146 protein-coding genes, 3 tRNA genes and 1 other RNA gene (2 of these 150 only partly in view) are annotated in these 230,686 nt (G+C 39.8%); 113 read left to right on the top strand and 37 right to left on the bottom strand.

Going from position 1 to position 230,686, the window contains the following annotated elements; translation table 11 throughout:
* A protein-coding gene (locus OOZ15_RS01225; RefSeq protein WP_265953886.1) for a 2,3,4,5-tetrahydropyridine-2,6-dicarboxylate N-succinyltransferase crosses the window boundary here: on the bottom strand, positions 1-674 show its 5' portion. The gene continues 142 nt to the left of window position 1, outside the view; the window shows 674 of its 816 coding nt (coding positions 1-674); its start codon is at positions 672-674; its stop codon lies beyond the left edge, outside the window.
* Positions 675-776: 102 nt separating this feature from the next.
* Here OOZ15_RS01225 and ruvX point away from each other — a divergent pair, with 102 nt between their 5' ends.
* The 5 genes from ruvX to mazG all read left to right on the top strand — a co-directional run bounded on the left by ruvX (position 777) and on the right by mazG (position 3,959).
* The gene (gene ruvX / locus OOZ15_RS01230) at positions 777-1,193 is read left to right on the top strand and encodes a Holliday junction resolvase RuvX (RefSeq protein WP_265953887.1); all 417 of its coding nucleotides are present in this window, start codon (positions 777-779) and stop codon (positions 1,191-1,193) included.
* Positions 1,194-1,437: 244 nt separating this feature from the next.
* Positions 1,438-1,854 carry a T9SS type A sorting domain-containing protein gene (locus tag OOZ15_RS01235; RefSeq protein WP_265953888.1) on the top strand — a complete coding sequence of 139 codons (417 nt, stop codon included), beginning with the start codon at positions 1,438-1,440 and terminating at the stop codon, positions 1,852-1,854.
* 92 nt (positions 1,855-1,946) lie between these two features.
* A complete protein-coding gene (gene def, locus OOZ15_RS01240; RefSeq protein WP_265953889.1) occupies positions 1,947-2,537 on the top strand; it encodes a peptide deformylase in 591 nt (196 codons plus the stop codon).
* 58 nt (positions 2,538-2,595) lie between these two features.
* Positions 2,596-3,033, top strand: coding sequence for a DUF5606 family protein (locus OOZ15_RS01245; RefSeq protein ID WP_265953890.1), 438 nt, complete (start codon positions 2,596-2,598; stop codon positions 3,031-3,033).
* Between the two features lie 152 nt (positions 3,034-3,185).
* A complete protein-coding gene (gene mazG / locus OOZ15_RS01250) occupies positions 3,186-3,959 on the top strand; it encodes a nucleoside triphosphate pyrophosphohydrolase (protein WP_265953891.1) in 774 nt (257 codons plus the stop codon).
* 317 nt (positions 3,960-4,276) lie between these two features.
* On the opposite strand, the gene OOZ15_RS01255 is transcribed toward mazG, so the two are convergent.
* Positions 4,277-5,347 carry a branched-chain amino acid aminotransferase gene (locus OOZ15_RS01255; protein ID WP_265953892.1) on the bottom strand — a complete coding sequence of 357 codons (1,071 nt, stop codon included), beginning with the start codon at positions 5,345-5,347 and terminating at the stop codon, positions 4,277-4,279.
* A 275-nt stretch (positions 5,348-5,622) separates the two neighbouring features.
* On the opposite strand from OOZ15_RS01255, the gene OOZ15_RS01260 reads away from it, so the two are divergent.
* From OOZ15_RS01260 to OOZ15_RS01270, 3 genes are all read left to right on the top strand, one after another.
* Positions 5,623-6,087, top strand: a complete 465-nt coding sequence (locus OOZ15_RS01260) for a DUF4920 domain-containing protein (RefSeq protein ID WP_265953893.1) — start codon at positions 5,623-5,625, stop codon at positions 6,085-6,087.
* A complete protein-coding gene (gene mnmC2, locus OOZ15_RS01265) occupies positions 6,087-6,776 on the top strand; it encodes a tRNA (5-methylaminomethyl-2-thiouridine)(34)-methyltransferase MnmC2 (protein ID WP_265953894.1) in 690 nt (229 codons plus the stop codon). Before OOZ15_RS01260 ends, mnmC2 begins: the two co-directional genes overlap by 1 nt.
* 96 nt (positions 6,777-6,872) lie before the next feature.
* The gene (locus OOZ15_RS01270) at positions 6,873-7,811 is read left to right on the top strand and encodes a TIGR01777 family oxidoreductase (protein ID WP_265953895.1); all 939 of its coding nucleotides are present in this window, start codon (positions 6,873-6,875) and stop codon (positions 7,809-7,811) included.
* 23 nt (positions 7,812-7,834) lie between these two features.
* Here the strand turns inward: OOZ15_RS01270 and OOZ15_RS01275 are convergent, their stop codons facing one another.
* Complete coding sequence (locus OOZ15_RS01275; RefSeq protein ID WP_265953896.1) at positions 7,835-8,506, bottom strand: YceI family protein; 672 nt, start codon at positions 8,504-8,506, stop codon at positions 7,835-7,837.
* A gap of 211 nt (positions 8,507-8,717) precedes the next feature.
* Between OOZ15_RS01275 and OOZ15_RS01280 the strand changes: the two genes are divergently transcribed.
* From OOZ15_RS01280 to OOZ15_RS01305, 6 genes are all read left to right on the top strand, one after another.
* A complete protein-coding gene (locus tag OOZ15_RS01280) occupies positions 8,718-9,281 on the top strand; it encodes a nucleotide exchange factor GrpE (protein ID WP_265953897.1) in 564 nt (187 codons plus the stop codon).
* A 190-nt stretch (positions 9,282-9,471) separates the two neighbouring features.
* The gene (gene dnaJ, locus OOZ15_RS01285) at positions 9,472-10,596 is read left to right on the top strand and encodes a molecular chaperone DnaJ (RefSeq protein WP_265953898.1); all 1,125 of its coding nucleotides are present in this window, start codon (positions 9,472-9,474) and stop codon (positions 10,594-10,596) included.
* 207 nt (positions 10,597-10,803) lie between these two features.
* The gene (locus OOZ15_RS01290; RefSeq protein WP_265953899.1) at positions 10,804-11,730 is read left to right on the top strand and encodes an ABC transporter ATP-binding protein; all 927 of its coding nucleotides are present in this window, start codon (positions 10,804-10,806) and stop codon (positions 11,728-11,730) included.
* A complete protein-coding gene (locus OOZ15_RS01295; RefSeq protein WP_265953900.1) occupies positions 11,731-13,068 on the top strand; it encodes an ABC transporter permease in 1,338 nt (445 codons plus the stop codon).
* A 40-nt stretch (positions 13,069-13,108) separates the two neighbouring features.
* Positions 13,109-13,957: a mechanosensitive ion channel family protein gene (locus tag OOZ15_RS01300; protein ID WP_265953901.1), complete on the top strand. Its 849-nt coding sequence runs from the start codon at positions 13,109-13,111 to the stop codon at positions 13,955-13,957.
* Positions 13,958-13,970: 13 nt separating this feature from the next.
* Positions 13,971-15,134, top strand: a complete 1,164-nt coding sequence (locus tag OOZ15_RS01305; RefSeq protein ID WP_265953902.1) for a sigma-54-dependent transcriptional regulator — start codon at positions 13,971-13,973, stop codon at positions 15,132-15,134.
* A 180-nt stretch (positions 15,135-15,314) separates the two neighbouring features.
* Here the strand turns inward: OOZ15_RS01305 and OOZ15_RS01310 are convergent, their stop codons facing one another.
* Positions 15,315-16,142, bottom strand: coding sequence for a hypothetical protein (locus tag OOZ15_RS01310; RefSeq protein ID WP_265953904.1), 828 nt, complete (start codon positions 16,140-16,142; stop codon positions 15,315-15,317).
* A 120-nt stretch (positions 16,143-16,262) separates the two neighbouring features.
* On the opposite strand from OOZ15_RS01310, the gene OOZ15_RS01315 reads away from it, so the two are divergent.
* The 4 genes from OOZ15_RS01315 to OOZ15_RS01330 all read left to right on the top strand — a co-directional run bounded on the left by OOZ15_RS01315 (position 16,263) and on the right by OOZ15_RS01330 (position 22,190).
* Positions 16,263-17,141, top strand: a complete 879-nt coding sequence (locus OOZ15_RS01315) for a PPK2 family polyphosphate kinase (RefSeq protein ID WP_265953905.1) — start codon at positions 16,263-16,265, stop codon at positions 17,139-17,141.
* Positions 17,142-17,152: 11 nt separating this feature from the next.
* Complete coding sequence (locus OOZ15_RS01320; RefSeq protein ID WP_265953906.1) at positions 17,153-18,556, top strand: M20/M25/M40 family metallo-hydrolase; 1,404 nt, start codon at positions 17,153-17,155, stop codon at positions 18,554-18,556.
* A gap of 661 nt (positions 18,557-19,217) precedes the next feature.
* On the top strand, positions 19,218-20,351 hold the full coding sequence (locus OOZ15_RS01325; protein ID WP_265953907.1) for a vWA domain-containing protein: 1,134 nt from the start codon (positions 19,218-19,220) through the stop codon (positions 20,349-20,351).
* Between the two features lie 375 nt (positions 20,352-20,726).
* Positions 20,727-22,190, top strand: a complete 1,464-nt coding sequence (locus OOZ15_RS01330) for a magnesium chelatase (protein ID WP_265953908.1) — start codon at positions 20,727-20,729, stop codon at positions 22,188-22,190.
* On the opposite strand, the gene OOZ15_RS01335 is transcribed toward OOZ15_RS01330, so the two are convergent.
* Positions 22,191-23,114 (bottom strand): alpha/beta hydrolase, encoded by a 924-nt coding sequence (locus OOZ15_RS01335; protein ID WP_265953909.1) that lies wholly within the window; start codon positions 23,112-23,114, stop codon positions 22,191-22,193.
* A gap of 6 nt (positions 23,115-23,120) precedes the next feature.
* Positions 23,121-24,614, bottom strand: a complete 1,494-nt coding sequence (locus tag OOZ15_RS01340) for a M20 family metallopeptidase (RefSeq protein WP_265953910.1) — start codon at positions 24,612-24,614, stop codon at positions 23,121-23,123.
* Positions 24,615-24,862: 248 nt separating this feature from the next.
* Between OOZ15_RS01340 and OOZ15_RS01345 the strand changes: the two genes are divergently transcribed.
* Entirely contained in the window at positions 24,863-25,405 is a 543-nt protein-coding gene (locus tag OOZ15_RS01345) for a hypothetical protein (protein ID WP_265953911.1), read from the top strand.
* 33 nt (positions 25,406-25,438) lie between these two features.
* Here OOZ15_RS01345 and OOZ15_RS01350 read toward each other — a convergent pair whose 3' ends face one another.
* The 4 genes from OOZ15_RS01350 to OOZ15_RS01365 all read right to left on the bottom strand — a co-directional run bounded on the left by OOZ15_RS01350 (position 25,439) and on the right by OOZ15_RS01365 (position 31,629).
* The gene (locus OOZ15_RS01350) at positions 25,439-26,719 is read right to left on the bottom strand and encodes a metal-dependent hydrolase family protein (protein WP_265953912.1); all 1,281 of its coding nucleotides are present in this window, start codon (positions 26,717-26,719) and stop codon (positions 25,439-25,441) included.
* Between the two features lie 151 nt (positions 26,720-26,870).
* Positions 26,871-27,503, bottom strand: coding sequence for a hypothetical protein (locus OOZ15_RS01355; RefSeq protein ID WP_265953913.1), 633 nt, complete (start codon positions 27,501-27,503; stop codon positions 26,871-26,873).
* Between the two features lie 4 nt (positions 27,504-27,507).
* Positions 27,508-29,862 carry a TonB-dependent receptor gene (locus OOZ15_RS01360; RefSeq protein ID WP_265954078.1) on the bottom strand — a complete coding sequence of 785 codons (2,355 nt, stop codon included), beginning with the start codon at positions 29,860-29,862 and terminating at the stop codon, positions 27,508-27,510.
* An 81-nt stretch (positions 29,863-29,943) separates the two neighbouring features.
* Entirely contained in the window at positions 29,944-31,629 is a 1,686-nt protein-coding gene (locus OOZ15_RS01365) for a M23 family metallopeptidase (protein WP_265953914.1), read from the bottom strand.
* A gap of 173 nt (positions 31,630-31,802) precedes the next feature.
* On the opposite strand from OOZ15_RS01365, the gene OOZ15_RS01370 reads away from it, so the two are divergent.
* The 7 genes from OOZ15_RS01370 to OOZ15_RS01400 all read left to right on the top strand — a co-directional run bounded on the left by OOZ15_RS01370 (position 31,803) and on the right by OOZ15_RS01400 (position 38,511).
* Positions 31,803-32,093, top strand: coding sequence for a hypothetical protein (locus OOZ15_RS01370; RefSeq protein ID WP_265953915.1), 291 nt, complete (start codon positions 31,803-31,805; stop codon positions 32,091-32,093).
* Between the two features lie 13 nt (positions 32,094-32,106).
* Positions 32,107-32,400: a cell division protein ZapA gene (locus OOZ15_RS01375; protein ID WP_265953916.1), complete on the top strand. Its 294-nt coding sequence runs from the start codon at positions 32,107-32,109 to the stop codon at positions 32,398-32,400.
* A gap of 56 nt (positions 32,401-32,456) precedes the next feature.
* Positions 32,457-32,586: non-coding RNA, 6S RNA (gene ssrS, locus OOZ15_RS01380), on the top strand.
* Between the two features lie 47 nt (positions 32,587-32,633).
* Entirely contained in the window at positions 32,634-34,199 is a 1,566-nt protein-coding gene (gene rny / locus OOZ15_RS01385; RefSeq protein WP_265953917.1) for a ribonuclease Y, read from the top strand.
* A 137-nt stretch (positions 34,200-34,336) separates the two neighbouring features.
* Positions 34,337-35,479 (top strand): lactonase family protein, encoded by a 1,143-nt coding sequence (locus tag OOZ15_RS01390; RefSeq protein ID WP_265953918.1) that lies wholly within the window; start codon positions 34,337-34,339, stop codon positions 35,477-35,479.
* 252 nt (positions 35,480-35,731) lie between these two features.
* A complete protein-coding gene (locus tag OOZ15_RS01395; protein ID WP_265953919.1) occupies positions 35,732-37,159 on the top strand; it encodes a glycoside hydrolase family 88/105 protein in 1,428 nt (475 codons plus the stop codon).
* 50 nt (positions 37,160-37,209) lie between these two features.
* Positions 37,210-38,511 (top strand): TolB-like translocation protein, encoded by a 1,302-nt coding sequence (locus OOZ15_RS01400; RefSeq protein ID WP_265953920.1) that lies wholly within the window; start codon positions 37,210-37,212, stop codon positions 38,509-38,511.
* Between the two features lie 2 nt (positions 38,512-38,513).
* On the opposite strand, the gene OOZ15_RS01405 is transcribed toward OOZ15_RS01400, so the two are convergent.
* The 7 genes from OOZ15_RS01405 to OOZ15_RS01435 form a co-directional block, all read right to left on the bottom strand.
* Complete coding sequence (locus OOZ15_RS01405; RefSeq protein ID WP_265953921.1) at positions 38,514-40,652, bottom strand: hypothetical protein; 2,139 nt, start codon at positions 40,650-40,652, stop codon at positions 38,514-38,516.
* A 10-nt stretch (positions 40,653-40,662) separates the two neighbouring features.
* Positions 40,663-42,126, bottom strand: a complete 1,464-nt coding sequence (locus OOZ15_RS01410) for a glycoside hydrolase family 28 protein (protein WP_265953922.1) — start codon at positions 42,124-42,126, stop codon at positions 40,663-40,665.
* Positions 42,127-42,353: 227 nt separating this feature from the next.
* On the bottom strand, positions 42,354-43,772 hold the full coding sequence (locus OOZ15_RS01415) for a purine-cytosine permease family protein (RefSeq protein WP_265953923.1): 1,419 nt from the start codon (positions 43,770-43,772) through the stop codon (positions 42,354-42,356).
* Positions 43,773-43,790: 18 nt separating this feature from the next.
* The gene (locus tag OOZ15_RS01420) at positions 43,791-44,936 is read right to left on the bottom strand and encodes an alpha-hydroxy acid oxidase (RefSeq protein WP_265953924.1); all 1,146 of its coding nucleotides are present in this window, start codon (positions 44,934-44,936) and stop codon (positions 43,791-43,793) included.
* A 6-nt stretch (positions 44,937-44,942) separates the two neighbouring features.
* Positions 44,943-46,316: an FGGY-family carbohydrate kinase gene (locus OOZ15_RS01425; protein WP_265953925.1), complete on the bottom strand. Its 1,374-nt coding sequence runs from the start codon at positions 46,314-46,316 to the stop codon at positions 44,943-44,945.
* Between the two features lie 14 nt (positions 46,317-46,330).
* Positions 46,331-47,611 carry a sugar isomerase gene (locus OOZ15_RS01430; RefSeq protein WP_265953926.1) on the bottom strand — a complete coding sequence of 427 codons (1,281 nt, stop codon included), beginning with the start codon at positions 47,609-47,611 and terminating at the stop codon, positions 46,331-46,333.
* Positions 47,612-47,716: 105 nt separating this feature from the next.
* Complete coding sequence (locus OOZ15_RS01435) at positions 47,717-49,810, bottom strand: bifunctional aldolase/short-chain dehydrogenase (RefSeq protein ID WP_265953927.1); 2,094 nt, start codon at positions 49,808-49,810, stop codon at positions 47,717-47,719.
* Positions 49,811-49,975: 165 nt separating this feature from the next.
* Here OOZ15_RS01435 and OOZ15_RS01440 point away from each other — a divergent pair, with 165 nt between their 5' ends.
* From OOZ15_RS01440 to OOZ15_RS01475, 8 genes are all read left to right on the top strand, one after another.
* Positions 49,976-51,034: a GntR family transcriptional regulator gene (locus tag OOZ15_RS01440; protein ID WP_265953928.1), complete on the top strand. Its 1,059-nt coding sequence runs from the start codon at positions 49,976-49,978 to the stop codon at positions 51,032-51,034.
* Positions 51,035-51,235: 201 nt separating this feature from the next.
* A complete protein-coding gene (locus OOZ15_RS01445) occupies positions 51,236-52,543 on the top strand; it encodes a rhamnogalacturonan acetylesterase (RefSeq protein ID WP_265953929.1) in 1,308 nt (435 codons plus the stop codon).
* 29 nt (positions 52,544-52,572) lie between these two features.
* Positions 52,573-55,410, top strand: coding sequence for a glycoside hydrolase family 2 TIM barrel-domain containing protein (locus tag OOZ15_RS01450; RefSeq protein ID WP_265953930.1), 2,838 nt, complete (start codon positions 52,573-52,575; stop codon positions 55,408-55,410).
* 204 nt (positions 55,411-55,614) lie between these two features.
* Entirely contained in the window at positions 55,615-57,150 is a 1,536-nt protein-coding gene (locus tag OOZ15_RS01455) for a rhamnogalacturonan acetylesterase (RefSeq protein WP_265953931.1), read from the top strand.
* A gap of 83 nt (positions 57,151-57,233) precedes the next feature.
* A complete protein-coding gene (locus tag OOZ15_RS01460; protein ID WP_265953932.1) occupies positions 57,234-58,307 on the top strand; it encodes an SGNH/GDSL hydrolase family protein in 1,074 nt (357 codons plus the stop codon).
* 27 nt (positions 58,308-58,334) lie between these two features.
* Entirely contained in the window at positions 58,335-59,336 is a 1,002-nt protein-coding gene (gene mgrA / locus OOZ15_RS01465) for an L-glyceraldehyde 3-phosphate reductase (protein ID WP_265953933.1), read from the top strand.
* A 101-nt stretch (positions 59,337-59,437) separates the two neighbouring features.
* A complete protein-coding gene (locus OOZ15_RS01470; protein ID WP_265953934.1) occupies positions 59,438-59,797 on the top strand; it encodes a four helix bundle protein in 360 nt (119 codons plus the stop codon).
* A gap of 50 nt (positions 59,798-59,847) precedes the next feature.
* The gene (locus tag OOZ15_RS01475; protein ID WP_265953935.1) at positions 59,848-61,230 is read left to right on the top strand and encodes a sialate O-acetylesterase; all 1,383 of its coding nucleotides are present in this window, start codon (positions 59,848-59,850) and stop codon (positions 61,228-61,230) included.
* Between the two features lie 5 nt (positions 61,231-61,235).
* On the opposite strand, the gene OOZ15_RS01480 is transcribed toward OOZ15_RS01475, so the two are convergent.
* From OOZ15_RS01480 to OOZ15_RS01495, 4 genes are read right to left on the bottom strand one after another with little or no spacing between them, the layout of a single operon-like run.
* Positions 61,236-62,432 (bottom strand): AGE family epimerase/isomerase, encoded by a 1,197-nt coding sequence (locus OOZ15_RS01480; protein WP_265953936.1) that lies wholly within the window; start codon positions 62,430-62,432, stop codon positions 61,236-61,238.
* Positions 62,432-63,622 (bottom strand): glycoside hydrolase family 130 protein, encoded by a 1,191-nt coding sequence (locus OOZ15_RS01485; protein WP_323053760.1) that lies wholly within the window; start codon positions 63,620-63,622, stop codon positions 62,432-62,434. The genes OOZ15_RS01480 and OOZ15_RS01485 overlap by 1 nt, the downstream gene beginning before the upstream one ends.
* A 28-nt stretch (positions 63,623-63,650) precedes the next feature.
* Positions 63,651-65,474, bottom strand: coding sequence for a sodium:solute symporter family protein (locus tag OOZ15_RS01490; RefSeq protein WP_265953937.1), 1,824 nt, complete (start codon positions 65,472-65,474; stop codon positions 63,651-63,653).
* Between the two features lie 6 nt (positions 65,475-65,480).
* The gene (locus OOZ15_RS01495; RefSeq protein WP_265953938.1) at positions 65,481-66,677 is read right to left on the bottom strand and encodes a glycoside hydrolase family 26 protein; all 1,197 of its coding nucleotides are present in this window, start codon (positions 66,675-66,677) and stop codon (positions 65,481-65,483) included.
* Positions 66,678-66,796: 119 nt separating this feature from the next.
* Between OOZ15_RS01495 and OOZ15_RS01500 the strand changes: the two genes are divergently transcribed.
* The 5 genes from OOZ15_RS01500 (at position 66,797) to OOZ15_RS01520 (ending at position 75,139) form a co-directional block, all read left to right on the top strand.
* Complete coding sequence (locus OOZ15_RS01500; protein WP_265953939.1) at positions 66,797-67,687, top strand: AraC family transcriptional regulator; 891 nt, start codon at positions 66,797-66,799, stop codon at positions 67,685-67,687.
* Between the two features lie 562 nt (positions 67,688-68,249).
* Entirely contained in the window at positions 68,250-71,387 is a 3,138-nt protein-coding gene (locus tag OOZ15_RS01505) for a SusC/RagA family TonB-linked outer membrane protein (protein WP_265953940.1), read from the top strand.
* Positions 71,388-71,404: 17 nt separating this feature from the next.
* Positions 71,405-72,967: a RagB/SusD family nutrient uptake outer membrane protein gene (locus tag OOZ15_RS01510; RefSeq protein WP_265953941.1), complete on the top strand. Its 1,563-nt coding sequence runs from the start codon at positions 71,405-71,407 to the stop codon at positions 72,965-72,967.
* 13 nt (positions 72,968-72,980) lie between these two features.
* Entirely contained in the window at positions 72,981-74,033 is a 1,053-nt protein-coding gene (locus OOZ15_RS01515) for an IPT/TIG domain-containing protein (protein WP_265953942.1), read from the top strand.
* Positions 74,034-74,146: 113 nt separating this feature from the next.
* On the top strand, positions 74,147-75,139 hold the full coding sequence (locus OOZ15_RS01520) for a glycoside hydrolase family 5 protein (protein WP_265953943.1): 993 nt from the start codon (positions 74,147-74,149) through the stop codon (positions 75,137-75,139).
* Positions 75,140-75,190: 51 nt separating this feature from the next.
* Here the strand turns inward: OOZ15_RS01520 and OOZ15_RS01525 are convergent, their stop codons facing one another.
* Positions 75,191-75,940, bottom strand: a complete 750-nt coding sequence (locus OOZ15_RS01525; protein ID WP_265953944.1) for a C40 family peptidase — start codon at positions 75,938-75,940, stop codon at positions 75,191-75,193.
* Positions 75,941-75,956: 16 nt separating this feature from the next.
* A complete protein-coding gene (locus OOZ15_RS01530) occupies positions 75,957-77,141 on the bottom strand; it encodes an acetyl-CoA C-acyltransferase (protein WP_265953945.1) in 1,185 nt (394 codons plus the stop codon).
* Positions 77,142-77,263: 122 nt separating this feature from the next.
* Between OOZ15_RS01530 and OOZ15_RS01535 the strand changes: the two genes are divergently transcribed.
* The 4 genes from OOZ15_RS01535 to OOZ15_RS01550 all read left to right on the top strand — a co-directional run bounded on the left by OOZ15_RS01535 (position 77,264) and on the right by OOZ15_RS01550 (position 80,000).
* A complete protein-coding gene (locus tag OOZ15_RS01535) occupies positions 77,264-79,312 on the top strand; it encodes an HD family phosphohydrolase (RefSeq protein WP_265953946.1) in 2,049 nt (682 codons plus the stop codon).
* A gap of 230 nt (positions 79,313-79,542) precedes the next feature.
* Positions 79,543-79,629: transfer RNA gene (locus tag OOZ15_RS01540), tRNA-Ser, on the top strand.
* A 170-nt stretch (positions 79,630-79,799) separates the two neighbouring features.
* Positions 79,800-79,874, top strand: a tRNA-Pro gene (locus OOZ15_RS01545).
* Between the two features lie 52 nt (positions 79,875-79,926).
* Positions 79,927-80,000, top strand: a tRNA-Arg gene (locus OOZ15_RS01550).
* Between the two features lie 287 nt (positions 80,001-80,287).
* Here OOZ15_RS01550 and OOZ15_RS01555 read toward each other — a convergent pair.
* The 6 genes from OOZ15_RS01555 to OOZ15_RS01575 all read right to left on the bottom strand — a co-directional run bounded on the left by OOZ15_RS01555 (position 80,288) and on the right by OOZ15_RS01575 (position 87,774).
* Positions 80,288-83,287, bottom strand: coding sequence for a response regulator (locus OOZ15_RS01555; protein WP_265953947.1), 3,000 nt, complete (start codon positions 83,285-83,287; stop codon positions 80,288-80,290).
* A 57-nt stretch (positions 83,288-83,344) separates the two neighbouring features.
* Entirely contained in the window at positions 83,345-83,440 is a 96-nt protein-coding gene (locus OOZ15_RS20515) for a hypothetical protein (RefSeq protein ID WP_489666412.1), read from the bottom strand.
* A gap of 21 nt (positions 83,441-83,461) precedes the next feature.
* Positions 83,462-84,703, bottom strand: coding sequence for an OmpA family protein (locus OOZ15_RS01560; RefSeq protein WP_265953948.1), 1,242 nt, complete (start codon positions 84,701-84,703; stop codon positions 83,462-83,464).
* A 26-nt stretch (positions 84,704-84,729) separates the two neighbouring features.
* Positions 84,730-85,761 carry a hypothetical protein gene (locus OOZ15_RS01565; protein WP_265953949.1) on the bottom strand — a complete coding sequence of 344 codons (1,032 nt, stop codon included), beginning with the start codon at positions 85,759-85,761 and terminating at the stop codon, positions 84,730-84,732.
* 245 nt (positions 85,762-86,006) lie between these two features.
* Positions 86,007-87,011: a hypothetical protein gene (locus OOZ15_RS01570; RefSeq protein ID WP_265953950.1), complete on the bottom strand. Its 1,005-nt coding sequence runs from the start codon at positions 87,009-87,011 to the stop codon at positions 86,007-86,009.
* 88 nt (positions 87,012-87,099) lie between these two features.
* Positions 87,100-87,774, bottom strand: coding sequence for a hypothetical protein (locus OOZ15_RS01575; protein WP_265953951.1), 675 nt, complete (start codon positions 87,772-87,774; stop codon positions 87,100-87,102).
* Positions 87,775-88,444: 670 nt separating this feature from the next.
* Between OOZ15_RS01575 and OOZ15_RS01580 the strand changes: the two genes are divergently transcribed.
* The 6 genes from OOZ15_RS01580 (at position 88,445) to OOZ15_RS01605 (ending at position 100,326) form a co-directional block, all read left to right on the top strand.
* Complete coding sequence (locus OOZ15_RS01580) at positions 88,445-88,945, top strand: DinB family protein (protein ID WP_265953952.1); 501 nt, start codon at positions 88,445-88,447, stop codon at positions 88,943-88,945.
* A 110-nt stretch (positions 88,946-89,055) separates the two neighbouring features.
* On the top strand, positions 89,056-90,468 hold the full coding sequence (locus OOZ15_RS01585) for an MATE family efflux transporter (RefSeq protein WP_265953953.1): 1,413 nt from the start codon (positions 89,056-89,058) through the stop codon (positions 90,466-90,468).
* Positions 90,469-90,678: 210 nt separating this feature from the next.
* Positions 90,679-93,453: an alpha-L-rhamnosidase gene (locus OOZ15_RS01590; protein ID WP_265953954.1), complete on the top strand. Its 2,775-nt coding sequence runs from the start codon at positions 90,679-90,681 to the stop codon at positions 93,451-93,453.
* Between the two features lie 312 nt (positions 93,454-93,765).
* A complete protein-coding gene (locus OOZ15_RS01595; RefSeq protein WP_265953955.1) occupies positions 93,766-96,777 on the top strand; it encodes a SusC/RagA family TonB-linked outer membrane protein in 3,012 nt (1,003 codons plus the stop codon).
* An 11-nt stretch (positions 96,778-96,788) separates the two neighbouring features.
* Complete coding sequence (locus OOZ15_RS01600; protein ID WP_265953956.1) at positions 96,789-98,387, top strand: RagB/SusD family nutrient uptake outer membrane protein; 1,599 nt, start codon at positions 96,789-96,791, stop codon at positions 98,385-98,387.
* A gap of 40 nt (positions 98,388-98,427) precedes the next feature.
* Positions 98,428-100,326 (top strand): DUF4859 domain-containing protein, encoded by a 1,899-nt coding sequence (locus OOZ15_RS01605; RefSeq protein ID WP_265953957.1) that lies wholly within the window; start codon positions 98,428-98,430, stop codon positions 100,324-100,326.
* Positions 100,327-100,847: 521 nt separating this feature from the next.
* Here OOZ15_RS01605 and OOZ15_RS01610 read toward each other — a convergent pair.
* Positions 100,848-101,693: an AraC family transcriptional regulator gene (locus OOZ15_RS01610; protein WP_265953958.1), complete on the bottom strand. Its 846-nt coding sequence runs from the start codon at positions 101,691-101,693 to the stop codon at positions 100,848-100,850.
* A gap of 136 nt (positions 101,694-101,829) precedes the next feature.
* Here OOZ15_RS01610 and OOZ15_RS01615 point away from each other — a divergent pair, with 136 nt between their 5' ends.
* The 43 genes from OOZ15_RS01615 (at position 101,830) to OOZ15_RS01825 (ending at position 184,638) form a co-directional block, all read left to right on the top strand.
* Positions 101,830-102,744, top strand: coding sequence for a dihydrodipicolinate synthase family protein (locus OOZ15_RS01615; RefSeq protein ID WP_265953959.1), 915 nt, complete (start codon positions 101,830-101,832; stop codon positions 102,742-102,744).
* Positions 102,745-102,778: 34 nt separating this feature from the next.
* Complete coding sequence (locus OOZ15_RS01620; RefSeq protein WP_265953960.1) at positions 102,779-104,347, top strand: aldehyde dehydrogenase (NADP(+)); 1,569 nt, start codon at positions 102,779-102,781, stop codon at positions 104,345-104,347.
* Between the two features lie 7 nt (positions 104,348-104,354).
* Positions 104,355-105,356: a 4-hydroxyproline epimerase gene (locus tag OOZ15_RS01625; protein ID WP_265953961.1), complete on the top strand. Its 1,002-nt coding sequence runs from the start codon at positions 104,355-104,357 to the stop codon at positions 105,354-105,356.
* Between the two features lie 15 nt (positions 105,357-105,371).
* Positions 105,372-106,616, top strand: a complete 1,245-nt coding sequence (locus OOZ15_RS01630; RefSeq protein WP_265953962.1) for an NAD(P)/FAD-dependent oxidoreductase — start codon at positions 105,372-105,374, stop codon at positions 106,614-106,616.
* A gap of 170 nt (positions 106,617-106,786) precedes the next feature.
* On the top strand, positions 106,787-109,033 hold the full coding sequence (locus OOZ15_RS01635) for a S9 family peptidase (RefSeq protein ID WP_265953963.1): 2,247 nt from the start codon (positions 106,787-106,789) through the stop codon (positions 109,031-109,033).
* The gene (locus tag OOZ15_RS01640) at positions 109,026-112,127 is read left to right on the top strand and encodes a beta-L-arabinofuranosidase domain-containing protein (protein ID WP_265953964.1); all 3,102 of its coding nucleotides are present in this window, start codon (positions 109,026-109,028) and stop codon (positions 112,125-112,127) included. Before OOZ15_RS01635 ends, OOZ15_RS01640 begins: the two co-directional genes overlap by 8 nt.
* Positions 112,128-112,176: 49 nt before the next feature.
* Positions 112,177-113,871: a DUF885 family protein gene (locus OOZ15_RS01645; RefSeq protein WP_265953965.1), complete on the top strand. Its 1,695-nt coding sequence runs from the start codon at positions 112,177-112,179 to the stop codon at positions 113,869-113,871.
* Positions 113,872-113,975: 104 nt separating this feature from the next.
* Positions 113,976-116,237: an alpha-L-arabinofuranosidase C-terminal domain-containing protein gene (locus OOZ15_RS01650; RefSeq protein ID WP_265953966.1), complete on the top strand. Its 2,262-nt coding sequence runs from the start codon at positions 113,976-113,978 to the stop codon at positions 116,235-116,237.
* Between the two features lie 38 nt (positions 116,238-116,275).
* On the top strand, positions 116,276-118,975 hold the full coding sequence (locus OOZ15_RS01655) for a DUF5695 domain-containing protein (protein ID WP_265953967.1): 2,700 nt from the start codon (positions 116,276-116,278) through the stop codon (positions 118,973-118,975).
* Between the two features lie 260 nt (positions 118,976-119,235).
* Positions 119,236-120,627 carry an aminopeptidase P family protein gene (locus OOZ15_RS01660; protein ID WP_265953968.1) on the top strand — a complete coding sequence of 464 codons (1,392 nt, stop codon included), beginning with the start codon at positions 119,236-119,238 and terminating at the stop codon, positions 120,625-120,627.
* Between the two features lie 12 nt (positions 120,628-120,639).
* Entirely contained in the window at positions 120,640-122,889 is a 2,250-nt protein-coding gene (locus OOZ15_RS01665) for a S9 family peptidase (protein ID WP_265953969.1), read from the top strand.
* A 390-nt stretch (positions 122,890-123,279) separates the two neighbouring features.
* Positions 123,280-126,342, top strand: coding sequence for a SusC/RagA family TonB-linked outer membrane protein (locus OOZ15_RS01670; protein WP_265953970.1), 3,063 nt, complete (start codon positions 123,280-123,282; stop codon positions 126,340-126,342).
* Between the two features lie 26 nt (positions 126,343-126,368).
* On the top strand, positions 126,369-128,000 hold the full coding sequence (locus OOZ15_RS01675) for a RagB/SusD family nutrient uptake outer membrane protein (RefSeq protein WP_265953971.1): 1,632 nt from the start codon (positions 126,369-126,371) through the stop codon (positions 127,998-128,000).
* Positions 128,001-128,132: 132 nt separating this feature from the next.
* The gene (locus tag OOZ15_RS01680) at positions 128,133-130,493 is read left to right on the top strand and encodes a GH92 family glycosyl hydrolase (protein WP_265953972.1); all 2,361 of its coding nucleotides are present in this window, start codon (positions 128,133-128,135) and stop codon (positions 130,491-130,493) included.
* A 67-nt stretch (positions 130,494-130,560) separates the two neighbouring features.
* A complete protein-coding gene (locus OOZ15_RS01685) occupies positions 130,561-132,789 on the top strand; it encodes an alpha-N-acetylglucosaminidase (protein WP_265953973.1) in 2,229 nt (742 codons plus the stop codon).
* Position 132,790: 1 nt separating this feature from the next.
* Positions 132,791-133,933, top strand: coding sequence for an acyltransferase family protein (locus OOZ15_RS01690; protein ID WP_265953974.1), 1,143 nt, complete (start codon positions 132,791-132,793; stop codon positions 133,931-133,933).
* 249 nt (positions 133,934-134,182) lie between these two features.
* Positions 134,183-137,173, top strand: coding sequence for a glycosyl hydrolase 115 family protein (locus OOZ15_RS01695; RefSeq protein ID WP_265953975.1), 2,991 nt, complete (start codon positions 134,183-134,185; stop codon positions 137,171-137,173).
* Entirely contained in the window at positions 137,163-138,983 is a 1,821-nt protein-coding gene (locus tag OOZ15_RS01700; RefSeq protein ID WP_265953976.1) for a metallophosphoesterase, read from the top strand. The genes OOZ15_RS01695 and OOZ15_RS01700 overlap by 11 nt, the downstream gene beginning before the upstream one ends.
* 37 nt (positions 138,984-139,020) lie before the next feature.
* Complete coding sequence (locus OOZ15_RS01705; protein WP_265953977.1) at positions 139,021-143,052, top strand: two-component regulator propeller domain-containing protein; 4,032 nt, start codon at positions 139,021-139,023, stop codon at positions 143,050-143,052.
* 192 nt (positions 143,053-143,244) lie between these two features.
* Entirely contained in the window at positions 143,245-144,120 is an 876-nt protein-coding gene (locus tag OOZ15_RS01710; protein ID WP_265953978.1) for an inositol oxygenase family protein, read from the top strand.
* A gap of 35 nt (positions 144,121-144,155) precedes the next feature.
* A complete protein-coding gene (locus OOZ15_RS01715; RefSeq protein WP_265953979.1) occupies positions 144,156-145,724 on the top strand; it encodes a solute:sodium symporter family transporter in 1,569 nt (522 codons plus the stop codon).
* Positions 145,725-145,754: 30 nt separating this feature from the next.
* Positions 145,755-146,795 (top strand): family 43 glycosylhydrolase, encoded by a 1,041-nt coding sequence (locus OOZ15_RS01720; protein WP_265953980.1) that lies wholly within the window; start codon positions 145,755-145,757, stop codon positions 146,793-146,795.
* Positions 146,796-146,925: 130 nt separating this feature from the next.
* Positions 146,926-147,777, top strand: a complete 852-nt coding sequence (locus OOZ15_RS01725) for a methylated-DNA--[protein]-cysteine S-methyltransferase (protein WP_265953981.1) — start codon at positions 146,926-146,928, stop codon at positions 147,775-147,777.
* 76 nt (positions 147,778-147,853) lie between these two features.
* The gene (locus OOZ15_RS01730; protein ID WP_265953982.1) at positions 147,854-148,606 is read left to right on the top strand and encodes an SDR family oxidoreductase; all 753 of its coding nucleotides are present in this window, start codon (positions 147,854-147,856) and stop codon (positions 148,604-148,606) included.
* On the top strand, positions 148,606-149,310 hold the full coding sequence (locus tag OOZ15_RS01735) for a 2OG-Fe(II) oxygenase (RefSeq protein WP_265953983.1): 705 nt from the start codon (positions 148,606-148,608) through the stop codon (positions 149,308-149,310). The genes OOZ15_RS01730 and OOZ15_RS01735 overlap by 1 nt, the downstream gene beginning before the upstream one ends.
* Before the next feature lie 3 nt (positions 149,311-149,313).
* On the top strand, positions 149,314-149,562 hold the full coding sequence (locus OOZ15_RS01740; protein ID WP_265953984.1) for an Ada metal-binding domain-containing protein: 249 nt from the start codon (positions 149,314-149,316) through the stop codon (positions 149,560-149,562).
* On the top strand, positions 149,546-150,160 hold the full coding sequence (locus tag OOZ15_RS01745; protein WP_265953985.1) for an alpha-ketoglutarate-dependent dioxygenase AlkB family protein: 615 nt from the start codon (positions 149,546-149,548) through the stop codon (positions 150,158-150,160). The genes OOZ15_RS01740 and OOZ15_RS01745 overlap by 17 nt, the downstream gene beginning before the upstream one ends.
* A 600-nt stretch (positions 150,161-150,760) precedes the next feature.
* Positions 150,761-151,564: an SDR family oxidoreductase gene (locus tag OOZ15_RS01750; RefSeq protein WP_265953986.1), complete on the top strand. Its 804-nt coding sequence runs from the start codon at positions 150,761-150,763 to the stop codon at positions 151,562-151,564.
* Between the two features lie 453 nt (positions 151,565-152,017).
* Positions 152,018-153,073 carry a LacI family DNA-binding transcriptional regulator gene (locus tag OOZ15_RS01755; protein WP_265953987.1) on the top strand — a complete coding sequence of 352 codons (1,056 nt, stop codon included), beginning with the start codon at positions 152,018-152,020 and terminating at the stop codon, positions 153,071-153,073.
* Positions 153,074-153,096: 23 nt separating this feature from the next.
* The gene (locus OOZ15_RS01760; RefSeq protein WP_265953988.1) at positions 153,097-155,466 is read left to right on the top strand and encodes a glycoside hydrolase family 2 TIM barrel-domain containing protein; all 2,370 of its coding nucleotides are present in this window, start codon (positions 153,097-153,099) and stop codon (positions 155,464-155,466) included.
* 385 nt (positions 155,467-155,851) lie between these two features.
* Positions 155,852-160,105 carry a hybrid sensor histidine kinase/response regulator transcription factor gene (locus tag OOZ15_RS01765; protein WP_265953989.1) on the top strand — a complete coding sequence of 1,418 codons (4,254 nt, stop codon included), beginning with the start codon at positions 155,852-155,854 and terminating at the stop codon, positions 160,103-160,105.
* A gap of 595 nt (positions 160,106-160,700) precedes the next feature.
* Positions 160,701-161,930, top strand: coding sequence for a mannonate dehydratase (uxuA, locus tag OOZ15_RS01770; protein WP_265953990.1), 1,230 nt, complete (start codon positions 160,701-160,703; stop codon positions 161,928-161,930).
* Positions 161,931-161,981: 51 nt separating this feature from the next.
* Positions 161,982-168,455 (top strand): LamG-like jellyroll fold domain-containing protein, encoded by a 6,474-nt coding sequence (locus tag OOZ15_RS01775; RefSeq protein WP_265953991.1) that lies wholly within the window; start codon positions 161,982-161,984, stop codon positions 168,453-168,455.
* Between the two features lie 279 nt (positions 168,456-168,734).
* Positions 168,735-170,279, top strand: a complete 1,545-nt coding sequence (locus OOZ15_RS01780; protein WP_265953992.1) for a glycoside hydrolase family 97 N-terminal domain-containing protein — start codon at positions 168,735-168,737, stop codon at positions 170,277-170,279.
* A gap of 36 nt (positions 170,280-170,315) precedes the next feature.
* Positions 170,316-170,642 (top strand): glycoside hydrolase family 97 C-terminal domain-containing protein, encoded by a 327-nt coding sequence (locus tag OOZ15_RS01785; RefSeq protein ID WP_265954080.1) that lies wholly within the window; start codon positions 170,316-170,318, stop codon positions 170,640-170,642.
* Positions 170,643-170,741: 99 nt separating this feature from the next.
* The gene (locus OOZ15_RS01790; RefSeq protein ID WP_265953993.1) at positions 170,742-172,154 is read left to right on the top strand and encodes a glycosyl hydrolase family 28 protein; all 1,413 of its coding nucleotides are present in this window, start codon (positions 170,742-170,744) and stop codon (positions 172,152-172,154) included.
* A gap of 42 nt (positions 172,155-172,196) precedes the next feature.
* On the top strand, positions 172,197-173,180 hold the full coding sequence (locus OOZ15_RS01795) for a family 43 glycosylhydrolase (protein WP_265953994.1): 984 nt from the start codon (positions 172,197-172,199) through the stop codon (positions 173,178-173,180).
* A 94-nt stretch (positions 173,181-173,274) separates the two neighbouring features.
* Positions 173,275-173,619 (top strand): glycoside hydrolase family 97 C-terminal domain-containing protein, encoded by a 345-nt coding sequence (locus OOZ15_RS01800; protein WP_265953995.1) that lies wholly within the window; start codon positions 173,275-173,277, stop codon positions 173,617-173,619.
* A 79-nt stretch (positions 173,620-173,698) separates the two neighbouring features.
* The gene (locus tag OOZ15_RS01805) at positions 173,699-175,225 is read left to right on the top strand and encodes a family 43 glycosylhydrolase (RefSeq protein WP_265953996.1); all 1,527 of its coding nucleotides are present in this window, start codon (positions 173,699-173,701) and stop codon (positions 175,223-175,225) included.
* A gap of 453 nt (positions 175,226-175,678) precedes the next feature.
* A complete protein-coding gene (locus OOZ15_RS01810) occupies positions 175,679-178,720 on the top strand; it encodes a SusC/RagA family TonB-linked outer membrane protein (protein WP_265953997.1) in 3,042 nt (1,013 codons plus the stop codon).
* Between the two features lie 28 nt (positions 178,721-178,748).
* Positions 178,749-180,497 carry a RagB/SusD family nutrient uptake outer membrane protein gene (locus tag OOZ15_RS01815; protein WP_265953998.1) on the top strand — a complete coding sequence of 583 codons (1,749 nt, stop codon included), beginning with the start codon at positions 178,749-178,751 and terminating at the stop codon, positions 180,495-180,497.
* Positions 180,498-180,629: 132 nt separating this feature from the next.
* Positions 180,630-183,002, top strand: a complete 2,373-nt coding sequence (locus OOZ15_RS01820) for a glycoside hydrolase family 2 TIM barrel-domain containing protein (protein ID WP_265953999.1) — start codon at positions 180,630-180,632, stop codon at positions 183,000-183,002.
* A gap of 193 nt (positions 183,003-183,195) precedes the next feature.
* Complete coding sequence (locus OOZ15_RS01825) at positions 183,196-184,638, top strand: TlpA family protein disulfide reductase (RefSeq protein WP_265954000.1); 1,443 nt, start codon at positions 183,196-183,198, stop codon at positions 184,636-184,638.
* A gap of 218 nt (positions 184,639-184,856) precedes the next feature.
* Here OOZ15_RS01825 and OOZ15_RS01830 read toward each other — a convergent pair whose 3' ends face one another.
* Positions 184,857-188,099 carry a VCBS repeat-containing protein gene (locus OOZ15_RS01830; RefSeq protein ID WP_265954001.1) on the bottom strand — a complete coding sequence of 1,081 codons (3,243 nt, stop codon included), beginning with the start codon at positions 188,097-188,099 and terminating at the stop codon, positions 184,857-184,859.
* A 529-nt stretch (positions 188,100-188,628) separates the two neighbouring features.
* Here OOZ15_RS01830 and OOZ15_RS01835 point away from each other — a divergent pair.
* From OOZ15_RS01835 to OOZ15_RS01875, 9 genes are all read left to right on the top strand, one after another.
* Positions 188,629-188,853, top strand: a complete 225-nt coding sequence (locus OOZ15_RS01835; RefSeq protein WP_265954002.1) for a peptidase associated/transthyretin-like domain-containing protein — start codon at positions 188,629-188,631, stop codon at positions 188,851-188,853.
* 5 nt (positions 188,854-188,858) lie between these two features.
* Positions 188,859-191,744, top strand: a complete 2,886-nt coding sequence (locus OOZ15_RS01840) for a glycosyl hydrolase 115 family protein (RefSeq protein ID WP_265954003.1) — start codon at positions 188,859-188,861, stop codon at positions 191,742-191,744.
* 290 nt (positions 191,745-192,034) lie between these two features.
* Entirely contained in the window at positions 192,035-194,824 is a 2,790-nt protein-coding gene (locus OOZ15_RS01845) for an endo-acting ulvan lysase-like protein (protein WP_265954004.1), read from the top strand.
* A 146-nt stretch (positions 194,825-194,970) separates the two neighbouring features.
* The gene (locus OOZ15_RS01850; RefSeq protein WP_265954005.1) at positions 194,971-195,819 is read left to right on the top strand and encodes an alpha/beta fold hydrolase; all 849 of its coding nucleotides are present in this window, start codon (positions 194,971-194,973) and stop codon (positions 195,817-195,819) included.
* Between the two features lie 4 nt (positions 195,820-195,823).
* The gene (locus OOZ15_RS01855) at positions 195,824-197,500 is read left to right on the top strand and encodes a glycoside hydrolase family 43 protein (protein ID WP_265954006.1); all 1,677 of its coding nucleotides are present in this window, start codon (positions 195,824-195,826) and stop codon (positions 197,498-197,500) included.
* Between the two features lie 401 nt (positions 197,501-197,901).
* Complete coding sequence (locus OOZ15_RS01860) at positions 197,902-199,179, top strand: glycoside hydrolase family 88 protein (protein ID WP_265954007.1); 1,278 nt, start codon at positions 197,902-197,904, stop codon at positions 199,177-199,179.
* A gap of 26 nt (positions 199,180-199,205) precedes the next feature.
* Entirely contained in the window at positions 199,206-200,246 is a 1,041-nt protein-coding gene (locus tag OOZ15_RS01865) for a sialidase family protein (protein ID WP_265954008.1), read from the top strand.
* Between the two features lie 496 nt (positions 200,247-200,742).
* Positions 200,743-202,737, top strand: coding sequence for a DUF2264 domain-containing protein (locus OOZ15_RS01870; protein ID WP_265954009.1), 1,995 nt, complete (start codon positions 200,743-200,745; stop codon positions 202,735-202,737).
* 26 nt (positions 202,738-202,763) lie between these two features.
* Positions 202,764-204,614 carry a glycoside hydrolase family 2 protein gene (locus OOZ15_RS01875; protein ID WP_265954010.1) on the top strand — a complete coding sequence of 617 codons (1,851 nt, stop codon included), beginning with the start codon at positions 202,764-202,766 and terminating at the stop codon, positions 204,612-204,614.
* A gap of 220 nt (positions 204,615-204,834) precedes the next feature.
* On the opposite strand, the gene OOZ15_RS01880 is transcribed toward OOZ15_RS01875, so the two are convergent.
* Genes OOZ15_RS01880 through OOZ15_RS01895 form a run of 4 tightly spaced genes read right to left on the bottom strand, consistent with a single transcriptional unit; the run spans position 204,835 to position 210,832 of the window.
* A complete protein-coding gene (locus OOZ15_RS01880) occupies positions 204,835-206,184 on the bottom strand; it encodes an ABC transporter permease (RefSeq protein ID WP_265954011.1) in 1,350 nt (449 codons plus the stop codon).
* Positions 206,184-207,632, bottom strand: coding sequence for an ABC transporter permease (locus OOZ15_RS01885; RefSeq protein WP_265954012.1), 1,449 nt, complete (start codon positions 207,630-207,632; stop codon positions 206,184-206,186). Before OOZ15_RS01885 ends, OOZ15_RS01880 begins: the two co-directional genes overlap by 1 nt.
* 23 nt (positions 207,633-207,655) lie before the next feature.
* Positions 207,656-210,121 carry a TonB-dependent siderophore receptor gene (locus OOZ15_RS01890; protein ID WP_265954013.1) on the bottom strand — a complete coding sequence of 822 codons (2,466 nt, stop codon included), beginning with the start codon at positions 210,119-210,121 and terminating at the stop codon, positions 207,656-207,658.
* A 15-nt stretch (positions 210,122-210,136) separates the two neighbouring features.
* Positions 210,137-210,832 (bottom strand): ABC transporter ATP-binding protein, encoded by a 696-nt coding sequence (locus OOZ15_RS01895; RefSeq protein WP_265954014.1) that lies wholly within the window; start codon positions 210,830-210,832, stop codon positions 210,137-210,139.
* A gap of 73 nt (positions 210,833-210,905) precedes the next feature.
* On the opposite strand from OOZ15_RS01895, the gene OOZ15_RS01900 reads away from it, so the two are divergent.
* Positions 210,906-211,100, top strand: coding sequence for a hypothetical protein (locus OOZ15_RS01900; protein ID WP_265954015.1), 195 nt, complete (start codon positions 210,906-210,908; stop codon positions 211,098-211,100).
* Between the two features lie 381 nt (positions 211,101-211,481).
* Here OOZ15_RS01900 and OOZ15_RS01905 read toward each other — a convergent pair whose 3' ends face one another.
* On the bottom strand, positions 211,482-212,600 hold the full coding sequence (locus OOZ15_RS01905) for a LytTR family transcriptional regulator DNA-binding domain-containing protein (protein WP_265954016.1): 1,119 nt from the start codon (positions 212,598-212,600) through the stop codon (positions 211,482-211,484).
* A gap of 218 nt (positions 212,601-212,818) precedes the next feature.
* Between OOZ15_RS01905 and OOZ15_RS01910 the strand changes: the two genes are divergently transcribed.
* The 8 genes from OOZ15_RS01910 (at position 212,819) to OOZ15_RS01945 (ending at position 218,890) form a co-directional block, all read left to right on the top strand.
* The gene (locus tag OOZ15_RS01910; RefSeq protein WP_265954017.1) at positions 212,819-213,685 is read left to right on the top strand and encodes a hypothetical protein; all 867 of its coding nucleotides are present in this window, start codon (positions 212,819-212,821) and stop codon (positions 213,683-213,685) included.
* A gap of 65 nt (positions 213,686-213,750) precedes the next feature.
* A complete protein-coding gene (locus tag OOZ15_RS01915; protein ID WP_265954018.1) occupies positions 213,751-214,104 on the top strand; it encodes a hypothetical protein in 354 nt (117 codons plus the stop codon).
* 16 nt (positions 214,105-214,120) lie between these two features.
* On the top strand, positions 214,121-214,543 hold the full coding sequence (locus tag OOZ15_RS01920; RefSeq protein ID WP_265954019.1) for an OB-fold protein: 423 nt from the start codon (positions 214,121-214,123) through the stop codon (positions 214,541-214,543).
* Positions 214,544-214,552: 9 nt separating this feature from the next.
* A complete protein-coding gene (locus OOZ15_RS01925) occupies positions 214,553-215,101 on the top strand; it encodes a YceI family protein (RefSeq protein ID WP_265954020.1) in 549 nt (182 codons plus the stop codon).
* A gap of 8 nt (positions 215,102-215,109) precedes the next feature.
* Entirely contained in the window at positions 215,110-216,021 is a 912-nt protein-coding gene (locus tag OOZ15_RS01930) for a DUF5777 family beta-barrel protein (RefSeq protein ID WP_265954021.1), read from the top strand.
* Positions 216,022-216,185: 164 nt separating this feature from the next.
* A complete protein-coding gene (locus tag OOZ15_RS01935) occupies positions 216,186-216,488 on the top strand; it encodes a DUF6787 family protein (RefSeq protein WP_265954022.1) in 303 nt (100 codons plus the stop codon).
* A 78-nt stretch (positions 216,489-216,566) separates the two neighbouring features.
* Positions 216,567-217,862, top strand: coding sequence for an alginate lyase family protein (locus OOZ15_RS01940; protein ID WP_265954023.1), 1,296 nt, complete (start codon positions 216,567-216,569; stop codon positions 217,860-217,862).
* Positions 217,863-218,248: 386 nt separating this feature from the next.
* Positions 218,249-218,890: a response regulator transcription factor gene (locus OOZ15_RS01945; protein WP_265954024.1), complete on the top strand. Its 642-nt coding sequence runs from the start codon at positions 218,249-218,251 to the stop codon at positions 218,888-218,890.
* Here the strand turns inward: OOZ15_RS01945 and OOZ15_RS01950 are convergent.
* Positions 218,883-221,897, bottom strand: a complete 3,015-nt coding sequence (locus tag OOZ15_RS01950; protein ID WP_265954025.1) for a ligand-binding sensor domain-containing protein — start codon at positions 221,895-221,897, stop codon at positions 218,883-218,885. The two genes, OOZ15_RS01945 and OOZ15_RS01950, sit on opposite strands and share 8 nt — an antisense overlap.
* Before the next feature lie 541 nt (positions 221,898-222,438).
* Here OOZ15_RS01950 and OOZ15_RS01955 point away from each other — a divergent pair.
* The 3 genes in view from OOZ15_RS01955 to OOZ15_RS01965 are tightly spaced (at most 16 nt apart) and all read left to right on the top strand, a layout consistent with a single transcriptional unit that may run on beyond the window.
* Positions 222,439-228,486, top strand: a complete 6,048-nt coding sequence (locus OOZ15_RS01955; protein ID WP_265954026.1) for a DUF7507 domain-containing protein — start codon at positions 222,439-222,441, stop codon at positions 228,484-228,486.
* 16 nt (positions 228,487-228,502) lie between these two features.
* A complete protein-coding gene (locus OOZ15_RS01960; protein WP_265954027.1) occupies positions 228,503-229,414 on the top strand; it encodes a PorP/SprF family type IX secretion system membrane protein in 912 nt (303 codons plus the stop codon).
* Positions 229,415-229,425: 11 nt separating this feature from the next.
* Positions 229,426-230,686, top strand: partial view of an OmpA family protein gene (locus tag OOZ15_RS01965; protein WP_265954028.1) — the 5' portion only. The gene runs 668 nt beyond the window's last position; 1,261 of the gene's 1,929 nt are visible here — the first part of the coding sequence; it begins with the start codon at positions 229,426-229,428; its stop codon lies beyond the right edge, outside the window.

Consider the following 230,686-nt stretch of genomic DNA (forward strand, 5'->3'; position numbering starts at 1 on the left):
ACTACCGACCTTGCCGGTACGCGTCCTTTCATTTCAACAGGTTCATCCCCAGTAACGTCAATAATTTTAGTAGAGGCAGTCAGTACCACATTGGCTCCAAGCACGGCTTCAGTTTCTACGCGAACACCTTCAACCACAATACAACGGGACCCGATAAAGGCATTGTCTTCAATAATCACCGGAGCAGCTTGTAAGGGTTCTAATACACCACCGATACCAACACCACCGCTCAGGTGAACATTTTTACCAATTTGAGCACAACTTCCTACGGTAGCCCAGGTATCGACCATCGTGCCTTCTTCAACATGAGCCCCGATATTTACATAACTCGGCATTAAGATTGTTCCTGCAGAAATATAGGCACCATGTCTGGCCACAGCATGAGGAACTACTCTGATGCCTTTTTCAGCATAATTTCTCTTTAAAGGGATTTTATCGTGGAATTCCAAGGGTCCGACTTCGATGGTCTCCATTTTCTGAATAGGGAAATATAACACTACGGCTTTCTTCACCCATTCATTTACCTGCCAACCACCATCGGTAGGCTCTGCCACGCGAAGTGTACCTTCATCGAGCAATTCCACCACTTTTCTAATGGTGTTTATCGTGTTTTCGTCTTTGAGTAACTCCCTGTTTTCCCAGGCGTTTTCTATGATTGTTTGAATTTCCTTCATGTAAACTAAAATTTTGTTGCAAATATAAATTGAAGTGAGGAATTACCCTTATATTTTTAGAACTATAACATATTAACCCCTATTTTTGCTAAAACTATACAAATGGCTCGCATTTTAGCATTGGATTATGGAGAAAAAAGGACAGGGATTGCCGTAACAGACGAGTTGCAGATTATCGCTTCGGGTCTAACTACGGTAGCAACACCCGAACTGTTGTCTTTTCTGAAAGAATATACATCTAAAGAGTCGGTCGAACTCATTGTTGTGGGACAGCCCAAACGCATGAACAACGAGTTTTCTGATGTGGAGTCGGTAATTCTTTCATTTTTAGAAAAATTGAAAGAAGAAATCCCGAATATTCCTGTTAAAAGAATTGATGAACGATTTACTTCAAAAATAGCTTTTCAGAGTATGATAGACAGTGGTGTAAAAAAGAAACAACGCCGTAGGAAAGAGCTCTTGGACGAGGTGAGCGCTACTGTGATCCTACAATCTTACCTTTATAATAAAGCTCGCTAAGAGGGTTTAATTCCCCTGATATTTTGCGTCGAAAAGAACCAAGATTTTTGTTTGAATACCTTGTGGACCTGCCTTTGTCGGTAGACAGGCTTACCCTAAGGCAGTTGTTTTTTTAACTAAAACTCAATTAAAATAGCATAAAAAGAGGGAATCGTATTGAATTTTTTTTAACTTTGTTGTTAATAATAAGTTTTATAAATGTCTGGCATGACATTTGTAAACCGTAAAAACTAAAGTGAATGAAATGAGAATTACCTTAATCTTATGCTTTGTCATACAGCTCGTTTTTCCGGCGACGGTGAACAGCGAAAAGATGATTGTGCCCCACACAAAATCATTCGCCCAAATTCAATCAAACACTTCTGATATTGATAAGTGGTCGTTGGAAAGTATGCTTTCGTTATATGCGAAGGCACAGGACGACGATTCCCTAAAAGTTTATCCAAATCCCGTAAATAAAAAAGATATGTTGAACATATCTATGGGGGATAAAGGAAAAAAAGTGTTGAGTTTTTATGATATTACCGGTAAAATGGTAAAAGTCGTAGAAACTGAACGTCAAACTTTTGCTTTTAGTGTAGCCGATATGGGAGTAGGCGTTTATATTTTAAATGTGAAATCAGCGAACTTTCAGACTACAAAGAAAGTCATCGTTAAATAATACAGCTACAGTCATAATTATTCGCTTTTCTGAAATTGCTTCATAGCAGTTAAGGAATAACTTTGTATTTTTGCGACCTTAAAATAGTTGAAATGATATTACCAATAATAGCATATGGCGATCCTGTTTTAAGGAAAGTCGCAAAAGAAATTCCGGAAGATTACCCTAAACTCGACGCGCTTATCGCCAACATGTTTGAAACTATGTATAATGCCTATGGTGTTGGTTTGGCAGCACCTCAGGTAGGACTTCCTATGCGCCTTTTTGTTATAGATGCTTCAGCTTTTGCAGACGATGAAGAATTGAGTGATGATGAACGCGAATTCTTGCAGGGTTTTAAAAAGGTCTTTATTAATCCTAAAATTATAGAAGAGACCGGAGAAGAATGGGTTTTTAATGAAGGATGCCTGAGTATACCCGAAATCCGTGAAGATGTTACCAGAAACGCCGAGATCAAAATTGAATATTACGATGCCAATTTCAATAAACAAGTAGAAGAATTTGATGGTTTGGCAGCTCGGGTTATTCAGCATGAATACGATCATATCGAGGGCGTGTTATTTACAGATAAGCTTTCAAGTCTGAAAAAGAGGCTACTAAAAGGGAAACTGACCAACATATCGAAAGGAAAGATCAAGGTGGATTATAAAATGCGTTTCCCGGATGCTAAAAAAGGACGTTAAACGTTTTGATAAAACAGTCAAAGCACAGATATTTGCGATCTCAAAAAAAGAATAGATTATGGGTTTAGATAAAATATTGGCCATTTCAGGAAAACCGGGACTTTATGAATTGAAGGCACAAACACGAACAGGCTTTGTTGCCGAATCACTGTTGGATGGTAAAAAACTGAGCGTTAGCTTGAGAAATAATGTGAGTTTGCTTTCAGAAATCGCTATATATACGCTTACTGAAGAAGTGCCGTTAAAAGAGGTTTTCAATAAGATTAAAGAAAAGGAAAACGGAGGAAAAACCAAGGTGAACCATAAAGATGAAAAGATAAAATTGGAAGAATATTTCTTTGAAATTTTACCTGATTATGATGAGGACAAGGTGTATGCCAGCGATATCAAGAAAGTGATTCAATGGTATAATCTATTGCACGACAAAGGAATTACCGATTTTGATGATGAAGTAGAAGAGGAAGAAACAAAAGAAGACGCTAAAGCTTCTGAATAGCTTCCAATTCCAATATAATATTTAAGAATCCCTGGCTTTGTCTCGGGGATTGTTTTTTTGATCCGGTTGGGTCATTTTAGAACGAAAAGAGAAGATGTTTTCTCTTTTTTCTGAATCAAAAAAACGTAATTTGTATCCATAAATTATTGTTTATGAATTCGAGAGAACAACAACTGCAAGCCATTGACCGACTTTTGACGATTATGGACGAACTCAGGGAGAAGTGTCCGTGGGACCGGAAACAGACTTTGGAATCGCTACGTCATTTGACTATCGAAGAAACCTATGAATTAGGTGATGCGATCCTGGATCAGGATCTGGAGGAAGTTCGGAAAGAGTTGGGCGATTTGTTGTTGCATATTGTTTTTTATGCCAAAATAGGGAGTGAAACCAAGGATTTTGATATAGCCGATGTCGCCAACGGTATTTGTGAAAAGCTTATCGACAGACATCCGCATATTTATGGGGATGTTGAAGTAGAGGATGAAGAAGACGTCAAAAGAAATTGGGAAAACCTCAAGTTGAAAGAAGGGAAAAAAAGCGTTTTGGAAGGTGTTCCTCGAAGTTTACCGGCCTTGGTCAAAGCGAACAGGATTCAGGATAAAGTTTCCGGAGTAGGATTTGACTGGGAACAACCCGAACAGGTTTTTGAAAAGCTACAGGAAGAATTGGCAGAACTTAGTCAAGAAGTCAAAGTCAACAACCGCGACAAGATCGAAGCCGAATTTGGCGACGTACTCTTTTCCATGATCAATTATGCCCGGTTTTTGAAAATAAACCCTGAAAATGCATTGGAGCGCACCAATAAAAAATTCATAAAACGATTCCAATACCTGGAAAGTAAATCCAAAGAATTAGGAAAACCCCTAAAAGAAATGACATTGGCAGAAATGGATGTTTTTTGGGAAGAAGCTAAAAAGTTATAACAGGGTAAATTCCAAATCCCAAGCACCAAATTTCAAAGATGAAAAGAAAATTTGGCTTCTCCCTTCAGACGAAGGGAGGTGGCCGAGTTCAATTCTGCAAGAATTGGACGAGGTCGGAGGGTTTGATATCCCAAACCATTGGCAAGAACGGAAAGTTTGGTGTTTTAGGAATAGATATGGGCTTTCAAAACACCCCTTTCTCCGCCATCGCTGGAGGCGGATTCATTCCCCTCTTTGTCTAAAGAGGGGAGCCATTTTATAGCTAATGAAAATCTATTTTATATGTTGAAATTTTCCCGACTCCCGACTTCTCTCTTCTATACCTTATACCGCCAACCGTGTTTGTCTTCAGCAAGATTGTACTGAATGTCTATAATGGTTTGTTTTATTTTTGAAGAATAAGAATCGTCGTCTACTTTTGGTAATTCCCATTTGTCTCCTTTGTAGCCAAAGCCTAAAATCGGATTTATAACTGCTGCGGTACCACTACCAAAAATTTCTTTCAGTTCGCCGTTTTTGTACGCATCAAGGATTTCCTGAACCTTAATTGGTCTTACTTCTACATTAATGCCCATGTCTTCGGCTACAGTGATAACACTTTTTCTGGTAACACCGTCCAATATCCTGTCGCTGATTGGGCAGGTAACCAAAGTATCCCCAATTCTGAAAAATATGTTCATCGTACCGGCTTCTTCCAAATATTCATGCGTACTGGCATCGGTCCAGATAATTTGTTGGAATCCTTCTTTTTGCGCCAAATTGGTCGGGTAAAACTGACCGGCGTAGTTTCCTGCGGCCTTTGCATAACCAAAGCCACCACTTGCAGCCCTGCTGTAATGGTCGGCTATTTTAACGCGAACTTCACCACCGTAATAAGATTGTGCCGGAGAACAGATGATCATAAATCTGTATTTATTAGAAGGAGATGCCGAAACACCGTATTCTGTAGCAATAGCAAACGGACGGATGTACAGGCTGTTACCAATTCCTTTTTGAATCCATTCTTTGTCCAGATTCAACAAAGTTGTTAAACCCTCAAAGAAATAATCTTTAGGAAACTCCGGCATAGCTAGTCTTTCAGACGATTTGTTTATGCGATTGAAGTTTTCCTCCGGACGGAATAACCATATATCATCATTCTCATCTTTATAAGCCTTCATACCTTCAAAAACCGCTTGTCCGTAGTGAAAAACACGTGCAGACGGATCTAAAGAGATCGGTTGGTAAGGTATGATTTTGGGTGTTTTCCACTCCCCATCCACATAGTCACAAACAAACATATGGTCGGTAAAAACACTCCCAAAAGCTAAATTGCTAAAATCTACATCATTTATTTTTGATGTCTGTCTCTTTTCAATTTCGATATAAGTGGCGGTCTCCTTGCCCATAACTCCATTTTATTTCTGCTAAATTATAAAATATTCCGTCAAAAAATTGAATATTGAAAGTAAAAATAAGTTATTTTATAGCATAATTTTGTTAGAGCATATTTAAGCTGGTTTGATTGAAGTGAAAAAATGATGATTTTTGTTCCATATGAAGGCTTTTTTGAGCCGCATAGCCGCAGCTACGGGGTGAGAAAAAGGTGAAATATGGGGCAAAAAGGGCATTTTTTAGCCAATTGGAATCAGTTTAAACATGCTCTTGAATAAAAATAAGGATTATGGAAAGAACATATATTTTGATGGTAATAGCTTGTGTATTACTGTCGTGCAATGAGCAAAAAAATTATGAGGTTTTTGGAGCTACTATAGAAGCAGATAACAGTGTTGAAGCTTCAAAAATGAATGACAAGTATGCTTCCTTGGAGGTGGGGGATACCTTGGAGACAAAATTCACGGCAACAGTCAACAGTGTATGCCCTAAAAAAGGATGCTGGATGAAACTTGACCTGGAAAATGGTAAAGAGGCGATGGTTCGGTTTAAGGACTACGGGTTTTTTGTGCCGAAAGATATTCAGGGGAAACAAGTGATTGTAAGTGGAAAAGCATTTATAGACCAAATGTCGGTCGAAGATCAAAAACACTTTGCCGAAGATGCAGGGAAATCAGAAGAGGAAATAGCAGCGATCAGTAAACCGTCGGTTACCTATTCTTTTATGGCTGATGGCGTTTTAATTGAAGAATAGTGGAAAGAAAGATCATCAAAACATCAGATGGGTCATCGACTATCTATCTAAAAGAGTGGGACGAACACTACCATTCCAAACACGGAGCGGTTCAGGAGGCCTATCATGTGTTTATCAACAGCGGATTTTACCCTTTTCTGAAAGACAATCCAGCAAAAGAACTTTCCATACTGGAAATAGGCTTTGGTACGGGATTGAATGCTTTTATCACTTTAATTGAAGCAGAAAAAGCATCGGTTAAGGTGGATTACGAAGGAGTAGAAGCTTATCCGGTTTCAGAAGAAGAGGTAAAACTTTTGAACTATATAGAGCAACTTCAAGCAGAAGACAAGTCCGATTTGTTTACCGAAATGCACCAAATGAGTTGGGGAGAATTTCATTCGGTAACGGATTACTTTCAGCTAAAAAAAAGAAAAGAATTCTTTGCCGATATTGATGATTCCGACCAATTTAACCTCATCTATTTTGATGCTTTTGGAGCTCGTGTGCAACCGGAGTTGTGGGAGGAGTCTATTTTTCGGAAAATGTACACAGCCTTAAAGGAAAACGGGATTTTAGTCACCTATGCCGCCAAAGGAAGTGTGCGTAGGGCAATGCAAAAAGTGGGTTTTGAAGTGGAAAAACTTCCCGGTCCACCTGGAAAACGGGAAATGTTAAGAGCTGTTAAAAAACAGCTCAAGAATCCTTGATTTACGTTAATATTTTTTGCTCAAACTGTTAAAGCTAAATTAAATCAGACTGTTGTGGTCCTCGAAATAAGTACTTTTGCATAAAAGCACAGGAAGGTGAGGATTTTAATAACAGGAGCAACAGGATTGATTGGGAAGGCCTTGGTAGATATGTGCCATGAGCGAGGTCATGAGGTTCACTTTCTTACTACGGATAGGGCTAAGCTGACCAATCGGGAGAATTATAAAGGTTTTTATTGGAATCCGGACAGGAACAAGATCGATACCGATTGTTTTAAAGGGGTAGATGCAGTGATCAATCTTGCAGGAGCAAGTATGTCGAAGCGGTGGACTTTACTGCGACGTAAAAAAATCCTCAACAGCCGTATAAAATCACTTCGTTTATTGAATAGTTCGATCGGAGAGGTAGATCATCAAGTTAAATCTTTTGTTTCTGCTTCTGCTATTGGGATATATCCGCATTCCTACACTAACTATTATGAAGAGAACAATCTTAGCGTTGATGATTCATTTTCGGGAAAAGTAACAGCAGCATGGGAAAAAGAAGCCAAAACGCTTGAAAAACACCATTTTCCCGTAGCGATGGTGCGCACGGGTTTGGTATTGTCATCATCAGGAGGGGCTTTACCTCAAATGGCGATGCCTGTAAAATATTACATGGGCGCTGCCTATGGCAATGGTGAACAATGGCAAAGTTGGATACATATCAACGACATAGCGGGCATCTATCTTTTTATCGTTGAAAATGAATTGACCGGAATCTTTAATGGGGTGGCTTCCAATCCCGTGACAAACAAAAAACTGATTTGTGAAATCGCCCATATTTATAAAAAACCGAAGCTCTTGCCTAATATTCCTGTATGGGTTTTACGGTTTTTCCTTGGAAAAATGGCATATTTGGCAACTGTAAGTCAGCGTGTAAGCGCCAAGAAACTGGAAATGGAAGGCTATCATTTCGAGTTTACAAACATTACCTTGGCTTTAGAAGATGTGTTGTTAAACGAAAAAAGCCAACTCCGGAAGGAATTGGCTTAGTATATTTAGTGTTTTCAGCTTGCTTATGCCTTTGTAGCTTTTACGGTAATAGCAAGTTCTATCTCATCGTTGATGAATTTATCACCAAGATCATCAAAAATAGATTTAGAACCATAGTTTACACCCCAGTCAGTTCTGTTGATTGGGAAAGCTTCGCTTTTTAGAATAACAGCATCTCCATTTTCAGTTACAGAAACCGGGAAAGCGATGTTTTTCTTTTGACCTTTAAGTGCCAAATTTCCTTTAAGCATGGTTTTACCTTCAACTTTTTCCACTCCTGTCACCTCAAAATAGGCAGTTGGGTGCTCTTTTACGTTAAAGAAGTGATCTTGTTTTCCTTCAACAGTCCCTTTTAAGTGGGCTTCAAGGTTTTCTTTACCATCTCCGGGTTCAAGATCGGTTACGGTAATGGTTTTCATATCGATCAAAAAGTTTCCGCTTTCAACAACACCATTTTTCAGTGAGATTACACCAGACTCGATAGTTACGGTTCCTATGTGGGTTCCTGTAGGTTTAGATCCTTTCCATTCGATAATGCTTTCGCCGGGAACAGCTTTATATTTAACAGCTGCTTCTGTGGTTGCTGTCGCTGTTTCAGCTTCTGCGGTTGAAGCTTCGTTTTTTGCTCCTTTTTTACAAGCTGTAAAAACAGTCATAAGGGCAATAATGGAAATTGCCAAGATATTTTTTTTCATTTCAAATTACTTTTTAAAATTTGCAGACCAAAAATAATAATATCGGTGATATACGGCCATTAAAAAATGATTAATTTTTTTAGGTCTGTTATAACGATTAAAAACTGCTCTGAGTGTCTAGTGTTATCAGGTCTTAATGACATTTTGACATTTTTATAGGATTGGCAGTACTTTTGCCAATCATTATTGAGCCTTTATAAATTAAAAATTTATGTCTAAGAAAGAAGATAAAAATAAAAAAGTAACAGTTGAAGAGAACAAAGCTGAAGCCCAAACCGTAGATCAAGCAGTTGAAGAAATGGTAGAACAAGAAGAGGTTGAACAAACCGAAGAGGAAAAACTAAAAGAAGAATTGGCTACGGAAAAGGATAAGTTCTTGAGATTGTTTGCTGAATTTGAAAATTATAAAAGAAGGACAGCAAAAGAGCGTATTGAGCTGTTCAAAACAGCCGGACAAGATATTGTGATGTCAATGTTGCCTGTTTTAGACGATTTTGACCGTGCTTTGGCAGAAATAGCTAAGAGCAAAGACAAGGAGGCGCTAAAAGGAGTAGAGCTGATAAGCAATAAATTCAGAAATACATTGAAGGCCAAAGGCTTGAGTGAAGTAGAAGTGAGCTCAGGAGATGCTTTTGATGCGGAGGTTCATGAAGCGATCACGCAGATTCCTGCTCCAAATGACGATCTGAAAGGAAAAATTGTTGATATTGTGGAAAAAGGATACAAGCTTGGAGATAAGATCATCCGTCATCCAAAAGTGGTTGTCGGACAATAATTATTGACGCTTTGTCATGGTCATTTAATATTGGCCTTGTTTATAAAAAAATAAAGGGGACAAACCTCAATTCATTTCGATGCCCGCCTACCGGACAGGCAGGTAGAGCATCGGGGAACTAAACCCACTTAGTGGGATTAAAAATTCTGATAAAAATAAGAAAGGGTAATCCTTTCCACACTATAAGTACATGAAGGAAGATTATTACGAAATACTGGGAATCGACAAGAATGCAACTGCTGCTGAGATCAAAAAAGCATACAGAAAGAAAGCCCTTAAATATCACCCTGACAAAAATCCGGGAGATAAAGAAGCTGAAGCTATGTTTAAAAAAGCTGCGGAAGCTTATGAGGTATTGAGCAATCCTGAGAAAAAGCAGCGTTATGACCAGTACGGTCATGCAGCTTTTGACGGTGCCGGTGGATTTGGCGGTGGGAGCATGAATATGGACGATATCTTCAGTCAGTTTGGAGATATCTTCGGAAGTGCTTTTGGCGGCGGCGGATTCAGTGGTTTTGGCGGATTCGGTGGTGGCGGTAGAGCCCGGGTGAAGGGTAGCAACCTACGTATTCGCGTTAGACTTACTTTGGAAGAGATCGCTAATGGTGTTGAAAAGAAAGTCAAAGTAAGGCGAAAAGTACAATCCGAAGGTGTAACCTATAAAACTTGTTCAACCTGTAACGGAATCGGACAAGTAACACGGGTTACCAATACCATCTTGGGAAGAATGCAAACAGCCACAACCTGTAATACTTGTGGTGGAGCTGGAGAAGTGATGGACAACCGACCTTCTGGTGCAGATGCTCAAGGCCTGAAAGTAGAAGAAGAAACAGTTTCCATAAAGATTCCGGCCGGAGTTGTAGAAGGTATGCAACTGAAAGTTGGAGGAAAAGGAAACGAAGCTCCCGGAAAACACGGTGTACCGGGAGATTTATTGGTAGCGATTGAAGAACAGGAGCATCCAACTTTGAAACGGGAAGGTGATAACCTTCATTACGACTTGTATGTTAGCATTGCTGAGGCGGTTCTTGGAACTTCCAAAGAAATTGATACGGTGACAGGGAAAGTGCGTATCAAACTTGAAGAAGGCATCCAATCGGGTAAAATATTACGATTAAAAGGAAAGGGAATTCCAAGTATCAATGGCTACGGTCAGGGAGACTTGTTGGTCCATATCAATGTGTGGACGCCAAAAGCCTTAAATAAAGAACAGCGCGAGTTTTTCGAAAAAATGATTGGGGACGAAAATTTTACACCCAATCCGGAAAAAAGCGACAAATCGTTTTTTGAAAAAGTGAAAGATATGTTTTCATGATTTAACTTTTTTATGTTATTAAAAAATATATCTTTGTAGGAACACTGGTTCTAACCTAGTGTTAATTTTTTCTTTTTCATAGCAATTTTTTCCCATCCTTGATACTTTTTTTAAGGGTGGGTTTTTCTTTTCCAGATTAAGGAAAAAGATCTGGTAAAAACACTCTTTTTGGAGTATTTCAATATCTTTGAACAAATCAAATTAAATATGGCGAATTTATTGGCCGCTGAAAATGTCACCAAAGCCTTTGGTGATTATACCGCATTAAACAAAATATCCCTGGAAATCCCCGAAGGAACCATCTTTGGTTTGCTGGGTCCCAATGGGGCCGGGAAAACCACCTTTATTAGAATCATCAACCAAATCACTTATCCCGATACCGGAAACGTTATTTTTAATGGAGAGCGGTTGCATCCCGAACACGTTAAGATGATTGGTTATTTGCCCGAAGAGCGTGGTTTGTATAAAAGCATGAAAGTAGGTGAGCAGGCACTTTATTTGGCACAGCTGAAAGGAATGAACAAGACCGATGCCAAAAAGAAGTTGAAATATTGGTTTGAAAGGTTGGAGATAGGTGACTGGTGGAATAAAAAAGTGCAGGAACTTTCAAAAGGGATGGCACAAAAAATTCAATTTGTGGTGACTGTTCTCCATGAACCCAAGCTGTTGATTTTTGACGAACCTTTTAGCGGATTCGATCCCATAAATGCAAATCTCATTAAAGATGAAATATTGAGGCTGAAAGAGAATGGTTCTACCGTTATTTTTTCTACCCATAGAATGGAATCTGTCGAGGAATTGTGTGAACACATTGCTCTGATCCACAAATCGAACAAAATATTGGATGGTAAACTGACCGACATCAAAAGGGATTTCAAGAACAATATCTATGAAGTTGGATTAGAAACGGATGATAAAAACGCATTAAAATCTGAATTAGAGGGTAAGTTTTCGGTTGAAGAAGCTCATTTTAAATCCTTGGAAGACGAACTTAAAGTGCGCATAAAACTCGACAGTAATGAAACGGCCAATGGTTTACTCCATTACCTAACCTCTAAAGCCAGGGTAAATCACTTTGTGGAAGTAGTGCCCACGGCAAACGAAATTTTTATTGAAACGGTAAAACGCAATTAAATGGACAAATTATTACTCATTATAAAGCGCGAATACCTGGCCAAGGTTAGAAACAAGTCGTTCATTGTGTTAACCATTTTGAGTCCGCTTATCATTGTAGCCATGATAGCCTTGGTGGTTTATTTGGCAAAAGTAAATAGTGAAGAGAAAAGAGTGATTGCCGTTTTGGACGAAAGCACTTTTTTCAGTCGTCAATTTGAGACAGGGGCCGAAGCTTCTTATGTAGATTATAGGAATTTATCATTGGAAGAAGCCAAAGATTCGGTGAGATCAAGTGGATATTACGGTCTGCTCTTTATTCCGAGGGGAAGTGAGATTGATGCTGTAGCTGAAGGCATTCAGTTTTATACAAAAGAATCGCCAAGCATGGACATCTTGGCAAGTCTTGAAGGAAAAATAAAGACCAGGATACGTGAAGAGAAATTGAACGATTTAAATATTTCCCCGGAAGTAATTAATAGTTTGGGAGCAAATTACGATATGAATATCGTTAATTTCAGCGGTGAAAAGAACGTAAAAGGAATAACAGAGATCAAAGCTGTCATTGGTGGTGGTTTTGGTTATCTCATCATGATGTTCATCATTATTTACGGCGCTTTTGTCATGCGAAGTGTGATCGAAGAAAAGACAAGTCGTATTATTGAGGTGATTATTTCTTCGGTAAAACCTTTCCAATTGATGTTGGGGAAAATCATCGGGACTTCTTTGGCAGGAATCACCCAATTTGTCATCTGGATACTTTCCGCAGGCATCCTAACATTCGTGGTCTTGTCTTTTATGGGCGTTGAGCTTGACGTTTTACACTCCAAGGCTAATATTTCTCCAGAGGCCATGGAAACCCTTAATGAAGCCTCGGCTTCTCAAGACACCATCCAATTGTATGTAAACGAATTGATGAAAATTCCATGGGGAACACTAATAGTTTCTTTTTTGCTTTATTTTTCATTGGGATATTTAATCTACAGTTCGATCTACGCAGCCATTGGAGCTGCTGTTGATAATGAAACCGACACCCAACAATTCATGTTTCCGGTTATTATGCCATTAATGCTGGCCATTTATGTTGGCTTTTTCTCTGTTTTTGAAAATCCGCATGGGCCTATAGCCGTTGGTTTTTCTTTATTTCCTTTAACATCGCCCATTGTGATGCTAATGCGTTTACCAAGTGGGGTAGGTGCTGCGGGTGTTCCGTGGTGGCAACTTATCGCATCTATTGTATTATTGATACTAACCTTTATCTTTATAGTCTGGTTAGCCGCCAAAATATACAGGGTGGGGATATTGATGTACGGTAAAAAACCGAGTTATAAGGAAATATACAGGTGGTTGAAATATTAAGTAGTTTATGTATCTTCTAAGTTAAAATGTTTATTTTAAAATGAAAGAAATTGCAGGCGGTATTGTAAATGGTATAAAAGAGCTTTTTAATTTCCCCTTGTACTCAGGAAAAGATGTTTCCATTACGGCAAGCACCATACTTCTTATTATTATAAGCTGTATTATAGCCTTTTATATATTAAAACTGATAAGAAGACTGATCACTTCAAAACTTCCACTTGAGGATAAAGGGAAATTTGTAAGTATCTTCAAATTTGTCAACTATATTGTTTACATCATAGTCGTTATTATTGTCTTGAGTTCATCCGGAGTTAACCTGACCGTACTTTTAACAGCTTCTGCGGCACTTTTTGTCGGTTTGGGTTTTGCTCTTCAGTATTTGTTTCAGGATATTATTTCCGGGGTACTTATCATTGTCGACCAATCTTTACACGTAGGTGATGTAGTGGAGATAGACGGGAAAGTAGCCCGGGTGATTGATATAAAACTGAGGACGACAAGAGCCATTACTAGGGACGACAAGATTGTGATTATACCCAATCACTTTTTTCTAACGGACATCATCTATAATTATACCCAAAACCACAAAACAACAAGGGAAACAATCACCGTTGGAGTGGCATATGGAAGTGATACAGCATTGGTAAAAAAAATATTGTTGAAGAGTCTCGAATCACAAGATGGTGTCTTGAAAAAACCAAAACCTAATGTTATATTTAATGATTTTGGTGATTCGGCACTTGTTTTTAATTTGAATTTTTATATCAGTGATAGTTTTACCGATCCGAGTATAAAAAGTGATGTACGATTTAAGATCGATCAATTGTTTAGGGAACATAATGTCACTATTCCTTTCCCACAAAGGGATGTACATATTTTTAATAAGTAATTAAAAAAGAATAATGGCAAAAATATTGGTTATTGAAGACGAAGCTGCCATCCGAAGGGTGTTGGTTAAAATCCTGACCGAAGAGAACAGCAAATATGAAGTGGAAGAAGCCGAAGACGGTTTGGAAGGGGTGGAAAAGATAAAGAAACAGGATTTTGACTTGGTTTTATGTGATATAAAAATGCCAAAAATGGATGGCGTTGAAGTACTAGAAGCTACTGGAAAGATAAAACCGGAATTGCCTTTTGTGATGATTTCCGGCCATGGTGACCTCGAAACGGCTGTGAATACCATGCGGATGGGTGCCTATGATTATATTTCAAAACCCCCCGATCTGAACCGGCTTTTGAATACCGTAAGAAATGCACTCGATAAAAAAGAACTTGTCGTAGAGAACAAACGCTTGAAAAAGAAGGTGAGCAAGAACTACGAAATGGTTGGGGAGAGCAAGAGCATTACGCTCATAAAGGAAATGATCGAAAAAGTGGCTGATACTAATGCCCGGGTCATGATCACCGGACCCAACGGAACGGGAAAAGAATTGGTGGCACATTGGTTGCATCAGAAAAGCGAGCGCTCCAAAGGACCGATGGTAGAAGTGAACTGTGCTGCTATTCCGTCGGAATTGATAGAAAGTGAACTCTTCGGACATGTAAAAGGAGCATTTACCTCGGCGGTAAAAGACCGAGCCGGGAAATTTGAAGCTGCCAATGGCGGAACCATCTTCCTTGATGAAATAGGAGACATGAGCCTTTCGGCACAGGCCAAAGTTTTAAGAGCACTTCAGGAAAATAAAATCTCCCGGGTAGGAAGCGATAAAGACATAAAAGTGGATGTACGCGTGGTGGCGGCAACTAATAAAGACCTGAAAAAAGAAATCGAAGACGGAAAATTCAGGGAAGATTTATATCACCGTTTAGCTGTAATCCTGATCGATGTTCCACCCTTGAACGATAGAAGAGATGACATTCCGTTGCTCATAGAACATTTTGCGAAGAAAATTGCCAGCGAACAAGGAAATGCACAAAAGAAATTCACGACAAAAGCCGTAAAACTACTTCAAGAATACGATTGGACGGGAAATGTCAGAGAATTGCGCAATGTAGTGGAACGTCTTATCATCCTCAGCGGAAAAGAAGTAAGCGAAAAAGATGTAAAGCTTTTTGCAAGTAAGTAACATAAGGTGTCTGAAAAGTAATTAAAGCTTGATATTGTCAGGTTGAGCGCAGTCGAAACCTATTAATTTTCAATAGTTATTTAGTTCTCGACTGCGCTCGAACTGACAAATTGAATATATGGAAATACTTTAAAAGGTTATTTTTAATAATTATATTCGTGAATCAGCGGCAAACAACCTTTATTTCTGCATACATTTATTCAAAGCGTTCAACACTTTCTGTTGTGTGCTTACAGTAAGTTTTAGGTAGTAGTCACGAGTGTTTTTCAGCGATTCGTCGTTTAAAACTTCATCCCCTCTGGAATAGCCTCCATTCAAAATTTCCGAAGCTTCATTACAATCAAGGGTACTGGCCAATTCTTTCAGGCTTTTTTCCATGTCAAAGAGTGATTGCTCCGCTGCATGCTTTACCCTCAATTGTTGATCCAGTTCATGTTGACGATTGATACGGGCTTGTTCTGCCAATTGTTGTTGTTTGGCTATTTTTTCTTCCAACAAGCGTTGTTGTTCCAACAGACGCTGTTTTTCAGCTTCCAGTTTTTGCTGTTCGCTCATCAAGTTTTGTTCTACTTCAGTTGAAGGGGCTTCATCAGTTACCGAAGAAGGACTTGAAGCAACAGAGCTGTAGTCTATACTCGCCGTACTACCAGAAGTACTACACATATCCAACTTGGTCATGACCTTTTGCAGGTCTTCGTGAGCCTTTTTCATGTAAAAACGCCCCGCTTCCCAATCTGCCGGATCTGTGGCCTGATTCAGGTTATCGAGACCGTCGATAATAGGGTTAACCGCTTCATTGCATCCGCAACTTTCTACCAATCCTTTTGTTTTTTCCAAAGCAGCAACAGCCCTGTCGGCATAATACTTTTGATGGTCAAAATTATCAGCGTCCAACGATTTTTTGGTATGTGCCAGTGCGTAGCTTAACTGCGAATACGCTGAGTCACAATTAGCTGTTAGGTTATAAGAAAACGACAGGAATAGAAAAAGTAGTGTAAGTTTTTTCATAACATACAGGTTTAAATTCATTAATTTGGGCAAAGCAATATTACAATTTATATTGGATTTTCAAAAACTTTGTGGTAAACTTATTCATGTTTGTGGCGTAATCGCCCAATGATTTTAACTATGGAAGCAATAAAAACCTCAGATTATAGAGTAGACAAGGAAGTTCGACTGAATGAAGTGCCAACGCTTAACAATTTGGAGGCAACGAACGACGAACTTAAAGAACGGCTTAAAGACATCCGCAAAAAGCTGGGGAAATTCCAGGATGTGATTTATGCACATGCCAAATACAGTGTACTTATATGCTTACAGGGGATCGATACTGCGGGAAAAGACAGTTTGATAAGGGAAGTGTTTAAGGATTTTAATTCCAGAGGAGTGGTGGTACACAGTTTTAAAACGCCTACAGATAAGGAAAAGAAACACGATTATTTATGGAGGCATTACATCGCTTTACCTGAGAAGGGGAAATTTGGGGTTTTCAACCGAACACATTATGAGAATGTATTGGTGACCAAGGTTCACCCAGAATATATCTTGGGGGAGCATATTCCAGGAATCGAAAGTGTAGATGACATTACCGAAGCCTTTTGGCATAAACGCTTTGAGCAGATCAAGGATTTTGAGAAACATTTAGCAGAAAACGGAACAATTATATTTAAATTTTTTCTTCATTTGTCGAAGGAAGAACAGAAAAACAGATTGTTGAGAAGGTTGGAACGAGAAGACAAAAACTGGAAGTTTTCCCCCGGAGACCTAAAAGAACGGGAACTTTGGGATCAATACAGGAATTGTTATCAAGAAGCCATCAATGTCACATCACAACCATATGCGCCTTGGTATATCATTCCGGCAGATAATAAAAAAGCAGCACGGGTTATTGTGGCCGATATTTTGTACGATGAATTGAAAGAATATAAAGACATCAAACTTCCGGAATTACCCGATGCCATAAAAGCAAATATTGAAGAATACAAAGCGATATTGAATAAAGGATAAACTTAATTACAATGATCAAAAAAACATGTTTATTGATAGCTGTAACCTTGATTTCTTTTGTAGGAATAGCCCAGACAAATGATGAAGCCCAACTTCAAAAAATTTACAAAACCTCACTGACCAATGGAAAAAGCTACGAATGGTTGGATTATTTGTCCAATCAGATAGGGGGACGACTTTCGGGATCTTTTAATGCTGAATTGGCGGTTGAATATACAAAAGAGCAATTGGAAACACTGGGCTTGGATCGTGTTTGGCTCCAACCGGTGATGGTTCCTAAATGGACGAGGGGAATCAAGGAATTTGCCTACATTGAATATGGACCGGGAGAGACTAACGGGGTAAACATTTGTGCCTTGGGTGGTTCGGTAGCCACACCTGCTGGAGGATTGAAAGCTCACGTAATTGAAGTACAAGGACTAGATGAATTGGAAGCTTTGGGAGAGGAAAAAATAAAAGGAAAGATTGTTTTTTATAACCGTCCCATGCAAGCGGATTTGATCCAGACCTTTGAAGCCTATGGTGGTTGTGTTGATCAACGGTATTCCGGTGCGGCCGAAGCGGCTAAATATGGTGCTGTAGGGGTAATCGTAAGGTCGATGAACCTTCGGTTGGACGATCTGCCCCATACCGGGAGCATGAGTTATGGTGATTTGCCCGTTTCAAAACGGATTCCGGCAGCAGCTATAAGTACTAATGGGGCAGAATCTTTAAGTACTATGTTGGCGCTCAATAAAGACATCAAGTTTTTCTTCCGACAAACTTGTAAAGTATTTCCTGATGTACAATCGTATAACGTGATAGGTGAAATAAAAGGAAGTACATATCCCGATGAGATCATTACCGTGGGTGGACATTTGGATTCGTGGGACTTAGGTGATGGTTCACACGACGACGGTGCCGGTTGTGTGCAAAGCATGGAGGTGTTACGTCTGTTGAAAGAGACAGGATATACCCCTAAACGAACCATCCGAGTGGTTTTGTTTATGAACGAAGAGAATGGTTTACGTGGGGCGACAAAATATGCTGAAGTAGCCAAAGAAAAAGGAGAAAACCATGTGTTTGCCTTGGAAAGTGATGCCGGCGGATTTACTCCCAGAGGTTTCTCTTTTGATTGTTCCGATGTGGATTTTGAACAAATTCTTTCATGGAAACCACTTTTTAAACCCTATCTGATTCACTATTTTGAACAAGGAGGCAGTGGCGCCGATGTAGGTCCACTAAAAGGAAATGGAACCGTATTGGCCGGACTTCGTCCCGATTCACAACGCTATTTTGATCATCACCATGCAGCAAACGATACCTTTGAACACGTTAACAAAAGAGAACTGGAACTCGGAGCAGCCACAATGACATCTTTAATCTATCTGATGGATAAATATGGAACGGTAGCTTTTAATAAGATTAAGGGGTAAATCCAGATTACTTATTGAAGGTAATGCTGCGCGAATGTCTCTCGGCTTTGCGCATTTATCTGCGTGAAAGTACTGGAAGGCACATAAACAAAAAAGTTCCTCAAAGTCGGGAGACTTTGCGGAGCGGGGTGAGGGCAAATGAATTCAGTTTTGTGATAGTAGAATTGAAGACGAAGGGTTTGATATTCCCAACTTCACACATTTACCTACCATAGGAATACAAAACCACTTGGTAGGAACCCAATTTGATCGGGTAGGAATTGAAAACCAACAAGTAGGAGCGCATTTCAATCGAGTAGGAACGGAGAACTAACAGGTAGGAACAGAAAAAGAGCTGGTAGGAATGGAACTTTAACGAGTAGCAACGCATTTTGATCCGGTAGCAGCCCAACTCGAACGGGTAGCAATGCATTTTGATCCAGTAGCAATACAACTTTAACCGGTAGCAACAGAATTTTAACTGGTAGCAATTGAAAACCAACACAGCCCTTCAAGGGTTCCGAACCCTTGAAGGGCTCAACTGCTAAAAATATGTCTGGACTATGTAATGAGTGTAGAATGATAAGCAGTAGTTGTTCCACCAGTTAAAAACTGGCAGTATCGGTATCTGAAGTGTTAATAATTCGCATTCTTCTATAAAAAATGCTACTTTTATAGTGCTATGAAGAGAACAAGAAGAAAAGGTTTTGTCTTTACCAAATACGAGGCACCCGACCAGACTCCCTTTGAAAAACTCTTTGAGATATTTAAGGAACTCATCACCCATACTTCAGGAGATTTTGACGAGGCGATCGATTGGTTGCGCGAACTGGACAAAGAATACAGCCTTACCGATGATTATACCATAGATGATTTTATAGAAGACCTGAAACGAAAAGGCTTTATCCAGGAAGAAATAGACCCCGATGGGGGTGGCGAGGGTGATGGCAAAGGGAAATATTCCATTACGGCAAAAACAGAACAGCTTATCAGAAAGCATGCCTTGGATCAAATCTTTGGGAAATTGCGCAAAAGTACGTCCGGAAATCACCGCAGCAAACACATCGGACGGGGCGACGAACATACGGGCGATTTCAGGGAATATCGTTTTGGCGATCCGCTAGAGCGTATTTCCATGACCGAGAGTATGCGCAACGCACAAATCAATCATGGTTTGGATTCTTTTGGGCTGAATGAAGACGACTTGGTCGTTGAAGAAACGCATCACAAAGCACAAATGAGTACGGTCTTGATGATCGATATCAGTCACAGTATGATCCTTTATGGGGAAGACCGTATTACTCCGGCAAAAAAAGTGGCTATGGCTTTAGCTGAACTCATTACCACCCGTTATCCGAAGGACACCTTGGATATCTTGGTCTTTGGTAACGATGCCTGGCCGATTTCCATAAAAGATTTACCTTATCTGAAAGTAGGGCCTTATCACACCAATACGGTAGCCGGTTTGCAATTGGCGATGGATATGCTTCGGCGTAAGCGGAACACCAACAAGCAGATATTTATGATTACCGACGGGAAACCAAGCTGTATCAGGCAAGCCAATGGTGATTATTATATGAATAGTGTGGGATTGGACACCTATATCGTCGATAAATGCTACAACATGGCTCGACAGGCAAGGAAATTACACATTCCCATTACCACATTCATGATTGCTCAAGATCCGTATTTGATACAGTTTGTAAGACATTTTACCGAGGCAAACAGAGGGAAGGCCTTCTTTACAGGCTTACAAGGTCTGGGAGAAATGATCTTTGAGGATTATGAAGCTAATAGGAAAAAGAGAATACGTTAATTAATAATATTATTTTAAATAAAAAGCCCCCGACCTATGATAAATGTCTTGAAAATCAAGGCAGCAGCATGGATTGGGATGAAAAATTGTTTGAGCTTGCGAGTTTTTTTTCATCCGTGGCTGTGGGTGCCGTAGTATTTTCTTAGGGATTTATCATCAGTCTAGATTTTTTTGGTTCGTTTTTTTATCAATGAATTGCACAGCAATCATGAACACCTATAAAAACAATAAAAAAAGAGGTGAATAAAAAAATAAACATATCATAATAGAATCTGTCAGCAAAAATAAAATTACTATTAATCAGAGGGCAGCAATATGTCAAATAATAAATTATTTAGATTTAACTTACGTTAAAAAATTGAACAATATTACACTATGCAAATAGAAAAAATAACCACTTTAGGCGGATTGAAGGCCGCAGGATATCAGTCAAAAAGTATCAAGGAAGAATTAAGGGATAATCTTATTATGAAAATAAAAAGAAAGGAACCTACTTTTGAAGGTATTCACGGTTATGAGAATAGCGTAATTCCGGAGTTGGAAAGAGCGATTTTATCACGTCATAATATCAATCTTTTGGGATTACGCGGACAAGCAAAAACACGATTGGCAAGATTGATGGTGAATCTTCTTGACGAATGGATGCCTGTGGTAAAAGGTTCAGAGATCAATGACGATCCCTTAAACCCCTTGTCGCGATATGCTGTAGAATTAATTGGAGAGCAGGGTGATGATACGCCGATTGCTTGGGTGCATAGAGACGAGCGATTTTATGAAAAACTCGCCACTCCCGATGTTACTGTGGCCGATCTTGTGGGGGATGTAGATCCGATAAAAGCAGCCAATTTAAAACTGTCATATGCAGACGATCGTGTGATTCATTACGGAATGATCCCGCGGGCGAACCGCAGCATTTTTGTCATCAACGAATTACCCGACCTGCAAGCCCGTATTCAGGTGGCACTGTTCAATATTCTACAGGAGGGTGACATTCAAATAAGAGGATTTAAGTTGCGCCTTCCTTTGGATATGCAATTTGTTTTTACGGCAAACCCGGAAGATTATACCAACCGGGGTAGTATTGTAACGCCATTAAAAGACAGGATCGGTTCGCAAATCCTGACCCATTATCCGGAAACCATAGCGATAGCGAAGAAGATTACGCAACAAGAAGCAAAGCTGGACGAAGAACAACAAGCAAAAGTCCATGTACCTGATATGGTGTTTGAATTGCTGGAGCAGATAAGTTTTGAAGCCCGAAAGAGCGAGTATATAGACAACAAAAGCGGGATTAGTGCGCGTATGAGTATCACCGCTTATGAAAACCTGATGAGTACCGCGGAACGTAGGATGCTTAAAAATGGAGAATCATCGACTTCCATTCGCTTAAGTGACTTTATGGGGGTGATTCCATCGATCACCGGAAAGGTGGAATTGGTATATGAAGGAGAACAAGAAGGTGCCGCTTTTGTAGCCGAAAAACTGATTGGAGATGCGATAAAAACCTTGTTTCCTGAATATTTCCCTAAGATTGAGAAGCTGGAAAGACCTAATGTTAAAAGTCCGTACGACGAACTCATACAATGGTTTTTTGAAGGAAGTGGTTTTCAACTCATGGACGATGTTTCCAATGAGGATTATGAAAAAGAATTAAATGCAATCTTGCCGCTGGAAAACTTGATAAACACCCATCAAGCTGATACAAAAAAAGAAGATCGCCATTTTCTGAAAGAATTCCTGCTTTGGGGATTGGTAGAACACAAAAAGCTGAGTAAACGCCGATTTACCGAAGGCTATCAATTTAAAGACCTGTATGGGAGTTATATCAGTGGGTTGTAATTATTCTTCGTTAAGATAATCGATCCAATTCAATAAACGGTCAGGCCAGGTTTGCAGGTGTCCCCGGCCAATTGCCAATCCAAATCCGTGACCACCGTAGGGATAAATGTGCATTTCTACGGGGACTCCTTTATCTTTTAAAGCCCGATAGAACATAAGGCTGTTCTCCACCGGTACTGCATTGTCGTCTGTGGAATGCACCAAAAAAGTAGGAGGAGTATTTGCTGTAACCTGTAGTTCGTTGGAGTAGTGCTCAACCATTTCTTCTGAAGGATTTTTTCCGATCAACCTTTCCCTCGATCCTTGATGTGTGTAATTTTCTTTAAATGTGATCACGGGATAGATAAGGATCATAAAATCGGGTCGGGCACTTATGGAAGTAAGCGAATCGTTCACTTCGGGTATTTTTTCATCATAGTGTGTTCCCAATGTCGATGCTAAATGTCCGCCAGCCGAAAAGCCCATAACACCTATTTGATCACTTTTGATATTCCATGATTCAGCATTTTTTCTTACGATCCTGATAGCTCTTTGTGCATCTTCTAACGGCACAATTTCTTTGTTAGTTACCGATTTTGATGTAGGGATCCTGTATTTCAATACGAAAGCGGCAATTCCTTTAGCGTTGAGTAGTTTAGCAACTTCTGTACCTTCCCAATCATAGGCCAAATGGCGATAACCACCACCGGGACAAATAACAACTGCTTTGCCTGTTGCATTTTTCTTTGGAGGTAAAAAAATATCCAGAGTAGGGGTATGTACCTTGGAATATCTTAAAATATCACTTTTAACGCTTTCCTCTTTTTCATCAGAAGGTGTCCAATGCGGGATCTTTCCATCGTACAGAGGAATTACGTTTGTTTGTGATAAAGCGATAAGGGGTAAAAAAATGATAAGGCAGCTTAAAAGGCGTAGTTTTGGCATGTTTTGTTATTTTTTATTGTTCAAGGCGGAAAGGGATTCATCCTCTTCACCTTCATTCAATAATGGAACAGGAGCTCCTTTGATACATTCTTCTATAAAATCGGCATAGGTGTCTTTTCCTTTGTCTAATACATGACGTGGAATACGTTCATTTTCACTGTGGATGTTGTCCAGGTAATCCATCGGGATGTTTAAAGGAACTGATGCGTATGAACTTATCCCTTTAGCACGGAACAGTCCAACATCACTGGAGTTGGGAAGGAAAATGGTGATAACCTCCGTTTCCGGATAATTTTTTTCAATGGCTTTTTTCAGGTGTTTATAAAAAGGACTTTTATCGTTTGAAGATTTCATTTTAGGTGAGGAGTGGAGGATAGAAATCTCGATATTGTTATTCTTCAGTCGTTTTTTAAAATCCTCCAAAAACGCTTCTTCCGAAGTATTGGGAAGCAGTCTACAATCAAGTAGGGCAATGACTTCGCTTGGGATGACATTTACCACATTGTTGTCACTTTCAAGACTGGTAAGGGTTATGGTATTGGAAAACAACGCGAAGAGTTCCGGGCGTTCCCTTAGTTTTGGTGTGATGAAGATTTTGAAAAGCTTGGGGTGTTTCAGGACAAAACCGGTAAGTCCTTTTTCTAACTTCCCTAAACTTTTTAAGAGGTTGACATTAAGATCGTTAAAAATGACTTTTTGTTTTTTGTCAAGCAAATGATCCAAAGCTTTTACCATTTCTTTATTGGCATACTTTTCAGGAGTAACAGAACCATGAGCCGAAGTGTTGATCTTCAATTTCAGTTCGATCCACAAAGCTCTTTTATGAGCTATGGAAATAGGGAAAATGGATTGTTCGGGATCTGTATTTATAATTCCGTTAAGTGCCGGAGGGCCTTCGCCTATAATAATTTCCGGATTCAATTCATCCAGATGATTCTCGATAACATATTCGGCACCACCATTACATTCAGTTTCTTCACAAGAAACAGCTAAAAATGTAACATTGTAGGGCAGCTGTTTGCCCTTGTATTTTTTCATTATTTCAACAATGCTGAAAAGTTGCATCATTGCCGTGCCTTTGTTGTCAAAAGTACCACGCCCCCAGATCTCCGTATTGGTTATTTTTCCTGAAAAAGGTGGATGTTCCCATTTAGAAATATCCCCGGCAGGAACCACATCGATATGATTTAAAAAAACAATATTGGGAAGTCCCTTGGAGAGCGGATAAATAGAGGCAGAGAAATTGTAATTGCTATCCGTGTCACCCATTTGTTTGATATGCAAGCCATTTTCCTTACAAACCCCTCGAAGCCATTCGCCAGCTTCTTTCTCGTTTCCACTTATAGAATTGAATTGCACATAGCGACTCAAAAATTTTTCCAAACGATTCTCTTTGACTTCGATAAGTGATAGTTCGGGGTCGGGCATTAGACCTTGTCCCTGTATGGTGAAGCAGAGTAGAAACAGAATGTATGGAACAGCAGTAAATTTAGCACGCATGGATTTTGATGGTTTGGAAAACAATATATCGATAAAAAACTGAATTTTACAAAGTATCTATAGAAAGGTGCTAAATATATAAAAAATGAGGTGTTTGCGTCAAAAATTTGGCTATAAAATCATTTTATGCCTAAAAATAATGTTTATAGCGTACGATAAATATTTTGGTATCTTTGATATTACTCCAGATCTTTCTTATCAAACCCGTTTAAACAAGTTCATTATCAGTTATAAAAATCTATTTGGTCTTGAGTTCAAAAATACTTCCGCCACAGCCCAATCCTGTTATCTCTTATTTGAGGGTAGGGAAGTTATTGTACCTATCACTGGCATTATTTGTGTTGGAGTCGTTATGGTATTGGGCTGAATTGCAAAAAGCGTGGACAGAAACTTCGGTTATTATCATTGTCTTTTGGTTATGGAGTTTTTTGTTTTCCTTTATTCATATTTATTTGGTTTTAATGGATGGGTTGTCCCGTTATCAGAATTATAAAAGGGCTAAAGATCAGTTCTATATGTATGGGTTTAAAAAACGAATTGCGGAGACTTATATTAGTTCCAAATGTCAGCGTATGGCAGCAAAAGTAGCAGCCCAAGAATTAGGGATGGAAGATGAAATCAAAAAATACTACACATCCCGAGGGGTGAAATGGTATCATTACATCCCTTATTTTATGGTGAAAGAACCATTTTTTCTGTTTAAAAAAAGCTTTTGGTGCCGTACATTTCTGGAGAAGAATTACAAACCGAAGATTGATTTTAAAAACCTTCAATTAGAATCTTCTTTATAATGTTGTTAATAGCATATAAAGAGCTTGTCAATATCAAATCTGTTTATAAACCACCCCGTTCTTCATGACAAACGTAACATTCTCGAGGGTTTTTACGCTTTCTACCGGGTTTTCGTCCACAGCGATGATATCTGCATAAAAACCGGGGGCCAGTTGTCCTATTTCGGTATTCATACTGAGTAACATGGCGTTGGTGACCGTAGCCGATCGTATGGCTTCCATAGCCGGCATGCCAACTTCGACCATATAACCGAATTCTTTAGCGTTTTCACCATGAGGAAATACGCCGGCATCAGTACCAAAGGCTATTTTAACTCCTTTTTTGTAGGCTTTTGCAAAAGTATTTTGGATCTGCGAACCAACTTCTAGTGCTTTTGGAACAACAATATCGGGATAATAACCTTCTTCCTTTGCTTTATCTGCTACAAATTTTCCTGCGGAAATAGTAGGTACGTAATAGGTGTCGTGTTCCTTCATCAGTTCCATGGTCTTTTCACTCATAAAAGTACCGTGTTCTATGGTTTTTACGCCTCCCAGAACAGCACGTTGCATACCCTCGTCGCCATGGGCGTGTGCTGCTACCATCATACCGTAATCTTTAGCAGTTTTGGTAATGGCTTTTATTTCTTCTAAAAAAAATTGCGGGTTTTGCCCGCTTTTAGCTACGCTAAGGACCCCTCCGGTAGCTGTGATCTTTATTACATCAGAACCTTCTTTATAACGTTGGCGAACTGCCTTTCGGGCTTCTTCAGGAGAATTGATAACACCTTCTTTAGGTCCCGGATCTCCTAAGTCTACACGGCGATTACCGTTTGTGGGATCCGCATGACCACCGGTTGTCGCAATGGATTTCCCTGCGGTAAGGATGCGAGGCCCTTCAACTTTTCCGGCATTGATAGCGTTGCGCAACGAAACATTGACACCGCTTCCACCCAAGTCGCGAACGGTGGTAAAACCGGCCATAAGGGTGTTTTTAGCATATACAGTAGAAGCAAAAGCTATATCAGCTTCATTATCTACATAACGGGATAAGTATTTTTTAGGTCCGGTTTCCCCTTCCAAATGTACGTGCATATCGATAAGCCCCGGAAGCACGGTTTTGTCTTTTAGGTCGATTACTTTATCAGAGGAATTGGTAGGTTGTACATAACCGTTTTCAATAGCGTTGATTTTGTTTCCGGAAATGACAATTGTTTTTTCTGAAAGGACTTTTCCTGATTGAGTGTCAATAATGTTTCCACAGTGGAGATAAGTATTTTGAGCTTGTATGGAAATAGTAAGCATACAAACAGTTAGTATAGACAGTAGTTTCATTTTGAATAGGTTATGTTAAAGGTTAATTGTCTTAGCAGGGTGACTGAAATAAACGTCAACCATCAACAAGATAATAAATTGTCCGGACTTTTCAGTGGAGTGTTATGGGGAAGTGTGATTTCCTGTCCTTTAAAAACTTTAAACTGTGTTTCTATTTATCATACGGGAACTTTCGTGTAGATTTGCGCATCATGGCTTCAATGATGTCATAGGTGTTTTTCCCCGACTTTCGGGTGATTACTTTTTCGTATTTCCAAAGTAGCTTTTCGGTATCGCCATCACTTAATTTAATAGCAATCCTTCCGTAATCGGAAGTGCCGGAGATAAACGATAAAAAATCAAAATTGGTTGAAACACCTTCAGAAATTAAAGCATTGAGCGTGAGGTTTCCCGAAATCAACGCATCGACCTTCAATATTTTACAAAGATCTTTTGTGGTATAAATATCAAGGTTAGAAAGATCAATACCTTCTTTGGCCAATAGGGCATTGGTGTTTTTTATATCTTGAAATTCGATGCGGTATTCTTTTCGTTTATGTCTTTTCAAAAAATAGGTTTCCAAAGCATTTTGAGCTTCATAGCCTTCTTTTTGTTGAAGTTGTTCCAGTTGCTTTTCGTCCAACTTTTTGTTTTCCAATTCCAATCTGGCCTCAAAAGGCAGTATGGCTACCGCTTTGTGATCTTTGCTCAATGTTTCAAAAGAGTCGCTTTGGTATATTGTTTTTTGACTGAAACCAAGAGTGGTTGCAAATAATACGATCAATAAGAAATGATATTTGTTCATTTTTCTAAAACCTCAATCCTGCTTTAATATTAAAAATCCTTCCGGTCATGTAGTTTGGTATTGCGTATTGGTTTTGGGTGTAATTATCTCTTACCCATGTATTGGTTATTGAGTTTTGGATGTCAAAAATATTGAAAATCTCGAAGCCTACATGGATTTCTTTGAATTTATTACTAAGCGCTTTCTTTTTTAGCTGATTTTCAGGTTTTATCAATACATAAGATATCCCCACATCCATGCGTTTGTAGTCGGGTAATCGGAATTGAAAATCATACGGATCAGCATAATTTGGTGATCCTCCCGGAACTCCGGTATTGTAAACTCCATTTAAGTAAAGTTTTAGGTTAGGGATATTGGGCACATAATCTTGAAATAAAATGGCAAATTTCAACCGTTGGTCAGTTGGACGGGCAATGTAGCCTTTGTCTTCGATGTTTTCTTCGGTTTTTAAGTATCCGAAGCTTACCCATGACTCGGTACCGGGGACAAACTCTCCGTTCAGTCGCAGGTCGATTCCGTAGACATAAGCTGTTGCATTGTTTTCTGCTTGATAGCGGATGCGAACGTTTTCAAGGGTATACGGATTTACATCATCGAGATATTTGTGATAGAGTTCTGTAGTCAATTTAAACGGACGTTCCCAAAGTTTAAAACTGTAATCATGCCCCAAAACCACGTGATACGACTTTTGGGCTTTTACTTCTGGATTAACAAGGCCTGTGCTGTCTCTTAGTTCCCGGTAGAAGGGAGGCTGACTGTAAATACCGCCCGCGATGCGGAAAAGCATGTCTTTTTCCCAGTTTGGTTTGATGGAAAATTGTGCCCTCGGACTTATGATGACTTGAGTGTTCGATTCGATATTTTCCCCGGAAACCTGCCAAAGCTGTGCCCGGAGTCCGGCGTTGATCCATATTTTGTTGTTTCCCCAATAGCCGAGTCGGCTCCATTGTGTATAAGCAGATAAACGGTTGATATTTACCTTGTTTTCAGCATTTATATTTCTGAACGGAGCAAGATTTCCTGTTCCATAATCGGCATTGACGCTATCTGAAGCAAAACCGGTGGAGTCGATCATTTCATATTCTTCCAGACGGTCGTTAAAATGCTCATGCGTATATTTTACACCCCATTCCAGGGAATTTCCATCCTTTTTATGGATGCCTTTGTGTTGTAAGTTGAAAATAAGGGCTTTTAGATCGTTTCGAGCGTGTTGGATTTGTGACCCAATATTTTCATAGTTGGTTACCACGCCGCCGTTTTCAGTATCCATGGTTCCCAAGCGGTATCTGCCATGCAGGTCATAATACTCTTTTTCTGTGGTGTGGTAAAGTGATCCGATGAATTTTAAGCTTGTATACTGATTTGCAGTATAACTACCTTTAAAAGCCCCAAATGCTGTTTTGTAACTGTCTTCCTCTTCGCCTTCATAATCAATGCGCAAGGTCATAGGGTTGTCGAAGGTTCCAAAGTTGGTTTGACGACTTATGGGCTCATAATTGTATTCATTCAAAGCAATATTTCCCAAAAAATCGAGTTGGAATTTACCAGAGAATTTATAGCGTAAATAGGTTTGAGCATCCGTAAAGACGGGCTGATAGTTACTTTCGGTTTGCTTGCTGTTAACGAAAAGGCTGTTGTTTCGGTAACGAACTCCGCTTAAGGACGTAAACCGATTGTCCTTTGAACTGGTTTCCAGATAAGCACTTCCACCCAAAAGACTGACATTCACACCACCGGCTAATTTTGTTGGGGTTTTATAGGTAACGTCCAGAACCGACGAAAGTTTGTCGCCGTATTTGGCTTGAAAGCCACCTGCCGAAAAGTCTATGTCCTGAATAAGGTCAGAATTAATAAAACTCATCCCTTCCTGTTGCCCAGACCTGATGAGGAAAGGCCTGTAGACCTCAATTTCGTTAACATAAACGAGGTTTTCGTCATAATTGCCACCCCGCACGGAATATTGGGTACTGAGTTCGTTATTGGAGTTGACCCCCGGAAGCGATTTCAAAATGTTTTCAACTCCGGCATTGGCTCCGGGAATGCTACGAATGATCTCAGGAGGGATATTTTGAATGCCTTCTATTGTTTTTCTATCACTGGAAACCACGACAACCTCTCCAATTTGTTCTATTTGTGTTTGCATTATCGGGTTGAACTCCAGATCCTCTCCATTGTTTAAAACCACGGAAAGGCTTATTTTTTGATAGGAGAGATGGGAAAACTCAACAATAATTTCTTCATTGGCTTTGATGAGCAATTGGTAGAACCCGTTCTCATTGGATGTGGTTGATGCCGCGGCTGAACGAATGATTACCCCTTCGATAGGGCTGTTGTTTTGGTCGAGAACAACACCGCGCATAGTGGCCGTTTGACTGTGAGTCAGGTTGATAGTCAAACATATAAGTAGTGCGGTACAATAAGATTTCAAACGAGCAAGGTTTTATTTTTTGTGAAAGACAGCATTAAATATAGTACTATTTCCAACATTATCAGTGACAAGCAGCTCTAAATTATAGGTGGTGTCGTTGAAATCGATATCACTCAGGTCGTAAGTCAGGGAATTGTCTTTGTATTCATATTCCATCAACACCCACACCCCGTTGATCTTTGCCCTGTAGGAATTGATACCGCTGAGATCGTCTTCGATCTTTAGTTTTATATATCTGAAATTCGAAAGCCATTGATCGCTCCTAAAGTTTGCAGGTTTGACCGTAGGAGGTACGGAATCTTTGACAACTGCGAAGGTACCCAAATTCCGGGTTCTGGTGCTTAGGGTGTTTTCTTTTCTGTATGTATGTTGATACGAAAGGTGGCCATTTTTGCTAACAGATGCGATAAACAATTGGTTTTTATCTGTTTCGGGGTGATGACTGATGTCCATACTGATCGTGTATCTTTTCCGAACCGGCGTTTTGTCGTTGTGCACAACAATAGTGTCTCCTTTCCCTTCAATATTTATAAAAAGATCGTGATAAAAGGTATCGCCGGGAAAATAAACCGAAGCATTCCCTGCTTTATAGATGTTGTCTCGGGCAGCAACCAAATATTGCCCTGTTTTCTCTTCTTTCTTAGGATATAGAAGCTCTTGTTTTTTACCTTCTACCGGGACTACAATTCTACTGATGTTTCCTTTATAATCGGATACTTCCATAACAATAGTGTACGACATCCCTTCAGCAATATGAATAAGTCCGTTGTCGTTTTTCTTGTTGTAGATACTGAGTTTGTTGTAAGGCTCTACATAACATTTTTGAATCCGTTTTCTCTTATCAGCATAGGTGGCATAATCGATCAATGTGTTGATATACCTGCTTTCTGAAAAAGAGAAGCTTTCAAAATCGTATTCAAGGTGAGGGGTGCCGTTTACAGAGGTAGAAAACTTGTAAGGCCCATTTTTATTGTAGGCCATGTCGAGTTGATCGTAGGTTTCAACCCCCAAACCAAGACTACCGGAAGCGTAAATTTTGTTGGCGATAAACGATCCGTTACCTTGGTCTTCAAGTCGTAATTCAATACGGTCGTTACTGTTGCTTACGATAGATCCCTCGTTTACGGGATAGGCATGAACCCCTAAAATTCTTGGAGCTTTACTATCTTGGATGTCATACCCAAAAAGTAATGGATTGATAGGTTTTGATCCTGCGCTGCGGATTTCAAAATGAAGGTGTGGGCCGCCGCTCCCTCCGGTATTTCCACTGTAAGCGATTACTTCCCCTTTTTTAAGTGACATTTCACCGGGCTCAGGGAAAAGCTCAATCTCATACGATTGTTTTTTATACTGTTCCCTTTTTATATAATCTTCAATAGCAAGGGAAAACCGCTGTAAGTGCCCGTAGACCGATGTGTATCCATTAGGGTGGGTTACGTAAATAACCTTTCCGTAGCCAAAATGCTGTATTTTGATCCGGGAAATATATCCATCAGCGACTGAATATACATTCAATCCCTCTCGTCGTTGTGTTTTGATATCGATCCCGGAGTGAAAATGGTTAGAACGCAGTTCCCCAAAAGTACCCGCTAAAACCAAAGGGATGTCCAATGGAGAACGAAAATAATCTGTGGGGTAATTGTTTTGTGCATTGATAATTTGTGAAAATACAAAGACAGTAAAAAAAAGATGACGCATGAAAAATTGATTATGCTGTAAAATTAATTAAAATGATAATTAAACCTTAAAAATTGGTAAGAAAACGTAAATTTGAGTATATTTAGTTTGAAAGTAAAGAATTTTTTGCAAACTATTGTGAAGTATGCAAAGGTATCTTAACTTTGTAAAGATATGTATTGAATATTGCATGTATGAGTGATATTGTAGAAATCGTTGATTCCCTGGAAGATAGGATTGGTAAGTTGCTTCATAAGTTGAAAGATCAACAAGAAATCAATTTAAAGTTGAAGGGAGAATTGACGGCTTCAAAAAGCGAGAATGAAAAATTAACACTTTCCTTATCAGAATGGGAAGAAAAATACGAGTCACTTAAACTAGCAAGTTCAATGCTTGGCAGTAATAAAAATAAAACAGAAGCTAAGCTTAAAATAAATACTTTAATTCGGGAAATTGACCATTGTATAACGCAATTGTCCGAATAATGTTCAAATACGAATGGGGGAAAAGCTGAAGATTAAAATATCTATTGCAGATAGGGTATATCCTTTAACGATAGACCCCGAACAAGAAGAAGGGCTGCGAAAAGCGGCAAAGAGCATAGATGGATTGATCAAGCAATTCGAACAAAGTTATGCAGTAAGGGATAAACAGGACGTGTTGGCGATGTGTGCGTTGCAATTTGCTTCAAAAGTAGAACAAAAAAGTATTGATAAAAGAGAGACAAATGTTGAAGTGGAAGAGCGGATCAAAGATTTAGATGCTCTTATTTCCAAACATTTAGCTGAATAGAATGTTCTTTTAAATAATATAATGTTACTGCCTACATTGGTACATTTTTTTGACAAACTCAACAAGTATTAATTAAAAAAGGTGAGTTCAGATTGTAAAAGCAAGCCGTTCCTCTGATTAAGTTCAGAACTAAGGACAGCGGATCCTTGATCAGTTTGGTAGCCTTAAACCTGTTTTTAGGAGTTTGTACAAAACTTCACCAATGTAGGCTTTTTTTTTAAATATATGTAAAGATGGATAATACTACACTAGTAATAATTGTTGGAGTAATTGGAATTGTTTTAGGGTTTGTAATAGCAAAGGCGCTGGAAAAGAGAAATGCTACAAGAATGGTCAACGGAGCCAAAGCAGAAGCCCACAAAATATTGAAAGAAGCGAAAAATGAAGGAGAGAGCCTTAAAAAAGACAAGATATTACAAGCCAAGGAGAAGTTTTTAGAGCTCAAGGCAGAACATGAAAAAGTAATCATCTCTAAAGACAAGAAGATTGCAGAGGCTGAGAAGAGAACCCGAGATAAAGAATCTCAGGTGTCCAACGAGCTGGCCAAAGGAAAAAAACTGAACAAAGAACTTGAAGAGAAAAAGAAAGATTATGACTACCGATTGGATTTCTTGGAGAAAAAACATAAAGAGGCAGAAAAACTTCATAAAAGTCAGGTTGAGCAATTAGAAGTCATTTCCGGACTTTCCGGAGAAGAAGCCAAGGCACAGTTGGTGGAATCACTAAAGACTGAAGCGAGAAGCGATGCGATGGCTTATATTCAAAATACACTTGAAGAGGCCAAACTGACGGCACAGCAGGAGGCGAAAAAGGTAATTGTCAACACTATCCAACGAATAGGAACAGAAGAGGCTATCGATAATTGTGTTTCTGTTTTCAATCTTGAATCCGATGATGTAAAAGGACGTATCATTGGTCGTGAAGGTAGAAATATCAGGGCGCTGGAATCGGCTACAGGAGTAGAAATTATAGTTGATGACACCCCCGAAGCGATTATCCTCTCGTGTTTTGATTCTGTGCGAAGGGAAGTGGCGCGATTGTCGTTACACCGCTTGGTGACCGATGGAAGAATTCACCCGGCACGTATTGAAGAAGTGGTGAAAAAGACCAAAAAACAGATTGAAGAAGAAATTATAGAGGTTGGAAAACGCACCGTGATCGACCTTGGAATTCATGGATTACACCCTGAATTGATCAAAGCAGTGGGTAGAATGAAATATCGTTCTTCCTACGGACAAAACTTGCTGCAACACTCCAGGGAAGTTGCTAAACTTTGTAGTGTAATGGCAGCAGAGCTGGGCGTGAATGCCAAACTTGCCAAAAGGGCAGGACTTTTACACGATATAGGAAAAGTGCCTGAAACGGAAATAGAAACCCCGCACGCTATCTTGGGAATGGAGTGGGCAGAGAAATATGGGGAAAAACCCGAAGTGAGCAACGCGATTGGAGCTCACCACGACGAAATTGAGATGAAATCACTTTTGGCACCGATCATTCAAGTGTGCGATGCTATTAGCGGGGCGAGACCGGGAGCAAGACGCCAAGTGTTGGATTCTTATATTCAGCGTCTAAAAGACCTGGAAGAAATCGCCTTTGGGTTTAATGGAGTTAAAAAAGCCTATGCTATTCAAGCCGGACGAGAATTGCGTGTGATTGTTGAAAGCGAAAAAGTGAGCGACGATAAAGCTGCCGAATTGTCCTTTGAAATCTCACAAAAAATTCAAACGGATATGACCTATCCCGGACAGGTAAAAATCACCGTGATTCGGGAAACCAGAGCCGTAAACGTAGCAAAATAACGTTTGATATTTTACTAAGAGGACTGTCAGGTAATTACTGACAGTCTTTTTTTGTTCTATCCTTAAATAAAATCCTTGACAATATCCAATAAATTGTATCTTTCGGGTCATTAACCCAATTGAAAACTTTTTTTTGAATGAAATTCATACCTGTAATTCTTGTGATACTTTTAGTAACAGGATGCAAACAAAATACAAAAGAAAACAAATCGGCTGAAAGCATGGAAACAGCCGAAACAAGCACTCCAAAAATCGATTTTTTCGTCGGGACTTATACCGGAGGAGAAAGTAAAGGAATCTATAAATATGCTTTACATGCAGATGGGAAATTAAGCAATGAAAAACTCATGGTAGAAACAGAAAATCCTTCTTTTTTGGCATTTTCAGCGGATAAAAAATATTTACTGGCGGTGAATGAAATTAAAAATGAAGAAGGCGTTGGTACGGTGGAATCCTATATGGTGGGGAAAGATACGCTTAAGCTGATCAACAGAAGTTCTTCAGGAGGGGCACATCCGTGTTTTGTGGCCGTTAATGAGGAAGGATTTGTTTTAACCGCTAATTATACCGGTGGAAATGTAGGTCTGTTGCAGTTGGAAGACAACGGATCTCTTTCTGATCTATTGGATGTACATCAGCATGAAGGAAAAGGAACACATAAAAGACAAGATGGTCCGCATGCTCATTCTGTATGGTTAAGTCCAACTGAAAACGATGTTGTGGAAGTTGATTTGGGAACCAATCAGCTTTGGTTTTCTACAATTGACAATAAAACCAAAAAATTGCAACCTAAGGAAGTAAAAACCTTATCAATGGCAGATGGGGCAGGACCAAGACATATGACTTTCCATCCAAACAGAAGCCGGGGATATGTGTTTAATGAATTGAACAGCACAATAACCATTGTGACGATAGACGATGATGAAAATTATACTTCGGAGACTACGGTTTCGACTTTGCCTGATAATTTTACAGAAGAAAACACAGGGGCCGATATCCATATTTCTTCTGATGGCAAATTTTTATATGCTTCCAATCGCGGACATAATTCGATTGCCATTTTCAAAGTAGATGAAAACGGGAGTTTAAGCATTGTCGGCTATGAATCGGGTAGGGGAGAGGGGCCACGGAATTTTTCTTTATCACCAAATGGCGATTTCTTATTAGTGGCCAATCAATACACCGAAAATATTATTTCTTTTAAGCGGGACGTAGAAAGTGGACTGCTGACATACGTAGACGAAATTAAAGTCCCAACTCCGGTTTGTATCTTATTTTAGCAAAAGGAATACAATGGTTTTTGAAATTTATTACCAAGAGGTCTAAATAGCTCCAAATTCAGATGTCATGTTGAGCCTGTCGAAGCATAATTTATTGAAGTTCAATATGTCTTCGACAGGCTCAGACTGATAAATAAAATTCACCAGAGGCTTTTTAGATAACCTCTTTTATAATCAAGCACAGGACAGAACAGGATGTAAATAACTTCATTAACATCTAAATTAGAGGTATATTAATTTCAAACCTTCAAAATGTACCATAATAAACTGAATTTTGTCAATAACAGGCTAAAAACAGCTGGATTATCTATGCTGTTTTGTGTGTTGTGTAGCTCTCAAGTTTTTTCACAATACACCCAAAAATCGGGAACTGATTCCGATACTCCTTTACATTTATTAAAACCTCAATATAAAATACCTTATGGGGTTCCGGAAAAGGAATCGATTGTAGCGGTGTTGGATAGGGTGTATACATACTTAAACAATACAACACCGCCTCAATTGCTAGATGTTGAAACCAATAAACCGGTGAAACCAAAAGATGTAAAAAAACACAGTTCCGTTGCTTTTAAACAAGGAGATTTCAGACTTGTAAGTTATGAGTGGGGAGTTACCTATGCAGGGATGTTGCTTGCAGGGCAAACCACAGGTGATGAAAAATACACCGAATACACCACAGATAGAATGGAATTTTTGTCGGAGTTATATCCGCAAATGGTGGCAATGGAGAAGAAAAATCAGGATTATAAACATCCTATGAAGTCGGTACTACATCCTGATGCCCTAGATGATGCCGGAGCCATGTGTGCTGCTATGATAAAAACTAAAAATGGCGGATTTAAAGCTGATCTGGATCCAATGATCAACAATTTCATCAAATATATAAGTGAGGGACAATACAGACTTCAGGATGGAACTTTAGCAAGAAACAGACCTATGAAAAATTCCCTGTGGCTGGATGATCTGTTTATGGGGGTACCGGCATTGGCACAAATGGGAAAATACAGTGGCGATAACAAATATTTTGACGATGCTATAAAACAGGTGCTTCAATTTTCCAAGCGTATGTTCAACGAAGAGAAGAACCTGTATATGCACGCATGGATAGAAGGCATGGAAGAACATCCACAATTTCATTGGGGACGTGCAAATGGTTGGGCGATTATGACCTTGGTAGAACTGCTTGAAGTGTTACCGGAAAATCATAAAGGCAGGACAGAAGTCCTTTCATATCTGCAAAAGCATATAAAAGGACTTGCACATTACCAATCTCCCGACGGACTTTGGCATCAGTTGTTGGATAGGAACGATTCTTTCCTTGAAACTTCGGCAACAGCCATTTTTACCTATGCCATTGCCCGCTCCATCAACAGGGGATATGTAGACGCTAAAGTCTACGGCCCGGTGGTTAGCTTGGCGTGGAATGCTATTAGCACAAAGGTTAATGATAAAGGACAAGTAGAAGGTACTTGCGTTGGAACCGGAATGGGCTTCGATCCTGCTTTTTATTACTACAGGCCGGTAAATGTGTATGCAGCACACGGCTATGGTCCAGTTCTGTTGGCAGGGGCAGAGATGATAGATCTTCTAAAAAAGAATCATCCTAAAATGAACGATAGTGCTGTAATGTATTATTCGCATCCTATAAATACTGATGCTCCCATTTTTAAAGAAAAATAAATATGAAACTTAAAATAATAAGATTATCCCTGATAGTTTTAACTATTGGTATGTCAACAGCTGTCGAGGCACAGATAGGAAAGCGTTTTCCTTCGGAAAAGAAAGTAATAAAAAATCCTGTTACGGGAAATGAGTTGATTTTTTTGACCAGCACCCCCGCAGGCGATTCAAAAATTTACCCAACCCATAACCAATGGACATCCGATGGGAAGTGGATTATTTTCAGGTCGCGAAGAGTAAAAGGTGAAGCTATGGCGGTGAACGAGGAAACAGGCGATATCGTTCAGGTAACCGAAGGAGGTTATTCGGGTATGTTGTGTGTAGCACGAAAACAGATGAAGCTCTATTTCATGAGAAGGAATAAAAAGCTTGAAGGGGCTGTTGATATTGTTGAAGTCGATCTGGAAAAACTGTTTGCCGATAGTGAAAAAGGAAAACTGAAGAAAGCAAAGGTTTATCAAAAAGTACTGGGAACAACTCCTCCGGAATTACAGGCAGGAGGTGACATGGCTTTGGATGCTGATGAAAAAAGAGTTTGGTTCAGGGTAGGGAAGAAAGCTGCAAGCAAACGATTAGCCCTCGGAACTGAAATTAAAGAAAATTTTGGTCCGCGAAATATGGGAGCAGGGCCATCGGGCATTGCCGGAATGGACCTTGAAACAGGAGAAACAATGTATGTAACCTCAGTTCCTTTTCAGGTGGGACATATACAAACCAATCCGTGGAAACCCGGGCAAATTGTGTTTTGCTGGGAAACTGGAGGGAAATCACCACAACGTACTTGGATCGTTAATGCTGATGGAAGCGGATTAAGACCTTTATATCCCGAATCGGAATATGAATGGGTAACTCACGAAGCTGTAATTTCTCCCAATGAAGTGGCTTTTGCCATTATGGGACATCGGCAAATTCCGGGATCAAATTTAGATGTAGGAGAAGGCACCAGTGTGAAAGGAGCTAATCCCGGACAAGAAGTAGCTTGGGGATCATCGGGAACGCGTGAAAAGCCTACGGGGCTCGGTATTGTAAATATAGAGACCCGTGAAATGACCATTGCAGGGCAAACGCCTTCGGGTAGCGGACTTTGGCATGTGCATGGTTCGCCGGACGGACGTTTTGCAGTGGGCGATGATTTTTCGAGGAGTATTTATCTCATCAACAGAAAAACAAGGGAAATGCTCATGCTTTCAACCGGACATAAACAAACGGCTGCCGATCATCCGCATCCAACTTTTAGTCCTGACGGAACAAAAATAGAGATTCAATCTGCCATGCTTTCTGAAGATGGAAGGAGTTTAAATATTTGCGTGATTCCCGTTCCGAAGGAGTGGTTGAACGAAGATTCGGAGTAAATTTAAAACATCTTATCTAAGTTCTCCCACTTTACCTTCCATTTTCCGTCTTTAGGGAATCCGGGGTTTTTATCAGTGGAGCCATCCCAGCCGGCACACATCATGGCTACTGCTGTTAGCAGTCCGCCATTGCCCGGTAAATAAACGGGAAGCCTTCCTTCCTGATAATTATGACCGTTTTTAAGGTAGGTATTGGTCTGTACATCCATAAACAAGGCGTCAATTGCTTTGTTTGGCATGCCTAAGCGAGCTGCTGTCATGGCAGTCATGGGAAAATCCCAACCCCAGGTGTCATCCCAGCTCCAGGTATCCCAAATTAAATTGAAAGTGTTTTCCATAATGGTTTTATCGAGCATGGAAGTTTCAGGTAACATTCCGAAAGTACCCAATACGGAAGGGTGATCTGTTTTAAACTCCGGATTGGTATAAGAATCCGTAGCACTTTCAGTAGCTAAATATACATTGTTTTGAACCGGTAGCTTTGAAAGTTTTTCAATCACCTTTTCCCAGTTTTGATTTGGAGTTTCGCCCAGACGTTTTTTCCATTTTATAGCGGTGGTCAATGCCCAATTCCAATAAGCGAGTTCATAAGTCGGATTTCTGGTTTGCATTGCTTTAAAACGCTCTTGAGCCGGAATAACACCATAACCGAGTTCGTATCGATTTTCAGCCTCGTTATAATGAGCAAAAGAAGCCATAAAATCAGCAGTTGCATAAACCAGCTCTTTATATTTTTCCAATGTTTCTGAAGTAGGAGTCTCGCGGTACATCAATTCAGCATAGGTAATAAAATGGGGTTGTTGCCAAATGAGGAAAGATCCTATTGACGACGGCCCTTCATCCCCGTAAGGGTCGGTCATTTTTTGCCATCGTACACCTTCAAACCCCTGACGTTTTGCAATTTTTTCAGCTTTGCTGAACACTTTTTGATACCATGGAAGGCTTTTTTTCAATAACTCCGGTCTTCCCCATAATGCAAAATGTACGCCGTGCCACCAGTGCATTTCCAGATGCGGTTTTCCATACCAACTGTTGTAGGTGAGTCCGGTTTCTTGTGGAGGCATATTACCGGTACATTGCAGTTTGGTCAGGTATTGTGATAAAATGACCCTGCGTTCCAGTTCATGGGCTCTGGGATCTGTGCTTCCGGAGAAATCAATGGCCCCACCGTTTTCCCAAAACGTTTTCCATCCGATCTTACTGCTTTTTTCAATAGCAGTGACCGAAGGATGTTGGATAATTTTTTGATTACTGAATGTACAGCTAAATGAAAATTCATTGCTACCTTCTGGAGTTAATAAAAAATAATGCATTTCTTTTTTGCTGAGTATTGCTTTTCCTTTCCAGTTGAACCCGATTTGATAGGTGAGGGAATCTAAATTTCGGGTAATTACGGCTTTTTGTTTTTGTATTGAGCTAAGTTCGCTTGTGTAATCTTTTTCTCCTTCCCATTCTGTTCCTAAATCAGTCCATCCACCGGTGGGATAGGGAATACGCAATCGTACTTTTAATTGTCCACTTTCTATTAAGTCTGATTTTATGCGAATACCGATAGCATCTTCTTGCTGATGGCAGGCGGTCCAAACGGTAACAGGAGTCCCTTCAACGGAAAATTGACTTTCAATTTCCCCAGTCCATAAATTTAAGGTCTGATGGATGTTCTCAAGATCCTTGGGAGTTACTTTTTCACCGTTTTTTTTAAAGATTTCCAAACCTAAATTCCCTAATTGTAAGCGGTGCGGATTTGATCGGAAATAGTTAACAGCCTTTTTACCTCGATCATCTTTTTTTTGAACTGAATAGGAAACTTTTCGTCCGTATTGATCGTAGTTTTTTAAGGTTTCTTCAAAGGTGTAATTTTCAGTATTGGGATAAGAATCCCATCCCCATTCAGATTGTGTACCTAAGGGAACCCCGTCTTGATAATGTTCAGGGAAACTTTGCATGCCGGTAACATCAACAGTGTAGGCAAAACTGCCATTTCCTACCGACAAAGAAGCAAGTGTGTCTACGGCAGAAATTTGTACGTTATGACGGCTTACCAATGCTTTTCGATCAATTTTATCCTGTCCTGATGCTTTGGCAAAACACAGTTGAAAGCATATAAGGAGGGGAAGACCGGATTGTAGGGTGATTTTCATTGTGATTGGATTATGGGTGAAGGGAAAAGTCAATCCCTTCCGAATGATTTAATTTCACTTTAGAGCTGTCTTTAGCTTTGATGCTGACATTGTTTAGTGTCCAATCTGCACTATATGAGATCTGTCCGGCAGTTTCAGCTTCAATGGAAACGTTTGTAAGTGTGATGTTTTCTACAATGGAATTTTCCAGTCCGTTTATGTTGATAGCTTTCTTGGCTCCTTTTACTTCTATGTTCCTCAAAGTGATGTTTTTAAAAGTCGGAATACCTTTTTCCGGATCTACTTTCATCAACAATTTTTTCCAATGTTCGGGAATACTATCTTCATCAAAGCCTTCCGGTAGTTTTGAATAGCTGTAACTCGGATTCCAATTCATAGATACTTCAATAAAAGTACGTACACTGTCCATTTTTATGTTTTCCAGATAAATATCTTCCACAGTACCCCCACGGGTAAGGGCTGATTTGATATTCAATCCGTTTTTAGTACCTAAGCCTTTGATATTTGAAACATACACATGCCTGATACTTCCGGCGGTTTCACTCCCGGCGGTGAACAATCCTGAACCTTGCCTTGTTATGCAATCTTTTATCACCACATATTCGGTAGGTCGGTTCACTCGTTGTCCGTCCCAATCCCTTCCGGCTTTCAAACAGAAATTATCATCGTTACAATCAATATCGCATTTTTGGATAAGTACCCATTTTGAGGAATCGATATCAATACCATCTGTACTTGGTCCGTGACCACCAATGTTATTTTTGATGGTGAGTCCGTCAACAGTAATTTTTTCAGAATACAAGACCTGAACTGTCCAGAATCCGGCTCTTTGAATGTTGAGATCTTTTAAGAGGATGTTTTCTGAATCGTTTATAAGCAGGGTACGCGGTCTTTTGGCATCATAATCGACAATCCATCGTAAACCTCTGGGTTCGTAATCGTTTTTCCGAAGATCCCAATAATAATCCCAAAACACTTTCCCTTGTCCGTCAACAGTCCCTTCCCCTTCAATAATCACATTTTTCTGATTGGAAACATTGATAAGGGCCGCTGGCCATTTCATCTCAATTCCGGCAACACGGGTGTCAATTTCTTTATAATCTTTAATATTTTCACTTCCTAAAATGGTTACCCCTTCATCAACCCTAAAACGGATGTTTTCCTTGATAAAAATAGAGCCTGTTAAGTAGGAACCCGGTCTAAACGCTACTGTCCCTCCTCCTTGTTCAGCACAGATGTCAATAGCTTTTTGAATGGCTTTGGTGTTTAAGGTTTCTCCATCGAGAACAGCTCCAAAATCGTTTACATAGAACACCTTGTCTTTGATTTCAATGTTCTCTGAACCTACTTTATCTACCCAATCCGGGACTTTAGCGATATCATTCTTGGTTTCAGTTGGTTGATCTACTTTGTTCTTACACGAAAAAGAAATACTGATTAACAATAAGAGAAGAAGGGATTTGTTGAATTTCATAGTTAAATGTATTTAGGCACTGTAATGTTTAAATTTTCCCGCTAAAGCGCATCCTGCACCTTCATGATAAAAGAGGAGGCTGATCTAAATTATTGTTTGTCACATTAAGCTTGTCTGTCCGATAGGCAGGCTTGTTGAAATGTGTTTTCTGGATGTTAAAAAGTCTTTGACAGGCTCAGACTGACAAAGGAGAATGAAATATCATAATATAGTTGCCTTTTAAAAAATTATAATTTAGAATGTCCTTTTTGATAGTATTTGCTCAGTATGAGATATAATGCGCCACATGATAACCATGTGGGTAGGGTAACAAAAGAGAGGAAAATATCAAATTGTACAGAGATGAAGTAAAACACTCCAAAACTGATCAACCAAGCCCAAAACACAGCATAGTTGAAGTTGATACGGGCCTTTTCAGCAAAGAAAGGAGTAATGCCTGCTTTTTTACCGAAGTAATATTCAAATACGATGATTGCACCCACTGGGGCAAGGATGAAACCGTAAAAGGCAACAAAATCCAATAATTTCATAGCGATAGCAGGAAATAATCCGGCTACGGTAGCAATTCCTCCGGCTAAGATGGTTACCCAAAAAGTAGAAGCCTTTGGAATGATAGCCTGAAATGCCAAACCGGCTCTGTATATGGTTGGATTGGCGGTAGTCCATCCGGCAAGGATAACAGCAAGTATCCCAAAAACCCCAATGGCGTTATGTGCCATAGGTCCAGGAGCTACACTTGGTGCTTGTCCATCAGCCAAAAAAGCCTGAGCCTCTGGAGATTTTATGTAAACTGCATACAACAAGGCAGCAGCGATCCATGCCATATAGTGACCTACATACATTCCTGCAGCAGAGGTCCAACCGATATTGGCCTTTTTTGCAAACCGGAATACAGAAAGATCAGACATACCAACGTGCATGGCGGCATTGGCAAACCAAGACCAGATAACGACATGCCAAAACGTATATTTTATTTGTCCGGGAAAGGGTTCAGAACCATCGCCCAGGATATCCCAAAAATCAGAAAAACTGCTGACCCCAAGGTTTTTTAGAGAGACAATACCACAAGCGAGAAATGCCAAAACAATGATGGGTGCCATCCAGTTGGCGGCTTTAGAAACGGTGCTGTAGCCTTTGGCAGCAATGAGTGAGATTATTGTACCAATGGCTATCACAACCACAACCCAAGTAACTCCGTTAGGTAGTGTGTCCGTTAACTTAGGCATTTCCATATTGAACGGAATTCCCACGGCAGTAGCCGATACCGTGATCATAGAACCGGCGAGGAAGCAAAATAAGATTCCGTTTGCCAGATTATAACCGGTCACCAGTTTTTTTCCGCATATCTTTTCCAAATGGTAGTAGAGTGTTAGCCTGTGTTTTACAGCAATTTCTGCAGTGAGGAAACGCCAGCTCAATACAGCAAGAAAGTTTCCGATCAACAAGCCTACAATAAGATCGAACGTACTAACTCCGGCTGTTAAAAACAACGGACCGATAACAAATTCGGTTCCGGCGGCATGTTCTCCGGCATACATTCCCAAAAAACTCTTCCAACTTTTTAATTTGGATTTTGGAACCGGTTCTCTTTCAAATTCGCCTCCGGCAGCTTGTTCGATCTCTTTTTCAATGGTGTATTCTGTCATAGTTTTGGTGGGTTTGTTTTATATGAGGTGTTTTGGCAGGTCTTCTATTTTTTCACAGCAAAGCTGATCCATCACTTGTTGTAATTGCACTTTGAGCATGGAAATGGTATGATCGCCCCCTTTGTTCCCAAGAGCGGCAGTCCCATACATGAAAGAGCGTCCCATAAAGGTGAACTTGGCACCGCTTGCCATGGCCCTGGCAATATCGGGACCGGACCGCAATCCGCTATCCATCATAATTTCTATTTGATCACTGTATTTTTCAGCGATACTGGTCAGCGGTTTGATGGTGGATTCCCCCGCATCGAGTTGTCTTCCCCCATGATTGGAAACGATAATGCCGTCAAAGCCCAAACGGATGGCCTCTTGGGTGTCTTCTTCAGAAGCGACCCCTTTTAAAACCAGTTTGCCCTTCCATTGGTCCCTTATGGGTTTGATCCGTTCTTCGTTCAGCCTTCCCGAAAAAGTATCGTCCATGAATTTCCCCAATTGCTTCAGGTTCATGCCATCGGGCATATAGGGTTTTAGGTTTTCAAAATTGGGTTGCCCATGTTTTAAAGTCTGATAAGCCCAAAGCGGTTTCCCCAAAACCTGGAGGATGTTCTTCAGCGTCATTTTGGGCGGAAGTGCCAATCCGTTTTTGAAATCCCGTGGGCGATACCCGAAAGTGGGAACATCACAGAGCAGTACCAATACGGGACATCCCGCATCACCGGCCCTGTCGATAATGTCTTTTCTGATGTTGTCTTCAACAGGGTTGTACAACTGAAACCAAGCGTTACCTTCTGTGAGTTCACAGGCACGTTCGATATTGGTGGTGGTCACCGTGCTTAAAATAAAAGGGATGTTGTGCTCAAAAGCAGCCCTGGCCAGGATTTCAGGGGAATTGGGCCACATCAGGCCCTGTAAGCCTACCGGAGCGATGCCAAAAGGGGCGTCGTATTCTTTTCCGAAGAGGGAGGTTTTGATGGATGCGTCCTTATAATTTTTAAGATAGCGAGGTTGTAGCTGTACTTCCCTGATATCCGCAGTATTTTTGTGTATATTGACATCTTCGTTACATCCGCCATCCAGGTATTCAAAAGCGAATCTCGGGATTCTCTTTTTGGCCTTATTTCTCAGGTCTTCTATGGATGGGTATTTATAATTGAATTTTAATGCCATAGGCTTTTATTTTACGATCAACGGTACGTGTTTCTTCAATGAATAATTCTTTTTCAGGAATTTAGAATTCAGTTTAGTGTCTGAAATACAGATAGCTGCCCCCAAAGCAGAGCCTAGGGAAGCATTGGTAGTTCTTAATTCCATGTTCCGAAGATAATGAGAAAGAAGTTTTATATAAACATCATTATCACTAAAACCGCCATCGACATACAATTTTTCTATAACTTGATCCCCTTTTGCTGTTTTGATACTTTCCACTTGTAGCATGACAAGCTCGATCATTAAATGATGATAAGCGTGCTCAAAAGAATTATAGGGCAGGGAAGTAGCTTCGATATCAACATCATTTTTGATACTTTCCCAACGGAAAAAATGCTCGAATTCTTTCGTGATTTCATAATAGGTATCTTCATCAAAACTTACGGTTTTGTGGTAATCCTCAGGGACATTATATTTTTCTGATAATTTTTTTACTTGGATTTTATATTCATTCCCTAAGAAAAGCCGAGATGCTTTAACCTGCTTCCCGTTGATTCTCATATAGTTGATACAATCATTGTTAATATCTTCTTGAGTAAGGACAGAAGAAATAAACGGATTAAGGGCAATGCTCCAAGTACCGGTAGAAACCAAAATAAACGGATCTTCAAGACTTCTGACGTAGGGAAGCAAAGCAGCAGAGCTGTCGTGGATTCCAACGCCTATCTTGATGCGTTTCCCGTTGTAGTTCATATTGATACTGGTTTCCGTAGAAACAATGGGTGGCATTATTTTATGGATATTTTCCCGATACACCCAGTCGTGATAGTCTTTTTTGTTATAATCCCAAAGCGAGGTGTGACATCCAATGCTGGTGTATTCACTCAAAGGGATTCCGGTAAAAATATAGCTGAGGTATTGTGGTAGGTGCAGGGAATACTTAATTTTTTTAAACACTTCTGGCTTGGTCTGTTTAAGCCAATAAAGCTGCATTCCTGAATTTAATAATCCTTCGTTAGACGAACCCGTTTGCCTTGAAAATTCCACCTCCGGACCATACTTTTCGTAAAAAGAGGCGACAATTTCGTCGGGTATGGGTTTGGTGTAATTATAAAGTGGGGTGATGGCTTCCCCGTTTTCATCCAAATGGACGAAACTGGCTCCGTAAGAAGAAAAATTAATAGCTTTTATATCATATTGTTGTGCTTCCAGAATTCTGTTGAACACACTTTTTAACCACTTTTGAAGTTCAGGAAGGTTTTCTGTGGGGTGTCCATCCTCATCTTCAATAGGTTCAAAACGTACATATTCACGATATACCTCTTGGAATTCACTATTGAAAAGGAAGAATTTTTTATTGGTCTTTCCGATGTCAAATACGGCTGTAACTTTCTCTTTCATCAATCTGTCAGTTTTTATAAACCGGTGGCAACGGAATCTTTTCCTCGTTCTTTTATCAACTGTTCCCTAACGGAAAGCGATCTGTAATTTTTTAAAGGATGAATGGCACCGCCTTCCCGAAGTCGAGCTTCCCTTACCAAAGGTCTTACATCGGTTTGATATGCATTTTGTAAAATTTCCTGACATGTGACCACATCGTGATTTATCTGCGCCTCTTTCAGTTGCTTTTGATTGATAAGTAGCGCTTTTGCATAGGCAGTTTGAATCGCTTCCAAGGACTGAATAAGATCTTCCAGCGGATCTTTTAGATTGTGACTGGCGTCGATCATCCATGACAATTCTGGATTCTGAGGGTTATTGTTCATCCCATAGATCAGTTCGTTGAAAATCAGGAAGAGTGCATAAGGTTTAATTGAACCTACGGTAAGGTCGTCATCGCCATATTTGCTGTCGTTAAAGTGGAAACCGCCCAGTTTTCCTTTCAGCATCAAGGTAGAAACAATCTGTTCGATATTGGTATTCGGCAAATGATGACCAAGATCGACCAAGGTAAATGCTTTTTCACCACATTCGTTGGCCAACATAAAGGAAGTACCCCAATCCTGAATAACGGTACTGTAAAAAGAGGGTTCGTAGGGTTTGTATTCGATGAACATCTTCCAGTCGTCGGGGAGTTGTTTGTATATTTTTTTCAAACTGTCTTGTGTATGGCTTAAAGCCGTTTGGAAATTGCTTTGTCCAGGAAACGAACTCCCGTCTGCAAGCCAAACCGTCATACTTTTTGATCCGAGTTTTTCACCAATATTGATCACATCGATGTTATGCTGAATAGCTTGTTCCCTTACTGCTTGAGCCGTGTTGCTCAGAGATCCGAATTTATATGATTCAGTCGTATCGGGTTGATCTTGAAAAGTATTTGAATTAACGGCATCAAATTTAATGGCTAAACTTTCAGCTTTCTCTTTAATTGCATTGTAATCACTGGGGATATCCCAAGGGATGTGCAGAGAAACAGCTCCGGCAGTTTTGGTAAGTGCGTGGATAATACCAATATCTTCAAGTTTTTGTTCCAGGGAAGAAGGCTCCCCTTGATAGGAAAACCGACCAAACCGTGTACCGCCGGCACCTAAGGCCCAACTTGGGATTGCAACCTGGAAATCGGCTAATTTTTGAAGAATTTGGTTGACATCCACTTTTTGTTGGTTAAGGAGAGTAGCCAAATTTTTAAATTGACTTTGGTGTAAAGTTTGGTCGGTTTTATTGTTATTTAAAATTTGGTCAGGGTTAATTATCATCTGTAATCTTTATTATTTTTAATACTTCACCATAAAAGATAAACCTCCATAGACAATTAAGCCTATGGAAGATTTATTCAAGCTAACTAACAACTATACATTTATTTATCGAACAAATGCATTTGCCATTCCACCATCGACATTGATGATGTTTCCGGTGGACTTATCCAGGATGGCTACCAGTGAATAGACACCATTGGCAATATCTTCCGGATAGATTATTTCGTTTAATAAATTTCTTTTTGCGTAATGTGAGGGGAGTTCATCAACAGAGATACCGTAGGCTTTTGCCCTTCCTTCGGCCCATTCCCCCTGCCATATTTTACTACCTACAATCACACCATCAGGATTTACGGTATTGACTTTTATTTTGTCTGTGCCCAATTCTGCTGCAAGCAAACGTGTCATGTGCTGTTGAGCAGCTTTAGCCGTTCCGTAGCCTACATTATTCGGACCAGAAACGAGTCCGTTTTTACTGGCAATATTGACGATGTCTCCACCGAGGTTTTGTTTTTTCAGTATAGCGACACCGTGTTGCGCCATTAAAAACTGTCCTTTTACCAAAACATCTTGCAGTAAATTCCAGTCTTTTAAGGTGGTGTCTTCCAAGGATTTTGAAATAGCCAAACCAGCCGAATGTACGATGATATCTACACCTCCAAAAGCAATAGCAGCATAACCATATGCTTTTTTGATGGAGTTTTCATCAGTAACGTCGCAAACAATAGTAGCTACTTGATCTTTTTTATAGGTTTCCTCTGCTTCAGTCAAGGCATTTTTACTGATATCAGTCAGAACGACATTCGCTCCTTGTGAAACCAATTTATCGGCAATGGCTTTCCCAATTCCGCCTCCGGCACCTGTAACGATAGCCACTTTTCTGGACAGCGGTTGTTCCGCAGGCATACGTTTTAACTTGGCCTCTTCAAGCAACCAGTATTCAATGTCAAAAGCTTCCTGTCTTGGCAATGAGGTGTATGCTGTGATTGCTTCAGCTCCGCGCATCACGTTGATGGCATTTACATAAAATTCGCTTGCCACCCTTGCCGTTTGCTTGTTTTTGGCAAAGGAGAACATACCCACGCCCGGATAAATAATGATAACCGGATTCGGGTCTCTCATCGCTGGACTGTTATCGTGTTTACAGCTGTTGTAATAATCTGCGTATTCTTTTCGGTATTGTTCAAAAGCCGGTTCCAATTTTTTCAAGACCGCTTGGCTATCGGCAAGGTCTTCACTTGAATCAAGTGTAAGCACCAAAGGTTGAATTTTAGTGCGCAGGAAGTGATCCGGACAAGAAGTTCCCATAGGAGCCAAACGCTTCAAATCCTTACTGTTGATATATTCCAACACCACATCGCTATCGGTAAAATGTCCGATCATATTTTTTTCTGAAGAACACAATCCCCGTAAAAGCGGCATAATCTGAGCCGCTTTTTCCTTACGGTCATCAGCCGGAAGGCTTTTGGTTTTTTCACCTCCAAAAACACTTCCTTTTTCCTGGATCTTGTTTTCAATATATTCTGAAGCCTTTTCAATTACTTCAAGGCTGTTCATATAACATTCATAAGAAGTATCACCCCAGGTAAACAATCCGTGACTACCTAAAACAATCCCTCTGATCCCCGGGTTTTCATTCAGGCATTTCTCCAATTGAAGTCCGAGGTCGAAACCAGGTCTTTGCCACGGTACCCAACCCATAGTGTCTCCCCAAATTTCCTTGGTGACCTTTTTGCTGTCTTTTGCTGCAGCTACGGCAATCAAAGCATCGGGGTGTAAATGGTCGATATGTTTAAAAGGTAATAACCCGTGTAATGGAGTGTCGATAGAAGGAGCCCTGCTGTCCAGATCATAAATACAATGATTGAACAAACCAACCATTCGGTCTTCATCGTGCAGGCCTTTATATACATTTTTAAGGTTTCTCAATCTTTTGGTATAGAGACCTGCAATTCCCGCCCTCGTTAATGTCCCGATATCACCTCCAGAACCTTTTATCCACATGACCTCTACTTCTTCATTGGTCAACGGATCGGTTTCAATGGTTTTACAACTTGTGTTTCCACCACCGTAATTAGTGATTCTAAGGTCGGCTCCCAATATATTGGAACGATATAAAAAAAGGTCAACTTCATTATCGATTGAAGCTGCTTTTTTTTCGTCCCAAAGGTAGTTTACATATTTAAAGGTTTTCTCCATTTTTAATTTCTAATTGAATTTGATGACTCAAAAGTAGTTTTAAAAAAAGACCATCGTATCCTGTGGTGTACTGCATCCTTTTCAGAAGAATATTAAATAAATTAATAATAATTATCTAATTTTACCACAATATAATTAAAATGAATCACAGATTTTTAATAAACTATGAACCCTGCAGTGTCCTCTTCTATCGAAATAAAAATTAATGAAAACTCCAGAGTCCCTAAATATAAACAGATTGTGGACTCTATCATTGATGATATAAGTAAGGGGAACTTAACGGTCGGACAAAAGATACCTTCTATAAATGAGCTTAGTGAAACTTGTTATCTGTCAAGGGATACGGTAGAAAAAGCTTATAAACATTTAAAGGAAAAAAAGATTATTGTTTCGGTAAAAGGCAAGGGCTATTATACAGCTAAGACCGATTTGATTTCCAAGGCGAATATCTTCTTTTTGATCAACAAGCCTAGTTCCTATAAAATGATGATATACAATTCGTTTTTGGATGGAATCGGGGTCAATGCGCATGTCAACCTGTTTATCTATCATTGTGAAGAATCCTTGTTTATTAAAACCTTGGAAAAAAATCTTGGTGCATACGATTATTATGTGATCATGCCGCATTTTAAAACTGAAAAGCTTGGTCATGTAAGCTTTACTGATGAAGTGTTGAAGGTAATTGAAAAAATCCCGAAAGACAAGCTTATTATCATGGATAATGCCAAGCCGATGATCAAAGGGGATTATGGATCGATTTATCAAGATTTTCAGGAAGATATCTACAATGCCCTGAAAGAAGGCTTGGATCGTTTAAAAAAATACGACAAGATCATATTGGTATATCCCAGTAAGGCAGTTCACCCTTATCCAAAGCGGATATTGCACGGTTTCAGACAATTTTGTGTTGAATACGATTTTGATTTTGAGATCTTGGATGAAATCTACGAAGACATGGAGCTGCAAAGCAAGGATATCTATATAACCATTGAAGAGATGGACTTGGTGAATTTGGTAAGGCAGGTTCGTAAGAAAAACCTTGTTTTAGGCTCTGACATTGGGATTATTTCATACAACGATACTCCTTTAAAAGACTTGCTTGGAATTACCGTAATAAGTACAGATTTTAAGGCTATGGGAGAAACCGCTGCCTATATGGTGCTGAAAAACAAAAAAGAAAAGGTGAAGAATGTGTTTAAATACATCGAAAGAAATTCGCTTTAAGAAATAAATGGTTAAAACCATTACATAACCATATTATTGTTTATTTAGCCTGCGGTTTAAACCGTGGGCGTTATGTTTTATCATTCTACGACGAAACCATTTTAATGGTTTATAGCTCTCACACATCCTTGATATCATCATAGTACAGGATGGTGGTTATTTGTAGACTCAATATATTAGTCTGATAATAACCAACCAAATATGTACAGATCACAATTTTGCAGCTTTATTTTGTGTGTAATATTCTCATTTTCAGCATGTGCACAGAGCGGTGTGACCGATGGAGAACCGATAGCTTTTAAATTCGGATATCAAAAAGGATCAGGAGCAGAACTTATAAATTCCCCGACAACCTATAAATCCGGCAGTTTTGGTTTCGATTTTAATACTGAGGGAGCTGTTGCATTTGAAGAAAATACCCTTTTGGCAAAAGAATCGGTTTACTTTTCTATAGAATTACCTGAAGGGAATTATAAAATAGACATAGAACTGGGAAGCGAAAAAACGTCTTCCGTAAATACCATTAAAGCCGAATCGCGTAGGATTATGGTTTCCGAAGAGTCTTGTCAGACTGGTGAAACAGTTGCCAAAAGCTTTGTGGTGAACCTGAGAAGCATCAGAATTAACAATGATGATGTCGTTCGTTTGAAAGACAGGGAAAAAGCACAACTGAATTGGGATGATAAGCTTACACTCGAATTTTCAAAAGGAACTGCGGTAAGAAGTATCAAGATAACTCCTGTAAATTCTGTTGTAACGCTTTTTTTGGCGGGCGATTCTACGGTGACCGACCAAGATCTGGAACCTTGGGCGTCCTGGGGTCAAATGATTCCACAATATTTTAATGATCAGATTGTAGTTGCCAATTATGCTTCATCCGGGGCATCGTTGAGCTCATTTAAATGGAGAAAACGACTCGATAAAATACTTTCTGTCATAAAAGAAGGTGATTTTTTGATGATTGAATTCGGCCACAACGACGAAAAACAAAAGGGCGAAGGTAAAGGTCCGTGGCTTCACTATACAGATTTGCTTACCGAATATGCTACCAAAGCCAGGGAAAAAGGAGCAACCCCCATTTTGTTAACACCTACACAACGGCGACATTTTAATGAAGAAGGAAAATTGAAAGACACCCACGGTGATTTTCCGCCGGCGATGCGAAAAGTAGCCGGAAAACTGAATATCCCGCTAATCGATCTCACAAAAATGACTACCGTGCTCTACGAAACCTGGAGAGATGATGTGTCGAGAAAAGCCTTTGTACAATACCCGGCAAATACATTTCCGGGGCAGAACAAGAAGCTGGAAGACAATACGCATTTCAATATGTTTGGTGCTCATGAGATTGCCTTATGCGTACTTTCAACATTACAACAAATGGAAACAGGCGTAGAAAAATACATTTCAATAAAAATCAACTATAACCCGGAAAAGTCAAATAGTTATAAAGATTGGACGCTACCGATGAGTCCAAGATTTGAAGCTACTAAACCCGATGGAAATTAATATCGATATCAGTAATGAACTTACATAAAATGAAAAAAATACCAATTCTATTTTTATTGGCCCTAAGCGTAGCTTTTGTTTATGGACAACAAACCGAGAAGGTTTATTTATCAGGAAAAGATTTTAAAAATCCCGTACAATGGGAGTTTATGTGTACTAATGGCAATAATGCCAACACATGGACGACCATCGATGTGCCTTCACATTGGGAGCTCAAGGGATTTGGGGAATACACATACGGACGTTGGTACAAAGAGCTTGATCAGGATGAACCGAGCAAAGAAGAAGGTTTTTACAAATACCAATTTACAGTTCCGCAAACATACAAAGACCAGCAGGTGAAAATCTTTTTTGGCGGAGCGATGACAGATACCGAGGTAAAGATTAACGGCAAACTTGCCGGGGAGGTTCACCAAGGGGGATTCTACGAATTTAGTTATGATATTACCGATTTAATAGTTGATGGCGAAAACCTGTTGGAAGTCCACGTTAAAAAACATTCTGATAACCATTCAGTGAACCGGGCCGAGCGCTGGGCAGACTGGTGGCTTTTTGGCGGAATTTACAGACCGGTGTGGCTCGAAATAAAGCCTAAAACGCATATTGAAAATATATTTATTGATGCGAAGATGGATGGTGAAATGGAAGTGGTAATGCAGGGTCAAAACATTCCGAATAATACTTATGTAAATGCGTCGATACAGAAACTGGGAGAATCAGATAGCAAACATGAAAATCAGAAGCAAAATGTGTCAGGTGAAGAGGCTACGCTTTCCTTTAAATGGAATAATGTTGACCCATGGAGTCCTGAAATGCCAAATTTATACACGCTTAGCCTTCAGCTAAAAAAAGGAAATGAGATTTTACATGAAGTTGAAGAACGTTTTGGTTTCCGTACTTTGGAATTCAAAAAGAAAGACGGAATTTACGTCAATGGAAAGAAGATCATCATGAAAGGGATCAACCGGCATACCATTTGGCCGGAATCAGGCAGAAGTACCGATAAGGAGATCAGCATTATGGATGCCAACCTGATAAAAGATATGAACATGAATGCTGTTAGGGTGCACTATCCCCCCGATGACCACTTTCTGGAAGTGTGTGACTCACTGGGGCTGTTCGTACTTGACGAACTGGCAGGATGGCAAAACCCCTATGATATTGAAACGGGTACCAAACTTATAAAAGAAGTAGTGACAAGAGATGTCAATCATCCTTCGGTCATCATTTGGGATCAGGGAAACGAAGGTGGTTGGAGAGATGAATTGGATTCGGTTTTTTACGAACTCGATCCACAGCAGCGAATCGTGATTCACCCCTGGGCCGATTACAATGGCTGGGATACCCATCATTATCCCATGTATTTGACCGGTGTTCACCGTTTTGTAGATGGTGAAAATGTGTTTTTTCCAACGGAATTTATGCACGGTACTTATGACAACGGACACGGTTCCGGACTCGAAGATTTTTGGAATCGCTTTAAGGAGAGTCCGCTCTTTGCCGGCGGATTTATGTGGGCATTTTCAGATGAAGCCGTACTGCGAACCGATTGGGATGGAGAACGAAAATACGATTCCAAAGGTTCTTTAGCCCCCGATGGTATTTTAGGTCCGCACAGGGAAAAAGAAGGTAGTTTTTATACGGTAAAGGATGTTTGGAGTCCGATACAGCTAAAGCCCATCCGCATCACACCTTCGTTTGATGGTTCTTTTTTGATCACCAATGAATATATCTACACCAATCTGGATGCTTGTACGATGAAGTATGAGGTGAAATCGATGGATAAAAATGCTTTTTATGGTGATAATGAGGTTGCTGTGATAGCTGAAGGGACTATCAATTTACCTGCCATTGAACCCAGAGAGACCAGAAAGGTAAAAATGGACTTGCCTTCATTATTTTTTGAAGGGGATTGGTTGGAAATTACAGCTCATGATCAGCATGGCCGACTTGTGAATGTTTGGACATGGCCAATACATCAGCCGGACTATTATGCTCAAAAATTATTATTGAAAGGGAAAACGAAAAAAGCATCCGTAAAAGAAAAAAACGATGTGGTGGAATTGGAAGCCAATTCAATTAAAATTCAGATAGGAAAAAAAGACGGTATTCTAAAAAGTGTGTACAGAGGCAGGGTTGAAGTTCCTTTTAACGAAGGGCCGTATCCGTTAGGGATGAAGGCTGAAGTAAAAGAAGTGATTACTTCCAAAGAAGACGGTAAAGCCGTTTGCGTGGTGCGTTACACCGGAGGGATCGACCATATAAAATGGACCATGCATCCCGACGGACGACTGAAAATGGAAATGGTCGCTTTAAAAAATAGAGGACGTAGCAGCGGATTTGACGGGGCGTTTTATGAAGGGGAGATAAAAGAGTTCGGTATCACTTTTAATTATCCCGAAGAGGGGGTAGAGGGTATGGAATGGTTTGGTCGCGGACCTTACCGGGTTTGGAAAAACCGGATAAAAGGAACTAACTACGGATTGTGGCAAAAAGACTATAACAACACCATCACCGGTGAAAGTTTTGAGAATCTTGTGTATCCAGAGTTTAAAGGTTACCACGCCAACCTTATCGGGGCAAAAATTGATGCAGGAAATAATACATTCAGAGTGTTTAGTGAGTCTGAAAATGTGTTTTTAAGACTATTGACCCCTGACAAACCCAAATACGCCTTAAAAGGAGCAAGGGCCTATCCTGAATTTCCTTTCGGGGATATTTCGTTTATGTATGAAATCCCGGCTATGCATTCGTTTAAACCTGTTCCACATCACGGTCCGCATAGTCAGCCGTCGAACATTCGTATTAAAAGTGGTGACGATGGTATACCTATGAATTTATGGTTTGATTTTAGGGATGGGGAATGATTGTGTCACCTCGAGCCCTTCGGCTAACGCTCAGGATAAACTAAAGTCGATAGGTTGTTGATTATTACCTAAACTAAAATAGGTCTCGATAAGCTTCGCTTGATATCTTCAATTCAAAATATATTTTGAACTTCGATAGTGCTCGATCTGACATGAATATTAATTTTAAAAACAGCAAGAACCACAAAACATAAAACTACACCAATGAAAAACATAACACCATTATTAATTTGCCTGAGTTTTTTATTTATTCAATGTAAGGAAGCAGATACTGATAAAATCCCAACAGTATACACCGTAGGGGATTCCACCGTAAAAAATGGTCAAGGCGATGGCGCCGGCGGACTCTGGGGTTGGGGCGATTTTATCGGTCAGTTTTTTGATACTGCTCAGGTGAATGTAGAAAACCATGCCCTGGGCGGAACCAGTAGCCGTACTTATATTGATAAAGGCTTATGGCAACCGGTATTAGATAGCCTGAAAAAGGGGGATTATGTATTTATTCAATTCGGTCATAACGACAACGGTCCCATCAATGATGATTTTAGAGCGAGGGGAACCATCAAAGGAATTGGTGAAGAATCCGAAGAAATAGACAATATGCTTACCGGAAAACACGAAGTGGTGCACACCTACGGTTGGTACATCCGAAAAATAGTAAGGGAAACCCAAGAAAAAGGAGCCATTCCGGTGGTGATGTCACCCATCCCAAGGGATCGATGGAAAGACGGGAAAGTTCCAAGGAACAATAATTCTTATGGACTTTGGGCAAAGCAAGTGGCAGAACAAGAAGGAGCAACTTTTATCGACCTGAATGATAAAATGGCTTTGCAAATGGAAGCCTTAGGTGAGGATAAGATTTATGGTAATCTTTTCTACAAACGCGATCATACGCATACCTCTGCCAAAGGAGCGGTGTTGGCGGCATCCATCATTTCAGAAGAATTAAAAAAGACGGATAATCCGATGAAGGAATATCTGTTGGAGAATCCTGAAATCGTACTTCCGAAAAAAGTGAATATCTATTTGATAGGGGATTCCACGGTAGCCAATAATGGTAATCCCGAAGCAGTAGGCTGGGGCGTAGAGCTTTATAAATATTTTGATACCACCCGGGTGAATATCATCAATCGAGCCCGTGGGGGAAGGAGTAGCCGTTCCTTTTATTTTGAAAAACTTTGGAAATCGGTTTATGATACCTTACAGGAAGGCGATTATGTATTGATGCAATTTGGACATAATGATGGTGGACACATAGACCAACCTAAATACAGGGGTTCGTTAAAAGGTTTAGGTGATTCTACTGTGGTAGTAAGCCGAAAAGGCGATATACAAGAAGAAGTGCACACCTACGGCTGGTATATGACGAGGTATATCGAACAAACCAAAGAAAAAGGGGCTGTTCCGGTGGTCTTTAGTCATATTCCGAGGAATGAATGGCCCAACGGAAAAGTGGAAAGAGCCGATAAAAGCTACGGACTTTGGGCAAAACAGGTTGCTCAAAACAACGACGCTGCATTCATAGATCTTAACGATAGCATTGCTGTGAAATATGAAGAAATGGGGGTAGAAAAGGTGAAGAAATTCTTCCCGAGAGATCATACGCATACCGACAAAGAAGGAGCTTCGTTGAATGCCTTGATTTTAGCCAAATCGTTAAAAGAAGAAAAAAGACTTCCGTTACGGGATTATGTGATTGGGGATAAAAAAATCAAGCAGCTTTTATCAGCTTACGAATAAAATATCATCATTTTTTGATAAAATCAGTTAGCCCTAATTTCTAATTTTCCATTAACTTTAAAATCTGAAAAATTTTAAGATTAATGAAGAGAATTATTATTCCTTGCCTATGTGTTTTATTCATCGGATGTAAGGAAATCCCACGTGAACTAACGGTTTATAACGATGTTGAAAGTGAACTTTTTCATTATCAGGGGCGGACAGAACCTGCTGATAACGGAAGGAAACTGATAAGCTCGGCCGCTTCGGTAACTTTTATGGCTGAAGGCGATTCGGTTCATATCTACACAAAAGCCCTTCAGAACGAGTATGGTTTTATCGAAATTACGGTAAACGACACCTATCTGAAGCGTTATAAAATCAATTCCGGGGAAGAAAATAAAATTTCCATTGCTTTGGATGCTCCACAAAGCAAAGTAGAAGTTTTTAAGGCGACTGAAGCCGTTAACGGAGGGATACTTTTTACCGGGATTGAAGCTGAAAAACTCGTTCCTTTTGAAGATGATAGATCGTTGGTGATGGAATTTATAGGGGATTCAATCACCTGCGGATATGGAGCTGATACCAATTCCATCCCCTGTGATACGGGAGAATGGTACGACCAACACACAGCTTATTGGGCATATGGTTCACGGATTGCAAGGGCTTCGAATGCGAAATATACCCTGAGTTCGGTTTCCGGTATGGGCATGTATAGAAATTGGAACGACGAAGACCAAATGGTTATGCCCGATGTATATCAAACAACAGAACTAGATGGTGATACCACCCATCTGTGGAATTTTCCCGTAACACCTCAAATCGTCAGTATTTGTTTGGGAACAAATGATTTGTCCGATGGTGATGGGGAAAAAGAACGTAAACCATTCGATAAGGAAAAATTTATTGAAAACTACACTACATTTGTAGAAGGAATTTACGAGAGATATCCGAAAGTCAAAGTGGTTTTACTGAACAGTCCAATGGTTTCCGGAGAAAAAGGAGAACTGCTGATGGAGTGTTTGGAATCGGTTCAAGCCCATTTTGAAGCTGAAAAACCTATCTTCATTTTTAAGTTTGAAGGAATCACTCCTCAAGGTTGTGATTATCACCCGGATATCAATGACCATAAAAAAATGGCCGAAATGGTCATTTCAGATTTTAAAACACTTTTATAAACGAGTTCAAACAAAAAGCATAATTAAATGAGTACATACAAACCAGCTGAAGAACGTTATGAAACAATGCAATACCGTCGTTGTGGACAGAGTGGAATTAACCTCCCGTTGATATCAATCGGACTGTGGCATAACTTCGGCGGATATGATGATTTTGAAAATGCTGCCAACATTTTACGTACGGGCTTTGATAATGGGATTACCCATTTTGATCTGGCTAACAACTACGGTCCACCTTACGGATCTGCTGAAAATAATTTTGGGAAGATTTTTAAGTGGGATTTTAAGAAATACCGTGACGAACTCATTATTTCAACAAAAGCAGGATGGGATATGTGGCCCGGTCCGTATGGAAATTTCGGTTCGAGAAAATACCTTATCGCCAGTCTAAACCAATCGCTTAAACGAATGAAACTGGATTATGTGGATATTTTTTACCATCACCGCCCGGATCCCGATACGCCTTTGGAAGAAACCATGGGAGCGTTAGATCAGATTGTGCGTCAAGGAAAGGCATTGTATGTCGGAATTTCCCAATACAACGCAGAAGACACCAAAAAAGCGGCAGCGATATTAAAAAGACAAGGAACTCCGTTTTTGATCCATCAACCGCGATATAATATGATGGATCGCTGGGTGGAAGATGATGGATTGCTGGATGCCTTGACCGAAACAGGTATCGGAAGTATTGTTTTTTCACCTTTGGAACAAGGGATACTAACGTCTAAATATTTAAAAGGAATACCAAAAGATTCCAGAGCAGCTACCGAAGGAAGTTATTTGGATGCTAATCAGATCAAGCCTGAACTTGTTGAAAAAATCCAAAAACTGAATGCCATAGCAGAAGAACGCGGACAAAGCCTGGCACAAATGGCCATTGCATGGCTGTTAAAAGATGACAGGGTAACCTCTGTTTTAGTAGGAGTGAGCAGGGTTTCACAACTAAAAGACAATTTGGATGCTTTGAAAAACCTAAAGTTTTCTGAATCAGAGCTTAAAACTATTGATGAGATCATTTTAGGGAAATGAAAATGAAACTAGAAATACGGAATATGTACGTTGATTTCTAATGATTGTTGAGACAATTGTTTTTTGCATTTAACAAGGCCGACAGCAAACAATTAAAGGTTATGGAAAATATAAAAAGAAGAACCCAGGATTTTGCTGTGGATTGTTGGAAGTTATGTGATAAGCTTCCGAATACAAGAGGTTATAATGCTTATTGTAATCAATTAATCAAATGTTCGAGTTCTGTAGGAGCAAATTTTAGGGCATCACAAAGGGCAAAATCAACTGCGGATTTTATCAATAAGCTTAAAATTGTTGAGGAAGAAGCTGATGAGAGTATGTACTTTTTAGAGTTGTTAGGTAAAGTTTCTCCAAAATACAGGGAAGAAATTAAAGTTTTACACAAAGAAGCAGATGAGATTTTATCTATAATCGTGGCATCTATTAACACAACAAGAAAGAAAAGGTCAAGAGAAAGATAATTCATATTCCGCAACAAAATTTCGTAACCCGTATTTCGCAATTCAATCATATGAAAATAAAAATTTTAAACGTCTTGTTGCTTCTATCAGCAACCACTATGTCTGCAAATGTAAATTTACCTTCCATTTTTTCAGACAATATGGTTTTGCAAAGAAACGCTGAAGTAAAATTATGGGGATGGGCAAATGCGATGGAGGAAATAAAAGTAGTGGCTTCTTGGAACCCTACGGATACCTTAAAAACTGAGGCCGACAGACATGCAAATTGGAATGTTTTACTGAAAACACCTGAAGGTCCCGGGCCTTATACCATTACCATTTCAGGTTATACTACGGTAACGTTGGATAATGTTTTGGTGGGCGAGGTTTGGTTGGCTTCGGGACAGTCGAATATGGAGTGGACGGCATCGACCGGGATTACCAATAAAAAAGAAGCGATTGCTAATGCCAACCATCCGAATATCCGTCTTTTTACGGTAGCGAAGCGTTCATCAGAAGCCCCACAGCAAGATGCGATAGGGAAATGGGAAGAATGCAGTCCGGAGACGATGCAGTATTTTAGTGCGGTAGCCTATTTCTTCGGAAAAAAACTGGAAGAAAACCTCGATGTGCCTATTGGACTCATCAGCTCTAATTGGGGAGGGACACCTGCCGAAACCTGGATCCCGGAAACGGAATTTGAAAGTGATAAAGAATTGGTGAAAGCTGCCGAATTGCTTAAAAAAGAACCCTGGTGCCCAAGTGAACCTGCATTGTCCTACAACGGAATGATAGCACCGCTTGTCCCGTTTAAAATTGCTGGGGTGATATGGTATCAAGGGGAGACCAATACCCTCAATCCGCAGGATTACACGCATGTTTTTACGAGTTTGATAAAAAGTTGGCGCCATCAATGGAACGCTGATTTCCCTTTTTATTTTGCACAGATAGCTCCGTATAATTACGGCGATAATTTCTCCGGTGTTGAAGTAAGGGATGCCCAACGCCGAAGCTTGAAGCTAGGAAATACAGCCATGATCATGACGGGCGATATCGGGAATGTCGATGATATCCATCCGCGCAACAAAATGGATGTTGGTTTGCGTTTTGCCAATATGGCTTTGGCAAATCATTATAAAGTATTGGAAAAAGAAGTAAACGGACCTTTGGTCAAGAATGCGGTTCAAAAAAAGAACAAGATCGAAATTTCATTTGAAGCCTCGGAGGGAATATATTTCAGTGATGGAAAAACATCCAAATTGTTTGAAGTAGCCGGAGAGGACAAAAAATTTAAAACTGCAAAAGCCACCATATCCGGAAATAAAGTGGAGTTGAAAACCAAGGTTAAAAACGTGAAGTTTGTGCGCTACGCATGGTCGAACATAGCTATTGTCGATTTGTTCAACAAAGTTGGTTTACCGGCATCGAGTTTTCAAATTGTAGTTGAAGAATAGCTGAATTAACAAAGTTTATCGATGAGCACTAGGCACGCCCTGGAAATGTGGTAAGGACTTTTCCACATGCTCGTCTTGTCTTCGTTGGTGTAGGGCTTAAAATTTTCATCAATCCTGAAGAACCATTCGCCGTTTTCCCTGTCGATGATATGCTTTTTGGTAAACTCCCAAATATCGATAAGCGCATCTTTGTATACGGTGTTTCCTGAGTGTTCATAGGAGTAATACAAACCAATCATAGCCTCGACCTGTGGCCACCAATGCCTATCAGTATCTATCTTTTTTGTGGCTCTGTCCATTTCATTGAGTACTCCTTTTGCTTTGATATATCCCTTTTTTAGAAATGTATCAGAAACAGGAACCAAGATGGCATTCACTTTTTGCAGCAGGTTATCATTTTTGGTACTTTTTGCAGCATCCACAAGTAACCAGATGGCTTCGATGTCGTGTCCGAAAGAGATGAGTTCACCCTGTAAATTCCAATCGTCGTCAAAAAACAATTCAAAATTATAATCCTTGTTAAGGAATTTCTCCAAGAAAAGTGTAATCAGATTTTCAAGAGCATCTTTAACGGCTTTTTCCGGATGGATTTTATAAAGCGTGGTATAGGCTTCCAGAATATGAAGGTGGGTGTTCATGGTTTTCGATCCGTTGAGGTCTTTGTCGCTCAACCGCATATCTTGAATGGGTTTCCAATCCCCTTCAAAGGCTTCGATGTACCCGTTTTTTTCAGTATCGAAAGCATGTTTTTCTATCAATTCAAAAATCGTTATTGCCCATGCTTTTGCCTTTTTATCTTCTGAAAACAGATAGTATTCAGATAAGGCGTAGACAGTAAAAGCCTGAGCGTATATTTGTTTTTTTCTGATGGTGGGTTTGCCTTTATGGTCGAGCTCCCAATAAACACCGCCGTATTTTTTATCCCTGAAATGATCATGGAGGTATTGAAATGCACGTTCGGCATAACTTTTAAGATCGGGGTCTTTTTCCTTGGAATTTAAAATAGCAGAAAACGACCAAAGCAAGCGACTGTTTAGGATAATGCCTTTGTTTGCTTGTTGAATTGGATGGTTGTAATGATCCCTACGGCCTATAAAACCATCATTTTCAGTATCAATGCTATAGGTTTTCCAATAACTGATAATGGATTTCAGTTCTTCACGGAGTTCATTTTTTATTATTTTCAGGGCATTACTGTTCATTAATACAAGCCTTTGTTTGCTTGGACAAGATTTAAGATATTCTGTACCGATGCTCCTGAAGTCAATTGATCTTCGGCAGTATTCTTTACATAATCAAGTAGTTGTTCTACTGTTGATGTGGCCACATGACAACGCGTATCCGAAGAGGCATAGTAGATATAGACTTTCCCGTTTTCTTCGATCCATCCGTTGGAAAAAAGAACATTGGGGACATCACCTACGGTTTCTTGATAATTGGGAGCCATAAAATAGCCGGCAGGTTGGTGAATGATTTTTGAAATATCGTGTAGATCAGTCATAAACAAATACAGCGTATAGCGCAGACCCCCGGCAGTATTTCGCACTCCGTGGGCAAGATGTAGCCAACCTTCATCAGTTTTGATTGGAGCAGGACCCAAGCCGTTTTTTAGTTCGTAAACCGTGTGATATTGTTTTTGGTTGATAATATTTTCATTTTCAACCACGGGATTGATCATGTCTTTAATGTAACCAAGACCGATACCGCCACCACTTCCAACATTGATAAAGCCATCTTGAGGTCTTGTGTAAACGGCATATTTTCCATCTACAAATTCAGGGTGTAATACCACATTCCGTTGTTGACCGGTGTTACTGATGAGATCCGGGAGTCGTTCCCATTTCTTAAGGTTTTTGGTACGTACGATCCCCGCATTGGCAATAGCCGAACTGGTATCGCCGGCAGGAGCTTCGGGGTCTTTTCTTTCGGTACAGAAAATTCCGTAGATCCACCCGTCTTCGTGTGCTACTAATCTCATATCGTAGACATTGACATCCGGATTTTCGGTTTGTGGCAGCTTGATGGGTTCATCCCAAAATTCAAAATTGTTGATACCGTCCGGACTTTCAGCAATAGCAAAAAACGATTTTCGGTCATAGCCTTCTACACGAACAGCCAAAAGGTATCTTCCTTTCCATTTGATGGCTCCCGGATTGAAGGTGGAGTTGATTCCGAAGCGTTCTAAACCAAGAGGGTTTCGTTCTGCCGAAAGGTCATATCGCCAGTGAACGGGAGTATGGTCTGCGGTAATGACGGGGTGTTTGTAACGTTGATAAACTCCGTTGAAGTCATCAGTAGGGACATTTTTTCTGTTGATGATATTTGTATAGTGCTGCATCAACATATCATAATTTTTAATTCTTGTCACGGTATTAATATTCCTTAGTTTCATCTATTTATTCTTCTTTATTTTGTGGTGTTTATATTTCTTTTTTCAGTTTATCCCACCAATTGTATTTTAAGATGATGAGACAAACAGCTAAGATGAGCAGGGAAACAATTAGGGTGGTGTTTTCATGTAGGATAAAATACAATGGGATAACAACTAAGAGTGTTTGTGCCGCTACACCTATAGCAATGTTGAACATATCTCTGGAAAACGTTTTGTTCCTCTCAAAACCGGGATCTTTTGCTGTTATTTTTTTATGAATTGGTTTCCAAAATCCCCACGGGTTTGTTTTTTTGTAGAACCCCATCAACACGTTCTCGTCTGTTGGCGGGGCTGAATACGTCCCAGCAATACACCCTACAAGAGAAATGATCAGGATAATGGGAAAATAGTACAGATCGAGGGTGTCTGTAAACATTGGAAATATTAGAGCTGGGATGATTCCGGATAGCATTCCCCAGAAATACCCTTCGCCGTTAAAACGCCACCAATGCCATTTCAGAACATTGGAAATAACATAGCTTCCGTATAAAGCAGAAACGATCCACTGTAAAATGGAATTTACGTCTTGTACAAAAAAGCCAAGTACGATACTGATAAGCACTACGATAATACCACTTCCGTAGTTGACTTGCTTGATCTTTTTCGCACTAGCATGCGGATTTTTATATTTCAGATAAATATCGTTCACTAAATATGCCTGGGCAGCGTTCAAGGTTCCGGCGAAAGTGGACATGAATGCGGCCAATAATCCGGCGAGTAATAACCCTAAAAGCCCAACCGGAACAAATTGCTGAATGGCAGCCGGTAATATTTTTTCAAAATCAAGGATACCCGCAGTAGTCAAATTCAATTCTTCATAAAAAAGAATGGCTAAAACCGAGAATCCGCCAACCATAAGGTAACGGGTAGGGATAAGGGCAGCAATGGAAAAAGTACTCATTTTGGTCGCTTCCATAGGCGATTTTGTCGATAAGATCTTCTGCATATCATAGTTGGGTGCTGGTCCGGCGATACTGGCTAAGATCCCTTTGAACAACATTAACATAAAGAACAAGGAAAAAAGTGAATAGCCGTCCGATAGTATCTTGTTGTTAACCTCGTCTATGATCCCTGTCCAATCCATGTTCAGTTTCCATCCGAAGAAGGGGTTCATCCAGTCCTCAGGGACATTCAGTGTTTGGTTTCCTATGGCAAGCCACGCAATAACAGCAATGGCGATAGATGAAATGGTCATGATCGAGTATTGTAGGACATCGGCCCAAACAATACCGGACATTCCTCCGATAACGGAATAGAATACAGCAAAAAGTGTGAATACTATTCCGTAAAAATGCGGAATGTAAGAAGGGGGGACGTTAATGGGCACGAAGTCTTTGATTATTTCCCACGGAATGAAGATCTCGACAAATTTTCCCAATCCGATGAATCCGTAGGCCAAAAAGCCAAGACAACTCAAAATGGCAAAAACAACGATGATGGTGTGCGAAAGTCTTCCACCTTTACCATTGTCGAATCGGAATAGAATCCATTCGGCTCCAGTGGTTACGTTAGACCTTCTCAGCCAAGCAGCTAAATAAACCATTAAAAAAACCTGGTTGAAAACCGGCCATAACCACGGAATCCATATACTTTTAAAACCGTAAACAAAGGTGAGCGTCACCAACCACATGGTGCCGGAAATATCAAACATACCTGATGCGTTGGAAAGCCCCAACATATACCAGGGTAATGATTTTCCGCCGAGGAGATAATCATCTTTACTTTTTTGTGCTCTTTTCCTGAGGATTAATCCAATAGCGATGGTGCCTACAAGGTATAACAGGATGATGCCAATGTCAAGGGGTTGTAACATAGTTTTTTAGTTGGTTTGTTTGAGCGGTTTGAATTTATATTTTTTGATGTCTTTGAGTAGAAGAATATCTTTTTGTTTTGAAAGTTTTTTAAAATCTTTAACGGAAATTTCGTTAGGATAGGGGGCAAAATAATGCTCCTGACTGTCATTTCTCCACAATAGGATCCAAGCAATGCCTGATTTTTCTATGCCCGGATACAAAACTTCTGTCCACCATTTTTCACTTTTGATTTTAATATTACCGGTTTCTGTCAGCGCATACAACTTACGGTGCGTTTGGGCAAAGCTTTTCATAACGGAAATATCGTTCTTTAAGGCTTCAGTATAACGTTTGTCACCACTGTGATTGTAAATATCAATCCCGACAATATCAACATATTCATCCCCCGGATAGAACAAACCGTATTCTTCATTGTTGTTGAGGGTGTTGGGGGAATAAGAATACAACAGATTATGTACGTTCCTGTTTTTTAGCTGATCTACAATATCCCTAAACAAGGTTTTGTATTTATCAATACTACAATTTCCCGTTCCCCACCAAAACCAAGCACCGTTCATTTCGTGAAAAGGCCTGAAAACAACAGGAGCTAATTCCCCGTTTTTAGTTTTTAAGCTTTTAAAAAAATCACCTAATCGGTCGATCCAGGTTAAATATTTATCTCTGTTAGCCCCTCCGTCCAAAATAGTGGAAACTGCAGGGGTGGTATCCCAGGAATCCCCATCTGTTGCAGGATTGTCAAGATGCCAACTGATGGTCGAGAAACCACCCTTTTCATGATTTCTTATGATCTGTTTTTTCATCAGGTCAAAAGAAACGGAATCAAGATTTTTGCTGTGTCCCAGTTCAATATTTCCTACATCCCAACCTTGAATGGCGGGATATTTTCCGATGACATCTTCAATATCACTTTTAAATTTATTTTTTTCTGAAGCCTTCCAATGTACTCCATAGGCAGTAGCGTCTTGATGCCCGATGGAGATTCCTGTATGGGATAAAAACTCTATTTTTTTATAAAGTAGTTTTGTTTCCGTAGTCGCATTTGTATCTGCAAGAAAAAGTTCATGGGTGTTCACATATTTTGTACTATTACATGCATTTAATACAATCAATAGTATGATATAATAGGTGAAATAAAAGCATTTTTTTGTACGTTTGATTGCTTTTATATATCTATTTGGTGTTTTATGTTTAATTTTTGACATAAAAAATTAATGTTTTCATATAATCAAACATGAAATTTAACATTTTTCAAATTTATGACAAGAGCAATAATTTCATTAGTATAAAATTGTCAATTTGTGATATCATTTAAACATTTTGTATGGAGAGTGTAGAGAGTATTAGGAATAAAGCGCACCGTGAAATCATTCAATTAGCACCGGAAGATAGTTTTTTAGTTTTCGATAGGGTTAAAGACGATTTTGATTACCCGGTTCATTTTCATCCTGAATATGAACTCAATTTTATTTATAACGGAGCGGGGGTACGTCGGGTAGTAGGCGATAGTCTCGAAGAAATAGGAGAGATAGAATTGGTGTTGGTTGGCCCTAACCTGATACATGGTTGGGAGCTTCATAATTGTAAGAGTAAAAATATTCATGAGATCACAATTCAGTTTCACAGTGATCTTTTTGATGAAAAAATGCTGTCGAGACGTATTTTTAAGCCTATTCGTGATATGTTTTACCGTTCCAACCACGGTATTTTGTTTTCAGACGGGACAGCACATCGGCTTAAAAAACAGATCATGTCATTGTCTAAGATTGATAGTATTGACTACTTTTTGGAATTGATTTCCATTCTGTACGATTTGGCAAATTCGAGAAATCAAAGGCTCTTATCAACCTATACTTCTCAGAACAAGAATTTTGAGAACAGTAAAAAAATAGGTAAGGTTTATGAGTATGTCCAAGAGAACTACCATAGGCGCATTACCTTGGACGAGATTTCAGCATTGGTCAATATGAGTTCCGTTTCTTTCAACCGTTTTATCAAAAAAAGGACAGGGAAAACCTTTATTGAATATATCAACGACACCCGAATCAGCTTTGCTACACGATGGTTGATCGAATCGGATTTAAGTATAGGCGAAATCGGTTTTAAATGCGGATTCAATAACATAGCAAATTTCAACAGGGTTTTTAAAAAAGTAAAAAATTGTACACCAAGCGAATTCAGGGAAGAATTTGAAGGTATAAAAAGAGTGTTATAACCCCCTTATTTTATTGTCATGTCTTCTTTTTGATCTCTTACGGTTATAATTAGAAATTCCATCACCATCAGATTAAATCCTACTAAGCGGGCCTTACCTGACTGCTCTGCCTTTGCCGGCAGGCATCGAAATGGGTTAGGATCTATTCATTTGAACCTGCCCAACTATGTCGTTCAGGCGGATACCTTGTGGACCAGCCTTTGTCGGCAGACAGACTTACCCCGAGACAATTGATTGGTATGGACGGATTCTACATGGAATTAAACTAAGGTTTATTTCCTTTTCTCTTACCCTATGGTGACGCTCAGGGTTAGTTAATTAATTAATGGTCTGTAATGAGGGATATGTATATTTTACGTTAAAATTTTATTAATCTTTGACAAAATAGTATTACACAACTTCTTTCAAAGCCCATATTTTTACATTCGTAATAAAACACCATGTTTTTAAATAATTTCATGAATTAACAACATATTAATTATTAAAATCATAATTATGAATGAAATATGGCATTACACAAACTAGTTAATAGCAAACAAAATCAAATTAATTCAATCAAACTATGCAAAGAAAGCTACTATTACTTCTGATGCTTGTAGTTTGTTCTTCTTTTCATTTGATTGCCCAGAAAACGATATCCGGAACTGTTTATGACAGTGATGGAATTCCGCTGGGAGGTGTCAATGTTCTGATAAAGGGGACAAATAGTGGAACAGCAACAGATTTTGAAGGAAATTATCAAATAAGTGCGTCGGATAATGATATCCTTGAATTCACTTATGTTGGTTTTAAGACCCGTGAAATACGGGTAGGAGATCAGTCGGTTATCAATGTTACAATGGAAGAAGATTTTCAAAGTCTTGATGAAGTAGTAGTCATTGGTTATGGTACACAAAGAAGGGAGAATATCAGTGGTTCTGTTTCCAGTATTCAGTCTGAAGAAATAGAAGACATTCCCCAGGTGAGCATTGACCAGCTTATGCAAGGTAGGGCAGCCGGGGTAAGTATTACCCAGAACTCCGGGCAACCCGGAAGTTCGGTTTCAGTAAGGATTAGGGGAATTACATCCATAACAGGTTCAAACGAACCATTATACGTGATAGACGGTGTTCCAATTTCGGGTGATGCCACCAACTCCAGCACCAGCGGCTCGAGTCCTGTAGGTTCTGACGGACAGCAAGAAGTGGCGGTGAGTCCGCTTGCGTCACTTAATCCTAGCGATGTTGAGTCGATAGATATCCTTAAAGATGCATCAGCTACTGCTATTTATGGATCTCGAGGAGCAAATGGAGTAGTAATTATCACCACTAAAAAAGGAAAACGGGGTGAAGGTAAATTCACTTATGAAACACAGCTTTCCATTCAGGAACCTGCGAAACTTATAGACGTGATGGAACTTCCTGAATATGCAGTATTACAAAACCTTTTCTCAGACCTGACCGGAATACAACCGAGGTTGGAGTTTGCCAATCCGGATCTTTTAGGTCCGGGAACTAATTGGCAAGAGGAGATTTTTCAAAGGGCTCTTATGAAAAAACATCAGCTTTCTTTTTCTGGTGCTTCAGAAGATGGAGATATTGACTACTATATCTCGGCCGGCTACCTCGATCAACAAGGGACTGTAATCGGTTCTTCTTTTGATAGGATTTCATTGAGGTCTAATGTTAATGCAAAGTTAAAAGACTGGGTAAAAGTTGGTGCCAGCATTTCTGCCAGCCGAACAAATCAGAATATTACCATTAACGGTAACAGGAATGGGGTAGTGAGCTTAGGTTTATTACAGACGCCCGATATAGCGGTGTATAACCCTGATGGATCGTATGCAGGACCGGTACGTGATGATGGACTGGGGTCTATTAATCCGGTGGCTTTGGCGCTTAGCATAGACAACAAGCTTAAAACCGATCGTTTGTTTGGAAATGTTTTTGCTGAATTCACCCTCGCAGATGGATTGTCATATAGAAGTGAGTTTGGAGGTGATTTTACCTTTAATAAAAACACAAGATTTACCCCAACCTATCAATGGGGAAGGTATGTAAACGAACTTGCTACATTAAATTTAAGGGACGAGAGATCATCGTTCTGGATCATGAAGAACTATTTTAATTATAATAAGAACTTTGGAGGAAAACATAATCTTAATTTATTGCTTGGGCATGAAGCGCAGGAATCTACTTGGAGCGGTACTTTGGCTAATGCAGCAGGTTTTTTGACCAATGATATTAAAACCCTAAACCTTGGGGATGCAGATTTTGCTTCAAACGATGCATACAAAGGGAGTCAGGCATTACAATCTTTTTATGCCAGGGCCATATATAATTTTGATAGTAGATATGGTATCACGGCAGTTATAAGGGCAGATGGTTCCTCTAAATTCGATCCGTTAGGCGAAAATCAATGGGGGTATTTTCCATCGATATCGGCTTCCTGGCAATTGTCTAACGAGAAGTTTATGGAAAATTTCACGGCTTTACAAAACATAAAATTTAAAGCAGGCTACGGTGTTGTTGGTAATCAGAACATACCAAATTATCGCTACGGAGCATCCTTGGTAACTTTTAATACCGGCTTGGGAACAGGTTTTGGAATTTCAAATATTGCAAACTCGGATCTAAAATGGGAATCTTCCAAACAAACTAATATAGGTTTGGAGTTCGATACCTTTGGGAATCGTTTGTCGACTACCATAGAGGTGTACGATAAAACTTCTAAAGATTTTCTTTATCAATTACCATTACCGGAATATCTGGTTGGAGTAGCTCCATGGAACGGTGGTGTTGGAGCGCCTTTCGTAAATTTAGGTGAAATGAGGAATAGGGGGTTAGATGTAACCCTTAACTATCAAACATTGAACGAAGGTAAGTTTAACTGGAACTCATCACTAACACTTTCACATAATAAAAATGAAGTGATGGAATTGTTGGAGAATTTCGAGATTTTAGGAGAAACCAGATTAAACAGTAATACGCCAGCAGCGGTAACAAAAACAGAAGTAGGGCAACCTATCGGACTTTACTTCGGATATAAGGTAAAAGGGATCTTTAATGATGAAGCTACCATAGCCGATCAGCCGGAACAATTCGGAACAGTTTTTTCTCCCGATGGTGGAGAAACATGGCTGGGTGATATACAATATGAAGATATAAACGGTGATGGTGTTATAGACGAACAGGATAGAACTGTTATCGGTAATCCACATCCTGATATCATTTTTGGGTTCAACAACTCGTTTAGTTACGGACCGTTAAGTCTCTCTTTTTTCCTTCAGGGATCAGTAGGGAACGATTTAATGAATCTTACCAGATTGAATGCATCAACATTAAACAGGAGGAATACAAACCAAGTGGAAGAGGCGGCAAATTATTGGACTCCCGAGAATAGGGATACCAATATTCCAAGACCGGTGCCGGGAGACACCTATAATAATGAAATATCAGATAGGTGGATAGAAGATGGATCGTACTTAAGAATACAAAACGTCTCACTTGGCTATACACTGCCTCATAAGTATGCAGAAAAGATAGGAATAGATGTGCTTAAGTTGTATGGAAGTATACAGAACTTATACACCTTTACAGATTACAAAGGTTTCGACCCCGAAGTGGGTTCGTTCAATCAGGATGTGTTGTTAACAGGTGTTGATAATGGTAGGTATCCGTCTCCAAGGACATTCACCTTAGGGTTAAACCTTCAGTTTTAATTTAAAAAGCATTAAAGATGAAAAGAAATATCAAAAAATTTTCGGTTCAGCTCGTCAATATATTTATTCTTATTGTATTAAGCTCGTGCAGTAAGGAATTTTTAGACCGCCCACCGGAAGACGCATACAGCATAGATGATTTTTATGCCACAAACGAACAAGTGGCTGCAAGTACCAATATATTATACAATGCCCCTTGGTTTCAGTTTAACGATACACCAATGTGGGCAATAGGAGAACTTTCTTCAGGTAACGGAAGAACTTGGGATGACAACTCAGCCGACTTTATGAAATTTACCGTTACTAATAGAAAGAATCATATTAGCAATGGCTGGGCTTCCTTATGGTCTGTAGTAGCACAAGCAAACGCACTTATTAATTTCCTTCCGGATCGTGTGGGAGAAGATGTAGACCAGAGTGTGATTGATAATGCCTTGGGCGAAGCCCACCTTATGAGGGCAATGGCCTATTTCTATATGGTGAGGATCTGGGGACCGGCACCAATAATTGAGAATAATCTCGACCATGTGTACGATCCTAAGATACCAACCAATAGGGTAGAAGACGTTTATACCTTCATTAAAAACGATTTAATGTTTGCCGCAGATAATTGCTTCAAGAAGGTAAGAACCAGTAATTATGCCGATAACGGTCATGTTTCAAGCGGTTCGGCAAAGGCTTTGCTTGCCAAGGTTTATTTATATAAAAAAGATTATGCCAATGCACGGAAATATGCCGAAGAGGTAATCAACTCGGGTGAGTTTAAACTGTTTGGTTTGGATGTAGCAGGTTCGTATAACGATCTTTTCCTTACTAAAAACAATAATAACGAAGAATCTATCATAGCCCTTCAATGGTCTAATAGTGGAGAGTACGGACAAGGGAATGCGCTTCAGGCAATGTATGCCTTTAGTACCACTATAACCGGTACAGGTGATGGATGGGGGGCTATAGGACCGACCATAGACCTAATTGAATCCTATGAAGAAGGTGATGCCAGAAGGTATGGAACCATTATGGAAGAAGGCAATGTATATCCTAACCTGAATGGAGGGTTTGAAGTTCCTGAAGATCCCGGTACCCAGGGTACACGTGTGGCCATTAAGAAGTATGTGGTAGGTAAGCCGGAATTTAATGGGGGCGGTTCGAGTCAGAATGCGCCCAACAACACATATTTGTTAAGATATGCAGATCTGTTGCTTATACATGCCGAGGCTGTAATGGGCGGAACAGCCAGTACCACTGATCCCGCTGCATTGGCTTCCGTAAACAAAGTACGAGAAAGGGCAGAACTCCCTCCGCTTACTGAATTGACCAAAGAAGCCTTGCTACACGAAAGAAGAGTAGAATTAGCCTTTGAAGGGGAGTATTTTTATGACCTTGGTAGAATAGATAAGGCAGAGGCCATTGCTATTTTAAGTGATCAGGAAAGGGGAACATATAGTAACGATGATCCACCGGTAGTATGGAGTGAAAAGTACATTCCTGACGAAGATGATTTTATGTTCTTATATCCGCAGGTAGAAGTGCAGAAAAACCCATTGTTACTTGAACCACCTGTGCCTTATGATTTTAATTAAAAAAAGCTTGAAAATGAGAAGTTTATATAAAAATAAAATAATAGGTTTTTCAGTACTGTGCTTAGCCTTTTTAGGTATAGGTGCATGTACAGACGTAGGAAGGGATGGTGTAGAAAGCCCAAATGGAGCACCTGAGATTAGATCGGTAAGTAAGGCAGAAAACGATTCGCTCACTACCGTAGGGATGTTACAGAATATGTACATCATTAGGGGGAAGAATTTAAAAACCACTACAAATGTTTATTTTAATGAATACAACACCTATTTTAATCCGGCTTTAGTGCGTGATGATAATCTTATAGTTACTATTGAAGAAGATACCCCTTGGGATAATGCTTCAAACAAACTCAGGGTGGAAACCTTAGGAGGGTCTGATGAATATGACTTTGCCATTGCACAGCCCGCACCGAAAATCGATGGCTTTGTTTCAGAATTTGTTGATGGGGAGTCAATTGTGGTGATTAGTGGAGAAGTGTTTAATAACCTAATGAGTGTTAAATTTGATGATGTTGAGGCAGAAATTGTTTCTTCTTCAGACACGGAGATTACAGTAAAGGTTCCTGACGGAATTTCACAAGCATCTATTTTTGTCGAAACTCCCGGTGGAATAACACAATCTGAAGCAGCTTACGGATTTTTATACACGTTCTATGATGATGAACTTAAAGCAGCCGAAGACGGATTCCAGATCTGGGGCTGGGGCGGTACCGATGATCCAGCCAATGCCGAACAGGTAAAAACTGGTGAATATTCCTTTAAGAGAACATTTGAAGGAAACTGGGGCGGTATACAGTTTGGAGCAGGAAGTATCGATATGTCTGAGTATGCAGTATTAAAAATATCGATATATGCAGGCACAAATGCCAGTCAGTTAAATATGATAATTAATGGTGATTGGGATAACCCATACCCTTTAACTTTGATAGAAGGACAATGGAACGATTTTAACATTCCGCTGTCCGACCTTGGGTCTCCGGAAACACTCACGGAATTCGTTATGCAAGAAGCGTGTAACTGTGGTGAAGATGGAATAGAAGTATGGATAGATGATTTTGGCTTTAATTAAAGGTATAAAAGCTTTGGCTTAACCAACCAATGCGTTTGATTCATAGTCCGTTCCCCGGAATTTAGGGGAACGGTTTTTATATTTGAATGATTAAAATTTACAAACCAACCAAAATGAACACAAAAAAATATTTTACACTTTTATTATGCTTTACAGCCTTATGTCTTTCAGCTCAAAATAAATTAAACCGTATTACTGTTGAAGGGAATAAATTTGTAGACGATAAGGGGAAAACAGTCGTTTTTAAAGGCTACAGCAGTAGTGATCCTGATAAATTATCAAGTCAGGAACACTGGAACAAGGCTTACTTTGAAGAATTAAAAAACTGGGGAGCCAATATTGTCCGTTTCCCTATACACCCAACAGCATGGAGAAAACACGGCAAAGAAGATTATTTAAAACTTCTCGATAAAGGGATAAACTGGGCAGAAGAACTGGGGATGTATGTCATTATAGATTGGCACAGTATAGGAAACCTGCGAACAGAAATGTATCAGCACAATATGTATGATACTACCAGAAAAGAAACTTTCGATTTTTGGCGTACCATAGGCAAACGCTATGGAAAAAACACCACGGTGGCTTTCTACGAATTGTTTAATGAACCCACAACCTACAATAATGAGCTGGGAACCATCACCTGGGAGTATTGGAAGGAGTTGAATGAAGAGATGATCACTATTGTACGAGCTAATGGAGGAGAGGGGATACCACTGGTAGCCGGATTCAATTGGGCATACGACCTTACTCAGGTAAAAGAAAATCCTATTGAAGCAGAAGGAATTGCTTATGTAAGTCATCCATACCCACAAAAAAGGGAAAAACCCTGGGAAGAAAAATGGACAAATGATTGGGGTTTTGTAAAAGAAAAATATCCATTGGTATTGACAGAGATCGGTTTCTGTGGACCGGAAGACCCGGGTGCACATATTCCGGTTATAAGCGATGAATCTTACGGCGATGCCATTACAAGATACAGCGACGATCGCGGAATTTCATTTATTGTATGGGTTTTCGATCCGCAGTGGGCTCCAAGGCTTTTTACCGATTGGGATTTCACCCCTTCCCGACAGGGAAAATATTTTAAAGCAAAATTAACTGAATAAAGGATTTTCTAATCTGTGTAATCAGCAGAAATCCGTAAAATCAGTGTTTACTTAAACAATCTTTTTGATAACACGCAACTTGTGCGTATGGGTTTTGGTATCGATATTGAAAATCCCGCTGTGATCTATACGGTCTATGCGTACTTTTCCGTGGGTATGGATGATATAATTGTCTTTCATGATAATCCCCACATGAATGATATTTCCTTCTTCATCGTCAAAAAAAGCGAGGTCCCCGGGCTCACTTTCTTCTATAAAACTAAGTGCTTCTCCTTGTGTTGATTGTTGTGCAGCATCTCTTAACAAATGGTATCCATTCAGTTTATATACCATTTGCGCAAGTCCGGAGCTATCTATTCCAAAGGGCGTCTTTCCTCCCCATAAAAAAGGGGAGTTCAAGTAAAGAAAAGCGGTTTCCACAATATTTTCTTTGGAAAGGATACCTGTTCTGGTTGCTCCGTCAAAGCTTCCGGATAACAATTCAGTGTTTCCAACATTACACCCCAGTGGGATGGGAAGCAGGTTGTTTTGCTTGTCGTAGATAAATTCAACCAAGTCGGCAGACCATACAGAATCCTCTTTGTCTATGGCCTTGTATATGTCTTCATCGATGAGTTGATATTGGGTGTTATTGATCCACCCTTCATATTTGTCAAATGCTATTCGGATCTTGCTCCAGTGTTTTCGGCGTTCCAGAACTTTAAAATGTTCACCATAGAGCACTTGTGAGCTGAGTTCAGCGGTATTCAGGGGTTCATTACGTAATGGAACAATACTTAAATGACAAATTCCGTATTGCATTTAGATAACAAATTAATTAAAGATGATTAGACTTTTCGACGATGATAGCTGAAGCACCTCCTCCACCATTACAAATGGCCGCTGCTCCTAAAGAAGCATTGTTTTGTTGAAGGACACTTAGTAATGTGATGAGGATCCGTACTCCGGAGCATCCCAAAGGGTGTCCCAAAGATACCGCACCACCATTTACATTAACATTTTCATCAGTCAGCCCCAAAATCTTCATATTTGCCAACCCCACTACAGAAAAAGCTTCATTGAATTCAAAAAAGTCGATGTCTTCCAGTTTTAAATCAGCTTTAGCCAGCGCTTTTGGCAATGCTTTTGCCGGGGCCGTGGTAAACCATTTGGGTTCTTGAGCGGCATCGGCATAACTTCGGATTGTTGCTAAAGGCTTTAGTCCAAGTTCCTTAGCTTTTTCTTCACTCATTAACACAACCGCTCCGGCACCGTCGTTTATGGTAGAGGCATTGGCAGCAGTTACAGTTCCATCCTTGCTGAATGCAGGTCTGAGAGATGGTATTTTATCGAGTTTTACATTTTTAAATTCTTCATCTTCTTCAATGGTAATAGCATCCCCACGTCTTTGAGGCACTTCAACAGGGACAACTTCGTTAGTAAACTTTCCTTCTTTCCATGCCTTGGCAGACCTTTCATATGATTGTATAGCAAAAGCATCCTGATCTTCCCTGGAGAATTGATATTCCTTAGCGCAGATATCACCACAAACACCCATGGCATTTTGGTCGTAAGCATCTGTCAGTCCGTCTTTTTGCAGTCCGTCTTCCAATCCGCTAGGACCATATTTCACGCCTTTTCTCAAATGTGTGTAGTGAGGGATCAGGCTCATGTTTTCCATTCCTCCCGCAACAATGATAGAAGCGTCACCCAAAGCGATAGCTTGAGCTCCTTGCATAACAGCTTTCATTCCGCTTGCGCAAACTTTATTTACTGTGGTACAAGGTACGGTGCTCGGGATACCGGCATAGATGGCAGCCTGTCGCGCAGGGGCTTGTCCTTCTCCGGCTTGAACTACATTTCCCATCAAGACCTCTTCTACCAAAGACGGATCTAAATCTATTTTTTCCAATGCTCCTTTTATGGCAACCGCTCCCAACCTTGGCGCAGGTATTGTAGAGAGCCCTCCCAAGAAACTCCCAATAGGGGTTCTGGCAGCCGATACGATTACAACTTTGCTCATAATACTCGTTTTGTTGTTGCGAATTTAGTTATTTTAAAAAGATAATCATAAGAAGTTCTATTTTAATAAATAGCAATATGGACACTATTTTTTGTTACATTTGAATATCAATACCCTATTTAATGAAGCGTTTTTTGGATAACTTTTATAAAAATCAGTCCCTGATCTACAAGGGATTTTTATTTCTGGCTACCATTGTGCTTATCGTTTATATGTTTCCCAAAGGCGGGAAATTCAAGTATGATTTTCAGAAAGGGAAATTGTGGCAACACGAAACCCTCTATGCTCCTTTTGACTTTGCGATCTACAAAACAGATGCTGAAATAAAGAGCGATAAAGCAGCTATAAGGGCAGCTCATCTTGATTATTTCAGATATGATGAAGAGACAAGAGAAGTTGTCTATGAGGGGTATGATGAAAAATTCCCAACCTATTTTTCTTCAGAAGGATACGACCAAAAGAATCGAGATCGATTGTTTACCTACGGAAAGGAATTACTGGATGATTTATATGAAAATGGGATTGTTCAGAACGGTTCAGACCACAGTAATGAAAAAGTGGTAAACATAGTGAGAGGAAATGAAGAAAGCAGCATTCTTTACGGAAATTTTATAAAACTGAACCAGTTGGAAGGGCTGATCAATAATTTTTTGGAAAGAAAAGGGATTTCAGAATACAGTTCTTTATTCAAAAGCCTTTATTTCGATATTATTCAACCCAATGTGTTTTTTGATGACGAGCTTACACGGAAGACCTTGGAAATAGAATTGGGGAAAGTGACTTCCACAAGGGGGACGATAGATAGAGGGAAACGAATTGTTGCAAAAGGAGAAGTGGTTGAAGGTGAAAAGTACACCATGCTTAATTCGCTTCGGAAAGAATATCAGTCTAAATTATGGAGTGAGAACAATTATAATTGGATTGTTTTAGGATACACCATTCTTGTTGGACTGGCACTTTTTATGCTGATGTTGTTCCTGCAAAAATACAGACAAGAGGTTTTTATAAACAACAACAAGGTTACTTTTATCTTCTTCAATGTATTGGTCATGATATTTTTAACGACCACGGTGGTTAAATACAATGTAGACTATGTGTATGTGGTTCCATTGTGTATCATGCCCCTGATATTGAAAGCCTTTTTCGACCCCAGATTAGGACTGTTTACACATGTATTGACGGTTTTACTGTTAGGTTTTATTGTTCCGAATAGCTTTGAATACGTTTTCTTGCAGACTATAGCCGGAATTGTGACCATTCAAACCATATCAGAACTACACAAACGAGCGAATTTGTTTATATCTGTAGGCCAAATCACTTTGGTTTATATCATTGCCTATTTTGCTTTTTATGTGATCCATGAGGGGAATTTTGAAAATATTAACTGGATTACCTTCGGATATTTTATATTGAATGGTTTAGCTACTTTGGCAGCATTTCCGTTGATATATATTTATGAAAAACTTTTTTCGTTGGTTTCCGATGTTTCCCTGTTGGAGTTGTCCGACACCAATTCAAAACTTTTAAAAGAGCTTTCAGACAAAGCTCCGGGAACATTCCATCATTCATTACAAGTCGCTAATCTAGCTGAAGCGGCGGCCAATGAAATTGGGGCAAACTCCATGTTGGTAAGGGTAGGAGCCCTGTACCACGATATTGGGAAGATGAACAATTCGACCTATTTTACCGAAAACCAAACTACGAGTGTGAATCCACATAATGAATTATCCCCAAAGGAAAGTGCCAAAATTATTATTGACCATGTGATAGAAGGAATCGAACTCGCAAAAAAGAACAAGTTGCCAGATCGGGTGATCGATTTTATACGAACACATCACGGAACTACTTCGGTTTATTATTTCTACAAGAAAGCTCAAGAAATGGACGAACATGTAAACAGAGCGGATTTTCAATATCCCGGACCCATACCATATTCAAAGGAAACGGCTATTTTGATGATGTCTGATGCTGTGGAAGCAGCATCCAAGAGTTTGAAGAATCCGACCTTTACGATTGTAAATGATTTTGTGGATAAAATCATCAACAAACAAATAGAAGAAGAACAGTTTTTGAACGCAAATATTACATTTAAGGAAATTCAATCGGTAAAAAAGGTTTTAAAGCAAAAACTGACGAATATCTATCACTTAAGAATTGAGTATCCAGAGTAGTATTTTCCTCACTAAGTGAGATTTTAAATGCTTCGGTGTTTGCGTTGAAATGTTTTTTAGGTTTTTTCGCCTAATGTCTTGCGAACTTACCCCGAGGTAGTTGACTGAGCATTAGACAGCTGATGAAAACAGCAAAAAATAATTATAAAAATAGTTGCATTCTTATGGATGAACTGCTACATTTGCATCCGCAATTTTAGATTGCACGTTCATAATAAATAAAGAAGAAAGGAGAGGTGCCGGAGTGGTCGAACGGGGCTCCCTGCTAAGGAGTTGTACCCTTACGGGTACCGGGGGTTCGAATCCCTTCCTCTCCGCTTTTTTTAAATTTAATTATGGAATTTTAACAGCTTCAGTTGTTTCTACGGGGTGTAGTACCGTGTCAAGCACGGCATAAACTCCGCCCGGTTCCTGGTCTACTTACCTAAGTAGGTATATTGGAATTTGGGATATGAATATTGAAGTTTTAATTGCGTAAGCAATTTTTCGGGGTGTAGCGTAGCCCGGTTATCGCGCCTGCTTTGGGAGCAGGAGGCCGCAGGTTCGAATCCTGCCACCCCGACAACATAGAACGTTCCTGTCCCTATCTATGATAGACGAGTTTGCAGGAATAGGGTCTCGTAGCTCAGCTGGATAGAGCATCTGCCTTCTAAGCAGACGGTCACAGGTTCGAATCCTGTCGAGATCACATTAAGGGACACATCTAATCTTGTTAGATTTGTCCCTTTTTTAATACCCCTTATTTTACTGCCCATGAGTAAGATAAGGTCGGTTGCTTGATTAAGTCGAACGGTTCGAACTTTTGATCCGTCAAACTCCAATTTTTCAGGAAACATTGAACCAATGATCTTTCTCTTTTGCAAAACATTCCCGTTTTCATACAATACATCCAGTTTGGAAAGACTGCTAAAGGCACTGTCGTAGGCGTTTAATGCCTTATACAGGAATTGAACTACCATAATAGGTAAGAACATACTAACTTTTCTTGATATCGTACTGTTCCGCATATTCCGAAGGTGATACTTTAAAGGTTTCCTTAAAGCAAGTGGCAAAATAAGCGGGCTGATTAAATCCAACCCGGTAAGCGATTTCTGAAATACTTACCCCTGATTTTTTGAGTAATTGTACGGCCAGCTTTAAACGCTGATCTTTTATAAATTCTGTTGCCGACTGCCCGGTAAGGGCTTTTAATTTACGATGTAGCTGCATCCGACTCATACACATGGCCTCGCCAAAGTTTGCCGCATTAAAAAGGGGTTCGGTGAGGTTTTTTGCCAAAACTTCTTTAAGCCGTTTTATAAAAACGTGATCTTTAGGCGAAACTTTCATCGCTGTTGTACTAAACAAGTCCGTATTCCTAAATTGCTGTTGGATCAACTGTCTGTTCTTTAATAAATTTTCTATCAGTACCCGGAGTTTCTCCTGCTGAAATGGTTTAACAATATAGGCATCGGCTCCAGTCTTCAAACCACTGATCTCATTATGGCTCCCGGATTTTGCGGTAAGTAGTACTATGGGGATATGAGAGGTACGTTCATCGTTTTTAAGCGTATTAACCAGGGATATGCCATCTTTTTGAGGCATCATAATGTCGGAAATAATAATATCGGGAATAGTTTTTACGGCTTTTTGAACTCCTGTCATACCATTTTCAGCCTTTAAAACCCTGTAATCCTCCTTAAATATATTTTCCACAAAAAGACATATGTCTGCATTGTCATCTACAATAAGCAACAGGGGTTTATCATCGGCAAGTATATCTGCCCCATTGATAATTTTACTGTCTTCATGCTCCGTGCCGGAGAAAGGCAGGGTTTCTTCTGAAGGATAATGTCCTGTGATTTCATCTTCCGAAAAGGCTTCCCTGGTTACAGGAAGGGATACCCTGAAGCACACTTCCCCGTTTTCATTTTTTGTGACCGCAATGTCCCCGTGGTTTACAGACACCAGTTCCTTGATCAAGGAAAGCCCTATGCCCACTCCTCCGCTGTTGGTATCGGATTGGTAAAAGCGGGTAAAAATATGTTCTATATCCGCTTCATCCAGCTGTGAACCGGTATTTTTTATCCAAAAAACCGCATTGCTGCCTTTTTGTACAACCTCTACTTTGACATATCCGTCCCTGTCAGTGTACTTTACGGCATTGGAGAAAAGGTTCGACAAGATCTTGTGTAATATTTCACGATCAAACCAGGCCATTTTTATACCGGTTATGCTGTATTGAAACCTGATCTCCTGTTTATCTGCGAGATAGTGAAAAGGTTCCAAAAGCTGACGAATAAAAAGTTCCAGGTTGTAATATCCAACAACGAGCCTTCCGCCCCCGGCATCCAGACGGGATAATTCCAGTAACTGGTCTATCAGCTCCATCATGCGGTTCGCATTGCGTTGAATAAGGTGGAAGTCCAGTTCATCATCTGCAGATAATCCTTTTTTGGAAAGTTGGTGTTCTACCGGTCCTGAAATAAGGGTTAAAGGCGTCCTGAACTCGTGCGAGATATTCGAAAAAAAACGGGTCTTTGCTCTGTCCAATTCTTTTAGTTTTTTTGTAGTCTTCTCCCGGTTCTTGTACAGCATAAAAATACTCACTGCCCCGAGGAGTAATATACCTGATGTGGCAGCAAAAATGATCTTTTGGGTTTTTTTCTGCTGCTCCACCAGCTTATTCCTGGCTGTTAATAAAGTGATCTCCTGTTCCTTTTTTTCAGCTTGGTACCGGGTTTCCAGTTCTGATAATTTACTTTGGTTAATTTCCTTTTCTTTTTCAATTTGAAGTCCATACCACTTTTCCTCGGATAATAAAGCATTTTTATAATGTTCTGTAGAACGATATAGTTGGGTCAAACCTTTATAGGCGACTTCTTCAAGATAACTGTTTTCCAGTCGGGACGCCAAACTCACCCCTTCTTTCAATTTATTTTCTGCTTCTGTATAATTGCCTTTTCTGGTGCTTAACATCCCTTTGTGTATAAGTGCACTGGCCATATGAAAAGTATCCTTGTCCTTTACGCCCAACTCGTATTCTTCCTGAAGAACAGCAGCAGCTTCACCATACCTGTCCGACAATAAATATACCTTTCCCAGTACGTTAAGTGCCGCAGCCCTGTTCTTAGGTATTCCCTGCTCCCTGAAAAATTGTAGGGCTGGTCTTAACAAAGATTCTGCTTTCTCATACTGTTTACGGATAAAATAAATTTCGGCAATCTCAATATCGATCTCATACACCAGGATATCTTCCCCTTTTTCCGCATATCCCTGCCTACCCTTGACTAAATATTCCAGACCTTTATCAAGTTGAAGTAATTCTTCTTTAAATATTACACCTATATTGGCCAATGAGCTATTACAATAAGAAGCTCCCTCCCTGTCATAGACCACACACAGCGAATCTACTTTCAGATAATAACTGATGGCTTCATGAAAATTTCGTTCGGATGAAGCAATATCTCCCATTCTAAAATATGCCAACAAGGTGTTTTGTGGAAATTCTGAAGCGGAGGCTTCTACAATCTCCTTTAAAACGTATTTGGCGGAATCGGTTTTCCCTTCTTCGAAATATATTGAAGATTTCCAGTTGAGCACATGAAACTCTCCCGGCTTATAGCTGCCGTTTTTTTTTAACAGCCTATAAGCCTCATCCAGGATTTGATGCGCTTGTTTATAATTTTCCCTTCGCATATCCACATAGGCGGTAAATACGGAAAGGTCTGCAATGCCTTTTGGGATTCCGCTTTTTTTGGCTTGTTCGTAGCCTTTTTCAGTATAAAACTGGGAAGAATCGAGGTTTTTATGTATCCAATAGGGAAAAAGGTCGTTATAGGCTTCAATCCTAATAGAGTCGTTTGTAGTTGTGGCAATAATATCTTTTATGGAATCCAGCTTGCGGGAGGTCTGTGCCATACATATAATACATCCCCATAATACGAGATTAATGGCAAGAAGATATTTTTTATGAACATCATGGCAATTTGACATCTGAAAAATTTCAATCTATTAAAGTTAAAAAAAGTATTCCGAATACCTGTAAAAAACCTACAACAAACCTTTGTAAATCAAAATCATAACAATTATTATTACCAGCATAAAGGCTATAATCAAAGACATTTTATGGCTCCATTTGCTCCTCATTTTCCATACGGGTTATCCTGGTTACAGCTTAATAAGTTCTACCCGTCGGTTACGCGCCTTGCCTTCGGCAAGTGTATTATCGGCAACAGGTTCGGTTTCTCCTTTACCTTCAATAAAAAGCCTTCCGGTTTTTATATGGTATACATTTAACAGGGCCTGTCTTACGGCTTCGGCACGTTTAAAAGATAATTCTTTATTATTAAACATATCGCCATCAGAATCGGTATGGCCTACGATTTTTAACTTCAAGCCGGGGTCTTCCTGCAATATATCGGCTATTTCCTTTAAAATACCGTAGGATCCCGGTGCTATCTGAAACGAATTCACGGCAAATTGTATTCCCGAAGTACTCCACTTTCCATCTTTGTCCAAGGTACTCCGAATGTCTTTTCCTGCTGCTGCTATGCGAAGGCCGGTAATGTAAAACCCGTCTTCCGGAGCCGGGATCAATTCTGTGGCCTGGAAATAAAAACTGTTTCGGAGTGATTCCGGCTCAAAAGCGCGGGGTAGGTCAAATATTTTTTTCTGATCCATATACAACCTTATGCGTGTTCCGTTAACACTAATACTAACCTTTATTACTTTTCCTGCCATCTTATTCGCAGGATATTCCTTGTTGGTTTCACGGCCGGAATATATAGAGGTACTATAACCTAATTCTTTTTCAAAATGAGCTATCTTAAAATAAAAAAGCGCTTTGGACCGCAATCCCCTTTTAGCGGGATTGGCACTCCCGGAAAACCCGAAAGTCACGGGGGCACGCTTTATACCTGCCGGATAATACAAATGAAATTCTACCGTGAAATTTTCCGGCAAAGGCCTCCCGGTTTCGGGATAGCTTAATGTTCTGTCCGGTACCCGCAACCATTTGTCTTCCCGCCCCGTAATGAAAACTACCTCTCCTGAGCCGTTGGTATTCCATTTAGCAGGAAAATCTCCTTTACGATCTATGCCAAAGTCGTCATAAAACAATACTTTGTCTCCGGCAATAAAATCGAATTTGTTATTTATGTTTACGCTTTGTGTTGAGTTGCGTTCCTGTATAACAACTGGTGGCTGACGCTTTTTTCCGCCTGCATTTGTACCCGGCTTGAGGATGCTGTCTGTAACGTTTTCCATTTTCTCTTCCTCCTTGTGCTCCAATTTGCGCTTTACTGTCTTTTGTGCTTTTTTCTTTAGTTTTTTTAATAATTGGGCATGGGTATCTGGAATAAAGGTTATTGATAAGGATGCAACCAAGATTATATTGAAATAAAATTTCATGGTTTCTAAGTTTTTAATGATTTTATCTATTGTAGCATGACAGCCACTGCCTCGGCATAGGCATCCTGTGTACCGTCGGTTAGGGGCTGCGGCACGCCATTTTTCCAAAGCATGGCCACATTTCTGGTGTCGTTGTTTTCATAGCCTGCTATATAAACATCTTCGCCTATTACCGTTACTGACTGGGCACTGGCATTCTGTGTTCCATCGGTTAGGGGTTGTGCCGTGCCGTTTATCCAGAGCATGGCTACATATACAGCACCATTTCTTTCATAGCCTGCCACATAGACATCTTCGCCTACTATCGTTACTGACCTGGCTCCGGCATTCCGTGTTCCATCGGTCAAGGGCTGTGGCACGCCGTTTTTCCAGAGGGTGGCAACGTATATCGTGCCGTTGTGTTCAATCCCCGCCACATAGACGTCTTCGCCCACAACCGCCACTGACTGGGCACTGGCATGATTTGAACCATCAGAAAGGGGTTGCGCCACCCCATTTTTCCACAGTGTGGCTACGTTGGCCGTGCCGTTGTTTTCACTCCCTGCCACATAAATATCTTCGCCTGCAACTGCTACTGAATGGGCCCCGGCACTGTGCAGTCCATCCGTAAGGGCTTGTGGGATACCATTCTTCCAGAGCATGGCCACATTGCTGCTGCCGTTGTTTTCAAAACCAGCCAAATAGATGTCTTCGCCTGCAACCGCCACTGAAATAGCCACAGCATCGTATGTTCCATCGGTAAGGCTTTGTGCATTGCCATTTTTCCAGATCATGGCCGCATTGCTGGTACCATTGTTTTCATAGCCCGTCACATAGATGTCATCGTCCGCAACGGCCACAGAAGAGGTTCCGGCATTGTGTGGTCCATTGGTAAGGGCTTGTGGTACGCTATCTTCCCATAGGGTGGCCGCGTAATACGTGCCGTTGTATTCACTACCTGTCACATAGACCACAGGCTCCGGGTTGGGTTGGGGTGGTTTTGGGGTGTCGTCGTCTTTGCTACAGTGTATCAGCATAACGGCCATAAAAAGAAGGTATAATAATTTTATTTTTTTCATGATTAAAAAGGTTTTGACTTATAATCTTTAATGGTTTTAAAGTAAAAAGGTTAACATGTTTTTTTACTATGTTCTAAAAAGCTGTTTAAATAAGCTTTGAAGTCATATCTGCCCATGGCCAAGTCGGGGCAGGCGGGACTTTCTCCTTATATAAGTACCCACAATTTTAACTCAGCTGCTTTTTAGTCCCGTCTCAGCCGATATCGGAATCAGTTAAAAAGGGCAATAACCCTTTTGTTAGCCAATTAAGGCTTTACAGCCACCGAAAGGGCAAAGGAATTTTGCGTGCCGTCGGTAAGGGGCTGTGCGACCCCGTTTTTCCAAAGTATGGCCGTGTCTGTCGTACTATTACTTTCATAACCTGCTACGTAAACGTCTTCGCCCGATACAGTTACAGCGTAGGCAGAGGCAAACTGTGTACCATCGGTAAGGGGCTGTGCATTGCCGTTTTTCCAGAGCATGGCGGTTTGGTTTGTTTCATCATATTTTCGCCCAGCTACATAAACGTCTTGCCCGCTTACCGCAATCGAATGAGAAAAGGTTTTTTGCATATCATCGGTAAAAGGTTGTGGTGCGCCGTTTTTCCAGACCGTAGCCTCATCGTTTCCGTAACGTTCGTAGCCCGCGACGTAAACATCTTCTTCTGCCACGACCACCGAATAGCCAGCCGCATACCGTGTGCCGTCGGATAGGGGCTGTGCCTCCCCGTTCTTCCATAACATAGCGACCGGTGTCGAGTCAGTGAACACAATACCTGTTACATAAACTTCACTGCCGGAAACCGCAACCGATTTTGCCGATGAATTTTCGCTGGTAAGGGACTGTTCAACACCGTTTTTCCACAATTTGGCCACGTTGTTTTCATGACCTGATACATAGACGTCTTCGCCCATAACTGCCACTGAAATGGCTTCGGCATAGTGTGTTCCATCGGTAAGGGGCTGAGTTACCCCGTTTTTCCAGAGCATAGCCACGTTGTTGGTGCCGTTGTTTTCAGTGCCGGCCACGTAAACGTCTTCACCCACAACTGCTACCGAAGAGGCATAGGCTTCTTGCGTTCCATCAGTAAGGGCTTGTGGTACGCCATCTTCCCAAAGGGTGGCAACATAGTGCGTGCCGTTGTATTCAGCTCCTGCCACATAGACCACCGGGTCGGGGTCGGGTAGGGGTGTTGAGATGTCGTCGTTTTTGCTGCAGTACGTCAGCATAATGGCCGTAAAAAAAAGGCTTAAGAACTTTATTGTTTTCATGATTTCTGTAATTTTATGGCTTCTACTTTATTTAAAAGTTTTGAGGAAACCATTTTATTCCGATCTGGGTGTAAATGGCATTGCATGATTAATCAGGTATATTGTAATACGTTTTAACAGCATCATAATCGGAATAATCCAGAACCGACTTTGCCGAGAGGTTTACGTTTCCGGGAATAATAACATAACGTATCCTGTTATAAATAATACCTCCGGCCTGACCTTCGGTCTCCTGACTGGTAAAATCAGAACCGTATTTTGTTATAGTTATCCAGATACTGGTGGAGTTTCTGTATAAAACACTCCTTTTTATGACCAAGTCCCCAGATGTATTATGTGTATCCCAGGGCAGCAAAAATGTAGAGCCGTTATTTGTTCTCCAGTATACCAATGTTACCCCGCCTTCTAACCAGGTATCGCTAAAATTACTGTCCACCACTTCCATCCTTTTAAACCTGGCGGCATCATGCATGTTCCAGTCGGGGAAAAACCAATCGGAGTACATGACATTGGCATTTCCGTCTTCGCCATCCTGTCCATCCTGCCCGTCTTGTCCATCTTCTCCGGGAGTACCTTGTTCTCCCTGAGTCCCCTGTTCACCTTGTTCTCCTTGTAATCCCTGTTCACCTTGTAATCCCTGTTCACCTTGTGGCCCCTGTTCTCCCTGCGGGCCGGGAGGGCCTATATCGCCATCTTCGGCTGAACAGGCTATTAATCCAATACTTACAATCAATACGATAAAATAATTAAATGTAGTTTTCATAGTACGTTACTTTTCATTTTGGTTATTAATTAATTCTTTTTGGAAAGTGGTAGAGGGAAAAATGATTACTTCAAAAGTAAATCAGCAAGGGAATAGGAAATTTCATATATGTAACAAAGGCTTTCATATATGTAACCTTTGCCTTAAAGACTGTATTTTAACCCGTTACGTATTATGATTTGGAAAAGAAAAGTTCTCGAACGTCCTGAACGGAAGATATTGCTGAATATATTGTTTGCTGAAAAACTATATCCGCTCTGGGCAGGTTGGCTACCTTTACATGAAGATGTCGTATTGGAATTTCGTGACACAGGAAAGCAGCTTTGAGGCCAATCTTGGTGCATAAACGGGAAATAATTTTTGAAAATTTTGTGACAAACCTGCCATTAGTTAAATACTAAATATTTGCACAATGTTTGTAATTCCGTTATATAATCTATGAAAAAGGGAACATTTTAGGATTACCGCTAGATAATCTTTCAAGGTTAAGGAATTTCATACTACTTAAAGTATTATCACTTCGCGCAATTATTTCAGCAATAAAGGCACAACTTGAATACTTGATGCTTTTTCCTGTCGTAAACACCCCTTTAAATAGTCGTTTTTACACGTGGTAAATACGAAATCAATTATTAAACTTTGTATTGTATTCATATAAAGTTATTTAATCATGAAAAGACAGGAAGTTTTAAATGAAATTAAGATCACCTTTTCTAATTTGAAAAGTGCTATTGCTAAATTTTCAGAAGAAGACTTAAATAGAGTGCCTTTTGAAGGAAGTTGGACGGCCGGGCAGATCACGCAACACATTATTATATGTGCTAGTGGCATACCTGATGAGAAAACAAAACCGGCCGATCGGCCTTACGACGAGAAAATCAAGTCCATACGGGACATGTTTTTGGATATGGAAATAAAATTCAAGACAGCACCAATTTTAGAACCGGAAAACCCGCCTCATTCACGTAATGAGTTAACGGACACTCTGAATAAACTTGAAGATCAGCATACAGCATCTGCCCAAAATTTGGATATGGAAGCATTGTGCTTGGATATGGAATTACCCACATTCGGGCATCTGACCCGCTATGAATGGATACGATTTATGATGGTGCATACACAACGCCATACAAAGCAAATTGAAAATATTTATAATAAATTGAAGGGATGATAAATTGTTTTTCCTGTCATGTGGAAATGCTGGACATTGAAAAGTGAAGGGAAAAAAAGAATGTGTGTTGAACAATCATATGATTTTAAAAGATTAATTTTAAACTAATTATGAGTCAAAATAATAATTCCATTACCAAAAAGAGTACTTGGAAGAAATTAAAAGATGCTATCCGAGGTACAAATGCCGACTACACGAAAATTGATATAAAAGAAGCGATTTTCCTTTTGGCTGTTCCTATGATCTTAGAACTTATCATGGAGTCGACATTTGCCGTAGTAGATATTTACTTTGTTGGGAAACTGGGGCCTTCGGCTGTTGCTACTGTGGGCTTAACAGAGACATACATGTTTTTACTATATTCCATTGCCATGGGACTTGCTATGGCCGTAACAGCAATTATTGCTCGTCGGATTGGAGAAAAAAATCAAGAAGATGCTGCCAAATCTGCCGTACAATCTTTGATTCTTGCGCTGTTGGTTTCATTGCCTTTTTCCATTGCGGGCATCTTTTTCTCGAAAGAACTATTGTTGCTAATGGGGGGTGATCCATGGGTGGTTGATGAAGGTTACCGCTATACACAATGGCTACTTGGTGGCAATATGGTCATTGTTTTTTTGTTTGTCATTAATGCTATTTTTAGGGGAGCTGGTGATGCGGCTATTGCTATGCGGGTATTGTGGATAGCAAACGGTATCAATATAGTGTTGGATCCGTTATTGATCTTTGGCTGGGGCTTTATACCGGCTCTGGGTATAGAAGGTGCTGCAATTGCCACCACCATTGGTCGGGGTATAGGTGTGATGACTCAATTATGGATACTTTTTAAAGGTGGAAAACAAATACGGGTACTGCGCGAACAACTTCAAGTAGATGTTAAAATTATGGTTAATATCATAAAGACATCATTGGGAGGCATCGGACAAATGATCATAGCTATGACATCCTGGATTTTTTTGATGCGAATCTTAGCTGATATCGGCAGTGAAGCAGTAGCCGGGTCTACTATTGCCCTGCGGATTATGATGTTTACCTTAATGCCCGCATGGGGACTCTCGAATGCTGCTGCCACATTGGTGGGGCAAAATCTTGGTGCAGGTAGTCCTGAGAGAGCAGAGCAGTCTGTCTGGAAAATAGGTTGGTACAATATGGTATTTTTAGTATTGGTTTCGGTTGTCTACTTTTTCTTCAACACCCGATTAATGCAAATTTTCAGTGATGATCCCAAAGTTATTGCCATTGGCGCTGAATGGATAAAAATCCTTTCCTATTGTTATTTTGTGTACGGCTGGTGGATGGTCACCGTACAAGCATTTAATGGTGCTGGGGATACCAGAACACCCACAAAAATCAATTTGGTTTTCTTTTGGCTCATACAAATTCCGCTGTCTTACTTGTTGGCTATCTATTTTGGATGGGAGCATTCAGGTGTGTTTTGGGCTGTATTTGTGTCTGAAACTGCTGTGGGCTTATTTACGCTTTGGCTTTTTACAAGAGGGAAGTGGAAAACGGTAACGGTGTGATATATTGTTACAGTTATTTTGAGTGTTGCATTATATATTTTTAATGGTTAAGCCCTTGAGGGTTCTGAACCCTTCAAGGGCTGTATGTTAATATTCTACTTTTGGAATAGTGTCTGTAAAAAATTGTAGTTTTATTGTTGGGAGCATCTCAAGATTAAAATACTGAGTTTTATAACCCTTTGGTAATAACCAACTTAAACCTTAAACACAATGAAACCAACGCCAAAAACAATAATTCCTTTTTTTATCATAGCGCTATTTTGTGCGCCTGTTTTTTCTCAAATAAAAATAGATCGATTGTTATGTGAGAACAGGGTCAATCCCATGGGGATAGATAAGATTCAGCCGAAATTTACTTGGATATTGACTTCAGAAGAAAAAAATAAAACCCAGTCTGCCTATCAAATTCAAGTAAGTAACACTGCGGATGATTTTGATGACGGATTGGTTTGGGATAGTGAGAAGGTAAATTCTGATCGATCGGTTCATGTTCAATACACAGGATCGGTGTTAAAATCATTGGAAAAATATTATTGGCGTGTACGGGTTTGGGATGAAAAAGGAAAAGCTTCACAATGGAGTCCTCCGGAATTTTGGCAAATGGGGATGTTGAATCAAACCGACTGGAAGGCAGATTGGATTTCTGTCGGATACCAAGAGGATTCTTTACGTCAGAGTCCGGCTTTGAGAAATGAATTTGAAATCAAAAAGCAGGTAAAAAGCGCTTATGCAGTAATCACTTCACGTGGAATGTATCAGGCTTTCCTCAATGGAGAAAAAATAGGGAAGGATTACCTCACCCCGGGCTGGACGAGTTATAATAAAAGACTGCAATATCAGATTTATGATATCACTGCTATGATAAAACAAGGAGAAAATGCTGTTGGTGCATTATTGGGTAGCGGTTGGTATCGAAGTGTGCTTGGATGGGGCGATAATGAAGATATTTATGGAAGCGAGTTAGCTTTACTGATGCAAATACAAATAGAGTATAGTGATGGTACTAAAGAAATTATAGGAACAGACAAAAATTGGAAATCCACAAAAAGTGCCATTCAAAGCTCAGAGATATACAATGGGGAGACGATTGATGCTAGAAAGGCATTGGATAAATGGTCAGAAACTGGTTATAAAGACACTTCATGGACTTCAGTTAAAGTGCAAAACTATGGTTATGGGGATTTAATTGCCACTTATAATGAACCGGTAAGAAAGCATGAAGTTATAGTGCCTTTAAATATGATTACAACTCCGGAAGGAGATATAGTCATTGATTTTGGACAGAACCTTGTTGGTTTTGTTGAAGTGGAAATTGAAGGAAAAGCAGGAGATAGTATAATAATAGACCATGCAGAGGTGTTGGATAAAGCGGGAAACTTTTATACAGAAAATTTAAGAGCTGCTGATCAGCAAAATATATACGTGCTAAGTGGTAAGGGAAAAGAACATTTTGAGCCACATTTTACATGGCAGGGCTTTAGATATATCAGAATAAAAGGAAACTTGAAAAATAAGGTTTCACTTGATAACTTTAAGGCTGTTGCCTTGTATTCAGATATGCGAAAGACTGGTAGTTTCACTACTTCAAATGAATTATTAAATCAATTACAACATAATATTCAATGGGGACAGCGAGGGAACTTTTTAGATGTGCCTACCGATTGTCCGCAGCGGGATGAAAGACTGGGATGGACCGGGGATGCTCAGGTGTTTTTTAAAACAGCGGCATACAATATGCATGTAGATAATTTCTTTTCCAAATGGATGAAAGATGTGGCTGCCGATCAAAAAGAAGATGGAAATGTACCCTTTGTCATTCCAAATGTTCTTGATGAAAATTCCGCCGGATCCGCTGGTTGGGCAGATGCTGCGACCATCATACCATGGGATATGTACCTTGTTTATGGAAATGAAGATATATTGAAAGAACAATACGATAGCATGAAAAGTTGGGTGGATTTTATGAATAGTAAGAGTACAAATTATTTATGGAACACAGGATTTCACTTCGGAGATTGGTTGTTTTACAGACCAGATGATGATAATGACGGAAGGGCTGCAATTACCGATAAATATTTGATAGCGCAATGTTTTTTCGCGCATTCTACCCAGTTGTTAATAAATGCTGCTAAAGTGTTAGGAAAGCAGCAGGACGTTGAAGCATATTCAAATTTGTTTCAAAATATAAAAGATGCTTTTGTAAAAGAGTATATGACACCCAACGGGAGATTAGTCTCAAGCTCACAAACGGCTTATGTCTTAGCTTTGCATTTTGATATGCTACCGGAAAGCTTGAGAGCTCAAGCTGCAGAGCGATTGACAGAAAATATTAAAAGTTATAATTATCATTTAACCACAGGATTTTTAGGAACTCCTTATCTGGGTTTGGTGCTCTCAAAATTTGGATACCACGATCTTGCGTACACCTTGTTATTGCAGCAAACATATCCTTCGTGGTTGTATCCCGTTACAGCCGGAGCTACTACCATTTGGGAGCGTTGGGATGGACGTAAGCCTGACGGAAGCTTCCAAACCCCGGGTATGAACTCATTTAATCACTATGCATATGGAGCTATCGGCGATTGGATGTATAGGGAGTTGGCCGGAATTAATAATTCAGAAGAGATTGGAGAAACAGGATATAAAAAGATTGTTTTAACTCCTCATTTCAAGAACTCATACGTATCCGATGAAGTGAAAAAACAAAACAAGGCTGAAAAACTAAGTGAAGTAAATGCAACTCTGGATACCTATTATGGTACTGTACAATCATACTGGAAAATCAATGGTGGTCAGGTAAATTATAACATAAGCATACCGGTGAATACTTCTGCTGAAATACATCTTCTAGAAACCCAAATAGGTAGAATAAAAGAAAGTGGAAAGAAAATATCCAATTCCGATAAAAACATCAGGATAGAAACCAATGGTAATGGAGTTATTTTATATGTAGGCTCCGGTAATTATAGTTTTTCTATGAATTAACCTACCGTTATAGTATGCGTTGCAGCTGGTGTGAACGTCACGCTTTTGTTGTTTCCTTTTTGTCAAACATTAATAAATCTCCATGTTTATTTAGAATGTTTGATGTATTTTCTTCTCTTTTTAATGCTTCCATTGATAAACTGCTAATATAGTATCAATATCAGCTAATATTTAAATATTTCCTAGGACTAATAATTATAATTTTACAAGTGTTAAACTAACACTAAATAATCTTTACCTAAATGCAATGTGTTTGGATAGAGAGGGGTATAACTAATTAAAAACACAATTTTAACCAGTAAAATGTTAATTATGGAACAAATAAATTTATCCATTAGAGCAAATAATGGTATCTGTTTTTTTAGGAAAAAAACGGTATATGCTCTATTCTTTTTATTTTTTTCTTTTACATCTTTTGCACAACAATTAGTGAAAGGTACTGTAAAAGATGAGCAAGGGATCCCCATTGCGGGAGCTTCGGTATCGGAAAAAAACACTTCTAATGGTGTTGTCACCGATTTTGATGGAAATTATCAATTAACGACCAGCACAGAGAATCCGATTATCACAGTCTCTTATATAGGCTTTCAAGTAAGTGAAGTAAGAGTTGCAGGACAAGCGACCATCAATGTGATTTTGAAGGAAGACCTGCAAGAATTGGACGAGGTCGTAGTGATAGGGTATGGAACCCAGAAAAAAGCAGATGTGACCAGTGCAGTGGCCAGTGTTAAATCAGAAGATTTTGTCCAGGGAAATGTAAAGGATGCAGCACAACTTATTCAGGGAAAAGTCGCCGGACTCACGGTTTCTGCACCATCAGGAGATCCAACTGCCGGATCGCAAATTAAACTTAGGGGTCTTGCTTCATTAACAGGAGGAACAGCTCCATTAGTATTGGTTGACGGGGTTCCGGGGAGTCTGGGAACCGTTGCTCCTGAGGATATTGAATCCATAAGTGTATTAAAAGATGGTTCCGCTACAGCAATATACGGAACCAGAGGAACCAATGGCGTTATCATCATCACAACCAAAAAAGGAAATTTTAATGCACAGCCTACCATAGAGTATAATGGCTATTCATCACTTTCCACAATTGCTAACAAACTCGATTTTATGGACGCCTCAGATTTGAGGGAAAAATGGAACGAAGGTTATGAGTTTAACGGAGCCAACCTTCAGGATTACGGGGCTGATACCGATTGGTTGGACGAGATTACCAGAAACGCATACAGTCAGGTACACAATATGATTTTTAGGGGAGGAAATGAATCGACCAACTTGACCGCTTCATTGAATTACAGGGATATAGAAGGAATTTTCTTAAAATCAGACAATAAAAAATATACGGGAAGGGTAAGTGTAAACCATGCCATGTTTGACAATAAATTGAAAACCAATATTGGGTTTATTGTAAGTGAACAAAAATTTAATGCCTTAGGGGATGGAACAAGTTTTAACTCTTATATCTATAGACAAGCCCTGATCAGAAATCCCACGGAACCTGTGTTAGATGAAGAAGGAAGATGGTTTGAAAGAGATGTATACTTCTATGATAATCCGGTGGGCTATATCCAGGAAACTTTAGGGGAGAACAAATACAGAAATGTTCGTTTTGATGCCAGTATGAGTTATGATTTTAGCAAAGACTTGACCGTTAAAGGGCTTTATACCCGCAAAGGAAATTCAAATATCCGAGGCTTTTACGAAACAACAAATCACGTATCCACGGTAAAATATGGTCAGGGTGGATTTGCCTCTCGCGGAACCGACAATTATATCGGTAATTATTCACAAATATCGGCCGATTATAATAAAAGCTTCGGAAATCATAGGGTTACAGCCCTGTTGGGGTACAATTATGAAGATAATACCAACGAAGGCTTTTGGGCGACCAACCGCCGTTTTCCTACCGATGGCCTTACTTATAACGATATTGGAAGAGGTCAAGGATTAGAAGAAGGAGAAGCCGGGATGAGTAGTTATAAAAGCTCGGATAAACTCATGGCTCTTTTTGCCCGCGTCACTTATAATTTTGATGATCGTTATCTGTTAATGGCTAGTTTAAGACGTGAGGGGTCATCCCGTTTTGGTAAAGATTATAAATGGGGTAGTTTCCCCGGGATCTCTGTTGGATGGCGCATCAATGAGGAATCGTTTATGGAGAGTGCAGAATGGCTGGACAATTTAAAGTTAAGAGCAGGGTTTGGAGTAACAGGAACTAATGCCGGTCAAAATTATGAGTCTTTAAGTGGACTAAGTTACGGGAATTACTTCTTATATGATGGAGAATGGATTAGGGAATTGGTACCTACAAGGAATGCAAATCCAAATCTGCGATGGGAGAAAAAAGAGGAGCTTAATTTTGGTTTGGATTTTGGGTTTCTTAACGATCGTATAAGTGGTTCTGTAGATTATTACAGCAGGACTACCAAAGACGCCTTGTTTAATTACAGTGTACCAACACCACCGTATTTTTACGGGAATATATTGGCAAACGTAGCCGAGATTAAAAATTCAGGGCTTGAATTTCTATTGAATGTTACGCCGTTTAAAACGGATAATTTTCAATGGACAGCCAACTTTACTTATTCTACCAATACCAATGAGGTTGTGTCACTTTCCAATGATGAATTTCAGCTGACTAACGACTTTTTTGATGAAGGCTATACGGGAGAACCCATTCAAATTAGCACCCATCGTGTGCAGGAAGGACAACCTATAGGGAATTTTTTCGGATTAAAAAGTGTGGATATTACTGATGATGGGATCTGGCTTATTGAAACCCCGGATGGTGAGATCATCCCGGCAACAGAATCTACTACTGAGGACAGACAGGTGTTGGGGAATGGACTTCCCAAATCCTATTTCAGTTGGAACAATACCGTACGTTATAAGAATTGGGATTTTAATGTGAATTTAAGAGGGGCACTGGATTACCAAATCCTGAACTTCTCCAGAATGTTTTATGAAAACCCAACGGTGAGTTACAATACATTGAACTCTGCATACGATGAGGTTTATGGTAAAGCCGTTCTTAACGATGTTCAAAGACTGGTAAGTTATTATGTTGAAGATGGTGACTTTCTTAAAATAGATAATGTTACCATTGGTTACACCTTGCCTAAGTCTGCATTGAAGTTTACCCAAAGTTTTAGGATTTATGCTTCTGGACTCAACTTGGCAACATTTACAGGATATAAAGGGATTGACCCTGAAGTGAATAGGGATAGAGACAGAGCTTCCGGAATAGTTCCCGGAAATGACGAAAGGGATAAATACCCTTCAACAAGGACTTTTTCACTTGGAATTAATTTCACACTTTAAAATTATTGAAAATGAAGAATATAGTAAATTATATAAATTCTATTAGTATAAGGTTATTGATATTTGGTACAATGACAAGTATTTTACTAATAGGATGTACCAATCTCGAAGAAGAAGTTTTTTCAGAGGTGACAGAAGAATCTTTTGTGCCGGCTGATTCAGATATTGTAGCTGTAATGGCTTCAGCTTATACCCCTTTGCGTTATGTTATGGGATGGCAAGGGCTTTTTGATGTGCAGGAAGAGCCGGCAGATATGATTGTGACCCCCACACGTCCTAATGGTTGGGATGACGGTGGAACCTACAAAAGAATGCATTTTCATGAGTGGGACAATACACAATGGCAGCCCAGAAATACCTGGATTACCTGTTTTAATGGTATAAACAGTGTCAATAGGGTAATCTTACAGATAGAATCCGGGGAACTTCCTGTGAGTGAAGAACAATTCGTCGCTATTATAGCTGAAATGAGAGCACTTAGAGCTTTGTATTATTCCATATTAGTTGATACGCATGGTAATGTGCCTATTATTTCCAACTATGGCGATGAACTGCCTGTTCAGAGTACCCGTAATGAAGTATATGAATTCATAGTTTCTGAACTGACCGATGTAATTCCTACTTTGTCAACTGAAGTCGATCAATCGACTTATGGACGTATGACAAGATATGCTGCCTATCATGTATTGGCCAGAATTTACCTGAATGCAGAAGTGTACACAGGTACCCCACAATGGGAGAAATGTATCGAAGCATGTAATGAGGTGATTAACAGTGGTCAATATACGTTGTCGGATAGTTATAGCAATATCTTTAGTACAAACAATGATACTAACCCGGAGCTGGTATTTGCCATTCCTTACGATCAGATATATGCACAGGGTTGGAATGCCCACATGAAAATGTTATTGCCGGACCACAGATATGTTTTTGATATGGAATCACAACCCTGGGGAGGTTCTAGCTGTAATCCACAGTTTATAGATAGTTACGACCCGAATGATAAGCGTATGGAAGATACATGGCTCATGGGAGATCAGTTAGATGCCAACGACGGGAGTGTGGTGATGACATTGGTAAAAGAAATGCCAAGTATCTACGATTGTGAATTTACAGAAGGTTTCAGATGTGGTAAATATGAAATTGAACCGGGGGCAACAGGCTCATTGAGTAATGATTTCCCACTGCTGAGATATACAGATATTTTGATGATGAAGGCAGAGAGTTTACTTAGAACCGGACAAAGTGAAGCCGCAGCACAACTCGTAACAGAAGTCCGAATGCGATCTTTTGACGATCCGGCTGAAGCAACCGTAACCGGTGCTGAATTAGAGGGGGATACTACCGTACAATACGGAACTTTGGCAGAAGATGGAAGTATAGCCGATGCCGGGAATCAAACTCCTGTTCCGTATGGTCGTTTTCTTGACGAACTGGGTTGGGAGTTTGCTGCCGAAGCCAGACGAAGAACAGATTTGATCAGGTTTGGAGTGTATCAGACAAAAAACTGGTATAACCATACACCAAAAGGGGATCATACCATTCTCTTTCCTATAGGTTTGGAAGAAATGAATACCAATTCTAATTTGCAACAGAATCCGGGGTATTAAAAAAGGCATTTGCTTAAAAGCTAACTTAAAACAATAAAAAATGTGTGCTAAAAACTTAAGAAAGCTGGGAATGTACCAAGTGTTAATTTTGATTACCCTGCTTTGTTTCAGCTGTTCAGACGATGATATTGTACCTGTAACCGAATCTACGGATGAAGAACAGCAACAGACAGAAGAGCAAGAATCTTCATTTGACCCGGAATCTGTCGATACCGAGAAGATATACATCCCCCAAGAATTTGAGAGCATGGACTTGTTTGACGAATCCAGTACTTGGTTTTATGGTCGTAGTAAACAATCAGAACATTTTATAGTGTTTTGGGGCAGCGGATACGGGGAGAATAACCCGGGATCTAGTGAGGTATCTGAAACCTTCAGAGTAGATATAGACGATCTTTTGGAAAAAGCAGAGCAATTTTACGATATCAATGTTAACGTGTTAAAGTTTGCCGAAACAGGTGCTGGAAACTCTAAGTTGGACGATTATAAAATGATGATATTTTTATATTATCAGGAAGAGTGGTTGGCAACAGGATCCGGTTATGACGATACCATAGGTGCTTTATGGGTAAGCCCCGGTACTTCTCAACCTGTAGGTTCTACAATAGCCCACGAGATTGGGCATAGTTTTCAGTACCAAGTACATGCAGATTTGGGTGGGAGCAGCGGATTCCGATATGGTTTTGGAGGTAATGGAGGAAATACGTTTTGGGAGCAAACTGCACAATGGCAATCTTTCCAGAGTTATCCAGAGCAAGCATTTACTTCATACGATTTTTCAGTTTATACGGAAAACTATCATAGACACTTATTGCATGAATTGTATAGATATTCCAGTTACTTTATCCATTATTATTGGACAGATATCCATGGTATAGATTTTATAGGACGATTGTGGAGGGAAGCTCAAGAACCTGAGGATCCTATAGAGGCTTATATGAGGATCACCGGTATTACATGGGCCGAAGTAAATGAAGAAATCTATGATGCGGCTACCAAATTTGTTACTTGGGACCTGGATGCCCTTAGGGATAATGGTTCAGATTATATTGGATCCCAGACTTTTTTGAGTACTACTCTGGAAGATGGTAGTTATCAAGTAGCCTATGAAAGATGTCCGGGAACAACAGGTTATAATGTAATTCCATTGAACGTACCTTCTACAGGAACAGTAGTGTCCACAGCTTTTACGGGATTGGTAAACGAATCGGGTTTTAATATAGTGGCAAACCCCGGAAGGGCGGGTTGGCACTATGGCTATGTTGCTTTGTTGGAAGATGGCACCCGGGTTTACGGCGAGATGAATCAAGGAGCTGAAAATACAGTAGATTTTGAAGTGCCTGCAGATTGTAGTAACTTATGGTTTGTAGTTACCGGGGCACCAGATACCTACAAACCCCATGCTTGGGATGAAGATGAAACCAATGATGATCAGTGGCCATATAAGGTTAATTTTACTAATACGGATTTATTGGGGAATGTGAATGTCGGAGATGGGCCCCCTCAAAACACTACATTTACTTTTGATATTAGTTTTCCATACGATGATGAAGCCTATACCGGAACTACAGTGGAGTTAAGTAGTGAAGACCTTAGCCAACTGGCACAGGCTTTTGTAATGCAACCAAGCGAGATATCATCGGCTATGGGCAACGAAATAACTTTTTATGCCGAGGAAAGTGACGGTACTTTAAACCCTGAAACAACAGCAAATGGTTATGGACATTGGTTTGATGTAAATGGGGATGTAATTGGATGGGGCGCCGATGCCACTCTGTTTTCAGAGTATAACGAGACGGATTTTTCATTTAGTATAGGGCAATATCCTGGACAAACTTCGCATGATACCACATATACTATTAAACAAGCTTTGGTTTATGAGTATGAACCTGGGGAAACTGTACAGGCAACATTCGTTTTTAATGTTACCGTAGAGTAGGAATTCTCCCTCGTTACCGCACGAGTCCTCGCTGATTTGAGTTAGTTAGTTTGTTTTTACATCAAAAGGGGCTGTTTTTAACAGCTCCTTTTTTTTAATAACTTAAGTTTTGAAGGCCTGAGGTTTCATTAGGTCTTTAAGATTTTCAATCCCTGTAGGTGCGAGCGTCACAGCCCACTTGAACGAATCTTTCGTGTAGGGCTCAGCATCCATTTTAAAGAAAGGGCTAGCCAACGCTTGGGCGAATGTAACAAACCAACCATGTGACAAATAAACTTAGAAACTGTTCATTTATTCACGAACCTTCTATTTTTTTAATAGGTGTTCATGAATCTTTAATTTCTTTTGCTCGTCCAAAAGAAATGAACCAAAGAAAAAGACTACCCACAATCCCGACTTCATAGCTCCATAACCCAATCACTCAATTAACCAGTTAACCAAATAACTCGTTCCGCAAAGTCTCCGACTTTGAGTACAACCCCTTTAACCTTCAATTTTAAACTTTCAATCCTCCAATCTTTTTAATAACACTGCGCTCTGTATTGGGACGGAGTAATTCCTTTTAATTCTTTGAATTTGCGATTAAAGTTAGTAATGTTTTGAAACCCGGACATTTCAGAAATGACAGCAATGGATAAATCAGGGTCGCGATACAGTAATTTGCATGCATTTTCAATCCTGATTTCAATAAGAAACTGAAAAAAAGTTTTGTTCGTACGTTTTTTGAAATACCGGCAAAATGCATTTTTACTCATATTGGCTTTTTCAGCAACAACATCCAAAGAAACGGATTCGTTAAAGTGTTCCATTGCATGCTCAAATACAGCACTCATACGCTTTCCTTCATCATCAGTATATTTTTTACGGTATACAAATGAAGACAAAGGTTGCTTTTTTGCATCGATAATCAGATCCATAATTTTCAAAAGCGATCCGATACGCTGAATTTTACTTTGATTTTTCAGTTTATTGAAATGCTTGATGATCTTTTTCTGTTTTGAAAATACCTTAATCCCGTATTCGGTTTCTTTAAAAAATGCTTGAGTGTTTTCAAGGTCAGGAATGTTAAAAAAGCCTTTTCCGAAAGAAGTTTTTGTAAAAAACAAAGTGTACATCACAGAAGTAGAGGTTACTTGGCTGTCACTCCGGAACACATGAGGGATGTTTTCCCCTATAACGAGGATGTCATTTTTTTGAAATTCATTGATACTATCCCCAACAATTAATGAACCCGAACCTTCAACAATATAACTGATCTGAATTTCTTCGTGCTGATGAAGCTGGTCATAAAAGACCACTTCATGGTCTTCCTGATATACCAGGGCTTCTTGTTCTGGTTTCGGTATTTTAAAGGGGAGAACTTTCAAAATATTAATTTTTGTAAATATTATTAAAAAATTACATGTAAATCAATATATGTGGTAATATAGTATAAGTAAAGGCTAATAATTGCTAATTAGAGCTTTTTGATAAAACTTATTTTTGTTGTAAAATTATATTAATATGATAGTAAAATGGGAAGGCATTATGCCAGCGGTGACAACAAAATTCACCGACGATGACCAGTTGGATCTGGTAACTTTTAAAAAGAATATTGATGCACAATTAGACGCTGGGGTTAGTGGAATTATACTTGGAGGAACTTTAGGTGAAGCCAGTACATTAACAAAAGAGGAAAAAGAAACACTTATAAAAGAAACCTTAAAAATAGTTGATGGGAGAGTCCCTGTCATTATCAATATTGCAGAACAGAGTACCAAAGAAGCTATTGCTGTAGCTCAAAAAGCAGAAGAAATAGGGGCTAATGGCTTAATGCTTTTACCACCGATGCGTTATAAAGCTACTGATTATGAAACGGTGATTTATTTTAAAGAGATAGCCAAAAATACTACCTTACCGATAATGATCTACAATAATCCTGTGGATTATAAAATAGAGGTTACAATGGAGATGTTCGATGAGCTTTTAAAAGTGGACAATATCCAGGCGGTTAAGGAATCTACAAGGGATATAACCAATGTTACCCGATTAAAAAATCGTTTTGGCGACCGCTTAAAAATACTTGGGGGTGTAGATACCTTGGCTTTAGAGAGTTTGGCAGCCGGTGCCGATGGTTGGGTGGCCGGATTGGTCGACGCCTATCCTGCAGAAACTGTCGCTATATATAAATTGGTGAAGGCCGGTAAAATAGAGGAAGCTTTGTCGATTTACAGATGGTTTATGCCGTTATTGGAGCTGGATATCTCTCCTCAACTAGTGCAAAACATTAAATTGGCAGAGGTGGCTACAGGAATTGGAACTGAAAATGTAAGAGCGCCTCGTTTGCCACTTCACGGGGCAGAACGGGAAAGAGTGTTGGGGATTATTAATCAGGCCATGAAAACACGCCCTGTTTTGCCGGATTATAAAAAATTATAAATGAGTTCAGAATAACTAAAAAAATAAGAAAGCCATGATTACAGGAAAGAATTATATCGGAGAAGGGCTTTCCGCCCTAGGTGCAATAACCTATAAAACGATAAATCCGGAAACGAATTCCGAAAATGAAACTACCTTTTATGAAGCCACGAGTGAAGAGGTCAATAAAGCAGTAACTCTTGCCGATAAGGCTTTTGATGTTTACAAAAAGACCAGTGATGCTGAACGAGCCACTTTTTTAGAGGCAATAGCTCAGGAACTGGAGACTATAAAAGATGACCTTGTCGAGATCTACAAGAAGGAATCTGGACTTCCAGACGGACGTGCCAATGGAGAGTTGGCCCGGACAACAGGTCAGTTAAGAGCCTTTGCGGCCATGCTCAAGGATGGGTCGTGGGTAGAGGCGATAATTAATAAATCAGAAGGAAAACCTGATTTGCGTCGTATGCAAATTCCAATTGGACCGATAGTGGTCTTTGGAGCAAGCAATTTCCCTTTTGCATTCTCTACGGCTGGTGGAGATACTGCAAGTGCATTGGCTGCCGGATGTCCCGTAATTGTAAAATCACATCCCTTACATGCAGGTACCGGAGAGTTAGTAGCTTCAGCGATTGTTAAAGCTGCCCGGAAAACGAAAATGCCCAATGGAGTATTTTCAAACATGAATAGTAAAGGCATCGAGGTAGGAAAACTTTTGGTACAACATCCTTTGGTAAAAGCAGTAGGATTTACCGGAAGTATAAAAGGAGGAACGGCCCTGTGTAAATTAGCCTCGGAAAGGGAAGAACCTATCCCAGTTTATGCGGAAATGGGTAGTATTAATCCTGTGGTGATTCTTCCTTCTGCATTAAAAGATAAAGCACAGTATTGGGGAAAGCAATATGCAGGTTCGATTACTGCCGGAACAGGACAATTTTGCACCAATCCGGGATTGATGTTGGGGATTAAAAGTAAAGCATTGGATCAGTTTGTGGTGGCTTTAGGAGAGGCGACTTCCGAAATAGCTCCTGCTTGTATGTTACACCCAAGCATTAAGGCACAATACGATAAAAATAAAGAAGAAGTGCTGTCTCAACCCGGATTTAATCCGGTTACTACGTTGGATGTAAAGCTTAAGGATAACTATGCCCTGCAACATATAATTGCTGTTGATGCTGAAGTCTTTTTAAAGAACAAAACATACCATAAGGAAGTGTTTGGGCCATTTTCAATAATTGTGCAATGTGATGATAAAGATCAGCTCACTAAGGTTTTGGAGGCAATGGAAGGGCAGCTGACGGGAACTATATTAAATGAGGATCCGAAGGAATTATTTGACTTTTCAGAAACTATTGAAGCTTTGAAAAGCCGTGTGGGACGACTGATTTTTAACGGAGTACCTACAGGAGTCGATGTTAGCGCGGCAATGACCCATGGAGGACCGTTTCCGGCAAGCTCGGACAGCAAATATACTTCTGTTGGTTTAACTGCGGTAAAACGCTGGGTACGTCCGGTTTCTTATCAGGACTGGCCGGATGCTCTGTTGCCGAAAGCACTGCAGAATAGCAATCCTTTACAAATTTTAAGAACAATAAACGGGGAAGTAACCAAAAACGCTTTGTAATTGAGCAATGGCAAGAAAAACTTTTTTTTGTGTAGATGCACATACCTGTGGCAATCCGGTGAGAGTAGTTACCGGTGGCGGACCTTTATTGCAGGGAGATACCATGAGCGAGAAACGCCAACATTTTTTAAAAGAATACGACTGGATTCGGAGAGGCCTGATGTTTGAGCCCCGGGGGCATGATATGATGAGTGGTAGCCTACTTTTCCCCCCGGCGGATGAGCAAAATGACGTAGGAATCTTGTTTATCGAAACCAGCGGGTGTTTGCCTATGTGTGGTCATGGCACTATCGGTACGGTTACCGTCATGATCGAGGAAGGTTTAGTAACACCAAAAACACCTGGAAAATTACGTTTGGAAACCCCGGCAGGATTGGTGAATGTCACTTATCAGCAGGAGGGCAGAAAAGTGACTTCGGTAAAAATCACCAATGTGAAGTCTTATCTGGTATCAGAGGGGATTGAGGTTGAATGTCCTGTTTTGGGAACAATTTCCGTCGATGTTTCCTACGGAGGAAATTATTATGCCATTGTAGAAGTTCAGGAAAACTTCAAAGGACTCGAACATTATCAGGCAAGTCAATTGATAACTTGGAGTAGGACATTGCGTAAACAGATTAACGAAGGATATTCTTTTGTACACCCTGAAGATCCTACGATTAACGGATTAAGCCATATTTTATGGACAGGAGCTGTGCTTGATGAGAACAGCACTGCCAGAAATGCCATTTTTTATGGTGATAAGGCTTTAGATCGCTCCCCATGCGGGACAGGAACTTCTGCCCGGATGGCACAATGGTACGCCAAAGGAAAACTTCGTAAAGGGGATCAATTTATAAATGAAAGCATTATAGGGAGCAGATTTATAGGAAGGATAGAGGAAGAGACAGAACTCGCCGGAAAAAAAGCTATAATCCCCAGTATAGAAGGATGGGCACAGGTTACCGGATATAATACTATTATTATTGATGATGATGATCCGTATGCCCATGGTTTTCAAGTGTTATAATTTAAAATAGAAACGTTGGGAAAGATTATTATTATAGGAGGCGGGATTTCTGGATTGTGTTCTGCCTATTACTTAGTTAAAGAGGGTCATCAAGTGACTGTGATTGATCGGGGAGGTATTTCAGGAGGGACTTCCTTTATAAATGCGGGTTATATAACCCCCAGTCATTTTATGTCCATTGCGGCACCCGGAATGATCACCAAGGGCTTAAAGTGGATGTTTGACAGTACCAGTCCTCTTTATATCAAACCGCGTTTAGAAATTGATTTTATCAAATGGGCATGGTTGTTTAAAAAATCAGCTACTTCAAAACGAGTGGCAGCTTCCGTAGGTATTTTAAAAGAACTCAATTTAAAAAGCAGGGATTTATACGATCAAATGTTTGCCTCTTCAGATTTTGATTTTCATTATGAACGTAAAGGGTTGCTGATGGTCTACACAAGCCATAAGGGAGAGGAAGAAGAAAGGGCATTGGCAAATAGGGCGGTGAATGAAGGGTTGGAAGTTAAGTGCTTGAACAAAGAAGACCTAAAAATAACTCAACCGGGATTTTCTGATGATGTCCTGGGTGCTGTTCATTATGAATGTGACGGACATATTACCCCTGATCAATTCATGGTGAATTTAAAAAAGTGGTTAATAGAAAAAGGGGCTGATTTTCAATTACATCAGGAAGTGGTCGACGTGGTTGCTTCCGGAAATAAAATTACAGAGGTAAAAACGGATAAAGATAGTTATCTGTGTAGTGATGTGGTCTTAGCGGCCGGAAGTTGGACATTTTCGCTGGCAAAAAAACTAGGGATTTACATACCTATCCAAGGAGGGAAAGGATATAGCATGGATGTAAAAAGGGAAACCTATATTAGCTTGCCTGCTATTTTAACAGAAGCCAAAGTGGCTGTAACCCCAATGAATGGTTTTACCCGTTTTGCAGGAACCATGGAATTTTCCGGAAATAACAACTACATAAGAAAAGAGCGGGTGAATGCCATTGCAGATGCTGTACATAAATATTATAACAATTTGGAAATTAACCGGGAAGAAAGAAACTCTGCATTATCCGGACTTCGTCCCGTGTCTCCGGATGGTTTACCGTATATCGGAAAAACATCAAAATATAATAATTTAACCATTGCCTCGGGACATGCGATGATGGGATTCAGTCTCGGTCCGATAACGGGCAAATTGGTACAAGAGCTTATATCAGCTGAAAAACCATCTGTAAACCTAACTCCATTAGACCCCGAACGATTTAAATAGTTGATATAAATTTGATTTATCAAATCTGCTAAACAGATTAAAAATCATATTAAAATCACACATTTTTATTTAAAAAACTCTGATACCTGTTAATAAAGTGTAAGTTTCGGCTAATATATATTCACAGATACTTAATGATAATTTATAGTTTTATGAATAATTATTTTAAGATGAAAAGTTTGCTTAAAATAGGTGTGTTTTTTACACTTTTTATATCTGGCTATTGTTCCATAGCTCAGGGAACTGTGACAGAATATAAGAAATCTGTAGCTGTCGACACCTTGTTTAAAAATAAAATTTACAATTCGCCGAAATATTTTAAATGGCAGGGTGATAGTTTGTGTTGGTATAAGAACAATACTGAAAAAGAAAGCGAGTATATGTTGATCTCAACGAGAGAAGGTACACAACAAAAAGCATTTGATCACGAAAGATTAGCAGCATCCCTAAGTGAATTTTTAGAAAAAAAAGTAGAAGTTAATTCCATTGACATTAAAGAACTTAGGTTTAAGGATGGTGCTTTAACTTTTCATACCGATAGTTTGGAAATGGAATGTGATCTTGGGGATTATCAACTTAAAGTTATAAAACCACTCGAGAAGAAGAAAAGGAATAATAGAGGCTATTGGGGAAGTCGTTTTGACGAAACAAAAAAAGATACTGTTGCTTCACCTGATAGTTTGTATGTAGCCTTTATCAAAGATTACAACCTTTATGTGGCAAATACCAAAACCGATAAAGAGTTCCAGTTAAGTTATGATGGATCAAAAGGGAATTTTTATTCGGCATTTGTGAAATGGTCTCCGGACAGTAAAAAAATAATGGCCTATAAAGTACGACCGGGGGAGAATCATAAAATCTATTTTGTACGATCGAGTCCTGACGATCAGTTACAGCCTGAGCTGGAATCACGGGATTATTTAAAACCTGGAGATCAATTACCTTTCAGAAGTCCACAATTGTTTGATGTAGAGTTAAAAAAACACATTGCTGTTGCCACCGATTTATTTGATCAACAATATCGAATTTCCAATTTTAAGTGGAAAAAGAATAGCAGTGCTTTTACTTTTGAATACAATAAGAGAGGACATCAGGTATACCGTATTTTATCAGTAGATGCCAGTACGGGCAGAGTTCGTATTGTTGTAAATGAAACCAGTTCAACTTTTATAGACTACAGCAGTAAAAAATTCAGATATGATACTAAAGATGATAAAGAAATAATCTGGGCTTCCGAACGTGATGGTTGGAATCATTTGTACTTATACGACGGGGAAACCGGAAAAGTGAAACAGCAAATCACCAAAGGCAATTGGCCGGTGAGAAAGGTGCTGGAAGTTGATGAAGAGAATAGTCATATATATTTTACAGCCAGCGGACTGGACAAAAAACAGGATCCTTATCTGTTACATTACTGTCGGATAGACTTTGACGGAAAGAATTTTGTAAGGTTTACCAAAGAAAATGGGAATCATAAGGTTACTTTTTCAGAAAATCATAAATACTATATTGATCAATATTCTAGGGTGGATGCGCCACCGATAACAGTCTTGAAAAATGCCGAAAACCAAAAAACTGTTATGACGCTTCAAGAAGCAGACATTGGTAGTTTGTTGACAACCGGTTGGAAAATGCCGGAAGTGTTTAACGCTAAGGGAAGGGATGGTGAAACCGATATCTGGGGGATCATAATACGCCCGACTACATTCGATCCAAAAAAGGACTATCCGATTATTGAGTATATCTATGCCGGACCTCATAGTTCATTTGTACCCAAGAGCTTTCAAAGTAACTATAGTGGAATGACCAGCCTTGCAGAGTTAGGGTTCATTGTTGTCCAGATCGATGGTATGGGAACATCGAATCGTTCGAAGGCATTCCACAATATATGTTGGAAAAATTTAAAGGATGCCGGTTTCCCGGATAGGAAATTATGGATAAAGGCGGCGGCCAAAAAATATCCCTATATGAATATTGATAAAGTTGGAATTCATGGAACATCCGCTGGGGGACAGAACGCAGGTGCAGCCGTGGTCTTTAATTCTGATTTTTATAAAGTGGCAGTTGCTTCTTGTGGATGTCATGATAACCGTATGGATAAAATCTGGTGGAATGAACAATGGATGGGATATCCGGTTGGACCTCATTATGCAGCTTGCTCTAACACTGAGAATGCTGAAAAAATGAATGGTGAACTCTTGTTGATGGTAGGTGAAGTAGATGATAATGTGGATCCTGCATCGACAATGCAATTTGCTGATGCTTTGATGAAGGCTAATAAAAATTTTGATTTGGTCGTCCTACCCGGAATGTCACATACATCCGGAGGTGAATTTGGAGATCGAAAACGCAAAGACTTTTTTGTGAAAAAGCTTCTAGAAGTCAATCCACCATTATGGAATAAAATTTATGAATAAGAAAACTTTTAAACAGATGAAAAAATCAAATATGAGGGTGTATAAGTTATTCATTTGCATGTTTCTGTCTGTTACCGTTTGGGCAGGGGGTATAATGACGGTTCAGGCACAAGAAGGTGATCAGATATTGGACGGAATTGGAGAAACGGGGTTGATTGCACGCTATATGTTCGATGGAAATACTAAGGATTGGTCCCGAAACAACCTCCACGCTATATTTCACGGGAAAAAGGCTACGTTTGTCAAAGACGTGCAGTTTGGTAAGGTACTTTCACTGCCCGGTGATAGTGAAACTTATGTCACCATCCCCGGTGGAGCGCTTGAAGGAGTGGAATCACTTAGCGTGGCGGGATGGATATACTTGCGTTCCAAGCAGCTCGGTCAGCGGTTTTTCGACTTTGGAAAGGATGCTAAAACGCATTTCTTTGCCGCACCGACCGGAACCAAATCCCAAGCAGGTTATCAGGCACTTATTGCAGCGGATTCTAATGGCGATCGTGGATCGGTTTCATCAGCTGTAAATACTGAACAGTGGGTACATCTTGTTGTTGTCATTAATATTCCGGAGCAATCGTTAAGCACATATGTTAATGGTGAGCTAGTGGCCGAAACTGAGGATATCGAACTGGACCTCAACGAAGTGTTTGGTGGTGGGCCGACGAAATCGAACCTTTTTTATATCGGAAAATCGATGTTGGTTGAAGATCCTTACCTCAATGCCAAGCTACATGATTTCCGGATTTATCGCATTCCTTTAAGTACAAAACAAATTGACAGGATTTATCATAATAACAGGGGAGATGAAGAAGATGAAGCGGAGATGGATGAAGTCGAAGACGATCTTCCACAGTTTGACTCAAGCAATCCTCAACTTTATACCGAATTCCTGAAAAATGTTCCTGATGTTGAAGTAGAAACAATAGTAGGTCATCTGCCGAGATTACCTCGCTATGTGAAGGGATATTATCGCAGGGGAATCGATGGGCCGAAAGTACGAGTACTTTGGCCTGCACCAACAGATAACAGTGCAGTGCTCAAACCGGGTCGTTATACAGTGACCGGACAAATTGCGGGGACTGATTTTCAACCGAAGGCTACTGTGATGGTGAATGCGTCCGAAGAACCGGTTACGCCCAATCGCAAACTGGAAGCCTTCAAACTGGATCAGGTTTCGTTAAGACCAGATTCTAATGGTTACAACACAAAATTCATTGAGAACCGGGACAAGTTCATAAAAACCTTGGCCACAACTGATCCCGATTCTTTCCTCTACATGTTCCGCAATACTTTTGGACAGGAGCAGCCAGAAGGAGCACAGCCTTTAGGTGTTTGGGACAGTCAGGAGACTAAATTACGGGGACATGCGACAGGTCATTACATGACGGCAATAGCACAGGCATATGCCAGTACTGGTTATGATAAGTCACTCCGGGCTAATTTCAAGGACAAGATGGACTATATGGTTAATACCCTCTATGAATTATCACAGATGACTGGACGACCACGGGAAGCAGGAGGCGAATATGTATCTGATCCGACTAAGGTGCCACCCGGTTCCGCTAAATCAGGTTATGATTCTGATTTGAGTGAAGAGGGAATCCGTACTGATTACTGGAAATGGGGCGAAGGATTCATCAGTGCATATCCGCCCGATCAGTTCATCATGTTAGAAAATGGAGCCTCGTATGGAGGGCAGAAGAGCCAGGTTTGGGCACCTTATTATACACTGCATAAGATTTTGGCTGGGTTGATGGATATTTACGAGATCAGCGACAATGAAAAGGCATTGGAGATCGCCAAGGGAATGAGCGATTGGGTGTATGCACGTCTGAGTAAGTTGCCGACCAAAACCCTGATTAGCATGTGGAACAGCTACATAGCAGGTGAGTATGGGGGTATGAATGAAGCTATGGCGCGTTTATATCGACTTACAAATGAGGCCCACTACTTGGAAATTGCGCAACTGTTTGATAATATCGAAGTTTTCTTCGGTGATGCAGCGCACACGCATGGACTAGCGAAAAATGTGGATACATTCCGTGGTAAGCATGCTAACCAGCACGTACCACAGATCATGGGAGCACTCGAAACGTATCGAGGCTCTAACGATTCGGAATATTACCGGGTAGCCGATAACTTCTGGAACAAGGCGACACAAGATTATATGTACAGTATCGGAGGAGTAGCTGGGGCGCGTAATCCTACTAATGCAGAATGCTTTATCGGTCAGCCGGCAACACTCTATGAAAATGGTTTTGCATCCGGCGGACAGAATGAAACCTGTGCGACGTATAATATGCTCAAACTGACCAGAAACCTGTTCCTTTACGATCAACGGGCAGAGTTGATGGATTACTATGAGCGCGGACTATACAATCACATCTTGGCCTCTGTGGCCGAGGATAGTCCCGCCAACACCTATCATGTGCCGTTAAGGCCCGGTTCGATCAAACGTTTTGGAAACCCACATATGCGTGGCTTTACTTGCTGTAATGGAACAGCCATTGAGAGTAGTACGAAGCTGCAAAACTCCATTTATTTTAAAAGTACGGACAATAGCGCGCTTTATGTGAATCTTTATGTGCCCTCAACTTTGGAGTGGTCAGAAAGGGATATAACTATTGAACAGACAACCGCTTTTCCAAAAGAGGACAATACACGTTTGACCATTAAGGGAGGCGGGGAGTTTGATCTTAACGTTCGTGTGCCGCACTGGGCAACCAAAGGGTTCATTGTGAAGATTAACGGAGAAGTTAAGGAGGTAGAAGCCCAACCGGGTAGTTATTTGACACTGAACAGAAAGTGGAAAGATGGCGATATCGTAGAATTACGAATGCCATTCCAATTCCATCTGGATCCGGTAATGGATCAGCAAAACATCGCAAGTCTGTTCTACGGCCCGGTCTTGTTGGTAGCTCAGGAGCCTGAACCACGAAAGGACTGGCGTGAAGTAACGTTGGACGCTGAGGATATCAGCAAGTCGATAAAGGGCGACCCTAAGAAGATGAAGTTTACGATTGATGACGTGATTTTCAAACCTTTTTATGAAACTTATGATCGTCATTCGGTCTATCTGGATATTGTACTGGAATAGCCTTGATTATTGTACTTGACTGACTATCAAAAAATATATAAAAGAACAAATGAAGAAAAAAGCATATACCTCTATTCTGGTCATGATGATTGCAATAACAGGATTTGCAAACGATATGATCGATGTGGTCAATACATATCAGGCCGATAAGCGAACCTTGAAAGCTACCTATACGGTAGATGAATCTGAGGAATATTACAAAAGGTTTACTGCTTTTTTTAAACAATGGCGAAATTATATAAAAGACATTGACTTTAAAAACTTATCACTGCAAGAAAAAGCGGATTATATATTGCTTGAAAACCTGATTGAAAAAGAAGATTATCATTTGCAACTAAGTTACAAGGCTTATAAAGAGGTGGCTCATGTTACTGATTTTGCTGATAAATTATATGTGTTTGTTCAAGAACGCAGGCATGGCAAACGGCCTGAATCAGCAAGTTTGGCCAAAACCTTCACGAAAGCTTCCGATACGATTGATAAAAAAATGGTAGCCTTAAAAGAAGCTGCTTTTGAGGATTGGATACAGGCCGATAAAGCCGCCGGAGTTGTAAAATCATTGCATAAAGCATTGAAAGAAGCTTATGATTTTTATTTCAGTTACGATCCGGAGTTTACCTGGTGGATGGAACAGCCTTTCAAAGAGCTTTCAGAAAAACTTACAGCATATGGATCTTTTTTAAAAGAGAATTATGATGAAGGCAGTATTAAAGATGATGGAAGCGGTATTATAGGAAAGCCGGTGGGGCGTGATGCAATATTAAAAGAACTGGCTTTTGAGATGATTCCTTATACTCCAGAAGAACTTATTGCCACGGCTGAGAAACAATTTGACTGGTGCAAGGCGGAAATGATAAAAGCATCAGAGGAGATGGGTTATGGCAATGACTGGAAAGCTGCCTTAGAGCATGTAAAAGAGACCTATGTACCGGTTGGGGAACAACCACAGGCTATTAAGGATCTGTTTGACCAATCAGTAGATTTTATTGAAGAAAGGGATATCATTACTATTCCGGATCTGGCCAAAGAAACCTGGCGTATGATCATGATGACCCCAAAGCGACAGAAAATAAATCCTTTTTTTACCGGAGGTTGGGAAATCAGTATTTCATATCCCACAATGGAAATGTCACAAGAAGACAAGCTCATGAGCATGCGTGGTAACAATCCTAATTTTTCCAGGGCAACGGTACAACACGAATTATTACCGGGCCATAATTTGGAATTCTTTATGAATGCACGTCACAAATCCTATCGAAGACCCTTCGGAACCCCGTTTTGGATGGAAGGGTGGGCTTTGTATTGGGAGATTATCTTATGGGATAAACAATTCCCCCAAACCCCTGAACAAAAAATGGGAATGCTTTTTTGGCGGATTCACCGTTGTGCTCGGATAATCTTCTCATTAAAATATCAGTTAGGGGAAATGACCCCGCAAGAGTGTATCGACATACTGGTCAATGAAGTTGGACATGAATATGCCAATGCCGAAGCGGAAGTAAGACGTTCTTTTGCTACTACCTATACACCACCATTATATCAACTTGCTTATATGGTCGGCGGATTACAGTTTTATGCCTTACGCAAAGAATTATTGGAAAAAGGGTGGACAGAAAAACAGTTTCACGATCGTGTGATGAAAGAAAACATGATGCCCGTCGAAATCCTTCGGGCTGTCTTGGAAGAGTTACCACTAAAAAAGAACTATTCCACAGAGTGGAAATTCTCAACAGACTTTAAATAGAAATCAGTAATCCAAACTTGATGACCCTTAGATTAAAGTATATCGCCTCTACAATATTGTTTTGCATTTCCCTGATTATAGGAGGGTGTAAACAAGCAAATGATATGAAATTACTGTCAGCTTCAAAAGATAATACCTCATTTGAGGATAACTGGGAAACAGAATACTGGAGTGATCAGGAAAATTATTCTGATACCCTTTCTGCATCATACGATACCCGTGTTCTGATGATAACATCAGATTCCCTGACAGTTAATAGATGGTACAAGAAAATAGATATAAAACCCTATGCGGAATATAAAATTTACGGTTTTATAAAAACGGAAAGGGTAAAAGGTGAACATGATAAATCAGGGGCTGGGTTTCGTATAGGGAAATTCCCAATTGAAAACGATACGATTTTCACAGGTGATAATGATTGGACCTATGTTGAAATACAGTTTAATGCTGAAGGGGATGACAGCGTCATGCTGGAATGCTTGCTTGGTAAGGGAGGATCGGCAAAAGGGAAAGTGTATTTCGATAATATGAAGATCGAAGAAATCTCCGTTCCGGAATTAAATCCGAAGGCAGTTATTGATGTTACGGTAAAAAAGGAACCAATTTCCCCTTATATGTACGGCCAGTTTATCGAACATATGGGGAAATCTATTTATGGCGGGCTTTGGGCAGAGCTGCTTGAAGATAGGAAGTTCTATTATACACCAGGGAGCAAAAAATCGGCATGGAAGACTAATTTGGACACTTTGAAAGTGAAAAAAGACAGTACTATGGAATATGCCAGAGCACCTATTCCGGTTTTTCCTCTTCATAAAAATGTCTTGGAATTAACACAAGATTCTATTTCAGTAGTTGATAAACAATATGAAGGAAGACTCGTTTTTAAAGCTGATCCCGGGGTAAAACAGATCAATATTGCCCTTATTACAAAAGAGGGCTTAAATGAAAAAAGCTTCAAAGTTGAGGGAAACAGATATATAAAGCAAGCCTTTTCATTAACTCCATTAGGAGCTGATAAAGATGCTAAACTGCGTATCACTTTCCAAGGAAAAGGGACTGTTACGGTTGCGGCTGTTTCCCTGATGCCTTCAGATCATATAAAAGGTTTTAGAAAAGATGTTATTGCATTGATGAAAAGCTTAAATGCCCCTGTTTACAGATGGCCAGGCGGTAATTTTGTTTCAGGATACAATTGGAAAGATGGTATTGGGGATCCGGATACAAGACCTACCCAATATGAACGGGCTTGGAAAGGGCTAGAGTATAACGATGTGGGAATTCACGAGTTTATGGAGTTGTGTGAACTACTGGATGCAGAGGCCAATATCGCTGTAAATACAGGATTGGGAACAGCGAAGTTAGCAGCAGAAGAGGTAGAATATGTTAACGGAGGGGTAAAAACAAAAATGGGGAAATGGAGAGTGGAGAACGGTCACCCTGCTCCATATAATGTAAAACTTTGGGCAGTAGGAAATGAAATGTTCGGGGATTGGCAATTGGGGCATATGCCTATTAAAGAGTATGTGAAAAAACATAATAGAGTGTCCGAAGCCATGCGGGAAGTTGACCAGGATATCAGTTTGATTGCCGTAGGTTTTCCGGGAGAATGGAATCAAATGATGTATGAGCATTGCTCGAATCAGATGACTTATATCAGTGAGCATTTTTACCGTCAGGATTGGCATGCAGGAGGACTATTGACACATGTAAGGCAAATACCGGATGCCATTCGGGAAATTGCAAATGAACATAGGAAATGGAGGGATAGCATACCTGAACTAAAGCAAAAAGATATAAAAATAGCCCTCGATGAATGGAATTATTGGTATGGCCCTCATGAATATGGTCTGTTGGGAACCCGTTATTTTTTAAGGGATGCATTGGGCATTGCAGCAGGAATCAATGAGTTTTCCAGGCAGTCGGATATTTATTATATGGCTAATTATGCCCAAACCGTAAATGTGATCGGAGCCATTAAAACCACCCCGACAGCGTCTTGGCTGGAAGGAACTGGATTGGTACTTGAATTGTATAATCAGGAGTTTGGTGAAATACCGGTATCAATAACAGGAAGTTTTGAACCCTTGGATGTAGCGGCAACATTATCAGATGATGGAAAGTACCTGACATTATCAGTTGTTAATGCAACTCATCGGGATTATCCTCTAAAAATTGAATTCAAAAACAAGTTAGTAAACGAAGAAGGGGTTCGATATACGATTACGGGAGAGCATGACATGGTATTTAACGATGAGGAGAATTTAAAAAGAATTGCCCTTACCCAAACTGAATTTTCAATAAAGAACGGACATATCACTATCCCTTGGGAGAGTGCGAATATTTATAAAATAAGAATTGAAGAATAAGCCCTCCTTCAGTGGGATTGAATAAAATTAAACTCGAAATGATAAAGCGACACAACCTAAAATATGTATTACTGATTTTATTTCTCGGAATAGGAATAAACCATGTTTTGGCTCAGGATTATTGGGAAAATGTTAAAAACAGACCATCTACCTTAGGATTAGAGAGCGGTTTTATAGAGGTTGGCACTTCCCAATTTAAATTAAAACTGGTAAAAGCTTCCCAAACTGTGGCAGGATTATATCCTAAAAATAATGATGAATTTGATTTTACACCCGGAGAACGCTTGGCGATTAGGGATAAGGATAGTCTTTATCACTTAGGGGATATCAACCTGTCTTTAAGGCATAAAGGAGAAGAATGGGAAAAATATTCTTCTGCATATAAGAGGGAAGCAATTAAATCATTAGCTGTTGAGGGAAATGTTTTAACAGGAGCAGATTTGTCAAATACATTTCCGGAAGATATTCCGGTAAATATTAAACGCTATTATGAAGCAGACGAAGGAGATTTGATTATACGATTTGTGATATCAAATTTGAATGCGTCTCCGGTAGAAATTGGGGCACTTGGAATCCCGATGATCTTTAATAATATTCTGGAAGGGAAGTCCTTGGACGAGACACATGCCGATAATGTGTTTTTCGATCCGTATATTGGGATGGATGCCGGTTATTTGGAAGTGAAAAGATTAAGTGGAAAAGCCCCGACTCTTTTAGTGTTACCGGAGAAGAACATGCCGTTTGAGGCCTATCGCCCTTTGCTTGATGACCCTACAAGAAGAAGTATTGTTTTTGAAGGCTTCCACGAATGGATGGCTTTGAGCAAAGCCTTTGCCGAATCAGAATGGAAAGGTGTTGAACAATGGAATACCCCAAGTTCAATAGTTTTAAAATCCGGGGAGAAAAAAGAATTTGCCATCAGAATAAGCCTTACTGATGGAATAAAAAATATACAAAAAACCCTTGTTGAAAAAAATATGCCAATTGCGGTTGGGATTCCCGGATATGTTTTACCCAAAGATGTGGAGGGGAAGTTGTTTTTGAAAAGCCCGAAAGAAGTAGATAAAATCGATATCGACCCCAAAGGAGCCTTGAAAATTGAAAACGTAGGCACTGAAAATGGATATGTAGAGTATTTGGTAAGTGGTGAGAAATGGGGGAGAGCAAGGCTTATTGTTACCTATAAAGACGATAGAAGTCAAACCATAAATTATAAGGTGATAAATTCAGAAAAAGATGTAGTCGAAGCCTTTGGAAAATTCTTGACCACTGAGCAATGGCTGGACGACCCCAGGGATCCGTTTCACAGAAATCCTTCAGTAATTTCATACGATTACCAAACTAAGCAAAAAGTAACTCAGGATAGTCGAGCATGGATTGCCGGTTTAAGTGATGAGGGCGGAGCCGGAAGTTGGCTGGCAGCTATGATGAAGCAGTTGATTCAACCTGACAAACAGGAATTGGAGAAACTATCGGATTTTGTGAATCAGACCTTATGGGGTAGGATTCAATATTCAGAAGGAAAAAATAAATATGGGGTCAGAAAAAGTGTGTTTTATTATGAACCCGACAGCATGCCTAAAGGAACCTATAGCGATACGATTAATTATAAAACATGGGCGGCATGGGATAAGAAACATGCCGGAGATCCCGGAAGATCATACAATTATCCGCATGTTGCAGCGGCTCATTGGGTGATGTACCACTTGTCGAGATATCATGAAGGGTTGGTCGATGAAAAATCATGGAATTGGTATTTAAACAATGCGTATCATACCGCGATCGCAATGACAGAACTAGCCCCTTATTATGCCCAATACGGACAAATGGAAGGAACGGTGTTCCTACTTATATTAAAGGACTTAAGGCTTGAAGGGATGCATGAAAAAGCAACAGCCCTTGAAGAAAAAATGAAAGAACGTGCCGATCACTGGCGGTCTTTGAACTATCCATTTGGAAGCGAAATGCCTTGGGACTCTACCGGTCAGGAAGAGGTATTTATGTGGTCTGATTATTTTGGGTATGATGAAAAAGCAAACGTGACCCTTGACGCAATCTTGGCATATATGCCTACCATACCTCATTGGGCCTATAACGGGAATGCTAGAAGGTATTGGGACTTTCTCTACGGAGGAAAACTCTCTAGGGTAGAAAGACAAATCCACCATTATGGTTCAGCGCTCAATGCCATTCCTGTATTAAAAGCCTATAGAAATACGCCGGAAGACTTTCACCTGCTAAAAGTAGGTTATGGAGGCTTGTTGGGGGGTATTTCCAACATTACACAAGACGGTTTTGGTCCGGCTGCTTTCCATTCGTTCCCTTCAACATTGGAAATTGATTACCTCTCTGGCGATTATGGTTCTGGTTTTTTTGGGTATGCGGTTAATTCAGCTACTTATTTAACCGAGACAGAGGAGTTTGGTTGGCAGTGTTTTGGAGGGAATATGGAAGAGAAGAAGGGAGAAATAATAGTGGATATCACAACAGCTGCTAAAAACAAAGTGTTCATCGCATCGGAAAAATTGTGGTTGACTTTAGATGCGGGAACCTTCAATAAAATGATATTCAATAAAAAGAAAAAAAGCGTTACGGTTTATTTAAATCCAAAGGATGAATTCACTCCAAATGCTTTTTTAAGATGTGATAAAGAAATAAATTTACCATTTACCAAAGAAAGAGGAGCCTATCGCATTCCCCTTTCAGATAAAATGAAGAAAGTGGAGATTCAATGGTAATATCAGTGTTGAATATTAACATAGATACTGATAGATACTGTAGGTAAATGACATTGAAGCTAAATACTTTATTCCTTAGCGTCTTTGCGTCTCTACGTGAGTTATGTTTCTGTTTTCTCGCAAAGTCGCTAAGCCGCAAAGAAATAGTTTTTTGTTTACTTAGAATTCAACGGGTTTTAATGTTAAACAATTGATAATGATATAAATGTAAATATTATTTATCTGCATAACTCAATAACTTTTAAATCAAAATAATTTTAATGTTTCCAACAGCAACGTATATTACCAGACGGCAAAAATTAAAATCAGAAGTTAAAAACGGAATTTTATTGTTTCCCGGAAATGGGGAGAGCAGTATGAACTATAAAGACAACTGGTATCCTTTTCGACAGGATAGCAGTTTTTTATATTATACAGGAGTTAATAATATTCCGAATATTTATTTTTTAATTGATATTGAAAACGATAAGGAAATCCTCTTTGGAGATGATCCCACGCCTGAGGAAATGGTATGGACAGGAGCTGTTACGCCGCTTTCCATTTTAGCTGAAAAATCTGGGATAGCGGAGGTGAAGTCGATGAAAGAACTACCGGCTTATATCAAACAGCAACAACAAAAAGGAAATCCCATTCATTTTCTACCACCATACCGCTCAGAAACTACTAATGAGCTGAGTAATTTATTGAATATCCCGGTAGGAGTGATTGAAAAAAATAAATCGGATGCTTTTATAAAAGCGGTGGTGAAACAACGCGTTATAAAAACTTCCGAAGAGATTAAAGAACTGAACAAGGCGGTCAATATTACAGCTGCTATGCATACACACGCCATTAAGAATACCCGTCCGGGGAAAACGGAAAAAGAAATTGCCGGAGAATTGCAGGCGATAGCTATTGGCGGTGGTGGAAACATTTCTTTCCCCATTATTCTTACCAAAAACGGGCAATACTTGCACAACCACGCTACACAGGCGGTTATCGAGGAAGGAGATATCGTTTTGTGTGATTGTGGAGCCGAAACCGCTATGAATTACGCCGGGGATATGACGCGAACCTTTCCTGCCGGTAAGAGATTTTCTTCCTTACAAAAAGATGTGTATAATATTGTTTTGAATGCACATAATTCAGCTATAGCGGCATTAAAACCGGGAATTCTTTTTAGGGATATCCATTTATTGGCCTGTACAAAACTTACTGAAGGACTAAAAGCAATGGGACTCATGAAAGGGGATGTACAGGAAGCCGTTGCCGTAGGTGCACATACATTGTTTTTTCAATGTGGATTGGGGCATATGATGGGAATGGATGTTCACGATATGGAAAATCTGGGAGAAAGTTATGTGGGTTATACAGATGATTTGAAGAAAAGTACTGCATTTGGATTGAAATCCCTAAGGTTGGGAAAAGCATTGGAGGCTGGAAATGTACTTACTGTGGAACCGGGGATTTATTTCAATCCTTTTTTGATCGATTCGTGGAAGACACAAAAGAAATATACCGATTTTGTAAACTACGACGAAGTTGAAAAATTTAAAGATTTTGGAGGTATTCGTGTAGAAGAAGACCTTTTGATCACAGCATCTGGAAGTGAGTTGCTTGGAGAACCTTTGGTCAAAACCCCGGAAGACATAGAAGAACTCAAAAACGTATAAACAATAGTAAAAATGAAGAGGAATTATATACTGTTTCTGCTCGCTCTTTTTGTAAAAACAGCTGTGTTATTGGCACAACAAACCGATTCATTGCTGACCATAGACCGGATTTATAACTCTTCAGAATTTCAGGGAGAACGTCAACGCCCTGTTTTTTGGATTGAAAACGGGGATGCCTATGTTACGATCGAACGTTCTCAAAATGGAGAAGATCAACTGATAAAACACATTAGCAGGAACAATAAAAAAAGCCTCTACCTCCCGGCAGAAAAAATAAGACCGAAAGGAAAGGGTATATCCTTGAGAATAGAAAACTTTACCCTCTCACCAGATGGCACAAAAGTATTGATATTCACCAATTCCAGCCGTGTCTGGCGCTCGAATACCAAAGGGGATTATTGGGTATACGATTTTGATACCGGTAAACTACAACAAATAGGGAAAGACTTTTCGGCCTCCTCATTAATGTTTGCAAAGTTTTCAGAGGACAATGCTTTTGTAGCTTATGTCCATGACTTTAATATCTATAAAGAAGATTTTACAACAGGGGAAGTAACGCAACTGACCCAAGATGGAGACGGCGATATTATCAACGGGACTTTTGACTGGGTGTATGAAGAGGAATTTGGAATGCGCGATGGTTTTAGCTGGAGCCCGGATGCAAAAAAAATCGCTTTTTGGCAGTTGGATGCTTCAGAGATTGGAACTTTTTATATGATCAACAATACCGATTCAGTTTATTCCAAACCGATTCCACTTCAATACCCTAAAACGGGTTACAACCCGTCTTCAGCCAAAGTAGGGCTTGTAAATGTTAATTCGAAAGAAATTAGCTGGATTCCGGTTCCCGGAGATGTAGTACAGCATTATCTACCGGCCATGCAATGGGTAGATGGAGATTTGTTACTTATTCAGCAATTGAACCGCAAACAAAATAAACTTTGCGTTTATACCTATCGACCTTCGTCTGGAAATCTGGAAAAAATATATATGGAAACAGAAGATACATGGGTAGATTTACGATATCCGGATATCTCGTCCAACCAATGGGGACATAACGATTTTTTGCTAACAGACAACAACTCTGCATTGTTGCGAATGACCGAAAATGATGGATGGCGGCATATATATAAAATAGATGTCAATAACGGTAAACAAACCCTACTGACCCCCGGCGAGTTTGATGTTGCAGCATATTATGCTGTTAGTAAAAAGGAAATTTACTTTAGTGCCTCTCCGGATAATCCTGCACAACGTTATTTGTACAGTTCCCCGCTAAATGGAAAAGGAAAAATAAAGCGATTGACCCCGGAGCCGTTCAGTGGAGTGAACACCTACAATATTTCCCCCAATGGAAAATACGCCCTTCATCATCATACCGATGCTGAAACTCCTCGTACAACAGAACTTATCAGTTTACCACATCATAAAACAATAAGTACATTAGTAGATAATGGTGCATTAAAAAATAAATTAAAGACCCTGCAACTCCCAACAGTAGAATTTTTTCAGGTGGAAACATCAGAAGGGGTAGAAGTGGAAGGTAGGATCACAAAACCTTCAGGTTTTGATCCTTCAAAAAAATACCCGGTTATTTTTCATGTCTATGGAGAACCTTGGGGGCAAATGGCAACCGATACATGGATTGGCTTGTATGATATTTTTCTGGCACAAAAAGGATTTGTTATCATCAATATGGATAATCGGGGAACACCTTCATTAAAAGGGAGTGATTGGCGTAAAAGTATTTATCGAAAAGTAGGTGTATTGAACACCAATGACCAGGCGCTTGCAGCAAAAGAAGTGCTTCAATGGGATTTTATCGACGATGGCAGCGTTTCTGTATGGGGTTGGAGTGGAGGAGGTTCCATGACATTGAATCTAATGTTCAGATATCCCGAAATATATAAGACTGGAGTGGCTGTTGCCGCTGTTGCCAATCAACTTTTTTATGACAATATTTATCAGGAGCGCTATATGGGATTGCCACAGGAAAACAGGGAAGACTTTATAGAGGGGTCTCCTGCTACTTATGCAAAAAATCTAAAAGGCAATTTATTAATTGTTCATGGAACAGGCGATGACAATGTGCATTACCAAAATATGGAATATTTAATAAACGAACTTATCCGTCACAACAAGCAATTCCAAATGATGTCTTACCCGAACCGTTCCCATCGAATTTATGAAGGAAAGAATACACAGCGGCATTTATATACGCTTATTACCAATTATTTGTTGGAGAATAATAGTATGGATTAATTGAATTTAGTACAGATAATCATTTTAACCTCTTTGCATGTTTTTAGTTTCGGAAGATTAAAACTTCTTTCGAAATGCCTTATTTATAGGTGTTTTAACTCTGTACCATTTTGAAATCACCGAATAGGTAAAACCTCCCTAAGATTCAAAAAGGACATTTTTTTAGCGAATTAGGAAAAGTCAAGATAATAATCCCTAGAGAGTAGAGCCTGATATTAAGCCAATTGATTTTTATTAAAAAATCTTTTATAACCCCATTTTTATCAATTTAGCCCTTATAAATTCACAAATTATGAATAAAACGTCTATGTTTTTGACGATTTTGTACATCCCGTTAGGTTTATTTTAACATTACTTTGATGCTTATCAATAAACCAATTACAAATCAATATGAAAAATTTATTACCAATTGTGACCATCCTTTTTATGGCATATACATCAGTGTCCTGGTCGCAGACAAGAGAAATTTCAGGTAAGGTCATAGACGATTATAATGAACCTATGCCTGGAGCAACTATAATGTTGAAAGGTACTCAAAAAGGGACGACATCGGATTTTGACGGGAATTTCGAAATTACCACTACACAAACTGATGCTATCTTGGTTGTCTCCTATATCGGGTATGAAACCAAAGAAATAAAGGTAGGCAGCGAGGATGATTATACCATTCAGTTGTCCCCCGCCGCATCTAGTTTGGATGAAGTGGTGGTTATAGGTTATGGAACTGTAAAAAAGAGTGATTTAACAGGTTCTGTTGCATCAATGAACGCAGAGCAATTGGAAAAAACAAACAAGGTTGATGCTGTTTCTGCACTGCAAGGGCAGGCTCCCGGAGTGGTGATTCAACGTACTGATAACAAACCGGGCTCGGGAGGCTTCAATATTCGTATCCGTGGCGCTAGTACTATTAATTCGAATGAGACAGCCAATCAGGGAGGTTTTAATCCTGGGCAAAATCCACTTTTTATTGTGGACGGGATCTTTGTAGATGATATCTCCTTTCTGAATCCTTCTGATATTAATAGAATGGATATCCTGAAGGATGCTTCGGCTACGGCTATATATGGATCAAGAGGAAGTAATGGGGTTGTGATCATAGAAACCAAGCGAGGTGAAAAAGGAGAAATGAAGGTTCGTTACAACAGTTATATAGGCCTTAAAGAAGCTTATCATTTACCATCGATCTACGATGGTCCTGGTTATGTGGAGTTTATAAAAGATGTTGTTGTAGGTAATGAATTTGCCCAGCTTACGGGAGATCTTAGTTACAGGAGAGACGATGTAATATTGTCCGATTATTTTGATACGGAAGAAATGCAAAATATTGCTGACGGAGTGAATACAGATTGGGTAGACCTTGTATTGCAATCAGGGCTTCAGACCAATCATACCATTGACCTGAGTGGAGGAAATGAAAAAACTACCTATGCGTTTGGTCTAGGCTATACCAAGGACGAAGGAACCATTGAAGGCGAAGATTTTCAAAGATACAACATAAGGGGAAGCTTAAAAAGCGACCTTACCAAATGGCTGAACGTGAGTTTTAACAACTACATCACTCACGCCGTACAAAACACTGGAAGTTGGGAAGCCTTTAGAAGTGCATACCGATTAAAACCTATAGGTCGGCCTTATAATGATGATGGATCCTTGCGATTTTTTCCGACACAAAAGGAGACCCAAATTACCAATCCGCTCTTTGATCCAAAGAATATAACTAAAGAGACCAAGTATTTGCAATATGTCGGAGATATCGCCTTAGAAATCCGTCCTTTGAACGGATTAAGTATAACTTCGAAATTTTCCCCTAATATTAAATATACGAGATATGGGGAATACCGAGGACTTTATTCAAAGAGCGTAAGTGGAAACCCGTCAAACAGAAGAGCTCAGGTAAACAATTTTAACTACTTCTCGTATTCCTGGGATAATATCTTCAATTATAAATATAACAAGGGAGTACATGCGATTGATGCTACAGCAGTAATTTCAAGATTTATGGAACGTTCTGAGGGGTACTATTCACAAGTCAGAAATTTTACTACGGATGAATACCTATTCTACAACATAGATGCCGGACTTGATATCAGGGACCTATCCAGTGATTTCTCCAAACAGACCCTTGAGTCTTACACGGGAAGGATAAACTATAGCCTGAATGATAAATACCTGTTTACCCTTACAGGAAGGTACGATGGCTCTTCCATACTTTCAGATAAGAATAAATGGGCCTTTTTTCCATCAGCAGCTTTTGCTTGGAAGGTAATAGATGAAAAGTTCATGCAATCTCAACAACTGTTTTCTAATGCCAAGATCAGGCTTAGTTATGGTCAGACAGGTAACAATGGTCAGGGAGGAGGATTAATTCCGCTAGCTTCACAATCATTATTGGGTTCCAGCGCTACTAATTTAGGAGATGCTTCGGTATCGACCGCTTATATTACTGGCCTGGCTAATGAAGACCTTACTTGGGAAAGAACTACCGAGACCAATTTAGGGTTTGACTTCGGATTGTTCAATAACAGAATTTACGGATCGGTGGACCTCTACAATAGAAAAAATACCGATATTATATTTTTCACACCGCTATCAACAGTTACTGGTTTTTCAGGAACATTCGACAATGTTGGAGAGTCAAGTAACAAAGGGATTGAGATCGCATTGAACACCGTGAATATTGATACTGAGGATTTTACCTGGACCACCAATTTTAATTTCGCGTCCAACAAGAATACGCTTGACAAACTCTATGGAGGTGACGAGATCATTTTCAATGTACAAGGCACCAGCTTTATCCATAAGGTAGGAGAAGCCATCGGATCGATCTATGACTACGAAGCGGATGGTATCTGGCAGCTCGATGAAGTGGATGAGGCTGCAGTATACGGGCAACGTCCCGGTCAGGTGAGGGTGAAAGACCTTAATAATGATGGTATGATTACTCCTGATGAAGACAGAAAGATCATAGGTAATGTTACACCTAAATGGACCGGGGGTATTACCAGTACTATGAATTATAAGAATTTTGACTTTTCTTTCTTTATTCATATCAGTCAGGGGAATAAGGTCTTGAGTAATTTCCATAACGGTTTTTCTTTTCCATGGGATACTGAGCCTACAAGAACTTTTAATGGATATGATGTGGATTACTGGACACCGGAAAACCCCACTAACAAATGGTACCAACCAGGGAACGGAGGTATATATCAACATGCCATAAAATATCGCGATGTGTCTTTTACAAAGGTGGGATACATCACCTTAGGATACAGGCTTCCTTCTACCATATTAGATAAGCTAAAGTTAGACAACCTAAGACTTTATGCCACAGTACAGAACCCTTTCATATTTACGGATTATGATGGATGGGATCCTGAAAATGCAGGAAGAAACCACTGGGGTGCGGCATTTATGTCACGTACCATTATGACAGGTGTTAATTTAAGTTTCTAATAAAAAAAACAATAAAAAATAAACAGATGAAATATTATAAATTAATTATAGTACTGCTTACGGTGGGTATTTTCGCCGGTTGTGAGTCGTACCTTGAGGAAGAGAACAACTCATCGTTAAGTATCGAGACTGTCGAGTCAGACCCTGAGATTTTTAACCAGTTGGTGGCTTCAATCTATGAAAGGGCCAGGGAAACCACAACAAAATACACAGGCGACATGTATTACGTCCTCGAAGATCTGGGAACCGATGTAGTAACAAGGGGGACAACAATTTCTGGAGCTGATGAGATCAATGATTATGTGAACCTGAACTCAACAAACTGGGCTGTTGGTGTGTATTGGGGCAATCAGTATAGTGTGATCGCTGCAGCCAATGTAATTATAGACAACGCAGAAGAAATGGAGGCTGTCCCTACGGATACTAAAACGAGGGGAATAGGGGAAGCCAAATTTTTCAGGGCTTTGTCATACTTCAATCTGGCGGAGAATTACGGTGGAGTGCCTTTGGTGCTCAACCAGGTCAGGTCTGCTGAGACGCAATATTTTCGTGCAAGCGAAGAAGAAGTCTATACACAAATAGTGCAGGATCTTCAAGAAGCCCTTACTGCAGTAGATGAAATCCCGGGGACATATGGAAGAGTATCCAAAGATGCTGTAAGACATCTCTTATCAAAAGTATTGCTTACCAGAGGGTACAAATCTTTCGGTTCCGCAACTGATTACACTGAGGTTGCCGCTTTGGCAGAAACGGTTATCAGTAACCACGCCCTGGTTCCCTCTTTTGAAGAATTGGTGGATATAGACAATCAAAGAAACCCAGAAGTAATATTTGCTTATTTGTTTGGAAGTAATTCGGTTAGCAGAGGTTGGGGGAATTCAAAACATATGATGTATAAGTTCAGATATTTTGATTATCCAGGAATGGTCAGGGGCGATAAATATCAAAAAGGCCTGGGGCCGGCGCCTACACCTTTTTACTACTCCCTTTTTGATGAGAATGATGAAAGGGCGGAAGCTACATTCCGTAGGGTGATTTATGCTGACGAGGATTACGTAGCCAATGTAGGTGGTTCGGAAGTAAATGTAAGTGCTGGCGATACTGCCATATATTTCCCGAAAACAGCATGGACCCAAGCCGAAATCGATGCGGTACCCTATGCGGTTATAAATCCTGAAACGTATTTTGAAAATGACGGTGTTACTACGGTTCATTACCCAATGTTTAAAAAGTTTGATGACCCCGGGATTCCATTTACACAACCTGATCAATCTTCACAGGGAGAAAGGGATATGGTTATCATGAGAGCAGGGGAAGCCTATTTAATTGCCGCAGAGGCCTATTTACAGTCAGGTAATACAACTGATGCCGCTGCTCGCCTTACTGCCTTAAGGTCCAGAGCGGGATTAACCACTACGGTGGCTCCCGGTGATGTTGACCTTGACTTTATCCTTGACGAAAGAGCCAGGGAGTTAACAGGAGAAGTAAACAGGTGGATGGACTTGAAAAGAACAGGAAAACTCATAGAGCGTACCTTACAAAATAATCCGCATGCTGCTTTAAATAATGCGCTTAGTTCAAAACACCTTTTAAGGCCAATCCCTCAAACTGAAATAGATAATACTGGAGGAAGTATTGAACAAAATCCGGATTATTAACATAAACGAACATTTAATTAGTAGTTAGTAGTTAGTTTAATTTAATGTAGATATGGGCAGGCAGGTTTTGCCTGCTTATATTTTTTGCATTGACCTAATAAAAATTATAGAAAACCGGTGCAGAATAAGCCTTTGAGATCATTTCTGACAATAGCTTTAGATAGAAAATTAAAGAAGATAAAAAGAACTCGTATAAACGATCTGGTACGGATAAGTGTTATTCTTTTTTTTATAGTATCGTGTAAAGACAAACAAGAGGCTTTTACGCAAAAAGAACGATATGTAGATAAAGTTTATCCACTGCTCGATACTGAAAATTCAAGGTGGTTTTTCTTTACATCGGCAAGCCGGCCATTTGGGATGGTAAATTTAAGTCCGGATACGGAAATTAACGGTGCCTGGGGAAGCGGTTATAGATATAAAACAGATACCATCAAAGGTTTTAGCCATATTCACGCCTGGCAAATGTCCGGGCTTTCAGTAATGCCGGTAACAATTTCTGATAATAATGAAATCTTTACAGATTTCTATTCAAAATTCAGTCATAAAAATGAATTGATAAGCCCGGGGTATCATTCAGTAGAACTGGATAGATATCGAATAAAGGCGGCATTAACAAGTACAAAACGGGTTGGATTCCATAAATATGTGTTTTCAGAGAATAAAAAGGGCGGGATCCTTTTTAATTTAAACACCGTTTTAGGCCCTTGTGAAAATATGGAGGGAACGCTAGAAAAAACAGGAATCAGTACCTTGTCAGGTAAACTTGTAGCAGCTCCAACACATAGGCGCCCAAAACCATTAACCATCTATTTTAATGCTCAGTTAAACGTCCCCATAGTCTCTGTTGAGCACGATTCTGATACAGGAAATTATTTAGTGGGCTTAGATAGCATAAACGATGCTGTTTTAATGAAAGTAGGTATTTCATATACTTCGATAAAAAATGCAGTAAATAACATGCAAAAAGAATTACCGCACTGGAATTTTAATCAGGTGGTCGAAGATTCCAAAATTGAATGGGATGGGTTATTGAGCAGAATTAAAGTTGAAGGAGGGACAGAAAAGGATCAAAAACGGTTTTACACAGATCTTTGGCATGCTTTACAAGGCAGAAGAATTATTAATGATGCAAATGGAGCATATCCTGATAATACAGGAAAGCAATTCAGAGTTGGTCAATTGCCATTAAATTCAGATGGAACACCCAAATTCAATCATTATAATTCAGATTCATTTTGGGGGGCACAATGGACTATAAACACCTTATGGGGACTTGTTTATCCTGAGATCATGAATGAATTCACCCTTTCATTAATGCAATATTATCAAGATGGGGGGATGATTCCTCGTGGCCCTTCTGCGGGGAATTACACTTTTGTGATGACTGGGGCTTCGACGACCCCATTTATGGTAAGTGCCATTCAAAAAGGAATTGTAAAAAATGATTTGGAAGCCATTTATAAAGCCCTTAAAAAAAACCACATACCGGGAGGTATTATGGGAAAGGCGGGATATGAACACAATACGGATATTGGCGGAGGCTTAAAGTATTACTTGGAAAACGGATATGTTCCTTACCCGCTTCCTGAAGGCGGTGGTTTTGGAGGCCACCAGGATGGTAGTAGCCAAACCATGGAATATGCGTACCAGGATTGGACTTTAGCACAGTTGGCAAAGAAATTAAAACATATCCAGGACTATCATTATTTTATGAAAAGGGCTGAAAATTATAAAAATGTATTTAACGAAGAAGTTGGTTGGATGGCTCCTAAGGATATTGACGGGAAGTGGAAATTAGATTTCGATCCGTATCAATATGAAAACGGATTTGTAGAGTCCAATGCTGCACAGTCAACTTGGTTTGTACCTCACGATATAAAAGGCTTGGCATCCTTAATGGGAGGAGATAAAAAAGCAGCGGAAAAACTGAATAATCAATTTATAGCCGCTCAGAAATCAGGATTTACATCGGGAAATTCCCATGAAGCTGAACTCCATCCTGAATACAGTAGGATTCCTATCAATTATGGAAATCAACCATCAATACAAACAGCATTTATATTCAATAAATTAGACAGGCCTGATTTAACGCAATATTGGTCAAGAAAGGTTGTTGATAGTGTTTTTTCAGACCTGAACAGTTCAAGTGGGTACAACGGTGATGAGGATCAAGGTTTAATGGGAAGTTTGGCAGTATTGATGAAGATAGGATTGTTTCAAATGAACGGTGGTACAGAAGAGAATCCGGAATATCAAATAGGAAGCCCAATCTTTGATAAGATAACTATTGAACTTAATAAAGATTACTACCCTGGGGAAGTATTTGAAATAAAAAGCATAAATAACAATTCAGATAATATCTATGTAGATGATATTAAACTAAACAATATTCCAATTAAAGGGCAAAAAATTATGCATCAGGATATTGTAGAAGGAGGCACTTTAACTTTGGAAATGACATCGTCTCCTTCTAAAAGGGGAAAGGAATAGGTGTCTGCACCATATAAGCCTGTATTAAAAACAGTGATAATGTTATTAAAATAAAAAATTAATAAATATGAAAGGTCTTGGACTTATATTGTTAGTGATTGGCCTGTTTCTTTTAAATGGATGTGAAAAAAAAGTAGCTCCTAAAGAGATTGTCGGTCAGAACCGGGCGTTGATTGAGCGAATAGTTCCCGATCATGCATCTCAGTTTATAGTTGAAACAATAGATTCTGATAGTACGGATAGCTTTGAAATTGAATCCAGAGATGATAAAATCGTTCTTCGGGGAAATAATGGGGTGTCTATAGCTTCAGCCTTGTATTATTATCTGAGCGAATATGCCCATTGTCAGATTACCTGGAACGGAACCAATCTTGATCTTCCGGAAAAATTACCATCAGTACCAGGACTCGTGCATAAAGATACTCCTTATGAGTATCGGTATTATCTTAACTATTGTACTTTCAATTATAGCATGAGTTGGTGGGATTGGCTCCGTTGGGAAAAGGAAATAGACTGGATGGCCCTGCACGGTATAAACATGCCACTGGCGATTACCGGAGAAGAGTATGTTTGGGATCAAGTGTACCGGTCATATGGATTTACAGATGAAGACCTAGATCCGTTCTTTAGCGGCCCTGCTTATTTTTCCTGGTTCTGGATGGGGAATCTAGATGGTTGGGGTGGTCCATTACCTATGAGTTGGAAAGAAAGTCATCGCGATTTACAACAAAAAATATTGAAACGACAACGTGAATTAGGGATGAAACCGGTATTGCCCGCATTTACAGGTCATGTTCCAACCTCTTTCAAAAAGTATTTCCCAAATGCCAAACTCAAAAGGACGGACTGGGGGAACGATTTTGACGACACCTACATTCTCGATGCTGATGACCCTTTGTTTGCCGAAATTGGCAAGAAATTTCTGGAAGTACAAACCGAAGTTTACGGAACGGATCATCTGTACTCTGCTGACACCTTTAATGAAAATGAACCACCATCTGATGATCCTCAATATTTATCGGGGTTAAGCAGTAAAGTATATGAAGGAATGAAAGCAGCAGATCCTGAAGCCGTTTGGGTAATGCAGGGTTGGTTATTTTACAGTCATCGTGATTTTTGGAAAGGTCCTCAAATAAAAGGGCTTTTAGATGCTGTTCCTGACAACAGGATGATCATTCTAGATCTCGCTACCGAAATTGAACCGGTGTGGAAGCGAACAGATGCCTTTTATGGGAAACAGTGGATATGGAACATGCTTCATAATTTTGGCGGTAACATTAGCCTTTTTGGCCGTATAAAGACTGTGGCAACCCAGCCTGCAACTGCACTAAACGATTCCGATTCTGGCGAGATGAAAGGAATCGGTCTTACTATGGAGGCCATAGAGCAAACCCCCGTACTCTATGAATTAATGACAGATAATACTTGGCGCAATACACCGATTGAATTGGATCAATGGCTCAAAAAATATATCAGGAACCGTTATGGAAAAACGAATGCCGAACTGGAAGAAGCTTGGAATATTTTGGTAAATACGGTATACAATGGACAAACCATTCGGGATGGAGCCGAATCAATTATTGTGGCACGCCCCACCTTTGAAGGGTATCGTCGTTGGGCCCGTACAAAACTCAATTATGCAGCTGAAGATTTACTTCCGGCTTGGGATCTTTTGATCAAAATGATTCCTGAATGTAAAACCTCAGATGGGTTTAGGTATGATCTGGTCGATCTGACCCGCCAAGTATTGGCAAATTATGCCTTGCCACTACAGCAACAAATAGCTAAAGCTTATCAAGAGAATGATAAAACAGCTTTTGAAAAATACAGTTCTGAATTCCTCGAATTGATTGATGATATGGACCGTCTCTTGGCAACCCGAAAAGATTTCTTGTTGGGGACTTGGCTAGATGATGCTCGTAGTTGGGGACAGACTCCGGAAGAGAAAGATTTATACGAGCAGAATGCGCGTGATCTTATTACCCTTTGGGGAGATGCTAATAACCGCTTGCACGAATACAGCAACCGTCAATGGAGCGGACTTTTGAAGGGGTTTTATAAACCGCGTTGGGAACAATTTTTTGCTGATGTGAAAAGTGAATGGGGGGAATTCGATCAGGAAAAATTCGACGATAAGATCAAAAACTGGGAATGGAAATGGGTAACCGGGCATGAAGAATACCCTATTGAACCGAAAGGTAGTGCTACGGAGATAGCCAATGAAATTCACAAAAAATACCGCGGACGGATTGAACCTATCACCGAACTTTTACCACAAATAAAATACAACTACTAATATGAAAAAAGCATTTCAGCTAAAATCCGATCGTTTTCTCTCTCTTGATGTATTCAGGGGGCTGACCATAGCCTTGATGATCGTGGTAAATACCCCGGGGACAGGAGCCAAAATGTATCCTTATCTGGTACATGCTCAATGGTTCGGTTTTACTTTGGCTGATTTGGTTTTTCCGTCATTTCTGTTTGCTATGGGGAACGCCATGAGCTTTTCTATGGAAAAAATGAAGCAAGCTTCCGTTGGGGCGTTTTGGAAAAAAATAATTAAAAGAACGCTTATTATCTTTTTATTGGGCTATCTGATGTATTGGTTTCCTTTCTTTGAAATAAATGCCCGGGGGGATTGGATGTTGAAACCCATAGCTGAAACCCGTATTATGGGAGTGTTGCAACGTATCGCACTTTGCTACTTTTTTTCCGCCATTATTTTTTATTACTTATCTAAAAAAGCGACCGTGATCATCTCCGGTATTGTGTTGTTGTCTTATTGGGCCATTCTATATATATTTGGCAATCCGGGAGCTGAATTGGATATAGCCGGCAATGCTGGTGCTAAATTAGACATGGCTGTTCTAGGGTTAGGACATATATACAAAGGAGATGTTATCCCTTTTGATCCAGAAGGTATTTTAAGTACCTTACCTTCGATTGTAAATGTTATAGGGGGGTACTTGGTGGGAGTTTTTATCCGGAAGAAGGGAAAATCCTTTGAAGGCATATCTAAATTGTTAATGGCAGGATTTATTTTGGCCTGTCTGGCGCTTTTCTGGGACCTGACCTTCCCGATATCCAAAAAATTATGGACGAGCTCTTTTGTGTTGTTTACCATAGGTCTCGATTTATCAATTATGGCTATACTCATCTATGCTATTGAGTTTCGAAAAATAAAAAAAGGAGTGAGGTTTTTTGATGTTTTCGGTAAGAACCCACTTTTTATATATCTTTTTTCAGAGTTGTTTTTTATTACTTTGAGATTGATTCCTACCCCTTCCGGACATGATGTTTTTGAGTGGGTAAGCGAGCGGATTTTTCAGCTAGTTATTCCCGGTCCCTTAGGTTCTTTAACTACGGCACTAGTTTTTACATTGCTGTGTTGGAGCCTTGGATGGTGGCTCGATAAAAAAAGGATTTATATTAAAATCTAACAGGAGTATTGATGCGGTAACGCTGTGATGCCTTGAACTCATCTTGACTTTTTTGATTGAAGTGAAAATTATCTATTTTGAGCCTGATTGAAGGCTTTTTTGAGTTGCATCCGCCTCAGGCGGACGGAAGGAAAACCTGCTAGCCAGCAGGCAGAAAAGGCAAAAAGCAGGTTCAAAAGAGCAATTTTTTAACCAATTGGAAAAAGTCAAGATGAGTTCCTTTTTAAAATTAACCAAAACTATCAAATTATGATAAAACAAACACTAACCGTCATTTTTGTACAGCTATTTTTGTTGCAGCTGCAAGTGCATGCCCAATCTGTAGAAAGTCAATCTTTTCAACTAGTAGGCAAAAATCAGCGTTGTCCGATTTTGATAAGTAAAAACGATGCAAAGGTAGTACAGATTGCAGCTGAACTTTTTGTGGGAGACATCCATACCATCACAGGACAAAACCCCGACATTAAATATAAGGCCCCGAAGAAAGCTAATCAGATTGTGCTAGCCGGAACTCTAGGTAAAAATCCATGGATTGACCAACTCGTTATAGATGGAAAGGCTGATGTCACTTCCATTAAAGGTAAATGGGAAAGCTGGTCCGTTCAGCTTATTGAAAACCCTTTGAAAGGAGTAGAAAAAGCCCTGGTTATTATTGGAAGTGATCGTAGAGGGACTGCTTACGGAATTCTGGAGTTATCCCGAATGATGGGAGTCTCGCCATGGGAATGGTGGGCCGATGTACATCCTGATAAAAAAACTCAAATCACCCTTGATATTGAAAACAAAACCTATGGATCCCCGTCTGTAAAATATCGTGGCTTGTTTTTAAATGATGAAGACTGGGGGCTTCAACCATGGGCTGCAAAGGTTTATGAACCTGAAACCGGGGATATAGGTCCGAAGACGTATGCAAAGATATTTGAACTGCTCCTGCGTTTAAGAGCCAATACTATTTGGCCTGCGATGCATTCATCCACCAAACCCTTTTATTCTTATCCGAAAAATAAACAGGTGGCAGACGATTATGCCATTGTGATAGGAACCTCTCATCCCGAACCCATGTTGATAAACGTTAATACGGAATGGGACCAGGAAACGATGGGGGAATATCGATACGATACCAATTCAGAAACGATAAAAAAAATGTTTATCAAGCGGGTAAATGAAACAGGGCGTTATGAAAATATTTATACTACCGGAATGCGTGGTAAACACGATTCTCCTATGATTGTAGGTGATCATGATATCAATTTTCAGGTAAAATTACTGGAACAGGTAATAACAGACCAAAGAGAAATCCTAAAACAGGCTGATAATAACAAAAGCCTGGAATCCATTCCTCAGGTATTTATTCCTTACAAGGAAGTTTTGAATTACTACCAACACGGTATGGAGTTACCGGAAGATATCACCCTAATGTGGACAGATGATAATTATGGATATATTAGAAGGCTTAGTGATCCGGGAGAACAAAAGCGAAGTGGAGGAGCTGGAGTTTATTATCATACTTCATATTGGGGCAGGCCACACGATTATTTGTGGTTAAACTCTACCAATCCTGTCTTATTATGGGAAGAAATGTCAAAGGCATATCAGTTTAATGCCAGGAATATCTGGATCCTGAATTGTGGAGATATCAAACCCCATGAGTATAATATAGAACTGTTTATGGACATGGGATGGAATATGAAGGACTTTGGAAAAAGTGTTGATGTACGTAAACACATGAAAAATTGGTATGAAAGACTATTTGGAAAAAACAATGCATCACAGTTAACAGAACTATTTTATGAATATTACCGACTGGCTTTTATAAGAAGGCCTGAGTTTATGGCGTGGAGCCAAGTAGAACCCGTTACAAAAGTCCGACCTAGCGAAATGTCCCAAATACATTATGGCGATGAGGTCGGAAAAAGAATTATGACCTATAATAACCTGATAAAAAAGGTAGATTCAATTTCCCCTAAAGTTCCATCCAACAGGAATAGTGCTTTTTATGAGTTGGTTACCTACCCGGTAAAAAGTGCAGCATATATGAACCTGAAGTGGTTGCACGCGAATAAAAATTGGTTTACCGCTCAGCAGGGAAGAGCAAGTGCGTTATATCATGGGAAACATGCTGTTATGGCCTATAACGAGATAGCACAACTTACAGAATATTTCAATAACAGTCTAGAAAACGGAAAATGGCGTCATATCATGAATCGTTCTCCCCGGAATCTGCCGGTCTTTAAAGAACCCGTTATCGCTACCCCATCAATAAAGGAGGAACCGGTAATAGGGATAGCTCTTAAGGGCTATGAAATGGAACTTAATCACAGAGTCAATAATAGTCATGCAAACGTTTTACCGGTATTTAATGCCTATACCCAACCTCAATATTATCTCGATATTTTTTTGAAAGGAAAAGGGGAAAAATATTGGGAGGTAACACCTAAAACCGATTGGATCAAACTGTCAAAATCTTATGGAAAATTGGATACCGATCATCCCGAAGAAAGAATATATGTTGATCTTGATTGGAATAAAGTACCTCAGGGGACAGGTATAAAGGAACCTCCATTAGGTCATGATCATCAGCTGATTCCCCCGGGATATAAGGTGGATGGTGCGATCGATATTTCAACAAAAGATACTGCGATAACGCTGGGAGTTTTGGCTTATAACCCTAAATTTGAAGACTTACTCAAATTTGAAGGCTTTGTCGAAGATCAGGGGTATGTTAGTATAGATGCCGAAAACTTTACGGATCATAAACAGACTAAGGAAACATCATGGAAGATTATAGAAGGGCTTGGGTATACTGGTAGTGTTGTTAAGACCATGCCTGAGAAGGCAAATTCAATTGAAGAGACAAGTGAAATTATAACAAACAGCCCGGTACTGGAATATGATTTTTATACCTTTAATCATGGAGCAGCTGAAACGTTTGTCCAAATTGTCCCGACCCATGCTGTATATCCTGGGAAAAAGGTAAGGTTGGCCGTAGGAATTGATGATGCCATGCCCGTAATTTTAGATTATCAAACCCACGGAAGAAGTGAGGAGTGGAAGCAAAACGTACTTAAAAATGCAGCTGTTAAATCAGTCACCGACATAATTGAAAAACCCGGGAAACATAAGCTGAAAATCTGGATGGTCGACCCCGGAGTAATGGTCGATAGAATACTAATAGATTTAGGTGGGTGGAAAGAAAGCTACGCTTTCCCGGAACAAACCATGATAAAACATGAGAAATAGAGGGGTGTTAAAAGGGATTCTATTAGCATGCAGTTTACTTGTTCTCTCATGTGAGAACAAAAAAACTGTTCCTCATAAAAAAGTAAAAATAGCCTTTTTGGCCGATGTCCATCTACAAGATATTTATGCTAGCTTTTCTGATAATGAATATAAAGGTGTAATAAATCCGGTTACGGGAAAATATAACACCATACGGACCATGGGGACGCAACTACGCTCCACCAGACTCTTTAACGAAAATTACTTTGCGCTTTTAGCGGCTTTGGACGATGCAGTAAGGAGAGAAGTGGATCTAGTAGTATTTCCTGGGGATTTCAGTGATGATGGGCAACCTGTAAATCTCAGAGCGCTTAGAAAGATACTACAGAAATACAGTCAAGATTATGGGACGAAATTCTTTCTCACTACAGGAAATCATGATCCGGTGAAGCCATTTGGAGAACCCGGAGGAAAAAAGGATTTCCTGGGTGAAGGAGGCATTGAACAATCGGTTTACAGTCAAGCGGGAATGTACACTCCCGAAAAAGGGGATCATCCCCCTGTAATTACCAAAGACATAAGAAAAGCGGGGTATGTTGAAATATTGAACGAACTCAAACCGTTTGGATTTACCCCCAATAATAGTTATTTATACTGGGAAACTCCTTTTACAGACTATGATTATGATAATTATACCATTGAAGCTGCAATAAAAGCATCTGAATTAGAGCAAAGGAAGATGACTTTCCCCGGTACAGATATATGTATTCCCAATCTGAGTTATCTGGTGGAGCCAGTTGAAGGGGTTTGGTTAATGGCCATAGATGCTAATGTGTACATCCCTGAGAAAAGTGAGTTCGATAAAGATGAAACCGTTTATTTTGGCGGATCGGGTATCGGGTACAACAATGTGTTGCCCCATAAAAAGTATTTGATTAATTGGGTAAAGCGTGTAAGTGAGGCTGCCAAGGCAAATCATAAAAAACTTATCGCATTCAGTCATTACCCGATGGTAGATTATAATGATGGCAGTACCCCGCAATTGAAATCGTTGTTCGGAGAAGAAAATATGCAATTGTATAGGGTTCCTGATTCTTTAGTGGCAGAAACTTTTTCTAATGCCGGGATCAGTATCCATTTTGCCGGACATATGCATCTTAATGATACAGGGGTTTTTACATCGTCGCAGGGGAATACTTTATTCAATATTCAGGTGCCTTCGTTGGCAGCCTACTTGCCGGGATATAAATTGTTGACTCTTCATTCAAAGAATGAATATGAAATAGAGACCGTACAATTGGATTCGGTTCCTTCTTTTAATGAGCTTTTTCCCTTGTACAAACAAGAGTATACATGGTTGGAAAAAAATGAGGATAAAGACATCTGGGATAAGGAGCTGTTAAAGGCGAAAGATTATAAGGCTTTTACGGAAGGACACTTAAAGGAGTTGGTCCGTTTGCGCTTCCTCCCCCGGGAGTGGCCCGAATCTTTATTGGGGGTACTTTTAAAAAGTTCGGGAAAAGAGTTGTTGCTGCTCAATAACCAACGGTCAATATCCTCGGGTACGCATCTTGAATCGTATGAAAGCTGGACGGGATTTGAAATGATTTATGATTTTTACAGACTACAATATGGCGATGAACTATCTGTTCCTGAGATAGGAAATGATAGAATAGAGGAATACCTGAAAGTTTGTAAAAATCTGGAACAGAGCGAAAATAAAAGCCTCAGACTTTGGGCCGAAATTTTTCAGAAAGTTTTACATGGAGAGCCTGCCGGTCATTTCAAAATAGATATACTACAATCAAAACTTGAAAAAATAAACGATTAATTTTTGGTCCGAAAACGGTAAGTAACCATCTCGAAGCATGAGTAATCCCAAGTATACATATTTAATAGTGATGGTCTTTTTTATGATCAAGCTTGCGAGTGCCCAAAATATAGCATTTGAGCACTACAATGATTATGATGGGCTTTCTCATAATTCTGTCAGGTATATTGTTCAGGATGAAAACGGATTTTTGTGGTTGGGAACTTTTGCCGGTTTAAACAGGTTCGATGGTTACGAGTTTAATATATATTCCAGCAATGCAAAGCAACCTCATAAACTGGCAAATGATGAAGTAACCGCATTGGCCCTAGATAACCAAGCCAGTGTTTTATGGATTGGTACACGAAATGGTTTGATACGATTTGAACTAAAAACACACACCTTTACTTCCTTTTTACCGGAAAAGGATAATATTTATAGCCTACCCGATCATGAAATTCGCTCTTTGTACTTAGATAATTTTAATCGCATATGGGTTGGTACCAAAAATGAAGGGGTATATCACATGGATAAAAAATCCGGGAGGTTTACTAAGGTTGACATAACTGGAACTAGTTATGTAAGATCAATTGTAGGGGATAGCACCGGAGCTATTTGGATAGGATCATATCTGGAAAGTGGAATAACAAAAGTAGATTTAAATAACAATGGAACAATAAAGAGTACAAAGCAATATACGCTTAATATACCCGATTCTGATGAAAAAAACCCATATGTGAATTTTATTTACGAAGATCATAAGTCGGATATATTTATAGGAACCCGTCAGGGACTGTATAAACTGGACAAGGAGAGTGATAAATTTGAAAATTTATACATTAAAAATGAAAGCCGAAGGGAAAAACTAGGCCCCTATTTTTTATCAGTAGCAAGATCTCCCGAGGGGCAATATTGGGTTGGAACTTTGGGAGGATTGTTAGTGTGTGATAGTCTGGAAGAGATTGAAAAGGGAAATTATCAGTGGCATTTTCCGGTACTTTCCAATAATTTGTCGCTCGTCGATAATTTGGTGTATGCCTTGTATTTTGACAAGTCCGGAGTTCTTTGGATAGGAACGGAAGATGGCTTGGATAAATACAATCCCTACGACAACCAATTCAGACTCAATAAGGATATTTCCAGATCTCTTGATAATCAGGTGCCCTGGATCCGGGGTTTCTCCAAAACCATAGATGATAAGGTAGTGGTGGCTACGCGTTACAACGGACTTTTTATTCAGGAGGGAGAAAATTTTTCACCGTTTTTTAATCAACAACGTTATGATATTGCCAGTATATATTCAAATGACGGGATTAATTTTTATTGCGGGCTTTGGAATGGCAGACTCCTTATATACAATGACCAAACTAAAAGGTCTCAAGTTGTAGACATAGGGTTTAATAACAGACCGGTGCTTGCATTTGAAAGCATAGACGACCATACTCTTATCGTAGGCTCTTTTGGCGAAGGAGCAGTTTATTTTGACAAAAATACTCGTGAAAGCACCCCTCTTGCAGGAAATGTGCTGAAAGGAGTTGAGGTCAATCAAATCGCTGTCGATGTTTTTAAAAATGTCTGGTTTGCTACGGAGAATGGAGTACTTAGACTGAATACTAAAACCAATGTGTTAAAAACTTATGCATCGAGTAAAAATTCAGGAATCCCAAATGAACATGTAAGCGGTATTTTAATAGACCAAAAGCAGAATATATGGGCAACAACTCGAAAGGGACTGGCAATTTACAATGAGGAAATTGATGATTTTAATGCGGTTGATGGATTAGGTGAACTGGAAGGAAGTTGGATAACCGATATTGTAAATGTAGATGATAACCTTTGGTTAAATCTTAATAATAACGGTTTGGCCAGATTTAATCCTGAAAGGGGGGAATTGGATGTTTACAGGGTGAAAAGTGGTAACAGGCTGGATGTCTTCAGCTCGAGCGGGTTTTTTAAGTTCAATGATTCAAGGATCTATGTAGCCGGGAAAAAGGGAGTGATTTATTTTTCACCAGATCGGATCAAGACCAATAAATGGACACCTTCCCCTGTAATTACCGAATTTAAGGTGCAAAGTAAAGAAGTGCTACCCGGAGATATTATAAATGGACAGACTATTCTTAACAAAGACATTAATTACAGCAAAGAAGCTACGTTAACCTATGACGACCGTAATTTTTCGATTGAATTCTCTTCCCCGTCCTTTACGGATGCAAAACTCAATAAGTTTGAATACATGCTGGAAGGTTTTGACGACAAGTGGACACAAACTAACAGTAATTCAAGAACGGTGCAATACACGAATTTGCCATTTGGAGAATATCTCTTTAAGATAAAAGCGGCAAACAGCAGTGGTGTATGGAGTAATGAAGAGGTATATAGAATTGAGGTATTGCCCCCGTTTTGGTTAACATACAAAATGATTTTTTTAATTCTGTTTGTGACCTCTGTCATTTTCTATTTCGTACGTCGTGAAATAAAAAACAGGTTAAAGTTAAAAAGGGAACTGCTTGTTGAAAAAGTAGAACGGGAACGCGATGAAAAACTGAATAAAGAAAAGATCCGCTTTTTTACGAATCTTTCTCATGAATTACGTACCCCACTTACGTTAATTCTCGGATCTGCCAAGCAACTTTTGATAGAGAATCAGGATCAATATAGTGAACAACAAACAAAAAAATTCGGACTGATCCATCAAAATGCAAACCGATTATTGTTACTCGTAAATCAAATACTTGATTTTAGGAAAGCCGAAAAAGGAAAATTGGAATTAAAAGTGTCTAAAACTGATATACGCAAGCATACTTTAAAAACTTTTAATTCTTTTAATGAACTAGCAGAAGATAAAGGTGTGCAATTGCATTTTAATTGTGAACACGAAAAAATAACCGGTTGGTTAGATCGGGATAAATATGACAAAATTCTTTATAATCTATTATCCAATGCGGTAAAATTCACCCCCAAATATGGAAATGTGGATGTATTTCTGGGATGCTCAAATTCACAGAATGATCGACTCATTGTTGAAGTGGGGGACGACGGGATTGGTATCCCGGAACATAGTCAGAAAAAAATATTTTCCAGGTTTTATCAAGCATCAAATAGTAAAGAAAACAATACCGGATCTGGCATAGGGTTAGCTATGGTCAAGTCGCTTGTAAAGCTACACAAAGGTAATATTGTTGTAAACAGCGAACCGAAAAAAGGTAGTGTTTTCACTATAGAAATTCCCATAGATCGGGCTATGTTCGATAAAAAAGAAATTGTTGAGGTTTCAGGAGACTTTTATGAAACGGAAGACAGCTATAAGCCAAAACCTTCAAAAGCCCGGGGTTCCATAACGATAAAAGATAAGATTCTGTTGGTTGAAGACAACACCGACCTCAGGAATTACCTGGTTAACTTCTTGTCTGATTATTATAAAGTGTACCAAGCAGAAAATGGAGAGAAAGGACTACAATTATGTAAACAGATTAAGCCGGTGCTGTGTGTTACCGATGTTATGATGCCCGAAATGAATGGTTATAAATTCTGCGAAACCCTGAAAAAAAGTGAAGCTATAAGCCATATACCGGTTATTTTGCTTACTGCCCTATCGGAGAGTGATGATAAAATGAAAGGATATGATGCCGGGGCGGATGCCTATTTGTCAAAACCATTAGACCCATACCTATTAAAGACCCGCATCGAGAATATTATAAAAACGCGATCGGAATTAAAAGCTAAATTTTCCCATGAAATAGAAGGGGAAGTTTATGATCTGGCCCATTCTCCGGTAGATGCAGAATTAATCAGAAAACTTTCTGGGTTTATCGAGAAAAATATGAATAACCCTGAGCTTTCAACGGCTTTGATTTGTAAGGAAACAGGAATGAGTTCTTCAAAACTGTATAGAAAACTCAAAGAACTGACCGATTTGGCTCCAAATGAATATATCCGGACGATACGTTTAAAAAAATCGGCCCAACTGTTGAAAACGAGAAAATACAATGTTTCGGAAGTGACCTTTATGGTAGGATTTAATGATCCTTTATACTTTAGTAGGTGCTTTAAGAAACAATTCGGGTTTCCTCCGAGTAATTTATTGTGATAATTGTTTGAAAATTATTACTTTAATGGATGCGTAAAGTTTGTCCATGTATTTGAAAAAAGAGTCCATTGACTTTCTGCTTTCTAACACTATTTTGGTTCATTGTTAACCCATTTCTGAAAGGAGACCAAAGCATGCAAGGAAAATTGAAGCAAAATTAATTTGATTGCGTATAATCAACTGTATGAAATTATGAAAACACCAAAAGCAAATCAAAAAGGCCCCCTGAACAATATTGATGATTGGGAAGATGATCTTTTAATGCGGTATCCGGAATCAGGAGATAAGGCTAAAACAAAAGAGGAGTTCAGGAATTATGTCGATTCGGAACGAGTGGATACCGTTAAAGAATTTTACCGCTTAAATCATAAATACCAAACCTACAATTTTGTAGTTTCAAAAGAACAGGAATTTTTGAGACTAAATAAGCGGGAAATGTCCTTATGGGAGGCTGTAGATTTTCTTAATACCCTGATAGATGATAGCGATCCGGATATTGAACTGGACCAATTGCAGCACTTACTTCAAACTTCTGAAGCCATACGGGCAGACGGACACCCGGATTGGTTTGTGCTAACTGGTTTTTTACATGATATTGGAAAGGTGTTATGCCTTTTCGGAGAACCACAATGGGCTGTGGTTGGAGATACTTTTCCGGTGGGTTGTGCATTTTCCGATAAGGTCGTGTACTCCGAATTCTTCAATGAAAACCCGGATACGCTGAACGATAAGTATAACAGTAAATATGGAGTATATTCAAAAAATTGCGGCCTGGATAATGTTAAAATGAGCTGGGGACACGATGAGTATCTCTACCAGATCATGAAGGATTATTTGCCCGAACCAGCGCTTTATATCATAAGATACCATTCCTTTTATGCCCAACACAAGGAAAATGCCTATGAGCATTTGATGAATAAAAAAGACGTGGAAATGTTTGAATGGGTAAAAAAATTCAATCCGTATGATTTGTATTCAAAAGCACCTGTTCCTCCTAATGTAGAGGAATTAAGACCTTATTATGAAGGTTTGGTGTCCAAATATTTACCGAATACAATTCGTTTTTAAAATTTTTCATTTCTACTTAAATACATTCTTATTATATGCTTTCTAGCTATTTTGGGTTTATAGGGTTTACCCTATTGGTAATTGTGTATACCGCTTATAAACTCCGAAAGGACGATTTTTCCTCAACCAAAGGCTATTTTTTGGCCGGTAAAAGTTTAACGGCCCCTGTTATAGCAGGCTCCATGATATTGACAAATATTTCCACGGAACATCTTATCGGGATGAACGGTACTGCATACAAAAACGGTATCCTGGTGATTGCATGGGAGGTTACCTCTGCCGTGGCTCTGGTAATTGCGGCCATTTATTTTATCCCGCGTTTTATTAACATGGGATTGATCACCATCCCCGAATTTTTGGAAAAGAGATTTGATAGTTTTACAAGGTCGGTTGTGGCTTTTTTACTGATGTTGTCCTTTGTAGTCACCTTGTTGCCAATTGTTCTTTACTCGGGAGCTATTAATATTGAAAGTGTCTTCGATATTTCGGAGGTGTTAGGGGTGAGTAAAAGTGAAGGTTTGCTCTACACTGTTCTTACTATCGGTGTTATCGGATCTCTTTATGCTATTTTCGGTGGACTGAAGGCTGTGGCCTATTCTGATACTCTTAATAGTGTCGGCCTCTTATTGGGAGGCTTATTGATCCCGGGGATTGCCTTATACCAGATTGGCAAGGGAAACCTTTTCAGTGGAATCCAACAGGTGTATGAAGTTGCCCCAGAAAAATTTGATATTGTGGGGAGTTCTGACTCCATACTGCCGTTCTCAACTCTTTTTACGGGACTCATGATTAATCAGTTGTATTTCTGGGGAATGAACCAGGCCATTATACAGCGGGCATTTGGAGCCAAAAACCTGGTAGAAGCCCAAAAAGGACTGATCTATACGGGAGTGCTAAAACTTTTTGTTCCTTTGATTATTGTGCTGCCGGGTCTGATCGCTTTTTATTATTTTGGAGAGGAATACTACAATACACCCGATCTGATCTATCCGCTCCTGGTTAAAAAGCTGTTACCGGCATATCTTTACGGATTTTTTGCAGCAGTTATTCTGGGGGCTGTTCTAAGTACCTTTAACAGTGTCCTGAATTCTGCCAGTACCATTTTTTGCTTGGATATCTATAAAAAAATCATCAATAAAGATGTTTCCGAGACCAAACTTGTTAAATACGGTAAACTGAGTGCGGTTGTCCTGGCAGTAGTGGCCATTTCGGTAGCTCCTATGGTGGCTTATGCCCCTGATGGGCTGTATTTTCTTTTACAGGAATTGAACGGGATTTTCTTTATCCCTATTTCATCGATCATCATTGCGGGGATTTTCGTAAAGCAGATCAATGCTACTGGGGCAAAGGCTGGTCTGTTTTGTGGATTGATATTCTATATACTAACGACCTTTATTCTAAAGCTGGACATTCACTTTGTTCATCTGTGGGGTATAGAGTTTGTCCTTAATTTTATAATTATGTTGGCGGTATCAAGATTTAGACCTACAGCAGATTATATTTTTAAACAGGCGGATGTTAAATTAAAACCGTGGCCGTACCTGAATATTGCGGGAACTATATTGGTGGGCTTGACTATCCTGATCTACGTGTTGCTGTCCTGACCACCTTTTTAAACATTTAAAACAAAACATATGAAAAAGCAAATAACTTCCATTTTTAAATTATTTATAGGGATATTCGTACTACTACTGTGTTTTCTATCCTGTAAGGACAATAAAAAGAAAGAAGATGTTCAAGAACAAGCAGCGGAGAGACAGGAACAACAAGAAATTATAACTAGCCCTATTCATGAAGGTTATTATGCCGATCCTTCCGTAGTTAAAGAAGGAGACACCTATTACATTTATGCTACGATAGATCCTTGGGGAGGGGAAAAACTAGCTGTGCTGGAAACCTCTGATTTTAAGAATTTCAAGACGCATAAACTCAATTGGCCCACAAAAGAAGCTTGTACCAGTCCCACTTCCAAAGAAGCTATGGTTTGGGCTCCCGACGTGATCAAGGCTAAAAATGGTAAATATTACATGTATATTTCTGTGGGGAGTGAAATATGGGTTGGTGAAAGCGAAAAACCACTTGGTCCGTGGAAGAATGCTAAAGAAGACAAAAGCCCACTCATTAAAAGTACCTTATACCCCAATTATCATATGATCGACGCACAATGTTTTATTGATGATGACGGACAGGCCTATCTTTATTGGGGCTCGGGCTGGGACTGGGTAAATGGACGCTGTTTTGCCGTAAAATTAAAAGAGGATATGGTTGGTTTCGACGGGGAGATTAAAAATGTAACCCCACCAAACTATTTTGAAGCTCCTTTTATGGTCAAAAAAGATGAAAAATATTATATGATGTATTCCGATGGAAAAGCCATCGATTCCACCTACAAAATAAGATATTCCATTGGCGACAACCCATTCGGACCTTTTAAGGAGGAAGTCAATAGTCCAATTGCTGTGACTGATGCCGAAAAAGGAATTTATGGCCCGGGCCATCATTCTGTTTTTAAGGAAAAAGGGCAACACTATATTTTGTACCACCAAATTTTTCCGCAAGACAAAGATTATGTGTTGAGACAGCTTCGTCTGGACAGTCTGAATTTTAGTGGAAATGGGGAGATTGAGAAAATTAATTTTAAGGGTATAAGACCAATAAATAAAAGAAATCCCTGAAACATTTATACGGTACGGAACGCCTTGGTGTCTGTATACCCTACACCATTAGATGTGTTAAACATCAGCAAGTTTCGGGTTTTATGATTGCACTACAGTCGCGACATTTGCAATATAAAATTCAGAAATCATGAACGAGCAACAAAAACTAGATTACAACCGTATTGCAGAGGCAATAGAATTCATTAGAAACAACTTCAAAGAACAACCCAATCTTGACGAAGTGGCTTCAAAAGTGCATCTAAGCCCTTTTCATTTTCAACGTTTGTTCAGTGAATGGGCTGGTACGACACCCAAGAAATTTTTACAGTACATCAGTCTGGGGCATGCCAAAAAGTTGCTTAAAGGACAGCAAGCCACACTTTTTGATACGGCTCATGAAACAGGGCTTTCAGGTACAGGGAGACTCCACGATTTGTTTGTCAACATTGAAGGCATGACACCCGCCGAATATAAAAATGGCGGCACAAAGCTTTCCATAAACTACAGCTTTGCTGAGAGTCCGTTTGGAAACCTGATGGTGGCCTCGACTTCCAAAGGAATATGTCACATGGCTTTTATTGATGATGAAACCAAGGCGTTAATTGAATTGAAAGCAAAATTCCTCAATGCAAACTTTCAGCAAAAATTAGATCTGATTCAGCAAAACGCACTCTTCATTTTCCAAAATGATTGGAGCAAGCTTGCGGAGATCAAATTACACCTTAAAGGCACGGATTTTCAATTAAAGGTTTGGGAAACGCTTTTAAAAGTACCTATGGGGAAACTATCCACCTATGGTGATATCGCTAGACAAATAGGCAATTCTAATGCTTCACGGGCTGTTGGTACTGCTATTGGAAACAACCCGGTAGCTTTTCTCATTCCCTGTCACAGGGTTATTCAATCCACCGGAGCCCTCGGGGGGTATAAATGGGGCGGCACCAGAAAAACTGCAATTATCGGATGGGAAGGAGCAAAAACCGACACCAGTCAATTGTAGCAAGTTTCGGGTTTTCCTACAAGGTTTAAACGTCAATCTTTGTATTTGAATTTATAAATCATTTAAAAGAAAAACAATGCAAAGATTTAAAAACAAATTCGCCATGATTACAGGCGGAACAAACGGTATGGGCTTTGCAACAGCCCAACAATTCATCAAAGAAGGCGGCTGCGTCATTATAACTGGAAGAAGTACCGAAACAGTCAATAAAGCGGTAGGGCAATTAGGTTCTAATGCCTTTGGTATCGTGTCCAATGCAGGTGATATTGAAGACCTGTTGACTTTACAAGAAAAAGCAAGACGCTATACCGACAACATTGATGTGCTTTTTGCCAATGCAGGTTACGGGAAATTTTCACCTATTGAAAATGTTGATGAAGCCCATTTTGACGAACTGTTCAATGTATTGGTAAAAGGTACGTTTTTTACCGTACAGCAGATACTGCCTTTGATGAACGAAAATAGTTCTATAGTTCTAAACACATCAGTTGTTACAGCAATGGGAACATCAAACTTTTCAATTTATTCGGCGGCCAAGTCAGCTGTACAATCATTCATCAAGACCTTTGCGGCCGAATGTACCTCCAAAGGCATTCGTGTAAACGGTGTCAGTCCGGGATACATAAAAACCAATGGGTTTAACAACACTGGTTTAAGCCCCGAACAAATTGAACGTACCATTCAAAACATAATTCCCACTATACCTTTCAAAAGGTTTGGTGAACCATTGGAAATAGCAAATGCTGTACTTTTTCTTGCTTCGGAAGAAGCTTCTTACATACACGGCACCGAATTGACAGTGGATGCGGGAATTTCAATTATTGCATAATGGAAAAGATTATTGAACAAACTGATTGGGATCTTGTTACAGAGGAGATCTACAATAAGGGTTTTACGATTATTCCGAAAATCTTAACGGGCAAAGAATGTGAAATCCTAAAATCAAATTACAATAAACCCAACTTTTACAGAAAAACGGTAGTGATGGAACGTTATCGTTTTGGCTTAGGGGAATATAAATATTTCAACTATCCATTACCCGATCTTGTTCAGCAATTAAGAACAAACATTTACCCGCATCTTGTACCGATAGCCAATATGTGGTTTAAAGCACTTAAAATGGACAGGCAATTTCCGCTATCGCATACAGAACTTTTGAAACAATGCCATGAAAACAATCAGCAAAAAGCCACGGTTTTGATTTTGAAATATGGCAAAGGCGGGTACAATACACTGCATCAGGATTTGTACGGGGATGTTTATTTCCCGATCCAGTGTGTATTGTTTTTAAATGAACCAGAAGAAGATTACACAGGCGGAGAGTTTGTAATGACTGAACAAAGACCAAGGGCACAGTCTAAAGCTATTGTACTAAAACCCAAAAAAGGTGATATGTTGATTTTTACAACCAACTTCAGGCCTGTAAAAGGGACAAGAGCATATTACCGGGTCAATATGAAGCATGGTGTGAGTGAAGTGTACAGTGGAGAACGCCATACGTTGGGAATTATATTTCACGATGCCATAAGCTAGTTGATGATTCGACACAGTGAAATATCTGATAGAGATATACGTAATAGAATTAAAAAGCAGAAAATATGTTTTGGAGGAAACCATAAACTAAAAATTTACGGAACGCTATCTTGCACTTCAGGAAAACGGATGAAGCGGGAAAACAGGGTGTTCTTTGCTACCGAACAAGAAGCTGACGATAACGGTTTTCGCCCCTGCGGGCATTGTATGAAAGACAAATACAAAAAATGGAAAGATGGATTTATTCAATGATGCACCTCTAGTCGACAAAAACAAAAACCTGTTACCTAAAGACGGAACAGTCAATTATTATGGAAAATTATTTAAAGCTACGGAAGCCAATTATTACTTAGACAAATTGCTTGACACTGTGGAATGGCGAAATGATGAAGCAATCATTTTTGGAAAGAAAATTATCACCAAGCGAAAAGTGGCCTGGTATGGTGAACAACCATTTCAGTACACCTACTCCAATACCACCAAAAAAGCCTTACCATGGACAAAAGAATTACTGGAACTTAAAAACATAGTAGAAAAAGTAACAGGGGAAAGTTTTAATTCCTGTTTGCTGAATTTATATCATGATGGACAAGAAGGTATGGCGTGGCATAGTGATGGAGAAACAGATTTGAAAAAAGACGGCGCTATCGGTTCGTTGAGTTTAGGGGCTGAGCGAAAATTTGCTTTTAAACACAAACAGACCAAGGAAAAAGTAGCATTGGTTTTAGAACACGGTAGTCTGTTGGTTATGAAAGGCACTACGCAAACACATTGGTTGCACCACTTACCCCCGACTAAACGTGTTATCAAACCAAGGGTGAATTTGACATTCAGAACCATTGCAACCTAAGTCCTTATATAAGTTTTTTTTAGCAAGGACAACAAAATATTAAAATAAAAACAAATGTATCAAGTTGGTTTATAACGGTATTTACCAATTTTAGCCACCATAGCTTATTCATAAAACCATAGATGAATAGGTATTCTTTATTAGGTTTTCAACAGATGATTATTTAATTATTACATCAATAATTTGTGTTTTTATCACATGAATGGGCTATAAATTATATGTATTGAATAATAGTTTATATATAGTCAGGAGCTGGTTTGCTAATTTTGGATATAGAAGTTGTCGTAAAGCAATATGATTTGGAATGTTTGTTCAAAATGGATTGTTGATATGAAAGCAATCGATATAGAAGCGCCCTTAAAGATGCAATGAATGAACAGAACGAGGGGTGAAAAGTTAATGCGTTTGGTGCTGTCAATATTGCGAAACCAAAGTGAGAGTATTCCACAAAGAGGAAGTACCAGTTAAAAATAACCATGATTGATCCGGGGTGTGGTACTGGATAAAATAGAAGCGCTGATAGATGGGAGTAAAAAAAGAGAATTCATATTTCGGATCGTTGGAAACTAAAATAAATAAATATTAACTAGGACTGATTTTATGTTTGAAGTAAAAGATAAAGTAATTGTTATTACAGGAGGTACAGGTGTTCTGGGGAGTAGTATTGCAAAATCCCTTATTTGTGCAGGAGCTAAAGTGGTGATCATTGGACGTAACCCAGATAAACTTAACAGCATCACCAAATCCTTGGAAAATAAGGAAAACCTGATCGGCTTTTGTTGTGATGTCCTGGACGAAGGCAAACTATGTGAAGTCAGGGATCAAATTCTCAAAAAATGGGATTCAATCCATGTGCTGATCAATGTAGCCGGGGGAAACATGCCAAGGGCTAATGTCAATGATGAACAGACTGTCTTTGATGTGAACATAGATGAGCATAAAAAGGTAATAGGCCTAAACCTGGATGGGACAATAATACCAAGCATAATTTTCGGAAAAGTAATTGCTGAAAGTGGAGATGGAAGTATTATCAACATATCATCTATGGCAACATATTCAGCCATAACCCGGGTTATGGGTTATTCTGTCGCCAAGACCGGAGTTAACAATTTTACGCAGTGGATGGCTATGGAAATGGCGCTGAAGTTTGGAGATCGTGTTAGGGTCAATGCAATCGCCCCGGGCTTTTTTATTGGGGAACAAAATCGCAATGTACTGATCAATCCGGATGGATCTTACACAGAACGCAGCAAAAAAGTGTTGGCCCGAACCCCAATGAAGCGATTTGGGAATATCAACGAGTTGAATGGAGCAGTACAGTTTTTATGCTCTGATGCAGCTTCATTTATAACTGGAGTGATTCTTCCGGTTGATGGAGGTTTTAGTTCCTTCAGTGGAGTGTAAAAAAGAGAGTAGTAACTCAACCTATTGTGAGTCACAGAGTATAAAACTATAAATGAAAATATAGATGAGAGTAATGATTTAAAGTTATAAACTATCTCATCAGAATCTGCCGATATCCAATTGAAGTAGAAGTTTATTCTATCAAACAAAAATATTGATTATGATAAATCAAAATACCCGACTCCAACAAAAATCCTTGCGTTTTGTTGTTTTTACGATTGTCTTTCCAATACGTAGGATACAGTAACACACCATTTCTTATGTAAACTTATGCTTGTTACCAGATGAGATATATGATGATGTTTTTTATGTGTTGAATGAGAGTGTGCTTTAAAGCATAACTAATAAAGAAGAGAGGAGCCATCCTCAATTGGAGTGAATCTGTGGTTGAGTCGGGTATATGAATTACAATTTCGTGGTGCATTTTAACAGTCAATATATAGACATAATATAATGAGTAAGAAGGAACCAACAATATATGATTTAGCAGAACATCTCAATGTATCTGGCTCGACAATTAGCCGCGCATTGTCCAATCATCATTCTATAAGTAAAAAAACCAGGAAAAAGGTAGTTGAACTGGCTAAAGAAATGGGGTACAGAAAGAATAGTTTTGCATCTCAACTCAGGAACAAAAAGACTTATAATATTGGTGTTATCATTCACGAGCTAAATAGTGATTTCATAACTTCTGTACTCAATGGAATAGGAAAAGTAGCGACTGAAGCCCGGTATAATATTATTATCGGACATTCTTCCGAATCAAGCACAAAGGAAATAGCCATTGCAGATAACCTTTTATACCAACGGGTGGATGGATTGATAACCTCATTGGCATATGATACGGTAAACTTAAGTCATTATGATCCATTTATAGAAAGAGGGGTGCCGATTGTTTTTATTGATCGGGTACCCGTGGATGCATTGGGGGTTAAAGTAGTAATTGATAACAAAGCAGCCGGATACAATGCTACAAAACATTTGATTGAACAAGGTTGTGAAAGGATTATGCATATCACTGCAGATCTGTCTAAGAATGTTTATTCAGATAGGTTTGAGGGATTCAAAAAAGCATTGATGGGACATAATATGGTATTTGAACCCGAACAACTTCTCATCACAAATTTGAGTGAAAAAGCGGGGGTTAAAATAGCTCAGCAAATCCTTAATATGGAAAGAAAACCCGATGGTCTTTTCATTACCAATGATCTGTGTGCATCGGTATGTATGTATCATCTTAAAAAAAATGGGATTAAAGTGCCGGAAGATATAGCTATTGTTGGTTTTAACAACGATATTATTAGCAGGATAGTTGACCCCAAATTAACTACTGTTAATTATGAAGGAGAAGAAATAGGTAAAGTAGCTGCTACTAATCTTATCAATCAGTTAAGCGACAATCCCAGCAATTCAAGCTACACCATCGTTCTGGATTCCGATCTACTCATAAGGGAGTCGTCCCAGATAAAACAGCACGATATTCTGAATGATACTATAAATAAATCATGACACATAATTAGAAATTAAATAGAATGAAGTTTAGCTATACAATAATCCTTTTGACAGTATCTGTTTGTAGTATGGCACAGAGTCAAAGAGAGAAAAAGAATTTTGATTTTGACTGGAAGTTTTTCCATGGCGATACCATTGAAGCCAAAAATTCCGGTTTCGATGATAGCAAGTGGCAGGAAGTTCAGTTGCCACATGACTGGAGTATAGAGCAAGCCGTATCAAAGGAAAATGCCGGTCAAGGATGGATGGATGGTTCAATGGGCTATTTGCCGGGAGGTACTGGGTGGTACCGAAAAAGCTTTACGGTTCCTGTGACCTATAAAGATAAAAAGGTCGTTATTCAATTTGATGGGGTATATCACCAAAGTGATGTGTATGTCAATGGCAAGCATTTAGGGTTTCACCCTTACGGTTATACCACATTCGAATACGATCTAACCTCTTACTTGAATTACGGGGGAGAAAATACTATTGCTGTCAGGGTAGACCATAGTGATAGCCCTTCATCGCGTTGGTATTCAGGTTCAGGAATTTATAGACATGTTTGGTTAAAGGTTACCAATCCAGTTCATGTAGCCACATGGGGTACATATATTACTACTCCGGAGATTACAGAAAAGGAAGCCAAAGTCAACATAACCACCACCATTAATAATGGTTCTAAAAACCCGGTAGAAGTTTTGGTCGAAAACCAAATCAGTGACATGCGGGGAAAGAAAATTGCAGCGGAAAAGTCAAAGCTTCGTGTTGGGGAATCAAAACAGGAGGCATTGAAACAATCTTTAAAACTTAAGGAACCTCTGCTTTGGTCTATTGAAACCCCAAACTTATATGTTATGGAAACCACCGTGAAAGCAAGTGGTAAAATAGTGGATAAATATAAGACCACGTTTGGTGTAAGGGAAATTAGGTTTGACGCGAAAAATGGCTTTTTCCTCAATGGAGAGAATATCAAAATGAAGGGCGTGAATCTTCACCCGGATGCAGGGTCATTGGGTACGGCAGTACCAGATCAGTCTTACCTGCGCAGGCTTCAAATACTCAAAGAATATGGCGTTAATGCCATCCGTTGCTCGCATAATCCCCCGACCTCGGAGTTCTTAGATATGTGTGATAGCCTGGGATTTGTTGTGATCGACGAGGCTTTTGATAAATGGAAGAGCGGCTATTATAAAGAATATTTTGATGAGTGGTGGCAGAGGGACATGGATGCTATGGTGTTACGGGATCGCAATCACCCTTCTGTTGTTCTTTGGAGTATTGGTAATGAAACAAGTGAGCAATATGATAAGACTGAAGAAGGAACGAAGCGTGCTGTGATGCTAAGGGATTATGTACATGAGCTGGAGCCTACCCGGTTGGTTACGGCTGCACTTCAACCTGATAAGTCAAGACAGTTTAATAAAAATGGATTTGCACAGTCTCTGGACGTGGTAGGGTATAATTATCAGGAACAATGGTTGGAGGATGAAAAAGAACAATTTCCGAATAGGATTATGTATATATCCGAGGCCTATCCATACTATCGTGGGAAAGGAAAGGAGTATAATGCTTTCTATCCTGTAAACCCATGGTATGATGTAGCAAACAATGACTTTGTTTTCGGACAATTCATTTGGGCAGGGGTCGATTATTTAGGGGAAAGCAGTGGTTGGCCCAGCACTGGGTGGCCGACTGGTCCGTTTGATGTCTGCATGTTTGAAAAACCATCTGCAGCATTTCACCGTTCCGTATGGAATGATACCCCTATGGTCAAGATTGCAGTGGCCGATCAATCATTGGATATAGATCCCGGAAAGCCCCACTGGAGTTGGCCGTTTCTGGCAGATCACTGGACTTTTCCTCAATACGAGGGACATGTCATCCAGATTCAAACCACCACTAATTGTGACCGTGTGGAATTAGTCTTGAATAACGAGTCTTTAGGGATAAAAAACACTTCAGATTATTCAAATAACACCATCAATTGGTACGTGCCTTATGAAAAGGGCACCATTGTCGCGAAAGGCTACAAAGCAGGTCAGGAAGTGATTTCTTATGAGTTGAAAACCGCTGGTGAACCGGTACAGATTCTATTGTCAGCAGATAGGACCCAGATCGCCGCTGATGGTCAGGAATTATCCCACATTACGATCGAGTTTGTAGATGACCAAGGTGTGGTAGTTCCAAATGCTGATCAAGTAATTACGGTAGAAGTAGTTGGCAATGGTAGATTGTTAGGTCTGGACAACGGGGATTTAAGAAGGGATTCCTTCACCGGAAACTCAATACCAACCTATTTCGGGAAAGTATTACTTACGGTTCAATCAAAACGTTCAAAAGGGAACATAAATGTTATTGTGAAATCTGATAACATCCCCAAGGCGACCTTACAAATTGCAACAGAATAAAAGCTATCAGGATGGACTTATCAGTTAGATCAATCAAAAAAAATTAACCATTAAACTGGTTTAAACTTTTTTGATTGAAGCGAAAAATACTCCTTTGTACCGGCTGGCTCGTTCGCTAAAATAACTCACTGGGTTATTTTTACACTCCGCCCTGTCCCAGATGAAGGTGTATAGCCTTAGCTAGGGAGTAAGAAAAAGGTGAAATATGTGGTCAAAACCCGTATTGCTGCCCCCTTTACTCTAATACGAAATGAAGAATTGATAAACAAACTCTATTAGAAATGTGAGTTTAACATTTATTTTTTTTGATTTGTTATTTTTTTAACATAGTTTTAACATCAAATTAATCAACCTTTTATTGTAAGGTTTTTTACTGAGATGGGATATGAAGACGAGTTTTTTTTTATTGCTTTCATTTATTTGTTTATGGGGACAGGCACAATATCAGTACACCAACCTAAAGTTTGAAAACTTATCTACAACTGAGGGGCTTTCCAGTAGTACTAGCACAGAAATATTTCAGGATAGTGATGGTTTTCTTTGGTTTGGGACAATAGACGGACTAAATAAGTATAATGGATATACTTTTACCGTGTACCGTCCCATATTAAATGATGATACATCGATTAGTAGTAACCGGATAAACGCTATAACAGAAGATAAAGAGGGAAAATTGTGGATTGGTACTAGTAATGGACTAAATGTATTAGATAAATATACTGAAAAGTTTACCAGGATCAGCTTTGGATATAATGAAGCAAGCAAGGAAAGGGGAGTAGATGTGATAAACACACTTTTTTATGATAAAGATGCCAATGCTATGTGGATTGGCACCAAAAATGGACTTTATAAGTTATTACTGGATAATGTAAGCGGTCCTTTATTAGAAGATTTAACATTTACCCGTTATACCCACATACCTAATGTCCCGGAATCTATTGATAATAATGATATAACAGGTGTTTTAAAAGATAAGGAAGGAGATATCTGGATAAGTACCGAAGGACAATATCTGAATCGCTATATTCCTGCATCTATGAAACAAGCTGGTGATTCTTCAAGGAAAATAGATAAGTTTCAAAGAACATTTATAGATATTCCGAAGTCTTTTGGGCTTGACCATTTACCCAAAAAAATACTGGAAGATAAAGAAGGGAATTTCTGGATCGGTAATGATTTGTCCGGTTTAGTATTATGGGACCGTAAAAGCAATTTATTTAAACCACTAGAAACAAGTTTAGAAGGAAATATTCCGATTTTTGATATCTACCAAGATAGTAATGGTACAATTTGGATAGCTACTGATGGCCATGGTCTGTACCTTTTTGATAAAAAAACAGACAGCTTGCAACACATAGAGCATGACCCTTCAGATCCTTTTTCTCTTCCGAATAACCAACCTTCTAAAATACTGGAAGATAAAGAGGGGACATTATGGATTGCTTCTTATAATAAGGGAGTGAGTAAATTGGCATTGTATAGGTCTTCATTCGAGCATTATTTCTATCGGGCTGGAAACCCGAACAGTCTTAGTGCAAAAATTGCTCAATCTGTAATTCAAACAGCTGATGGAAAAATATGGATAGGTACCGATGGAGGAGGGTTAAGTGTTCTGGATGAGAAATCTGGGCGTTTTCAACATTTTAGGTATGATAAAGATGATAGATCTACCATAAGCTCCGATAAGATAGTTTATCTGTATGAAGGGCATGATGGTACGATATGGGTATGTACATGGGATGGAGGACTTAATAAATTTAACCCCAAGACCAAAAAAGCAAAACGTTTTTTACACGATTTGGATAATCCTTATTCCATTGGGCAAAATACAGCGTGGTGTGCAGTAGAGGATAATGATAATAGATTGTGGATAGGGACTCAGACGGCAGGACTTAATTTATACGATCCAGATTCAGAAAGGTTTTATGAGTTTAGGCATAAGCAGGGAGATCCTTATAGTATTGCAAGCGATTTTGTTTTTCATCTTTATAAAGATTCAAAAAGCAGATTGTTGATAGGTACTTCTTCAGGACTTTCAGTTTTATATTTAGATGATTACAAGAGAGACACTGATCTTACCGATTTTAAATTTCATAAGGTTGAGGAGAAATCCATAAAAGGTAACCGGATTAATTATATAACGGAAGACCATCAAGGAAATATATGGTTGGGGACGGATATAGGTATGTATATGCTTGACCCGGACCTAAAGTTACAAAGATCTTATTCTACGCTTGATGGGCTACCTAACAACCTAGTGGTGGGTATAGAAGAGGACGACCTTGGGAATATTTGGATAACTACCAAAAGTGGGTTATCCCGCTTAAATCCCGAGACCCGTGAATTTAAAAACTACAATACCCATGACGGTTTACAGGGCATGGAATTTCAAAGCAAATCTATAGATAAGGCAAAAGATGGCCGCATAATTGTAGGAGGGATCAATGGGTTGAATATATTTCACCCCCGTGAGATGGGAATTACAAAAGATACTATCCAGCCAATGATGACACAGTTCATGCTTTTTAACCAACTTGTAAGGAATAAAGATACGATGAATGGGCGTGTGCTTATGGACAAACCTATAGCTGAAACTGAAGAGATCAGGTTGAAATATAATGAAAACCAAATTTCTTTGGGTTTTGTTGCCCTTCACTATCAAAATCCGGAAAGGGTACAGTATGCCTATAAAATGGAAGGATTGGATAAAAACTGGATATATACAGGGACAGATACCAAGGCAAATTATTCTAATCTTGCTGCCGGAGATTATGTTTTTAAGGTAAAGGCTTCGGTAAATGATACCTGGGAAAATGCATCTGTATCGCAGGTAGCAATAAATATATTACCACCTCCCTGGAAAACTTGGTGGGCATATTTTTTATATGCGGCTTTTGGTTTCATCGTGTTTTGGGGTGTAATGAGGTATTACACCGGTAAGATAAGGGAAGATAAAGAACGGGAACTCGACCAGATGAAACTCCGGTTCTTTATAAATGTTTCCCATGAATTCCGTACTCCCCTGACCCTGATACTGAATCCTGTAGAAAAGATTCTGGCAAGAAATAATACTGAGGATGTTAAAGATTCTGCTCTTACTATTCAGCGAAGTACCAGAAGGTTATTGAATTTAACAAACCAGTTGTTGGATTTCAGGAAAATGGAACAAGGAAAAATGCCCCTTGAGGTTGCACAAGGAGATATTGTAAAGTTTTGCAAGGATATTTTTGTGTTGTTTTCTGATATGGCTAATAAGAAAGGGATTGAGTTTAATTTTAATGCTACAACTGATGGGGTTATTGCATGGTTTGACCCCGATAAAACGGAGAAGATAATAACCAACCTTTTGTCTAATGCCATTAAATACACAGATGACGGTGGCAGCATTACGCTAAGTTTGTCAAAGATACAATGGAAAGGTAGGAAAAAAGGTATTTTTTCTTTCTTTGACATTAAAGGCAAAAAAGAAAAAAATATTAGCGGGGTAGAAATAAAGATAGAGGATACAGGTATCGGTTTTAGGAAGAAGCATCTCAAGGATGTCTTTTCAAGGTTTTTTCACACAGACCATACAAAAACAGGTACCGGGATCGGACTAAACTTTACCAAAGGTTTGGTGGAATTGCACGGTGGGGATATTCATGTTGAAAGTGAGTATAAAAGAGGAAGTACTTTTATAGTCAGGCTACCGGTGGATAGCAGGCCGTATGCTGGTAAAAATGTTAATCGACAAGTATCAGGGTATGAATATGATACTGATGCTATAAGATCTTCAGAATATGATGTGTCAATTTCGAGAAAACAAAATAAATCAAATACAGAAAAAAATTCAATTGAAGAGCGTTCTAAAAAACCGGTGATATTAATTGTAGAGGACAACAAGGAACTTAGGGACCATTTACGGGATGAATTTAAAAACAACTATCGTATAAAACAAGCAGTGGATGGAAAAGAAGGGGTAAAGAAAGCCAGAAAGTTTTTCCCGGATATTATTATTAGTGATGTGATGATGCCTAAAATGGGTGGGTTTGAACTATGCAGGACATTAAAGGATGATTTGGAAACCTGCCATATTCCGATATTATTGCTTACTGCCAGAAGCCTTGCCGAAGATAAGGTAGAAGGATATAAAACCGGAGCGGATGGTTATTTGCCTAAACCTTTTCATATAAGTGTATTAAAAGCCCGTATAAATAATTTACTGGAGGCAAGAAAACGGTTAAGGGAAAAATATGCAGATGTATCAGGGGTCATTTCCTCAGAAGAAATTACTACTAATTCCCTTGATGAGGCATTTCTCGACAAATCTACTAAGATCATTCATGATAATATAGGTGATCCCGATTTTGACCTGAAAATATTACTTAAAGAAATAGGAATGAGCCGTTCCCATTTTTATAGAAAAATAAATTCGCTAACAGGTTGTAACCCTAGTGGTTTTATAAGGAATGTACGTTTAAAATATGCTTCTGAACAATTACTAAAAGGTACTTATTCAGTAAAAGAAGTTGCTTTTATGTGTGGTTTTAATTCTTCAGCTTATTTCAGTAAGACTTTTCGTGAATTGTTCGGAATGGCTCCCAATGAATTTGTGGAAAGCAATAAAAAAACGAAGTATTCTTCCTCCTCAAACATTTAAATGATTTTTCCAAATTATATTGTTATATACCTTCAGGCTTTTTAAAAAGCCTGAAGGTTTGGCTAAATGTACAGGCTTATCCCTATTAAGTGGTAAAAGTTTGTATCAAATATTTCAATTCATTTGCTTCTATTTATTCTCCTACTTCCTTACGGGAGATATTAGTGATGAACTTATTCACGATCAACTAAACAAAAGCTGATATTAACAATAAATTTCCATACTTATCAATATAAACGCTTAAAAATTACCATTTTAACTATAAAATAGGTCATAATTTATCAATGTAGAATCATAGTTTATATTTCCGAAAACGTTTTCTTAGTACAATTGTAACGTAAAAATCATTGCTGTTTGAGATGCTATGTTTTTACGCGATTTGCCCATATGTTTTTTACAATTATGGGAGAAAACCAACCTAATTAATATATAGGCACAGAACAACAGGTCAGGTAAATGTTTTAGAAGGTATTCATTTTTTCAACCAAAAATATCTAAAGGATAAAGTCCTTTTTGATTTTGGTTGATTGGAGAGCCAATCCTTAAGGATCCTAAATACAAAATTGAGAACTGAAAATACAAAAAACAAGTAACAATGGCTTTAGAAAAAACATGGCGCTGGTTTGGTGAAAATGATCCAATCACATTGAACCATCTAAAACAAATGGGTGTCGAAGGGGTAGTCACAGCTCTACATCATGTCCCAAATGGGGAAATGTGGATGAAAGATGAAATCCTGAGGGTAAAAGAGAACATTGAAAACCATGATATGCGTTGGAGCGTAGTTGAAAGTTTACCAGTAAGTGAAGGGATCAAAACCTACTCTGATGATTGGTCAAGGTTAATTGCAAATTACCAACATTCTATTCGAAATTTAGGTGAATGTGGATTAGATACCGTATGCTACAATTTTATGCCAGTACTTGACTGGGCAAGAACAGACCTAGAATACCAATTACCAAATAGTACGGAATCCATGTACTTTGATTTCTCCACCTTTGTGGCTTTTGATGTTTTTATTCTCAAACGGCCTGGTGCAGAGACCCAATATTCTGCAAAGTTGGTTGAAAAAGCGAGAGTAGTATATGACAATATGACGGAGGAAGATGCCGAAAAACTTGTTCACAATATTATTATTGCCACACAGCAATTTATTGATGGTGTTGTTAATGGTTCAAGCCCTGACCCAAAACAAGAATTTCTCACATACATTGATGTTTATAAAAATATCGACAAAAAAAAGTTACGAGAGAACCTGAAAGCGTTTTTGAATGAGATCATACCTGTTGCTGAGGAAGTAGGTGTAAGGCTGGCCATTCACCCGGATGATCCTCCGTTTTCACTATTGGGATTACCAAGGATTATGACCCAACTTGAAGATTATGAATGGTTGCTGCAGGCCAATACATCTCAAAACAATGGCATTACTTTTTGTAGCGGATCACTTTCTGCCCGTAAAGACAACGACCTGCTCAAGATTATTAACAAAACGAGTGAACGTATCCACTTTGTGCATTTGCGCAATACCCAACTTTTGGATGATGGTAGCTTTTATGAATCAGGTCATTTAAAAGGGAGCCAAAATATGGACGGGATCCTACTAGCATTATTAGAAGAGCAACAACGCAGAAAAGATTTGGGACGTAAAGATATCCGAATGCCATTTCGTCCAGATCATGGATTGAAAGTGCTTACTGATTTCGAGAATGAATATAACCCCGGATATCCATTAATAGGCCGCCTCAAAGGACTATCAGAGATTGACGGATTAATGAAAGGCCTGGAATATGTTTTAACAGCAAATAGACAAACCAAATTAATTTGAAAATGAACTATCTGTTTTTAAATAAAAAATTATAACCAAAACACTTTGATTATGAAAAAACAACTACTAACAGTGATACTGTTATTCGCCTTAGCAGGGAATGCCTTATCACAAGAATTTATGCATCCGGGAGGCCTCCATACCCTAGAGGACCTCAACCGCATGAAAGAAAAAGTCACTGCCGGGGAAAGCCCCTGGATAGAAGGCTGGAATGCGCTGGTTTCCGACGGGAAATCAAGTGCCACATATGGTATATCTGGTGGCGTCAGGGAAAATGCCAACCAGCGACAGAACATGAACAGGGACGCACAGGCGGCTTACCTAAACGCGCTCCGCTGGTACATCTCCGGAGACGTAGCCCATGCAGAGAAGGCCATAAGCATATACATGGCCTACGCCAATACCGTTAACCAAATACCTTCAGGAGGAACTACGGATATATTGGGGCTGGGAGGTATAGGTTTTACAGCGATGGCCATGGGTGCGGAGATTATGAGACTCTATGAGGGCTGGGCTCCGGAGGACTTTGAGAAATTCAAGTTCATGATGAAGGAGTATTTCTACCCAGTAAGCCACGACTTCCTGACCAACCATCGCGGTGCCTGCCCTACGCATTATTGGGCAAACTGGGACCTAAACAATGTTTCTGCACTGCTTGCCATCGGTATCCTTGTGGATGACCGGGATATTTTCAACGAAGGCATTGAGTATTTCAAGAGTGGGGTAGGGGCCGGCAATATCCATAACGCTGTCCCCTTTGTCCAGGGAAACTTCGGGCAATGGCAGGAGTCCGGAAGGGACCAGTCACATGCCCTGCTGGGTATCGGGTTGATGGCGAATACCTGCCAAATGGCCTGGAACCAGGGAATAGACCTGTATGGCTATGAGGACAACCTCTTTTTAAAAGGTGCGGAATATGTAGCCCGTACCGGCGCGCTTTCACTCGAAGCGCCATTTTTTGAAGAATACAACAGCTGTTCCAATCGAAGGCACCGCTGGATAAGCAGCAATGCACTGGGAAAGTACCATGATCAACCTGTTTGGGAAATCGTCTACAATCATTATGTGGTGCAACAGGGGATGGAAGCGCCCCATGTGGAGGCCATGGCACAAATCATGAGGTCAGCCAAGAGTACCCGTGACCAGTTGGGTCATGGTACACTCACTTTTACACTGGATGCAGCCGCTTCCCCATTGGCCTTTACAGTACCTCCCGGGCAGCCGCAAGGTCTTATTGCAAAAGAAGGTATTGGCAGAGTGGAATTGAGTTGGAATGCAGCTGAAGCCATGGACACCAAAGGATATACCGTTAAGCGTGCCACCAGTCCCGGAGGACCTTACACTACCGTGGCCTCTTGGACAAGTAGAACGAACCCGCGATATACCGATACCAATGTGGAAAACGGCACGACGTACTATTATGTTGTTTCTGCCAATAACCACGCCGGTGATGGGCCAGAGTCAGTGGAGGTCTCAGCCACTCCTATGGAAGCGGTACAAGAGCTGCCAATGGGATGGACCAGGGCAGACATAGGCAACCTGAGCATTGAAGGGGAGGCAAGCTATGCAGCGGTCAATACCGGACACACCTTTATCACCAAGGGAGCCGGTATCGTCGGTGGAACTTCCGATGCCCTGGGATTCACCTACGGGATCGCTTCAGGAGATGTAACGCTCACCGCAAGGATAGCAGACTTTGGAGGAGTGCAAAAAACAGGGATCATGATCCGTGAATCCCTGGATCCCGATGCCAAAACCGTACTGATGAAAATTGGGGATGGAGGTTGGCGCTTAGCTGCAATGGGTGCGCGTACCGGGACAGGAGAAAACATGGAATGGATAGGCGGAAACCGCTATACATGGCGCCCCAATATCTGGTTCAGGATTTCCCGGACAGGAAATACCTTTACCGTGTATGAATCCAACAACAAGGATGTGTGGTTTGAAGTAGGCAGCCGTACCATCGAAATGGGGGGTGATGTCTATGTGGGGCTCTTCAACAGTTCCGGCAATACTACTTCATTGAATACTACACGATATGATCACGTCGCTATCACAGGACTTGATAGTAATACACCGGAAACGCCTGCTAACCTTACAGCTTCACCCGGTAATACTCAGAACATGCTGGGTTGGGATGAAGTAACCGGTGCTTCCAGCTATACCTTAAAGCGCTCTACAACTAGTGGAGGTCCCTATGAAGTGGTAGCTACAAACCTGAATGCCACCCAGTATACAGATAATGGGCTGGAGAATGGGACGACCTACTATTATGTGGTATCGGCTGCTAACCTTTCCGGAGAGAGTGTCAACTCTTTGGAGGTAAGTGCTGCGCCTGAATTAGCTATTGCACTGGCACCTGAAGAAGTAACCGCTGAGTCGGTATCCGGACAGCAAATCAATCTTTTCTGGAATGAAAGCTTAAGTGCGACAAGTTATAATGTAAAGCGGGCGAAAGTAAGTGGTGGACCTTATACAGTCATTGCCAGTCCGGACACCACGTCATTTAGTGACACGACGGTAACCCATTCTTCCACTTATTATTATGTGGTATCTGCTATAAACGAACTTGGGGAATCAGAGGATTCCGAAGAAGTAAGTGCAACTCCCGGACAGTTAGGTTACTGGAATTTTGATGAAATGGAGGGTGCCACAGCAAACGATTCATGGGGACTGAACAATGGAACCCTACAAAGTGGAGCAAGCTGGACTTCCGGTATAGTCAATAATGCAGTTAGTTTTGATGGAAGCAGCAGTGGGTATGTTGACCTTCCGGATAACATCATGAGTGATATAAATGGTGATTTTACCATAGCTATCTGGGTTCGGTTAGACGAAGTGGCTACATGGGCCCGCATTCTTGACTTTGGTACCAATAACGACAACTCCATGTTTCTGGTCCCGAAGACATCAGCCTCAGGCGAAGGAATTCGGTTTGCTATTAAGACCACAAGTGGATATCCAAAGCTATCCTATAACTATACCTGGCCACTGGATACCTGGACGCATATCGCTGTGACCCTGAGTGGCGATACAGCAACGATGTACCTCAATGGAGAGCCAGTAGCTTCGAGTACCGGTTTTAATAAACGACCTTCAGATCTGGGAAATACCAACAATAACTTCCTAGGAAGAGGACAGAAGTCCGATGATCCTATGCTGAAAGGTGATATCGACGAATTCAGAATCTATAACACGGCATTGAGTGGTGAGGAGATTTCAGATTTGGTTGGAGATTTGGTACCTCCAACGCCAACGACTATTCTTTCTGTTACCGGAGATGGACAACAGGTATCCTTAAACTGGGCAGAATCAATAAAAGTGACCAGCTACAATGTAAAACGTGCTGCCGTAAGTGGTGGGCCGTATACGACAATTGGAAGCGTTACAAGTACATCATTTAGTGATGCCACACTTACAGATGATAAGGTTTACTACTATGTGGTTTCTTCCGTGAACAAAAATGGAGAGTCAATCAACTCGGCCGAGGTAAAAAGTACTGTTTCGGGTAAAACAGGTTATTGGAAGATGGATGAAACGAGTGGTATGATAGCTACTGATTCGTGGGCCGATGGAAATGGAACACTTCATGGTGATACGACTTGGTCTGAAGGCATAGCGGATAACAGCGTACTCCTGGATGGTAGTGGCGACTATGTTACCTTTCCTGAAGGTTTGATGAAAACTACCGAGGATTTCACCATAGCTACCTGGGTACGGTTGGACGAAGTAGCCGTATGGTCACGCATTTTTGACTTTGGTACCGAGAATAACAATTCCATGTTCCTAACCCCAAGGACATCGACTTCCGGAGAAGGAATCCGGTTTGCCGTCAAGACCACAAGTGGATATCCGAAGTTATCCTATAACTATACTTGGACACCGGATACTTGGACGCATATAGCTGTGACCCTGAGTGGCGATACGGCTACGATGTATATCAACGGAGGGGCAGTAGCTTCCAGCACAGGATTCACCAAGCGACCTTTAGACTTGGGCAACACGACCAACAACTACTTAGGTAAAGGTCAGAATGCTCCGGATCCTTATCTGAAAGGTTCCATCGATGACTTCAGGATATATAATAGAGCCTTAAGTGAAACAGAGATTTCAGACATGGTAGGAGATGTATTGCCTCCAACTCCAACGACTATTCTCTCTGTTACCGGTGATGGACAAAAGGTATCCTTAAACTGGACAGAATCATTAAAAGTGACCAGCTATAATGTAAAACGTTCGGCCATAAGTGGTGGACCGTATACAACAGTTGGCAGTATAGCAGATACATCATTTAGCGATGCCACGCCTACAGATGATGAGGTTTATTATTATGTGGTTTCGGCAGTGAATGAAAATGGAGAATCAGCCAATTCTGCAGAAGTAAAAAGCTCCGTGTCAGGTAAAACAACTTACTTGAAGATGGATGAGCTAAGTGGCACAACAGCAGCCGATTCGTGGGCAGATAGTGATGGTAATGTTCACGGAGGGGCTAGTTGGTCTGAGGGCATAGAGGATAATGGCCTACTTCTGGATGGCAGTGACGATTATGTTGCCCTTCCTGAAGGTTTGATGACAGCTACCGAAAACTATACCATTGCTACCTGGGTTCGTTTTGACGGGAAGCCTGCAAGATGGGCGCGTATTTTTGACATTGGTTCAGGGAGTAATCTTAGCAATACCATGTATTTGGTTCCAAATACGGGAGAGACCAGTGACGGAAAACAAACTATCCGGTTTGCCATTTATAGCGATGGTTCCACCAATTCGAAATTGGCATACGATTATGCCTGGCAAGAAAATACCTGGACGCATATAGCTGTGACCCAAAGTGGTAGTACTGCTAAAATGTATGTAGACGGGGTGTTCGTAGCTGAAACTACTTTTGACCGGGGTGCTTCGAATTTGGGAAATACGACCAACAACAACATAGGTAGATCGCAGAGAGGTTCAAAAGATCCTTTTCTGAAAGGCTCCATTGATAATTTTAAGATTTATAACAGGGCCTTGAGTGCCGAAGAGGTAGCAGAAGCCATGAAGATAAAGCAGGTCATTAGCTTTGATCCATTGGAGTCGAAGCTAATAGGTGATCCGGGTTTTGCGGTAAAAGCGCATGCTTCCTCTGATTTGCCGGTATACTTTACCAGTTCGGATTCTTTGGTGGCTAAGGTTGTTGGTGATACGGTTTATATCACCGGGGTTGGCAATACGGATATTGTTGCTCACCAGGACGGTGATAGCCTTTATCGTGCCGCTGATCCGGTGGTACAAACCTTCACAGTACAGCCACTAGATCTCAAGGTCTTGCATAAAGATGGTGACCATAATAATACAGCAAACAAAAGCATAAAGCCTCATTTACGAATTGAAAACAACGACGCTATTGGTGTTGCCTATAGTGAAATATCAGTTCGCTACTGGTTTACTGCAGAAAATTTTGCAGGTATCAATACCTGGATAGATTATGCCCAACTGGGTGGAAATAAGGTCTCAATGAACTACGTATCTCTTCCGGAACCGCATGAAGGTGCCCTTGGGTATATCGAGTATGAGTTTGACGCTTCTTTGGGCGATTTATTACCGGGTACTGGCTCAGGACCAATCCAATCGAGATTTGCCAATAAAGACTGGTCAAATTTTGATGAGACTGATGATTATTCATTCCAATCCAATGCTTCCTACATAGAGAATGAACAGATTACGCTGTATAGGAACGGACAACTGGTATGGGGAACAGAACCAGCACAGGTTAATGCAGATTTGAGTTTGAAAGTATTTTCTGAAAATAAAAATGCGAATACCGATACCGGTACGATCAAGACTTACTTGAAGCTTGTCAATGAGGGCAATGTTCCGGTAGATTATAAAGATTTGAGTATCAGGTATTGGTTTACAAAAGACAGTGAAGCCGATCTGAACTATTGGATAGACCATGCGGATTTGGATGAATCAAATATATCGGGTCAGTTTGTAGCCCTTGATCCTGCCTTTTCAGGAGCAGATACTTATTTTGAAATTTCAGTGAATTCGGCAGTTGGATCGCTATATCCGTTAAGTAACACTGGAGAAATTCAGTATAGGATTACCAAAACTGATTGGTCTAAATTCGATGAATCAGATGACTATTCTTATTTGCCAAAAGCACCGTTTGCAGAAAACGATCATATAACGGTTTACTATCAGGGACAATTGGTATTTGGAACGGAACCTACTGGAACAGAATCCGGTATGGCCAAGAGGATACAGGCTGAAAAGAGTAATGAAGATAATCCTGAAGGAATTGAATCTATGGATATATATGTTTATCCAAATCCTGTATTAGATAAGGTTACTATTTTGCTTGCAGAGCCTTTAAAGAATGCAACCCTGTCTGTACATAGTAGTTTTGGCAGACTAATCAAGACAGAAAAAGTGAGTGGGCAAGAGTGCGAAATTGATTTAAGTACAGTTCCGCAAGGGGTTTACGTTCTTACGTTGACAAGCACAGAGACAGAGAGGAAAATTATAAGGAAAATAGTGAAGGAATGATAAGAGAGTTATAATAAAAAAGGGAAGATTGGAATAGTAAATATTATTATTTCGGTCTTCCCTTTTATAATCAAAAAAAATAACTATTTTGAATGTCCGTCAGGTCAGTATGTATATTGTTCGATCAAAATTTGAGTCATAATTTATCTATATTGAGTTATAATTCATATTTGTTATTGACCATTCTCTATAAAATTGTAATGATGTATTACGAACTCAACTTGCTTTCGAGAATTATGGTTTTAGCAAGTTGATTTTTTAATCTTGATAAAAATATTGATGATCAAATCGAAATACAGAAAATACTTTTTATTAATCCTGTTCACCGGGGTGATTATCAATTATGGGGTTGTTGCACAGGAAACAAAACGTTTTGAACAAAAAAATTATTCACCGGACAAAAATTATGAGTTGAACATAAGCAGGGATGCTACTACCGGTAAAATAACGTATCAAATCAATTATAAAGGAAAAACGCTTATCAAAAAGTCGCGGTTAGCCATCTCTCTGGACAACCACCTTTCCGAATGGGCGTTGGCTATTAAGGAAAAGCCTGAAGGACCGTGGATGGAAGGGCTGGTATTGAAAGAAACCAGAACAAACTCAGTAGATTCCAGCTGGACACCAGTTTATGGTGAACGTTCTGTTATACAGGAGAATTACAACGAACTGATCCTGTCATTCGAGCAAAAGGCCAGCGTTAACTACAAAATGGACATTCAGTTAAGAGCTTACAATGAAGGGGTGGCGATCCGGTATTATTTCCATACCAACCCAACAGGCATCTACTATCGTATCACCGAAGAAAATACCGAATTCACTTTTCCCGAAGGTACTCAAGCATGGTTCGAGCCATGGGCTCAGGGACCGTTTACCAAAATGCCTTTGTCTGACTGGCCGGCCGAAAGTGAGAGGCCCTTGACTTTGGAGCTGGAAAATGGATTGTATGCCTGTCTGGCAGAAGTGGCTATGGTAGATTTCGTCAGAACCAAATTTGAACTGGCCAAGGAAAAACCCAATACCGTGAAAACTGTACTTTATGAGTCAGTGGATAAAGTACCTTACTTTAGTACACCCTGGCGGGTAATCATGGCAGCAGAAACTCCGGGGGAACTGATCGAGAATAATGATATCTTACTAAATCTGAACGCTCCTTCCAAAATTGATCCCGAAACTTCGGAATGGATCAAGCCCGGGAAAATAGTTCGCGATAAGTCCCTCACGGATAAAGGTTCTAAAGAATGGATAGACTTTGCCGTTGAACATAATCTTCAGTATTTATTAATCGATTGCTGCTGGTATGGCGAACATTTTGGTTGGGATACGGATGCGAAAGAGGTGCAGATTGATATGAGCTTGAAAGAAGTAATTGAGTATGGGAATGAAAAAGGAATTGGCACTTTCTTATATGTGAATCAGCAGGCTTTGTCTAAACAGGATTTTGAGTTGTTCCCCCTTTATAAAGAATGGGGAGTGGTTGGTGTTAAATATGGATTCGTTCAGGTAGGTTCACATCGTTGGACCAAATGGCTACATGAATCGGTGCAGCGGGCTGCAGAAAATCAATTAATGGTCAATATCCACGATGAATTCCGTGTCACTGGAGAACAACGTACTTGGCCCAACATCATGACCGTAGAGGGTATCCGCGGCAATGAAGAAATGCCCGATGCAACGCATAACACAATCTTACCCTTTACCAGGGGAATAGCTGGAATGGGTGATTATACGGTATGCTACTACTCCCCACAGATCAAAACCACCCACGCCCATCAGTTGGCGTTATCCGTGGTGATGTACAGTCCGTTGCAAACCTTATTTTGATATGATAAAGCCTCCGATTACGAGGGCGAACCTGAGATTGAATTTTTCGAGAAGGTACCTACCGTATGGGATGATACCAAAGTGCTGGATGGTCGGATAGGAGAGTATATCATAACGGTAAGACGCTCTGGTGATGATTGGTTCATTGGAGGAATCACTAATAATGACGCCCGAGAGGTTGAGTTGAATTTTGATTTTCTTGAAGAAGGCAAAAAGTATGTTGCCACCATCTACGAGGATGATGAATCAATTAACACTCGTACACAGGTATCGCTTACACAGAAAAAACTGACCAGTAGATCAAAGATAACACTGTCACTGAAAGCTTCAGGGGGAGTGGCGATATGGGTAAGAGAGCGATAGGAATGGTAATTAAAATCTGTATGTTCTGTCCCTGTCCAAGAATGGGGTTTTACCTGTAAATTTAAATTTTATAAATAGATTAAAATGTATTCTAAGTCGATGAAAAAATTATCATTTATTATTGTTGTGTTTGTATGGTTCATGTCGGTGGACATGGTTTTTCCGCAGGACAGCCTTGTTACCTATGATGTTCCCAAGGCACTTTTTTATTCCATGCACAATGATGATTTTACCGTGCAGGTCAGAAAGCCGGGAGAGCAATGGAAAGACCTTTATGAGTACAATGTCAAAGTAGATATGGACACAGAGTCCAATGCTTCTATGGTTTATTTTGACTTTTCAGGGACTGTGGAAGTGAAAATCAGGAAAAACAATGGCTTAGTGGGATCAGTAGCTATTCGACCATTGTCTTATGAGATCACTCCTGAAGTGAAAGGGAATATCATACAATTTTCCCTCGACAGGCCCAGAAATATTTCCATCGAGGTGGATGGGGACAAGCTACACAATCTGCACCTGTTTGCCCAGCCAGTTGAGGAAAGCCGTCCGGATCCCAATGACCCGAATGTCGTATATTTTGGCCCGGGTGTACACGAAGCGCCGGATAAGCCGGGAGATGTCTTCTCGATCAAAAGTGGCCAGACGGTGTATATTCATGGTGGGGCTGCCATCAAGGGGAAATTGCTTTGCGATAAGGTGAAAGACGTGCGTATCATTGGCCGGGGTATGATCTTAAATCCCGAGCGCGGTGTGGAGATCCGGCATTCGGAAAATGTGGAAATCGACGGGATTCATGTCGTCAATCCCAAACACTATACTGTTTACGGTGGAGAGTCAAAGGGGCTAAAGATCAGGAATATTACCTCATTCAGTTGTGGACCGTGGACGGATGGTATTGACCTGATGAGTTGTTCCGATGTAGAGATCGATGGTGTCTTCATGAGGAACTCAGATGATTGTATCGCTATTTATGCACATCGTTGGGATTTCTATGGCGATGCAAGAAACTATAAGATCACCAATTCCACCCTTTGGGCAGATATTGCCCATCCGACCAATATAGGAGCCCATGGAAATACCGAAAATGAAGGGGATACGATTGAAAATATCACATTCTCTAATATTGACATTCTGGAGCATGATGAAGATGACCCGTGCTGTCTGGGCACTATGGCTATAATTGCGGCTGATAACAATCTGGTGCGAAATGTGACTTATGAAAACATCCGAATAGAAGATATCCAGGAGGGACGCTTGTTTGATTTGCGTGTGTTGAATAACCCGAAATACAACACTAAATCAGGAAGATCAATTGAGAACATTCATTTCAAAGACATTAGTTACAATGGCTCTGGTCTTCATCCTTCTCAGATAAAAGGATTCAATGAAGACCGGAATGTCAATGGTGTAACATTGGAAAATGTGAAGATTAATGGTGAAAAGATCATATCAGCAGAGCAAGGCGATATTATCATCGGGGATTTTGTGGAAAATATAAAGTTCAAAAAATAAAGTAGTATAATGAAGATTATGAATACATCAAAAACCCTTATCATGATTGGCACATTTGCGCTTCTGACAGGATTATCAAGTTGTAAAAAGAAGCAAGCCAAAGAGGTAGAAGAGTCAGAGAAAACTCCTGAACTAATCAGCAATCCTGTTTCAGAAATATCCTGTGCAGATCCTTCCTTTGTAAAGCATGACGGCAAGTATTACATCTACGCTACGGTCGACCCCTGGGGTGGGGAAGAGCTTGTGGTGCTGGAATCCACGGACTTTAAAAACTGGGAACGAAAGCATATTCAGTGGCCGAACCTGAAAGACTGTACCAGCCCCACATCACGGAAAGACAAAGTGTGGGCTCCGGGTGTGATTAAAGGCAAAGACGGGAAATTTTACATGTATGTAACCGTACACAATGAACTTTGGGTTGGTGTGGCAGACCACCCGCTAGGACCCTGGAAAAATGCCAAAGCCGATGGTACTCCATTGATTAGGGGCGATATGTTTCCTGAATATCACATGATTGATGGGGATGCATTTATCGATGACGATGGTCAGGCCTATTTATATTGGGGCTCAGGGCTCAATTGGGTAAACGGGCATTGCTTTGTGGTAAAGCTGGAAGAAGATATGGTGTCTTTCAATGAAGAGGATATAAAAGATGTCACCCCGCCAAACTATTTCGAAGCGCCCTATATGGTCAAGAGAAACGGAAAATATTACCTGATGTATTCCAACGGAAAATGTACCGATAGAACCTATGAAGTGAGGTATTCTGTCGGTGATACGCCCCTAGGCCCATGGACAGAAGGAATGGAAAGCCCCATACTTACCACTACTGCGGATTCTACCACATTAGGTCCCGGACACCACACTGTTTTTACAGAAAATGACCAGGACTATATCCTGTATCACCGGATCAGGGACAATAGCGAGTCGTTACTTCGTGAATTGGTTATTGATAGTTTGAATTTCGATGCAGAAGGAAATATCAGGAAGGTAATCCCTCGCGGAACAGCAAATTTTGCACTGTAGGGGAGGCGGTTGATGAAACAAAAGTATAACCATTAAGAAGTTAAGGGACATTAAGGATATTCTTAAGAGCAGCCTTAATTACCTTAATGCCTTAATGGTTAAAAATCTCCATCTTGAGGAGCAACCGGAATATGTGTTGGATTTTATTCGCAAGGTACCTACCACATGGGATGAAACCGTGTTTATCGATGGCTACCCAGGCAAGCAGATAGTGATGGCTCGGAGAAAAGGTGAACACTGGTATGTGGTGGCGGTGAATGGGGAAAAACAAGAGAAGGAGTTGACGGTAGCCCTGCCGATGCTGGCCAATCAGGAGGTGAACCTGATATTTGACAAGGAAAACCGCACAGCAGGTATTAAAAAACTGAAAGTAAGCAAGAAAGGAAAGGTAAAACTAATACTACTGCCGGAAGGTGGTGCGGTTATATATTCCAAGTGATACCGATGAACTCGTTTAGACTTTTTTAACCAATTGGAAAAAGTTTAAATGGGTTCGATAACAAATAAAAGAAATGATCATGATGTACAGGGCGATATTTTTAGTACTAATATTCTTGCCGCTATGCTTATTATCACAAACAGAAACAACTCTCATCCATTCAGCAGGGAAGGTTAGGGATAGTTCTTACACCAACCCGATTTTAGCTGGTGATTATCCAGACCCATCCATATTCCGGGATGGTGACGATTACTACATGACCCACTCATCCTTTGAGTATTATCCGGGATTACTGATCTGGCATTCTAAAGATTTGGTAAACTGGGAGCCGGTCTGTCATGCCCTTCATAAAAACGTGGGTTCAGTTTGGGCACCCGAATTTCTCAAGTACCAAGACAAATACTACATTTATTTTCCGGCTGGAGGCACCAATTGGGTGATCACTGCTGACAGTCCGAAGGGACCATGGAGTGACCCGGTCGATCTGAAGGTCGGGCAAATTGATCCCGGACATGTAGTAGATTTGGATGGTAAACGCTACTTGCATATGAATTATGGAAAAGTTGTGGAATTGTCTGACGATGGGTTGTCAGCAAAGGGTAAAGAAGTGTCTCATTCCTATGACGGCTGGGATATTCCCGATGATTGGGATGTAGCTTGTAAATGTCTGGAAAGCCCGAAATTAACCTATAAAGATGGCTATTTTTACCTTACTGTAGCCGAGGGAGGCACAGTTGGGCCGGCTACAGCTCACATGGTGGTGTCTGCTCGCTCAAAATCGCCTCTTGGCCCCTGGGAAAATTCTCCTCATAACCCCATTGTGCACACCTGGTCAAAAGATGAAAAATGGCATGCCAAAGGGCATGGCACGCTTGTAGAAGACCGGGAAAAGAATTGGTGGATCGTTTACCATGCTTACGAAAGGGACTTTTATACGTTGGGAAGACAAACATTAATGGAGCCGGTCGAATGGACAGAAGAGGGTTGGTTTAAAGTTCCTGAGGACATTCAAACTAACTTACCCATCAGGAAAAAAGTGGTTGAAAATGGAGGCCAGATGTTTTCCCTGTCTGATACGTTTGAAGGAGATAAGCTGGGGCTGCAATGGACTTTTTATAAGGAATACGATCTGTCAAGAGTACAGGTGGGCGATGGAATGCTGCAATTCAGGGCTGAAGGTGATAATCCCGGTAACAGTGCTCCATTGTTGTGTGTGCCATCAGATGAATCTTACGAAATACAGGTGAATTATGAGTTGGTTGGGGATACCCAAGGTGGACTTGTCCTCTTTTATGACCAGTCAATGTATGCCGGGCTAGTTGTAAACGAAGGAAAGTTCACAATATACCGAAGAGGTCAACCGCTTAACGCAGGCACGAATCTGATGGGGCAAACAGGCTACCTGAAAATCCGAAATGTAGGAAATACAGTTACTTTTTATTACAGCCCTGATGGAGAAGAATGGCAGAAAATTGAGCGATCGTTTGTAGTGGATAGCTACAACCATACTGCCTTTGGAGGCTTTCTTTCATTAAAGATTGGTTTGGTTTCGATAGGGGAAGGTTCGGTCAACTTCCGGGATTTTGTTTATTCGAGAATTGATTAAAAGCCTGTTTAGGAATTTGCCTATTATTTTTTTATGCGCCTTTTTGTGCGTTATTTCGTTAAAATTTTGAACCGTAACACGGCTATGCTTAAAAATTTTGCCTCGTACCGCATCAAAAATACCCTATAAAAATTCTAATCACAAATTCCTAAACAGGCTCTAATAATTTGGGCATAATAATGAAAAATTAATCAGGGCAAACTTTGCATTGAGACCAAAACCACCTTCAACTATACGACTTGTTAATATAAAGGCTTAAAAATTATCATATTGACGGTAAAATAGGTCATAATTTATCAGAATAGAACCATAGTTTATACTTCCGAAAACGTTTTCTTAATACAATTGTAAGGTAGAAATCATTGGCTGTTAGCAGTGATATGTTTTTACACAATTTAACCCATAAGGTTTATACAATTATGGGAGAAAACTAACCTAAATAAACATTATTTTATGAGACACTTTTTGATTAAAATGAGGATTATTTTATTATTCTCATGCTGGGGTGGCATCACTTCTATGTATGCCGGCTCCGGATTATTTGTTGATCCTGCACAAGATTTTATTGTGAAGGGGACTGTGATTTCTGAGACAGACAATATGCCGCTTCCGGGAGCAGCAGTTATAGTGAAAGGAACTTCTAATGGTGTAGTAACCGACTTTGACGGGAATTATGAAATAAAGGTCAATGATCCTGCCAATGCTGTTCTTGTATTCTCCTTTGTAGGGTTTACTAACATGGAAGTTAACGTTAATGGCAAGTCAACAATTAGTGTTGGCCTTAAAGAAAATGCAGAGGCCTTGGATGAGGTGGTCGTGATAGGGTTTGGTACCCAAAAGAAGACCGAAGTTACCGGTTCGGTCGTGAGTGTTGATGTAGAATCGGTGGAAAATTCACCCAATACAAATATCGGGCAGATATTACAGGGGACTGCTGCCGGTGTTAATGTAGGTGTGTCTACCAGGGCAGGTGGTACACCTAATATCCAAATACGGGGCAGGTCTTCCCTTAGTGGTTCGCAGAATGTATTGATTGTATTGGATGGTATCCAGTATAATGGATCCTTGTCTTCCATCAATCCGGATGATATTGCATCTATGGAAATTTTAAAAGATGCCAGTTCAACGGCAGTCTATGGGGCCCAGGGAGCCAACGGGGTATTACTCATTACCACCAAGAGAGGGCTTACCGGTGCGCCAAGAGTGTCCTATTCCACTGCCTATACGCTCCAAAGCCCCACGAAAAAATATCGTACTTTAAACCGTGCAGAGTATTTGGAAGAACTTAAATTTGAAAACTGGGACTTAGCCTTTTTGGCTCCGGAATATACTACCCCCAATCCCGATTACGATCCGCGGGAGGTGGCAGATGCTTCTATGGTAAATGCCGACAGAACGGAACTCCTACCTCATGATTTTGACTGGGTTAAGGAGGGGACAGCTAGTCCGTTTATTCAGGAGCATAATTTAAGTGTATCCGGAGGGATAAAAGACACGCTTTCCTATTTATTTTCTGCCAGTACGTTAAAACAGCAAAACTTTATTAAAGCGGATGAATTTAGCAGAAAGACCCTGAGGGCCAATTTGGAGGCTTCTCCAACAAACTTTCTAAAAATAGGTCTGGTGTCTTCCGGTTCTTTTGTAAACCAGGATGGTGCAGAACCTAACCTGACCGGGTTGGTTCGTATGGCTCCTTTGGTGGCTCCGTATGACGAAAATGGGGAGATTGTTACCAATCCATTTGATAATGTGCAACTTAACCCTTTACTGTCTAATCATGTAGATGACCATGATAGGGTTCAATATTATTTTGCCAATATCTATGCCGAATTAAAAGTACCTTTTATCAAAGGGTTGAAATACCGGATCAATTACGGGCATAATTTAAGACAAGGCCAACATTATTATGCCAGCGAATTTGATGCAGGTTTAGATGGTTTGGCGTATAAGGAAAATAACCAGTATTACGACTATACTTTTGATAATATTATAACTTATGAACGTGAGTTTGGTCAGCACAAATTTACTTTGACCGGTCTCTATGGGGCCATAGAAAGGAAATCTGAAGGGACCTATTCTGAAGGAAAGGGATTTGATAGGTTGGACTTGGGCTACAATAGTCTGGAAAGTGGTAATATTTATACCGTCAGGTCTAATGCCTGGTCAGAATCTTTAGAATACCAAATGGGGAGGTTAAGTTACAACTTTGCAGATAAATATCTGCTTACTGCTACCGTTAGGAGGGATGGTTTTTCCGGTTTTTCCGAAAATAATAAATATGGTGTTTTCCCTTCCGCTTCTGTAGGTTGGGTAGTATCAGAGGAAGGTTTTATTAAAAATCTGAATGCGGTAGATTATTTAAAATTTAGGGCAAGTTATGGTACTATCGGTAACCAGACCAGTAGGTATTCTTCATTGGCCCGTGTATCTACCAGGGCAGCGTATGTATTTGGTGATGGGGGAACTACTGCTTTTGGCCAACAAGTAAACTCATTGGCCAATCCGGATCTGAAATGGGAACGTACAACCGGATTAAACCTTGCGGTGGATTTTGCAGCACTAAATAATAGACTGAGTGGGACATTGGAATATTACAACAACGACACAAATGATTTATTGTATAATGTGAACATACCTTCTTTAACCGGTTTTTCTTCTATAGCAACAAATTTGGGAAAAATCAATAATACCGGCTTGGAGGCTTCCTTGACCTATTATGTTCTTGCTAATAATGATTTTAATTGGTCAATAACGGGTAATATTTGGCGTAACACCAATAAGATAGAGAGTTTGCTCGGTAAAGATGTTGATGGAGATGGCAAAGAAGACGATTTAATAGCCAGTGGTTTATTTATTGGTGAATCCATCGGGACCATTTACAGTTACCAGGCCGGGGATATTTATCAATTGGACGATGAAATTCCGGAAGGGTTTTATCCCGGAACATTGCGAGTGGAAGATTTGAATGGAGATGGTGAATTTGAAGCAGAGAATGACCGGAAAATATTGGGAAGAACCGAACCGGCATATAGTTTTAGCATCTATAATAGCTTTTCGTACAAAGGGCTGGGATTAAGCTTTTTAATCAATAGCGTCCAGGGAGGAAAAGACGGTTATCTGGGAAATTCGCTGGTGTATTTTTCCCGGAATGACAATACGATCCGTGAAAATCAATTACACGGTATAGACTATTGGTCTCCAAGCAATCCGGACGGCAAATATCCCAGGAACATATCGGGTAGTAATCCTACGGTTGTTCCGTCAATGTATGAATCCAGAAGTTTTGTCCGCTTACAGGATATTTCTTTGTCCTACAACCTGCCCGCAAGTGTGTTGAATAAGTTTAAAGTATCACAACTTATGCTTTATGCAAGTGCAAAAAATGTATATACATGGACAAAATGGGACGGATTGGATCCGGAAACCGGCTCAAGTTCAGCCTTTGGAAGGCCCGTTATGCGCCCGATAACCTTAGGGCTTCGAGTATCTTTTTAATGCTTATTAAGTAATGAAAAATCGTATTATGATGAAAAATATAAAATTAATTTTAATATTGGGAGTCCTTGTATTTACAAGCAACTCCTGCGAAAAGGACTTTTTAGAAGAAGAGCCATTGGATTTTTTAAGCTCTGCCAATGCGTTTAATTCCAGTGCAGGTTTTGAATCCTCTACCAATAACTTATACTTTTTGGTGCGGGATATGTTATTTACCCGTAATGAAACCACACCTTTTGAATATTCTTATCGCACAGATATAGGTTTATTTGTACCCTCCTCCAACCCACCGAATTTAGATGGGGAATTGGCGCCTACAGGAGGTATGCCGACCAATCATTGGAATAGTTGGTATAAAGTGGTATCAGAGGCAAATACCATTATCAGCAGGCTTGAATTTTCGGATTTAAAAGAAGAAGAAGCTAAAATATTTGAAGCAAGGGCTAAGTTTTTCAGGGCTTATGCTTATAGTCGTTTGGCCTATCTTTTTGGGGGCGTACCCATTTTGGCAGAAGAGGTGACTTCTCCTAAAACAGATTATGTACGGGCAACTCGAGAGCAAGTGTATGCCCTGTGTATAGAAGACTTGATTTTTGCCGGTGAGAACTTAAAAGGAATTACAGAAGTAAAAGACGGAGAAGTTAGTAACCTTGCCGCAAAGCACTTATTAGCAGAGGTGTATAATACCAATGGCAACTATGATAAGGCCATAGCTGCTGCTTCAGATGTTATTAATGACCCGGCTACAGCTTTAATGACAAGCCGTTTTGGTAGCAGGCAAAGTGAAACGCCCGGAGATGTATATTGGGATTTATTCCGTAAAAACAATCAAAATAGGAGCGCTGGTAATACAGAAAGCATTTTGGTGATGCAAATTGAGGACGATACTCCCGGTGGTGCCGGTGACACCACTATTAGTGGCTGGCCATTTAATAGTGTTTATAACCTGGAAAGGGTACATGAGCCATTGATTCGCGATGTCCGTTTGCCGGATTCAGATGGAAATTTACTGGCAATGGCTTATTGGCCAGCATCCGATTACACCAGTGGTGGAAGAGGGGTAGGATTTCTTGCACCTTCAGACTACTTTGTACACAATGCTTACCAAGCCGGTGACCCATCAGATTTTACTAACGACATTAGAAATGCCAATCATAATTTTGTGAGGAAATTTGAAGTTACCAGACCAGGTAATGATTTGTATCCGGTTGGTACATTGATTGATTTTGACGATATACCGGAAGGCGCTAAAGGTTTCAGCGGAGCCGATTTGGTTTCCGGTGATGTTTTCAATCGTGCGATGTATCCCTTTCAAACAAAAGCTACAACCATTGGCAATCACCCTTCAAATTTATACGAAGGAAGCACAGAGTATCCTGACCTGTTGAAGCATAGTGCTGCCGGTACATTTAGGGATGAATATCTTTTCCGTTTGGCAGGAACCTACTTGCTACGCGCAGAAGCCTATCTAGGAAATGGCGATTTAACTAGTGCAGCTGCGGATATTAATGTGGTTCGGGCAAGATCGAATGCCTCTGCTATTTCATCCTCGCAAGTAGATATAGATTTTATTTTGGATGAGAGAATGCGTGAGTTCGGTATTGAGGAAAAAAGAATGTTTACGCTAATGCGTTTGGGAAAATGGTATGATAGAATTATAAAATGTAATCCATTTTATGCACAATCTGCTGAACAGCGTTATAACCTCTGGCCCATACCTTTTGCCGAAATTGAAAGAAATACGGATACGGAATTAGAGCAAAACCCGGGATATTAAAGATGATTAGGTTTTAACATTATCGTATAAAAACAGGTCGTATCTTAATCGTGCGGCCTGTTTTTGTTTTATTATATTTGAAAAAAAAGTAAAAATGAATAATCTGAAATGACCAAAAACTTTTTTAAACAGATGAAATATATATTCACAACTTTTTTCTTGACGTTATCTTACTTGAGCATAGCACAAAGCCCAAAAGCGACCCATAATTTTGATTTTGATTGGAAGTTCTTACTTCAAGACATCACAGAAGCCAAAAATGCCAATTTTGATGATAGCAATTGGCAGGAAGTTCAGCTGCCGCATGACTGGAGCATAAAGCAACCCGTGTCAAAGGAAAATGCCGGTAAAGGTTGGATGGCAGGAGCAATGGGCTATTTACCGGGAGGCATTGGCTGGTATCGTAAAGGATTTCAATTGCCCAAAAGTGATGAAGGAAAGAAAGTTGTCATTCAATTTGACGGGGTTTATCATCAAAGTGATGTTTATATCAATGGTGAACATTTAGGGTTTCACCCTTATGGCTATACCACATTCGAATATGACTTAACTCCCTACTTAAACTACGGAGGAGAGAATACGATTGCCGTGAGAGTAGACCATAGCGATGCTCCTTCATCACGTTGGTATTCAGGTTCAGGGATCTACAGACATGTCTGGCTAAAAGTGACCGATCCGGTACATGTCGCCACATGGGGTACCTACATCACCACTCCGGAGATTTCAGAAAAGGAAGCACAGGTCAACATAGCTACCACCATTGAGAACAGTAGTCAAAGTCCGGTAGAAGTTTTGGTGGAAAACCAGATCATTGACAAGCAGGGAAAGAAGGTAGCAGTAGAGAAGTCAAAGCTTCAGGTAGGGGCATCGAAGCAGGAGACACTGCAACAATCCCTAATGCTCAAGGATCCTCAGCTTTGGTCAATCAAAGCGCCAAACTTATATGCTATGGAAACCACCGTAAAGGTGAACGGCAAAGCAGTTGATCAATACAAGAGCACGTTTGGTGTTAGAGAGATCAGGTTCGATGCAGATAAAGGGTTCTTCCTCAATGGAGAGAATATCAAAATGAAAGGCATGAACCTCCACCCGGATGCAGGGTCATTAGGCACAGCAGTACCCGACAGATCTTACCTGCGAAGGCTTCAAATACTCAAAGAATATGGCGTCAACGCTATCAGGTGCTCACACAATCCGCCAACGTCTGAATTTTTAGATATGTGTGATAGCCTGGGCTTTGTGGTGATCGATGAGGCATTTGATAAATGGAAAGGCGGGTATTATGCGAAATATTTTGATGAGTGGTGGCAGGGGGACATGGATGCCATGGTCTTGCGGGACCGCAATCATCCATCTATAGTACTTTGGAGTATCGGAAATGAAACAGGTGAGCAGTTCGATACAACCGGAGAAGGCACCGAGCGTGCCATTATGCTAAGGGATTATGTCTATGACCTGGATCCCAGTCGGTTGGTTACGGCAGGACTTCGGCCAGATCAGGAGAGAAGGCATAATGCAAATGGTTTTGCTCAAAGTCTGGACGTGGTTGGTTACAATTATCAGGAGCCCTGGTTGAAGGATGAAAAAAGACAATTTTCCGATCGAATTATGTATGTATCTGAAGCCTTCTGTTATTATCGCAATAGAAAAAATAAGTTCAGAGCTTTTGACCCTGTTAATCCATGGTATGATGTAGCGAACAATGACTTTGTTTTTGGTCAGTTCCTTTGGCCCGGGGTTGATTACATGGGTGAAAGCAAAAGATGGCCCAGTATGGGGCGGGTGAATGGTCTTTTTGATGTCTGCATGTTTGAAAAACCTGCCGCTGCATTTCATCGCTCCGTCTGGAACGATGAGCCCATGGTGAGAATTGCAGTGGCCGATCAGTCATTGGATATAGATCCCGGAAAACCTCACTGGAGTTGGCCTTTTTTGGCCGACCACTGGAACTTCCCTCAATATAAAGGACGTATCATCCTGGTTCAAACTACCACCAATTGCGATAGCGTAGAATTGGTCTTGAATGACAAATCCCTGGGGTTCCGAAATACTTCCGATTACTCGAATAACACTATTGTATGGCATGTTCCTTATAATGAAGGCCGCATTGTGGCCAGAGGTTACAAGGCAGGTCGGGAAGTGACGAACTATGAACTAAAAACTGCCGGAGAACCTGCACAAATTTTGCTGTCTGCAGATCGCACACAGATCGCCGCTGATGGTCAGGACCTATCTCACATTGCAATCAGGATTGTAGATAAGAAAGGCATTGTAGTTCCTGATGCCGACCGAACAATTACGGTTGAAGTACTTGGACTTGGAAACGGTAGATTGTTAGGGTTAGACAACGGCGATCTGCGAGATTCCTTTACCCCAAACTCAATACAGACCTATTTCGGAAAAGCTTTGCTTACGGTTCAATCAGGTCGTTCAAAAGGAGCTATACAAGTAATAGTAAAGTCCGAGAGGTTGCCTGATGCTATCTTACAAATAACAACAGAATAAAAGCAATTCATATAAAAAGATATATACAATCCCTTCTTACAAAGTTTTTGCTCTGGTGGCAAAAAATCCGTTCTAAGCTCTAAACACGCAAAAGTCCTTAACGGAAAGTTGAATTTGGGACTGATTGGTTTCACATAAAGTTATTGCTTTGTTACTTTTGGATTAGCCTTTTAATTGTACTTAATCATATATTATGAACAAATATTCTCTTTTTATTATTTTATTTTTAACACTCTGTGGCTGTAATAATGAAAAAAACCACACCGGTGACAAAGAACAATGCACTGTTGTTTTTACCAGCGTCGATTCCATAGCCAATTTATCACTAAATGTTTATTTTGCCCCTAATTTTGAGATATTCAGGGCATCGAAGGATTCCATGGGCTTCATTACTTTTGAAATTCCGGGAATGAAACATGGAGTGGTCTCTATTCAAAAATCAGGGGTCTCCATTGATGTCTTTGTTACGAACAATGATACGATCAAGATAGAGACTTTAAATGATGGGGAAGATATCTCTTTTGGATTTGAGGGAAACAAGGCTCCACATTACAATTTTTTTAGAAAACAAAAAAAAAATATTAGTAGATATCAAAAGTTTTCTGGGGACATCTTCCTATATAAAGAAAGTTGTGAACGCAGTTTTCAGGAGAGAAAAGATTTCCTGAAAGAGTATGCATTAGATAATAAAGTGTCCTTGGAATTTGTTGATTACGTTAGTAAAATATTTAAATACAGATACTTATATGAACTGACCGTACCGCTTTCAAAAATCCCAATCGAAGAACTTCATTCGGTCGGTAAAGAGTACCTTGAAGATTTACAAGTAGAAGACTTTGATGATAACAGCATTTTGAAAATTCGGACAGCCACATTGGCACTTCACAAGTATTTAGGATACTACGTCACCCAATCTTATAGAGGGTATGAAGGGGGCGATGAATTTGAAAGGCATTTTGAGGAAATTACACGCGGATTAAACGGCCGGGTGCGTGAATATGCTTATACTGCCTTGTTGGAGGACTATTATAGAAACCTTTTGCCCAATAATATTAATTTGTTAAAAAAATATGTAAAAACAGTAAGAAAATCAGTAAAAGATACCGCTTTTTTAAGAAAGCTGGATAAAATTAATAATAGGCTACTTTCATTAAAAAATCCATTACCAGACAGTATTAAAAGCATACGGTTGATGGGATTGGATGATAAAACTACGTCACTAGGGACAATTTTAGAAAAACACAAAACTAGTACCATCGTGGTGGATAATTGGGCCAGTTGGTGCTGGGCTTGCCTTATGGATATGGAAGAGGCAAAAGAATTTAAGGAACAAATCGTAAAGGAAGGGATAGCGTGGATCTATATTTCAATTGATCAAGAAAAAGACATTGGTAAGTGGAAACAAACATCCAGGGAGAAGCAGAAGTTGGGGTTAATGGTAAATCAGTACTTGGTCACTGGCGATGATTTGAAAATGTATAATGATTTTTTTGGCACCACTGAGGGTATTCCTCGATACCTGTTTTTTAACAGCAAAGGTGAATTGTCCTTATATAAGGGCCCGCGCCCAACTGATCCAGTTACTTTTAGAAAAGTCCTTGACCAATTGAAAACAGATAAAATGAAAATTGAATGACGATATACATTGGATTATGGTCGAACCTTTTGCCATCTCGAATATTGCAAAAAGATGTGTTAATTTCTGGCGATGAAAACTTGTCATCTCGCCCATGTATCCCAGATGAATAATAGATTCACTAACTGTAATGAATAGATAGTATACCGATATGTTTATACATACCGCAAACCAAGGATTCGGAATCAATTTATATCTCCCGGATTATAATCCACTAGTCACTCACTTTTAAATACTTTTAGTTCGTTATCGTATTGAGAAACGATAAATAAATTCTCACCGGTAACAGACTTTAACTTTATCATGGAGTTAGATGCCCCGGGAACATAGAATCCACTTTTTTCTAATTTTATGGTCGTAAAATCACCTTTTCCATCACCTTTTAAAAATAGTCCATTTAAGGCGTCTAATTGCCCCACACTGGTTTCTATACCAAAATCATTGGTAAGGCATAAAATATCCTGATAACCATCCTGATCTAAATCTTCTACCCAAATTTTATTTACTGTAGACATTTGTGCTTCCAACGGCAGTTCTACTAATTTAAATTGATTGTTTCCTAAGTTAATAGCAACCGCTGAAGCCAAATAGTTTACTGTCATTTTATAACTTTGCTTCAATTGCTTTTCAGGAAAAATATCTTGAATGGTAGCATGGGCATAATCTTCATAATAAAGTAATTCTTTTTTTAAATAGGGCAAACGTTTCATTATTAAACCTTTGTTGTGAACCGGAAACTCTAAATATTCCGATTTTTTATCGTTTCGTTGATTTAGGACATATCGGGTAATGATGGGATCTATACTTTCATTTTTATCAAAATCATTTACATAGATAGAAATAGGGTGCGTTGGGTCTGCTTTATAAAAAGTATTTAAACCAAAATTTCCCAATACCAGATCCGGCAAGCCATCTTGATTAAAATCCCCTGTTGATACCGTTCGCCACCAACCGCTTATTTCAGCAAGATTGGTTTGGTTGGTAACGTTTACAAACTTACCATTTTGATTCTTAAAAAAAGTTATGGGCATCCACTCGCCTACAAAAATTAAGTCTTCCCAGCCGTCGTTATCAAAATCTATGGGTAAAATATCGGTAACTAAACCTAAATTTTTAAAATCCGGAGCTTGCTTTTGCGAAACATCCTTTAATATAAGAGAATCTTTTTCTGAGGTATTCTCATATAGAAATGAAGAAACGGGTAGCGGATACAGCCAGGCACGAACCTGTCCTCCCACTACAATGTCTAATTTACCGTCTTTATTAAAATCAATTGTTTTTGCACAAGATTTACTGACTAAATTTTTGGGTGCGCTTTGATAATTGGGCGTAAAATTACCGGCTCCATCGTTTAAATAAACAATATCCTGGTAAATTTTTGAACGATCCGGATGATGATTTCCGCCGGAAACAGCATAAATATCCAAGTCGCCATCATTGTCTAAATCTTTTAAAACAAGGTCGCTATGGATAGGGTGAGGTAAATTTTCAGATTTGGGAAGCGGAACACCTGTAAATTTCCCGTTTTCCTGTTGGAAAAAAACATAACCATTCAAAGACATTTGTCCCCCCACGACAAAATCTTCCCTACCATCCTGATTTATGTCCCCGGCAGTTATTATGGGACCCAATTCTGATAATTTATGGGGCAATAAGTTTTGCAGATCAAAATCTGAAAAGATATAGCTTTGTGGCTTATAATCAATATTTATATCTTTAGTAGCATCAGTGAAAAGTGGTTGGACTTTTTCTTTTTCCGGTTTTGTGGAAGTATTCTTCCCGTTTTGTATGTCAATTGTCAACATCTGATTAGGCTGCACATCGTACAAAACAGATGTTAAATTAGAGTGCCAACTTACTACTACAGAGTCTATTATTTCTAGTTTCGGTAAACCAAAATGAATGCGTGAATCTACGGTAGACGAATATCCCCTAAACGGATAAGAACGATAGGTTTGAAATTTATCCCCATAATAAATAGAAACTTTAGCGCCCAATGCAGCAATATTTGGATTTTTTCCTTTTAATTTAATTTTTAAATGATTGTTTACACCCTGTATTTTTTCATTATTATTTTTAAATAATAACGCTTCCATATTAATATTGTTCACCACCAAGTCCAAGTCTCCGTCATTATCCAAATCTACATAAGCCCCGCCATTGGAAAAGGAAGGAATATCCAGTCCCCAATCTTTGGTGGTTTCTTTAAAAGTATATCCTTTTTGATTATGGTACATATAATTGGGGGTTTTTACTATTGGGGCATGCTCTAAGATTTCTTTGTCATCCAATTGTGTTTGTGCATTTTCCCTAAAAGAAATAAAATCCCCATTGGTAATATCTTTAGGATACCCATTGGTAATATAAATATCCCTATATCCGTCATGGTCAAAATCAGCTACGATGGGGGACCAACTCCAATCGGTCTCGGCAATTCCAGACAAATACCCAATTTCTGAAAATGCGGGTCGTTTTATAGTTGGGATATTTCCCATGTTTAATTGAAAAGCATTATGAGGATATTTTACCTGATAGTCTAATTTTAATGCTAATTGATAAGTATCGTATGTTTTATTAGACTGCATAGTTTTTCTTCGGTAATTATCTTCCGGCATCATATCTAGTTCCACTATATCATCTAATCCGTCATTATTAATGTCTATAATATCATTACCCATTGCATTTTCTGCTGTATGTTTAAAATAGGTTTTCGTCTCATTCTTAAACGTTCCATTTTGTTGGTTGATGTAAAGCGCATTGTCGGGTGTAAAATCATTGCTCACATAAATGTCGTCCCAGCCATCATGATTGATATCGGTAATACTAGCAGAATGTCCAAAACCCGAAAAGGTAATCCCCGATTTTTGAGAAACATTGGTAAAAACCGGATGTCCCGATTCTTTGTTCCAATTATTTTCCAATAGTTTGTCGGTATTAGGGTGTTCTTTTTGAGTATTGGTTTCACGATACGTACCGGGCTGCTCTCCAGGAACAATTTCATTGTTCAGTAAATAAACATCTAAATCACCATCTTTATCATAATCAAAAAAATAAGCCATTGTTGTGTGTGCATCATCATCTAACCCATAGGCCGCTGCTTGTTCTCGAAAAACGGGTATGTTATTTTCATCTAACCCTTTATTGATGTAGAGTAAATTTTTACGAAGCGCTGATTTTTTAAAAATTGTAGCCGAGACATAAATATCCATCCAACCATCGTTGTTAATATCTAAAACGGTAACGCCTCTACAAAATCTACCGGATGCAGCTACACCGGCTTTTTCTGAAATATCTTCAAAAATAAAATCACCTTTGTTTAAATAGAGTTTATTGTTTACAAAGTTGCCGGTAAAATAAATATCTTGTAAACCATCGTTATTAAAATCTCCAATGCCTACTCCTCCTCCATTATATATATTGGGTTCTACTATAGCATTTAAAGAATCGGTATATTCTATCATGTTTTTAAAATGAATACCGGAATGTTCTGATGTTATTTTTTCAAACTGTTTGGTGGAAAATGTATCGCAGCTAAAAAAAATAATAAAACTGCAAAAAATAATTGTAGATGAAAAAAATCGTCTTGCTGTCGTGTTCATCATTTTAAAATTCATTTTGTGAAGTACACAAAATAGTGTATTTCTTTAAGCTATCCAATATCGGGGTCTACGACAGATTTCACTTTATGCAGCTTTTAATATTAACATCCTGACCTTATCCCATCGCTTACTTCTGTAGACTGTCCTAAGCAGGGCCGGCCGTAACGCGTGGACGCCAACCATAGAGGAGAAAGAAATCAATAATGAGTAAAGGCTTAAAAATTATCATATTGACGGTAAAAGTAGGTCATAATTTATCAAAATAGAACTATAATTTATACTCCCGAAAACGATTTTCTTAATACAATTGTAAGGTAGAAATCATTGGTTGCTATCAATGATATGTCTTTTACAATTATGGGAGTAAACTAACCTAATTAAACATTATTTTATGAGACACTTTTTAATTAAAAAGAGGATTCTTTTGTTATTCTCATGCTGGGGAGGAGGCATCACTTTTATGTATGCCGGCTCTGGATTATTTATTGATCCTACACCAAGGTTTTATTGTCAAGGGAACTGTGTTTCTGAGACAGACAATCAACCACTGCCGGGAGCAACAGTAATAGTGAAGGGAACTTCTGAAGGACTCCCATGGATAAACAGAAAAAAATAAACACGATGATATATAATATTTATAAAGTGGCAATAGCCCTATTCTTATTTACTTTTGGACTGTCCAATGTACAAGCACAAATAAGTTTGGTCAATGCTGCTGACAACGCCAAAGAGACATTTACTCTAGTAGAGGCCAATAATACGACCACCATTTATTACGATTCCTCAGATTTTGAGGTCGTCCATATTGCATCCAAACTATTGGCCGAAGATGTAGAACGGGTTACAGGCGAGAAACCAAAAGTTTCAACAGAAAAACCAAAATCCAAAACAGCGATTATTGTTGGCACCATAGGTTCCAGTAAAATAATAGATAGATTGGTAAAAAAAGGAAAATTAAGTGTTGATGGCTTAAAAGGTAGTTGGGAAAAATATTTATACAAAACCATAAAAGAACCCTTACCAAATGTTGATGAAGCTTTGGTGATCGTTGGGAGCGATAGGCGAGGTACGGTCTACGGTATTTTTGACCTATCGAAAGCAATTGGTGTTTCACCCTGGTACTGGTGGGCAGATGTACCTGCTGTGAAAAGAAAAGAGCTTAAGATCAATGCGGTTGATTTTGTTTCCAAAGAGCCTACCGTAAAATACAGGGGAATCTTTCTCAATGATGAAGATTGGGGATTAAAACCCTGGGCTTCAAAATTAATGGATCCGGAAATAAACGATATAGGTCCAAAAACCTACGCAAAGGTTTTTGAACTACTGTTGCGCTTAAAAGGCAACATGCTTGCACCCGCAATGCATGAAGTTACAGGAGCATTTTTTAAATATCCTGAGAACAAGGTCGTTGCCGACAAATATGCAATCATGATGACCAGTAGCCATGCCGAACCATTGCTTTATAACAATACAACGGAGTGGCACCATGACATTAATGGAGATTGGGATTATGTCCGTAATAAAGAAGGTGTACTTGCTGTATTGGATAAAAGGGTTTCAGAAGCAGCACCTTATGAGAACATTTACACCGTAGGAATGCGTGGTATTCACGATTCAGGGATGAGTGATGTACCTGAAGGATACACAAAAGCCAATGTTTTGGAACAAGTCATAGATGAAGAAAGAGGGATCCTAACCAAATATATTAAAGAACCTGCCCATGAAATTCCACAGGTATTCGTGCCTTATAAAGAGGTCTTGGGTATTTATGAAAGCGGTATGGAGCTGCCCAATGATATAACCATCGTTTGGCCCGATGACAACTATGGGTACATTAAAAAATTAAGCAACACAGAAGAACAAAAACGGTCGGGAGGGGCAGGAGTGTACTATCATGAATCATACCTTGGGTGGCCCAACGATTACCTATGGTTGAACACCACCAACCCTGCCCTAATGTATGCCGAAATGCAAAAAGCCTATACCCTAGGTGCCAAACAATATTGGCTTTTGAATGTGGGCGACATCAAACCCGGTGAAATGGGAATGCAAATGTTTCTGGACATGGCATGGAATATTGATGCATTCAACTTTGAAAATGCCAGCCGGTACCAGGTCGATCAACTGTCATCCATTTTTGGTGAAAAACATAAAAAAGAGCTTGCCCGTATTTTTGACAGATATTACTTCCACAGTTTTACCCGTAAACCGGAATATATGAGTTGGGACTGGAAATGGAATAGTTTGTTTCAACACCCAAAGATAAAAGATACCGAATTTTCATTCGTTAACTATAACGAAGCTGAAAACAGGCTAAACGAATATACCGAGATAGCAAACAAAGCAGAGGCAATTTTAAATCAATTACCGGAAGAACTGAAAGCTGCTTTTTTCGAGTTGGTCTATTATCCGGTAAAAGGAGCTTCACTTTACAACCATAAAATGTTGATTGCGCAAAAGAACAGATGGTACGCCAAACAAGGCAGGGCAATGACCAACACTTTAGTACAAAAGGTTCAATCATATCATGACAGTATAGCCCTTATTACGACAAAGTATAACAATCAGTTGAATGGAAAATGGGAAGGGATGATGACAGCTCCGGGGTTTTTACCCACGCCTCAATTGCCTCCTACACAGCAAATAAAATTATCTCAAAAACCTGAAATGGGTCTTTTTATTGAAAATCAAGCACACGATTCTTTACAAACTTATCAACTGCCACAGTTTAACAAATACTTTGATAAGTCCCATTTTTTTGAAATTTACAATAGAGGAGCGTTGCCTTTTACATGGAAAGCCACTCCTTCTGAAGATTGGATCAAATTGGATAGGATGGAAGGCACTACTGATACACAGCAACGGATTCAGGTAAGCATTGATTGGAATAAAATAGTGTCAACAGAAACAGCAAAAGGCAAAATCCTTGTTACGGATGGAAAACAAACAAAACGCATTGAAATTTCAGCTATTGCCCCTCAAGTGGGTGATAATTCACTTTACATTGAAAATAATGAAGTGATAAGTATCAATCCAACAAAGTTCCATAGGAAAAAAGAAAATGGGGATATCAAATTTACCGCGATCAAAGGTTTAGGGTATTCCAATGCCTCGCTTCAATTGGGAAATGCCAAATACGACTCGGGCAAAAATTCCTATGTGGCTTATGACTTTTATGCAGATAAAGCGGGCGAAGTAACCATTTACACCTATATGCTGCCGTTGTTTGCTAAGGACAGGTCACACAGTACGCGATATGGCATTCAAGTTGATGATATGGCGGCAATCACCCAATCCAATGATGTGGGAGAGTACTCCGAAGAATGGGCAAGCAATGTAATTCGAAACAGTGCAATTAACAAAACAAAGTTTGTTATTGATACCCCCGGAAAACATACACTAAAACTATTTTCCATCGATCCTGGCATGATCGTTCAGAAAATAATCATTGATTTGGGTGGATTGAAAGACTCATATATTGGTCCGGATATATCAAAGACTAAATAAACGATGAAAAGATCATTTTGCAGCTCATTGGAAAAAGTTTAAACGAGTTCTGTAAAAGAGCCATGATTTATTGGATATGGACAATAATTACTGTCCTATTTTAAATGAACTCCTTAAAATTGTATACAAAACAAGTTTAAGAATATAACCAACCAAAATTGTCCCAAAACATTCATTACAGTTAGTTTAATTAGTTAGTTAGATAAGAGATACAGAAAAGCCTAAAAAGTAATAATAGAATTTTTTAGGCTTGTATCTCTTTTAAAAACTAAAACATGAGATGAAAATAAGTGAAAAAACTGATTTATATATTCTTTGGTATAAGCTTAATGTTTTCGGCAAATGCTCAACTTCCTGTCCCTAATGATGTTGGAAAGGTCCATCCACGTTGTTTTGGAAGTGATATGTCCAGAGATGCTGTACAGAAACTGGTAGCAAACAAAGAATGGGCTGCTAAGGATGTAAAACGAACAGAAGAGCGGCTTGCAAAATATCTGGATTATTGTGAGAAAGAACCTGATTGGTTGCTGTCCCGGCTCCAGATGTATTGGAAAACCAAATCTACCCAAGTATATATCAACGGAGGAAGATATCATCATGCAGAGGGTGAAGCCCCTGTACCTACGGTAAGATTCCCGGGCACCAGAGACCACCGCACCAATTATTTTACACCAAGTTTGAAAGACATAAAGCCCTATATGGATGACGAGCGTGGGTTATACCTTCAAAGAAGGGATAACAAGCAATGGGAATGGACAGACATCCCGTCATCGGCCCGCATCGTAGAGTCTATCAACAGGAATATCCTTGGCATTGCAAGAGACGCAGCCTTTATGTATTGGTACACAGGTGAAGATGCCTATGCGCAGCTGGCCTATGGAGTACTAGACACTTATCTAACCGGGCTATACTACCGTACCGGGCCGATAGACCTGAGTCATGGACATCATCAGACACTTGTAGGGTTAACTTCTTTTGAAGTGATTCAGGAGCATTATATTGCTAAAGTAACCCAGGCTTATGATTTTCTCCACGGTTATCTCTCTTCAAATCATCCTAACAAGATTGCGCTATATAGCACCAGTCTGCAGAAGTGGGCAGATCAGGTGATCAAAAATGGGGTCAGCTTTAACAACTGGAACCTTTTTCAGGCAGGACATGTGTCACGCATTGCCCTGGTGCTGGAAAATGACTCGGTCTACGAAAACAGAAAAGGGGCACAATATTACCTCGATCAAATTATGAACCGGACAAGTACCCGACAGTGGTCCATGCAGAAACTGATCGACTACGGTTATGGAGTTGAGGGCATTTGGAATGAAAGCCCGGGGTATTCGTTGGGGGTGCTTAGGGATTTTATTCATTTTTCAGAATTTTATGATCGGACTTTTGATATTGATTTGATCAAAGAACTACCGATCTTGCGCCAAGCAGTACTTTCGGCAACTCAATACCTTTATCCTAATGGCTTTAAGGTGGCTTTTGGCGATGGACACTACGGAAAGCTGCAAGCAGAACCTGTACTTTATATGATCAAAAACGCCAAAAAATTTGGTAAAGAAGAAGATGAAATCCTTTTTACCCGTTTGCTCAAGACCCTGTTTGACGAAAATGTGTATGCCGGTGAATTTAAAGGAAAATATATTGAAGACCTCTTTACGGAAGGACCTCTCAAAGTAAGGGAAGATATTAAAGCAGGTAAGTTGGAAGGCTTTACGTCGCCATTGTTTTATACAACCAATTCCAGTTGGTTAGTACAACGGCAGGGAGAAGGAGATACTGGATTGATGATCAGTCAGATTGGATCGAAGGGGAACCACATGCATTCCAACGGGATTGCCATGGAGCTTTATGGAAGAGGACTTCCATTGGCTCCCGAAATGGGACATGGGTCGAGTTATTTTTCAATAGAGTACGCCGAATACTACACCCAATTCCCGGCACACAATACCGTAATCGTGAATGGGAGATCCAAATACCCTGAAATGAAAAGTAATCATGCGTTTAATGTGGTCACATCTTATCCTAAAAGTGGAAAAAAAGAAGGAAATGTGCCAGGGATCACTTTTTCAGATGTTGAATTTTTAGAGCCGGAAACCAATTCGAACCAACGAAGGGTGATGGGAATCATTAAACATGGTGAAGAGGAAGGATATTATATTGATGTTTTCCGTTCCAAACAAAAGGATGGAAATGATATCAAACATGAATATTTTTATCATAACCTAGGGCAGGAACTTCGGATAGTTGACAAAGAAGGAGAGCCTTTGGATTTACAACCTACCAATAAACTGGCCTTTGGGGATGGAGACCTTATGGCCTATGATTATTTGTGGGATAAAAAATCAATAAAGTATGATAGGGATTTTAAAGGACAGTTCAATTTAAATACAGATGATAGGGGTGTTTCCATGAATTTGTGGATGCAAGGAAGTTCCGGCCGTGAGTTGTTTTCTGTACTTTCTCCAAAATCTACTGCTTTTCGGCATGGTATATTATCAAAAGAATTGGCAGACAAACCTATTCCAACCCTTGTTGTGCGGCAGGAAGGAGAAGCTTGGAAAAAGCCTTTTGTAGCTATTTATGAACCGGCGCTTAATGGTGATAGCAATATCCGATCGGTAGATTATTTTGGAAATAGCGATTGGGTGGGGATACAAGTAAACAATGAATCAGAAATAAAGGACTTTATCTTCTCTTCATCAGAAGCTGATATAAAGATGCAGCACCATGATATAATAATAAAAGGGACTTATGGAGTGGTTAGTTATGAGGATAAAAACAATCGGTTTTCCTTGTTTCTCGGAAATGGAAAATCAATCCAAATGGGAGTGTTTAAGTTGGAGATGAATAAAGATTATGGCACTTCGGCATTGGTTCAACAGGAAGGTGGATTATATTTGACTTCTGAAGCCCCGGTAATATTAACCTTACCAATAAATAATATTAGAAAACAAAAAATACTCATAGATAAAAACGGGAGGTCCTATAAGGGAAAAACAAATAAAAGGGCTAAAACAGTCTCTTTTAAACTCCCTAAACTTGATTATGGTCCCGTTAAAATAATAGAAAAAAATTGAGAAACTTAGCATTCAAATTTGATTATAATACTCAAAGGATCTTAATACCTTGGTGTGTAGTATTGTTATTATCCATGTTTTTCGGATCATGTAATTTCCAGAAAAAACAAACGGAGAAAGATGAGGGGGAGGCAAATAATTCTTCCATGGAAAAATCAATAGAAAAAGGAAAAATTGATGTAGGCGATGCGAGGTTGTATTATGAAATTGTCGGGAGTGGCGAACCGGTTATTCTATTACATGGATATCCTCTGGATAACCGAATGTGGGATGTACAGTTCAAAAAGTTGTCTGATAAATATCAGACTATTCGTTATGATTTGAGAGGATATGGAAAGTCGGATATGCCTGTAGAAGAAGGTCATTATTTGCATGCAGAAGACTTAAAGGCTTTAATGGATTCATTAAAAATAGATAAAGCTCATTTGGTAGGTCTTTCCCTGGGCGCCTTTGTTGCGACCGATTTTATGGCCCTTTATCCGGAAAGATTATTTTCGGTTACTGTTACAGGAGGTGCTATATATGAAGTCCCCGGACCCAATGTGCTTCTTAGTAGTGGGGAAATAGCTGAAAGAAGGAAAAAAATAGTTGAAATAAATCATAAAGGATTGGATACCTATAAAAAAGAATGGCTTAGTTACTTACTAAAAAACACCGGTTCCCAAGGAAAACAGATAGAATCGGATCTTAAGGAAATGATTAGCGATTGGTCCGGATGGCAGGTAAGACATATAGGCCCCAAGTTGTTGTTGGGAAGCTCGGTAAAGAAAAAACTTATGGATAAACAGCCGGAAGTCCCTTTGTTGATATTGATGGGGATGGCTGATTGTAAGGAAAGTCAAAATTCCATGCTGGAGTTGGCCAATTTATTCTCATCGGTTAATATAACGTATTTAAATGATGCCGGGCATATAAGTAATATGGAACAGCCTGAATCATTTAATAAAGCTCTTTTGCTTTTTTTGGAGAAAAATAGTCAAAATAGAAATAATTAGGTAGATGAAAGAAAGATCAGGCATAAGAATTATAGCGATTCTTTTAACAATAATTACATTTTGGGGGTGTAAAGAGCATGATGATGTTTCTGAGAATAAAACATATACATTACCCAGACAACCTAACTATATATCAGAAGTATGGCAAGCCGATCAGGAAGATGGAACCTATAAAAACCCAATCCTCTATGCAGATTATTCAGACCCGGATGTGATAAGGGTGGGGAATGATTTTTTCATGACTGTCAGTAGCTTTAACTGCACTCCCGGTTTGCCTATTTTGCATTCAAAAGATCTGGTGAATTGGAGCATTATCAATTATGCAGTTAACAAACAAATTCCAGAAGAAGTTTTTAATATCCCACAACACAGCAAAGGAGTATGGGCACCATCTATGAGGCACCATAATGGTGAATTCTACATTTACTGGGGAGATCCTGATTACGGTGTTTTTATGGTGAAAGCTAAAGATCCTTCGGGAGAATGGTCAGAACCTATACATATCCTGAAAGGGAAAGGTATCATAGATCCATGCCCGATTTGGGATGGGGAGAATACTTATCTCGTTCATGCCTGGGCAGGGAGCAGGGCAGGAGTAAACAGTTTGTTGACCGTTAGAAGGATGAATGCAGAAGGGACTAAAGTATTAGATGAAGGAAAACATATATTTGATGGTCATGATAACCACCATACGGTAGAAGGCCCCAAATTGTATAAAAAAGATGGTTTTTACTATATTTTTGCACCTGCCGGGGGAGTAGAAGAAGGTTGGCAGTTGGTGTTAAGATCGAAGAATATTTATGGTCCGTATGAAGGAAAGGTTGTTTTAGAGCAAGGTAGTACAAGCATCAACGGGCCACATCAAGGGGCTTGGGTGACTACCCAAAGCGATGAATCCTGGTTTGTACATTTTCAGGATCAGGGAGTATATGGTCGGGTACTTCATTTGAATCCCGTTAAATGGATAGACGGATGGCCTATCATGGGCAAAGATCTGGATGGCAATGGTGTCGGTGAACCGGTCAGGACTCATCGAAAGCCAGATGTAGGAAAGGAATTTCCTGTGAACATGCCCCGGGAAAGCGATGAGTTTAATAATGGTGAGCCCGGTTTGCAGTGGCAGTGGTATGCCAATCCATCAGTGAAATGGAGTGCCCAAATTCCGGGAACGGATTACTTGAGGTTGTTTGCCATGAGCAAAAAGGAATTACCGAATCTTTGGGATATGCCCAATTTGTTACTTCAAAAGCTACCTGCACCCGATTTTACAGTAACCACAAAAGTTAAACTGAATATTGAATGGGACACTTCCGGAAAAACTGCCGGGTTACTAATGATGGGACAATCTTATGCCTACATCGGTATTGCTTATGAAGATGGACAGTATTGGGTGAAACAAGTGAACTGTATTGATGCTATAAACGGAACACCGGAGAAAGTAATACAGCAATTCCCATTACAAAACAATGAGGTAGTTTTAAGAATGGAGGTACAAGCGCCTGATGCAACCTGTCATTTCAGCTTTAGTGAAGATGGGGAAGAATTTATAGAAATAGGAGAAACTTTTAAAGCTCAAAAGGATTTGTGGATCAGCGCCAAAATAGGAATTTTTTCTGTGAGCGAAGATAATGTACGAATGGGTGGTTATGCTGACTTTGATTGGTTTAGGGTTGGTAAGTAGTTAATGTTTTTTGAAGACTTGTCTAAGCCGCCCGTAAGGTAACCAGGTCTTTTTAACAATACTTTAACTTGTTGTCAGGGAGATAAGGAATGGTCATTTGATTGATTTTGAATAAGGTAGTCGTTATGGGCAATAGTTTATAGTTTAAGAGCAATAAATTATCCTCTCTAAGAGCCAAATATTCTAACATTACATTGTATTTGTATATCCTTTGAATAGAACTCATCTTGACTTTTATGATTGAAGTGAAAAATGATAATTTTTGTTCCATATGAAGGCTTTTTTGAGCCGCATAGCTATAGCTACGTGGAGAGAAAAAGACAAATATGGGGCAAAAAGAACATTTTTTTAACCAATTAGGAAAAGTCAAGATGAGTTCATAATAAAAAAAATCATAATAAATGAAGTATATAACCCATCTCTTTCTGTTGTCTATTCTAATTTTGGGGTGCCAGTTTAAGTCCAAGCAAAAAAATAGTAATGAAAATTTAGCTAAAGAGGAGCCTACATTCAGTTTAAACGAGGCGATCAATTATTGTACAGCACAGGCATCACAGACACTTAAACTTATCCCTGAAGGAGAATTGCTACCGAGAAATATCACTAGGGAAAACAATAATGAGTGGAAATATGTTTCTTATAAAGACTGGACCAGTGGTTTTTGGCCGGGAATATTATGGTATTTATATGAATATACAGGTGATGAAAAATGGAGACAGGAAGCAGACCGTTATAGCCGTTACCTTATTCCCCTGTCCAACCAATCGGCTATAGATCATGATCTTGGTTTTCAGGTGTTCAACAGTCTTGGAAATGGATATAAGTTAACGAAAGAGCAAGAATATAAAGAAATTGTTTTACGAACAGCCGATACCCTGGCAACCCTGTATAATCCGAATGTAGGCACTATTTTGTCGTGGCCCCGTGAGGTGCCCGGAATGGAATGGCCCCAACACAATACCATCATGGATAATATGATTAATCTGGAATTGCTGTTTTGGGCTTCAAAAAACGGGGGTACGGATTCGCTTTATGATGTGGCGGTAAACCATGCCCAAACCACTATGGAAAACCATTTCAGGGAGGATTATAGCTCTTATCATGTAGTAGTGTATGATACATTAACAGGTAAACCAATTAAAAAAGTAACCCATCAGGGGTATAGTGATGATAGTATGTGGGCGAGGGGACAAGCTTGGGCTATTTATGGTTATACTATGGTGTATAGGGAAACCAAGGATCCAAAATTCCTTGATTTTGCCCAAAAGGTTACTGATGTTTACCTTAAAAGGTTACCGAAAGATATGATCCCGTATTGGGATTTTAATGTCTCTAATATTCCTAATGAACCCAAAGACGCTTCGGCAGCTGCTGTTACCGCATCAGCTCTTTTGGAGCTTTCTGATTATTTGGATGATACTGAAAAAAGTAATTTTTATAGGGAATCAGCAGAAAAAATGATTAGGGAACTGTCTTCCTCCCGATACCAGAGTAGAGAGAAGAATACGGCATTTTTACTTCATTCAACAGGCCATTATCCAAACGGAAGTGAAATTGACGCATCAATTATTTATGCGGATTATTATTATTTGGAAGCTTTGTTACGATTGAAGAAATTACAGGAAGGAGTTCCCGTAATTGACACAGCACATAATACAAGAACAAGTAGCGGACTATAGCTATTGATCTTTTTGTATTTTTGAGCATGAAAAAAATTTTAATAGGTTTCTTATTTATTGTTGGCCTCCAGTCAATAAATTCTCAACACCTTACTGTAGATGTTAAAATTATCGATGAAGGCTTTGTCTATCAAAAAGCACCGTTTTCACAGTGTCATTCCTCTACGTTGGTTGAATTGGATAACGGGAATATAATGGCCGCCTGGTTTGGCGGAACTCATGAACGGCATCCCGATGTAAGCATTTATAGTGCTGTTTATAATGGGGAAAAATGGTCAGAACTTGAAGAAATTGCCAATGGAGTTGTTGATGACTCCATTAGATATCCGACCTGGAACCCTGTGTTATTCAAAAACAATAACGGAGCCCTGTTCCTATATTACAAAGTTGGCCCATCGCCGAGCGAGTGGTGGGGCATGTACAAAACATCAGAAGATGATGGAAAAACATGGTCGGAAGCCAAAAAACTTCCTGATTCTATTTTAGGACCTATAAAAAATAAACCAATACAGCTTAATGATGGAACAATAATTAGTCCTTCGAGTACAGAGGATGGAAATATTTGGAGAGTTCATATGGAAATTTCTTCTGATGAAGGTTATACATGGAAGAAAGTTTCGGTAGATCCCGAATCAGAGTATAAGGCCATTCAACCAACCTTGATTAAACTGGCCGACGGAACTATTAAAGCATTGATCCGAAGCGATCAGAATGTGATTATGGAAAGTGAAAGTACCGATGAGGGAAAGACATGGACTAAGTTAAAAAAAACAGATATAGCCAATCCGAATTCGGGCATCGATGCAATAACGTTGAAGGACGGAAACCATTTACTGGTTTATAACCCGATGACAAGTGGAAAAAATTGGTGGGAAGGAAGAAGTCGGCTTCATCTGGCATTTTCCAAAGATGGAAGAAATTGGGACGATATTTATATTTTGGAAAACCAAGAGGAAGGAGAATACAGTTATCCTGCAATTATACAGGCCGAAAACGGAATGATTTACATAACCTACACATATGACCGTAAAAAAATAAAATACTATAAATTAAAGATCATGAAGTAGTTAGAAACTTAACTGATTTGTATGATTGCTTATAGTTGTTTATTTATAATGCGAAGTATTGGTACGGTTTTATACGATAAAATGATTCATCCTTTATGCCGGAGTGTTATGGTATCAAGGAGAATCAAATGCAATAATGCTAAAGAAGACAAAAGTCCACTCATTAAAAGTACCTTATACCCCAATTATCATATAATCGACGCACAATGTTTTATTGATGATGATAGACGGATCTATCTTTATTGGGGATCAGCTTTGCTGTGAAAAAAATAGAAGACCTACCAAAACACCTTATGTAAGATAAACTGTACGCTCCGCTAGCCTCTATACAGATTTCACATAAAATGTTGCATTAACATTTATTTTTTGTTTTATTAATAGTTTAATGTACTTTTAATTCTAAATCAACCAACCAGACCTTCTTGTCAAGAGGATTTTTTCTTGCTATAATACTTATTGTGTTATAGCAACAGGTTTTGATTTTACAATAAGGATTATGAAAAAGAAAATAAACATATTGATAGGCTTAGGCTTTCTATTGTTTTTACTAACACCTTGCAAAACTTCCGGGCAAACCATTTCCGGAGCAAAAGAACGGGCGTATTTTGTGAATATGCTCACCAAAATTGCAGATCCGGTGCTGGAGAATCTGAGTAAGGATCAGCTAAAAGAAAATATGCCTGTGGAAAAGGCCGTTCACCCCTATGGAGGCAGGGAAGATGTTACTCATCTGGAAGCTTTGGGAAGGACGTTAGCCGGTATGGCTCCGTGGCTTGAACTAGGTCCGGACGACACCGAAGAAGGCAAACTCCGCGAAAAATATATTCGATTGGCTTTAAAAGGGATTAAAAATGCTGTTGACCCTGATGCCAAAGATTATATGAACTTTACTAAAGGAGGGCAACCTCTTGTTGATGCTGCATTTTTGGCAGAAGCATTAATCCGCGCCCCGAATCAATTGTGGGAACGACTCGATAGTTCGACTCAGCATAATATTATAAAAGAGTTTAAAAAAACAAGGGATATTTCACCTTACTATATGAATTGGTTGCTCTTTAGTGCCACTATTGAGGCGGCTTTACTAAAGTTTGAGGGAAAGGCAGATATGGTCCGCTTGGAATATGCCCTCTTTAAACATGATGAATGGTATCTGGGTGACGGAATTTATGGAGATGGTCCGGATTTTCACTGGGATTATTACAATAGTTATGTTATCCAGCCCATGATGCTGGATATACTTTCAGTATTAAAAGAAAAGAAGGAGCATTTAAAACACTGGGTATATAAAAACAAATTTATAAACCAGGGCGATGTTTTTTTAGATCGTGCACAACGTTATGCTGCCGTCCAAGAACGGTTAATCTCTCCCGAAGGGACTTTTCCACCCATAGGACGTTCGTTGGCATATAGGTGTGGTGCATTTCAGCTGCTTTCACAAATTGCTTTAAAGCAACAATTACCGGATAATCTTAACCCGGCACAGGTACGTTCTGCATTATATGCGGTTATTAAAAAACAGATGGAAGCACCACAAACCTTCGATGAAATGGGGTGGCTTACTATTGGTTTTTATGGACATCAAAAAGAAATAGCAGAACCATATATCTCTACCGGAAGCCTGTATTTATGTACTGCTGCTTTTTTGGTATTGGGTCTGCCGGAACAAACCCTGTTTTGGGCAGCCCCATCTGCCGACTGGACACAAAAAAGTGTATGGGGAGGAGGTGAGGCACCAATAGATCATGCCTATTATCCAAATCAACTTAAAAAAGAGGAAGGTTGGGAAACTGTAATAGACAATGATTCTTTTGAAGATATACGGAAATTTAAGGCTAATTGGAATTATTTTTATCCCTGGGGAAATGACCATAATGGATCAGCAAGGATGTACAGGTCACAGGTTAAGCTTGAAAATAATTCACTGCATTTAAAAGCTTCACCTGTCGCAGAAAGCGAGGGGAAAAGTTCATCGCCACCACATTTAGCGATTAAATACCGATCTGGAGCCATACATGCTAAACACCAGATAAAAATATCAAAAGAACATCCCGAATACACGGTGTCAGGCGAATTTAAAGCTCCGACCGGACAAGGGACATGGCCGGCATTTTGGTTGACAGCAGTTGATGGTTGGCCACCGGAAAGTGATATCCTGGAATTTAAAGGAGATGCAATAAACTGGCAGAACACTTTTATAACACCAAATAATGTTACCACAATTAAAAGGACATTGAAGGATGCATCTGATAATTGGCATACTTATTCGGTTAAATTAAAGTACATTGATGATGAACATACTTCCATCATTTATTATATAGATGGAGAGCAAACAGGGATTCATTACACAAACTTTACAAACAAGCCTTTATGGCTTATCATCAACTTACAAATGGAGGGTTCTTCAGGTGAGCCTGGCCCCAATTCGGAAACATCCTATTTTGCAAGAAATGTTACAGTAAAGAGAAAACTAATGAATGAAGACAATAATTAACTCATAATCAATTAAAATTCTAACTTGTGAAAAAATCAATTTTATACCTGCTTATATTTTTAACAGGTGTATCTGTCAAGGGACAGGAAGACCTGATCAGTAATACCCAGGGAAGGGAAACAGTCTCCCTGAACGGAACATGGCATTATATAGTTGACCCTTATGAAACCGGGTTTTATGATTATCGTTTCAGGGAACGAAGGGAAACCGATGGAGGTGCTTACTGGAACAAATTTGTGAAAAAAAAGAAAACTGACTGGACCGAACACGGATACCAGGCACCCTACAATATAAAAGTTCCCGGTGATTGGAATTCGCAAGACCGGCAATTTGTTTATTATGAAGGGACTGTGTGGTACCAGCGGAATTTTGACAAACCCGAAATGTCTTCAGACGAAGATGTATACCTTTACTTTGGTGCGGTAAACTACGAAGCCCATGTGTATTTGAACGGAAAAAAACTGGGAATGCACAAAGGAGGCTTCACCCCTTTTAATTTTAAGGTTCCAGGAGAATTGCTAAAGGATAAAGATAATTTTTTGGTAGTCCGGGTAAATAACGAACGCCATCCGGAAGAGATCCCTACCGTAAATACCGACTGGTGGAATTATGGCGGTATTACCCGTGATGTAAAACTGGTCATGGTTCCGAAGCAGTTTATTCAGCAATATCATGTCCAGTTAAATCAGGATCAGGATATTATAAAGGCACAACGATCAAAAAAATATGGTATTAAAGGCTGGGTCAAACTGAACGAAGCCGTTACCGATGCAGAGGTTAGCATGGAAATTCCCGAGCTGAAAGTGAAGAAACGATATAAGGTGACAGGCGATTCCCTTAGGTTTGAATTCGATGTAAAAAGAATCAGCCTTTGGTCTACCAATAATCCGAAGTTGTATGATGTATCCCTAAAACTCAATGGAAGCTCTGTTACTGATAAGATCGGTTTCAGAAAAATTGAAGTGGACGGAAAAAAAATCCTGCTGAACGGCAAACAGATTTTTCTGAGGGGGATTAGTATACACGAAGAGATTCCCCAGGAAGCAAGAAGGGCCAATAGCAAAAAAGATGCAGCACAGTTGTATAGCTGGGTAAAAGAACTGGATGCTAATATGGTGCGTCTGGCACATTATCCGCACAATGAATACATGCCGCGTATGGCCGATTCGCTCGGTATCCTGGTTTGGACAGAGATCCCAGTATACTGGACCATTGATTTCGGGAATCGTGAAGTGTTGAAAAAAGCACAAAAACAGTTAAGGGAAATGATTTCCCGTGACCGGAACCGAGCATCGGTAATCATCTGGTCGGTAGGTAATGAAACCCCGGTTAGTGAGACCCGTACCAAATTTATGAGCACTTTGGTAAAAGAAACTAAAAAGTCAGACCCCACACGTTTGGTTTCAGCAGCATTAGAGGTAGGGTATAATAAAGGAAGAAATTACGTAGATGATCCATTGGGAGAGTATACAGACATCGTTTCTCTAAATGAATATCTGGGTTGGTATGGAGGTTTGCCCGATGCCTGTAAAACTGCGCAATGGGAAACAAAATATAACAAGCCTTTCTTTATCAGTGAAACCGGTGCCGGGGCAAAAGGAGGTTTTCACGATGAAAAGGAAATGCGATTTAGCGAAGAATATCAGAAATGGTATTATGAGGAGCAGGTAGCCATGTTCAAAGAGCGTTTCCCAGATAATTTTAGCGGTGTATCCCCTTGGATACTTGTCGATTTCCGTTCTCCCAGAAGAAACAACCCGGATTACCAGGAAGGTTGGAATCGTAAAGGGTTAATAGATAATAAGGGAAATAAAAAACTGGCTTTTTATGTGCTTCAACAATATTATAAAGAACTGAAAGAAAAGGCTGGGCATTAGAATATTTAAACAAATGAAAATAAGAACATCTATGTAAAATTTATAATTCTGGGAGAAATCCCTTGCCTTTAGGCGAAACTTCAGTTTGAAATCTAAGGTTTGTCCCCTCCTAACCTCCCCCAAGAGGCTCCTTTGGAGGGGCTGGGGGGAGGGCTCTTTAGCCAGAGAGTAGTTTATTTGATTTAGTGATTAGGATTGAAATTGATTATCTATGAATACCTCAAAGAAGATGGACTTTCCTTTTAAAAATAAACCAGCCGAGAGTACCGAAAAGCACAATAAAAATGAGTAGTGGCGTGTACAGTCTTGTTCTGTTTATCGGAGTTTCATCGGAAAAGACCTCCACCTTAAAATCATCCCAGTTTTCAGAAGCTACCGCAGCTTCGCTGAATATTTTGGGATAGAAGTAGAGCCTCAATCTTTCGTGAAACCGACCTGTTTCATCCAAAAAGTGCAATTGATTGTCCAAACCGGATTTAGCGATATCGTTAAGGGAAAGCTGTAAATGGAGTGTTGGTATAAATTGTGCAATCCAGGAAGCGGCAGTGTTTCTTTGCCCGAGCTTTTCCCTTAATGCCGTGGATTGCTCCGAAGTTTCGTCATCTCCCATTTGTTGCATGGCGTAATACCAAAGCCAGCTAAAGTCGCCTTCGGGCAATGTGAACTTTTTGAACTGGGGGTAGTGCGCATAGAATTTGTCCATGGTCAGTTCCTTATCCATATCCCATTTTTCGTGATATCCTCTTCGTTGCTTTACTGTGGTTTCAAGGGCTTCGGGAATCGGATATCTGCTTTGCAGATCATTATTGATGGCAGCGGGCAGGACAAATACAAGCAAGATCCATATGGAAAGAAGGATAATCGCATTGAAATTAGAACTTTTTTGCAGTGATGCCACAAAAAAACAAATAGCAAACCATACCAGGATATACAAAACAGAAACCAGGAAGAAGGTCAGAAAAGTCGTATCCGGTGCAATCCCCAATATCGGGACAGTAATGGCATATAAAAACAGTAAGGTTCCGATAGTAACCAGTAGTCTTACACCAAAAGATTTGAGGACAAACCCCAAGGGATTTTTACTCTGAACCGCAATAATCTTCCAGATACCGCTTTCTTTTTCTTCGGATATAATGTTATAGGTAAAAGAAATGATAAGCAGGGGAAACAGGAAAATAAGCACAAAACTAAAGTCAATATTGCCAATGAACAGATTGTATGGATTATTGAGATCTGAATCATATTTTTGGGCTTCCAGGGTGCGTATGGTCACACTTTTGACCGAGGGATTAACATCGCGCTGCCCGATGGACAGGGCATTTAATGCCGGGGTACTGTTTACCAGTGAAAACTTGATGTAGTACAACATCAGGCCCAGATCGTCTTTGTTGTATTCGGCATGGCGTTCTATATGCTCTTGCTGGTACCGAGCCGTTTCGTCAATGCTTCGGTTTATTTTTTCGATATGCTGTTTCCCGACCAAAAGACTTATGATACCAGCCAGAACGATAAAGGACAGCCCTATCTCTACACTGTTGGAGCGGATGAAATTTATAAATAATAGTTTCATTATAATATTTTTATGGTTTTAGAAAGTCGATTTAGGGTCAATACAAGTAGCAATACCCAGAACAGGAGGGATAAAAACGAAATGAGTTCGCTCCGTAAGGCCATGCCTATTTGGAGTGGCTGGTACTTAAAATCCTCGATCATGCCCCAGTGTTTTTTATCCAGGGCATAGTCGGGATCTGCCGAACTTTTGGCAGAATTGCTTACATGTTTTATTTGCAGGTCGTTCAGACTTTGAGCCAGGTGGTATCTGTATTGCTCTGCCTGATCCTGGAAATCCATAAAGGAATTGTAATCCGTACCAGTCAAAGCCATGGACAGGTTTTTTATTCCCATATAGGGATCGATAAAGGCCAGATATCTTGAAAAACTGTTCTGTCTGGCATATATCCCTCGTAATCTTTTGAGGTGGTCATTGTGAATTTCGGCCGTGATTTTCTCTCCTTCTTTCATGACAAGCCCACTGTAATTAAAGGGCAATTGTGTAACGGAGTCTACGTCATAAACTTCTAGGATAGAGTCTTTAAGGGCTTGATAATGCGTATCATCCGGGTTATGACTATCCCCGGTCTTCACGACATCGTTCTCTATTTGTGCATTGAACTTTGCTTTTGAAGGGGACTGATATAAATAAGAGCCTAGGGATTGACCGGCCCTTGGCAATAAAATGGTAAGCAATAACCAAACCCCTATAGATGATGTAAGTGCCGTTTTTGATGTTTTGCTCAATGCCGAGATAATCACTGATATGATACAAAAAACAGACAGGTAAACGAAATACATCACTACAATGAGCAAAAGCCTGTACACTTGATCCGTACTGATATTCACTTCCTGAAGCAGTGCCCAAAGAAATACGGTAATAATGATGATGGGAAAATACAAGGTGGACATTACCAGGATCATCCCCAAGCTTTTGCCTTCTAACAATTCCTTTCTGCTTAACCCCTGACTCATGAGTATTTTTAATGTGCCATTTTCCCTTTCGGAGGCGATACTTTGAAATCCTAAAAAGAAAATCAGCAAGGGCAGCAGTATTTGTAATATCATGGCAATACTTATTTCCCCAAACCGCAGCATCCCTGTAGAAAACTCAGCTTCGGAGAAGTTGGTCGGGTTCTGAACATGGGCTTCCAGAAAAATGGAGCTCCCCAGAAAACTTTCCATACCAAAATCAAAAACACTTAACGGGGTTTTGGGCCGAAAGGCATAATGCCCGTAGTGTGCCATTCTATGTGGGTGTTTGTCAGGATTGTCAAGCCAGTCCTGTCTGGCCTGTTCCTGGTACTTTATTCTGATCTCTTTCTGGGTTTTAAAATTTTCCCATCCGGAAAAAACAGCATAGGCTAATAAAATCCCAACGATAAAGGTCAAAATATAAACAGCCTTGTTCTTAAAGGTTATTTTCCAAAACAGTTTTGCGATGTGTACTTTTTTATTCTTTATCATAATTCAAGTTTTAGAAAGGGTCCTTAAAATTTATAATTCAGCACGAGCGATGCGTTTCTGGGTGCTCCCGGAAATAAACGCAGGTAATTTTGTGCCCCTAACCAATAGGTGGTATTAAACAAGTTTCCGATGTTTAAAGCCACCTGAACATTGCTACTGCTTGGCGAATAATACACGGCAGCATCAAAGATGGTAAACCCCGGCACTTTAAAATCACGTGTAAACCAAGGGATTTTACTGCTCTGATGCTGTACGCCAAAGCCTATTCCCAGGTCTTTCAGAGCTGATGAATTCCTGAAATTATACTTGGTCCAAAGGTTGGCACTGTTTTTCGGGGTGTTTTCCTTTCTTTGACCGATCAGATCTTCATTAGCGTCATTTACGATCTTCGCTTCTATATAGCTATAGGAAGCAATGACCTGCCAATCTGGATTGATATAACCTGTGATATCCATTTCAAAACCCCGGCTTCTGTCAGCCCCCCGCTGTACCAGTAAATCAGACTGGGATGGATCATTGGCGCTCATAAGTATGTTTTTCTGATTGATCTCATACACAGAAGCATTTAGACTCATGTGTTTATGGAACAGATCGATTTTTGCCCCTACTTCCTTGAGGTTACTGATCAGTGGATCGAAGAGTGCCGCAGAGACGTCCGACCATAAATAGTTGGCCGTACTCGGTAAAAGTGTTGTTGTATTCGACTGGGGTTGAAACCCTTCCAGATAAGTACCATATACGTTAATATTGTCGTTTAGGGCATAGGTGAGCCCTATCCTCGGTATAAGCCTTCGGTTTTCAAAAGAGGTTTCATTCGGGGTTTCGTAATGGGTGATATCCTTAAACCACTCATGCCTGAGGCTGAAAAGCAGGGTCCATCGCTTAAATTGCAATTGCTCTTGTATGTATATGGCATTATTTGTTGTAAGAGCAGAAGGTATTGATATACGCGAGTTCATCGTATAGTCTTTGATACTTCTGATCTTATGGTCGGGGTTGTTCAGATTTGTATGGTCGACATTAGGTCTCGGTAATGTAATTCCGTCAATTTCTATAGTTTGATAATCATCAGCATTAGAAGCACCAAAAGTCCGTACTGCTGAGCCGTCCTTTAGCAGGAATCCCCGCGCCGCATTTTGTCCGCCACCCTTTGTTTTTTCCCAATAATGCAGGTCATAGCCCGCCAGGAGTTTGTGATCGATGCTTCCGGTTTTAAAATCAAAATTGAAATAGCTGCTCAGGTTGTCTATATTCCAGTATTGTTCGCGTTGTACAAACTGCATGGCAGCTAAGGAACTGACAGGATCATTATTGATATCTACTGCAAATGCCCCCGTGGTACGGTGTTCCTGGAGGTCTTCGGTCCACGACTGCTTCATGTAAGAAGTATTGAAGCTGATATTGGAGTCGAATTTATGGGCGATACTCCCCATGATAATAAGCTCTTTAGATCTGAAAAAATCGTTTGGGGCACTCAAATTCATGCTAATAGGGGTACTTTTTAAATCAGTAATCCCGGCTTCTGCTCCGAAAATTGGTTGTCCCCTGTCCAGAACGCCGTTCATGTCATTGTAGATAAGCTCGGCATTAATGGCTGTTTTATCATTGGGGATATAACTGAAGGAAGGAGAAACCAGGATGGTTTTATTGCTGACCAGGTCTCTGTAGGAACGGGCTTCCTGGTAGGCCCCGTTGACACGGTATAGCAATGTCTCCGATTCATTTAAAGGACCGGTAAAATCCAGGGTTCCTGTGAAGGTGCTGAAACTCCCCACACCTATGCTTACTTCTTTTCTGTCTACAGGCAGTGGCTTTTTAGTGACCATATTGATACTACCTCCCGGGTCTACACTGGCGAAAGTAGCACTTGCAGGGCCTTTTATAACTTCCACACGCTCCATGTTGGTGGTTAATGGTTGTAAAAAATAAAACTGGCGTGTACGCATGCCATTAATGATCTGTCCTTCTTCATTCTGGCTGATTCCTCTGATATTGTATTGGTTGTAGTAACTGGAAGGCGTGACACCACTGACCACTTTTACCGCATCTGCCAGTTGAAAAGCCTGCCTGTCGGCGATCAATTCTTTGGTGACGGTACTTATAGCCTGAGGGATATCCTTATTTTCCATGGCTGTTTTGGTGGCAGAAAACGAATATTTGCTGTCGTAGCTTTTTAAAGTTCTGCCCACCAGCTCAACGGTTTGCAGTTCTGTGACTTCAGGAGCTAATTGGATATTCAGAAAACTGCTGCCCGCTTTAATCCGGTGACTTTTGTACCCGATGTAAGAAACCAGGATGGTTCCTTCACCTTCCAGTGAAAAATTGCCATCAATGTCAGTAACGGTTCCGAGATCTGTATCCACAAGGGTTACAGAGGCTCCATAAACAGGAACGCCGGTCTCCATATCGGTGACTTTTCCGGTTATGGTTTGTGCCCAGGAGCAATTGAAAAGAATGAGGAATGCTATTATAGTGAATAAACGTGTCATAAATTTATTGTGGTTTTATACGGTTTTTAAATACAGTTGCTCCAGCTTATTGGCTGAAATTTTTTGGGCTTCCAGTTCACTTACGAGGTTTCCTTCGTTCATGATACCTATGCGATGGGCGACTTCCCTGGCACGGAAGATATCATGCGTGGCCATTAAAATGGTCGTTCCGCCAGCTGAAAGCGATTTCAGGGTTTCTGAGAATTCATTGGCAGCCTTTGGGTCCAGACCGGATATGGGTTCATCCAACAACAGGACTTTGGCGTTTTTTGCCAATGCAATGGCAATACCCACTTTTTGGCGCATCCCTTTGGAGTAACTGCGCAAAGACTTTTGATGCGCAACTTCCTGCAACCCTGCCTTTATCAGTAATTGTGACAATTCATCCTTGTTGATTGTATACCCGGCTAGGGATGAGAAGAATTTCAGGTTTTCTATCCCGGTCAGGTTGGGGTATAGGGTTACTGTTTCGGGGATATAAGCCAGATACTTTTTGGTTTGCGAAGCATTTCCGGTTACCGGATAACCGTTTATACTGACCTGTCCGGAAGAAGGGGAGACAAACCCCAGAAGAATATTAATGGTAGTGGTCTTTCCTGCTCCATTGGCTCCGAGCAGGCAATAAATTTCTCCCGGTCTTACGTGTAGGTTTAGCTGGTTTAATGCGGTAAATTCACCGTATTTTTTGGTGAGGTCTTTTATGATTATCATATGTTTGAATTTCAAGTGTTAAGATATACCGTACAATTGCAGAGCCCATACCTGGAACTAACCAGACTTTTTAATGGTAAACTCATGGTTGTGTATGATGGTTTTCCCGTTTCCGGATAATGTGATATACGGTACGGTAATTGTTAATACTATAGGTTATAATGAAAATGATGTGAACAGGGAGATGACCCGAAAAAACTTTTTCAGGGTATTCTCACAGTACAAAGACTATTCTTATTTTAGAAAAGGAGAGGAGGGGGTTTGTTAAAATAATATCCCTGTGTCTTAAGCTTTAACACCGGAATGACATAGACTACAGGGAGGTGCTCAGCAATTGGAAAAACAGGAAGGGTAAATTCTGGGGATTCAGGAGTAAAGGTGACAGGATTATGATGTTCTTTAGTAGTATGTAAAACACATATATCACACTTTCCAAAATGGTCATCCTGATTGGAAATATGCTCATAAGCATGCAGGTTCACTACTCTCAATAGGAAGAAAGCAGCGATAAAGAAAAAACTGATGCTATGTTTGTAACTTTTAAAAAGCATATTGCAGCCAAAAGTAAAATATTAAAATCATACCTCCAAAACATTAACTTTAATATAAAATTGATGTTTATTGCGGAAGTTTGCCCCTGAAAAATTATTTACCCCCTTAACCAATGTTTAAAGGCTGAAGCCCTATTCTTACTGATAATAATATTTATGGGAGATCTTGGGTTAAGTTCTATCTTTAACTGATTGTTTCCATATTTGTATATTTTGTCTATGGCATTTACCGAAATAATAAATTGACGGTTAGCCCTAAAAAATAAAGTACTGTCCAAATCAGAAAAAATTTCCTCGAGGCTATTGTTGCTATGGAATATTTTGCCATCGAGACAGCATATGTAGGTGATACTATTTTCAGTATAAACGAACGCTATATTTTCCTGTTCGATGGATACAATTTCATCTTTTACATAGGTTAAAATTCTTTTTTTAACCAAACTGTTTTCTTTTTTTTCTTCATGAGTATCATCGGGTCTTTCTTTTTTCTCTTTGTATAACAACAGATCGTTATTCAATTTGGATAAGGTTACTACTTCTTTGGAAAGCCCTTCATTTTGTTTCTCCAGGTTTTTCTCATACCGTCCACTAATAAGCCTCACCATAAACAAGGATATGATAATGAGGAGTATTCCGGACATGGTAAAGGTAATTATGAAATTGGTTTTGAGCTTCTGCATCCTGTCCTTAATATGGTTGATGTTGGCATGTGCTGCCATAATCCAATCTGTGCCCTTTACCGGGTATAGGTAAATAATTTCAGAACTTCTCCCTTCTTCTGAGAATTCCCTGATCCCTCCTGTTTCTGCCTTGTTTTTTAAAAGATTATAAAAATCCTGCGGGTTCAGCTCATTGTACATTACCGGTTGAACAAACGATTCTTCCGGTAAAACCTGTTGTCCTATTTTTTCAGGATTTGGATGGCAAATCTCAACGCCTGACCAATTGAACATACATACAAAACCGGATTCCGTATTCGTGTTTTCAATGCTGCTTTGTAGGTTTTTTATGATTGTATGTTTAGGAAGACCATTTTCTACCTGATGTTGAATGAGTAATGAAATTTCATTGGCTTCACGTTTACTCGATTCGATCTGGGTTTGTAAAAAATGATTGGTTGAAATTTCCAGAAGGTGATTCATACTGAAATAACTCACGACGGATGTAACTACGGCCAATCCTAAAAATGTAAGCAGGTATACATGGTCTTTCTTCATTGTAGGTGATTGATTTTAAGCGTTTTGATTTATTTGGTTATGTAGCAAGTTGGAAACATAACGGGTGCTCAGGAGATAGATTGCATTCATTTTGGTGAAAAATTTAAAACTGTTTTTTTCCTTTTAAAGCATCATTTTTCCCCTTTCACCCATATTAATACATTGTATAGTGTCAATTTTGCATTTATTTGTAGGCAAATCTAAAACAAATAATAATCATGAAAAAAACAATCTATTCATTAGTATTAATAGTCTCGGTTTTTTATAGCTGTAGCAGTAGTGATGATTCAGACGACGGAACTACGCCCACCGATCCTGAAACACCGGAAAACACCGTAAAATTATCCGAAGATGGAACCTTTGGGGAAATTCTTACCGATTCAGAAGGAATGACCCTGTATTTCTTTTCCAATGATTCTAAAATGACTTCTACCTGTGAAGGGGAGTGTTTAAGTGCATGGCCCGTTTTTTATGAAGAAGAACTAACACTGGATGATGGCTTGGATGAAGCAGACTTTGGAACCATTACCCGTGAAGATGGTGAAAAGCAAACTACATATAAAGGTTGGCCATTATACTATTATGTAGGGGACAGTAGTGCAGGAGATACAATTGGTGACGGTGTAGGCAATGTATGGTACGTTGCCAAACCCGATTATTCCCTAATGTATGTAAATGCTCAATTGGTTGGTAATGACGGAAATAATTATGTGATTGATGATAATGGCGATTATGTAGAAGGTGATGGAGCTACTCTTTATATTACTGATGCTCTTGGAAATACGCTTTATGCTTTTACCCCTGATACAAATGATACAAATAACTATACTGCCGAAGACTTTTCCAATGATGCAGCTTGGCCGATTTTTCATGAAGATCTAGGTAGCATTCCAAGTATTTTGAATGAAAGTGATTTTAATGTGATCTCAGTGCATGGAGAAAGAAACCAATTAACATATAAGGGCTGGCCGTTATACTATTTTGGGGGTGATGGACAAAAAGGTGACAACAAAGGGGTAAGTGTTCCTGAACCGGGGATATGGCCTATTGTGAATACAGCTACTGGAGTTGCTCCGGCGGAATAATAAATTTAGGTTAATATTTAAAAGCATAGGGGATATTTTTCCCCTTGCTTTAATCCGTCTAATACATGAAAATTAAAATGATGAAAAACAATACTGTTATATGGGGAATCATGTTTCTTTGCCTTTGTCTTATCTCTTGTGAATACAATGTAGAAGAAGATGACTTTACGGGGACCTCTTGTGATCCCAACCTATCTTTTTCGGATGTTATCAGGCCGATTATAGACGATAACTGCATCCAGTGTCACAACGGTACGATACATCCCTATGATTTCAGGATATTTAGTATTGTACAAGAAAATGCCGAGACTATTAAACAATTAACCCAAGCCAGGATAATGCCTAAAGAGGGGTCTTTGACTTCTCAAGAGATTGATCAAATAGCGTGTTGGGTAGAAAATGGGGCGCAAAACAATTAAAAGTAACCAGTGCATAATGAAACGGATAATTAATATAGCAGGCATTGTAGTTGTCGCCGGAGTTCTGATAACTTTGTTCATTTTTGTGAGGCTATATAATAAACCACATACCGATGTTCATTCCTCAAGACCCATTCATCAGGTCACCGGAAAAAGTATTGTGGATGAATTTAAAAATAACGAAGACAAAGCCAATGATACATATCTGGATAAGGTAGTAGAAGTCGAAGGTACTGTAAAAAATATTGATACAGCAAATGGCAATGGCATTATCACCCTGGGTCCGGATGGTTATATGGAAAGTATAATTTGCAATATGGAACCTACCGAAAACAGAAAGATGTTAAGTCTGAAAAAGGGACAAAAAATTAAAATAAAAGGAATTTGCACAGGCTTCTTGATGGATGTAATCCTGATAAGGGGCATAATCGTTAAATAATTATTAAAAATGCGTTTAAAACTTATATTGCTATTATTTATAGTTTGCTTCGGTAGCTCGCTTTCCGCACAGGAAAAATATCTTACCAAGCAGGGATATATCTCATTTTATTCACATACCTCTGTAGAAGATATAAAAGCTGAAAATAATCAAGTCTTAAGTATTGTAGATATATCTACAGGTGGCGTCGCCATTACCATATTAATGAAATCATTTGTTTTTGAAAAAGCCTTGATGCAAGAGCATTTTAATGAAAATTATGTAGAATCTGACCGGTTTCCGAAGGCCAGTTTTTCAGGGAAAATAATGAATTTGGAAGAGATAATCTCCGGAGATAATACTATTGCCAGGATAAAAGGGAAGCTTACCATTCACGGAATCACTAAACCAGTGGAAATAGAAAGTAAAATGATTGTAGAAGAAAGTGAAGTAACCCTACAAGGTAAATTCAAGATCTATGTCGCAGATTACAATATCAAAATCCCAAGAATTGTACGAAATAATATCGCCGAGGAAGTTGAAGTTTCCTTTAATTTAAAACACCAACCATATAAGTAGAATTATCTATGATGAAAAATGTAGTTACCCTCCTGTTCCTGTTGGTTATACAAACCTATACTTTTGCCCAGGATCTGATGGAAATCCTCGATGAGGAAACACCTTCACAAACAACATATACAAGTGCTACTTTTAAAGGCACTAGAATTATAAATGGACATTCCGTTGAAAACCGGAAAAAGGGAGTCCTCGAATTCCTGATCTCACACCGCTTTGGAAAGATCAATGACGGGATCGATGAACTTTTTGGTTTGGATGACTCTAATATCCGTTTTGCTTTGGAATATGCCCTTACAAATGACTTGACGCTTGGGGTTGGAAGGAGTTCTTTTGAGAAAACCTATGATGGTTTTGTTAAATACAAGCTATTAAAGCAAAGTACGGGAGAAAAAAACTTTCCGTTAAGTGTATCTCTTTTTGGAAGTGTTGCCAAAAAAACATTGAAGGATTATGACCCCGAAGAAAAACCAAGCTTTAATGACCGTTTGTTTTACACCACACAGGTTTTGATTGCCAGGAAATTTAGTGAAAACCTTTCCCTTCAGGTTTCCCCCACTCATGTACACAGGAATTCTGTAAGAATTGATGCCGACCCACACGATATATATGCTATAGGTGCGGGCGGGCGTTATAAACTCAGTAAAAGGATGTCGGTAAACGCGGAGTATTTTTATACCATCAATCCATTAAAATCTGTAAATACCAAAAATGCCGTTGCATTAAGCCTTGATATAGAAACAGGAGGACATGTATTCCAACTGATGGTCTCTAATGCAATTACTATGATAGAGAAAGCTTTTATTACAGAAACGACTGATGATTTCTTTAAAGGAGACCTCCATTTTGGTTTTAATATTTCAAGAGCATTCCAGATTGGGAATAAAAAAAATAAAATTCCTAAAGCAACTTATAGCGATTAATGAACTCGAAGTTATCTTGACTTTTTTTGATAAAATAAAGGGGTTGCAGAAATTTGTGTTGCAAAACATAAGACCACAACCCTATGCATCAGGTAAATTATGAAAAGAATCTATTTTCCATCGATAACGGCAACTTTTGCTTTTTATTCACGTTATAATTTCTTATGAAAAAACTAAAACAACGCTGGGGAGTCCGATCCAATGCCCAGCTTCTGACCATTATAGCTGTTTTTGCCGTTACGGGTTCTACCGCAGTCAAACTCGCCGGGCCTGTTTTGGATTTACTGGGGGTGCAAGAACATCCTGCCTTATTATATTGGCCGGTAAGGATTCTGGTGATTTTCCCATTGTACCAAATTCTTCTGGTTTGCTTTGGGTGGCTTTTTGGCCAGTTCCGTTTCTTCCGGGATTTTGAAAAGAGAATGTTAAAACGAATCGGCTTAGGGTTCCTTTTTGTCAAACGATAAATCTGTTCAATAACAAACATTAACATTATGAGTTCTATTAATATCATTTCATAAATAATAACTTAAAAACAAAAAACAATGCCCAGATTTATTTACAAATCCCTGACCTACTTAATTTTGTTGTGTGTACTTTTCTATACAGCATGTAATTCTGATGACAGTTTTAGCAACGAAACAGAAGAACAATCCACAGACAATCCAATAGATTCAATAGGAAATCAAATAGACACATTAGATAATCAAACAGATGCATTTATACATCCCGGGATCTTTAATACCCAATCCGAATACGACTACATGGCTCAGCAGGTCAATGCGGGTGTTCAACCATGGAAGGGAAGCTATGACAAGCTTGTTGCCAGTTCAGAAGGACAACTCGGCTGGTCACCTCGTGCTCAGGAAACAGTCATACGGGGAGGTGACGGTGATAATGTTGGCCTATTGTACAGAGATGTTGCAGCAGCCTATCAGCACGCTTTGATATGGAAAATCACCGGAAAGAGTGCTCATGGCGACAAGGCTGTGGAAATACTGAACGATTGGTCTGCAACACATACTAAGCTTACGGGGAATGCGGACAGGTATCTGGCTTCCGGACTTTTTGGTTACCAGTTTGCCAATGCAGCTGAAATGATGCGGGACTATCCCGGATTTGAATTTGAAAGGTTTAAAGATTACTTGCTTAATGTCTTTTATTACCCCTTGGTAGAACGTTTTCTTTACGGAAATAGTTTTGGATTGGATCACAATGACGCATGTATTACCAATTACCGCGCGAATTGGGACCTTTGCAATATGGCAGCGATGATCGCTATTGGGATTTTATGTGACAATCGCGAGATTTACAATAAAGCTATTGCATATTTTAAGACGGGTGGGGGAAATGGATGTATTACACATGCGGCTAATCGTGTACATTCGCCCACTCTGGCACAATGGGAAGAAAGCGGCAGGGATCAGGCCCATACCCAAGGCGGGTTAAGTCACATGGTCATGTTCTGCCAGATTGCGTGGAACCAGGGCGATGACCTTTTTTCTTATGATGATAGTAGGCTTAGAAAGGGTGCGGAATATGTGGCGAGTTATAACAATGGAAAAGAGGTGCCCTATACCGAGCATTGTTTTGAAAGATCGACCAACTGCAGTTGGACATGTGAATCTACCATTTCACCTTCACAAAGGGGGAATCTCCATAATATATGGGAATTGATCTATAACCATTATGCCCACAGGGCAGGGGAGGAAGCACTTATACCTAATGTAGCGGCACTAGCCGCCCAGCAAAGGCCGGCTGGAGGGCCTTCAGTGTCCATACATCCCAGCACTTATGATTATCCCGGCTTTGGCTCTCTTACATTTTCTTTTAATCAATAATGATGAGACCTAAAACGTATTAAAAATATTAAAAATGCGTTCAGTTAGAGCGCAGTCAGGAACTAAATCTATTAAATCCCATTAAGTGGGTTATACCTGACTGCCCTGCCTTTGTTGGCAGGCAAGATTGCCCCAAGGTAGTTGATTATTAATAGGCTTCGACTGCGCTGCAGACATAAGGTTGTGTGCTTTATAGTTCATTTCTTTTAAAAAATCATCTACAATACAATAGATTCCTATAACTTTGTTTTGGAGAATTTCGAGTTGGTTTTTGATTTATCAACTCAAAAACGCCAAAACTTGACTGCTCTTGTTTATAGGAACCCCGGGTTGGTTATAGTTTGGTACCATCAAAATAAATTAAGAAACAATTATCCTACTCGCATATGAAAATATCACCAAAAGTTTTATTAGCGGACGATCATGCTGTTGTACGACAAGGAATGTCTATTATGCTCAGAAAAGCTTTTAAAGATGTGCAGGTTTTTCAGGCAGAAAATATGACTGAGATTTTATATAAAGTTAAACAGGATATGTATGATTTGCTTGTGCTCGATGTTTATTTCCCTGAAGGGAGCAGCATTGGGATTATTACACAAATTAAAGAAATTCAGCCTCAGTGCAAAATACTTATATTTTCTGGTTATAGCGAAGAACAATATGCTCTGAGGTATATTAATAGCGGTGCTGATGGCTTTTTGAATAAGCTTAGTTCGGAAACAGATGTTTATCAGGCGGTGACGACTGTTCTTAAAAACAAAAAATATGTTAGTACCACAGTAAAGGATAAAATATTAGATTCTGTATTAAATAATCATGTACAAAATCCCTTGGATACACTTTCTAATAGAGAACTTGAAGTGGCAAGGCTCCTTGTTAACGGAGAGGGAAATCTGGAAATATCAAATATACTAAATTTGCAAAAATCTACGGTAAGTACATACAAATACAGAATTTTTGAAAAATTACAAATAAGCAATGTGGTTTCTTTAGTTTCCCTTTTTCGTGAATACAATAAAACTATTTGATATCAAAGCTAAGCGTAATTTTGGTTCCCTCGCTTGTGCTGTCAATTATTATATTACCGTTGAGGACCATTATTATTTCAATGATCACCTTTAGTCCTAAGCCCTTGATCTTTCTATTTTTAATTTCCTGTTCATTATTATCTCCTAAAGCCTGATAATAGGCTACCAGATCGGGTTCCATACCAATTCCGGTATCTGTAATTGAAAAATAAATCTTTTCATTTTCAACAAAATAGTCAAAAACTATTTTTCCATGATATGTGTTCTTAACGGCATTATCCAAAAGATTATGTATAATGATAGAGAATAACTGCTTGTTAAGTTTTATAACAAAATCGCTATGAATATTGTTTATAACTAATATTCGTTTAGATCTTGTAATGTTATGAAACAGGCTCACCTTATCATTAACCAGATGATAAAGATTGAATTCTTCTATATTGGGTTCATTAGTGTTCAGAAAAGCTTTACTATAATCAAGTATGTTGTTTACAAAGTGATATAGCTGGAATGATGAGGTGTAAATGGATTTTATATTTTCTTTTAATTCTTCATCGGAATCATTGGGATTAATATATATATGCTGACTTGTTATCGTTAAATATTTGAGTGGACTTTTAATATCATGCGTTATAGTACGAATAAGCCTTTTTTGATTTTTAATCTGGGTACTTAAATCATCTTTGGTTTTTCTGAGAGAGCCTATGATGTTTTTTAATTGAATGGTATGTTCAGCAATCTTTTTTTGTAAAAGGATATTTTTATAATGGATATAACGGGTGCGGATCCTAATCGATAAATAAATCGTTGCAAGTAACAGGGTGCATACAAGAAGCTTGAACCATAACGTTTGCCAGAAAGCCGGAGGAATAAAAAATGTAATGGACTTATAGGTGTAATCAGAATTAAAGCCTGCTAGTTTTCTGGCTGTTAAGGTGTGCTTTCCAGGAGGAAGATTGGTATATGAAATGGTCTGTTTTTCATTAATCCGGTTCCATTGTTGACCGCTGGAACCATCTAATGTTACTTCGATATTATTGTTATTGGTGTGTCCGTAGTTTGGGCTGGAAATGTAGAATGTAATCCGTTCAACGTCTTGGCCTATTTCAAGTCCATCTTCCATAAACTGTTTTGTCCCGTCCATTTCAATTTCATCAAAATAAACAGTCCCTTTTGGGAGTACCGGTTTGATCTCAGAAGCGTTAAAACTCACCACTCCGTCAAGAGACGGCACATAGATCTGATCATTGGGGAGCATTATCCCGCAAGGGTAACACCCTCCATTAAATTCGTTGGTTAGAAAACCGGAATTCTTATCGTAATAGTGATAATATGGAATGTCTATCTTTCCGTTTGCATAATCGTAAAGAGATTGTTTTGATACCTGAAAAAGCCCTTTGTTGGTCGTGATCCAGAAGAAGCCTTTTCGGTCTTCAATAATACAATGTGCAGTGGCGAGATAGTTGTTCTCATCATGGGGAAAGGCCACAGTTTTTTCTTTGTTGTACAGAAAAAAACCTTTGTCATAAGTAGTTACCCAGATATCTTTCCCAGTTCTATAGAGGCTCCTGATATTGGCAGTGCCCAAGCTATCGATCTTTTTCAGGGATTTTTTTTCTTTATCGGGGTCAAAGCTATAGAGTCCGTCCCAGCCTCCTATCAAGTATTTGCCGTCATAATTTGTTGAAATACACGAAATCTTAAAATAGATATCCAGATGTTTTTTTGGGATGGGTTTTTCGGTGGTAATATCCAGGGAGAAGATGCCTCCAGTTATTTTATAGTGAGTATCGGTTCCAACCCAGAGTATATCCTTTTGATCGAGGAAAAGGGTCATGATCCTGCTGCCAAACGTTATGGAATCTGCTACTTCATAATCATTTCCTTTGCTGAACTTATACAGTGTAGAACCCTTTATGCTCCATATATTATCATTTCGGTCTTTTAAAATACCATACTTGTCTGTTTGATCCTTTATATCCCATTTGTCGGTAAGTTTATTATTGATGACAATTCCTCCAAAGGCTGTGAGAACTGTGGAGTCATTGAGTGCTGCCATGGCATATTCCACATTGTCATTACCCCCGGGGTTGGTGTGGATGTTATTAAAGTAATTTTTTTTCACAACAAACAACCCACTGGATAAACTTCCGAGGTACAATATCCTATTTTGAGTGTCGTAGCAGACAGAGATGATCATTTTAGATTTTAAGTCGAAATCTTCAAAAACGAGTCTGGTTTTTATGGTGTCGGTTATGCTTTCAATAAGATATAATGCCTTTTGAGTGTGGGAATATAGAAAGGTCTGATGGTTGACATCGTTGGAGTAGACCGTAATATCGTTGCCTAATTTTTTGTCAGGATACTTGTTTGAGACTCCATCCTCATTAAAAGAGATGAATTTGTTGTTGTCATCCAGGACGTGTAAGCGATTATCAAAAAGGAAAAATTGAGAGGTAGATGTTATGGGGAAAAGTTTATGATTTTTTAAGTCTCTGTTTTTGTCATATTCCCTGATGGTATCTTTTCCTATTGAAAAATAGCCTCCATTATGTTTGTACAATTGCAAATATAAATTCTCAGGTATAAAATGATATCCGCCTATCATTCTGTTAGTGTTAATATAATCAGGGTTGTCTGTAATAAAATTTCCCGGAGAGTATATGGAGTCATTAATTCTTTTGGCAATTCCCTTATGTATGAGAACAAGCTGATTCTGATTATCAAAAGTAAACAGGCTGTCCGTTTGCATATTTCCTTCCAAAAAGCGCATTCTGTTGGATCCAATACCCTGAATGTTCTCTGTGTTGAAAATTTTAAATTTTGATCCGTCGTATCTGGCCAGACCATTTTCTGAAGAAAGCCATACATAGCCATAGCGGTCAAGAGCAATATCTTTTATACTGTTTTGGGGAAGTCCTTCACTATCGGTAAACCAATTAACACTATAAGTGGATTGAGCGTTTATCCTGTTTGAGTTTAATAAAAGGAATATCAGGAGAATCAAAGAAAATGTGTTTGAAAAATCTGAGGAAAATGTTGTTTTCAATAAAGACAAAGCATATAGGTTATTGATGAAATATACAGTAATAAAATTTTTACAAACATAAATATATAGAAATTGAATGCATAAGATGTCGATATGATATGTAGGAATAGTTCTACAATAGTATAAGCTGAAAACTACACTTTTTTATATAAAAAAAATAGATATTGTACCGTGCTAAAGAGTAAACATGCATTTGCCCCCCCCCTTTTTTTTTGACCTACGTTTAATAGATTGTTAAACTGATAGAAAAATACTCATGAAGAATTCTTAACTACTGTTTACCTTTTTCCTCCCCCCCCCCTACAAAACATTTTTTCGAAAATTAACAGAGAATTCTGGTCAATTCACAACATATCATTTTCTGGTTTGAAGTGATATATTCTAATTGAGCCTGGTGAATTATATATGTAGTAATTGTTGCCAAATTATGGAAATAAATGTCCTACTGCCGTAATAGTGGTATGTCCAATTTTTTTAAAGTTTCAAATAATTATCATAAATGTTATTACTAAATAAACTAAAAAGACTAAAGGAACATCGTATTCTGATTTTGATGTTATGGGGAGTGTTTATGGGGTTAACCAGTGCTTATGCCCAGGAAGAACCCTTTGATTGTAATGGTTCGGCCTATTTGGTGAGTTCGCCAAGCGGTACCACTCCGTCCACCCTGTATATCGTGGAAGCAAACAATCCTACCATAGTTAACGCAACGATTACACCTTCGATTCCCGATCGCTATAATGGGATCGGTTATAATTTTGAAGACAACTTTATTTACGGCATGGCAGCGGGAGATTCACCTTCCCTTACCGGAGCCGATATTGTCAGGATTGATGCAGAAGGGACCGTAACACGATTGGGAGCGCCGCAACCCACACCGGGACAAACGCCCGGGTTGGCAACCTGGACGGGAAACGTTAATGTCAACCCCAACGGCGGACGTGTCACTATAGCGCCGGGAGTGGTCGGTTTGGACCATAAGCTGTATACCATGGCGGTTACAAATAACAACACGGCTTTTTTGGTAACCGTTGACCTGACAACAATGAGGTATACTACCGTCCGCCTGAGCCGGGACATCAATGTAGCAGATTTGGCGTTTTCTCCCTATAACGGCTTTTTATATGGAATTGCCGGAGGACAACTTATCCGTATTAATCCGAATAATGGAAATCAGGCCATCATTAACCCGTCGTCCGGATCTGTACCCGGTGTGCATGCAGGCGGTGCCTGGAATGATGTTCAGGGACGGGTATATTTTTATACCAACAGTTCAAATACCGCAAACGGAGGTGAACGGCTATACCGGTATAACCCCGCGAATAATGTTTTTGTTAACGTCAGGGCAGTAGATCCGTATCGTACCTTCGATGCCACGGCCTGTTTTCCCACACGTTTGGAAAAGCAGATCAGCATACCTGCTGAAGGTCTGGTGCCCGGAGATGAAGTGGAGTTTGAATTCAGCATCTATAACAACCAGATGTTGCCCATTACGTATGATTTTGAAGACGTGTTGGCATCATCTGATCTAAGCTGGGTCTCCGGTTCGGTGGAGCCGGCCACACCGGGGGGAGGTACAGTGAGCATTTCGGGACAGGTATTGACCATCAGTGGAGTTACGGTACAGCCAACGGCTGCTACCGGAGAACCGCTGACGTTCCGGGTTTCGGTCAAGGTTGCTGATAATGCTTTGTATGGAAGCTGCTATTCCAATCAGGCTACCATTTCACAGGGAGGCACCACGGTGGTCAGTGATAATCCGGAAACCGAAGAACATAACGATCCCACCCTGTTTTGCCTGAACGAATGCGAACTGCCCGCACCGGTCAGCGGTGGCAATATCCAGCAATGTGCAAACGATCCTATTCAAAAAATAACAGCAACGGCTACCGTGCCCGATGGCGTCCAGTTGATCTGGTATGATGTCCCTGCCGGAGGAAATGTGGTAACAGATCCGAGCTTGGAAACGGTTGGTTCCGTCACATATTATGCCGCGGCGGACGACGGTACCTGTATCAGTCAGAACAGGACACCGGTTACACTGAATATTCTGCCGACACCTGTATTAGATGAAATTGAAGATGTAAATGAGTGTGTATCTTATGAACTCCCCGAGATCACGGGAACCGATCTTACCGGAAATGAGGCTTACTATACAGAACCCAATGGAGGAGGGACAAAATACCTTCCGGGCGATGTTATCGATGATAGCGGTAACACTACGCTTTATGTCTATGATGCCATGGAAGCGGAGGATAACTGTGAAGGAGATCTGACAGTCGCATCCAATACAGCTTATGTCATTGATGATCTATTTGAAGATGGTACCCATCACCAATACCCGGGAGCGACCAATCCCGGTTTCTGGCAGGGTACCGCAAATCAACAGATATTATACGATAGCCCCGGGACACCTACAGGTGGACAAATTTATCTGGGGCTTGTCGGTGATGTGTCGATTGACGATACATCCGCTTGTTTCGGAACCGAGGTCAATATAAACGCACAGGTTACTGTCACGAATCAAGGACCCGGGAGCGGAGCAGGGTATTCCGGAAGACTGGGAATAATTGATAAAAGCACCGATCAGATATTGTATCAGACTCCGTTGACCGTTAATTTTCCCGCAAATACAGCGATGACGCCTATAGTGTCGGGCATAGTTCCTGCGGCCGATGTGCTGGCAGGAAACATCGCTATCGTGATAGCTGTGGAAACGTATCAGGGGAGCTTTAAAAATTGGCAGTTCTCCGGTTTCAGTGCAGATTATCAGTTCCAGCCGGAAAGTACACAGGCGTGCTCAGATGAACAAAGTTTTGAGTTGACTATTAATGATCTGCCGGAGCTGGTCATCACAGATCCTGATCCGGAGTGTTTGCCCGCAACGGTGGACCTCACCGATGCAGCCGTGACAACCGGAAGTACACCCGGTTTGATATTTAGCTATTTCGAGGATGCAGAAGGTACGGTGGCATTGAGCAACCCGGAGTCCGTTTCGGAAACAGGTACCTATTACATCCGCGGAGAAGATCCGACGACAGGCTGTAGCACCATCATGCCCGTGGAAGCTGTGTTGATCGATGCCCCAGAGGTCATTGTCGGCCAACCGTTCTGTATCAATGGTCAGGGCAGCATCGAAGTAACCGATCCATTGGGTACCAATTTTGAATATTCCATCAACGGAACAGATTATCAAGCTGATCCGGTATTTGGCTCAGTGGCACCGGGGACTTACCCGGTAACGGCCCGAAACATGGTGACCAATTGTGTTAGTTTGGAAACAGAAGCCACTGTTAATGAAGAACCGGAAGCACCGACACCAATACTTACCCAACCAGATTGTGAGGTAGCTACGGGTACCATTTTTATGCCGAAATACACGGGAGCTACTTATTCAATCGATGGGGGTACCACATTCGGGTCGGAAAACGAATTTACCAGTCTATTACCAGGGGATTATACAGTAATCATTAAGGATGAGTTTGATTGTGAGAGCGATCCTGTTAATGTAACTATTGATGAAGTACCTGAAGTACCGGCAGCTCCCGTTAGTGGTGGAGATCAAACGGTTTGTGCAGATAACCCCATTCAGAGCTTAACGGCTACCGCTACTGTAGCCTCAGGAGAAACACTTGTCTGGTATGACGCCTTGACAGGGGGTAATGTGGTAACAAACCCGATCTTGGATGACATTGGGACTGTTACTTATTATGCAGAAGCAGTTAATGCCAATTGCCCAAGTTCAGACAGGACTCCGGTGATGTTGACTATTGAGCCGGCTCCACATATTGACCCTTTGAATGACCAAGAAGGGTGTGTGGAATTTGTACTACCAACTATTACAGGTCTAACACTTTCTGGCAATGAAGCATATTATACCGAGCAAAATGGTTTAGGTACTCGATACGAGGCCGGTGACATCTTTACCACTATTGGCACAACAACCCTATATGCCTATGATGCAATAGATGGATGTTTCGATGAACAAATGTTCACTGTAACGATTTATGATTCACCAATAGCCGAGGCTGGGGATGATCAAATACAATATGACAATGGTACCTCTACACTGGATGCCACAGCTCCGACTTTGGGGACAGGCGAATGGAGTGTTATCGATGGCTCGTTATCCGGAACGATTTCAGATGTAAACGACCCGAATGCAACCGTTACGCTCAACCCGAATACTTCGGTAACATTGCGCTGGACGGTAACCAACGGTACCTGTAGTGTCTTTGATGATGTTGTATTGAATTATGTTTCGCAGGCAGATATTGTAACGGTAAAAGTGACAAGTGATGCCGGACAGACAGAATACGTTCCCGGTGAAACTGTTGAATATACAGTAACCGTAACGAACAACGGTCCGAGTGATGCAGAACAAGTAAACATTGTAGACGTAGATCCTGCCGGAGCGGAAATCGCAGGTTGGACGGCAGAAGTTGTGGCTGGTACCGTGACCTTACCGAATACGTCGGGAACCGGCAGTATTGACGAAACCATCGATCTGCTGCCTGCTGGCGCTGAAGTGATGTACCACGTTACTGTTCAAACGTTCCCTCAGAGCGTGGAAGAATTGGTGAACGTGGTTCAGGTCACCGGCCCAACACCCGATCCGGATCCGGATTGTGAATATTGCGAAACACCTCCGCTGAACCCGAACCCGCAGGCTGATATTGTCACAGTGAAAACTACGAGCGATGCTGGACAGACGGAATACGTTCCGGGCGAGTCGGTAGAATATACGATTACCGTTACCAACAACGGTCCGAGCGATGCCCAGCAGGTAAATATCACGGATACAGCTCCTGTGGGCACAACGATAACAAACTGGACTGCCGAAGTAACAACTGGTACAGTTATGCTTCCGAATACCAGCGGTACGGGTGATATTGATGAAACTATAAATACATTTCCGAATGATGCACTTGTGACCTACACGGTTACGGTACAGACCCCGGCGGATTTTACAGGCGACCTGGTCAATGCCGTACAGGTGACAAGTCCGACCCCGGACCCGAACCCAGGCTGTCCTGACTGTGAGACGCCTCCATTACCACCTGATGCCCAAGCCGACTTGGAAGTTGTCAAAGAGACAAGCGATGCCACTCAGACCAGTTTTATTCCAGGGGAGGCAGTAGAATATACCATTACGGTGACCAACAACGGACCAAGTGATGCCCAGGATGTAAACATCACCGATACGGCCCCAACGGGCACGACGATTACCGACTGGACAGCAGCAGTGACCAATGGTACGGCTACCTTGCCTAATACCAGCGGCACAGGAGACCTTAATGAAACCATCGGGACACTACCCGACGGAACAACAGTCAACTATACCGTTACGGTACAGACCCCGTCGGACTTTACAGGCGACTTGGTTAATGCCGTACAGGTGACAAGTCCGACCCCGGATCCCAACCCGGGCTGCCCTGACTGTGAGACCCCTCCATTACCACCGGAAGTCCAGGCCGATCTGGAGGTTGTCAAAGAGACAAGCGATGCCGGTCAGACCAGTTATATTCCCGAGGAGGCTGTGGAATATACCATTACCGTTAGGAACAACGGACCAAGTGATGCACAGCAGGTGAATATCACGGATACGGCCCCTATGGGCACAACGATAACAAACTGGACTGCCGAAATAACAACTGGTGCAGTTACGCTTCCGAATACCAGCGGTACGGGTGACATAGATGAAATAATAAATACACTTCCGAACAATGCAGTAGTGACCTACACGGTTACGGTACAGACCCCGGCGGACTTTACAGGCGACCTGGTCAATATCGTACAGGTGACAAGTCCGACCCCGGATCCTAATCCGGGCTGTCCTGACTGTACTAGTACTATACCTATGGCGAACTCGGAAATAGCACTAGTTAAAACGGCTAAATTTAATGATGAGAATCGTAATGGGGATACTGATATTGGAGAAACCATAACCTATGAATTTATAGTAACAAATGTTGGTGATGTACCGCTACAGAATGTTGTTATTACCGACAGCCTGCCGGGGATAGATATGGAAGGAGAGCCATTCGATCTGGAGGTTGGAGAGCGTAAAAACAGTGGTTATACGGGAACATATGCCATCACCCAGAAAGACCTTGATAATGGAGTAATTATTAACCAGGCAACAGTTACTGGAAAAACTGTTTCAGGAATTACAGTGAAAGATATTTCAGATAATGCAGATATGTCTGGTGACGAACCTACTGTTATGGAGGTTCAGAATTGTACCCTCGAAGTATTTAATGCATTGTCACCGGACAATGACGGAATAAACGATTTTTTCAAAATAGATGGAATAGATTGTTATCCGGATAATATAGTGAGGATATATAATCGATGGGGAATTTTGGTTTTTGAACGTTCCGGATACGACAATAAGACAGGGGTCTTTAGAGGGATCTCTAGAGGGCGGGCCACATTGCAACAGGAAGAAGCACTACCGGCCGGAACATATTTCTATGTGATCGAATATTATACTGACAGTGGAAGCAGGGCATCAAAGCAGGGATATTTATATATAAATAAATAAAACAATACAATATAAGATGAGATCAAGGATATTAGTTGTAGTAATAGGAATATTTGTTGGAGTTGTAGCGCACGCGCAACAGGATTCACAATACACACAATACATGTATAATACAATCACGATAAATCCTGCTTATGCAGGAAGCCGTGGATTGTTGGGACTTAATGGGATTTATCGTTCACAATGGATTGGATTTGAAGGAGCGCCCGAAACATTGGCTTTTTCTATGAATAGTCCGATAGGTCGTGGTGGACTGGGAGCGGGACTTTCATTTACAAGTGATAAAGTGGGACCATCTTCTGAGAACATGGTAGCGGCAGATATTTCTTATACCATTCAAACCTCTGATAGGGTTAAACTATCATTTGGTATTAAAGCTGGTTTTAGCTCCCTTGATGTAGATATGGATAAATTAAATCCTGAAGAAATTAACGATCCGGGTATGCAGGATATTAACCGTACCGCTCCGGTTATTGGGGCAGGTGCGTATCTACATACCAATAAGTGGTATATTGGATTATCATCTCCCAATTTTCTGGAAACAAACCATTATGATGATGTATCGGTTTCTTCCGTAACCGAAAAAGCTCATTTCTATTTAATAGGTGGGTATGTTTTCGATCTGAACAGCAGCCTGAAGCTTAAACCGGCTGTATTAACTAAAGCCGTGGTAGGAGCTCCCTTGGCCGTTGATGTATCGGCAAATCTCCTGTTTAATGATCGTTTTACCCTTGGTGCAGCGTATCGTTGGGATGCTGCTGTAAGTGGTCTTCTCGGATTTCAGGTTACAGACCGTTTAATGCTGGGCTATGCTTATGACTATGATACAACTGAATTAGGTAACTATAATCAGGGCTCTCATGAAATCTTTCTCAGGTTCGAACTGAATACAATTATAAGGAACACTGTTAACCCTAGATTTTTTTAAAATAGAAACGAATGGTATGCAAAAGTTATATTAAAGGATGGTTGATAATGATGTGCATGTTGCTTGTATGTACAGTAATTGCACAGGAACAAAAGTTAAACCGGGCAGAAAAGGAATATTCCCGTCTTGGGTTTATAAAAGCTTCAGATATTTATGAAAAGGTGGCAAACAAAGGGTATAAGTCCGCAGAACTCTTTAAAAAGCTGGGAAACACTTATTATTTTAATGCTAAGTATGAAGAAGCAGGCAAATGGTATGAACAATTATTTGAATTAGAAGAAGACGTAAACTTTATATACTATTTAAGATATTCCCAATGTCTCAAAGTTACAGGAAACGATAAAAAGGCCCGGAAGTATTATGACCTTTTTATGAAAAAGGGAGGTGTCATGAACAAGGATTTTACCTCCTCAGCGAATTACTTAGATATTATAGAAAAACATTCCAATCGTTATACGATTACGAATCTACCAGTAAATACCGATGGTATCGATTTTGGATCGACAGTGTATGATGGATACCTGATTTTTGCTTCCACCCGCGATACAGGTACGGTGATCAAGCGAAAAAGTGCCTGGGACGGACATACTTTTTTAGATATTTATAAGACTCCTGTCGACTCGGTTGAGAAGAAAAATATTAAAAAAATCAAGGGGGAAGTGAACACACGCTTCCACGAATCATCTGTTGCTATTACAAAAGATGATAAAACCATGTACTTTACCAGAAATAATACAACACCTCAGAATCTAACCGGGAAGCTCCAGACACAACACCTCAAAATCTATCGTGCTACCAATATTGATGGAAAATGGGTGAATGTGGAAGATTTGTCAATTAATGGAGACAGGTTTTCAACGGCGCATCCTGTTTTAAGTCCGACCGAAGATAAATTATATTTTGTCTCCGATAGACCTGAATCGTTGGGCGCTACGGATATCTTTATGGCAGAAATACATTCCGACGGAACCTTGGGGAGGGCAGAGAACCTTGGGGAAAAGGTTAATACCAGAGGAAAAGAATCGTTTCCTTTTGTGACTGAGAGGGGAGAACTTTATTTTTCATCCGACGGGCATTTTGGTTTGGGAGGATATGATGTGTTTTATGTCATTCTTAAAAATGACATGCCAACCGGAAGCCTGATCAATGTGGGAACTCCTGTAAATTCAGAATTCGACGATTTTGCATTTTCTATAGATACTGGAACCCATAAAGGATTTATAAGCTCTAATCGAACAGGAGGGAAAGGATATGATGATATTTACGCATTTT

This window comes from Galbibacter kalidii, assembly GCF_026241135.1.
Classification (GTDB): Bacteria; Bacteroidota; Bacteroidia; order Flavobacteriales; family Flavobacteriaceae; genus Galbibacter.

Bases quoted from the DNA above. Each gene is read 5' to 3' on its own strand.
- OOZ15_RS01375 (WP_265953916.1), top strand. From the start codon at position 32,107: ATGGGGGAAAAGCTGAAGATTAAAATATCTATTGCAGATAGGGTATAT.
- OOZ15_RS01365 (WP_265953914.1), bottom strand. From the start codon at position 31,629: ATGCGTCATCTTTTTTTTACTGTCTTTGTATTTTCACAAATTATCAAT.
- OOZ15_RS01665 (WP_265953969.1), top strand. From the start codon at position 120,640: ATGAAGAGGAATTATATACTGTTTCTGCTCGCTCTTTTTGTAAAAACA.
- OOZ15_RS01900 (WP_265954015.1), top strand. From the start codon at position 210,906: ATGGTAAACTCATGGTTGTGTATGATGGTTTTCCCGTTTCCGGATAAT.
- OOZ15_RS01310 (WP_265953904.1), bottom strand. From the start codon at position 16,142: ATGAAAAAACTTACACTACTTTTTCTATTCCTGTCGTTTTCTTATAAC.
- mgrA (WP_265953933.1), top strand. From the start codon at position 58,335: ATGAGTACATACAAACCAGCTGAAGAACGTTATGAAACAATGCAATAC.
- OOZ15_RS01480 (WP_265953936.1), bottom strand. From the start codon at position 62,432: ATGAACAGTAATGCCCTGAAAATAATAAAAAATGAACTCCGTGAAGAA.
- OOZ15_RS01415 (WP_265953923.1), bottom strand. From the start codon at position 43,772: ATGACAGAATACACCATTGAAAAAGAGATCGAACAAGCTGCCGGAGGC.
- OOZ15_RS01885 (WP_265954012.1), bottom strand. From the start codon at position 207,632: ATGATAAAGAATAAAAAAGTACACATCGCAAAACTGTTTTGGAAAATA.
- OOZ15_RS01515 (WP_265953942.1), top strand. From the start codon at position 72,981: ATGAGAAGTTTATATAAAAATAAAATAATAGGTTTTTCAGTACTGTGC.
- OOZ15_RS01655 (WP_265953967.1), top strand. From the start codon at position 116,276: ATGATAAAGCGACACAACCTAAAATATGTATTACTGATTTTATTTCTC.
- OOZ15_RS01255 (WP_265953892.1), bottom strand. From the start codon at position 5,347: ATGGGCAAGGAGACCGCCACTTATATCGAAATTGAAAAGAGACAGACA.
- OOZ15_RS01620 (WP_265953960.1), top strand. From the start codon at position 102,779: ATGATTACAGGAAAGAATTATATCGGAGAAGGGCTTTCCGCCCTAGGT.
- OOZ15_RS01830 (WP_265954001.1), bottom strand. From the start codon at position 188,099: ATGATAGAATATACCGATTCTTTAAATGCTATAGTAGAACCCAATATA.
- OOZ15_RS01600 (WP_265953956.1), top strand. From the start codon at position 96,789: ATGAAGAATATAGTAAATTATATAAATTCTATTAGTATAAGGTTATTG.
- OOZ15_RS01410 (WP_265953922.1), bottom strand. From the start codon at position 42,126: ATGAAATTCAACAAATCCCTTCTTCTCTTATTGTTAATCAGTATTTCT.
- OOZ15_RS01800 (WP_265953995.1), top strand. From the start codon at position 173,275: ATGGTTAAAAATCTCCATCTTGAGGAGCAACCGGAATATGTGTTGGAT.
- OOZ15_RS01645 (WP_265953965.1), top strand. From the start codon at position 112,177: ATGAAGAAAAAAGCATATACCTCTATTCTGGTCATGATGATTGCAATA.
- OOZ15_RS01260 (WP_265953893.1), top strand. From the start codon at position 5,623: ATGGAAAGAACATATATTTTGATGGTAATAGCTTGTGTATTACTGTCG.
- OOZ15_RS01580 (WP_265953952.1), top strand. From the start codon at position 88,445: ATGAAAAGACAGGAAGTTTTAAATGAAATTAAGATCACCTTTTCTAAT.
- OOZ15_RS01320 (WP_265953906.1), top strand. From the start codon at position 17,153: ATGATCAAAAAAACATGTTTATTGATAGCTGTAACCTTGATTTCTTTT.
- OOZ15_RS01495 (WP_265953938.1), bottom strand. From the start codon at position 66,677: ATGTCAAAAATTAAACATAAAACACCAAATAGATATATAAAAGCAATC.
- OOZ15_RS01815 (WP_265953998.1), top strand. From the start codon at position 178,749: ATGATGAAAAATATAAAATTAATTTTAATATTGGGAGTCCTTGTATTT.
- OOZ15_RS01715 (WP_265953979.1), top strand. From the start codon at position 144,156: ATGCTTTCTAGCTATTTTGGGTTTATAGGGTTTACCCTATTGGTAATT.
- OOZ15_RS01675 (WP_265953971.1), top strand. From the start codon at position 126,369: ATGAAATATTATAAATTAATTATAGTACTGCTTACGGTGGGTATTTTC.
- OOZ15_RS01840 (WP_265954003.1), top strand. From the start codon at position 188,859: ATGATATATAATATTTATAAAGTGGCAATAGCCCTATTCTTATTTACT.
- OOZ15_RS01920 (WP_265954019.1), top strand. From the start codon at position 214,121: ATGAAACGGATAATTAATATAGCAGGCATTGTAGTTGTCGCCGGAGTT.
- OOZ15_RS01685 (WP_265953973.1), top strand. From the start codon at position 130,561: ATGAAAGGTCTTGGACTTATATTGTTAGTGATTGGCCTGTTTCTTTTA.
- OOZ15_RS01835 (WP_265954002.1), top strand. From the start codon at position 188,629: ATGAGACACTTTTTAATTAAAAAGAGGATTCTTTTGTTATTCTCATGC.
- OOZ15_RS01905 (WP_265954016.1), bottom strand. From the start codon at position 212,600: ATGAAGAAAGACCATGTATACCTGCTTACATTTTTAGGATTGGCCGTA.
- OOZ15_RS01805 (WP_265953996.1), top strand. From the start codon at position 173,699: ATGATGTACAGGGCGATATTTTTAGTACTAATATTCTTGCCGCTATGC.
- OOZ15_RS01865 (WP_265954008.1), top strand. From the start codon at position 199,206: ATGAAAAAAATTTTAATAGGTTTCTTATTTATTGTTGGCCTCCAGTCA.
- OOZ15_RS01475 (WP_265953935.1), top strand. From the start codon at position 59,848: ATGAAAATAAAAATTTTAAACGTCTTGTTGCTTCTATCAGCAACCACT.
- OOZ15_RS01360 (WP_265954078.1), bottom strand. From the start codon at position 29,862: ATGCGCGGTGTTGTTCTCGACCAAAACAACAGCCCTATCGAAGGGGTA.
- OOZ15_RS01745 (WP_265953985.1), top strand. From the start codon at position 149,546: ATGGATTTATTCAATGATGCACCTCTAGTCGACAAAAACAAAAACCTG.
- OOZ15_RS01355 (WP_265953913.1), bottom strand. From the start codon at position 27,503: ATGAACAAATATCATTTCTTATTGATCGTATTATTTGCAACCACTCTT.
- OOZ15_RS01635 (WP_265953963.1), top strand. From the start codon at position 106,787: ATGAAAAGTTTGCTTAAAATAGGTGTGTTTTTTACACTTTTTATATCT.
- OOZ15_RS01575 (WP_265953951.1), bottom strand. From the start codon at position 87,774: ATGAAAACTACATTTAATTATTTTATCGTATTGATTGTAAGTATTGGA.
- OOZ15_RS01810 (WP_265953997.1), top strand. From the start codon at position 175,679: ATGAGACACTTTTTGATTAAAATGAGGATTATTTTATTATTCTCATGC.
- OOZ15_RS01860 (WP_265954007.1), top strand. From the start codon at position 197,902: ATGAAGTATATAACCCATCTCTTTCTGTTGTCTATTCTAATTTTGGGG.
- OOZ15_RS01390 (WP_265953918.1), top strand. From the start codon at position 34,337: ATGAAATTCATACCTGTAATTCTTGTGATACTTTTAGTAACAGGATGC.
- OOZ15_RS01340 (WP_265953910.1), bottom strand. From the start codon at position 24,614: ATGCGTGCTAAATTTACTGCTGTTCCATACATTCTGTTTCTACTCTGC.
- OOZ15_RS01370 (WP_265953915.1), top strand. From the start codon at position 31,803: ATGAGTGATATTGTAGAAATCGTTGATTCCCTGGAAGATAGGATTGGT.
- OOZ15_RS01460 (WP_265953932.1), top strand. From the start codon at position 57,234: ATGAAGAGAATTATTATTCCTTGCCTATGTGTTTTATTCATCGGATGT.
- OOZ15_RS01570 (WP_265953950.1), bottom strand. From the start codon at position 87,011: ATGAAAACAATAAAGTTCTTAAGCCTTTTTTTTACGGCCATTATGCTG.
- OOZ15_RS01450 (WP_265953930.1), top strand. From the start codon at position 52,573: ATGAAAAAAATACCAATTCTATTTTTATTGGCCCTAAGCGTAGCTTTT.
- OOZ15_RS01535 (WP_265953946.1), top strand. From the start codon at position 77,264: ATGAAGCGTTTTTTGGATAACTTTTATAAAAATCAGTCCCTGATCTAC.
- OOZ15_RS01700 (WP_265953976.1), top strand. From the start codon at position 137,163: ATGAGAAATAGAGGGGTGTTAAAAGGGATTCTATTAGCATGCAGTTTA.
- OOZ15_RS01350 (WP_265953912.1), bottom strand. From the start codon at position 26,719: ATGAAACTACTGTCTATACTAACTGTTTGTATGCTTACTATTTCCATA.
- OOZ15_RS01740 (WP_265953984.1), top strand. From the start codon at position 149,314: ATGATTCGACACAGTGAAATATCTGATAGAGATATACGTAATAGAATT.
- OOZ15_RS01425 (WP_265953925.1), bottom strand. From the start codon at position 46,316: ATGAAAGAGAAAGTTACAGCCGTATTTGACATCGGAAAGACCAATAAA.
- OOZ15_RS01940 (WP_265954023.1), top strand. From the start codon at position 216,567: ATGCCCAGATTTATTTACAAATCCCTGACCTACTTAATTTTGTTGTGT.
- OOZ15_RS01555 (WP_265953947.1), bottom strand. From the start codon at position 83,287: ATGTCAAATTGCCATGATGTTCATAAAAAATATCTTCTTGCCATTAAT.
- OOZ15_RS01755 (WP_265953987.1), top strand. From the start codon at position 152,018: ATGAGTAAGAAGGAACCAACAATATATGATTTAGCAGAACATCTCAAT.
- OOZ15_RS01300 (WP_265953901.1), top strand. From the start codon at position 13,109: ATGAAAGAAATTGCAGGCGGTATTGTAAATGGTATAAAAGAGCTTTTT.
- uxuA (WP_265953990.1), top strand. From the start codon at position 160,701: ATGGCTTTAGAAAAAACATGGCGCTGGTTTGGTGAAAATGATCCAATC.
- OOZ15_RS01520 (WP_265953943.1), top strand. From the start codon at position 74,147: ATGAACACAAAAAAATATTTTACACTTTTATTATGCTTTACAGCCTTA.
- OOZ15_RS01335 (WP_265953909.1), bottom strand. From the start codon at position 23,114: ATGCCAAAACTACGCCTTTTAAGCTGCCTTATCATTTTTTTACCCCTT.
- OOZ15_RS01585 (WP_265953953.1), top strand. From the start codon at position 89,056: ATGAGTCAAAATAATAATTCCATTACCAAAAAGAGTACTTGGAAGAAA.
- OOZ15_RS01295 (WP_265953900.1), top strand. From the start codon at position 11,731: ATGGACAAATTATTACTCATTATAAAGCGCGAATACCTGGCCAAGGTT.
- OOZ15_RS01485 (WP_323053760.1), bottom strand. From the start codon at position 63,622: ATGAAACTAAGGAATATTAATACCGTGACAAGAATTAAAAATTATGAT.
- OOZ15_RS01870 (WP_265954009.1), top strand. From the start codon at position 200,743: ATGAAAAAGAAAATAAACATATTGATAGGCTTAGGCTTTCTATTGTTT.
- OOZ15_RS01435 (WP_265953927.1), bottom strand. From the start codon at position 49,810: ATGGAGAAAACCTTTAAATATGTAAACTACCTTTGGGACGAAAAAAAA.
- OOZ15_RS01305 (WP_265953902.1), top strand. From the start codon at position 13,971: ATGGCAAAAATATTGGTTATTGAAGACGAAGCTGCCATCCGAAGGGTG.
- rny (WP_265953917.1), top strand. From the start codon at position 32,634: ATGGATAATACTACACTAGTAATAATTGTTGGAGTAATTGGAATTGTT.
- OOZ15_RS01455 (WP_265953931.1), top strand. From the start codon at position 55,615: ATGAAAAACATAACACCATTATTAATTTGCCTGAGTTTTTTATTTATT.
- OOZ15_RS01930 (WP_265954021.1), top strand. From the start codon at position 215,110: ATGATGAAAAATGTAGTTACCCTCCTGTTCCTGTTGGTTATACAAACC.
- OOZ15_RS01470 (WP_265953934.1), top strand. From the start codon at position 59,438: ATGGAAAATATAAAAAGAAGAACCCAGGATTTTGCTGTGGATTGTTGG.
- OOZ15_RS01955 (WP_265954026.1), top strand. From the start codon at position 222,439: ATGTTATTACTAAATAAACTAAAAAGACTAAAGGAACATCGTATTCTG.
- OOZ15_RS01895 (WP_265954014.1), bottom strand. From the start codon at position 210,832: ATGATAATCATAAAAGACCTCACCAAAAAATACGGTGAATTTACCGCA.
- OOZ15_RS01235 (WP_265953888.1), top strand. From the start codon at position 1,438: ATGAGAATTACCTTAATCTTATGCTTTGTCATACAGCTCGTTTTTCCG.
- def (WP_265953889.1), top strand. From the start codon at position 1,947: ATGATATTACCAATAATAGCATATGGCGATCCTGTTTTAAGGAAAGTC.
- OOZ15_RS01625 (WP_265953961.1), top strand. From the start codon at position 104,355: ATGGCAAGAAAAACTTTTTTTTGTGTAGATGCACATACCTGTGGCAAT.
- OOZ15_RS01325 (WP_265953907.1), top strand. From the start codon at position 19,218: ATGAAGAGAACAAGAAGAAAAGGTTTTGTCTTTACCAAATACGAGGCA.
- OOZ15_RS01825 (WP_265954000.1), top strand. From the start codon at position 183,196: ATGAACAAATATTCTCTTTTTATTATTTTATTTTTAACACTCTGTGGC.
- OOZ15_RS01565 (WP_265953949.1), bottom strand. From the start codon at position 85,761: ATGAAAAAAATAAAATTATTATACCTTCTTTTTATGGCCGTTATGCTG.
- OOZ15_RS01710 (WP_265953978.1), top strand. From the start codon at position 143,245: ATGAAAACACCAAAAGCAAATCAAAAAGGCCCCCTGAACAATATTGAT.
- OOZ15_RS01530 (WP_265953945.1), bottom strand. From the start codon at position 77,141: ATGAGCAAAGTTGTAATCGTATCGGCTGCCAGAACCCCTATTGGGAGT.
- OOZ15_RS01430 (WP_265953926.1), bottom strand. From the start codon at position 47,611: ATGATAATTAACCCTGACCAAATTTTAAATAACAATAAAACCGACCAA.
- OOZ15_RS01850 (WP_265954005.1), top strand. From the start codon at position 194,971: ATGGAAAAATCAATAGAAAAAGGAAAAATTGATGTAGGCGATGCGAGG.
- OOZ15_RS01725 (WP_265953981.1), top strand. From the start codon at position 146,926: ATGAACGAGCAACAAAAACTAGATTACAACCGTATTGCAGAGGCAATA.
- ruvX (WP_265953887.1), top strand. From the start codon at position 777: ATGGCTCGCATTTTAGCATTGGATTATGGAGAAAAAAGGACAGGGATT.
- OOZ15_RS01925 (WP_265954020.1), top strand. From the start codon at position 214,553: ATGCGTTTAAAACTTATATTGCTATTATTTATAGTTTGCTTCGGTAGC.
- OOZ15_RS01945 (WP_265954024.1), top strand. From the start codon at position 218,249: ATGAAAATATCACCAAAAGTTTTATTAGCGGACGATCATGCTGTTGTA.
- OOZ15_RS01670 (WP_265953970.1), top strand. From the start codon at position 123,280: ATGAAAAATTTATTACCAATTGTGACCATCCTTTTTATGGCATATACA.
- OOZ15_RS01290 (WP_265953899.1), top strand. From the start codon at position 10,804: ATGGCGAATTTATTGGCCGCTGAAAATGTCACCAAAGCCTTTGGTGAT.
- OOZ15_RS01500 (WP_265953939.1), top strand. From the start codon at position 66,797: ATGGAGAGTGTAGAGAGTATTAGGAATAAAGCGCACCGTGAAATCATT.
- OOZ15_RS01780 (WP_265953992.1), top strand. From the start codon at position 168,735: ATGATCAAATCGAAATACAGAAAATACTTTTTATTAATCCTGTTCACC.
- OOZ15_RS01640 (WP_265953964.1), top strand. From the start codon at position 109,026: ATGAATAAGAAAACTTTTAAACAGATGAAAAAATCAAATATGAGGGTG.
- OOZ15_RS01820 (WP_265953999.1), top strand. From the start codon at position 180,630: ATGAAATATATATTCACAACTTTTTTCTTGACGTTATCTTACTTGAGC.
- OOZ15_RS01730 (WP_265953982.1), top strand. From the start codon at position 147,854: ATGCAAAGATTTAAAAACAAATTCGCCATGATTACAGGCGGAACAAAC.
- dnaJ (WP_265953898.1), top strand. From the start codon at position 9,472: ATGAAGGAAGATTATTACGAAATACTGGGAATCGACAAGAATGCAACT.
- OOZ15_RS01855 (WP_265954006.1), top strand. From the start codon at position 195,824: ATGAAAGAAAGATCAGGCATAAGAATTATAGCGATTCTTTTAACAATA.
- OOZ15_RS01795 (WP_265953994.1), top strand. From the start codon at position 172,197: ATGATTGGCACATTTGCGCTTCTGACAGGATTATCAAGTTGTAAAAAG.
- OOZ15_RS01765 (WP_265953989.1), top strand. From the start codon at position 155,852: ATGAAGACGAGTTTTTTTTTATTGCTTTCATTTATTTGTTTATGGGGA.
- OOZ15_RS01915 (WP_265954018.1), top strand. From the start codon at position 213,751: ATGAAAATTAAAATGATGAAAAACAATACTGTTATATGGGGAATCATG.
- OOZ15_RS01280 (WP_265953897.1), top strand. From the start codon at position 8,718: ATGTCTAAGAAAGAAGATAAAAATAAAAAAGTAACAGTTGAAGAGAAC.
- OOZ15_RS01790 (WP_265953993.1), top strand. From the start codon at position 170,742: ATGAAAAAATTATCATTTATTATTGTTGTGTTTGTATGGTTCATGTCG.
- OOZ15_RS20515 (WP_489666412.1), bottom strand. From the start codon at position 83,440: ATGAGGAGCAAATGGAGCCATAAAATGTCTTTGATTATAGCCTTTATG.
- OOZ15_RS01510 (WP_265953941.1), top strand. From the start codon at position 71,405: ATGAAAAGAAATATCAAAAAATTTTCGGTTCAGCTCGTCAATATATTT.
- OOZ15_RS01560 (WP_265953948.1), bottom strand. From the start codon at position 84,703: ATGAAATTTTATTTCAATATAATCTTGGTTGCATCCTTATCAATAACC.
- OOZ15_RS01720 (WP_265953980.1), top strand. From the start codon at position 145,755: ATGAAAAAGCAAATAACTTCCATTTTTAAATTATTTATAGGGATATTC.
- OOZ15_RS01605 (WP_265953957.1), top strand. From the start codon at position 98,428: ATGTGTGCTAAAAACTTAAGAAAGCTGGGAATGTACCAAGTGTTAATT.
- OOZ15_RS01910 (WP_265954017.1), top strand. From the start codon at position 212,819: ATGAAAAAAACAATCTATTCATTAGTATTAATAGTCTCGGTTTTTTAT.
- OOZ15_RS01880 (WP_265954011.1), bottom strand. From the start codon at position 206,184: ATGAAACTATTATTTATAAATTTCATCCGCTCCAACAGTGTAGAGATA.
- OOZ15_RS01525 (WP_265953944.1), bottom strand. From the start codon at position 75,940: ATGCAATACGGAATTTGTCATTTAAGTATTGTTCCATTACGTAATGAA.
- mazG (WP_265953891.1), top strand. From the start codon at position 3,186: ATGAATTCGAGAGAACAACAACTGCAAGCCATTGACCGACTTTTGACG.
- OOZ15_RS01315 (WP_265953905.1), top strand. From the start codon at position 16,263: ATGGAAGCAATAAAAACCTCAGATTATAGAGTAGACAAGGAAGTTCGA.
- OOZ15_RS01615 (WP_265953959.1), top strand. From the start codon at position 101,830: ATGATAGTAAAATGGGAAGGCATTATGCCAGCGGTGACAACAAAATTC.
- OOZ15_RS01960 (WP_265954027.1), top strand. From the start codon at position 228,503: ATGAGATCAAGGATATTAGTTGTAGTAATAGGAATATTTGTTGGAGTT.
- OOZ15_RS01890 (WP_265954013.1), bottom strand. From the start codon at position 210,121: ATGACACGTTTATTCACTATAATAGCATTCCTCATTCTTTTCAATTGC.
- OOZ15_RS01405 (WP_265953921.1), bottom strand. From the start codon at position 40,652: ATGAAAATCACCCTACAATCCGGTCTTCCCCTCCTTATATGCTTTCAA.
- OOZ15_RS01935 (WP_265954022.1), top strand. From the start codon at position 216,186: ATGAAAAAACTAAAACAACGCTGGGGAGTCCGATCCAATGCCCAGCTT.
- OOZ15_RS01490 (WP_265953937.1), bottom strand. From the start codon at position 65,474: ATGTTACAACCCCTTGACATTGGCATCATCCTGTTATACCTTGTAGGC.
- OOZ15_RS01445 (WP_265953929.1), top strand. From the start codon at position 51,236: ATGTACAGATCACAATTTTGCAGCTTTATTTTGTGTGTAATATTCTCA.
- OOZ15_RS01650 (WP_265953966.1), top strand. From the start codon at position 113,976: ATGAAATTACTGTCAGCTTCAAAAGATAATACCTCATTTGAGGATAAC.
- OOZ15_RS01275 (WP_265953896.1), bottom strand. From the start codon at position 8,506: ATGAAAAAAAATATCTTGGCAATTTCCATTATTGCCCTTATGACTGTT.
- OOZ15_RS01590 (WP_265953954.1), top strand. From the start codon at position 90,679: ATGAAACCAACGCCAAAAACAATAATTCCTTTTTTTATCATAGCGCTA.
- OOZ15_RS01420 (WP_265953924.1), bottom strand. From the start codon at position 44,936: ATGGCATTAAAATTCAATTATAAATACCCATCCATAGAAGACCTGAGA.
- OOZ15_RS01400 (WP_265953920.1), top strand. From the start codon at position 37,210: ATGTCAACAGCTGTCGAGGCACAGATAGGAAAGCGTTTTCCTTCGGAA.
- OOZ15_RS01695 (WP_265953975.1), top strand. From the start codon at position 134,183: ATGATAAAACAAACACTAACCGTCATTTTTGTACAGCTATTTTTGTTG.
- OOZ15_RS01330 (WP_265953908.1), top strand. From the start codon at position 20,727: ATGCAAATAGAAAAAATAACCACTTTAGGCGGATTGAAGGCCGCAGGA.
- OOZ15_RS01660 (WP_265953968.1), top strand. From the start codon at position 119,236: ATGTTTCCAACAGCAACGTATATTACCAGACGGCAAAAATTAAAATCA.
- OOZ15_RS01440 (WP_265953928.1), top strand. From the start codon at position 49,976: ATGAACCCTGCAGTGTCCTCTTCTATCGAAATAAAAATTAATGAAAAC.
- OOZ15_RS01775 (WP_265953991.1), top strand. From the start codon at position 161,982: ATGAAAAAACAACTACTAACAGTGATACTGTTATTCGCCTTAGCAGGG.
- OOZ15_RS01750 (WP_265953986.1), top strand. From the start codon at position 150,761: ATGTTTGAAGTAAAAGATAAAGTAATTGTTATTACAGGAGGTACAGGT.
- OOZ15_RS01505 (WP_265953940.1), top strand. From the start codon at position 68,250: ATGCAAAGAAAGCTACTATTACTTCTGATGCTTGTAGTTTGTTCTTCT.
- OOZ15_RS01245 (WP_265953890.1), top strand. From the start codon at position 2,596: ATGGGTTTAGATAAAATATTGGCCATTTCAGGAAAACCGGGACTTTAT.
- OOZ15_RS01395 (WP_265953919.1), top strand. From the start codon at position 35,732: ATGTACCATAATAAACTGAATTTTGTCAATAACAGGCTAAAAACAGCT.
- OOZ15_RS01595 (WP_265953955.1), top strand. From the start codon at position 93,766: ATGGAACAAATAAATTTATCCATTAGAGCAAATAATGGTATCTGTTTT.
- OOZ15_RS01690 (WP_265953974.1), top strand. From the start codon at position 132,791: ATGAAAAAAGCATTTCAGCTAAAATCCGATCGTTTTCTCTCTCTTGAT.
- OOZ15_RS01760 (WP_265953988.1), top strand. From the start codon at position 153,097: ATGAAGTTTAGCTATACAATAATCCTTTTGACAGTATCTGTTTGTAGT.
- OOZ15_RS01705 (WP_265953977.1), top strand. From the start codon at position 139,021: ATGAGTAATCCCAAGTATACATATTTAATAGTGATGGTCTTTTTTATG.
- OOZ15_RS01735 (WP_265953983.1), top strand. From the start codon at position 148,606: ATGGAAAAGATTATTGAACAAACTGATTGGGATCTTGTTACAGAGGAG.